General features: G+C 33.8%; 244 protein-coding genes, 3 tRNA genes, 1 other RNA gene and 2 pseudogenes (2 of these 250 only partly in view). 131 read left to right on the forward strand and 119 right to left on the reverse strand.

Annotated features, from left to right (window positions below):
- The 3 genes in view from AC6EI0_RS00270 to sds are tightly spaced (at most 22 nt apart) and all read left to right on the forward strand, a layout consistent with a single transcriptional unit that may run on beyond the window.
- A protein-coding gene (locus tag AC6EI0_RS00270) for an N-acetylmuramoyl-L-alanine amidase (protein ID WP_498522557.1) crosses the window boundary here: on the forward strand, positions 1-1,032 show its 3' portion. The gene continues 54 nt to the left of window position 1, outside the view; the window shows 1,032 of its 1,086 coding nt (coding positions 55-1,086); its start codon lies off the left edge, out of view; the stop codon is at positions 1,030-1,032.
- A 2-nt stretch (positions 1,033-1,034) separates the two neighbouring features.
- A complete protein-coding gene (gene murI / locus AC6EI0_RS00275) occupies positions 1,035-1,832 on the forward strand; it encodes a glutamate racemase (protein ID WP_498522558.1) in 798 nt (265 codons plus the stop codon).
- A gap of 22 nt (positions 1,833-1,854) precedes the next feature.
- A complete protein-coding gene (sds, locus tag AC6EI0_RS00280) occupies positions 1,855-2,826 on the forward strand; it encodes a solanesyl diphosphate synthase (RefSeq protein WP_498522559.1) in 972 nt (323 codons plus the stop codon).
- Here sds and AC6EI0_RS00285 read toward each other — a convergent pair.
- A complete protein-coding gene (locus AC6EI0_RS00285) occupies positions 2,810-3,508 on the reverse strand; it encodes an HAD family hydrolase (protein WP_498522560.1) in 699 nt (232 codons plus the stop codon). The genes sds and AC6EI0_RS00285 overlap by 17 nt on opposite strands.
- 92 nt (positions 3,509-3,600) lie before the next feature.
- Here AC6EI0_RS00285 and acs point away from each other — a divergent pair, with 92 nt between their 5' ends.
- On the forward strand, positions 3,601-5,577 hold the full coding sequence (gene acs / locus AC6EI0_RS00290; protein ID WP_498522561.1) for an acetate--CoA ligase: 1,977 nt from the start codon (positions 3,601-3,603) through the stop codon (positions 5,575-5,577).
- Between the two features lie 2 nt (positions 5,578-5,579).
- On the opposite strand, the gene AC6EI0_RS00295 is transcribed toward acs, so the two are convergent.
- The gene (locus tag AC6EI0_RS00295) at positions 5,580-6,305 is read right to left on the reverse strand and encodes a DUF1350 family protein (protein WP_498522562.1); all 726 of its coding nucleotides are present in this window, start codon (positions 6,303-6,305) and stop codon (positions 5,580-5,582) included.
- Positions 6,306-6,449: 144 nt separating this feature from the next.
- On the opposite strand from AC6EI0_RS00295, the gene AC6EI0_RS00300 reads away from it, so the two are divergent.
- From AC6EI0_RS00300 to AC6EI0_RS00325, 6 genes are all read left to right on the forward strand, one after another.
- Complete coding sequence (locus AC6EI0_RS00300; RefSeq protein WP_498522563.1) at positions 6,450-7,295, forward strand: 3'-5' exonuclease; 846 nt, start codon at positions 6,450-6,452, stop codon at positions 7,293-7,295.
- 94 nt (positions 7,296-7,389) lie between these two features.
- A complete protein-coding gene (locus AC6EI0_RS00305; RefSeq protein ID WP_498462455.1) occupies positions 7,390-7,677 on the forward strand; it encodes a hypothetical protein in 288 nt (95 codons plus the stop codon).
- A gap of 126 nt (positions 7,678-7,803) precedes the next feature.
- On the forward strand, positions 7,804-9,075 hold the full coding sequence (gene hisS / locus AC6EI0_RS00310; protein WP_498522564.1) for a histidine--tRNA ligase: 1,272 nt from the start codon (positions 7,804-7,806) through the stop codon (positions 9,073-9,075).
- A 21-nt stretch (positions 9,076-9,096) separates the two neighbouring features.
- Positions 9,097-10,500 (forward strand): nucleotide sugar dehydrogenase, encoded by a 1,404-nt coding sequence (locus AC6EI0_RS00315; RefSeq protein WP_498522565.1) that lies wholly within the window; start codon positions 9,097-9,099, stop codon positions 10,498-10,500.
- A 358-nt stretch (positions 10,501-10,858) separates the two neighbouring features.
- The gene (locus AC6EI0_RS00320; protein WP_498522566.1) at positions 10,859-11,194 is read left to right on the forward strand and encodes a TIGR02450 family Trp-rich protein; all 336 of its coding nucleotides are present in this window, start codon (positions 10,859-10,861) and stop codon (positions 11,192-11,194) included.
- A 51-nt stretch (positions 11,195-11,245) separates the two neighbouring features.
- Positions 11,246-11,488 carry a helix-turn-helix domain-containing protein gene (locus tag AC6EI0_RS00325; protein WP_498522567.1) on the forward strand — a complete coding sequence of 81 codons (243 nt, stop codon included), beginning with the start codon at positions 11,246-11,248 and terminating at the stop codon, positions 11,486-11,488.
- A 45-nt stretch (positions 11,489-11,533) separates the two neighbouring features.
- On the opposite strand, the gene AC6EI0_RS00330 is transcribed toward AC6EI0_RS00325, so the two are convergent.
- Positions 11,534-11,698, reverse strand: a complete 165-nt coding sequence (locus tag AC6EI0_RS00330; RefSeq protein ID WP_498522568.1) for a hypothetical protein — start codon at positions 11,696-11,698, stop codon at positions 11,534-11,536.
- 376 nt (positions 11,699-12,074) lie between these two features.
- Here AC6EI0_RS00330 and AC6EI0_RS00335 point away from each other — a divergent pair, with 376 nt between their 5' ends.
- The 3 genes from AC6EI0_RS00335 (at position 12,075) to AC6EI0_RS00345 (ending at position 15,285) form a co-directional block, all read left to right on the forward strand.
- Complete coding sequence (locus tag AC6EI0_RS00335; protein WP_498506980.1) at positions 12,075-13,127, forward strand: chlorophyll a/b binding light-harvesting protein; 1,053 nt, start codon at positions 12,075-12,077, stop codon at positions 13,125-13,127.
- 440 nt (positions 13,128-13,567) lie between these two features.
- Positions 13,568-14,953 (forward strand): sodium/glutamate symporter, encoded by a 1,386-nt coding sequence (locus AC6EI0_RS00340; RefSeq protein WP_498522569.1) that lies wholly within the window; start codon positions 13,568-13,570, stop codon positions 14,951-14,953.
- Between the two features lie 74 nt (positions 14,954-15,027).
- Positions 15,028-15,285: a hypothetical protein gene (locus AC6EI0_RS00345; RefSeq protein WP_498462464.1), complete on the forward strand. Its 258-nt coding sequence runs from the start codon at positions 15,028-15,030 to the stop codon at positions 15,283-15,285.
- Positions 15,286-15,294: 9 nt separating this feature from the next.
- On the opposite strand, the gene AC6EI0_RS00350 is transcribed toward AC6EI0_RS00345, so the two are convergent.
- The gene (locus tag AC6EI0_RS00350) at positions 15,295-15,963 is read right to left on the reverse strand and encodes a glutathione S-transferase (protein ID WP_498522570.1); all 669 of its coding nucleotides are present in this window, start codon (positions 15,961-15,963) and stop codon (positions 15,295-15,297) included.
- A 184-nt stretch (positions 15,964-16,147) separates the two neighbouring features.
- On the opposite strand from AC6EI0_RS00350, the gene AC6EI0_RS00355 reads away from it, so the two are divergent.
- Entirely contained in the window at positions 16,148-16,708 is a 561-nt protein-coding gene (locus tag AC6EI0_RS00355) for a GIY-YIG nuclease family protein (protein WP_498522571.1), read from the forward strand.
- 374 nt (positions 16,709-17,082) lie between these two features.
- Here the strand turns inward: AC6EI0_RS00355 and AC6EI0_RS00360 are convergent, their stop codons facing one another.
- Both AC6EI0_RS00360 and crtL read right to left on the reverse strand, forming a co-directional pair.
- Positions 17,083-17,796, reverse strand: coding sequence for an SDR family NAD(P)-dependent oxidoreductase (locus AC6EI0_RS00360; RefSeq protein WP_498522572.1), 714 nt, complete (start codon positions 17,794-17,796; stop codon positions 17,083-17,085).
- Entirely contained in the window at positions 17,793-19,079 is a 1,287-nt protein-coding gene (crtL, locus tag AC6EI0_RS00365) for a lycopene beta cyclase (RefSeq protein WP_498522573.1), read from the reverse strand. The genes AC6EI0_RS00360 and crtL overlap by 4 nt, the downstream gene beginning before the upstream one ends.
- 293 nt (positions 19,080-19,372) lie before the next feature.
- Here crtL and AC6EI0_RS00370 point away from each other — a divergent pair, with 293 nt between their 5' ends.
- Positions 19,373-20,395 (forward strand): SDR family NAD(P)-dependent oxidoreductase, encoded by a 1,023-nt coding sequence (locus AC6EI0_RS00370; RefSeq protein WP_498522574.1) that lies wholly within the window; start codon positions 19,373-19,375, stop codon positions 20,393-20,395.
- Positions 20,396-20,402: 7 nt separating this feature from the next.
- Here the strand turns inward: AC6EI0_RS00370 and AC6EI0_RS00375 are convergent, their stop codons facing one another.
- Both AC6EI0_RS00375 and AC6EI0_RS00380 read right to left on the reverse strand, forming a co-directional pair.
- Positions 20,403-21,419: a mechanosensitive ion channel family protein gene (locus tag AC6EI0_RS00375; protein WP_498522575.1), complete on the reverse strand. Its 1,017-nt coding sequence runs from the start codon at positions 21,417-21,419 to the stop codon at positions 20,403-20,405.
- A 66-nt stretch (positions 21,420-21,485) separates the two neighbouring features.
- The gene (locus tag AC6EI0_RS00380) at positions 21,486-22,094 is read right to left on the reverse strand and encodes an isochorismatase family protein (protein ID WP_498522576.1); all 609 of its coding nucleotides are present in this window, start codon (positions 22,092-22,094) and stop codon (positions 21,486-21,488) included.
- A gap of 135 nt (positions 22,095-22,229) precedes the next feature.
- Between AC6EI0_RS00380 and AC6EI0_RS00385 the strand changes: the two genes are divergently transcribed.
- Positions 22,230-22,697, forward strand: coding sequence for a Fur family transcriptional regulator (locus AC6EI0_RS00385; RefSeq protein ID WP_498523553.1), 468 nt, complete (start codon positions 22,230-22,232; stop codon positions 22,695-22,697).
- Positions 22,698-22,705: 8 nt separating this feature from the next.
- Here the strand turns inward: AC6EI0_RS00385 and arsS are convergent, their stop codons facing one another.
- Complete coding sequence (arsS, locus tag AC6EI0_RS00390; protein WP_498522577.1) at positions 22,706-23,650, reverse strand: arsenosugar biosynthesis radical SAM (seleno)protein ArsS; 945 nt, start codon at positions 23,648-23,650, stop codon at positions 22,706-22,708.
- A 79-nt stretch (positions 23,651-23,729) separates the two neighbouring features.
- Positions 23,730-24,929, reverse strand: a complete 1,200-nt coding sequence (gene stpA / locus AC6EI0_RS00395; protein WP_498522578.1) for a glucosylglycerol 3-phosphatase — start codon at positions 24,927-24,929, stop codon at positions 23,730-23,732.
- 162 nt (positions 24,930-25,091) lie between these two features.
- Here stpA and AC6EI0_RS00400 point away from each other — a divergent pair, with 162 nt between their 5' ends.
- From AC6EI0_RS00400 to AC6EI0_RS00420, 5 genes are read left to right on the forward strand one after another with little or no spacing between them, the layout of a single operon-like run.
- Positions 25,092-26,633 carry a DUF8648 domain-containing protein gene (locus AC6EI0_RS00400; protein ID WP_498522579.1) on the forward strand — a complete coding sequence of 514 codons (1,542 nt, stop codon included), beginning with the start codon at positions 25,092-25,094 and terminating at the stop codon, positions 26,631-26,633.
- Positions 26,634-26,642: 9 nt separating this feature from the next.
- Positions 26,643-27,806, forward strand: coding sequence for a phosphotransferase (locus AC6EI0_RS00405; RefSeq protein ID WP_498522580.1), 1,164 nt, complete (start codon positions 26,643-26,645; stop codon positions 27,804-27,806).
- 55 nt (positions 27,807-27,861) lie between these two features.
- Entirely contained in the window at positions 27,862-28,557 is a 696-nt protein-coding gene (locus tag AC6EI0_RS00410; RefSeq protein ID WP_498522581.1) for a hypothetical protein, read from the forward strand.
- Between the two features lie 53 nt (positions 28,558-28,610).
- Positions 28,611-29,936: an O-acetylhomoserine aminocarboxypropyltransferase/cysteine synthase family protein gene (locus AC6EI0_RS00415; RefSeq protein WP_498523554.1), complete on the forward strand. Its 1,326-nt coding sequence runs from the start codon at positions 28,611-28,613 to the stop codon at positions 29,934-29,936.
- A 21-nt stretch (positions 29,937-29,957) separates the two neighbouring features.
- A complete protein-coding gene (locus tag AC6EI0_RS00420; protein WP_498462477.1) occupies positions 29,958-30,851 on the forward strand; it encodes a homoserine O-succinyltransferase in 894 nt (297 codons plus the stop codon).
- Positions 30,852-30,900: 49 nt separating this feature from the next.
- On the opposite strand, the gene AC6EI0_RS00425 is transcribed toward AC6EI0_RS00420, so the two are convergent.
- On the reverse strand, positions 30,901-32,169 hold the full coding sequence (locus AC6EI0_RS00425) for an FAD-binding protein (RefSeq protein WP_498523555.1): 1,269 nt from the start codon (positions 32,167-32,169) through the stop codon (positions 30,901-30,903).
- A gap of 86 nt (positions 32,170-32,255) precedes the next feature.
- On the opposite strand from AC6EI0_RS00425, the gene AC6EI0_RS00430 reads away from it, so the two are divergent.
- Together AC6EI0_RS00430 and AC6EI0_RS00435 are read left to right on the forward strand one after the other, a co-directional pair.
- Positions 32,256-33,311 carry a sirohydrochlorin chelatase gene (locus AC6EI0_RS00430; RefSeq protein WP_498522582.1) on the forward strand — a complete coding sequence of 352 codons (1,056 nt, stop codon included), beginning with the start codon at positions 32,256-32,258 and terminating at the stop codon, positions 33,309-33,311.
- A 386-nt stretch (positions 33,312-33,697) separates the two neighbouring features.
- Entirely contained in the window at positions 33,698-33,967 is a 270-nt protein-coding gene (locus AC6EI0_RS00435) for a DUF2811 domain-containing protein (RefSeq protein ID WP_498520690.1), read from the forward strand.
- Here the strand turns inward: AC6EI0_RS00435 and AC6EI0_RS00440 are convergent.
- Positions 33,957-35,600 (reverse strand): GMC oxidoreductase, encoded by a 1,644-nt coding sequence (locus tag AC6EI0_RS00440; protein WP_498522583.1) that lies wholly within the window; start codon positions 35,598-35,600, stop codon positions 33,957-33,959. The two genes, AC6EI0_RS00435 and AC6EI0_RS00440, sit on opposite strands and share 11 nt — an antisense overlap.
- 367 nt (positions 35,601-35,967) lie before the next feature.
- On the opposite strand from AC6EI0_RS00440, the gene AC6EI0_RS00445 reads away from it, so the two are divergent.
- The gene (locus AC6EI0_RS00445) at positions 35,968-36,438 is read left to right on the forward strand and encodes a pentapeptide repeat-containing protein (RefSeq protein ID WP_498522584.1); all 471 of its coding nucleotides are present in this window, start codon (positions 35,968-35,970) and stop codon (positions 36,436-36,438) included.
- A 202-nt stretch (positions 36,439-36,640) separates the two neighbouring features.
- Here AC6EI0_RS00445 and AC6EI0_RS00450 read toward each other — a convergent pair whose 3' ends face one another.
- Complete coding sequence (locus tag AC6EI0_RS00450) at positions 36,641-37,351, reverse strand: pectate lyase (RefSeq protein WP_498522585.1); 711 nt, start codon at positions 37,349-37,351, stop codon at positions 36,641-36,643.
- 253 nt (positions 37,352-37,604) lie between these two features.
- Between AC6EI0_RS00450 and AC6EI0_RS00455 the strand changes: the two genes are divergently transcribed.
- Positions 37,605-38,810: a lipid-A-disaccharide synthase-related protein gene (locus tag AC6EI0_RS00455; RefSeq protein WP_498522586.1), complete on the forward strand. Its 1,206-nt coding sequence runs from the start codon at positions 37,605-37,607 to the stop codon at positions 38,808-38,810.
- 50 nt (positions 38,811-38,860) lie between these two features.
- Here AC6EI0_RS00455 and AC6EI0_RS00460 read toward each other — a convergent pair whose 3' ends face one another.
- The 3 genes from AC6EI0_RS00460 to AC6EI0_RS00470 form a co-directional block, all read right to left on the reverse strand.
- A complete protein-coding gene (locus tag AC6EI0_RS00460) occupies positions 38,861-40,705 on the reverse strand; it encodes an ArnT family glycosyltransferase (RefSeq protein WP_498522587.1) in 1,845 nt (614 codons plus the stop codon).
- A gap of 330 nt (positions 40,706-41,035) precedes the next feature.
- Positions 41,036-41,206, reverse strand: a complete 171-nt coding sequence (locus AC6EI0_RS00465; protein ID WP_498462485.1) for a hypothetical protein — start codon at positions 41,204-41,206, stop codon at positions 41,036-41,038.
- A 372-nt stretch (positions 41,207-41,578) separates the two neighbouring features.
- Positions 41,579-41,665, reverse strand: a tRNA-Ser gene (locus AC6EI0_RS00470).
- Between the two features lie 201 nt (positions 41,666-41,866).
- On the opposite strand from AC6EI0_RS00470, the gene AC6EI0_RS00475 reads away from it, so the two are divergent.
- A complete protein-coding gene (locus AC6EI0_RS00475) occupies positions 41,867-42,061 on the forward strand; it encodes a hypothetical protein (RefSeq protein ID WP_011293625.1) in 195 nt (64 codons plus the stop codon).
- A 48-nt stretch (positions 42,062-42,109) separates the two neighbouring features.
- Here AC6EI0_RS00475 and AC6EI0_RS00480 read toward each other — a convergent pair whose 3' ends face one another.
- On the reverse strand, positions 42,110-42,373 hold the full coding sequence (locus AC6EI0_RS00480) for an RNA recognition motif-containing protein (protein ID WP_498522588.1): 264 nt from the start codon (positions 42,371-42,373) through the stop codon (positions 42,110-42,112).
- A gap of 161 nt (positions 42,374-42,534) precedes the next feature.
- Positions 42,535-44,865 carry a ribonucleoside-triphosphate reductase, adenosylcobalamin-dependent gene (gene nrdJ / locus AC6EI0_RS00485; protein ID WP_498523556.1) on the reverse strand — a complete coding sequence of 777 codons (2,331 nt, stop codon included), beginning with the start codon at positions 44,863-44,865 and terminating at the stop codon, positions 42,535-42,537.
- Positions 44,866-44,984: 119 nt separating this feature from the next.
- Between nrdJ and AC6EI0_RS00490 the strand changes: the two genes are divergently transcribed.
- From AC6EI0_RS00490 to AC6EI0_RS00500, 3 genes are read left to right on the forward strand one after another with little or no spacing between them, the layout of a single operon-like run.
- Positions 44,985-45,668, forward strand: coding sequence for a class I SAM-dependent methyltransferase (locus tag AC6EI0_RS00490; RefSeq protein WP_498522589.1), 684 nt, complete (start codon positions 44,985-44,987; stop codon positions 45,666-45,668).
- A gap of 36 nt (positions 45,669-45,704) precedes the next feature.
- The gene (locus AC6EI0_RS00495) at positions 45,705-47,372 is read left to right on the forward strand and encodes a peptide chain release factor 3 (protein WP_498522590.1); all 1,668 of its coding nucleotides are present in this window, start codon (positions 45,705-45,707) and stop codon (positions 47,370-47,372) included.
- Positions 47,373-47,425: 53 nt separating this feature from the next.
- Complete coding sequence (locus AC6EI0_RS00500; RefSeq protein ID WP_498522591.1) at positions 47,426-48,115, forward strand: CPP1-like family protein; 690 nt, start codon at positions 47,426-47,428, stop codon at positions 48,113-48,115.
- 4 nt (positions 48,116-48,119) lie between these two features.
- On the opposite strand, the gene hslO is transcribed toward AC6EI0_RS00500, so the two are convergent.
- Together hslO and AC6EI0_RS00510 are read right to left on the reverse strand one after the other, a co-directional pair.
- A complete protein-coding gene (hslO, locus tag AC6EI0_RS00505) occupies positions 48,120-49,019 on the reverse strand; it encodes an Hsp33 family molecular chaperone HslO (RefSeq protein ID WP_498522592.1) in 900 nt (299 codons plus the stop codon).
- A 16-nt stretch (positions 49,020-49,035) separates the two neighbouring features.
- A complete protein-coding gene (locus tag AC6EI0_RS00510) occupies positions 49,036-49,662 on the reverse strand; it encodes an ABC transporter ATP-binding protein (protein ID WP_498522593.1) in 627 nt (208 codons plus the stop codon).
- Between the two features lie 115 nt (positions 49,663-49,777).
- On the opposite strand from AC6EI0_RS00510, the gene AC6EI0_RS00515 reads away from it, so the two are divergent.
- From AC6EI0_RS00515 to AC6EI0_RS00525, 3 genes are all read left to right on the forward strand, one after another.
- Positions 49,778-50,227 carry a DUF3531 family protein gene (locus tag AC6EI0_RS00515; RefSeq protein ID WP_498522594.1) on the forward strand — a complete coding sequence of 150 codons (450 nt, stop codon included), beginning with the start codon at positions 49,778-49,780 and terminating at the stop codon, positions 50,225-50,227.
- A gap of 6 nt (positions 50,228-50,233) precedes the next feature.
- Entirely contained in the window at positions 50,234-50,998 is a 765-nt protein-coding gene (locus tag AC6EI0_RS00520) for a 16S rRNA (uracil(1498)-N(3))-methyltransferase (protein ID WP_498522595.1), read from the forward strand.
- A 63-nt stretch (positions 50,999-51,061) separates the two neighbouring features.
- Positions 51,062-51,805, forward strand: coding sequence for a TIGR00297 family protein (locus AC6EI0_RS00525; RefSeq protein WP_498522596.1), 744 nt, complete (start codon positions 51,062-51,064; stop codon positions 51,803-51,805).
- Positions 51,806-51,810: 5 nt separating this feature from the next.
- On the opposite strand, the gene AC6EI0_RS00530 is transcribed toward AC6EI0_RS00525, so the two are convergent.
- From AC6EI0_RS00530 to AC6EI0_RS00550, 5 genes are read right to left on the reverse strand one after another with little or no spacing between them, the layout of a single operon-like run.
- The gene (locus AC6EI0_RS00530) at positions 51,811-52,458 is read right to left on the reverse strand and encodes a GDSL-type esterase/lipase family protein (protein WP_498522597.1); all 648 of its coding nucleotides are present in this window, start codon (positions 52,456-52,458) and stop codon (positions 51,811-51,813) included.
- 24 nt (positions 52,459-52,482) lie between these two features.
- A complete protein-coding gene (locus AC6EI0_RS00535) occupies positions 52,483-54,033 on the reverse strand; it encodes a PhnE/PtxC family ABC transporter permease (protein ID WP_498522598.1) in 1,551 nt (516 codons plus the stop codon).
- 6 nt (positions 54,034-54,039) lie between these two features.
- Positions 54,040-54,774: an ATP-binding cassette domain-containing protein gene (locus tag AC6EI0_RS00540; protein WP_498522599.1), complete on the reverse strand. Its 735-nt coding sequence runs from the start codon at positions 54,772-54,774 to the stop codon at positions 54,040-54,042.
- Positions 54,771-55,682, reverse strand: coding sequence for a putative selenate ABC transporter substrate-binding protein (locus AC6EI0_RS00545; RefSeq protein ID WP_498522600.1), 912 nt, complete (start codon positions 55,680-55,682; stop codon positions 54,771-54,773). Before AC6EI0_RS00545 ends, AC6EI0_RS00540 begins: the two co-directional genes overlap by 4 nt.
- A gap of 13 nt (positions 55,683-55,695) precedes the next feature.
- Positions 55,696-56,874: a pyridoxal phosphate-dependent aminotransferase gene (locus AC6EI0_RS00550; protein ID WP_498522601.1), complete on the reverse strand. Its 1,179-nt coding sequence runs from the start codon at positions 56,872-56,874 to the stop codon at positions 55,696-55,698.
- Positions 56,875-56,974: 100 nt separating this feature from the next.
- On the opposite strand from AC6EI0_RS00550, the gene AC6EI0_RS00555 reads away from it, so the two are divergent.
- The 4 genes from AC6EI0_RS00555 to AC6EI0_RS00570 are packed head-to-tail and all read left to right on the forward strand — an operon-like array spanning position 56,975 to position 60,573.
- Positions 56,975-57,379 (forward strand): lactoylglutathione lyase, encoded by a 405-nt coding sequence (locus tag AC6EI0_RS00555; protein ID WP_498522602.1) that lies wholly within the window; start codon positions 56,975-56,977, stop codon positions 57,377-57,379.
- Positions 57,376-57,942: a uracil-DNA glycosylase gene (locus AC6EI0_RS00560; RefSeq protein WP_498522603.1), complete on the forward strand. Its 567-nt coding sequence runs from the start codon at positions 57,376-57,378 to the stop codon at positions 57,940-57,942. The genes AC6EI0_RS00555 and AC6EI0_RS00560 overlap by 4 nt, the downstream gene beginning before the upstream one ends.
- A 49-nt stretch (positions 57,943-57,991) precedes the next feature.
- Entirely contained in the window at positions 57,992-59,215 is a 1,224-nt protein-coding gene (gene ispG, locus AC6EI0_RS00565) for a (E)-4-hydroxy-3-methylbut-2-enyl-diphosphate synthase (protein WP_498522604.1), read from the forward strand.
- Between the two features lie 53 nt (positions 59,216-59,268).
- On the forward strand, positions 59,269-60,573 hold the full coding sequence (locus AC6EI0_RS00570; protein WP_498522605.1) for a S41 family peptidase: 1,305 nt from the start codon (positions 59,269-59,271) through the stop codon (positions 60,571-60,573).
- Here AC6EI0_RS00570 and AC6EI0_RS00575 read toward each other — a convergent pair whose 3' ends face one another.
- Positions 60,574-61,128 carry a DUF1543 domain-containing protein gene (locus tag AC6EI0_RS00575; protein WP_498522606.1) on the reverse strand — a complete coding sequence of 185 codons (555 nt, stop codon included), beginning with the start codon at positions 61,126-61,128 and terminating at the stop codon, positions 60,574-60,576.
- 8 nt (positions 61,129-61,136) lie between these two features.
- Positions 61,137-62,108, reverse strand: a complete 972-nt coding sequence (gene nadA, locus AC6EI0_RS00580; protein ID WP_498523557.1) for a quinolinate synthase NadA — start codon at positions 62,106-62,108, stop codon at positions 61,137-61,139.
- 62 nt (positions 62,109-62,170) lie between these two features.
- Here nadA and AC6EI0_RS00585 point away from each other — a divergent pair, with 62 nt between their 5' ends.
- Positions 62,171-63,013, forward strand: coding sequence for a TIGR04168 family protein (locus AC6EI0_RS00585; RefSeq protein WP_498523558.1), 843 nt, complete (start codon positions 62,171-62,173; stop codon positions 63,011-63,013).
- Between the two features lie 34 nt (positions 63,014-63,047).
- On the opposite strand, the gene AC6EI0_RS00590 is transcribed toward AC6EI0_RS00585, so the two are convergent.
- On the reverse strand, positions 63,048-63,800 hold the full coding sequence (locus tag AC6EI0_RS00590; RefSeq protein ID WP_498522607.1) for a TPM domain-containing protein: 753 nt from the start codon (positions 63,798-63,800) through the stop codon (positions 63,048-63,050).
- Positions 63,801-63,886: 86 nt separating this feature from the next.
- On the opposite strand from AC6EI0_RS00590, the gene AC6EI0_RS00595 reads away from it, so the two are divergent.
- A complete protein-coding gene (locus AC6EI0_RS00595) occupies positions 63,887-65,089 on the forward strand; it encodes a class I SAM-dependent methyltransferase (protein WP_498522608.1) in 1,203 nt (400 codons plus the stop codon).
- Here the strand turns inward: AC6EI0_RS00595 and aroB are convergent.
- On the reverse strand, positions 65,082-66,188 hold the full coding sequence (gene aroB / locus AC6EI0_RS00600; protein WP_498522609.1) for a 3-dehydroquinate synthase: 1,107 nt from the start codon (positions 66,186-66,188) through the stop codon (positions 65,082-65,084). The two genes, AC6EI0_RS00595 and aroB, sit on opposite strands and share 8 nt — an antisense overlap.
- Positions 66,189-66,478: 290 nt before the next feature.
- Here aroB and AC6EI0_RS00605 point away from each other — a divergent pair, with 290 nt between their 5' ends.
- Positions 66,479-67,624 (forward strand): 5-(carboxyamino)imidazole ribonucleotide synthase, encoded by a 1,146-nt coding sequence (locus tag AC6EI0_RS00605; RefSeq protein ID WP_498522610.1) that lies wholly within the window; start codon positions 66,479-66,481, stop codon positions 67,622-67,624.
- Positions 67,625-67,645: 21 nt separating this feature from the next.
- A non-coding RNA gene (gene ssrS / locus AC6EI0_RS00610) (6S RNA) lies at positions 67,646-67,827 on the forward strand.
- Between the two features lie 676 nt (positions 67,828-68,503).
- Here ssrS and AC6EI0_RS00615 read toward each other — a convergent pair.
- Both AC6EI0_RS00615 and AC6EI0_RS00620 read right to left on the reverse strand, forming a co-directional pair.
- The gene (locus tag AC6EI0_RS00615; RefSeq protein WP_498462508.1) at positions 68,504-68,854 is read right to left on the reverse strand and encodes a hypothetical protein; all 351 of its coding nucleotides are present in this window, start codon (positions 68,852-68,854) and stop codon (positions 68,504-68,506) included.
- Between the two features lie 316 nt (positions 68,855-69,170).
- Positions 69,171-69,383, reverse strand: a complete 213-nt coding sequence (locus AC6EI0_RS00620; RefSeq protein ID WP_498522611.1) for a hypothetical protein — start codon at positions 69,381-69,383, stop codon at positions 69,171-69,173.
- A gap of 959 nt (positions 69,384-70,342) precedes the next feature.
- Here AC6EI0_RS00620 and AC6EI0_RS00625 point away from each other — a divergent pair.
- The 3 genes from AC6EI0_RS00625 (at position 70,343) to AC6EI0_RS00635 (ending at position 71,080) form a co-directional block, all read left to right on the forward strand.
- The gene (locus tag AC6EI0_RS00625; protein ID WP_498522612.1) at positions 70,343-70,522 is read left to right on the forward strand and encodes a DUF8633 family putative protein; all 180 of its coding nucleotides are present in this window, start codon (positions 70,343-70,345) and stop codon (positions 70,520-70,522) included.
- An 88-nt stretch (positions 70,523-70,610) separates the two neighbouring features.
- On the forward strand, positions 70,611-70,757 hold the full coding sequence (locus tag AC6EI0_RS00630; RefSeq protein WP_498462511.1) for a hypothetical protein: 147 nt from the start codon (positions 70,611-70,613) through the stop codon (positions 70,755-70,757).
- 167 nt (positions 70,758-70,924) lie between these two features.
- The gene (locus AC6EI0_RS00635) at positions 70,925-71,080 is read left to right on the forward strand and encodes a hypothetical protein (RefSeq protein ID WP_498522613.1); all 156 of its coding nucleotides are present in this window, start codon (positions 70,925-70,927) and stop codon (positions 71,078-71,080) included.
- 153 nt (positions 71,081-71,233) lie between these two features.
- Here AC6EI0_RS00635 and AC6EI0_RS00640 read toward each other — a convergent pair whose 3' ends face one another.
- From AC6EI0_RS00640 to AC6EI0_RS00655, 4 genes are all read right to left on the reverse strand, one after another.
- On the reverse strand, positions 71,234-71,410 hold the full coding sequence (locus AC6EI0_RS00640) for a hypothetical protein (RefSeq protein ID WP_498522614.1): 177 nt from the start codon (positions 71,408-71,410) through the stop codon (positions 71,234-71,236).
- A 637-nt stretch (positions 71,411-72,047) separates the two neighbouring features.
- The gene (locus tag AC6EI0_RS00645) at positions 72,048-72,503 is read right to left on the reverse strand and encodes a hypothetical protein (RefSeq protein WP_498522615.1); all 456 of its coding nucleotides are present in this window, start codon (positions 72,501-72,503) and stop codon (positions 72,048-72,050) included.
- Positions 72,504-72,736: 233 nt separating this feature from the next.
- On the reverse strand, positions 72,737-73,138 hold the full coding sequence (locus AC6EI0_RS00650) for a DUF1824 family protein (protein WP_498522616.1): 402 nt from the start codon (positions 73,136-73,138) through the stop codon (positions 72,737-72,739).
- Positions 73,139-73,360: 222 nt separating this feature from the next.
- Positions 73,361-73,552, reverse strand: coding sequence for a hypothetical protein (locus AC6EI0_RS00655; protein WP_498522617.1), 192 nt, complete (start codon positions 73,550-73,552; stop codon positions 73,361-73,363).
- A gap of 150 nt (positions 73,553-73,702) precedes the next feature.
- On the opposite strand from AC6EI0_RS00655, the gene AC6EI0_RS00660 reads away from it, so the two are divergent.
- The 4 genes from AC6EI0_RS00660 to AC6EI0_RS00675 all read left to right on the forward strand — a co-directional run bounded on the left by AC6EI0_RS00660 (position 73,703) and on the right by AC6EI0_RS00675 (position 76,654).
- Entirely contained in the window at positions 73,703-73,978 is a 276-nt protein-coding gene (locus tag AC6EI0_RS00660) for a DUF1651 domain-containing protein (protein WP_498522618.1), read from the forward strand.
- Positions 73,979-74,689: 711 nt separating this feature from the next.
- Positions 74,690-75,541, forward strand: coding sequence for a hypothetical protein (locus AC6EI0_RS00665; protein ID WP_498522619.1), 852 nt, complete (start codon positions 74,690-74,692; stop codon positions 75,539-75,541).
- Positions 75,542-75,988: 447 nt separating this feature from the next.
- Complete coding sequence (locus tag AC6EI0_RS00670; protein ID WP_498522620.1) at positions 75,989-76,192, forward strand: hypothetical protein; 204 nt, start codon at positions 75,989-75,991, stop codon at positions 76,190-76,192.
- Between the two features lie 126 nt (positions 76,193-76,318).
- A complete protein-coding gene (locus tag AC6EI0_RS00675) occupies positions 76,319-76,654 on the forward strand; it encodes a hypothetical protein (RefSeq protein ID WP_498522621.1) in 336 nt (111 codons plus the stop codon).
- Between the two features lie 52 nt (positions 76,655-76,706).
- On the opposite strand, the gene AC6EI0_RS00680 is transcribed toward AC6EI0_RS00675, so the two are convergent.
- The 3 genes from AC6EI0_RS00680 to AC6EI0_RS00690 all read right to left on the reverse strand — a co-directional run bounded on the left by AC6EI0_RS00680 (position 76,707) and on the right by AC6EI0_RS00690 (position 78,161).
- A complete protein-coding gene (locus tag AC6EI0_RS00680) occupies positions 76,707-76,970 on the reverse strand; it encodes a DUF8674 family protein (RefSeq protein ID WP_498522622.1) in 264 nt (87 codons plus the stop codon).
- A 623-nt stretch (positions 76,971-77,593) separates the two neighbouring features.
- Positions 77,594-77,770 carry a hypothetical protein gene (locus AC6EI0_RS00685; protein ID WP_498522623.1) on the reverse strand — a complete coding sequence of 59 codons (177 nt, stop codon included), beginning with the start codon at positions 77,768-77,770 and terminating at the stop codon, positions 77,594-77,596.
- 175 nt (positions 77,771-77,945) lie between these two features.
- On the reverse strand, positions 77,946-78,161 hold the full coding sequence (locus tag AC6EI0_RS00690; RefSeq protein WP_498522624.1) for a DUF8635 family protein: 216 nt from the start codon (positions 78,159-78,161) through the stop codon (positions 77,946-77,948).
- Positions 78,162-78,431: 270 nt separating this feature from the next.
- Here AC6EI0_RS00690 and AC6EI0_RS00695 point away from each other — a divergent pair.
- Positions 78,432-79,603, forward strand: a pseudogene (locus AC6EI0_RS00695) (BaiN/RdsA family NAD(P)/FAD-dependent oxidoreductase).
- Positions 79,604-80,033: 430 nt separating this feature from the next.
- The gene (locus AC6EI0_RS00700; RefSeq protein ID WP_498522625.1) at positions 80,034-80,591 is read left to right on the forward strand and encodes a DoxX family protein; all 558 of its coding nucleotides are present in this window, start codon (positions 80,034-80,036) and stop codon (positions 80,589-80,591) included.
- A 21-nt stretch (positions 80,592-80,612) separates the two neighbouring features.
- Here the strand turns inward: AC6EI0_RS00700 and AC6EI0_RS00705 are convergent, their stop codons facing one another.
- Entirely contained in the window at positions 80,613-80,918 is a 306-nt protein-coding gene (locus AC6EI0_RS00705) for a hypothetical protein (RefSeq protein ID WP_498522626.1), read from the reverse strand.
- Positions 80,919-81,181: 263 nt separating this feature from the next.
- Here AC6EI0_RS00705 and AC6EI0_RS00710 point away from each other — a divergent pair, with 263 nt between their 5' ends.
- On the forward strand, positions 81,182-81,385 hold the full coding sequence (locus AC6EI0_RS00710) for a DUF8635 family protein (RefSeq protein WP_011293667.1): 204 nt from the start codon (positions 81,182-81,184) through the stop codon (positions 81,383-81,385).
- Between the two features lie 381 nt (positions 81,386-81,766).
- Here the strand turns inward: AC6EI0_RS00710 and AC6EI0_RS00715 are convergent, their stop codons facing one another.
- The 3 genes from AC6EI0_RS00715 to mnmH are packed head-to-tail and all read right to left on the reverse strand — an operon-like array spanning position 81,767 to position 84,286.
- Positions 81,767-82,837, reverse strand: coding sequence for an AI-2E family transporter (locus AC6EI0_RS00715; RefSeq protein WP_498522627.1), 1,071 nt, complete (start codon positions 82,835-82,837; stop codon positions 81,767-81,769).
- A 9-nt stretch (positions 82,838-82,846) separates the two neighbouring features.
- Positions 82,847-83,188, reverse strand: coding sequence for a photosystem II reaction center protein Psb28 (gene psb28 / locus AC6EI0_RS00720; protein ID WP_498522628.1), 342 nt, complete (start codon positions 83,186-83,188; stop codon positions 82,847-82,849).
- A gap of 42 nt (positions 83,189-83,230) precedes the next feature.
- Positions 83,231-84,286 carry a tRNA 2-selenouridine(34) synthase MnmH gene (gene mnmH, locus AC6EI0_RS00725; RefSeq protein WP_498522629.1) on the reverse strand — a complete coding sequence of 352 codons (1,056 nt, stop codon included), beginning with the start codon at positions 84,284-84,286 and terminating at the stop codon, positions 83,231-83,233.
- A gap of 39 nt (positions 84,287-84,325) precedes the next feature.
- Here mnmH and AC6EI0_RS00730 point away from each other — a divergent pair, with 39 nt between their 5' ends.
- Both AC6EI0_RS00730 and AC6EI0_RS00735 read left to right on the forward strand, forming a co-directional pair.
- A complete protein-coding gene (locus tag AC6EI0_RS00730) occupies positions 84,326-85,042 on the forward strand; it encodes a GUN4 domain-containing protein (RefSeq protein ID WP_498522630.1) in 717 nt (238 codons plus the stop codon).
- A gap of 130 nt (positions 85,043-85,172) precedes the next feature.
- Complete coding sequence (locus tag AC6EI0_RS00735; protein ID WP_498522631.1) at positions 85,173-85,565, forward strand: ATP-binding protein; 393 nt, start codon at positions 85,173-85,175, stop codon at positions 85,563-85,565.
- A gap of 4 nt (positions 85,566-85,569) precedes the next feature.
- Here the strand turns inward: AC6EI0_RS00735 and AC6EI0_RS00740 are convergent, their stop codons facing one another.
- From AC6EI0_RS00740 to glnA, 3 genes are all read right to left on the reverse strand, one after another.
- Positions 85,570-85,827, reverse strand: a complete 258-nt coding sequence (locus tag AC6EI0_RS00740; RefSeq protein WP_498522632.1) for a DUF6439 family protein — start codon at positions 85,825-85,827, stop codon at positions 85,570-85,572.
- 46 nt (positions 85,828-85,873) lie between these two features.
- Entirely contained in the window at positions 85,874-86,935 is a 1,062-nt protein-coding gene (locus AC6EI0_RS00745) for a class I SAM-dependent methyltransferase (protein WP_498522633.1), read from the reverse strand.
- Between the two features lie 142 nt (positions 86,936-87,077).
- A complete protein-coding gene (glnA, locus tag AC6EI0_RS00750; protein ID WP_498462534.1) occupies positions 87,078-88,499 on the reverse strand; it encodes a type I glutamate--ammonia ligase in 1,422 nt (473 codons plus the stop codon).
- Between the two features lie 223 nt (positions 88,500-88,722).
- Here glnA and AC6EI0_RS00755 point away from each other — a divergent pair, with 223 nt between their 5' ends.
- Positions 88,723-89,883 (forward strand): pyridoxal-phosphate-dependent aminotransferase family protein, encoded by a 1,161-nt coding sequence (locus AC6EI0_RS00755; RefSeq protein ID WP_498522634.1) that lies wholly within the window; start codon positions 88,723-88,725, stop codon positions 89,881-89,883.
- Here AC6EI0_RS00755 and AC6EI0_RS00760 read toward each other — a convergent pair.
- Entirely contained in the window at positions 89,876-90,331 is a 456-nt protein-coding gene (locus AC6EI0_RS00760; RefSeq protein ID WP_498523477.1) for a nucleoside deaminase, read from the reverse strand. The genes AC6EI0_RS00755 and AC6EI0_RS00760 overlap by 8 nt on opposite strands.
- Before the next feature lie 151 nt (positions 90,332-90,482).
- Between AC6EI0_RS00760 and AC6EI0_RS00765 the strand changes: the two genes are divergently transcribed.
- Entirely contained in the window at positions 90,483-91,853 is a 1,371-nt protein-coding gene (locus AC6EI0_RS00765) for a pyridoxal phosphate-dependent decarboxylase family protein (RefSeq protein ID WP_498522635.1), read from the forward strand.
- Between the two features lie 113 nt (positions 91,854-91,966).
- Here AC6EI0_RS00765 and AC6EI0_RS00770 read toward each other — a convergent pair whose 3' ends face one another.
- From AC6EI0_RS00770 to AC6EI0_RS00780, 3 genes are read right to left on the reverse strand one after another with little or no spacing between them, the layout of a single operon-like run.
- Entirely contained in the window at positions 91,967-93,523 is a 1,557-nt protein-coding gene (locus AC6EI0_RS00770) for a YcjF family protein (RefSeq protein WP_498522636.1), read from the reverse strand.
- 16 nt (positions 93,524-93,539) lie between these two features.
- The gene (gene lspA, locus AC6EI0_RS00775; RefSeq protein WP_498522637.1) at positions 93,540-94,007 is read right to left on the reverse strand and encodes a signal peptidase II; all 468 of its coding nucleotides are present in this window, start codon (positions 94,005-94,007) and stop codon (positions 93,540-93,542) included.
- Positions 94,008-94,027: 20 nt separating this feature from the next.
- Positions 94,028-94,537: a biotin transporter BioY gene (locus tag AC6EI0_RS00780; RefSeq protein WP_498522638.1), complete on the reverse strand. Its 510-nt coding sequence runs from the start codon at positions 94,535-94,537 to the stop codon at positions 94,028-94,030.
- Positions 94,538-94,685: 148 nt separating this feature from the next.
- Here AC6EI0_RS00780 and AC6EI0_RS00785 point away from each other — a divergent pair, with 148 nt between their 5' ends.
- A complete protein-coding gene (locus tag AC6EI0_RS00785) occupies positions 94,686-94,907 on the forward strand; it encodes a DUF3148 domain-containing protein (RefSeq protein WP_498522639.1) in 222 nt (73 codons plus the stop codon).
- Between the two features lie 8 nt (positions 94,908-94,915).
- Here AC6EI0_RS00785 and AC6EI0_RS00790 read toward each other — a convergent pair whose 3' ends face one another.
- A complete protein-coding gene (locus AC6EI0_RS00790; RefSeq protein ID WP_498522640.1) occupies positions 94,916-96,130 on the reverse strand; it encodes a M16 family metallopeptidase in 1,215 nt (404 codons plus the stop codon).
- 41 nt (positions 96,131-96,171) lie between these two features.
- Entirely contained in the window at positions 96,172-97,404 is a 1,233-nt protein-coding gene (locus tag AC6EI0_RS00795) for a M16 family metallopeptidase (protein ID WP_498522641.1), read from the reverse strand.
- A 392-nt stretch (positions 97,405-97,796) separates the two neighbouring features.
- Between AC6EI0_RS00795 and AC6EI0_RS00800 the strand changes: the two genes are divergently transcribed.
- From AC6EI0_RS00800 to AC6EI0_RS00850, 11 genes are all read left to right on the forward strand, one after another.
- Positions 97,797-98,492, forward strand: coding sequence for a phycocyanobilin:ferredoxin oxidoreductase (locus AC6EI0_RS00800; RefSeq protein WP_498522642.1), 696 nt, complete (start codon positions 97,797-97,799; stop codon positions 98,490-98,492).
- Entirely contained in the window at positions 98,486-99,403 is a 918-nt protein-coding gene (locus AC6EI0_RS00805) for a lipid ABC transporter permease (protein ID WP_498522643.1), read from the forward strand. The genes AC6EI0_RS00800 and AC6EI0_RS00805 overlap by 7 nt, the downstream gene beginning before the upstream one ends.
- 5 nt (positions 99,404-99,408) lie before the next feature.
- Positions 99,409-100,578, forward strand: coding sequence for an ABC transporter permease DevC (gene devC, locus AC6EI0_RS00810; protein WP_498523478.1), 1,170 nt, complete (start codon positions 99,409-99,411; stop codon positions 100,576-100,578).
- A 31-nt stretch (positions 100,579-100,609) separates the two neighbouring features.
- Complete coding sequence (locus tag AC6EI0_RS00815; protein ID WP_498522644.1) at positions 100,610-101,302, forward strand: DevA family ABC transporter ATP-binding protein; 693 nt, start codon at positions 100,610-100,612, stop codon at positions 101,300-101,302.
- A gap of 36 nt (positions 101,303-101,338) precedes the next feature.
- Entirely contained in the window at positions 101,339-101,494 is a 156-nt protein-coding gene (locus AC6EI0_RS00820; protein ID WP_011293689.1) for an Asl3888 family RNA-binding protein, read from the forward strand.
- Between the two features lie 92 nt (positions 101,495-101,586).
- Positions 101,587-102,519, forward strand: coding sequence for a glycosyltransferase family 2 protein (locus AC6EI0_RS00825; RefSeq protein ID WP_498522645.1), 933 nt, complete (start codon positions 101,587-101,589; stop codon positions 102,517-102,519).
- Positions 102,520-102,658: 139 nt separating this feature from the next.
- Entirely contained in the window at positions 102,659-103,351 is a 693-nt protein-coding gene (gene rpsB / locus AC6EI0_RS00830) for a 30S ribosomal protein S2 (RefSeq protein WP_413390230.1), read from the forward strand.
- Positions 103,352-103,411: 60 nt separating this feature from the next.
- Positions 103,412-104,068 (forward strand): translation elongation factor Ts, encoded by a 657-nt coding sequence (gene tsf, locus AC6EI0_RS00835; RefSeq protein WP_498522646.1) that lies wholly within the window; start codon positions 103,412-103,414, stop codon positions 104,066-104,068.
- Between the two features lie 23 nt (positions 104,069-104,091).
- Complete coding sequence (locus AC6EI0_RS00840; RefSeq protein ID WP_498522647.1) at positions 104,092-105,273, forward strand: adenylate cyclase; 1,182 nt, start codon at positions 104,092-104,094, stop codon at positions 105,271-105,273.
- A complete protein-coding gene (gene recG, locus AC6EI0_RS00845; RefSeq protein ID WP_498522648.1) occupies positions 105,246-107,786 on the forward strand; it encodes an ATP-dependent DNA helicase RecG in 2,541 nt (846 codons plus the stop codon). The genes AC6EI0_RS00840 and recG overlap by 28 nt, the downstream gene beginning before the upstream one ends.
- Positions 107,787-107,885: 99 nt before the next feature.
- Positions 107,886-108,641, forward strand: a complete 756-nt coding sequence (locus AC6EI0_RS00850; RefSeq protein WP_498522649.1) for a M15 family metallopeptidase — start codon at positions 107,886-107,888, stop codon at positions 108,639-108,641.
- Here AC6EI0_RS00850 and AC6EI0_RS00855 read toward each other — a convergent pair.
- Complete coding sequence (locus AC6EI0_RS00855) at positions 108,578-110,383, reverse strand: NADPH-dependent assimilatory sulfite reductase hemoprotein subunit (RefSeq protein WP_498523479.1); 1,806 nt, start codon at positions 110,381-110,383, stop codon at positions 108,578-108,580. The genes AC6EI0_RS00850 and AC6EI0_RS00855 overlap by 64 nt on opposite strands.
- 519 nt (positions 110,384-110,902) lie before the next feature.
- Here AC6EI0_RS00855 and glyS point away from each other — a divergent pair.
- Complete coding sequence (gene glyS / locus AC6EI0_RS00860; RefSeq protein WP_498522650.1) at positions 110,903-113,065, forward strand: glycine--tRNA ligase subunit beta; 2,163 nt, start codon at positions 110,903-110,905, stop codon at positions 113,063-113,065.
- Between the two features lie 9 nt (positions 113,066-113,074).
- On the opposite strand, the gene chlP is transcribed toward glyS, so the two are convergent.
- Positions 113,075-114,409 carry a geranylgeranyl reductase gene (chlP, locus tag AC6EI0_RS00865; protein ID WP_498522651.1) on the reverse strand — a complete coding sequence of 445 codons (1,335 nt, stop codon included), beginning with the start codon at positions 114,407-114,409 and terminating at the stop codon, positions 113,075-113,077.
- 137 nt (positions 114,410-114,546) lie between these two features.
- Between chlP and AC6EI0_RS00870 the strand changes: the two genes are divergently transcribed.
- The 7 genes from AC6EI0_RS00870 (at position 114,547) to ccsB (ending at position 122,262) form a co-directional block, all read left to right on the forward strand.
- Entirely contained in the window at positions 114,547-115,257 is a 711-nt protein-coding gene (locus AC6EI0_RS00870; RefSeq protein ID WP_498522652.1) for a M15 family metallopeptidase, read from the forward strand.
- Between the two features lie 132 nt (positions 115,258-115,389).
- On the forward strand, positions 115,390-117,192 hold the full coding sequence (typA, locus tag AC6EI0_RS00875; RefSeq protein ID WP_498522653.1) for a translational GTPase TypA: 1,803 nt from the start codon (positions 115,390-115,392) through the stop codon (positions 117,190-117,192).
- The gene (locus tag AC6EI0_RS00880; RefSeq protein WP_498522654.1) at positions 117,192-117,572 is read left to right on the forward strand and encodes a DUF309 domain-containing protein; all 381 of its coding nucleotides are present in this window, start codon (positions 117,192-117,194) and stop codon (positions 117,570-117,572) included. The genes typA and AC6EI0_RS00880 overlap by 1 nt, the downstream gene beginning before the upstream one ends.
- Before the next feature lie 153 nt (positions 117,573-117,725).
- Positions 117,726-119,282 carry a hypothetical protein gene (locus AC6EI0_RS00885; RefSeq protein ID WP_498522655.1) on the forward strand — a complete coding sequence of 519 codons (1,557 nt, stop codon included), beginning with the start codon at positions 117,726-117,728 and terminating at the stop codon, positions 119,280-119,282.
- A gap of 75 nt (positions 119,283-119,357) precedes the next feature.
- On the forward strand, positions 119,358-120,083 hold the full coding sequence (gene lptB, locus AC6EI0_RS00890) for an LPS export ABC transporter ATP-binding protein (protein ID WP_498522656.1): 726 nt from the start codon (positions 119,358-119,360) through the stop codon (positions 120,081-120,083).
- 5 nt (positions 120,084-120,088) lie between these two features.
- A complete protein-coding gene (locus tag AC6EI0_RS00895) occupies positions 120,089-121,276 on the forward strand; it encodes an LptF/LptG family permease (protein ID WP_498522657.1) in 1,188 nt (395 codons plus the stop codon).
- Positions 121,277-121,314: 38 nt separating this feature from the next.
- On the forward strand, positions 121,315-122,262 hold the full coding sequence (gene ccsB / locus AC6EI0_RS00900) for a c-type cytochrome biogenesis protein CcsB (protein ID WP_498522658.1): 948 nt from the start codon (positions 121,315-121,317) through the stop codon (positions 122,260-122,262).
- Between the two features lie 18 nt (positions 122,263-122,280).
- Here ccsB and rpe read toward each other — a convergent pair whose 3' ends face one another.
- Positions 122,281-123,033 carry a ribulose-phosphate 3-epimerase gene (gene rpe / locus AC6EI0_RS00905; protein ID WP_498520766.1) on the reverse strand — a complete coding sequence of 251 codons (753 nt, stop codon included), beginning with the start codon at positions 123,031-123,033 and terminating at the stop codon, positions 122,281-122,283.
- A 199-nt stretch (positions 123,034-123,232) separates the two neighbouring features.
- Here rpe and glpX point away from each other — a divergent pair, with 199 nt between their 5' ends.
- From glpX to AC6EI0_RS00940, 7 genes are all read left to right on the forward strand, one after another.
- Positions 123,233-124,237 carry a class II fructose-bisphosphatase gene (gene glpX / locus AC6EI0_RS00910; RefSeq protein WP_498522659.1) on the forward strand — a complete coding sequence of 335 codons (1,005 nt, stop codon included), beginning with the start codon at positions 123,233-123,235 and terminating at the stop codon, positions 124,235-124,237.
- Positions 124,238-124,267: 30 nt separating this feature from the next.
- A complete protein-coding gene (locus tag AC6EI0_RS00915) occupies positions 124,268-125,593 on the forward strand; it encodes a glutamyl-tRNA reductase (protein ID WP_498522660.1) in 1,326 nt (441 codons plus the stop codon).
- A 105-nt stretch (positions 125,594-125,698) separates the two neighbouring features.
- The gene (locus AC6EI0_RS00920; protein ID WP_498522661.1) at positions 125,699-126,994 is read left to right on the forward strand and encodes a glucose-1-phosphate adenylyltransferase; all 1,296 of its coding nucleotides are present in this window, start codon (positions 125,699-125,701) and stop codon (positions 126,992-126,994) included.
- A 158-nt stretch (positions 126,995-127,152) separates the two neighbouring features.
- Positions 127,153-128,571 (forward strand): NADP-dependent phosphogluconate dehydrogenase, encoded by a 1,419-nt coding sequence (gene gnd / locus AC6EI0_RS00925; RefSeq protein WP_498522662.1) that lies wholly within the window; start codon positions 127,153-127,155, stop codon positions 128,569-128,571.
- Positions 128,572-128,576: 5 nt separating this feature from the next.
- Complete coding sequence (pgl, locus tag AC6EI0_RS00930) at positions 128,577-129,293, forward strand: 6-phosphogluconolactonase (protein WP_498522663.1); 717 nt, start codon at positions 128,577-128,579, stop codon at positions 129,291-129,293.
- A gap of 35 nt (positions 129,294-129,328) precedes the next feature.
- Positions 129,329-129,904 (forward strand): CIA30 family protein, encoded by a 576-nt coding sequence (locus AC6EI0_RS00935; protein ID WP_498522664.1) that lies wholly within the window; start codon positions 129,329-129,331, stop codon positions 129,902-129,904.
- Positions 129,891-130,286 (forward strand): DUF8659 family protein, encoded by a 396-nt coding sequence (locus tag AC6EI0_RS00940; protein WP_498522665.1) that lies wholly within the window; start codon positions 129,891-129,893, stop codon positions 130,284-130,286. The genes AC6EI0_RS00935 and AC6EI0_RS00940 overlap by 14 nt, the downstream gene beginning before the upstream one ends.
- Positions 130,287-130,291: 5 nt before the next feature.
- Here AC6EI0_RS00940 and ilvD read toward each other — a convergent pair whose 3' ends face one another.
- Genes ilvD through AC6EI0_RS00955 form a run of 3 tightly spaced genes read right to left on the reverse strand, consistent with a single transcriptional unit; the run spans position 130,292 to position 132,937 of the window.
- A complete protein-coding gene (gene ilvD, locus AC6EI0_RS00945) occupies positions 130,292-131,962 on the reverse strand; it encodes a dihydroxy-acid dehydratase (RefSeq protein ID WP_498522666.1) in 1,671 nt (556 codons plus the stop codon).
- A 33-nt stretch (positions 131,963-131,995) separates the two neighbouring features.
- The gene (locus tag AC6EI0_RS00950; RefSeq protein ID WP_413682570.1) at positions 131,996-132,295 is read right to left on the reverse strand and encodes a hypothetical protein; all 300 of its coding nucleotides are present in this window, start codon (positions 132,293-132,295) and stop codon (positions 131,996-131,998) included.
- Between the two features lie 24 nt (positions 132,296-132,319).
- Positions 132,320-132,937: a uracil phosphoribosyltransferase gene (locus AC6EI0_RS00955; RefSeq protein WP_498522667.1), complete on the reverse strand. Its 618-nt coding sequence runs from the start codon at positions 132,935-132,937 to the stop codon at positions 132,320-132,322.
- Between the two features lie 71 nt (positions 132,938-133,008).
- Between AC6EI0_RS00955 and AC6EI0_RS00960 the strand changes: the two genes are divergently transcribed.
- From AC6EI0_RS00960 to purQ, 4 genes are all read left to right on the forward strand, one after another.
- Positions 133,009-133,521 carry a pentapeptide repeat-containing protein gene (locus tag AC6EI0_RS00960; protein ID WP_498522668.1) on the forward strand — a complete coding sequence of 171 codons (513 nt, stop codon included), beginning with the start codon at positions 133,009-133,011 and terminating at the stop codon, positions 133,519-133,521.
- Positions 133,522-133,539: 18 nt separating this feature from the next.
- Positions 133,540-134,613: a cobalamin biosynthesis protein CobW gene (gene cobW, locus AC6EI0_RS00965; protein WP_498522669.1), complete on the forward strand. Its 1,074-nt coding sequence runs from the start codon at positions 133,540-133,542 to the stop codon at positions 134,611-134,613.
- A gap of 404 nt (positions 134,614-135,017) precedes the next feature.
- Complete coding sequence (gene purS / locus AC6EI0_RS00970) at positions 135,018-135,290, forward strand: phosphoribosylformylglycinamidine synthase subunit PurS (protein WP_498522670.1); 273 nt, start codon at positions 135,018-135,020, stop codon at positions 135,288-135,290.
- A gap of 5 nt (positions 135,291-135,295) precedes the next feature.
- A complete protein-coding gene (gene purQ, locus AC6EI0_RS00975) occupies positions 135,296-135,949 on the forward strand; it encodes a phosphoribosylformylglycinamidine synthase subunit PurQ (RefSeq protein WP_498522671.1) in 654 nt (217 codons plus the stop codon).
- A gap of 69 nt (positions 135,950-136,018) precedes the next feature.
- Here purQ and AC6EI0_RS00980 read toward each other — a convergent pair whose 3' ends face one another.
- The 17 genes from AC6EI0_RS00980 to hisA all read right to left on the reverse strand — a co-directional run bounded on the left by AC6EI0_RS00980 (position 136,019) and on the right by hisA (position 151,403).
- Positions 136,019-137,086 carry a class I fructose-bisphosphate aldolase gene (locus AC6EI0_RS00980; RefSeq protein WP_498522672.1) on the reverse strand — a complete coding sequence of 356 codons (1,068 nt, stop codon included), beginning with the start codon at positions 137,084-137,086 and terminating at the stop codon, positions 136,019-136,021.
- Between the two features lie 100 nt (positions 137,087-137,186).
- Positions 137,187-138,287: a Gfo/Idh/MocA family protein gene (locus AC6EI0_RS00985; protein WP_498522673.1), complete on the reverse strand. Its 1,101-nt coding sequence runs from the start codon at positions 138,285-138,287 to the stop codon at positions 137,187-137,189.
- 21 nt (positions 138,288-138,308) lie between these two features.
- Positions 138,309-138,587 carry a hypothetical protein gene (locus AC6EI0_RS00990; RefSeq protein ID WP_498522674.1) on the reverse strand — a complete coding sequence of 93 codons (279 nt, stop codon included), beginning with the start codon at positions 138,585-138,587 and terminating at the stop codon, positions 138,309-138,311.
- A gap of 118 nt (positions 138,588-138,705) precedes the next feature.
- Entirely contained in the window at positions 138,706-139,590 is an 885-nt protein-coding gene (accD, locus tag AC6EI0_RS00995) for an acetyl-CoA carboxylase, carboxyltransferase subunit beta (protein ID WP_498522675.1), read from the reverse strand.
- Between the two features lie 60 nt (positions 139,591-139,650).
- On the reverse strand, positions 139,651-140,088 hold the full coding sequence (locus tag AC6EI0_RS01000) for a prepilin peptidase (protein ID WP_498522676.1): 438 nt from the start codon (positions 140,086-140,088) through the stop codon (positions 139,651-139,653).
- 99 nt (positions 140,089-140,187) lie between these two features.
- A complete protein-coding gene (locus AC6EI0_RS01005; protein ID WP_498522677.1) occupies positions 140,188-141,090 on the reverse strand; it encodes a phosphoribulokinase in 903 nt (300 codons plus the stop codon).
- Positions 141,091-141,178: 88 nt separating this feature from the next.
- Entirely contained in the window at positions 141,179-142,258 is a 1,080-nt protein-coding gene (leuB, locus tag AC6EI0_RS01010) for a 3-isopropylmalate dehydrogenase (RefSeq protein ID WP_498522678.1), read from the reverse strand.
- Between the two features lie 26 nt (positions 142,259-142,284).
- A complete protein-coding gene (lpxD, locus tag AC6EI0_RS01015; protein ID WP_498522679.1) occupies positions 142,285-143,337 on the reverse strand; it encodes a UDP-3-O-(3-hydroxymyristoyl)glucosamine N-acyltransferase in 1,053 nt (350 codons plus the stop codon).
- Between the two features lie 39 nt (positions 143,338-143,376).
- Positions 143,377-144,459, reverse strand: coding sequence for a glutamate 5-kinase (gene proB, locus AC6EI0_RS01020; protein WP_498522680.1), 1,083 nt, complete (start codon positions 144,457-144,459; stop codon positions 143,377-143,379).
- Entirely contained in the window at positions 144,456-144,977 is a 522-nt protein-coding gene (locus tag AC6EI0_RS01025; protein WP_498523480.1) for a YqeG family HAD IIIA-type phosphatase, read from the reverse strand. Before AC6EI0_RS01025 ends, proB begins: the two co-directional genes overlap by 4 nt.
- Positions 144,965-145,501: a DUF3727 domain-containing protein gene (locus AC6EI0_RS01030; RefSeq protein ID WP_498507107.1), complete on the reverse strand. Its 537-nt coding sequence runs from the start codon at positions 145,499-145,501 to the stop codon at positions 144,965-144,967. Before AC6EI0_RS01030 ends, AC6EI0_RS01025 begins: the two co-directional genes overlap by 13 nt.
- Before the next feature lie 64 nt (positions 145,502-145,565).
- Positions 145,566-146,000 carry a Holliday junction resolvase RuvX gene (gene ruvX / locus AC6EI0_RS01035; RefSeq protein ID WP_498522681.1) on the reverse strand — a complete coding sequence of 145 codons (435 nt, stop codon included), beginning with the start codon at positions 145,998-146,000 and terminating at the stop codon, positions 145,566-145,568.
- Complete coding sequence (locus AC6EI0_RS01040) at positions 145,997-147,034, reverse strand: hypothetical protein (RefSeq protein WP_498522682.1); 1,038 nt, start codon at positions 147,032-147,034, stop codon at positions 145,997-145,999. Before AC6EI0_RS01040 ends, ruvX begins: the two co-directional genes overlap by 4 nt.
- A 20-nt stretch (positions 147,035-147,054) precedes the next feature.
- Positions 147,055-148,221, reverse strand: coding sequence for a hypothetical protein (locus AC6EI0_RS01045; RefSeq protein WP_498522683.1), 1,167 nt, complete (start codon positions 148,219-148,221; stop codon positions 147,055-147,057).
- Positions 148,222-148,278: 57 nt separating this feature from the next.
- Positions 148,279-148,836: a thylakoid membrane photosystem I accumulation factor gene (locus AC6EI0_RS01050; RefSeq protein WP_498522684.1), complete on the reverse strand. Its 558-nt coding sequence runs from the start codon at positions 148,834-148,836 to the stop codon at positions 148,279-148,281.
- 68 nt (positions 148,837-148,904) lie between these two features.
- A complete protein-coding gene (locus tag AC6EI0_RS01055) occupies positions 148,905-150,506 on the reverse strand; it encodes a DUF3685 domain-containing protein (RefSeq protein WP_498522685.1) in 1,602 nt (533 codons plus the stop codon).
- 126 nt (positions 150,507-150,632) lie between these two features.
- The gene (hisA, locus tag AC6EI0_RS01060) at positions 150,633-151,403 is read right to left on the reverse strand and encodes a 1-(5-phosphoribosyl)-5-[(5-phosphoribosylamino)methylideneamino]imidazole-4-carboxamide isomerase (RefSeq protein ID WP_498522686.1); all 771 of its coding nucleotides are present in this window, start codon (positions 151,401-151,403) and stop codon (positions 150,633-150,635) included.
- Between the two features lie 93 nt (positions 151,404-151,496).
- Here hisA and AC6EI0_RS01065 point away from each other — a divergent pair, with 93 nt between their 5' ends.
- A complete protein-coding gene (locus AC6EI0_RS01065; protein WP_498522687.1) occupies positions 151,497-152,414 on the forward strand; it encodes an NAD-dependent epimerase/dehydratase family protein in 918 nt (305 codons plus the stop codon).
- Here the strand turns inward: AC6EI0_RS01065 and pgsA are convergent.
- A complete protein-coding gene (gene pgsA, locus AC6EI0_RS01070; RefSeq protein ID WP_498522688.1) occupies positions 152,386-152,958 on the reverse strand; it encodes a CDP-diacylglycerol--glycerol-3-phosphate 3-phosphatidyltransferase in 573 nt (190 codons plus the stop codon). The genes AC6EI0_RS01065 and pgsA overlap by 29 nt on opposite strands.
- Positions 152,959-153,172: 214 nt before the next feature.
- Here pgsA and AC6EI0_RS01075 point away from each other — a divergent pair, with 214 nt between their 5' ends.
- The 4 genes from AC6EI0_RS01075 (at position 153,173) to AC6EI0_RS01090 (ending at position 154,826) form a co-directional block, all read left to right on the forward strand.
- Complete coding sequence (locus AC6EI0_RS01075; protein WP_498522689.1) at positions 153,173-153,361, forward strand: PCC domain-containing protein; 189 nt, start codon at positions 153,173-153,175, stop codon at positions 153,359-153,361.
- A 54-nt stretch (positions 153,362-153,415) separates the two neighbouring features.
- Entirely contained in the window at positions 153,416-153,568 is a 153-nt protein-coding gene (locus tag AC6EI0_RS01080) for a hypothetical protein (protein ID WP_498522690.1), read from the forward strand.
- A gap of 42 nt (positions 153,569-153,610) precedes the next feature.
- Entirely contained in the window at positions 153,611-153,781 is a 171-nt protein-coding gene (locus tag AC6EI0_RS01085) for a hypothetical protein (RefSeq protein WP_498523481.1), read from the forward strand.
- A gap of 157 nt (positions 153,782-153,938) precedes the next feature.
- On the forward strand, positions 153,939-154,826 hold the full coding sequence (locus tag AC6EI0_RS01090; protein WP_498522691.1) for a GNAT family N-acetyltransferase: 888 nt from the start codon (positions 153,939-153,941) through the stop codon (positions 154,824-154,826).
- Positions 154,827-154,835: 9 nt separating this feature from the next.
- On the opposite strand, the gene AC6EI0_RS01095 is transcribed toward AC6EI0_RS01090, so the two are convergent.
- From AC6EI0_RS01095 to nth, 3 genes are all read right to left on the reverse strand, one after another.
- Entirely contained in the window at positions 154,836-155,039 is a 204-nt protein-coding gene (locus AC6EI0_RS01095) for a hypothetical protein (RefSeq protein WP_498522692.1), read from the reverse strand.
- Between the two features lie 21 nt (positions 155,040-155,060).
- Positions 155,061-155,729 (reverse strand): SDR family oxidoreductase, encoded by a 669-nt coding sequence (locus AC6EI0_RS01100; protein WP_498522693.1) that lies wholly within the window; start codon positions 155,727-155,729, stop codon positions 155,061-155,063.
- Between the two features lie 77 nt (positions 155,730-155,806).
- Positions 155,807-156,460 (reverse strand): endonuclease III, encoded by a 654-nt coding sequence (gene nth, locus AC6EI0_RS01105; RefSeq protein ID WP_498522694.1) that lies wholly within the window; start codon positions 156,458-156,460, stop codon positions 155,807-155,809.
- 192 nt (positions 156,461-156,652) lie between these two features.
- Here nth and AC6EI0_RS01110 point away from each other — a divergent pair, with 192 nt between their 5' ends.
- Positions 156,653-157,711 (forward strand): ABC transporter ATP-binding protein, encoded by a 1,059-nt coding sequence (locus AC6EI0_RS01110; RefSeq protein ID WP_498522695.1) that lies wholly within the window; start codon positions 156,653-156,655, stop codon positions 157,709-157,711.
- A gap of 167 nt (positions 157,712-157,878) precedes the next feature.
- Positions 157,879-158,430, forward strand: a complete 552-nt coding sequence (locus AC6EI0_RS01115) for a ferritin (protein ID WP_498523482.1) — start codon at positions 157,879-157,881, stop codon at positions 158,428-158,430.
- A 312-nt stretch (positions 158,431-158,742) separates the two neighbouring features.
- On the opposite strand, the gene AC6EI0_RS01120 is transcribed toward AC6EI0_RS01115, so the two are convergent.
- Positions 158,743-159,339, reverse strand: a complete 597-nt coding sequence (locus AC6EI0_RS01120; protein WP_498507122.1) for a Crp/Fnr family transcriptional regulator — start codon at positions 159,337-159,339, stop codon at positions 158,743-158,745.
- Between the two features lie 274 nt (positions 159,340-159,613).
- Positions 159,614-160,672 (reverse strand): chlorophyll a/b binding light-harvesting protein, encoded by a 1,059-nt coding sequence (locus AC6EI0_RS01125; protein ID WP_498522696.1) that lies wholly within the window; start codon positions 160,670-160,672, stop codon positions 159,614-159,616.
- A 249-nt stretch (positions 160,673-160,921) separates the two neighbouring features.
- On the opposite strand from AC6EI0_RS01125, the gene AC6EI0_RS01130 reads away from it, so the two are divergent.
- Positions 160,922-161,647 carry an AhpC/TSA family protein gene (locus AC6EI0_RS01130; RefSeq protein WP_498522697.1) on the forward strand — a complete coding sequence of 242 codons (726 nt, stop codon included), beginning with the start codon at positions 160,922-160,924 and terminating at the stop codon, positions 161,645-161,647.
- Positions 161,648-161,869: 222 nt separating this feature from the next.
- Here the strand turns inward: AC6EI0_RS01130 and AC6EI0_RS01135 are convergent, their stop codons facing one another.
- From AC6EI0_RS01135 to AC6EI0_RS01170, 8 genes are all read right to left on the reverse strand, one after another.
- Positions 161,870-162,682, reverse strand: coding sequence for an ATP-binding cassette domain-containing protein (locus AC6EI0_RS01135; protein ID WP_498522698.1), 813 nt, complete (start codon positions 162,680-162,682; stop codon positions 161,870-161,872).
- A gap of 34 nt (positions 162,683-162,716) precedes the next feature.
- Positions 162,717-164,051 (reverse strand): Rieske 2Fe-2S domain-containing protein, encoded by a 1,335-nt coding sequence (locus AC6EI0_RS01140; protein ID WP_498522699.1) that lies wholly within the window; start codon positions 164,049-164,051, stop codon positions 162,717-162,719.
- A 192-nt stretch (positions 164,052-164,243) separates the two neighbouring features.
- Positions 164,244-164,435, reverse strand: coding sequence for a hypothetical protein (locus AC6EI0_RS01145; protein WP_498522700.1), 192 nt, complete (start codon positions 164,433-164,435; stop codon positions 164,244-164,246).
- Between the two features lie 896 nt (positions 164,436-165,331).
- Positions 165,332-165,408 (reverse strand) — tRNA-Met (locus tag AC6EI0_RS01150).
- 52 nt (positions 165,409-165,460) lie between these two features.
- On the reverse strand, positions 165,461-166,381 hold the full coding sequence (locus tag AC6EI0_RS01155; protein WP_498522701.1) for an asparaginase: 921 nt from the start codon (positions 166,379-166,381) through the stop codon (positions 165,461-165,463).
- 45 nt (positions 166,382-166,426) lie between these two features.
- On the reverse strand, positions 166,427-166,927 hold the full coding sequence (locus AC6EI0_RS01160; RefSeq protein WP_498522702.1) for a CGLD27 family protein: 501 nt from the start codon (positions 166,925-166,927) through the stop codon (positions 166,427-166,429).
- Complete coding sequence (gene rsfS, locus AC6EI0_RS01165) at positions 166,920-167,294, reverse strand: ribosome silencing factor (protein WP_498520810.1); 375 nt, start codon at positions 167,292-167,294, stop codon at positions 166,920-166,922. The genes AC6EI0_RS01160 and rsfS overlap by 8 nt, the downstream gene beginning before the upstream one ends.
- A complete protein-coding gene (locus AC6EI0_RS01170) occupies positions 167,287-167,922 on the reverse strand; it encodes a DUF3318 domain-containing protein (RefSeq protein ID WP_498507135.1) in 636 nt (211 codons plus the stop codon). Before AC6EI0_RS01170 ends, rsfS begins: the two co-directional genes overlap by 8 nt.
- A gap of 120 nt (positions 167,923-168,042) precedes the next feature.
- Here AC6EI0_RS01170 and carB point away from each other — a divergent pair, with 120 nt between their 5' ends.
- Positions 168,043-171,351, forward strand: a complete 3,309-nt coding sequence (gene carB, locus AC6EI0_RS01175) for a carbamoyl-phosphate synthase large subunit (RefSeq protein WP_498522703.1) — start codon at positions 168,043-168,045, stop codon at positions 171,349-171,351.
- Positions 171,352-171,575: 224 nt separating this feature from the next.
- A complete protein-coding gene (gene acsF, locus AC6EI0_RS01180) occupies positions 171,576-172,682 on the forward strand; it encodes a magnesium-protoporphyrin IX monomethyl ester (oxidative) cyclase (RefSeq protein ID WP_498462611.1) in 1,107 nt (368 codons plus the stop codon).
- Positions 172,683-172,697: 15 nt separating this feature from the next.
- On the opposite strand, the gene AC6EI0_RS01185 is transcribed toward acsF, so the two are convergent.
- The 3 genes from AC6EI0_RS01185 to AC6EI0_RS01195 form a co-directional block, all read right to left on the reverse strand.
- The gene (locus AC6EI0_RS01185; protein WP_498522704.1) at positions 172,698-173,084 is read right to left on the reverse strand and encodes a 2Fe-2S iron-sulfur cluster-binding protein; all 387 of its coding nucleotides are present in this window, start codon (positions 173,082-173,084) and stop codon (positions 172,698-172,700) included.
- An 8-nt stretch (positions 173,085-173,092) separates the two neighbouring features.
- Positions 173,093-173,428 carry a hypothetical protein gene (locus AC6EI0_RS01190; RefSeq protein ID WP_498520814.1) on the reverse strand — a complete coding sequence of 112 codons (336 nt, stop codon included), beginning with the start codon at positions 173,426-173,428 and terminating at the stop codon, positions 173,093-173,095.
- Between the two features lie 192 nt (positions 173,429-173,620).
- Positions 173,621-173,839 (reverse strand): hypothetical protein, encoded by a 219-nt coding sequence (locus AC6EI0_RS01195; RefSeq protein ID WP_498522705.1) that lies wholly within the window; start codon positions 173,837-173,839, stop codon positions 173,621-173,623.
- Between the two features lie 136 nt (positions 173,840-173,975).
- On the opposite strand from AC6EI0_RS01195, the gene AC6EI0_RS01200 reads away from it, so the two are divergent.
- The gene (locus tag AC6EI0_RS01200; RefSeq protein WP_498522706.1) at positions 173,976-174,833 is read left to right on the forward strand and encodes an NAD(P)-dependent oxidoreductase; all 858 of its coding nucleotides are present in this window, start codon (positions 173,976-173,978) and stop codon (positions 174,831-174,833) included.
- Between the two features lie 236 nt (positions 174,834-175,069).
- On the opposite strand, the gene AC6EI0_RS01205 is transcribed toward AC6EI0_RS01200, so the two are convergent.
- Positions 175,070-175,462: a DUF8680 family protein gene (locus AC6EI0_RS01205; protein WP_498522707.1), complete on the reverse strand. Its 393-nt coding sequence runs from the start codon at positions 175,460-175,462 to the stop codon at positions 175,070-175,072.
- Between the two features lie 95 nt (positions 175,463-175,557).
- Between AC6EI0_RS01205 and AC6EI0_RS01210 the strand changes: the two genes are divergently transcribed.
- The 3 genes from AC6EI0_RS01210 to AC6EI0_RS01220 are packed head-to-tail and all read left to right on the forward strand — an operon-like array spanning position 175,558 to position 178,140.
- The gene (locus AC6EI0_RS01210; protein WP_498522708.1) at positions 175,558-176,556 is read left to right on the forward strand and encodes an ABC transporter ATP-binding protein; all 999 of its coding nucleotides are present in this window, start codon (positions 175,558-175,560) and stop codon (positions 176,554-176,556) included.
- A complete protein-coding gene (locus AC6EI0_RS01215; protein WP_498522709.1) occupies positions 176,553-177,350 on the forward strand; it encodes an ABC transporter permease in 798 nt (265 codons plus the stop codon). Before AC6EI0_RS01210 ends, AC6EI0_RS01215 begins: the two co-directional genes overlap by 4 nt.
- A gap of 1 nt (position 177,351) precedes the next feature.
- On the forward strand, positions 177,352-178,140 hold the full coding sequence (locus AC6EI0_RS01220; protein WP_498522710.1) for an ABC transporter permease: 789 nt from the start codon (positions 177,352-177,354) through the stop codon (positions 178,138-178,140).
- Positions 178,141-178,191: 51 nt separating this feature from the next.
- On the opposite strand, the gene AC6EI0_RS01225 is transcribed toward AC6EI0_RS01220, so the two are convergent.
- Positions 178,192-179,505, reverse strand: a complete 1,314-nt coding sequence (locus AC6EI0_RS01225) for an NRAMP family divalent metal transporter (RefSeq protein ID WP_498522711.1) — start codon at positions 179,503-179,505, stop codon at positions 178,192-178,194.
- 148 nt (positions 179,506-179,653) lie between these two features.
- On the opposite strand from AC6EI0_RS01225, the gene AC6EI0_RS01230 reads away from it, so the two are divergent.
- Positions 179,654-180,160 (forward strand): josephin, encoded by a 507-nt coding sequence (locus AC6EI0_RS01230; RefSeq protein ID WP_498522712.1) that lies wholly within the window; start codon positions 179,654-179,656, stop codon positions 180,158-180,160.
- A gap of 706 nt (positions 180,161-180,866) precedes the next feature.
- Here the strand turns inward: AC6EI0_RS01230 and AC6EI0_RS01235 are convergent.
- Positions 180,867-181,031: a hypothetical protein gene (locus tag AC6EI0_RS01235; RefSeq protein ID WP_498522713.1), complete on the reverse strand. Its 165-nt coding sequence runs from the start codon at positions 181,029-181,031 to the stop codon at positions 180,867-180,869.
- A 154-nt stretch (positions 181,032-181,185) separates the two neighbouring features.
- On the opposite strand from AC6EI0_RS01235, the gene AC6EI0_RS01240 reads away from it, so the two are divergent.
- A complete protein-coding gene (locus AC6EI0_RS01240; protein ID WP_498522714.1) occupies positions 181,186-181,455 on the forward strand; it encodes a hypothetical protein in 270 nt (89 codons plus the stop codon).
- A gap of 4 nt (positions 181,456-181,459) precedes the next feature.
- Here the strand turns inward: AC6EI0_RS01240 and AC6EI0_RS01245 are convergent, their stop codons facing one another.
- On the reverse strand, positions 181,460-181,858 hold the full coding sequence (locus tag AC6EI0_RS01245) for a DUF2862 domain-containing protein (RefSeq protein WP_498522715.1): 399 nt from the start codon (positions 181,856-181,858) through the stop codon (positions 181,460-181,462).
- Between the two features lie 457 nt (positions 181,859-182,315).
- On the opposite strand from AC6EI0_RS01245, the gene AC6EI0_RS01250 reads away from it, so the two are divergent.
- Both AC6EI0_RS01250 and AC6EI0_RS01255 read left to right on the forward strand, forming a co-directional pair.
- Complete coding sequence (locus tag AC6EI0_RS01250) at positions 182,316-182,525, forward strand: DUF8647 family protein (RefSeq protein WP_498507153.1); 210 nt, start codon at positions 182,316-182,318, stop codon at positions 182,523-182,525.
- Between the two features lie 50 nt (positions 182,526-182,575).
- Positions 182,576-183,349 carry a sulfite exporter TauE/SafE family protein gene (locus tag AC6EI0_RS01255; RefSeq protein WP_498522716.1) on the forward strand — a complete coding sequence of 258 codons (774 nt, stop codon included), beginning with the start codon at positions 182,576-182,578 and terminating at the stop codon, positions 183,347-183,349.
- A gap of 22 nt (positions 183,350-183,371) precedes the next feature.
- Here AC6EI0_RS01255 and AC6EI0_RS01260 read toward each other — a convergent pair whose 3' ends face one another.
- Complete coding sequence (locus AC6EI0_RS01260) at positions 183,372-184,559, reverse strand: glycosyl transferase (protein ID WP_498522717.1); 1,188 nt, start codon at positions 184,557-184,559, stop codon at positions 183,372-183,374.
- 71 nt (positions 184,560-184,630) lie between these two features.
- Here AC6EI0_RS01260 and AC6EI0_RS01265 point away from each other — a divergent pair, with 71 nt between their 5' ends.
- The 5 genes from AC6EI0_RS01265 to AC6EI0_RS01285 all read left to right on the forward strand — a co-directional run bounded on the left by AC6EI0_RS01265 (position 184,631) and on the right by AC6EI0_RS01285 (position 188,945).
- Positions 184,631-186,382: a sugar phosphorylase gene (locus AC6EI0_RS01265; protein WP_498522718.1), complete on the forward strand. Its 1,752-nt coding sequence runs from the start codon at positions 184,631-184,633 to the stop codon at positions 186,380-186,382.
- 4 nt (positions 186,383-186,386) lie between these two features.
- Complete coding sequence (gene yedP / locus AC6EI0_RS01270) at positions 186,387-187,187, forward strand: mannosyl-3-phosphoglycerate phosphatase-related protein YedP (protein ID WP_498522719.1); 801 nt, start codon at positions 186,387-186,389, stop codon at positions 187,185-187,187.
- Complete coding sequence (locus tag AC6EI0_RS01275) at positions 187,184-188,194, forward strand: nucleoside/nucleotide kinase family protein (RefSeq protein WP_498522720.1); 1,011 nt, start codon at positions 187,184-187,186, stop codon at positions 188,192-188,194. Before yedP ends, AC6EI0_RS01275 begins: the two co-directional genes overlap by 4 nt.
- 138 nt (positions 188,195-188,332) lie before the next feature.
- The gene (locus tag AC6EI0_RS01280) at positions 188,333-188,710 is read left to right on the forward strand and encodes a GIY-YIG nuclease family protein (RefSeq protein ID WP_498522721.1); all 378 of its coding nucleotides are present in this window, start codon (positions 188,333-188,335) and stop codon (positions 188,708-188,710) included.
- A gap of 100 nt (positions 188,711-188,810) precedes the next feature.
- Positions 188,811-188,945: a DUF8629 family protein gene (locus AC6EI0_RS01285; RefSeq protein WP_498462632.1), complete on the forward strand. Its 135-nt coding sequence runs from the start codon at positions 188,811-188,813 to the stop codon at positions 188,943-188,945.
- Positions 188,946-188,984: 39 nt separating this feature from the next.
- On the opposite strand, the gene AC6EI0_RS01290 is transcribed toward AC6EI0_RS01285, so the two are convergent.
- Positions 188,985-189,266, reverse strand: a complete 282-nt coding sequence (locus AC6EI0_RS01290) for a hypothetical protein (RefSeq protein WP_498522722.1) — start codon at positions 189,264-189,266, stop codon at positions 188,985-188,987.
- A gap of 81 nt (positions 189,267-189,347) precedes the next feature.
- Between AC6EI0_RS01290 and AC6EI0_RS01295 the strand changes: the two genes are divergently transcribed.
- Positions 189,348-190,187 carry an undecaprenyl-diphosphate phosphatase gene (locus tag AC6EI0_RS01295; protein ID WP_498522723.1) on the forward strand — a complete coding sequence of 280 codons (840 nt, stop codon included), beginning with the start codon at positions 189,348-189,350 and terminating at the stop codon, positions 190,185-190,187.
- A gap of 240 nt (positions 190,188-190,427) precedes the next feature.
- Here AC6EI0_RS01295 and AC6EI0_RS01300 read toward each other — a convergent pair.
- From AC6EI0_RS01300 to AC6EI0_RS01320, 5 genes are all read right to left on the reverse strand, one after another.
- Positions 190,428-190,501: transfer RNA gene (locus AC6EI0_RS01300), tRNA-Pro, on the reverse strand.
- A 13-nt stretch (positions 190,502-190,514) separates the two neighbouring features.
- The gene (locus AC6EI0_RS01305) at positions 190,515-190,868 is read right to left on the reverse strand and encodes a hypothetical protein (protein WP_498522724.1); all 354 of its coding nucleotides are present in this window, start codon (positions 190,866-190,868) and stop codon (positions 190,515-190,517) included.
- 204 nt (positions 190,869-191,072) lie between these two features.
- Positions 191,073-191,822: a peptide-methionine (S)-S-oxide reductase MsrA gene (gene msrA / locus AC6EI0_RS01310; RefSeq protein ID WP_498522725.1), complete on the reverse strand. Its 750-nt coding sequence runs from the start codon at positions 191,820-191,822 to the stop codon at positions 191,073-191,075.
- Between the two features lie 4 nt (positions 191,823-191,826).
- A complete protein-coding gene (locus AC6EI0_RS01315) occupies positions 191,827-192,072 on the reverse strand; it encodes a hypothetical protein (RefSeq protein WP_110860620.1) in 246 nt (81 codons plus the stop codon).
- Between the two features lie 86 nt (positions 192,073-192,158).
- The gene (locus AC6EI0_RS01320; protein WP_498522726.1) at positions 192,159-193,910 is read right to left on the reverse strand and encodes an ABC transporter ATP-binding protein; all 1,752 of its coding nucleotides are present in this window, start codon (positions 193,908-193,910) and stop codon (positions 192,159-192,161) included.
- A gap of 74 nt (positions 193,911-193,984) precedes the next feature.
- Between AC6EI0_RS01320 and AC6EI0_RS01325 the strand changes: the two genes are divergently transcribed.
- From AC6EI0_RS01325 to AC6EI0_RS01365, 9 genes are all read left to right on the forward strand, one after another.
- Positions 193,985-194,296 (forward strand): DUF3288 family protein, encoded by a 312-nt coding sequence (locus AC6EI0_RS01325; RefSeq protein WP_498520838.1) that lies wholly within the window; start codon positions 193,985-193,987, stop codon positions 194,294-194,296.
- Positions 194,297-194,408: 112 nt separating this feature from the next.
- Positions 194,409-195,446, forward strand: coding sequence for an anthranilate phosphoribosyltransferase (gene trpD, locus AC6EI0_RS01330; protein ID WP_498522727.1), 1,038 nt, complete (start codon positions 194,409-194,411; stop codon positions 195,444-195,446).
- Between the two features lie 29 nt (positions 195,447-195,475).
- Positions 195,476-196,630 (forward strand): glutamine-hydrolyzing carbamoyl-phosphate synthase small subunit, encoded by a 1,155-nt coding sequence (gene carA, locus AC6EI0_RS01335; RefSeq protein WP_498522728.1) that lies wholly within the window; start codon positions 195,476-195,478, stop codon positions 196,628-196,630.
- A gap of 51 nt (positions 196,631-196,681) precedes the next feature.
- The gene (locus tag AC6EI0_RS01340; protein WP_498521595.1) at positions 196,682-197,047 is read left to right on the forward strand and encodes an STAS domain-containing protein; all 366 of its coding nucleotides are present in this window, start codon (positions 196,682-196,684) and stop codon (positions 197,045-197,047) included.
- Positions 197,044-197,442, forward strand: coding sequence for a Mini-ribonuclease 3 (locus tag AC6EI0_RS01345; RefSeq protein ID WP_498522729.1), 399 nt, complete (start codon positions 197,044-197,046; stop codon positions 197,440-197,442). Before AC6EI0_RS01340 ends, AC6EI0_RS01345 begins: the two co-directional genes overlap by 4 nt.
- Positions 197,443-197,459: 17 nt before the next feature.
- A complete protein-coding gene (gene rlmB / locus AC6EI0_RS01350) occupies positions 197,460-198,710 on the forward strand; it encodes a 23S rRNA (guanosine(2251)-2'-O)-methyltransferase RlmB (RefSeq protein WP_498522730.1) in 1,251 nt (416 codons plus the stop codon).
- 227 nt (positions 198,711-198,937) lie between these two features.
- Positions 198,938-199,168, forward strand: a complete 231-nt coding sequence (locus AC6EI0_RS01355) for a DUF1816 domain-containing protein (protein WP_498462645.1) — start codon at positions 198,938-198,940, stop codon at positions 199,166-199,168.
- A gap of 30 nt (positions 199,169-199,198) precedes the next feature.
- Complete coding sequence (gene gatA / locus AC6EI0_RS01360; RefSeq protein ID WP_498522731.1) at positions 199,199-200,659, forward strand: Asp-tRNA(Asn)/Glu-tRNA(Gln) amidotransferase subunit GatA; 1,461 nt, start codon at positions 199,199-199,201, stop codon at positions 200,657-200,659.
- A gap of 71 nt (positions 200,660-200,730) precedes the next feature.
- Entirely contained in the window at positions 200,731-204,249 is a 3,519-nt protein-coding gene (locus AC6EI0_RS01365; RefSeq protein ID WP_498522732.1) for a DNA polymerase III subunit alpha, read from the forward strand.
- A 9-nt stretch (positions 204,250-204,258) separates the two neighbouring features.
- Here the strand turns inward: AC6EI0_RS01365 and AC6EI0_RS01370 are convergent, their stop codons facing one another.
- The 5 genes from AC6EI0_RS01370 to AC6EI0_RS01390 are packed head-to-tail and all read right to left on the reverse strand — an operon-like array spanning position 204,259 to position 207,045.
- On the reverse strand, positions 204,259-204,699 hold the full coding sequence (locus tag AC6EI0_RS01370) for a photosystem II biosynthesis protein (protein WP_498522733.1): 441 nt from the start codon (positions 204,697-204,699) through the stop codon (positions 204,259-204,261).
- A gap of 27 nt (positions 204,700-204,726) precedes the next feature.
- On the reverse strand, positions 204,727-204,996 hold the full coding sequence (rpsO, locus tag AC6EI0_RS01375; RefSeq protein WP_269610248.1) for a 30S ribosomal protein S15: 270 nt from the start codon (positions 204,994-204,996) through the stop codon (positions 204,727-204,729).
- Between the two features lie 51 nt (positions 204,997-205,047).
- The gene (gene ruvA / locus AC6EI0_RS01380) at positions 205,048-205,722 is read right to left on the reverse strand and encodes a Holliday junction branch migration protein RuvA (protein WP_498522734.1); all 675 of its coding nucleotides are present in this window, start codon (positions 205,720-205,722) and stop codon (positions 205,048-205,050) included.
- Between the two features lie 37 nt (positions 205,723-205,759).
- Positions 205,760-206,146, reverse strand: coding sequence for a cAMP phosphodiesterase (locus tag AC6EI0_RS01385; RefSeq protein WP_498522735.1), 387 nt, complete (start codon positions 206,144-206,146; stop codon positions 205,760-205,762).
- A complete protein-coding gene (locus AC6EI0_RS01390) occupies positions 206,143-207,045 on the reverse strand; it encodes a DMT family transporter (protein ID WP_498522736.1) in 903 nt (300 codons plus the stop codon). Before AC6EI0_RS01390 ends, AC6EI0_RS01385 begins: the two co-directional genes overlap by 4 nt.
- 48 nt (positions 207,046-207,093) lie before the next feature.
- Between AC6EI0_RS01390 and dnaG the strand changes: the two genes are divergently transcribed.
- Positions 207,094-209,121, forward strand: a complete 2,028-nt coding sequence (gene dnaG / locus AC6EI0_RS01395) for a DNA primase (RefSeq protein ID WP_498522737.1) — start codon at positions 207,094-207,096, stop codon at positions 209,119-209,121.
- Between the two features lie 22 nt (positions 209,122-209,143).
- Positions 209,144-209,443, forward strand: a complete 300-nt coding sequence (locus AC6EI0_RS01400; RefSeq protein WP_498522738.1) for a hypothetical protein — start codon at positions 209,144-209,146, stop codon at positions 209,441-209,443.
- Between the two features lie 13 nt (positions 209,444-209,456).
- Here AC6EI0_RS01400 and AC6EI0_RS01405 read toward each other — a convergent pair whose 3' ends face one another.
- The 5 genes from AC6EI0_RS01405 to AC6EI0_RS01425 form a co-directional block, all read right to left on the reverse strand.
- Positions 209,457-209,915: a DUF8637 domain-containing protein gene (locus AC6EI0_RS01405; protein ID WP_498522739.1), complete on the reverse strand. Its 459-nt coding sequence runs from the start codon at positions 209,913-209,915 to the stop codon at positions 209,457-209,459.
- Between the two features lie 104 nt (positions 209,916-210,019).
- The gene (locus AC6EI0_RS01410; protein ID WP_498522740.1) at positions 210,020-211,297 is read right to left on the reverse strand and encodes a Y-family DNA polymerase; all 1,278 of its coding nucleotides are present in this window, start codon (positions 211,295-211,297) and stop codon (positions 210,020-210,022) included.
- A gap of 2 nt (positions 211,298-211,299) precedes the next feature.
- Positions 211,300-211,746, reverse strand: coding sequence for a LexA family protein (locus tag AC6EI0_RS01415; protein WP_498522741.1), 447 nt, complete (start codon positions 211,744-211,746; stop codon positions 211,300-211,302).
- A gap of 63 nt (positions 211,747-211,809) precedes the next feature.
- Positions 211,810-212,247, reverse strand: a complete 438-nt coding sequence (locus AC6EI0_RS01420) for a 23S rRNA (pseudouridine(1915)-N(3))-methyltransferase RlmH (protein ID WP_498522742.1) — start codon at positions 212,245-212,247, stop codon at positions 211,810-211,812.
- A 13-nt stretch (positions 212,248-212,260) separates the two neighbouring features.
- Positions 212,261-212,626, reverse strand: a complete 366-nt coding sequence (locus AC6EI0_RS01425) for a hypothetical protein (protein ID WP_498522743.1) — start codon at positions 212,624-212,626, stop codon at positions 212,261-212,263.
- A gap of 111 nt (positions 212,627-212,737) precedes the next feature.
- Here AC6EI0_RS01425 and rsmA point away from each other — a divergent pair, with 111 nt between their 5' ends.
- The 6 genes from rsmA to secF all read left to right on the forward strand — a co-directional run bounded on the left by rsmA (position 212,738) and on the right by secF (position 218,563).
- Entirely contained in the window at positions 212,738-213,610 is an 873-nt protein-coding gene (rsmA, locus tag AC6EI0_RS01430; protein ID WP_498522744.1) for a 16S rRNA (adenine(1518)-N(6)/adenine(1519)-N(6))-dimethyltransferase RsmA, read from the forward strand.
- Entirely contained in the window at positions 213,588-214,547 is a 960-nt protein-coding gene (gene ispE, locus AC6EI0_RS01435; RefSeq protein WP_498522745.1) for a 4-(cytidine 5'-diphospho)-2-C-methyl-D-erythritol kinase, read from the forward strand. Before rsmA ends, ispE begins: the two co-directional genes overlap by 23 nt.
- Complete coding sequence (locus tag AC6EI0_RS01440) at positions 214,534-214,896, forward strand: DUF3082 domain-containing protein (RefSeq protein WP_498522746.1); 363 nt, start codon at positions 214,534-214,536, stop codon at positions 214,894-214,896. Before ispE ends, AC6EI0_RS01440 begins: the two co-directional genes overlap by 14 nt.
- A gap of 245 nt (positions 214,897-215,141) precedes the next feature.
- Positions 215,142-216,080, forward strand: coding sequence for a pyruvate dehydrogenase complex E1 component subunit beta (locus AC6EI0_RS01445; protein WP_498523483.1), 939 nt, complete (start codon positions 215,142-215,144; stop codon positions 216,078-216,080).
- A 2-nt stretch (positions 216,081-216,082) separates the two neighbouring features.
- Positions 216,083-217,573 (forward strand): protein translocase subunit SecD, encoded by a 1,491-nt coding sequence (gene secD / locus AC6EI0_RS01450; protein ID WP_498522747.1) that lies wholly within the window; start codon positions 216,083-216,085, stop codon positions 217,571-217,573.
- 24 nt (positions 217,574-217,597) lie between these two features.
- Complete coding sequence (gene secF, locus AC6EI0_RS01455) at positions 217,598-218,563, forward strand: protein translocase subunit SecF (RefSeq protein WP_498522748.1); 966 nt, start codon at positions 217,598-217,600, stop codon at positions 218,561-218,563.
- Positions 218,564-218,867: 304 nt separating this feature from the next.
- Here secF and AC6EI0_RS01460 read toward each other — a convergent pair whose 3' ends face one another.
- Positions 218,868-219,065, reverse strand: a complete 198-nt coding sequence (locus tag AC6EI0_RS01460) for a DUF8635 family protein (protein ID WP_498462664.1) — start codon at positions 219,063-219,065, stop codon at positions 218,868-218,870.
- Positions 219,066-219,214: 149 nt separating this feature from the next.
- On the opposite strand from AC6EI0_RS01460, the gene AC6EI0_RS01465 reads away from it, so the two are divergent.
- Both AC6EI0_RS01465 and AC6EI0_RS01470 read left to right on the forward strand, forming a co-directional pair.
- Entirely contained in the window at positions 219,215-220,858 is a 1,644-nt protein-coding gene (locus AC6EI0_RS01465) for an ArnT family glycosyltransferase (protein WP_498522749.1), read from the forward strand.
- Between the two features lie 33 nt (positions 220,859-220,891).
- Positions 220,892-221,041, forward strand: coding sequence for a hypothetical protein (locus AC6EI0_RS01470; RefSeq protein ID WP_498522750.1), 150 nt, complete (start codon positions 220,892-220,894; stop codon positions 221,039-221,041).
- Here AC6EI0_RS01470 and AC6EI0_RS01475 read toward each other — a convergent pair whose 3' ends face one another.
- Positions 221,042-221,386, reverse strand: coding sequence for a hypothetical protein (locus AC6EI0_RS01475; RefSeq protein WP_498522751.1), 345 nt, complete (start codon positions 221,384-221,386; stop codon positions 221,042-221,044).
- A 224-nt stretch (positions 221,387-221,610) separates the two neighbouring features.
- Between AC6EI0_RS01475 and AC6EI0_RS01480 the strand changes: the two genes are divergently transcribed.
- Positions 221,611-221,880, forward strand: coding sequence for a hypothetical protein (locus AC6EI0_RS01480; protein ID WP_498522752.1), 270 nt, complete (start codon positions 221,611-221,613; stop codon positions 221,878-221,880).
- A 335-nt stretch (positions 221,881-222,215) separates the two neighbouring features.
- Here AC6EI0_RS01480 and AC6EI0_RS01485 read toward each other — a convergent pair whose 3' ends face one another.
- Positions 222,216-222,581 (reverse strand): DUF2103 domain-containing protein, encoded by a 366-nt coding sequence (locus AC6EI0_RS01485; RefSeq protein ID WP_498522753.1) that lies wholly within the window; start codon positions 222,579-222,581, stop codon positions 222,216-222,218.
- A 41-nt stretch (positions 222,582-222,622) separates the two neighbouring features.
- Here AC6EI0_RS01485 and petN point away from each other — a divergent pair, with 41 nt between their 5' ends.
- A complete protein-coding gene (gene petN, locus AC6EI0_RS01490; RefSeq protein ID WP_071841048.1) occupies positions 222,623-222,724 on the forward strand; it encodes a cytochrome b6-f complex subunit PetN in 102 nt (33 codons plus the stop codon).
- Positions 222,725-222,867: 143 nt separating this feature from the next.
- Here petN and psb29 read toward each other — a convergent pair whose 3' ends face one another.
- Positions 222,868-223,467 (reverse strand): photosystem II biogenesis protein Psp29, encoded by a 600-nt coding sequence (psb29, locus tag AC6EI0_RS01495; RefSeq protein WP_498523484.1) that lies wholly within the window; start codon positions 223,465-223,467, stop codon positions 222,868-222,870.
- Between the two features lie 83 nt (positions 223,468-223,550).
- Here psb29 and clpP point away from each other — a divergent pair, with 83 nt between their 5' ends.
- Positions 223,551-224,141: an ATP-dependent Clp endopeptidase proteolytic subunit ClpP gene (clpP, locus tag AC6EI0_RS01500; RefSeq protein ID WP_498522754.1), complete on the forward strand. Its 591-nt coding sequence runs from the start codon at positions 223,551-223,553 to the stop codon at positions 224,139-224,141.
- Between the two features lie 3 nt (positions 224,142-224,144).
- Here the strand turns inward: clpP and ftsH are convergent, their stop codons facing one another.
- The 3 genes and pseudogenes from ftsH to pyk all read right to left on the reverse strand — a co-directional run.
- A complete protein-coding gene (gene ftsH / locus AC6EI0_RS01505) occupies positions 224,145-226,070 on the reverse strand; it encodes an ATP-dependent zinc metalloprotease FtsH (RefSeq protein ID WP_498522755.1) in 1,926 nt (641 codons plus the stop codon).
- Between the two features lie 142 nt (positions 226,071-226,212).
- Positions 226,213-227,442: an ABC transporter permease gene (locus AC6EI0_RS01510; protein WP_498522756.1), complete on the reverse strand. Its 1,230-nt coding sequence runs from the start codon at positions 227,440-227,442 to the stop codon at positions 226,213-226,215.
- Between the two features lie 38 nt (positions 227,443-227,480).
- Positions 227,481-228,199, reverse strand: a pseudogene (gene pyk / locus AC6EI0_RS01515) (pyruvate kinase); its annotated part runs 706 nt beyond the window's last position; the annotation flags it as partial.

A 228,199-nucleotide genomic window follows, 5' to 3' on the forward strand; every position in this document is an offset into this window, starting at 1 on the left:
TTTTGTTCCAATCTTTTTATTCCTTTACCAATAAGATCTGCTAGTGCGCTTGCAGCTTGGGCTTTGACCAGTAATGGAAGCCTGAAATTAAGAACTTCTTCTGGAACTAACTTAGATGCTTTTTATCAATCATCAACTACAGATATAGGTGAAAGAGTATGGATTGACTTTCCGGGAGAATTAAGCAAACCTAGAACTATTAAAGGCAATGGATCAGTTAAGGAAATTAGACTAGGTAAGCCTTCAAAGGGTAAAACAAGGCTTGTTATAGAATTTGCACCATCAGTTGAATTAGAACACTCAAAATTACAATTAATTGGTACTTCTCCAAACAATTGGGAGTTGAAATTAATTGGTTTAGAAAGTAATTCTTTTCGTTCTATAGAAGAGGGAAATATCTTAAGAAATTCCATAAAGAGAACTTATGAAGTAATAAAGAATGAAGATTTAGATATTTCCTCCTTGCCTAATGTTCCGTATGGAAAGTATAAAGTTGTTTTAGATCCAGGTCATGGTGGAACAGACCCTGGAGCTGTTGGAATAAATGGGTTGCGAGAAACTGATATTGTTTTAGAGGTCTCGAAGAGTGTTTCAGTATTCCTATCAAAGAAAGGGGTTAAAACATTACTCACTAGGAACTATGAGAGAACATTAGACTTACAACCAAGAGTTACTAAAGCCAATGATTCAAAAGCAGATGCTTTTGTAAGTATTCATGCAAACGCAACAAGAGGAAGGCGGAAAGATGTAAATGGTTTAGAGACTTATTATTACTCTGGTTTTAGAGGCTATTCTTTAGCAAAAAATATTCAAAAACAGATTTTAATTTTTTCTCCTCAAAGCCCTGATAGGGGGGTTCGTAGATCTCGCTTTTATGTGATTAGAAAAACTTCTATGCCTGCAGCTTTAGTAGAGATTGGATTTGTTACTGGTATGTATGATGCAGATTTGTTACGTCAAAAAGGTTACAGAGATAAAATGTCTTTTGCTATTGCCAAGGGAATACTGAATTATCTCAAAGTTTCGAATTAGGTATGCGTCTTGGATTATTCGATAGTGGTGTTGGGGGCTTCACGGTTTTAAAAAAGGTGATTCAATTATGTCCAAATTCTTCATTTATATATTTGGCTGATACGGCAAGACTTCCTTATGGATTGAAGACAACTGATGAGATCATGCAAATTGCTGAAGAAATATCGTCTTGGTTTAGTCAGCAAAATATCGATGCTTTTTTGGTTGCTTGCAACACAACTAATGCAATAGCATTGGATTTGCTCAAGAAGAAATTAGATGTTCCTGTTTTTGACTTGATTGGCTCTGCAGCCTCAACTATCCAAGAATCAAGGGTGGGTGTTATCGCTACCCCCTCTACAGTAAGAACAAAGGCTTATACAAATGCGATTTTAAAATATAAGCCAAAAACTTTTGTGATTGAGCAACCATGTCCGGAATTTGTGCCAATGATTGAAATGGATAATATCAATTCAGAGGATATTACTAATGTTGCAATTAGATATTTACAACCTCTCTTAAATCAGAAAATTGATACTTTAATTCTTGGATGTAGTCATTATCCTCTAATAACCCCTTTACTCACTAATATATTACCTTCCAGTGTTAAATTGATAGACCCTGCTGAAGCTCTTTCTTTGAAATTAAAGTTGTTTATGGATTCAGAAATGAGCAATTTTTTAAAGAAAAGATTTTTAGTTGAATCAAAGTTTTATGTGACCTCCGATCAAAAGCATTTTCCTCTTAAAGCCAAGCATTGGTTAAACGTGTTTCCTGAAGTTAATCTCGTTTCACTACAGAACAAGGGTTGTGTCTCTTAATATCAAAAAGCAGAGCGCTTCTATGACCACAGCCACGGAAATTCTTCAACCTGTAGAACTTGATCTAGAAGCTTTGCTTTTGGATCTACGCAGCCTTATAGGTGCTGGACACCCCATTTTGCAGGCGGCTGCAGAACACCTTTTTAGCGCAGGGGGTAAACGTTTAAGACCTGGAATTGTCTTATTGATCTCCAGAGCCTTGACTAGTGAAAAGGATCTTCCTTTGAAGCATAGAAAATTAGCCCAAATCACGGAGATGATTCATACCGCTTCCCTTGTGCATGATGACGTTGTTGATGAAGCAGATATCCGAAGAGGTGTTGAAACCGTACATAGCCGATTTGATCCAAGGATAGCTGTACTTGCAGGGGATTTTCTGTTTGCACAAGCGAGTTGGCATTTAGCAAATCTTGAGAATTTAGATGTTGTTAAATTGTTAAGCAGGGTAATTATGGATCTAGCTGAAGGAGAAATAAAACAGGGCCTAAATAGATTTGACTCTAGTCAATCATTTGAGGGTTATTTAGAGAAAAGTTATTGTAAAACTGCTTCCCTTATTGCTAATAGCTCAAAGGCGATTGGTGTTCTATCCGATGTAGATCAGGAGAGCTTAGATTCGCTCTATTTTTATGGAAGACAATTAGGATTAGCTTTTCAAGTCGTTGACGATATTCTCGATTTTACTGGTAATGATGAACAGCTAGGGAAACCAGCGGCAAGTGATCTGCAAAGTGGTTACCTTACTGCGCCTGTTTTCTATGCGTTGGAGGAGAATCCAACTCTTGGCGAACTTATTAATGCTAAATTCTCCCAAAAAGATGATCTTGATAAGGCTCTTTCTCTAGTAAGGGATTCAAGTGCGATTAGGAAATCAAGAGAATTAGCAGAGAAATTTGCTTCGGAGTCTAAAGATTCAATTTCTTGGTTACCAGAATCACCATCAAAAAAAGCATTGCTTGAATTGCCTGAATTCGTTATTAGCAGGCTTTATTAATTAGAAAGTCATTTAATATTTTCTCAATTTCTTTTAGATGATTTATTTCGCTTAAATTTTTGTTTTGTTCAAAAATTTCTTTTTTCGGAAGGTCATTATTTTTTTCTTTTAAAAAGAAAACAAAACATCCTGCTTCAAGTGCTGAAGATACTCCGGAAATTGAATCTTCAATAGCCCAGCATTCTTGAGGCGCAATATTTAATTTTTCAGCAGCTAGAAGATATGGATCAGGGGCAGGTTTCCCTTTGTATAGTTGTTCGTCATCACCAAGAACCCTTATAGAAAATAGATTCATCCATTTATGTGGGGAAGTTTTAATGTCGACAGATTCATTGCTGCTACTTGTCACTAATGCCATTGGGATATTGTATTCATAACACCTTTTGACTAAACTTTCTCCGCCAGGCATTGCTTGCGCTGTAAGAATGAGTTTCTTTGAAATGGGTTTATGTAGTTTCAGTAAGTCTTCTACTTTGACTTTCTTCGGAATCAATTTAAGCAATTCATTTGCACAATCAATTCTTCTTCGGCCTCTTAGGAGCTTTAATTGGCTTTGAGTTAGATTTAGATCAAAAAACGCAGCGGTTTCTTTCCATGCCTTTCCATGTAAGGGTTCTGAATTAATTAAAACTCCATCAAGATCAAATAAAAATGCTTTAGGAAAATTCCAATCTTTCTTCATTGTGAATTTGTTTTAAATAAGAGTTTCACTATCCAAGCCTTTTGCTCAGAAATAGCTTGAATGCAATAAATGAAAAGTTGTTTTTATCTTTCATGAATTCAAACAATTCTAACTCTATTGAGTCTGTTCTTCACGAACAGAGAGTTTTCCCTCCTTCTGAAGACTTTGCTAGTAAAAGTAGAATCTCATCTTTTTCTCAGTATTTAAAAATGTCGCAGATGGCTAAATCAGATCCAAATAAGTTTTGGGGTGATGCGGCTAAAGAAGAATTAAATTGGTTTAAACCTTTTGATAAGGTACTCGATTGGTCTAAACCACCATTCGCAAAATGGTTCGATGGAGGCAAGATTAATATTTCTTTTAATTGCTTAGATCGCCATTTAAATACTCCAACAGCAGACAAAGTCGCATTGATTTGGGAGGGTGAGCCAGGTGATCAAAGAAAATATACTTATAAACAGCTACACAAGGAAGTTTGCAAAGCCGCTAATGCACTCAAATCTATAGGTATAGGCAAAGGAGATCTTGTGGCTTTGTATATGCCTATGGTGCCTGAAGCCGCAATTGCAATGCTTGCTTGTGCAAGAATTGGAGCTCCACATTCAGTGGTATTTGGAGGCTTTTCCTCTGAGGCACTCAGAGACCGACTAATTAATGGAGAAGCAAAAGCAATTATTACAGCTGATGGCGGCTTTAGAAAAGATAAGGTAATTCCTCTTAAAGATGCTGTTGACTCAGCATTGGAAGGTGGTGTCTGTCCAAAGGTCGAATCAGTAATTGTTGTTCAACGGACTAAAAAAAATATTGTCATGGATGATGTTAGAGATCATTGGTGGCATGAAATTGTAGATAGTCAATCTGAAGAATGTTTGCCAGAGCACATGGATAGTGAGGATTGCTTATTTGTTCTATATACCTCAGGTTCTACAGGTAAGCCCAAGGGAGTGGTTCATACAACTGCTGGGTATAACCTTTGGGCTCATTTAACCTTTAAATGGATTTTTGATATTCGTGAAAATGATGTTTATTGGTGCACAGCTGATGTGGGATGGATAACTGGACATAGTTATATCGTTTACGGCCCACTATCTAACGGGGCAACTACTGTTATGTATGAAGGAGTTCCTAGGCCAACAAATCCAGGGGCTTTTTGGGATGTGATTCAAAAGCATAAAATTTCGATATTTTATACTGCTCCAACCGCTATAAGGGCTTTTATGAAAGCGGGAGAAAAGATTCCTAATCAATACGATTTATCAAGTTTGAGACTTTTAGGAACTGTTGGAGAACCCATCAACCCTGAGGCTTGGATTTGGTATCGAGATGTCATAGGAGGAGGGAGGTGCCCAATAGTTGATACATGGTGGCAAACAGAAACTGGTGGAGTAATGATTAGTCCTCTTCCCGGAGCAACTTCAACCAAGCCTGGATCAGCAACTTTCCCTTTGCCTGGGATTGAAGCCGATGTGGTCAATTCTGACGGGGATTCTGTGGCTAATAATGAGGGTGGATATTTAGTAGTTAAAAGACCATGGCCTGGAATGATGAGAAATGTTTATGGAGATGAAAAAAGATTCAGAGAGAGTTACTGGGAGTATTTAAAGCCTTCAGACAATAGCTATATATATTTTGCTGGAGATGGCGCTCGAAAAGATGAAGAAGGTTATTTTTGGGTTATGGGTCGAGTTGATGATGTTATAAATGTCTCTGGTCACAGGCTTGGAACAATGGAAATAGAATCAGCTTTGGTTAGTCATGAGTTCGTCTCAGAAGCTGCAGTTGTTGGTAGACCTGATGATTTAAAAGGAGAATCAATAGTAGCCTTTGTCACGTTGAAAACAGAAGTAGAAGGAAATAAAAATATTGATGCACAATTAAAAAAGCACGTTGTTAATGAAATAGGACCCATTGCCAAACCTGATGAAATTAAATTCACTGATTCTCTTCCTAAAACAAGAAGTGGAAAAATAATGCGTAGAATTTTGAGGGCACTGGCTTCGGGAGATGAAATAAGCGGCGATACAAGTACTCTTGAAGATAGATCAGTTTTAGACAAATTAAGAAGTTAATATTAAAGGTTCCAATTTGTTATTTTATCGACTATGAAATCAATTTTTTCGTATTTTGAAAATTGCTGGGAATTTGATTTGAGGAACTTTTCTCTAAGACCTAGGCTTACTGGGGTTAAATGATTACCATCAAGTCGAATTAGTTCAGACTTATCTGAATTTCTATCCTTTAGTAATTTAAGTAATAAATTATTTTGATCTAGATTATCATTTTTGAACTTTATTAATAGATTATTTTTTTGCTCATAGTGTTCTCTAATAAGATTGAATGTCTCTGCAGGATTTGGACTGAATTCAGTTTGGAAATTTATCCTTTGTGATACTTCCCTAAGCATAGGGATAGATTTAGTTGCCTTGAAATTATTAAAGCTTATAGCTACTAAACCATCGCAATTCCTCCCTCCATCAGGTGCTAGTAAATGTAATTTGCAACCAAGACTATGACCCAACCTTATTGATTTTGGAATTAAGCCGACTCTTCTCTCAAGAACTTTATGAGATTTACGGAATTGTTTCCAGGCTTGATTCGATTGAAGTTGATGGTCAAAGTTAGGCACATAGCTCCATAAATGTACTGCAAAATTTCTTTGCAAAAAACCAGAAATAAGTTTTTTATATGTAACTTCTGGCTTTATTGAAATATAGCTACCTCCAATTATTTCTATAAGACCAACAGGCCTATATGGCCAATGACATGAAATATTATTTATATGTCTAACAGTGCTCATCGATGAATAATCACTCTTTAAAGAAATATAGACAACGATTATAAATTAAATATATAAGTATCTTGTCTTTTAATGTTCTGCTAAGTTTTTATTCAACTCTATTTTTTTTCGATAATAATAGAAGGATGACTAATTAATTTTAATGTGAAAGAAGAGCAAAATCATCAGAAAGAGAGTGAGCAGCTTGACTTTCTAAATGAAAAAACAAAAAAAATTGTCAATAATAAAGAGAAAGATCTAGGAGAAAAAAAATCTTCGAAATTAAACGAAGAACGGCTTGGAATTTTAAAGAAAGAGAGTTCACTTGAGAATATCCTGATTTTGGATACAGAAACCACAGGCCTCGATAATGAAAAAGATGATTGTCTTGAAGTAGGTTCGATCCTTTTTAATGTCAAAAGTAGATCTGTGTTAGCGCAGCAATCCTTCCTTTTACCCGTTGAAATCAACAAAGCAGAAAAAATAAATAATATTCCTGCTGAAATTACTAGATTGCCTCAACCTGTATCTGAAGCGATTAAATATTTCGAATCTTTAGTTCGAGTATCAGATGTAGTTGTTGCTCACAATGCAGAATTTGATAAGAAATGGTTTGGTTTTAAAAAATTGCCTCAAATTGAAAAAAAATGGATTTGCTCTATGGATGACATAACTTGGCCAGCTGATAGACAATTGAAGGCTCGCCCGTCAGTAAGAGATCTTGCATTGGCTTATGGTGTACCAGTTTGGAATGCACACAGAGCTTTGACAGATTGCATATATTTGGCAGAGGTCTTCAAAAGATGTGGTGAGCTTGAAAAATTGTTGATTAGAGCGCTAGAACCAAAAGTTTTGCTTCGTGCTGAGATCTCCTATGAGAAAAGGCATCTAGCAAAAAATGCTGGCTTTAGATGGAATGATGCAATTAAGGGTGCCTGGTCGAGAAAAATGAGTCGTAGGGATATGGAAAAATTAGAATTCCCCGTACAGGTTGTTGATTTTTATGATTGAAGCGTATTTTTCATAAAGTACTCATTTCAAATCTTTGCTATATGTTTAATGTATTGATAAATGAGTTTTTTTGAGTTTTCTCCATGATTGATTTATGAGAAAATATTTCACTAAGGAAAATATAGTTGGTCAGTTTCGTCTTGTTAAAAGTAAGACTGACGGTAATGAATTAAAAAAGCGTCTCAGGCAATGGCAGCATTCAAGAAGTTGGGCTCGTTTGATTTGTGAAGCGGAAAAAATGTGGAGTCTTGAGTCAAAAGAACTAAAACGACTTGGAGCTATTGAGTTAATTCAACTCCAAAATGAAATGCCTTTTAATGTGAGAAGAAGAGTTAATTATTGGTTGGTTAAATACTCAGGTGCTACCCGACTAGAGGATTAGACTCAAAGCCCTTTCGAAATTTAGTCTTACCAATTTGGTTTAGCAAAATCACTTATTAAATATTATTTAATAGTTTAGGTATTCAATTACTATTAAACAAACAACAAATAATTTTTTGAAGCTACTTTGACCAATTTCAAGAATTTAAGAGGAATGCTAGATCTTTTGCCTGCTCAGAGTCAGGGTTGGCAAAAGGTCGAATCAATTGCACTAAAACATTTTAGTCGAGCTGGGATTAATGAAATTAGAACACCGATTATCGAGCAAACAGAATTGTTTTCAAGGGGAATTGGAGAAAATACTGATGTTGTGGGCAAAGAAATGTACAGCTTTGACGATAGAGGTGGTCGTTCTTGCACTTTGAGGCCTGAAGGAACAGCTTCTGTTGCGAGGTCAATAGTTCAACATGGATTATTAAATAATGGGCCTCAAAGACTTTGGTATAGAGGTCCAATGTTTCGATACGAGCGACCTCAAGCAGGAAGACAAAGACAGTTCCATCAGATTGGAGTTGAATTTGTTGGATTGTCTTCTGTTATGAGTGACGCTGAGGTTATTTCAATTGCTTGGGACTTTTTAAAAGACCTTGGTCTAGTTGATTTGACTTTAGAAATTAATAGTCTTGGAAGTAATGAAGACCGAAATATTTTCAAAGAAGAGTTAAAGAACTGGCTTAGTCAGAGATTTGATTTGTTGGATGAAGATTCCCAGAAAAGAATAAATGTTAATCCCCTGAGAATATTAGATAGTAAAAATAATTCCACGAAAGAACTTTTATTTGAAGCTCCTTCTTTAAACGACTTTTTATCGAAAAAGAGTAAAATTAGATTTGATTCTCTATTGGATTTACTCGATAAGCTAAAGATCCCATACAAAATCAACAATAATTTGGTAAGGGGACTTGATTATTATTCTCATACAGCCTTTGAAATCACAAGCGATCACTTAGGCTCTCAAGCGACTGTCTGTGGTGGAGGTCGTTACGATGGGCTAATAAGCGAATTAGGAGGTCCTCAAACGCCCTCAATTGGATGGGCTATTGGGATGGAAAGACTTATAATACTTGCTGGAGAAAAAATTTTAGAATCTAAATCTCCAGATATTTATGTCATTCATAGAGGTGAAAAAGCTGCGCAACTTGCTTTGGAAATTACTTGTCAGTTAAGATCATTCAACTTGAAAATTGAATTGGACTACTCAGGCTCATCTTTCTCTAAACAATTTAAGCGTGCAGATAAGAGCAGGGCAAAATGGGCATTAACTATAGGGGAGGATGAAGCATCAAAAGGTCATTTATTGATGAAGAAATTAAGAGATAAATCAAAGGATGTCGAGAATAATGAATATATTTTTTTAAAGGAGGATCTAGATCAGTTAATTAAAAAATTGATTGATTAATAAAATGATGGATAGTATTAAATGAGCTCTATTAAAATTCAAAAAATATGTTGTATTGGTGCTGGTTATGTAGGGGGACCAACTATGTCTGTTATTGCAGATAAATGTACCGATTTAGAAGTAAGGGTTGTTGATATCAATAAAGAACGAATTGATGCATGGAATGATTCAGATCTCAATAAATTGCCAATATTTGAACCTGGACTAGATCGAATAATTTCACGAACGAGAGGACGAAACCTTTTCTTTAGTTCGGAAATGGCAAAGGCAATATCTGATGCTGATATGGTTTTTATTTCAGTTAACACTCCAACAAAAACAAAAGGTCTTGGGGCTGGACAAGCTAGTGATCTTAGTTGGGTAGAAGCTAGCGCCAGGCAAGTAGCTAAATATTCAAAAGGGCACACAATAGTAATAGAAAAAAGTACTCTTCCAGTTCGTACTGCACAAGCAATAAAGGAGATACTTATGACAACAAATAGAGATAATAAAAAAAATGAAATATCAAAAACTTTCTCTGTCTTATCGAACCCTGAATTTTTGGCTGAGGGAACAGCTATTAATGACTTGGAAAATCCCGATAGGGTTTTAATTGGAGGAGAAGATCCTGAGGCTGTGGATGCGCTAGTTAATATTTATTTGAATTGGGTTCCTCATGAAAAGATTATTTGTACGAATTTATGGAGTAGCGAGCTTTCAAAATTAGCTGCTAATGCATTTCTTGCTCAAAGAATTAGTTCCATAAATTCTATTTCCGCTTTTTGTGAAGCTACTGGGGCTGATGTTACTGAGGTTGCAAAAGCAATAGGAACAGATAAAAGGATAGGTAATCAGTTTCTTAGTGCAGGCCCAGGGTTTGGAGGAAGTTGCTTTAAAAAGGACATTTTGAATTTAGTTTATTTAAGCGGATATTTTGGGTTGCCAGAGGTCGCAAAATACTGGAGTCAAGTTGTGGAACTAAATACTTGGCAGCAAGATAGGATCTACAAAATTGTTCTTGAGAAGCTTTTCGGTACAGTTAATGGAAAGAACATTGCAATACTCGGCTTTTCCTTTAAAGCAAATACAAACGACACCCGAGAGTCTCCTGCAATAAGTATTTCTGGCGATTTGCTCGAAGAAGGGGCTGTTTTATCAATTTATGACCCAAAGGTCTCATTTGAGAGAATAGAGGAAGATTTAGAAAAGTTTTCATTAAATAATCAAGGGATTTGGAAAATGGCTAATTCCATTCCAGAAGCATTGAAAAATGTTGATGCTGTTTTAATTCTTACAGCATGGGATGAATTCTTTGGACTTGATTGGAATTATTTAGCTTCTTTAATGAGATCACCAGCTTGGATTTTTGATACTAGATCTGTTGTCAATCGACAAGAAATCGAGAATACAGACATAAATCTCTGGAAGCTAGGTGAGGGGAGTTAAAATTAGTTGATACAAACTGTATTTTTTTATTTATTCTTAAATAAAAAAAATTATGTATAGTTTTAATTAATTTATTTTTACAAAAAGATGATCCCTCAATTTATTTTTAAAAGACAGAGAAAAAAAAATCAGAAAAAGATTAAATCTACTTCAAATATATATCGATGGATGGATCTATCCAAAGAAGAAAGGCTGGAAATAGATTCTAAAGAAAAGGACGAATCAATGAAAAAGAAAAAAGAATTATTGAAATCAATTAGAAAAGATTATATCAAATTAAAGAATAATAAAAAATAATTTTGACTTATTAAATCTAAAAGATTGATACTTTAAAATTGAGAAAAAATTTACCTTTTTTATGATTTGGCCTCCTTTAAAAGCATGGACTAGTAAATTTTTAATTGAAGGGCAGACACATTTTGTCGCTATTAATTATGGAGGCACACTCGAGGATAGATGGGTCATTTTGATTTCTGTTCTTGAATCGAGTTTGGTTGTGAAAGTTTCTTGGTCTCAATTAATTGATTCGTCTTATTGGGAATGTGGATGGAATGAAAGAAATTGTTCAAAGAATTTTGATGGTATTAATAGCATTGAGAAAATAACTGATACCTTTACGCATTTATCTATTGATTCTGGCTTAACAATACCCATAACCAAGGATTTCATTAGACCCTGGTTTCGCAATACATAATCTTTCTTTTTTTAGATCTTTACGTTAAAAAAAGAGAAAGACTTACTAAATATGATAGATCCTTCTAATTGGTTGTCAAAAAAAGAAGCTAGTGCTTTTTTAAAAGTTAATGAGCAAACGTTAGAGACTTTGAGAGAAGAAGGATATTTGAAACCTGGCTTTCATTGGAGAAGTTCGACTGATCCAGATCAATTGCCATGGAAACCAATACCTTTTTATTGTATAAGTCTATGTAAAGAAGTTGTTGAAAATTGGAAAGAAAATCATGTTTCGGTTCAGCAAATAGCTGCTTAACCAATAAAAGATTTCAATGAGTAGATTTTATAAAAATATTGTGTTCTAAGCTACTAGATTTTCTCCTTTACATTCTTTGATGGTCGACTCAAGAACTGGATAAAGAGAAATCATTTTTCCGTATTGAGGGGAAGTTCTATAGGAATTCGCTTTTTCTCTATAGTGATCCTCTGTCTCCATCTCTAGGCCATTAAATCGTTTCAATGCCATGGCGTTAACATAAATGTATTTAATTATTTAATAGTTGTAAAAAAAGACAGCAAATTGATCTTTTATATTAATTACATATTTGAGTGTGATTGTATTGATTTTTCCCCTTGATTGGTTTCGAATGCCTGATATAAATTTTTTTTATGTATCAAACAATTCTTTAATTAAAAGATTCTTAGTTTGAGGGAATGCATGGTTTCATATGTAATTAATACTCTGCGTTCTGTTTTTTCTATTTCAAAAATTATTTTTCTGATAATTTTTTTAGTTCTGTGGGATTTAAATAATAAAAAAAATTTACAGATTCTTTCTCTTGCATGTTTATTTCGTGAATTTGCAGTAACCTCCGATCGGTTTTGAAAAAATTGCACTTCTAATGCAGACCTATGGAAATCCAGGTGTCACCTACGGGTGGTGGGCTGGCAACTCAGGGGTCACCAACCGCTCAGGCAAATTTATTGCTGCACATGCCGCTCATACCGGCTTGATTGCTTTCTGGGCTGGTGCCTTCACGTTATTTGAATTGGCTCGTTTTGACCCATCTGTACCAATGGGTCATCAGCCTTTAATTGCGCTTCCTCATTTAGCAGCTCTAGGTTTAGGTTTTGATGAGACAGGTACTTTTGTGGGTGGTACTGCAGTCGTTTCAATTGCAGTCGTTCACTTAGTTTTGTCCATGGTTTATGGCGCTGGTGGATTAATGCATTCATTGCTTTTCTCTAGCGATATGCAGGACTCTTCAGTAGTTCAAGCTAGGAAATTTAAACTTGAATGGGATAACCCTGACAACCAGACTTTCATCCTTGGACATCATTTGATTTTCTTTGGTGTTGCTTGTATTTGGTTCGTTGAATGGGCCAGAATTCATGGAATTTATGATCCTGCAGTTGGTGCTATTCGCCAGGTTGAATATGACCTTAATTTGAGTCATATTTGGGATCATCAGTTTGACTTCCTTACAATTGATAGTTTGGAAGATGTTATGGGAGGTCATGCTTTCTTGGCTTTCTTGGAAATTACTGGTGGAGCCTTCCATATCGCTACTAAGCAAGTTGGAGAATATACGAAGTTCAAAGGAGCTGGTCTTCTTTCCGCAGAAGCTATTCTTTCTTGGTCTCTAGCTGGTATTGGCTGGATGGCAGTTGTTGCAGCATTCTGGTGCGCGCAAAACACTACTGTCTATCCGGTTGAATGGTTCGGTGAACCATTAGCACTTAAGTTTGGCATTTCTCCTTACTGGATAGATACTGTTGATCTCCCTAACGGAGCTCATACATCTCGTGCGTGGCTCTCTAACGTTCATTATTACTTTGGCTTCTTCTTTATCCAAGGTCATCTTTGGCATGCTCTAAGGGCAATGGGATTCGATTTCAAGCGAGTAACTAATGCTTTGAGTAATCTTGATACTGCTTCCGTATCATTAAAGTAGTTAAATAAAATTAACTCAATAAAAAGGCCACTCTTTATGAGGGTCTTTTTTATTGAGTAGTGTTATTTTTTATTGCTTGATGTTTAAGTGATGGACAATGTTAAATGAATGATTTATTTAAACTTATAATCAGAGAGTTATAATTTCTAAATATGGAAAAAAGCAATTAATTTGATTTAATATTAAAAATTGGTTTGGCTTATCTCATTTCAAATGCAGATATTTTTTTATTAATTAAGTATATATGGAATTTTATTTTTATTATAAATAAATTTATTTAATCATGAGCTAATTCATGCTTAATCAGATATTTACTAAAAATTAGGGGGAAGTAAAAGAGTGGTTGAGATATAATAAGAACAAAATTTGATTTGGATATTAAATATTCATATGGGATATTATTTTTCTAGGTTTTATTTATTTCTTAAGTGAACTAATAGATGAGCCAGTTGATCTTTGGTTTTGATGACCTATATAAAATTAATGCAATCCCAACATTAGTCCTTTCCTTGGGTTTGCTTGGAATCATAGGGATTCTTTTAACCCTTGGCAGACGATTGGATTCTGCGATGAAGTTAGAAAGATTTGGTATCCCAATAGCCCTTTTAGTTGGAGCATTAGGCTTTTTAATTGGTCCTTATGGACCTTTTTCATTATTGCCAGAAAGGGTTTTGAGTACATGGATGCAATTGCCAACTCCTTTGCTTACCTTGGTTTTTGCGACTTTAATGTTAGGGAGACCTATTCCGAGAATCAGCGTTTTATGGAAACCAGTTGCCTCGCAGGCATTGTTGGGACTTGTTCTGGGTTTTGGCCAATATGTTGTTGGCGGGATAATTGTATTGTCATTTCTACTTCCTTATTTAGGGGTAGATCCACTGATGGGATGCATTATTGAGGTTGGTTTTGAAGGAGGACACGGGGCTGCTGCAATCATGGGAGATAGTTTTAGGACGTTAGGTTTCCCAGAGGGATTAGATCTAGGTTTTGCTATGGCAACTGTAGGCTTACTATCTTCAACTTTATTAGGGAGCGGTTTGGTCGTGCTAGGTAGGTTCTTTGGATGGCTAGTACCTGCTGAAGAAGAGATCAGAAATGATTTGAATGATATAAATTTAGAATTTAAACCAATTGAACAATTTAAGTTGCTTCTGTATAACTTTGCTCTAGCAGGATTAGCGGTATTAGTTGGTATCTTTTTACTCTATTGTTTAAGACTATCTTCTCAATACTTAGGAGATATAAGTAAGCAGGTGATATTAGCTTTCCCTGTATTCCCACTGGCTTTAATTGGTTCATTTCTTATAAGATTTTCATTAGAAAAAACTGGGAATACAAAATTTGTCTCATCACTTTTTCAACGTGAGATTGGGATACTCTCAACAGATTTGCTTATCATTACTGCTATGGCGGGATTGAATTTACCTTTATTGGTTGACTACTGGTTACCCATAACTATTTTGGCCATTGGGGGGTTAGTTTGGAATCTTGCAGGAATGTTGATTTTTTCTAAATTATTTTTTAAAGAAGAATGGTTTGAAAGAGCGATAGCAGAGTTTGGAAATTCAACGGGGGTTGCAGCCAGTGGACTATTGCTTTTGAGATTGGCTGATCCAAGAAATTCTACTAATACTTTACCTGTATTTTCTATTAAGCAATTATTTCTTCAACCGCTTCTTTCTGGAGGATTAATTACTGTAATAGCGCCTTTGTTTATTAGTAATTTTGGGCTTAGGGAGTGGACAGAATTTTGTGGAGTAATTTCATTATCTTTATGCGCAGTCGCAATATCTTTGCAGTCCAAATATATTAAAGCCTCAGCATGACAATTAATACACTTAAGAGAAGTCATAACTTATAAAAATGTTAGTTTTAATAAACTATTTCTCTCCCCTTTTATATGAACCGACAAATTTACAAAGATATTCCTCCACAAGAATTAAAAGAAAAATGGTTTAAAAGTCATCTTCTAGGGAAAGAGGTTGAATTAAGAGAACTTTATGAGTTGCCTCAGGATCAGTTGGATTTAGTTATGGCAGAGACTGCCGAGTTTAGGAGCGATATAGGAAACAGAGATAGAAATCTAGGTAAATTTTGCACAGCTGGCTATTTCTTAGAACTATCAAGAATCATTGATAAAAGAAGGTCCTCAGAATGACTTTCTACTTTATTCTCCAAAGATAATGGGATCATTTTGCTTGCACCAAGGTTCATTCTTTTTCATGACTACTGAATATTTTTTGTGAGTTAAATAATAATTTAACCAACTTCTTAAGAACTTGATTTCATGGTTTTGATCAAACTTTTTGATTTCCGCTATTCTAAACTGCCTTACAAATGGCCAGATGGCCCAATCGGCTAGAGTTTCTTTTGCATCAACAAGAAATAGCGGTTTGCCTTTATTTGAAAATTCTTTTAATCTATTATTTAAAGATAAAAGTATTTTCATGCCAGCAGTTCGATGAGTTTCTGATTCCTCTAAATTGAATCTAGATGCATATTTATATCGATCCAAATGATATTTAAATATTTTATCATTTGTTTCTATGAGACTAAATATTTCTTGTGATTTAGCACTATTTTTACCAAGCAATGCATGCATATTTGATCTTTCAATACTCCATATCATGATGTCTAGACTCTCATCAATTACTTTATTTAAACTAGTTTTCAATACAGGTACAGTTGCTTTCTTTGAGATTTGAATTAATTCAATAGGTTTATTCTTTAGTATGACCTCTCTTAACTCCACTATCTGATTTGTATTTACTAAAGCCCATCTGGCTCTAATGGCGTAAGGACATCGTCTAAAGCTATATAGAATATTGTGCTTCATAATTTTCCTGTTAAAATCATCTTGTGACCTATTCCAATATATGTTTAGTGAATCTTATAAAACATAAAGGATATTCTTCATAAGCATATCCTTTATGTTTTTCCTTGGAAATTATATTTTACTATAAATATATAATCCATTGTTTTTATATTTCAATAGCATCATTTCTCAAGAGAATTAAATTATGTCAGAATTTGTTTATTTAATAAAAAATGGTGATTTATATAAACTCGGATGCACTTCTGATTTGAAAAGTGAGGCTAGCAAAATGAAACCTTGTGAAATAATCTCTTCTTTCAAAACTAATGATTCCAAATCCTTTCAGGCGAGATTGCTAAGACTTTATAAGAAAAAAAGAATCCCAGATACGAACTATTTTCGTTTGTCCGAATCAGAAGTTGATAATTGTAGAAAGCATTTAGAAGGTAAAAGTAAATTACCAAAAACCTTAAACGAAGAGTTAAGAATAGGTTTAAATGGGTCTTTGTTATTTGCAACCATAGCTTTTTTGATTTCATTTCTAATAAATAATATGTTAATTTTTAGTTTTTTCCTTTCAATAGTATTTTCCTCTCTTCCTATGTGGTCACTTGCAATTTTTGGTAGCTTTGGAGGCTACGATGTTGATGATCTTCCGCTTTTCTCGACGATTTCTAACAGATTAAATGGCTTTTTGATTGCTATTTCGATGACTTCATTCGCATATGTTCTATATACTCTTTCCCATTTTTCACTTGCATTTTGATCTGAGGCCCTTTTGTTTCCATACATATAATTTATAATTTCTTGCTTGATAATTGAATTATGGCTATAAAGATACTTAATAGCTAAGGTTCTATAGAAAATATGAACATTTCTGATTACCTTCAGTTTTTAGAACCAATACAAGAACAGCTTAATAAGGTCTACTCTATCGCTTCTTTGGCTATTACTGTTTTGCTATGTTTGTGGCTTTTTAATTTTATAGTTGGTCTCATACAACGAACATATTCTGTAGGTAAAGCAATTGGAAGTTTTTATAGAAATTACTTTCATAAGTATCTCCGTAAGGCAATTCTGGGAGTCTTGAACACATTCAAGAAAACTACTAATCCTATTTAGTTAAAGAAACCTTTTGCTCTAAATTGCTTTTTCAAGTTGACAATTTATGGCGATTTCAAAGGGAACAGCACTATTTGGTAAATCAAGTAAATTTGAACATATATTTGCAATATCATTTGCTTGGGTCATATCTTTTTTCGGAAAATGATTTATTTCTTTAGCCATGTCTGTATTTACCCATCCTGGGCAAATAGCAGTAACTCTAATACCTTTTTCCCATCCTTCATTTCGCATTGTTTGGCATAGACTCATTAAAGCGAATTTGCTCATTGAATAACCAGCCAAGTCGCCTTTTGAACGTTTTCCACTCATCGACACCAATACAATTATTCGTCCTGAATTATTTCTTGATAAGTACTTCCATGAATTTTTTGTTAATATCCAAGGTCCCATTACATTAACTTTCCATAAATTTTCAATATCTTCCATATCATTATCATTAAAAATAAGACTTGTTCTTTTAAAAATTCCTGCGCAATGAATTATAGTGTCAATATTTTTAAAAATTTTTACTGTTCTTTCTATCCATTCCTTTGATGAATTTTCATTTGTTGCATCGTAGCTGTTTATAATCAATCTATTTGATTTATTTAATTTTGGGTCTAATTTTGTTTTGATTAAATCTTCTTTCTTTCTTACTCCTAAGCTTATGTAGTGTCCTTCCTTAAGTAATTTTAAAGCTATCGCTTTACCTATTCCTCTACTTGATCCACTTATAAGAATCTTTCTCATTTATTATTAATTAGTAATGCTTTGAATAATAAATTCAATTCTCTACCATGCATGTTCATCAAGCCTTGTTTGATAGACCAAGGTGATTTTCTAAACATTTTCCACATAGCAGATATTAATTCTTTAAGGCTAAGTGTATTTGTAAGGAATCCATACCATTGTTTATTAGGCAAACTAAAAAACTCAACAAAAAATCCTCTGAGTAACTTCTCTTCAAATCGCATTAATTTTTCTAATCCAAATTTATAAATAGCCTGCTTTCTTCTAAGTTCCGATGGCCATAATACTTGCCAGCCTTTCTTAGCGAGTGAGGCTGAGGATGCTTTTTGATCTTTCATTGCCAATGAAAGGGCTTTGGCAACTTTAGGAGCCCTTCTTAAAAGACTGCCAACCATATATCCCGATGCAGGATGAACCATTCCAGCAGAACCTCCAAAGCCAAGGACCGGTTGCGTTAAGTCTGGGATAGGCATGTTCATTGGCAAATATGATCCATGCTCTTCATGCTCAAGACTTTTTATTTTTATACCTCTGGTCTCTAATCTTTTTTCCAGTCTTCTTTTTAACTCATCAAGTGAGACTGGTGGGAAAAGACCTAGGGATGTTTCTTCTAAGAAAAACTTTCCATCTCCCATGTCCATAGCGTACAAAAATGTTGGAGCTTGTTTTCTTTCTTCTGGATCCAAATGGTCACAACGATAATCCATTAGTACAAATTGACCTTCTTCAACGGGTGGGGTATTGAATTCTCCTACAATTCCATAACAAGTTTGAACTGCTACTGGCCCTTGGTTAGGAGCTTTAATAAAAACTGGTTTGTAACCCGTTGCGTCAATTACTAACCGAGCATTTAGTTCTTTACCATTAGAAGTCTTAACTGTGCTAATTAAATGATTGGTTTCTAAGTTGATTGCTGATCCTTTATGCCATTCTATTTCAGCTTTATTGCATTGTTGTAACCAATACGCTTGTAATTTATTTTTATCAAAAAGACCATAATCTCGATTGTGCTTTGTAACTTCATTTTTCTTCGAATTTGGATCTTTGTCGCCTTCTCCAAAATAACTAATGGTGTTAATCCATCGATGTTCTAGCAAATGACTTAGTCCAAGCTCGTCAACCTCTTCACCCCAAATACCATACGTGAAGGGCCATGGCTCCTTTGGAGATTGTTCCGATAAGATTTGAACATTTAAGTTTTCACTTGCTAATGCTGCCGCAATTGATAGTGCACCTGGGCCTGAACCTAGTATTAGAGCATCTTTTAATGCACTAGTCTTCATGGTTCCTCTTGAGGAACATTGCCGTTTGGTTGGAGTCGAAAAATAGAGGTTAAATTCTTGTAATAATATTTAGTTATTTGTTTGCCTCCTTGAATTTCCACTTTAATCACCTCTGCCTATAGAATCAACAATAGCTGGTGATGGCATTAACAATGAATAGTATTAATGTTTTTTATCAACTTAATGATTTTATTTTGTTTTTAAGTATCTATGAAGACTTTTTGATTAAAAATTGAACTAATAAACAATTGAATTTAAATCCAAAATCATTTAAATATTAAAACTACAAATTTATGGCAAGTAAATCAGACGATTTGAAAAAGTATAAACCTTTAACTATTTTCATCACCGGTGGCTCATCAGGTATTGGTTATCAAGCAGCTTTAAAATTAATTTCTCTTGGCCATAATCTAATTTTACCATGCAAAAATATTTATAGAGCGAATGAATTATTAACTAATATTTTTAATCAATTTCCAGCTAAATTATCTAGAAAAGGAGAAATTTATACTCCTGTAATGGATCTTTCTGATTTGAAAAGTATTGACTCTCTATGTTTAGAAATTAAGAAAAGACGATTGAAGATCGATATTCTAATTATGAATGCGGGCCTTCAATATACAGGATCAAAAAAACCTAGATGGTCAACTCAGGGAATGGAATTAACTTTTGCGGTTAATCATTTATCACATTTCTATCTCACACAAAAGATTTTCCCATTAATAGATAAAAGTAATAATCCAAAAATAATTGTTACCTCATCAGAGGTTCATAATCCTAACAGTGGTGGAGGGAGAGTAGGAGCTAGGGCCAGCTTAGGAAACTTAGAAGGATTAGCATTAGGTGCTGGATTTGAAATGATTGATGGAAGTAAATTTAATGCTGATAAAGCATATAAGGATAGTAAATTGTGTAATATTCTTTTTTCAAAAAAATTAAGTAGTAATTTGAGAAATAAAAACTTATCAATCCCAGTGATTGCTTGGGCTCCAGGTTTAGTTATCTCTAGAGATAGTCAAGGTTTTTTTAGGTATAGTAGAAAATATAATCAACTAGGTCAGGTATTATTTGCTTTTTTAGCCAGAGATATTTTAAGAATAACTACCTCAAACAAACAAGCAGGGTTACTTCTGTGTCATTTGACTTGTTCAACTAAATATAATAAACCTGGTTTCAATTACTATAGTAATAAAATTGTTTCATCAGGTAAATTTATTTTTGAGAAGACCAATATAAGTAATGATGCCCAAAGAGAAGATTTAGCTGATAAATTATGGGAATTATCTAAATTAATAATTGATAAAAAACTTAGATAATTACACTTTATTTATTAACATGAATTGTTTGGGTTGGGTATGCAAAGCTAATATTTTCAAGTTGGAACTTCTTCATTATTTTTAGATTAATCTCCTGTTGAGCTGACATTGCTTGAAGATAATCACTTGTGGGAATGTAATAAACAAGTTCAAAATCAAGACTGCTATTAGCGAATTCGATAAAATGACATCGATCGAAGATTGCATTTTCAGTATTGTCAACGATACTTTTGATCATTTCAGGTATGTTTTTTGTTTGTTCGTATGTGGTTTCATATACCACCCCCAATTTATGAACCAGTCTTCTTTTCTTCATCTCAGCATAATTTGAGATTACTCCATTCGTGAGTCTGCTATTACTCATAACTATTGCTTCTCCATTAATACTCCTTAAACGTGTTGATCTAACACCTACGCTCTCAACTTTTGCCCAAATTCCATCAATATGTATAAACTGACCACTTTGAAATGGTTTGTCAAGGAGGATAGTTATGTATTCGAAGAATTCTTGAACGGGTTCCTTTAAGGCGAGTCCCGCACCTATACCCCCTGCACTTAATAGAGCCCAAATAGCTGCCATTTGTACGCCCATATTTTGAAGATAAAAAATTACTCCTAGACTCCAAACAGATGCACCAACCATTGGACTGAGAGAACGAATCATTTCACTGATAGATTGATCATTGATCTTGGACGCCCATCTTTGAATTATTTTTAAGAAGACTCTATTTACAAATCTGACTACATATATAAGGCATAAAAACTTGCTTATTCCAATCAATGTCTTGTCTACTATTCCACCAATGAGTAAAACTTTCCATGCGACAATGAAACTTAAGATAAAGCCTAAAGGCTTAATAGTTTCAATTAAAAGAGTAGCTATGTAGTCATCTGTTTTGCTTTGTGTCGCAGAGGTTATTTTCCTTAAAACCTTTTTTAGTACTTTTGGACTTACTAGGGAAATAATGCAACCTACACTAAAAGTAAGTAATGAGATAATTATGTTTTTATAAAAATCATCCATGATGTCAGTTTACTTTTATTTCAGATTGCCTGAAAAAAAATTTTTGTCTAGCTATTTTCTTATTATTTAATTTGAAAATGAATTTTTTAAAATTTTACTAATCTCCCTAAATTCTTTTCTATTAGAGCTCTTACATAATTCACATATTAGACTTTCAGTCGTTGATGCAACTGCTCCAGAAGATATGAGGCGTAAAAAAGCAGTATCATTATCTATATCACTTCTACTCCCAATAGCATCTCTTGGGATAATGATGTTAAACCCTTGTGATAAAAGATCAATCGATGTTTGTAGAATACATATATGACTCTCAATTCCACAAACTATTATATTTTTAAAATCATATTTTTTAATGTAATTTATAAACCGATCGTTCTTGCTACAACTGAATTCCATTTTTTCAAATTTAGGATATTTATTGTTTTCTAAAACTGATTCTAAAGTCATGCCTAGCTTTAATGGATTTTGTTCAGTAATGGCGATACGAACATTTAGTAAATTGCATGCATCTATTAGTTTTTTTATGTTAAATATTAGTAGTTGATTCCCTTTAATATTATTAATAAGCTTTTCTTGCATATCCATAATAAGTAGTAATGTTTCATCCTCTAAGATTACTTTCCTATTATTATTTAATCTATTTAAGGGAGGAGTCTTTCTTGAAAACTGATCCATTTTAGGATATTTTTGTATAAATTAAATATAAATCATTCTCTAAAAAATAGACATCATTTACAACTAAAACACTTTGTTGCATATCATTTGTGTTGCAGGCGGTTCTCATTACGCTAAGCTATTGAGAAAATAAAGCTGATATTGATTTCTCCTCCTTCCTCTTATCGTACTCATCCTTCTCCTTTTGAATCGGGCCTTCGATCAGATGGTAAAAGAATGACTCCTCAAAGGAAAAAAGTTCTTTCTTTATTTGAGGAGATCGGATCCGGAATACATCTCAGCGCGGAGGAGGTGCATTCCAAGCTGACAACTTCTGGGGAAAAAGTTTCTCTTGCGACTATTTACAGAACTTTAAGACTTTTGGTCAAGATGACTTTTCTTAATGAACTTGATTTAAGTGAGGGCGGAAATAGGTTTGAATTGCTTAGTCACGATCATCCCGATCATCATCATTTGATTTGTATTCGCTGTGGCAGGACAGAAGAGTTTGAAAATAATGAAGTTATTAATGCTGGTAAAGCAGCAGCTAAAAATTTTGGATTTAAATTATTAGAATCATCGCTAAATGTAAGAGCATTATGTCCGATGTGTCTTAACAAATAAACCTTTTCTTAAGTTAATTCTCCTCCACAACTAGAACCAGCTCCAGCAGTACAGCCAAAACAATGATTTCCTATTGAAATAGGATTGTTCTTCAATGAAACCAATGGAATTAATAGATCACCCAAGTGCTTTATTTCACCATCTCTCCTCATCCCAAGTTGTTGGTTGAAATCACAATCATATAGATAACCTTCCCAATCAACACTCAATGTTGTCCTACACATTACTGAACCAAGGTTGACGGGGTTATGATTATCTTTAAGTAATTTATTATATTCGTTTAGTTTTCCAATTAGTTGTAAGTATTTTTCGTATCTATTAATTGGCATATTCGCTAAAACAAATAAATTTGAAAAAAAAATACCGTGCCTTTCTTTAAGTTCTCTTCTATAAGTATCTTCTAGTTCTATTTGTGATGGTGGAAGTTGTGGGCCGCCGGGATTATAAACAAGATTCAAAACTAGATCACTACCTTTAATACCGTATCCATAAGAATTAAGCTGTTTAAGACCTAATATGCTTTTTTTAAAAACACCTTTTCCCCTTTGTTTGTCAACATTTTCTTCGAGATAACAAGGAAGGGATGCTGTTATTTGAACTTTATTTGATGATAAAAAACTTGCTAAGTTTTCATGATCTGGTTCTGTAAGTATTGTTAAATTACATCTGTCCATCACTTCAACATTAAGACTACGAACTTCTTTGACTAATTGTTTAAATTTAGGATGCAGCTCGGGCGCTCCTCCGGTAATATCTAATAGCTTAATGTTATTAGCTTTTATAACTTTCGGGATAAGTTCTATAATATCATCACTCATCATTTCTGTCCTGCTTGGGCTGGCATCAACGTGACAATGACTACAAGCTTGATTACATTTATATCCTATATTTATTTGTAAAGTATCGAGATTATCTCTTTTGATTTTTGGGAACTTTGTTTTAGTTATTACCATAAATAAATATATATATGATTAATATCTATTTACATTATAGCTTGAATCTTTATTTGTGTGAAAATATTTTATTGATAATCTAGAATTTGCTAGCTAATTGTCTAAACCATTTTATATATTCTTGTGGACCATCATTGATAATCATATTAAATTTTAAATCATCACTAGGGTCACTAATGCCTTTCATGTCAGTTCCATTAACTCTTGGTCTTGATACTTGATCATTACAGCTGTTGACAAATATAACTTGATTATCTTTCTTATATGATTCTCCTAGCCGTTGTATCAAGGTTAAGAAGCCTCTGTCACTTCCACCTCTTAACCATGAATTTTTTTTATCATCTTTGACGGAAGTAACTGTATCACCAATACCTACTAGCAGAGGCATTTGATCACGAGGAATTTTATCTCTGCATAGGTCTATTAATTTATTAAGTGACTTTGGAGCATTTCTAACATTGAAGCTTGCGCCAAAAGGATAGACACCTGTTTTGTTTGAAATATATTTATTTAATAACAATAAAAGACCTGCCTCTTTTATTGCACCCTTGATAATAAATTGTATATCTGTCGTTCCGAAATCATTCTGAGACGCATATTTCATAATTTCTTTTCCATTTTTTACACCTAAGTTTGGCATTAAATGCAGATGAAAAGAGTTTTCTAATCCAATACTTTTAGAATCTTCTAGTAAATTATTCATTATTTTTTCCATAACCAATTGCAAACTTTTTACTTTTTTTAAATCATTTTTAACCAAGGTAAAGATTTCATTGAAATTAAGAGTGGGAGTGAAACGTGTATCACATACAGCTACATCAATTAATTTGGTTCTTAAGTCATTTGAAAGATTTGGTAAAAATTTCTTTAGTTCATTAGTTAACATTAATCGCATCATCTTTGGCACTTTTGTTAAAAAATCAATCTCATTATCATTAAGCCCTGGATAGGATGAATTGCTAAATCTATCTTGAAACTCAACTCCACAGGCCGCTAGACCGGGTAAGTATAAGCCATTTTCTTTTGCTTTAGTTCTTGAATTAAGTGCCTTTTCTACTAAACGATTAACACCTCTTCTACCCTCATGCTCGCCACAGGTTAGTACTGAAAACTTCTCTCTTAATTTTGAAACGTCCTCCACATATTCTTTTTCGATCTTTCTTTTTAGAGGGTCTTGAACAAGGGGTATACATACCCCGTCAAGATCCTGAACTATTAGAATATTTTCTTCATTTGTTATTGTGTTGATAATTTCTTCTTTTGGTTTACTAATATTCATAAAAGAAGCTTTAAAATTTTGTTTAGTATATTTCAAATAAATATACTCTTTCTTGTAGTTCTTATCCTTAAATAAGTATATAGATATATATTCAGTATTATAAAAACTCTTTTTTAAAAATTTCTTCTTTTTGTATATAATGAAATTGAATGCAAATAAACTGTGTTTGAGAAGGATTTAACTAATAGCTTCTTTACTGAACCTTATTCAAGTGAGCCTATAGCTAAAAGAATTAGTGAGGTTTTGAACGGAAAAGTTGGATTTTATAGCGTTGGTTTATATCCTGCCTCTCTTGCCTATAATTGTGCATTGCATAAGCAAGGATTAAACATTCTTTTAGCTCCTAGAGAAGGAAGAGAACTCTTTGGGGCTTTCTCTGATGTTGATCTTTCAGAAATGGATAACGGTATAAAAACTAAAATTGAATCTATGGCAGTTTCCAATGTTGATAATTCCGGAAAATATAATACTCTTGAAGATTTAATAATTAACTGTGAATTGGTTGTTTTAGGCTCAAATAGTAAGCATATAATAAACGATGTTGATTTAGCATTTAAGCTTAGAAAAAGGCTTAATCGAGATAATGTTTTAATTGCATGCTTGGTTGGATCATTTTGTCATGATGAAGAAAAGAATGAATCTTTTGTATTGTGTGAAAAACTCAATAATTTAGCTTTCTTTTCTGGCTTCCATCGACACGGCGCTCTTCGAAATCCATTAGATAGTTTTACTGCTAATTTTTGTCATCCAGATGCTATGAATGCAATATTAGGTTCAAAATTATTAAATAAAATTTCCCCAAACATCCAAGTTTCTGCAGGTGTTCATAACGTAGAAGGTCAATATATAAAAGCTGCTAAAAATATATCTTCTATTTTAGCTGGCTTTGGTCATGCTTTTCATAAGAATAATCCTGGATTGCTTCCAACTTTATTAACTCTTTTATTAGATCAATGCCTAGATCAGGCTGCTTATGTTTCTATGCGTCGCTCTGATAGAGAGAAGTTATATACAAAACAACCTTTCCCAATTACAGAGCTTGGATATATCGTCCAACGTATAGATGCATCTTTCCTTAAGGATGGGGACTTCGTCCCGGTAAGAGATCATACTTTTAGTCAGTTGACAGCTATGGTTGCTGATGTCAGAGGGAGCATGATGTTGCCTGTTAGTGGTAATCCAACAAGGAACTTTCAGGCTGGGGAAGTCCTTGCTGAGAGGATGATTGAGTTAAAAAGATGTCCAAAAGGGGTAGATGAGTTTATAGAATGGTGCGAAAAATCTGGTCTTAAACGTGGAGCTTTAGAAGGAATAAATTCTTTAAATTATTGGCCACATATCTTGAGGAAATATGAAATACCTTTAAGTAATTCTTCAATGATAAATCTTTTATATATGTGTATTATGGGACCTGCTGTGATTAAAAAAGATATTTTTACTGTCATGACAAAGAGTCCTGAATTGACTAATTATTGTCAAGAATCTGTTAAGTCATTTCAGAGTAAGAAGATATCTGATTCGCTAGATAATTTCCATTTGAAAACTTCTATTGATTTTATAACTAAGTCACTTACTGATGAGAGTCGACTATTTTTTGATTTTAATTCGATTGATTTGTATGATACATTTAAGTCAGAAAATAAGTCAATTTATAACAAGGTCATTGATTATATTGAAACTAACTTAATAGAAACTGATTTATAACTAAATTCTATGGATTATCAAAAAATAATACTGATTACAAATAATTTTTTCAATAATAGTAAAGTGTTAAAGATAGATTTGATAGATTTTGGGCTTATCAATAAAACCTATATTATTCATCATTCTATAGATGGGGTAAAGTCTAAATTTATTTTACAGTGCCTAAGTAATATATTTGAATCGCATGAGATAGTTAATATGAACCATAAATTAATAACAGATCACATTAGAAAAAATATTAATAGAAATTATCTTGATTTTGATTGTCAAAGATGGGAGGTTCCAGCCTTGATTAGTTGTAGAGATAATAACCTTCTTGCGTTCCAATTTGGTTCTGAATTTTGGCGAGCAATGTTATATATAGATGATACTTATAGCTTAGATACTTTAGAAGATAAAAAAATGGCTTATCAAGCTGGTCTTGGCCTTGCTAAGTTTCATATAAATTGCTCTGATCTGGATTCTTCAAAATTAGGAATTAGTATAAAAAATTTCCATAATACTAAGTACTATATAGATCAGTATATGATAAATCTTAAAGATTATAACTTTCTCAAGTTAGATTATAAAGTTAATAAAAGGGTTCAAAAATTAATTTTTAGTCTATCTAATCACATATTATATGCTACTTCAGTTCTAAGATCTATAGAGAAAAAATCAATAGATCCTGCCGTTATACATGGTGATCCTAAACTTAGTAATTTTCTTTTTGATATTAACTCAAAATATGTTGTTTCTTTGATTGATCTAGATACTGTCTCTTCTGGTTATCTTCTTACTGATTTGGCTGACTGTATTCGTTCAATTTGTAATCTAGCAGGCGGAGATCCAGAAAATATAGAGAATGTATGCTTTGATATTAATGCTTGTAAGTATTTTCTTGAAGGATATTTCTCAGTATCAAATCAAAACGGTAATCACTATTTTGAATTCCTTCCCGAATTTATTTATTTGATCATAATTGAATTATCAATTAGATTTTTGAACGACTTTTTGCAATCAAATACGTACTTTAAAATAAAATACCAAACTCAAAATCTATATAGAGCAGAGGTTCAATACAGATTACTTTCAAGTTTAGTTGCGCAAATTCCTATTTTGTCAAATTTACTTCATGAAATTGGGATTTTCGCAAACCAAACTTTTGTCTCAGATGTACAAAAAATTGTTTAGGGTTTTCACATACCCCATCTTGTCACTAAAGTAAAAATGATATCTATTTTTTCTTGTGGCAAAGGAATTAACCCATAGGGCTGATGAGCTTAAACAGTTAGGTTGGAATCAGGAAGATTTGTATAAATATATTGAATTATGGGATTACAGACAAAGGTGGGGCTCTATCAATTTAGAGAGAGAAGATAGATTGTTTCTGAGAAAAGCAGAATCTTTATTACCTGAAATTTCTAAAAACAAAGTTTCAGTTAAAAAACCTCTCAAGGAAAAGTCATATTATTGTTGGATTCAGTTTTTCTTGAATGAAATGAATAAGTTTGAGTTAAATGAAGATCTTGATGAGGGTATGAGAGGGGTTTGGCCAATTTTTCTAGAAGAGGAACTCCGTGTTATTGATTATTTTGAGCCAGTACTAGGCTTGCCAGATACTATAAAAGCTAAATTAATTGGTCCTATTAGAGAGGATTTAGTCAAAACAGCTTTGGAAATATTTAAAGACTCATTTATCACCAAACAATTTGATTTCCAAGGTGCTTTGGCTAGTGCAAAATCAAGTGGTGAAAACGCTAGTTGGAGATCACTCCGAGATGGTGATCATGAAGGCAATCAAGATTATCAAATTCTAGATAAAGCAAATGTTCTTGAATTTCGTAAAATAGTGAATGAAAAACTTTTAACATTTATTAAAGATAATTTACCATCACTAGCCGAGTCGGATAAATCTTTACCTCCTAATGATTGGATTAATTAAGTAGGCATTTTTCGACTTATGTGGCTAAAAAGAAAATAGAGATAATTAATTCTTTGACTTCCCAACGTTTTGAAACGCTTCAATTGCATGCAGGCCAAGTGCCAGATCCTGCTACCAACTCAAGGGCGGTTCCTATCTATCAGACAAGTTCATATGTTTTTAACGATGTTGATCATGGTGCGAACTTATTCGGCTTAAAGGAATTCGGAAATATCTATACCCGTTTGATGAATCCTACAACTGATGTTTTTGAGAAAAGAATTGCTGCTCTTGAGGGAGGAGTCGCTGCTTTAGCTACAGCATCGGGACAGTCTGCACAATTTATCGCAATTACCAATTTCCTTACTGCAGGAGATAGTTTTGTATCAACTTCGTTTTTGTATGGAGGTAGTTATAACCAATTTAAAGTCCAATTCCCACGCTTAGGAATTAATGTCAAGTTTGCTGATGGGGATGATGCCGAGAGCTTTGAAGAACAAATTGATTCATCTACAAAAGCAATCTATGTGGAATCAATGGGGAATCCTAGATTTAATATCCCTGATTTTGAGGGACTTTCGAAGTTAGCAAAATCGAAAAACATACCTTTAATTGTTGATAACACTCTTGGAGCTGCTGGGGCTTTGATCCGTCCTATTGAGCATGGGGCTGATGTGGTTGTTCAAAGTGCTACAAAATGGATAGGAGGTCATGGCACTAGCCTTGGAGGCGTAATTGTTGATGCAGGAACTTTTGATTGGGGAAATGGAAAATACCCTTTAATGAGTCAACCCAGTGCGGCTTATCATGGTTTAGTTCATTGGGATGCTTTTGGATTTGGTAGTGATATTTGCGGAATGCTTGGAGTCCCTGCCGATCGAAATATTGCTTTTGCTTTAAGAGCCAGACTTGAGGGGTTAAGAGATTGGGGGCCTGCAATTAGTCCTTTTAACTCGTTTTTATTACTTCAAGGATTAGAAACTTTAAGTTTAAGAATAGAAAGACATTGTTCTAATGCTCTTTCATTGGCTAAGTGGTTAGAGGATCATTCAAAAGTTGATAATGTTAGTTATCCAGGATTGCCTAACGACAAATACCATTCAAGAGCCTCTACTTATACGACCAATAGAGGAAAAGGTTCCATGTTGATTTTCTCTCTGAAAGGTGGCTTTGATGATGCTGTAACTTTTATAAATTCTTTGAAACTTTCTAGTCATTTAGCAAATGTAGGCGATGCTAAAACATTAGTAATTCATCCTGCTTCAACAACTCATCAACAATTATCTCCTGAGGAACAGTTGTCTGCAGGCGTTACTCCTACTATGGTAAGGGTATCAGTTGGAATTGAGCATATTGACGATATTTTAGATGACTTTGAGCAGGCCTTAAATTTAATTTAACTTCAAAGTAGTTATATAGATATGGCTTTAATACTTCCACGTAGTTATCATAAAATATCCTCAATTGAAAAAAATCATATTTCATGGATTGAGCCCGAACTAGCAGAAAGGCAGGATATTAGACCTCTTAGGATTGGGATATTAAATATTATGCCATTGGGAAAACAATATGAATTTAATTTATTGCACCCCTTGGGACTTTCTCCTCTGCAAATAGAACCTATTTGGATAAGGTTAAAATCCCATTCATATAAAACATGGGATTTAGAACATCTAAAAAACTTATATGTCTATTGGGAGGAGGCAATGTCACCAATGCCTCTCGATGGCTTGATTATTACTGGAGCTCCTGTGGAGCATCTCCCTTTCGAAAAGGTTAATTATTGGAAAGAATTAGTAAGTCTAATCGAGGAATCAAAATTAAAATGTGCAAGTACCCTAGGGTTATGTTGGGCTGGTTTCGCAATGGCATATATGGCTGGAGTTGAGAAAAATAATTTTAATAAAAAGCTATTTGGTGTATACCCAATGAGGAGTCTTGTGCCTGGCCATTCTTTAATGGGTACACAAGATGATGAGTTTCTTTGCCCACAAAGTAGACATGCTGGCTTGTCAGATATTGAAATGGAAAAAGCAGAAAAGAATGGCAAGCTTAGATTATTGGCCCATGGGGAAAAAGTAGGTTATACAATTTTTGAAACACCTGACCAAAGGCAATTAATGCATTTGGGGCATCCAGAATATAATGTTGATAGATTGAAATCTGAGATGGAAAGAGATAAAAAAAGAGGTGATGTCCCTCCTCCAGAAAACTTTGATTTGACTAAATCAAACACTTCGTGGCGATCACATAGAAACTTATTATTTCAACAATGGTTGTGGTTCTGTTATCAACGTGTAAGCCTAAGTATTTGACTTTATTAACTTTGTTAGGGAAGTGATTATCTTCGATAAATATAGTGAACTATTTTAAAGGTGGCATTAAATTTCTTGGATCATAAATCCCTTTAATTTCTTGTAATGTCGGAAGCCATTCTTTGAATGCTGAGGATAATTCTCTTTGATGCCAATCTAAGTGGGGGTGTATTTGAGCAAGATGGACACCAGGGCATATGAATTCTAGGTTATCCCAAGCCTCCTCCATCCATTCGAGCGTTCTTTTTCTTTTTGATTGATCGAAGGCATCCCAAGCTCCATTAATCCAAGGTTTCCATGTCGCTTCACGATGAATAAATGAAGTATCTTTATTATTTATATGTGTTATGCCTCCTAATTGTTGAGAAGCTAAATAACAACTTTTGTTAGGCCTTTTATTTACCATGTCACGAATAATTTTTAATACCTTTGAATTATTCTTTTGCCAAGCAGGGCCAAGTAAACCTAATACTTCAGAGTGCATTGAATTATTATTTTTAGTCTTTCCTAAGCTTAGATTTGGTAAAGAATTCATTTCGTTGACTTTATTAATTATTCTATTTCGCGAGTATGGCAATTTCTCTAATAGTTTAATTAAGATGGACTCATCATCAGCATTTATAACTTCACCAATTGCATGAGCAAAAATGTCATCTCCACAAATCCATTGAAAGCTAAGTGAATTAGGCCAACTTTCGGCTTGATTAATACATTCTGATAGCTGAGCGAATGAAAGGTTTGCTGTCCAACTTAATAGTGGTCTTAATGGCTGAGTCTTTAGCTTGACTTTTGTAATTATTCCTAGAAATATAGCGGCTCCGCAAAGGGCTTTCCATTCGAAGAATGATTCTTTTTGTGTGTTTGGTTGAAATAAATGAAACTCCTTCCCATTTCCCCAAAATCCTTTAATTTCAACGATTTGATCAATTGCTAATCCTCTGCTTCTACTAAGTGGACTTATTCCACCGGTCAAAACATATCCTATTCCTGTCTTCCCTGATAAACCAATTGGAAAACTTCTATTATGATTTTTTAAGAAACCGGATAACTCGCCCATAGTTACTCCAGCTTCAATTTCTACATGCTTTTTGTCTAGATCGAAAGATATGTTTTGGTAGTTCTTTCTTAGATCTAATATCCAATGTTTATCTGCTGCAGCTCTACTTGTAGTACCTCCACTAGAAACTAAAAAAGGATTGGACTTTTGTTCAGATCCTTTTAGGGATTGGAATAATTCTGCGTTGACAGCTTCAAAAACGCCAAGGACATCACTGTCATTGGAATTTTGATTTTGTAGTGATATTAAATCTTTGATAATTTGCTCCTTTTTCTATAATGAGTTTCTTAAATTGGTTATATTTTATAAAAACATAATCAATTTAAGTAGTCTTTTGCTAAATCATTTTGGTTTCCTCAGCTTCAATTAAATTCCAATATCCATCTGATATTGGGATTGTTTTATGCGGGCATGGGAGTAGAGATTCTCAAGCAGTAAAAGAGTTTATTAATGTTGTAGATAAAATAAAAGCCAGAATACCAGATATTCCTGTGGTTTTTGGTTTCCTAGAGTTTAATCGTCCGATCATCAGTGAAGCGTTAGATCAACTTAGAAATATGGGAATAAGAAGAATAATTGCTTTGCCAGCAATGTTATTTGCTGCTGGACATACTAAAAATGATATCCCTGCAGTTCTAAATAAATATTCTGCTGAAAGTGGAATTCCTATTCAATACGGCAGGGAGCTTGGCCTAAATTCGTTAATGATTGGAGCAGCAGGCGCAAGACTTAGAGAAACAATTGACAGTAATCCAATCTTCCCTCTTTCTCAAACATTGCTTGTTGTAGCCGGGAGAGGTTCCTCAGATCCAGATGCTAATTCAAATGTTTGTAAAATCACAAGGATGCTTGTGGAAGGTTTTGGTTTTGGATGGGGTGAAACCGTTTTTTCAGGAGTAACATTTCCTCTTGTTGAACCTGGTTTGAGACATGCTCTTAAATTGGGTTTTAAAAGAGTAATTCTTTTACCTTATTTCCTTTTTTCTGGAGTTTTGGTAAGTCGAGTTAGAGTTCATTCTTTAAAAGTTTCAAATGATAATCCTGACGTACAGTTTCTAAATGCAAGTTACCTATCAGATCAAGATTTGGTTATTGATACCTTCATAGAGAGAATTCAAGAAGTTTTGTGTGGAGAGAATTTTATGAATTGCGCCTTATGTAAATACCGCTCGAATTTATTAGGCTTTGAGAGTGAGGTTGGATATGAGCAGAAAAGTCATCATGATCATGTTGAAGGCTGCCTAGATATTCAACCTGATTTAGGAGATGAGGGCAAAAATAAGAAAAAAAATTTCTCAGAGAATAAAACACACGAGCACTCACACGAACATTTTCCTTATCCACATGCTCAGCATCCTTTAGGACCTGTCACGCTTCGCTCTTTAAACAAAAGCCAAATATAAAAAAAATAGGTTTAAATTGAAGACTCATTTGTCTCTTTCTTAGCTGCGACGCAATGGACTCGTTATCTATATATTTTTTTAATGTTTACTTTCAGCTCTTTTCCCCAAGTGATTTCCACAGCAAGTGTGTAGTTTTCCACTGCAAAATACTAAGACCCTAGCTTTAATGAAGGACTTGTGGGATTCATTGAAAATTTTAATAGTCATTTACACTTAGATACGTTCAATAGATAAACCTATTTCTTTTGAGATTATTCCTCGAAAACCCTTTTTGATAAATGAGTCTAGCTCTGTCTCGTTTTCTTTATATAGCTTTTCTTTATCTTTGACGTTTTATTGAAAATTTAAGATCCTTATCTCATAGATATTGAACTTTTTAAAAGGAAATGGAGTTTAATCAAATTGAAACCCGTGTTGAAGAAATAAAAACCGATGAGGTTAAATGTTGTGAAAATGAATTGGACCTTATGTCTATAAGTCTTGAGGCCGAAGTGCCTGAAGCTCTATATATTGGCATGAAGGATTTTATAAATGGAAATGAGAAGTGGGATCAGTCCAAGCTTATTAGCTCAGCCATCGCAAATTTTCTTTTTCAAAATGGTTCTGAAGATAGGGCCGTTACTGAAAAATACTTAAATGATATTTTTAACCTTTAAAGTCAAAAATTGCCTTTTCACAAGCTCTTTTAGTTATTGCCATCATAGTTAAGGTTGGGCTTTGCCAAGAAGAAGTTGGCCAGCAAGCTCCGTCAACTACCAATACATTTCGGCATTCCCAGAGACGATTCCAATTGTCTACAACACTCTTCTCTTTGTTATCTCCCATTGGTGCACCTCCTACCTCATGGATGTAATAACCTGGAGGTGGTGCATCCTTATTAACTGCCACAGATTTATTTAAAATTTGTTTAGCAAAAGGAATATTTACTATTTCATTTGCTGGGATAATGGTTCCATTGCCAGAATTGATAATTAGTTCAATCATCCTATTCATTTCTTTGACCATTTGTTTTTCATTTTTACGCCAAACTATGGATATGTGTGGAATAGCAATATCGTATTGATCTGTGCTTTTTGAGAGAGAAACAGTGTTATTAATATTAGGGAGTACTTCACCGTGACCAATAAGAAATCCTGTTTTGGTATTATTGTATTTTTTTAAGAAGTCTGGTGGTTCAAATCTATCGATTCCTCCCCAGATTCCATATCCTCCAACAAAGCCTTTTTTAGTTGATTGTCCTCTGCCTATTGGAATAAAGAAGCTACCAGCGCCTGTTAAAAGATCTTTATGATGCTTGTTAGAGTAATTTTTAAAATTCTTATCAATTGGGACAGTAAAAAATCTACAAGTTGATATGTGATCCATTAAGTTCTTTCCCAATGATTGAGATGGATCTATTAGACCGTTGTGATTATTGCTCTCTTCGGAACTTAGTAGAATTCTAATTGTTTGGATTGTTGATGAACATAAGATGATTAATTTACTTTCTATTTCACTTCTTTCTCCATTCTTTTGGTTGACAACAATAACACTCTTCGCAGACTTTCTATCCTTATTTAATACTAATTTCTCAACAATATGATTTGATAGTATTTCTACTTTTTCTAATCTAATTGCTTCTTTTAATGTACTACCTAGACTACTATATTTGGGCCATTTCGTTTTATCTTCATTGGCCCCAAACCCTCTGGAGTGTATAAAAGGAAGATTTAATTTTTCTTTTATACTGGAGGAGAATCGTTCTTCGCTTTCTGTGAATGGAAGTTTGCCAATATATTCACCATTAGGCAGTTGATTTAGATCGTCTTTGTTCCCAAATACCCCTAGAAAATTCTCTACATCTGAGTAATGTGTCTCAAGATCTTTATAACTAATAGGCCATTCAAGATTGTATTCTTTCTCTTTTGAGGCTTCAAAATCTTCTTTGGCTAATCTTAAAGTTATTCCTCCCCATGTAAGACTTCTTCCTCCAACTTGATTTCCTTGAGTCCACATGAAAGGAGCTTTCGGTGGGTGGGTGTATGGGTTTGCTTTTTTGTTGGCATACAACAATGGATTTGATTTCCAAAAACCTGGATGTTGAGGTTGGTTTTGATAATTGCCTGTTGTAACTCCTATTAGTCTCCGAATCATATTGCAAGGCTCTGTTCCGTTTGCTCTCTTTATTTCAAGTTCAGGACCTCTTTCAATTACTAATACTCTTACTCCTGCCTTAGCCATTGTTAAAGCAGCCATACCTCCGGTTGCACCAGAACCAATAATTATGACTTCATATGGATTGTTAATCATTTATGGGGAATTTGATATTTTAGATTTGGTAAATTTAGCTAATAAATTTTTCTTTATATAGAAAATATATATTAAAAATAAATAAATTTTGCTAGATAGTTAGAAATTTTTATTAAGTTATATCTTTTTTGTTGGCACCATAACAACTCTAGTATGGAATATTTTTTACTATATAATTTAATAATTATATAGTATAGGGACTTAAATGATTAGGTTGACTTAAAATAAATGCAAAGTAAATATTTTTTGCTAAGGTTTAAGAGAGATTATAGAATTATTTTTTATCTAATAAATATTAAATTCAATATTTATATCTTTTATATCCATTTGGAATTAAAATATAATCAATAGTAGTTTTAAGAAATTTATGTTTAAACTTCTTCTTGTTTTTGTAAGCTCATTCCTTGTTTTCTATTGTTCTCTACCAGTTTTTGCAGCTTTGGACTATGGAAAGCAAACCTTGATAGGCGCTGATTTTTCTAATATTGATCTAAAAGGTGCCACTTTTTATTTAAGTGATCTCCAGGATGCTGACTTTTCAGGCAGTGATCTTCAAGGAGCTAGCTTTTTTGACGCAAAGCTTGAAAACGCTAACTTAAGTAATACAAATATGAGAGATGTGACAATGGATGCGGCCATCCTTAATGGCGCAAACCTTTCAAATAGTGTGTTAGAAGGTGCTTTTGCTTATAATGCTAAATTCGAAAACGTTATTATTGATGGTGCCGATTTTACTGATGTTTTAATTGCTAATGATGTTAAGAAAAACTTGTGTGTTATTGCAAATGGGACAAATAGCGTTACTAATAAAAAAACAAGTGAATCATTGGATTGTTAGTGGAAATCACGTTTTTTAACACTTACGATAATGCTCTTAAAGACATGTTATTTTTTTTCTTGTTTTAATAATTTACTAATTCTTTATATATATATTATGCCTATATTATTTAAAAGAGTTGTAAATTAAATCAAAATATTTAATTGGCATTTTCATTTTAATTATCTACTCATTATAAAGATAGATTCTTAGTCTCTGCCTGTCATTTTTGAAATGCTTTATTCCAGCAATGAGAAGCTAGACCAAGAGACATTAGTACTTCAAATATTTCCTGATCATTTCGAATTTGACTTATTGTCGATGCCTGAGAGATGTCAAAATAGAAATAAAATAAAGCTACAAATAGGAAATAAAGACTATATCTTTTTGAAGGGAAAGCATCAATTGAGGGCCATGCTTTCCAACCAATCCATCCAAGAAAGAGACAAGAAATCTCGAAAGATGGATCTAATAGATAATGATGAAAAAAGTGAATATTATGAATGCTGGTCTCACCTTGACTATTTATTGCTCTAATAGAATCTATTCCTATCCCGGTTATACGCTCTCCCCAACTTATTTCTTCTCCAGCGACAAAAAAACAAACCAAAGCTAAGATCAACCAAGCTATCCATTTTTTATTAATTCCTATTCTTCTGCGTTTAAAAAGGATAAGACTTGAACATATAAAACCTAAAAAATATCCTATAAACTGGATCCACTCTAAAGGTCCATCTTCGCTTCTAAACCAATCAAACCAGCTCATACCTACGACGTCTCTGCCATAAGGAAATATATATATAAAACCGTAAATAAATAATATATAAACGACAGGGAAAATATCTACAGTAGGCTCAATATTTCCCCAACTTGTGTAAATGATTTTCGGCTTGCTGATGGTAAATGGATTTAGGTACTTAAGAATTGAGATCATATCAGGCTTCGAATATTTTAACCATATTATAAATTCTTACTACCGTTCAAAGAGTATTTAACTTATTAGTAATTTATAAATCTACATTAAATAAGTTATTATAGTAATATAGTTTTTATTTATTTGTCTAATATAAATTTAGAAAAATAATAATTTATTTTAAAATTCTAGTACCAAATAGTTTCTTTACTTCAGTTTAGTTGTTTTGAGTCTAATATTGATTTATTAGTTTTTCAGACATTTTAGTTTTTAATTGTCAAAAATCCTTTTCTTAAGTAATGGGCACGGAGAAGACCTTTCAGGGTCTCTTATGGGAGATGCATTTAAGAAGCTTGGACATGAAGTAAAGGCATTACCCCTTGTTGGCAATGGTGAATCTTACTTGAAGGCAGGGATAAAAGTCCTTGGAAAGACCAAATCATTTAGTACAGGTGGAATGGGATATACAAGTTTGAAAGGTCGAATTCTTGAATTAATCCAAGGGCAGATCATTTATCTAATAAAACGAATTTACCTTTTATTTTTGATTTCATCTAAATATGAATTGTTGGTTGTCGTAGGGGATGTTCTCCCCGTTACGGTAGCATGGTTGACAAGATTGCCAGTGATAACTTATCTAGTCGCGTATTCAAGTCATTATGAAGGAAAGTTAAAGTTACCATGGCCTTGTTCTTATTGTTTGTCTAGCGATAAATTTTTAAAAGTTTATACGAGAGATAAACTTACTGCAGATGATTTGAAAAAAAAAATATTTGGCAAAGTTGAATTTATTGGAAACCCTTTTATGGACCCATTTTTAACTAGAGATCAAAGTTTGCCAAAACATAATAAGCGTTTGGGAATATTGCCTGGCAGCAGAATGCCTGAAGTAGGTGAGAATTTATGTCTAATCCTTAAAGTTATTGAAAATGTCACGAATTTAAAGGATAAAAATATTGATATAAGTTTTGATGTTGCATTGGTCCACACATTGGATGACTATTCTTTAAAAAACATAATAACTTTGGATGGATGGAGATTGTGTTTTCCAACTAACAAAGACCATCCATTGAAAATAATAAAAAATCATTCAATCGTTAATATCTATAGGGATTCATTTGTCAAAGTTGTTCAAAGCAGTAATGTTATAATTAGTATGGCTGGAACTGCTACTGAACAAGCAGCGCTTCTAGGAAAGTTAATTGTTCAGATAGAAGGGAAAGGCCCGCAGTTTAATGCATCCTTTGCAGAAGCACAGAGAAGGTTACTAGGTCGTAGTGTGTTTTGTGCTAATGGGTCAGTCAAAGAGGATAAATATATGCTTTCAACCTGCAAATTGATTCTTAATTTGTTAGAGAGAAATTGTCAGGTTGACCTTTTAAATGAAAATGAAAACCAACAAATTTATGGAAGAAGGACTGTTGAAGGAATATCAGAAATGATGGCTAAATCAATAACAAATTCTTTTTTAAAGTATTAAAATGTAATAAATTTTTTTAATACTTTAATTTTTGATTTAATATATTATCGTTAATATCTTTCAGGATCGTATTCTGTCCATGAAGATTTTAGTTTATTTTCTTTTTTAAACTTATCAGCTATATATTGCAACCTTGATACGTCAACTCGCCATACATTATAAATTCCAAATCTACCCAATTTTTCAGGATCAAGCAATTTCCAATGACTTAACTTTGAAGTCGCATTATCTATTAGAATTAATAGGCTTTCTGAGGCTTTAGGATCCCCTATTTGATATCCTTCCCATCCTATTCTTTTTTCAAGATATAACCTTTCTGATAAATTAATTACATTAACATTTGTATTAGATTCATATAAAATTACCTCATTTGTATAAAAGTGAATAGATGGTTTTTTGATTCCAACCATTGCAATTGCCTCATCAGGCTTTCTTGAACTGATTATAAAATTAGATGCTTCTCTTAATGGTAATTGCCTATTAAAATCGATTAATTTAAATAAAGGATTAATAGCTAGTAATTGAAAGAATATAATTGGAATTTGAAGGATTAATAAATTAATTTTTAATGATTTTTTCGAGACAATCCCTAGAATCCCAGATACTAATAAAGATATTCCCCCTCTTGTTAATATTCCACTGCTAATAAGTTGGGTTGATAAATTATTCATTTCATTATCATTTACTTTATTTAAAAAACTCAAATTAGGTATCAATACTGGTAATAAAAAAACAATAGCGATCAAAAATAAGAATAAAATAGATAGCCACCAACAAGTATTAAACAGTTTACTTTTATTGTTCCCTTGATTAATCTCGAAATTTTCAGCCTGTCCTATAATTATTGCGGCTGCTGGTATTGCAGGTAGCCAATAACTTGGAAGTTTCGTACCGGATAAAGTAAAGAATATAAAGACAGATAAAAGCCAAGATATTGAGAAAACCAATAAGGAATTAGATGGTTGAAGAGTCTGCTTAAGGAAATTTCTTTTTATCTCTTTTGTTCCTTGGATAATCCCTAGAATTAAAAGAGGAGTAAAAGGTAAGGAGGCTATGATTAACATTAAAACAAAAAAGAAAATTCCTTCTTGATGTGAATTTACAATACTTGTGTATCTTTGAAAATTGTGATATCCAAAAAAACTTTTGAGAAATTTATTCCCTTCTAAAATATATTCAATAATGAACCATGGCATACTTATAATCATCGCAACTAAAAGTCCATAACCAGGCTTTAAATGACTTCTTAATCGACTAAAATCATTTTGAAAGAGTCCAAAGAGAAACAGTGAAAACATCATTAGTACAACTGCTACTGGACCTTTTGTAAGTATCGCAAAACCTAAAATTATCCATCCATAAACCCATGAATTTTGTCTAGGTTTTACATAACAACGCCATTGCAAAAGCATGCTTAAACCAAATGTCCCGCAGAGTAAAGCATCTGATACTGCCGTACGACTCCATATCATTACAAATGGAGAAAGAGCAAATGAAAGAGCAGTAAATACAGCAGTTCTTCTTTGATTAATGTTTTTCTTTTGAGGCCATCTCAACAATGTCTCTCCCAAGATTGTCATCAGTAAGAGAGAAGAAATAGCCGAGGGAAATCGAGCGGCAAATGATCCTAAAGGATCCCAGGAAGATTGATTAGGTATTGAATAAATCAATCCCATTAACCAATAAATTAGGGGTGGTTTATCAAATCTCGGTATTCCATTGGAAACGGGTGTTAGCCAATTTCCGGATTCACTCATTGAACGTCCTGCCGCAGCAAATTTTGCGGGTGTTTCGTCTATCAATCCAGTAGCTCCCAGCCCCCAAAAGAAAAGGATTATTCCAACAAATGCTATAAAAACTAGACTTGCGAAGTCACGTTTACTAATAGAAAACACTACTTACTGCTCCTCTTTTATGTTATTAATTAATTTTAGATTCATATTCTAAAAGTGAAAAACTTGATTATATCTTCTATAAATTTTATCAAATAGTTTCTATGAATCATTTCGCTAGTAAGAAAATTTGGAAATATTGCTTTAGGAAAGACCTCACTATTAGAGCATGTTGGGATGTTGTTAATGTATGGATTTGTAGTTATTTACAATTATGCTTAATGGCTGACAAAACTTATAGATAAAATACAAAATATTTTTTGAAGCCTAAGAAATGATGATTAAGTAAAAAATAATCAATAACTCAATAATGTAGATAAATAATTGTCGAATTTAAAGTTGATCTCTTTCAAATGTCTTTGTTATTTCTTTTAAAAATTCTACTATTTGAATATTTGTATAGCCCAGCTCAGTTCTTAGCCCTTTGCATGATGACGTGATCTCTTTCCAAATGTCAGCCCTTACAATAGCTTCTCTGTCTTTTAGGTAGCGCTCTTCTCTCATTTTGATTTAATTGAGTAATGTATGGCTTTCTGAATTTTTTTAGAAAAAACAAATAAATAACTCTTTGAGATTTATTTATTTGCTTTAATTGATATTAGATCAGTTTCTTAAAAATCAAAAAAGCCAAATTCAAAAATACACTAACGAAAAAATAAAACAATCATGGGAATTTCAGGATTCTTGTCTAAATCAGATATTTGATTTTCTTATGTTAGTAAACTTAAGGATAAATAAAATTTAACAAGATTTGGATTTGAACCATTTCTTCGAGGCTAGGAGCTTTCTGGTTAAATTAAAAAATTTCTCGTATATTTTGCAATGTATCAATCCGCAAATATATATTTACGTATTCCCCACTCTCCAAAGTAAGAACGGAGAGTGGGGGATTCGAACCCCCGATGGAGTTGCCCCCATGCTAGTTTTCAAGACTAGAGCCATAAACCACTCGACCAACTCTCCACTTAGAATTTTACCTTATTAACTTCTGAAAATTTAAATAAATTACTCAAATAACATCTTTCTCCCTTTAAGCAATTAGTTCATTTTTAAAGTAAATCCTTTTTTTTCTAAAAAAAATTTCAGAACCTATAGATTCTCTATATTCATAAATATCAATGATATTATTTGTGCGATAATTTCAGACATTGGTAAATCACATTCATGGCAAGCAACAAGAGCCCGCAATCTCGTTTCCTTGGAGACCTTCCTATGGAAGGTGGCATTAGTCAAAAAGAGAAATATCGCTATGTAGCTCACTTGATGTTCTTTATTGGATGCGCTCTGTTTTCGTTTGGTATTTGGGCATTGTCAGGATTTACTGCTTCTAGCGGTGCATCAGGACCATTCCCTTTCTAGAAGAAAGAGAAACGGTACTGTTTTTTTATTAGTAGGGTAGATTAAAGATTATTTAACTGACAACTTACTTATAGTATTTTCTCTATCTTCAATAAGTGTCAGGAGCCATTTTGAACCTAATGCTCTAGAAATACTTCTGCTTTTCAGTAGTTGGCAGATCCTTTTATAAAGTTTTTCAGATTCGATATTTGAATTAAACCATTTTTCGAATTTCAGAATTTCCTCAGGGTTTTGACAAGCTCTAAGTTGGTCGATAAGTGCATCATTAGCACTTTTATTACTTGTATTTAATGGTTTATTGATCGTAGTCATTTAAATTTTAAGAAACACAAGACATATCTAATAATTAGCCACAATTTTTCATTTGGACAATTAACTTTAAAACTTCTATGAAAAAAATTATTTTATTTAATCAACTGCTTAATTTGGTTTAGATAAAGTCATCGGCCTCATTAACGATTGAGGAACTGGTCTTAAGAGGGTTTAGCAAGTGGAAGTAAGCACTTATCAGAATCGCACCCAGCTGGACCTGCCTCAGTAAGTTCACCTTGATCATATCTACTAAGAGCATCAAAGAAATCACAATCTTTTCTTCTTTCTATGACCTCTGCTTGCAGCTTTGTGTAGCATTCTTCATCAATAGGCTCAAAAGGAAGTCTAGGGAAGGTTGCATTCGCATCAAATCTTGCCAGCAAAGCTGCTGAAATATAACCTTTGTTTTCATTTATAGAGCTATGAAGAGCTTTTGCTAAATCCCCTATCTCATTTTCTCTGAATTCAATTGTGGCTGAGGTGTTGTGGTCAGTGTAGTTGGTTTGAACTTGCATATAAAAATCAAATTGTGCAAGAGCTGAGAAGTTATTTATATCTATTTGATCTGCGCCAGGTATGTTTGCCCAACTTACCTCAGTTGGAATTTCAACTAGCCACTCAGTACATTTTGGATCAAATGGGTTGTCTAGTAGCTTTCCATTCTCATCTTTATCTGACTGAGAAGGAACAATCGTGTATCCATAATCCATACAAGCTAGTGCGACTGGATCGTTCTTCCGAAAAGTAATTCTTCTTATAAAACGCTGCGCTTTTGGAGGATGCCATCCTGGGGAAGCCCCAGTTAGAAGGCTCTTTGTACCAGCTGGTTGAACTGTTGTGCAACGACTTGGACGACGTATATTATGTCTATCACAATAATCAAATACTGTATCGTTGACGATTTTTCTCCATCGACTCAAAAAAGTAGCTTCTTTAATTTTAAAATCTTGACCTTCTTTTGTCTCAGGTCGTCCGGCTTCCCACCATTTCAACCAAGGTGTCCCAAATGCATGAACAAAAAAGTCAAAAAGTCCTGTGAAGCTTACCCCAACAATTGGATCCCATTCACGACTTTTTCTGTATCGCTCAACTTCAAATCGATGGTTAAGAAGACATGCAACTGACAAAGCTGCTGCTTTGAAGGCATCTTCTTGTTGATTTATATCTAATGGATCAATTTGATTAAGATGGATCTCCGCAAGATTACAGTGGAAATCTGAGCCTAAAATTTCACCGCATGGATTAAGACCATATCTACTGAGTCTATGAAAGAGCTCTTTTTCATCAAATGGACCGTAATTTGATTGAATCCATTTAGAGGCCTCTTCTTTACCTTGATCGCAATAGATATTTATAAATTCATTCCTTAGTTCGACTGTTGAAAGGATGTCTGCATTAGAGCGAGCAATTGCTTCTGGTGCAAATTGAATAGCACCTTCTCCTGAGTGAAATTGCTTAGTAACGGCTTCGATAAGAACACTTAATTCGGGTTTGGTGTGGTAAACACGAGTATGATTAGCCATCCTTAATGCATCCTTTTCTGGGTCGATGCTCCAATTCCCATCTGAGTCTTGCTTCCATAAATTTTCTTTAGCGCCAGCAGCTTCTAAATCGTTCGATGAAAATTGACGCATACCTGCACTTCTTCTGATATTGCCAGCAACTATTGTGACCGCTGCTTCGTCGATTAGTAGACAACATTCAATTGAAGTTAGTTTCCTGCCTACGGCTTTATTTAAAAGATTTGCTACACGAGGGTATAAATCTTTCAGTTTTACAGGGTTTGCCATGCCTCCAAAACCTTTCAGTGATTCACCCGCTGGCCTTACATCTTTTAAATCAATAGATATATTAATAATTTTAGAATTGAAACTAATGTCACTACTCAGTTCTAGGATCTTTTGATAGCTATCCACCCATCCACGTCTACTATCACCAACTTTGATGAGTACATTATTGTCTTGAATGGAGAATGTAGTGTTTTCATTTCTCTCTTCAGAAGGGGTTAACCCAATATCTGAAACATTTTGAATATAAATTGTATTTTTAACCTCTGGCAGTTGATCAATCAAGTGAGGCTCAATTATTGCACCCGTACCACAACCCATCATCGCCAAATCCATCATAAGTCCGAAGGCTTGCCAATCAACAAGATTTGTTGAGGTGCAATTGTAGGCTCCAGAATAATTCTTCTCTTTCTCAATCCATTCTGTTCCACCTATCCAAAGCCATCGGCCTGAGGGAAGAGCTTTTTTCTCCTGTTGCATTCTTTGCATTAAATTTATTTCTGCTTCGTTTAATCCTCCAAGTTTCTTAAGACCATCGAGATTTCGTGTATTTACTTGTTCCCAGCTTTCGCGACCTGCTGGAAGTTTCCTGCTATAAGTTCTGTAAAAGACAGGATTTGCTGCAGGTGCAGTTATTGGAAAATCAGTTGTGACATTTTTTTTACCCGATTCTGAATTATTGGTTTCGGGCTGGCTTGTTGCGATTGTCAAAATCTTTGTATCCCTTGGGTAAGTACTACGGTAACGCCATGTATAGCGTTAGCAAGTTTTTTTAACACCATCTACAGGGCTCCAAGGGGGAAAACAAATTTTTTCTTTTAGTAATGAAGAGAACACCGGAACCAGAACTTATGCAAATCCCTTCGCAGGTAAGGGCTTATGCGGATGCGGACTTTTCTAGGAGTGATTCTATGGTTGTTAAATCGCTTGAAGAATATTTAAAAAAAGCAGGAAGAACTCTTAATAAAAATGATTTGATTTTTGATATGGCATGTGGGCCAGGAAATATTGCAGAGAGAATTGCCAAAAATTGGCCTTTTGTAAATGTTGTTGGGATTGATGGTTCAAAGGAAATGTTGAATGAAGCAGAAAACAGACTTTCCGGCAATCTTACGAAGAATCTTTCTTATAAATTGATTGACATCAATTCGATAGCCTCAGGTGATATAAATCTTCCTTACAAAGCTGATGTCCTAGTCAGTAATAGTGCTCTGCATCATTTTCACGATCCTTATTGTTTTTGGTATGCATTAAAAAAACTTGGTAAATCAAATTCTATTCATATTCATCGTGATTTAATAAGGCCTGCTTCTCTGGAAAAAGCATTTGAGCTAAAAGAAAAACATCTTTCCAATTCTCCAGAAATTCTAAAAAAGGATTTTTATGCATCTCTCAAGGCATCATTTACAGTTGAGGAAGTATCTCAACAGCTAGTTGATGCAGGGTTGTCTCATTTAGAGGTTTTTCAAATTGATGAGCTTTATTTTGAGATTATTGGGTGTATTTAATCTTTTCCCTGAACAATTGAACAACCAAAAACAATAATGAAATCAACTCCTCAAGACAAAACTAATTTAGATCAAATTTTAGAAGAAGAAGTGACTATACCTTTGAGTACGGAGGTTGCTAAAAGAAGAAATTTTGCGATTATTTCTCACCCTGATGCAGGGAAAACCACTTTGACAGAAAAACTTTTACTTTATGGCGGAGCTATTCAACAAGCAGGAGCAGTAAAAGCTAGAGGAGAGCAGAGAAAAGTCACTTCTGATTGGATGGAGCTTGAAAAACAAAGAGGAATATCAATTACATCAACTGTTTTACAATTTGCGTACAAGGATAAGACTATTAATTTATTAGATACCCCTGGTCACCAAGATTTTTCGGAAGATACGTATAGGACACTTGCCGCTGCTGATAATGCTGTGATGCTTGAGGATGCAGCGAAAGGACTTGAACCTCAAACAAGAAAGCTTTTTGAGGTTTGCAGAATGCGTCAAATTCCAATTTTTACCTTTATCAATAAGATGGATAGGCCAGGTCAAGAACCGCTGGAATTATTAGATGAGATTGAGTCTGAATTAGGATTATCAACCTTTGCAGTCAATTGGCCAATAGGAAGTGGTGAGCTTTTTAGAGGTGTTGTTGAGCGTGCAACAAACGAGGTTGTTTTATTCTCTCGAGCGGAAAGAGGAAAGCAATCTAGTGAAATAAGGTTGAAAGTTAATGATCCTGAACTTAAAAATTTAGTAGAAGAAGAACTATTGACAAAAGCACTTGAAGAGATTGAGATACTTGATGAGGCTGGTTGTGACCTAGATAAAGAATTAATATCATCTGGTGAATTAACTCCTGTATTTTTTGGATCTGCAATGACCAACTTCGGAGTTAGGCCGTTTTTAGATAATTTTCTTGAGCTATCTCAGGGACCCGTTGCTCGAAATAGCTTTGATGGACCAATCTCTCCTACAAGAGAATCATTTAGTGGATTTGTATTTAAATTACAAGCCAATATGGATCCAAAACATAGAGATAGAGTTGCCTTCGTGCGGGTATGTAGTGGGAGGTTTAAAAAAGATATGACAGTTCAACACGCTAGGACGGGGAAACAAATCAGACTTTCAAGGCCCCAAAAGATTTTTGGACAAGATAGAGCCGTTGTTGATGACGCTTACCCTGGGGATGTTATTGGTTTGAATAATCCAGGGATGTTTTCTATTGGAGATACATTATTTATTGGATCTAGAGTTGAATTTGAGGGAATTCCTTGTTTTAGCCCCGAGATATTTAGCTGGTTACGAAATCCAAATCCTTCAGCTTTTAAGAACTTTAGAAAAGGTGTTAATGAATTGAGAGAGGAGGGAGCAGTCCAAATTCTTTACGATAAAGATCAAAGCAAAAGAGATCCAATTTTGGCCGCAGTTGGTCAGCTTCAGCTTGAGGTAGTACAACATCGACTTGCTAGTGAATATGGCGTGGAAACTAGGCTTGAACCAATGGGTTTCCAAGTTGCTAGATGGGTAAAAGGAGGATGGCCTGTTTTAGAGGAGGTTGGTAGAATTTTTAATTGCAAAACTGTTCAGGATGCTTGGCTTAGACCAGTACTGCTTTTTAAAAATGAATGGAATTTAAATCAGTTAAAGGAAGATCATCCTGAAATGGAATTAAATTCAGTTGCTCCGGTTGTCAGTGGTGTTGATCCTGTTTCCCTTTAAAATAGATTAATATTTAACTAACAAAGAGAGTTCATAAATCTTTTTGAAAATCTATGGATCCTGGTACTAATTCACAATCAAATTCAAATTCACAAGATCCATATTTGATACTTGGAATAAATGAGGGTGCAAGTTTTGATGCTATTCAAGAAGCAAGGGACAAAAAATTAATAGAGGCAGGACAAGACCAAATCACTAAAGCAAAAATAGAAGCTGCTTATGATTCGTTGCTTATGGTAAGTCTTAAGTCAAGACAACTTGGTAATGCAAGTAACGAGGCAATAACTGCATCAAAGAAAGAAAATGAAGCAAAGAAAGTTGGTGACATAGGACCTGGTTCTCTTCTCACTAGATTGAAAAATTTAAATCTTCCAAAATATGAGGCATCAAAATCTAATTTTATACCAAGTTTAGAGTTGCCCTCTGGACAAGAATTAAATATAAGAATTTCTCTTGGAATATTGGCTTTTTTACTTGTTTTAATTGTGCCTTCTGAAAGTGTTGAATTAATACTTTCATTCTCAACAATAGGCTTATTTATTAGTCAGTCTCGTAGAGGTAGGCCTTTCTTTTCCTCTATCCTCTGGTGCATTCTTCTTCTGAGTGTTGGACTTCTATCTGGTGCATTACTTTTGGGAGGTGCTCAATCATTTGTTGATAACGCTGGATCATTGTCCTCAGATAAATTTGAAGCGATACCCGCAGTATTTTTACTTTGGTTAGGAGTGATTTTCCTTGATTAATCCTTTAATCGATTAAAGATAACAATTCATCTTCGTTAATAAGATAAATATTTTTGCAGAATTGACATGTAAGTTCTGCTTTCCCATCCTCCTTTATCATTTCTTGAAGCTCTTTTTCCCCCAATATCTTCAATGCTGATAAGCTTCTTTCTCTTGAGCATCTACATTTAAAACGAACTTCTTGAGATGTACTAATAATATCTGAATGTGATTGATCAAGATCAGGAAATATTTCCTCAATTAGAGAAATAAGGTTAGTCCCTTTTTTGGTTAATAAGTCACTAAAAGAGTTAATTTCTTTACATCGATCCTCAAGTAGGGCTATTAATGAATAGTCTCGTTCTGCTTTAGGTAGTATTTGTGCTAGAAGTCCTCCGCTGCAAACTATTCCATCCTGATTAATTCTTTCACCAACAAATACAGCTGATGGAGTTTGTTCAGAATGTAATAAATAGGAAGCTATGTCTTCACCTATACCCCCATTAATTAATTCAACTGTACTGTTGTGTGGCTCCCCTTTCCCTTCGTCTCTAATAACGTGAAGATAGCCAATACCTGTAGCTTTTTTAAAATCAAATGTATAGTGATTGCTTTTATTTTTAATTAGGTCCAATTCAAGACTTGGATCGCCGACGTAACCTCTCACACTTCCATCTCTACCCGCATCAATAGTTAATCCTTTTAATGGTCCATTTGAGCTTACCCTCAAAGTCACCCTTCCATAATTTACCTTCATTGAGCTTGCAAGTAAGAGGCTTGCACTCATGGCCCTGCCTACAAGTGCAGAAGTTAAATATGAAAGAGAATGTCTTTTTTTTGCTTCTTTTGTTGATTCAGTCGTTGATACGGCGACTAGCCTGATCCCTCCTTTCGCAGCAGTAGCCCTAACTAGTAAATCTGTCATTGATTAGTTGAAATGTTTACTCAGGGATAAGTTGACCTTTGTGCAACTCATAATTGTCGGTATTCAAATTTTTAAAAAGTTCGGGTTCATGAGTAACTATTAAAATAGTTTGCTTGTCTTTAAGCTTTGAAAGTAATTCTATAATTCCGTTTCTCACCGACCAATCTAAACCTGCTGTTGGCTCGTCCAATAAAAGTACTTTTGGACTCCTTAATAGTTGAACAGCAATAGCTAGTCGTCGTTGCTGTCCTCCACTAAGAGATTCTGGCGGCTTCTTTAAATCCAAGTTGATTAACCCCACTTTTCTGAGAGTTGAAATTTGTTCTTCAGTCGTTAATCTCTTATGACCAAGACGTAATTCTTGAGCTACGGATAATCCAAGAAAATATCTTTCTGGGAATTGAAAAACTAATCCACATAAACCCCTGCGCTGACGTGCATTTAGAGTTTTGTTGAACCATGTGATCTCTCCTTTTTGAAATCCCGATAGACCGCTAATTATTTCTACTAAAGTAGTTTTTCCACTTCCACTGGGTCCTCTAACTATTGTGATTTTTCCAGTATTTGATTTTAAAGACAAATCTCTAAGGATTGGGTTCTTTGCTGTTGAGGGATGGTAATAAATATTTTTTAAACTAAGCATTCTTTTTTATTGAGACTTTGATCAATTAAATAAAGAGTTTTCAATTTTCTTTAATCAATTTACATTAGATTATGTTTGATATCTTTTAGTTTTTCTTTTTTAAGATCTATTGTTTATGGAAGTTCGATTTCGTGAAGTTGATCCTTTCAATTGTTGGATATGGCTTAGATATTCAGATGTCCCAAGCAAGGGAGAAAAAGAATATGTCGATGGTATTTTTGATTCTTGGTATGTACTAGGCAGACTAGGGGGATTTAATTCTGAAAATTTGCAAACGCACGAAATGGGTTCAGATGTCAGTTGGATGAGCTATGAAAATGACGATACCTCCTCTAGTCTTCCCTCTTTAATGCATAATCTTGGAGAATTTGAATTTAAAGAGTGTTGGGCGAGATGTTGGGTCGATTTAGGTACTTCTGACCTCATCGCAATTGATATTTTGATAAATGTACTAAAACAAATGGATGTTGATGTTGTGAAAATAGAGGAACTAATTATCGGAGGAGTAAATCAAGATTGGCCAGTAGAAGAACATCCTGATGCAATTTTTTCTTCAACAGATTAATTTTCTATGGCTGAGAAAAGAAGATTATTTATAAATCCAAATCGATTAAGTGATGAAATCGATTCAAATGGAGAGTTGATATTGACCTCTAATGAATCACATTATTTATCTAGGGTTATGAGGATGAGATCTGAAGATCTTTTAGAGGTTATTGATGGAAAAGGTCATCTTTGGAATGCAAAAGTTGTTGGGAGAAAAACTATAAAACTTACCAATGGTTTAGATAAACCTCTTCAAGTCGTTTCAAGAGAGAGACCATTAATAGGCATTGCTGTAGTTATTCCTAAACAGGGGTTTGAAAACTTTTTGCAAATGAGTTCTGAAATAGGAGTTGACATTATTCAACCATTGATTTCAAAACGATCAGTAGTTAAAGAATGCAATAACGAAAAATTGATTAGATATCAAAAAATTATTCATGAAGCCGTTGAGCAATCTGAGAGACTCTGGAGTCCAGAACTAATGCAGGCATCGACATTTCCCAATTGGATAAATGATTTGCCTTCCGAAGCTCAAATAGGATTTGCCACAACTCGTATTGAAGAATTGCAAGATTGTGTGAATTGGTTAAAAGAAACATCATACAAAGTCAATCAAGTTTGGTTAGTAGTTGGCCCTGAGGGCGGCTGGAATAAAGATGAAGAGGCATTAGCTTTTGACTCTGGCTTGTCTGGGGTGTCTATGGGAGAAAATATTTTGAGAACATCAACAGCTGCCGTAAGTGCATGCCAGCTAATGATTTCATGGAGAAGAGTTAAATCATCCCTTTAAGATTGAATATTTTTAATCATAAAACCGTCTATTGTCTAGAAATAGGCATGCTGATTAGGAACGATGGCTAACTTCTCTTTTTTTAACGGTATTTGGATTAATGCTTTTTTGATTAATTTCTTGTTGATATTGTTGGGACATAGGCTTCCATTTTTAACTAAGAAAGGTTGGATTCATGCTGGAATACTTGGAACACTTTTATTAGGATCTATTGGTTGGAATGGTTGGATATCAGTCTGTGTATATCTCTTGTTGGGAACTTTAGTTACAAAAATTGGATACAAAAATAAGGCTTCCCGAGGGATTGCTGAAGCCAGAGGTGGTCAACGGGGACCTGAAAATGTATGGGGGTCTGCAGCAACAGGTTGCTCACTCGCTTTATTAAGTTGTCTTTGGCCGAATTTTTTAAATTTATTTATGGTAGGTTTTGCCTCTAGTTTCAGTGCAAAACTTTCCGATACTTTTTCAAGTGAAATTGGCAAAAGATTTGGTAAAAGAACTTTTCTAATTACGACTTTAAAGCCAGTATCACCAGGAACAGAGGGGGCAATAAGTATCGAAGGTTCAATAGCTGGTTTGTTAGGAAGTTTTATCATGACTGTTTTTATGCTTAATCTATCGATTATTTCTGGACTATCTGTTACTTTTATAGTCTTCTTCTCTGGTTATTTAGCAACATTTTTGGAAAGTTATATTGGAGCAGTAGTTCAAAATAAGATTGATTGGATGACTAATGAATTAGTTAATTCTATCCAGACATCTATAGCCGCTATAATTTCTATCTTTTTATATTTGAAGTTTGTTTGAAATGTTTATTTTAAATCAGCCCAATTCTTCAGTGCTGGCCATTCACTAATTTGGTCATAAATCCATTTATGACCCTTAGTATTTAGATGTATTCCATCTGATGAGAGTAATTCTTTAAATGATAATAGCTTGATCATTTTCTCATGGATAGATAAAAACGGAACATTTAATTCTAAACAAGTTTCTTCAATTTTATTTTCATATTTAGAACAAGCTTTATTTGAATACCAAAGACATTTTGCAAAAGGCATTGAGTCTTCATTAACAGGTGTTAATCCAAGAACCATTATATCTACTTGATGCTTAATTTCGTTTACTAATTGTTTTAAGCCAAATTTAAAAGCATCTTCGGAGAGTTGGGGCCTGCCATCTTTTCTTCCAATTCTAGCTGTATCATTTAATCCAATTGATAGCAAAATACCTTCAGGAACTTTTCTCCTTAACTCTCCCCTTGATGCCCACTCATTCTTATATCTTATAGCAACTTTCTCCAATCCATCTCCTCTTATTCCAAGAGAATAAATGATAGGTGCACCATCTAAATTTAACCAGTTTTGTCTTAATCTTTCAGACCATCCTCCTCCCTCTAGATCTCCCCATCCGTAAACCCCACTATCTCCAATTATGATTAATTTTTTCTGATATTTATTCATAAGTCGATATGTTTAATAAAATAACTAATTAATGAGATTGTTGGTTGAATTCTTTAACCAATAATTTTGAGAAGTGTTAAATAAAAATTCTCCTGACATTGTTAATAAAGAGAAAGTAGCAATTATTATCATGACTTGTGCCCAATCGAATGAGCTTAGTGATTCCTGTAATTGCCAACCTAATCCTACTCCTCCGACTGCACCTATTATTGCTGTTTCCTTTAGAATTACGTCACTTCTATATGCTCCATAAGCTAAGTAACTATTACTTTGGGGGGCTAATATTCCATAAAGTGTAGCTGATTTCTTGCTTGAACCATTGCTTTTAATTGCTCGATAAATATTTTTTTCTTGATTTAGTATATTATCTGTAAGTAATCTTCCCATGACACCCATATGTGTAATTCCTAGTGATAATGCGGCTACAGATATATTAGGATTAGTAAAAAGAAGAATAAGTATAGTGGTCAAGGGAGGAGGTATCAATCTAAAGAAGACCCAAATAAGATTTTGAACTTTTTGAGGGAATTTACCTGGGAATAATACTAGTAAAAGTGGAGGTGTCCCTATTGCAATCCCAGAAGCGAATAAAGTTATTAAAATTGTTGTAATGATTAGTTTAAAAAGAGGTAAGGTATTAAATCCATTTCTTATCTCTACGAATGAAGGTAAATTCAAATAGGAAAAGTTTAATGGAGTAAATATCTCAAAATTTAGCTTATAAAGCCAACTAATACCTAACGATAGAGATAGTGAAAATATTGAGATTGAAATTAAGAAAGAATTTTTGAAACTAATATTTTCAGATAAATAACTTCTTAAATATCTTATAAGTTTCTCTAATAAAATCATAATTAACCAAAGCATCCACAAACAAGTCCACATTTCATTGAACTCAAAGGATTTTAAAGTTAAATATAGTTCTGTTCCTATACCTCCTAATCCAAATATTCCAAGTAATGTTACACCTTTAATTGCACATTCAAATCTGTAACTTCCATATGTAGATAAGATAGGTATTAACTTTGGTAGTAGAATAGTTATAAATGAGCTTATAAAATTAGATCCAGTTTTCTTAATTGCGATTAGAGGTTGCATGTCAAAACTATCTAGTTGCTCTGAAATCACCCTTGCTGTTAAGGCTGAATAGGGAATTACTATTGATATAATTGCCACCCAAGTATTCAAACCTAAAATTTGTATAAATAGCATGCCCCAGACTACTTCATGTATTGATCTTGGAATTGATAATGAATATTTTATGAATTTACCTAAATAAGAAAATTTAGGAATACTTTTCCAAAATAAATTTGTAGATAGTACACCTAAAAGAATTCCAATAAGCATACTTATAACCCAGCTAGTTAAAGCAGTAGCAATTGTTATTTGAAGTCCTTCCCATGCGCTTTTAACTACTTCTTGATTGAACGATGGTTTTATTGCTGAGCTTATGAATAGAAATATGATATTTAGACCCCCAATATGAAATCCTTTGATGATTTCTATGAGAATGGGAATATAGGCTATTGATGGGATTAATGTTAATAAAGTTGATACTGGTTTTATTAATTTCATTGAGAATTAAAATAGCCAATCAAACTCTGATTGATTGATATTATGAATTTCTCTATCTATTACAATCTCTCCATCTTTTAACCCAATAACTCTATTAAAATTATTTATTAAATTAATTTGGTGAAGACTTATAAGTATGGTCTCAGGGATTTTAATTCTAAGATAATTTTTTTGATTAATAAATAAATTTAATATATTTTTTGATAATAGAGGGTCTAAATTTGAGAAAGGTTCGTCTCCAAGAAGAATCTCTGGTTCTTGTCTTAAAAGACGTGCAATTGCTATTCTTTTTTTTTGCCCACCAGAAAGTTTATTTATATAGGAATAAATAGTTTTTTTTGGCAGATAGACAGCTGCTAGACATTCTTGGCATAAACCTTTATCTAAGACTCCGAGGAGATTTTTTAAAGCCCATATGAAATTGTGTTTACCTAGTGCACCGCAGTTTATATTCTGAGCGACATTTAGCTCTTCTATCAAAGATAAATCCTGCCATATAGTTCCTATTTTTGACGACTCAATATTTGAAATATTGTTAATGTGAGAACCTTTCCATATTACTTCTCCTTCGTTTGGGATTAGTGATCCATTCGCGATCGAGATTAATGTACTTTTGCCAGAGCCACTCTTTCCAATAAGCGCTATCTTCTCACCTTGATTTATAGTTAAATTAATACCTTTTACTCTAGTATTTTCTTTATTTCTATAGCTTATATTTTTTAATTCTAGTAACTTAGTCACTTAATCTTTCCAATTTTTCTACCTACCTTTTCTATTTTATTATAATTCTCATTTTTTGAGATTTTAAAATTCTTTGCGCTAAATAATTCGAGAATTTGTTTTTGTTTTTTTGAATTTTCATTGAAACGTAAAAATACATTTGTAAGCTGTTGCGTAAAGCCTTTTTTGAACTTTTTATCTAGGTTTCCTTGAGCAAGCCAATGATAATTATGATAAGAAGGAGTCTTCCAAATCACAAAGACTTTTGCGGGGTCCACGCGTCCTCTATCAAGATTTCTCTTCCATACTTCTTCGCTAAGAGCACCTGCCTCATATGAACCACTTTGCACGAGCATTAATGTTGCATCGTGGCTACCACTAAAGCCAGGGCTTGCACCTTTGAAATCTTTAAGTTGAACTCCTGCTTTGTTTAAAAAATATTGTGGCATCAATCTTCCTGATGTTGAACTTTCAGAGCCAAAAGTAAAACGCTTGCCTTTTAGTGTTTTTAAGTCATTTATGTTATTTACTTTTTTGATTGAACTTTTTCTGTTTGCAATAAAAACACTTTGGAATTTTTCATCAATATCTCTTTGTGCTATCACCTTGGATCCTTTGCTTTGAAGTCTTGCTTGTACACCCGTTAAAGCACCAAACCATACTAAATCCAAATTCCCGGTCCTAAAAGCTGTTACAGCTGCAGCATAATTAGTAACTGGTATATAACGGACTTGAACATTGAGCTGCTCGCTTAATTCAGAGGATAATACTTGATATAAACGATTCAGGTGCTCTGGGTTTTGATCTGGTATTGCCCCAATGCGAAGTATTTCCTCTGCTTTTAATGAACCAATACTAGATAGATTAATTATTGATAAAAGACTTATAGCTACTTTAGTGAACTTTATTGTTCTTGGTCCTTGATTCATCTTTTTTAGTTATTTAAAAATCGTTTAATAGTTTTTCTAACCTATCAACTCCATCGTTGATCATTTTATTTGAAGATGCATATGAGATTCTTATGCATTTGTCATCTCCGAAAGCAATCCCTGGAACTATCGCTAGGCCAACCTTCTCTAGCGCCAATTTACAGAAACTTATTGAATCTATTCCCTCTAGATTAATTTCTGGGAAAACATAGAAGGCTCCAGTCGGAGGGACAAAAGAAATATTGTTTATTTTTTTTAGTCTTTCTGTTACCAATAACCTCCTTTTGTTATAAATTTTTGCCATTTCATGAACGCAATCTTTTGAGCCCTGAAGTGCGGCAATGGCTCCTTTTTGAGCAAAACTACAAACATTGCTTGTACTTTGACTTTGTAAAGCAATGGCTTTCTTTATTACCTCTGTATTTCCTGTTAGGTATCCAATCCTCCAGCCAGTCATTGCCCAAGCCTTGGCAAAACCGTTGACTGTGAAAATTCTATTTTTTAAATCTGGTGCTATTTTTGCGAAACTGTGATGAACTTGATTTGGAGAAATAAGAAATTCATAAATTTCATCACTCATTAAAAAAATTCTTGGATGTCTTCTTAAAAACTCAGAAATAATATTCATTTCTTGCTCGGTTAAAACGCAGCCTGTTGGATTACATGGAGAGTTAATAATTAATAACCTTGTTTTTTCAGTTACGTTTTCTTCTAGAGAATTGATATCTATTTTGAAATTATCTTTAGTTGAAGATTTAATTTTAATTGGCTTGGCACCAGCTAAAAGGGTTATCTCTGGATAACTAAGCCAATATGGTGCAGGTATAAGTACTTCATCTCCAGGATTAAGTACTACTTGAAATAAATTGTATATTGCTTGCTTCCCTCCATTTGTTACCAAAACATTGTCTGTTTTTGTGGGAACTTTATTAATATCTGATTGTTTTTGGGCAATTGCTTCTCTTAATTCTGGATCTCCAGCAGCAGGTCCATAACGAGTTTTTCCATCTTTTAATGCTTTTAAAGTGGCATCGATAATAAATTCTGGGGTATCGAAATCAGGTTCTCCAGCGCTTAAACTGCAAATGTTTTCTCCTTCAGCTTTTAAAGCCTTAGCTTTTGCGCTGATCTCAAGAGTTAGAGAAGGTTTTATTGAGAGAGCTCTTTTAGATATCTGTGATTTTTCAGTCATCTTCGAAGCATAACTTCAAAATGTATTTCTTAGATTCACTTTTAAAGTGAATTGATGTAATTACAAATTTACTACTTAATCAGATACTTGCATGCCTTTGATGAACATAAACTTTGTAATCGCTTCTAAAAACCCAAAAGAATTGTCTGGATTTTATGCCAAGATCAACTCTGACAAGGTGAATGAAGGTTTCAATGAAACTCATTATTTTATTTCATTAAGTAATCGATCCAAAATACATTTTTATCTACCTAATGAAAATCACGAATGGCAAAGGAAAGGAAACACAACTTCACTGTGTTTTCAACGCGAACCTTGTGAAGATCCTTCAAAAATCATAGAAAGCTGGACATCAGAGATCTTGAAAATTGGAGGTAGTGCTAAGGGAATCGCAAAATTGGCAAACTTTGGTTCTGAGCAATGGATGCTTGATCCAGAAAAAAATCAATTCTTAATTTGGGTGCCATATCGTTCAAGTAGATCAGATATGGAGGCTTTAATTTGAGTAATAACATCCCCCCTGATAAGGATATTTCTGATGTTCTTAATTTAGGCAATCCCATAAACAAAATCGTTGTATCAAGAGGAACCCCCTTAGCTAAGTTGATGATTGTGGGAGAGGCTCCGGGCGCAAAGGAGGAGGAGTTAGGAGAGCCTTTTGTCGGAAGATCTGGAAAGTTACTAGATCAATTGCTTCAAAATGCGGGGATTGATATCAGCCAAGATGTTTATTTTTGCAACGTGGTCAAATGTAGACCGCCAAAAAATAGACGCCCAACAAAGCTTGAAATTCAAGAAAACCTTCCCTGGTTGTATCAACAAATCAACCTTATAAATCCAGAAATCATAGCTCTTGTTGGGTCTACAGCATTAGAAGCAATTTTAAAAAATAAGTCCCCAATAAGCATTCTCAGGGGTAAATGGATTAATTGGGATGGAAGACTTGTTATGCCAATTTTTCATCCAGCTTATTTACTCAGAAATCAATCAAAAGAGGATGGTTCTCCAATGTGGTTAACTAAATCGGATTTTTCTAAAATCAAAGAAAAAATTAATACTTTAAAATAGCCCTCAGATATGTCATTCTTGTTTATTAAAGAGGCTCAATTGTTAACTCATGATTGCGACCCTGGAAAAAGATAAGAAAGAAAATAATGTTTCACAGCGTTATAGCACCAGAATTATTCGTAGAGATACTAGACCTGTAATGGTTGGAGATATTGGCATCGGAGGGGATAATCCAGTTCGTGTTCAGTCAATGATTAATGAAGATACGATGGATATTGAGGGTTCTACTGCTGCTATAAGAAGATTGCATGAAATAGGATGTGAGATTGTCAGATTAACGGTCCCCACTCTTGCAAGCGCAAAAGCTGTTGGAGAAATCAAGAAACTCCTAGCTAGTACTTATCAACCAGTTCCATTGGTGGCGGATGTTCACCACAATGGAATGAAAATAGCTTTAGAGGTTGCAAAGCATGTTGATAAAGTTCGTATTAATCCAGGATTATTTGTCTTTGAAAGACCTGATCCAAATAGAACTGAATTTACAGATAATGAAATAAAAGCAATTAAAAAGAAGATTATTCAAAAATTTGAACCAATTGTTAATACTTTAAAAGAGCAAAATAAGGCACTTAGAATAGGAGTTAATCATGGATCATTAGCAGAGAGAATGTTATTTGCGTATGGAGATACACCTTATGGGATGGTTGAATCAGCAATGGAATTCATAAGAATTTGTGATTCATTAGATTTTCACAATATTGTAGTTTCAATGAAGGCTTCGCGACCTCCAGTCATGCTCGCTGCTTATAGAATGATGGCTGACACTATGGATAAAGAAGGATTTAATTATCCTTTGCATTTGGGTGTAACTGAAGCTGGTGATGGAGATTATGGAAGAATAAAAAGTACAGCTGGAATAGGAACTTTATTATCGGAGGGGATTGGCGACACAATAAGAGTTTCCCTTACTGAGGCACCTGAGAAGGAAATACCGGTTGCTTATTCAATTTTGCAAGCAGTTGGACTTAGAAAAACCATGGTTGAATATATTAGTTGTCCCAGCTGCGGGAGAACATTGTTTAACTTAGAAGAAGTTGTGGCGAAAGTAAGAGCAGCTACTGTTCATTTGACAGGACTAGATATAGCAGTTATGGGTTGTATAGTTAATGGACCTGGAGAGATGGCAGATGCTGATTATGGTTATGTAGGTAAGGGGGTTGGAACCATTGCCCTTTATAGAAATAGAGATGAAATCAAGAGGGTGCCTGAGGATGAAGGTGTTCAGGCCTTGGTTGATTTAATTAAAGAAGATGGTAAATGGGTAGACCCATAAAAATAGAAAATATATTTTAATTGTTTTATTATTAGAAAAATTATTTAATAATTATGTTGAATAGATTTTTAAAAATATTTTTATTAATAGCTATTTTCCCTTCGCCATCTTTTCCCTTCCAGGCTAATTCTTCTACTTTGATTACTGATAATCCAAAGGAGATTATTGATCAGGTATGGCAAATTATATATCGCGACTTTTTGGACTATTCAGGAAAATATAATCCAGAAGATTGGATTAAATTAAGAAAGGAAATACTAACAACTAAATATTTTGATAATGAAGATGCATATATTGCCATAAAAGACATGTTGAAGGGATTAGATGATCCTTATACAAGATTTTTAGATCCTAAAGAATTCAATGAAATGAAAATAGATACAACGGGTGAGTTGATGGGAGTAGGTATTCAAATTTCTCTAGATGAAGTTACTAATCAAATTGTTGTTGTCTCGCCAATAGAAGGTACTCCTGCTTTTCAAGCAGGAATTAAACCAAAGGATATAATTGTATCTATTGACGGTAATCCTATCGAAGGTATTGGTATAGATGGTACCGTTAAACTTATTCGAGGTAAAAAAGGAACGAAAGTTGAACTAGGTATTATTAGAGACGAAGAGTTAGTAAATGTCTCATTAATAAGAGATAAAATTGAAATTAATGTGGTTGATAGTCGAATTAACAATACAGTTATAGGTGCAAAAATTGGTTATCTAAGGTTGAAACAATTTAATGCAAAATCTCCAAAAGAAATGAGTTTATCGATTGATAAGTTAGAAAAACAACAACCTTTTGGTTATGTATTAGATCTTAGAAGTAACCCTGGTGGTTTACTTGAGGCAAGCATTGAAATAGCTAGGCAATGGATAAACACAGGAATTATTGTTAGTACTAAAACAAAAGATGGGATTACTGATATTAGAAAAGCACAACGTAGAGCTTTAACTAAAAGACCAGTGGTAGTTTTAATCGATGAAGGATCTGCGAGTGCTAGCGAGATTCTTTCTGGAGCAATTCAAGATAACAAAAGAGGAGTATTGGTTGGAAAGAAGACTTTTGGTAAGGGACTAGTGCAGTCTGTGAGATCTCTATCTGATGGCTCTGGACTAACAGTTACAGTCGCTAAATATTTAACTCCAAGTGGTAAAGATATTAATAAAAATGGAATTGAACCTGATATTAGAGTAGATCTTTTGTTGAATGATAAAAATAAATTAACAAATTCAGATCTAGGAACTTTAAAAGATAGTCAATATGTTGCTGCTGAGGATATATTGCTTAAAAACTATAAGTTTGAAGGTGATAAAAATTCTTATAATCCCTTAAAATCTAATTTAGGATTCGCCCTGAAAAAATAACTAAAACTTATCAATTCTTTTATATCCATACCAATCTGGAATCAGCTTTTCACTTCTTTTTTCTGGATCTGGGATTAAATTTATTTCCCAATTCTTTATTTTTATAGGATGTAAATCGTCAATTTTTTCTAAATAATGTATACCTGAGTAATCATCATTATGTTTTAAATCTAAATTTGATACCCAAATTTTTTTGGCTTTTCTCTTTGCCTCAATAGCCTTTTTTGCGACAATTAAATTGAATTCATGTTCTTCATACATCTTTTTTGGATTGTATCCGCCTAAATTAACAAACCAAAGTGAAAAATCTTCTATTCGTTGACGAATTAAACTATCTTTATTGGATTTAGATATGACTATTTCATATCCATCAACATATTTAACACACTTATAACTATCAATGTGAAGTCCACTTCTCTTCCCCACCCATTGTTTTCTAAGCTCAGGAAATGTATCCTCTATTGTTTCACCTAGAACCCATCTTACATCGTGTATTTCTATATTGCTTTTTGAGCATCTTCCCCCTAATACAACAATAAAAAGGGATAAATTCATAAGTTAATTTAATTACTCATATCCAGCATCTTTTTCAGTGGCTTGAAGGCCATTGATCTTATTTGTTCGTCCATGTGTAATTCTGGTTTCATTTCTTTTAGACAATTTAATACTTTTTCTAATGTATTCATTCTCATGTATGGACATTCATTGCAACTACACCCATCTAGTCCAGGTACTTCTATATAGGTCTTTAAAGGGTCTGTTAATCTCATTTGATGAATTATTCCTGGCTCAGTGAGAACGATAAATTTATCATTCTCGCTATCTTTAGAGTAATTCAATAATTTGCTTGTTGAACCTATGAAATCTGCCAAATCTAATAGGTTCTCTTGACATTCTGGGTGGGCAAGTACTTCTGCTGTTGGGTTCTTTATTTTTAACTTTAAAAGAGATTCTTCGTTAAAAGTTTCATGAACAAGACATCTTCCAGGCCATAAGGTTAACTTTCGGCCACTTTGACGTTCAACCCATCTACCAAGATTCCTGTCTGGGGAAAATAAAATTGGTAAATCTATGGGTAATTGTTTTACAAGATCAACAGCGTTACTGCTTGTACAAATTAAATCGCTTTTTGCTTTTACAGCGGCGCTGCAATTTATGTAACTAATTGCAAAATGATTTGGATGTTTATCTAAGAATTTCTGGAAGTCATCTGGCTGGCAGTCGTCTGCAAGTGTGCACCCAGCATCAAAGTCAGGAAGAAGAACAGTTTTATTTGGACATAAGATTTTTGCTGTTTCAGCCATGAAATGAACGCCACAAAAAACAATTACATCAGCATTTGTCTCAGAGGCTTTTCTGGATAACTCAAGAGAATCTCCGATGAAATCAGCTATGTCTTGTATCTCAGGCTCTTGATAGTAATGAGCAAGAATTATTGCATTTCTTTTTTTACGCAAAGAATTGATCTCATCAATGAGATTATTGCTTTTATTTGAGACTGATGTATCAGTCTTGTAATAGGAAACAGTGGTAATTAGTTTCCAAATGAACGTGTTGGGGCAGTATAGAGGTTAATTTCCTAAATAATCTGTCAGATATCCGAATTGCTATCGCCGGGGATTTGCATGGGTCATGGAGTCAGGATGATCTGGATTTGCTTTTGGCGTTAAATCCTGATGGGGTTTTATTTGTTGGCGACTTGTCAGATGGTGATTTAAGAATTGTTCGGGCAATAAGTAAAATTTCTATTCCCACATCAGTAATACTTGGAAATCACGATAGAGGGAAAGACGGGTCTGGCGAAATTTTAAAAGCACAACTGGATTTGTTAGGTGATAAGAATTGTGCCTGGAAATTGTCTAAATGGAAATTAAATGAGTTGTCAGTAGTTGGAGCCAGACCTTGCAGTGGTGGTGGTGGTTTTTTCTTAACACAAGAAGTTAAGTCTGTGTTCGGGGAGGTAAGCCTTGATCAATCTGTCTTTAGGATCGTTACTGCTGCCAAGTCTGCACCATTAGATTTCCCTTTATTAATACTTGCTCATTCAGGACCAGTTGGGCTTGGCTCAGAGTCATCAAGCCTTTGTGGCAGGGATTGGAAATTGCCATCAATGGATTGGGGCGATAAAGATCTTGGTATCGCAATAGATCAAATTCGTAAATTTAGGGTCCCAGAATTAGTCGTGTTCGGTCACACGCATCATCAATTAAGAATTGGTGGAAATCGTACAAGAAAAACTTTTACTCAAGATCTATGGGGTACATCATATTTAAATGCAGCTTGTGTTCCCAGAAGAGGTATTGATTCTGCAGGAGAAAATTTATGTCATTTCTCTTGGGTTGAGTTTTCGAACGGCAAGCTGATGCATGCATCCCATAGATGGTTCAGGAATGATGGGTCATTAGCTTATAAAGAGATTTTATTGAATCAAAAAAATTAGTATTGATTTAATTTAAATTGTGGCTAAAACATTTTCATTTAATTTGCTCATTTAAATCAGGATCCTTAAATTTTTTTTCTGCAATCAAATAAGCACCAACAGCAGAACCTATAAATCCCAGAATATTTCTCATTAAAGGCAAAACATCATTAGTTCTTGTTACTACAGGAGCAATGCCAAAAATGCCAAATAGCATTATCCAAAGAGGTGAGAGGAGCAATAGCCAGCCTAATGAAAATGATTCATCACCTTTCCTTGGAGAAGCAGCGAAACCTGCAATGATTCCACCCAAGAGAGAGGTTAACAATGTCCATTGCCATTGTTCCTGAGGTAAGCCAGGTACCACTTCGCAACCACCACGATCTAAACAGGTTTCTACAGCTTTGATTGAAGCTAATATTGCACCATCCTCACCGTTATCTCTTACATAAAATTGGTTTCCAAATCTTGTTTGTAATTCTACCCAAAAAATTCTGGGCATTAAGGCAAAATATGCATCGCCAACATTAAAACTAAGCAAATTCCCGCCTCTTGGATCGGCAATTATGAGTAAGCTTGTCTCATCAAGATTCCAATAGTCTTTGACAGCCAAACCAGGAGTTTGTTCATATTGCGACAAAACTCTTATTTTCCATCCAGTTTCTTGTTCATAAGTATTAAGTGAGGTTTCTAAATCTAATCTTTGTTTCTGACTGAGAGTCTTTGCAAGATCGATTATTGGTGTTTGTTCTTTTGGTAAGAGTTCAGGATTATCGTAAGCAAATGTGCCTTCTCCCATTGAAAACATTATCACTAGTCCCAGGCAGAAAATTATGACTTTCTTAAATGATTTTTTTAGCATGTGCTTGATTCTCTTTAAACATATTCTCCATCATGATTGACCCGACTGCGAGATGCCCAAAGTGGTTGATCGAACGGATTGTTGATTGTGGTGGCTCAATAAGTTTCCACAAGTATATGGATTTAGTTTTAAATGATCCTGAAAATGGATTTTATTCAACTGGGAGATTGAATATTGGAAGGGATGGAGATTTTTGCACCTCACCATCTTTGGGTAATGATTTTGCACGTTTATTAGCTATTCAAATTGTTGATTGGTTTTTAGATTTAGAAAAATCAGGAACCAAAGCCGAATTACTTTCACTTGTTGAGATTGGACCAGGAGAAGGAACTTTATCAAGAGATTTAATAGTCGCTATTGCTGAAATTTCACCTGCTTTAATCAGTAGAATTGAGCTTGTTTTAATTGAGTTAAATCTAGGTATGAAAAAACGACAAGAAAAAGTAGTTAATAACTTAGAGGGCATTAATGTTCGGTGGAGCAACATAGAAGATCTTATTTTAAGGCCAGTAACAGGTGTAGTTATTGCAAATGAGGTTTTAGATGCTCTACCAGTAGAGAGATTAGTCTTTACTGAAAATAATGTATTTAGACAAGGAGTTTCTTTGAGAAAATTAAATGATGAATATTTTTTGGAGTTTGTTGACCTCAGACCGACTTCAGAAATTATGAAATTTTTGCAGAATTCGAATGGTCTTTTAAATATTGAGTTCCCACCAAAGGGTATCTGTGACAGATGGATTACTGAATGGCATTGTGATTTGCCGAATTTGTTTGAAAGATTGTCTAAGATATTAATCAATGGCTCTTTATTAGTTGTCGATTATGCGATGGAATCTAGGCGATATTACAGCGCAATTAGAAAGGACGGTACTCTTATTTCTTACAGGAATCAAAAGGCAAATTCAGATATTTTGAAAGACCCTGGTTTAAGTGATTTAACAGCTCATTTATGTATTGAATCAACTATTAATTATGCCATGACAAACGGATGGAAGTTTATGGGTGAGACTAGGCAGGGACAGGCTCTATTGGCATTAGGACTTTCAAAATTTCTATTTTCTCTTCAAAATATGAGTAGTCAAGATTTATCGGCCGCTTTAAATCGAAGGGAGTCATTGTTGAGGCTCGTTGATCCAACGGGACTGGGGGAATTTAGGTGGTTAGCTTTCCAAAAGGAGAATAGTTATGATGTGGCTTTAAGTAATCGTTTTCTTGAAGAGCCAATTAACTAAGGTTTTGCAAGCATTCATGTATTTCTTGATTAGAGATATCATTAAATAAACTTACTTCACCAATTTTTAAGGGCATAACGAAACTCACTTTGCCGTTTTTGACTTTCTTATCTCCTTGAAGTGAACTTAGAACACTATCTAGTTCAAGCCCAGGCCACTTTGTTGGTAAACCTACTTTCTCTATTAATCTTTTTTGCCTGTTTGCGTCAATCTTTTCCCATAGTCCCCTTTGAAGAGCTAGTTGACCCACTGCAACCATTCCCATTGCTACAGCCTCACCATGAAGCCATTTCCCGTAACCACATAGATTTTCTATTACGTGGCCAAATGTATGTCCATAATTTAAGAATGCTCTAACTCCACTTTCCTTTTCATCTTTTACAACAATTTCTGCCTTGGATTTTGCAGAGCGCTTAATTATCTCTATTAGCAGCCTCTCATTTATTCTTGAAAGATCAGATATATTGTCTTCCTTCTCTAGAAGTTCGAATAGTTCTAGGTCTGATATGATTCCGTACTTTATTATTTCGGCCATACCTGCTTTGAATTCTCTGGCTGGGAGAGTAAATAATGTCTTGGGGTCTATCAACACTAATTTAGGTTGATGAAAAGCACCTATAAGATTTTTACCTTTTGAATGATTTATGCCTGTTTTACCGCCAATTGATGCATCAACCATGGCAAGTAAAGTTGTAGGGATTTGGACTACATGTATTCCACGCAACCAAGTAGCTGCTGCAAATCCAGTCATGTCTCCAATTACACCGCCTCCAAGCGCAATCATTAATGATCCTCTCTCTAACCTGGCTTCATAAGCCGCATCGTGGATTAAATCTATAGAAAGTTGATTTTTTTGCTCTTCGCCTGCTTTTAATATTAGAAGTCTTGGTTTGAATTTATTTTTAATTAGACTTTTAATTATGCAATCACTGTAATGATCTGAGACTTCCTTATTAGAAACGACTAATATTTTTAGCCCATCATTAAAACCAATTTTACGCAGCTCATCTCCTATGCATTCAAGACTATTTTCTCCTATCACTACCTCGTATGGGTTGCTAGTTAAAGAGACTTTTATATTGAGGTTGTCTTTATTCACAATTGTAAGGATGTAAGATTCTTTTTTGATGACTTATTTAGGCTAAACCACCAAAAGATGGAAGTAACTTTATAGTTGATGAACATAATTCATAAACCAATGATATATGTTCATATGCGTTAAGTATTTATTTCGGGATCACAATAATTACACAGTGGAATATTCTGTAGGTTGTGAATAAAGGATGTTTTTATTAAAATCAAAATTCGTACTTATTTGTTTTTCTTAGTACGAAATTTTTGATGTTTGTCTACAAGTGCACAAAGCTTTAAAAATGAGGTCTTGAACTAATGATTGGGGTTGTGGGTGGAGGACAGTTAGCAATGCTTCTTGTTGAGGCTGGAAAAAAAAGAGATGTTGATGTCGTTGTTCAGACAGCAGCTAAAACTGATCCTGCTGCCAAAAAGACAAATCAAGTAGTTCTTCTTAATCCTACTAATGCAGAGGGTACAAAACTTCTTGCGGAAAAGACTCGCTTGATTACTTTTGAAAATGAGTGGATTGATATACCAAGTTTACTTTCTCTTCAAAATAACGGAGTTTCTTTTGTCCCCAGGCTTCAATCAATAAAACCTTTAATTAATAAAATAACTCAAAGAGAGTTGTTAAACAGTCTTGATATTCCCTGCCCTGATTGGTTTTCTATCCCTTTAGAAAAATCATCGAAACTGGAAATCCCTTCCGATTGGGAATTCCCATTGATGGCAAAAGCTGCCAAAGGCGGATATGACGGGAAAGGAACTAAAATTATTAAAAATTTAAAACAACTTCAAGAATTTTTTCTGGTTCAAAACGACGAGCAATGGATGTTAGAAAAATGGGTCTCTTTCGATAAAGAATTATCAATTGTTTCAAGTAGGGATTCAAAAGGAATTGTTCGAAGTTTGCCAATCGTAGAGACATACCAATCTAAACAAGTATGTGACTGGGTCCTGGCTCCAGCAGATATAAATCATGACGTTGATCTTATGGTGAAAAATATCGTATCTTCCTTGTTGGCTGAGTTGGATTATGTTGGAGTTCTTGCTATTGAATTTTTCTATGGATCTGAAGGATTACTTGTAAATGAAATAGCTCCGAGGACTCATAACTCAGGTCATTTTTCGATAGATGCTTGTTCTAGCAGCCAGTTTGATCAGCAAATATGTGTCACTTCTGGTATTGATGTGCCTACGCCTGAAATGCTTGTTAATGGCGCCTTAATGGCAAACTTGCTTGGTTTGCAAGCTGACTATCCAATAACACTCGCTCAGAGGTTAGATAATTTAAGGGCCATTCCTGGTGTGCATCTTCATTGGTATGAAAAAGAAGAAGAAAAAAAAGGAAGGAAGCTTGGACACGTTACTTATCTCTTGAATCATAAAGATGCCTTGTCTAGAAAAAAAGAAGCATTAGATGTTTTAAAAACCATAAGGTCAATATGGCCTACTTCTTGATGAGATTTGGTTTAGATTGTCCTAGTACTGCTTTGTTGGTAAAAGCCTTCTAAAGTGCTCTGATCTGACTCTCTTTCGATTTGGGGATGCTGTCGTGAAAGCAACGTATACCAGCTGGTTCTGGAAACGAAGCCTCACTTTGATTCCCCCTCTGGTTCTTCCAGGTCGATGCTTCTTGGGCCATACGGCAAGGCGGTACTAACCCTTTAGGTCATTGCTATGACTGGGTTAATTAATATTTAATAATCCCTTTCTTCTTGGTGGTCCTACCAAATGGTCCTACCAGGACAGCCTCAAATCTAATTTATGTCAATGATGTAGTTGCTTTTTAATTCTTGAGTCAGTTCAGGTCGATGCTTCTTGGGCTTTACGGCAAAGGCTAACTAATTCCTTAATCAACTTCCATAGTTGCTCTTAGCAGTTTCCTTGAGTTGACATATTGGGTTTGCTCTACCAAAGTGCTGATCCATTCTCAGTATCAAGCATTTAATTCCAGTATGTGAATTGATCAATCGACAGATTGATGTGATGTGATAGTTAAAGGACTGATCGCTAAAGACATAAATCATTCTCTAGCCTGAGTTATTTTTCTCCTTGATAGATTTGGCTGTATCTGACGTTTGTTCCTTATGGTTTATTTTAATTAAATATTTTATATAGTAATGAATTAATGTGATTGGTTGTATCCAATTTTGGAAGGATGATTTAAGACAGCAGCTTAATAGCTATTTAAAATGTTGTTCCAAAGTTTTTTTATTCAATTAAATTTAGGCTTTATTCCCCTGCCCTAATCTAAGTATTATTAGTAAAAAATTAATCAAATATACAAAAATATTTTTATTTTTTATCTTGCGTTTAGGAGCATATGGACAATTGATATCAAGAGGCCAATCCTTTAGCTTGGCGAACCTTTCTAAGTAACTCATGATCTTCTCGTGCCCTTTTATCAAGAATGGCAATGTCCCTTCTGGCTTTTTGATCAACTTTTTGTATGTCCTCTCTTGCTCTTTGATCGAGAAGTGCAACGTCTTTTCTTGCCCTTTGATCTATGTTTTCCAGATCGGCTCTAGCTCGTTGATCAGCATTCTCTAAATCAATTTTTGCTCTTTCTACCATGCTCGTCATTGAGTCGACCATCATTGTTAAAGCTGCGGGAACCTGCTTCTCGGCTGATGAAAATGGGGATTTTTCATTCATACCAATACCAGTGTTTCCTTGATTCGAAGCCATAGATTTAATTAAATTAGGCTCCCATTAATCAGAAGCCTTATTTTTATCATCCTATTATCTCTTTTTATTAGCCCAAAAAACCAAAATCCTCAGAAGAAAAACGAGATGTAATAGAAGCTTGATCAGTCTGCTTTAAAAACTTATTTCTCATCTTTTGAGCTCTTTTCGACTTTTCATGAGATTTAAGTCTTATGACCTTTTAAAAAGAGATCAAAAATTTAAAAGTTAATTATGCAGTTTTAGGTTCTCAATATTAATCTATTTTGTTAAAACAGGGCTAAACTTTATGGCTTAATATATTTCAATTGATAGTGTTTTATTTTGGATAAAGCCTAGCTATCCTTTGTTTTTGATTTTCTATTTCTAGTCTTTTCCTTTCCTTATCCTTGTATGAATCTTCATCTTCATTCAGCCTAAAGAAGACAAAATAAAACAAAACACCTGTAAAGATTAATCCTATGAACAAGATCCAAAAACCAATTAATCCTGTAGGAGATAAATAGTTAATATTAAAAGAATTAACGCTCATTTCTATTACGCAAAAATCAGTTATTATATTCTATCTACAAAAAATAGAAAAAGCAGGGATATCACTCATTTTTAAAATCTAAATTTATTCCACTGTATTTAAATGGTTCATTAACCCTAATGAGAATTTCTACGCATTAACACATTTTAAAATTTTACTAGAATTTATAATTATTAATATTTTAAAATGGAAGAAACCCATAACTATGCTATGAATCTCCTAGTACCATTGATGGGAATTGCACCACTGCTAATGCTCTTTATACTTAGAGGCGATAAAAAAACTAAGGTTAGAAAAAATTGGACAAGATCTACCAATTAAAATTAAACGATGAGATTAAATATTTCTTATTAGACGGATTTAAATTGTATATATGATATTTTTCTCGCTCTTAATTTTTTTCTACTAATGTAAGGGTTTATAAGAAATCCATAACCCTTAGAAGTAAAAAAAAAATCAAAACTTCAACATATCTCTGTTCGGTTTTCACACACGGTGTTCACTTCTTTTCGCTATCTTATACAAGACTAAATCATCTTTTTAGTTTAGAAAACATTCAGTGAGTTTATCTTCGATGCCAAAAAACGAAACTCAACAATTTGCAAAGTTCTTTATTAAAGACCTAAAAATCAAAACACATAAATTTCAGAGCGAAAAATCTGAGATTTCTGAATTAAGCTCTTCATCATCCAGTTAACACTTTATCTTTTACCTCAATTGCTAATACAAAATCTTTGTTTTGTTTTTGCTGAATAGATTACGTATAAAAACTAGATAAATATTTTTCAATTACAGATAATTATTTCTTTTTAAGCTAATTATTAAAATAAAATCTCTTACACAATAATTTGGTTAGTGTTTTATACCTAATATTTTTTTTTTAGAAAAATAAAAACAATCTAAAAAAAAATTAGGATTTTAAAAACTATGCAAATATAACTTAGTTTCATTTGAGTGACATGACCAAACCCATTCAAAGAAAAACCACGCTTAAATGGAGTCCTGATGGAGAATTATCTTCTGTTGATATGACTAGAATAATTCAAGTTCTTGCTAACAAGGAATTAACAGAATGTGCATTAGCGTGTGATGCTAATAAAAGATCCTCAGAGATATTATTTCACTTAAAAGACCGTTGATAAGTGCATTTACCTAAAAAAGTTTTGTTAACTTACCGAGAAATTTAATCGTTCAATAGTATATTTAGTTACTTCTGATTAAAAAAATATGAAAACGGCACAAGACAGATATTTTGAATGTTTAGAAGTTTGTATTGAGGATGAGCAGGGAAAGTCTTGTCGTCAAGTATGCGCACCTATTTTGAATGATGATCCATATGATCATCCTACAGTTCCAATTATTAATAGTAAGTAAATACTTATTTCGGGAATGTTAAATTTCTAATGTTAATTAAATATAATTGGATTTTTAGATAGTTAATTATTAATTCATACTAATTTATACGTTAATGGCCACTTTTTTGATTGGGAGTTAAATTCTAAAATGATTATAGCTATAATTTAAAAATAATTTATTAGACCATGGATACACCTATTTCGCATATCAATTTATTGAATGCAATCTTAGCTTTGTACGTAATTGGTTATCAAATATCTATATGCACCGATTGGAGTTGGATCCCAATGAATAAGGAAGATTATCAACTACCTTATCAAGACAAATGGAGCCGTGTTTGATAGAAATTTACTTAAATATCATTTGTGTGAACTTTTGAAGTATTAATACGAGTGAGGATTAATTGTTTATATCTTTTTAGCGTATTTTCAATTTTGTTTAATTTATTTTAAATGAATGTTGTTACTCTAATAGATCTAAATAACTCTATTTAACTAGATGTTCTGAACTACGTGAAACAAGCCAAATGAGTATCCACCAATAAGAATCCATCCTAGTATTGCCGAAATAATAGTAGATCTTCTGTTATGCCTTCTTATGGCGTTCTCGATCATTTCATTTACATCTTCTCTATTGATCAAACTTGTAGATTTTGGATTGGTAGAAGTCATTGTTTTATGTAAATTTGATGCTTTGAGATTAAATTTGAAATCTTGCCTAAAAAATTCCTATCGAGAATGATTTAGTTTGTGGAAAAGAAGTGGTAATTAATCTCATGAGGTGTTTGATTAGTTTTAGAGGAAAGAACCTTGTGTAAACATTTGTAAAGACTATAATAGATTTTTCTGCTGATCGTGTAGGTAAAATCACTTGATTATGATTTTCATCAAAGTTCTTGTTGTAGCAGCGGAAGTTTTGTGCATATCGAGAATTTAATTGAATTTTCAAGAAAGCCCGATTTTCTCAGTTAATCCTGAAATGATTGATAGCAAGCTTATGCAAGAGATATTAGTGGTCAACTATTATGTTTAATTAAGTGTTTTAAAAGCTGTCTTATTGGCTCACTGCTTTTGCTTTAAAGCTTAAATATATAATTCAGGTTTTGAAGTTAATGCTAAAGAGTAAATATACTAAATAAAGTGACTCATTTAAGTCCTAATCTTAGCTAACATCATTTTAATAGGCATGTTTATTTAATTAGTTAATTGATAATATTAATATATAAAATCGATAGATCAATCCTATAATACTACGTAAAGATTAACTTGCTGGTTGTTTTTTAAGACTGGATTATCTATTTATAAACAGTTAAGAATTATTTTCGTTATTGTCTTTTTCATGCTTCTCCAATAGTTTTCTAGTTAGAAATGGATATGAAGCTTGATGCTTCTCCTTCCATTCTTTGTGTTCTTTTATCTGCTTTTTTAACTTCTCTAGACTTTCTGTCTCTTCTGGATAAAACCTCTCTAAATATTCGGGACTTAGATTTATATTGCCTTCAAATTCATATACCATTTCTTCGAATGACTCACATATGCCTAGTACATCTGCCATGAAATCCTCGAACTCATCGATATTTATTTCTTGAAGTACTTTCCTTAATTTACTTTGACTTGTTTCCTCAGGTTCCCATTCTTTTTTTAATACGTGTAGTAGATTTAGTTGCCCAACCCTGTCAAGAAGATCCCATTTGGATGCATCATCAGCGGAATAAAAATAAGAGCCATCACCAGACTGATAGAATTTTACTCTTTCTTTATCCATTTATACTAAAAAAAGATTCTATTAAATCTTCTCTAATAGGTTTTACGTGGCTAAACATTTGCTTCATTAACTTATCATTGAATTTTAGTGTTTGTAATGTATAAAAAAAATTATTTTGAATTATCATAATTACAATAGCATTTCTTTTGTCAGGAATCTATTTTTTGTTTGTTTTTAGATTCAATTCTTTGAAGTATTCACATTGTATTCTGACTGATTAATTATAATTTTTTTTACTCAAAGAAATCTAATGGAAAGGGACCAATAGTTTTTGAACTCAATGAATTGTCATAATTTTGACAGCTAATTAATATCCCTTCTCCCAATCCATATTCAATTCTTGCGTGAATTTCGCCTGTTTTTTGATTCGCTTTTAGGAAGACTGGGCCTTCAGAACTTGGTAATGTGATGCATTTCAGCGCTTTGTAATTAAATTTTTTTTCTAAGCTTCTAATTGCATTAAGACCTTTTTGTAACGAAGGTGCCATAATTCCGATAGTTATCCAATCTGATTTTTTAACAAGATTCCTAAGTTCATTAAGAAGTATTGTTGATTGTTTTTTATTTAATGTAGGGGCTGATCTCAATTTATCAAGATCTTCTAATTTGCATATTTTAAGATCTTGATTTGACATTTATATTTAGATTTTAGATATTTTATCAGCTACATCTCACATTTGCTATTATTTAATTGGTTAATACTAATTTTATGTTTATTTAATTCAAGGTATTTCTGATTATATTTATTTACAGTATCTAATCTAAAACGCATTAATTATTATATCTAAGAAAAAATATAAATTCTTTTATATAAGGATGTTCTTCAATTAATTATTGGAATCTATATAGTCACATATTCAATTTAGATTGTTCGATTCTTTTCTCCTTCTGGATTCATGGAGTATTTCCAGTTCATTATAGATATCACGTAATGTTTGTTGTATTTGCTCTGTCTTCTCTATTGCTCCAAGTGAGTTCATTGCTTTGAGAAGACTTTCTTTGGCTTCTATTAAACCTCTACATTGGGTGCTGCCAGCTTCGGTGGACATCTTATTATGTTGATTCTATGAAATTATTATATCTATTTTTTCAACCTTTTTAAATATTTATTTTTTTACTTCTTCATCTTCACTTTAGATTCTGAGGCTTGACGAAACCTATTTTTTTATTTAAAAACACAAATAAGACTTTATTTTTTGATGGCAAAATTAGAAAACTTAAAAGCTCCTATTGGTTGGCTTATAGATCCTCACAATAAATGGGCCATTCATTTTGATTTTAAAAAGGGATCAAATGAAAAGGAGAACAATACTACAGATTTCACTATTGATATGTGGGGAGTTGTTCCAAACGGAAAACCTATGAAGTTTAAAAGCAGAAGAAAGGTCACAAAACAGGACTCTCAAAAGACATGGCAGCAATTGATTGATTCCAATTGGGTTGAATTTGATTGCAAAACTACCAAGACAGCATGAAACAAAATTAAAATTTTACATTATTCTGTTTACTAGTTATTATCAATTTGGTTATTTTATGGGTTTTAAAATTGCTATATACGTTCAATAAACTTTTCAAGCTATGTATCATATTTTCAACTGTAATTTTCTCGTGGACATCAATTGTTTTGTTGTCTAATTCAACATTTAATTTAGAAATTAAGGAATTAATAAATAAAATTTACCTTAATCAAAAGAATTTTATTTACAATGTAAAGGATTTGTCTGTTTTATTGTTGAAAGATGCCAATCAACGTTTTTCTGAGAATGATAAAGACTTATTTAATAAACAAACCAACAAAAATAGATAAATAATTTAGAGACTTCAAATTTAATTGATAAATTAAAACACCACTATTCATTTTTAAGTAACTATTTTTTTGCAAATATATTAAATAGTAAAAAATTCACCTTGGCCTTTCTGGATTGATATTTAATTATTTTTCTTTACATTTTACTGTTCCCTTCAAATCTAGACTATGACAAGTGGCTGCTCTGACTACTCAATCTTACTTTTCAATGATATCCATGTTAGCTCTCTAGATGTGTTTGAATTTTAAAATCTATTTATAATATTTCAACTAATTATGTACATCTTATATATACACTTACTAATTAATCTATATTTAATCCTCTTTTTTTAATAATTATGTTAGATTGTACAAAACAATCTATTTGAATGTACAGCAAATGAATGATATATTATTTAACTTGAATAATATAAGGACAGAAATATCTTTTAAATCATTTGATGAACTTCGTAGAATTTTATCTTTTTATCAAAGAAACAATCTTAATAAAATTAATATACCTTGTAAAAACAATTTAAAAAAAGATTTTCTATTAAAGTCCATTAAAATAGCAAAAGAAGAGTTTCCGAATGTTGATATTGTCCCTCATTTTAGTATTCTCCATGAATTCAGAAGAAATAGACAAAATACTCAGGATTCGTTTATTAAATTTCTACAGATTGTAAAATATTTGGGCTGTAAGCAAATACTTCTTGTATCTGGTTCTCAAAAAAGGTCGACTTTAGATTCTGTTTCTGCTTTATCATCTCTTAAGGATAATCCCGTATCTCATACTAAAGACTTATCTATTGGTGTAGCATTTAATCCTTATTTGCCTACCTTTTTGTTTGAAGAAGAGATTATTAGACTGGAAAAGAAACTTGAATCCGGTTTGGTGGGCTCAGTCTGGATCCAATTTGGTACAGATCATAATCTTCTACAAAGCAGAATTAAAATATTAAAAAATATTGTAAATAATACGATCAAAAATAAATTTAAGAATTCAAATTTTAAGTTTTTTGGGAGTATTTTAATTCCTTCAAAGCAATTTCTAGCTAGATTTAAGTATAGGCCATGGAAAGGAGTATATTGTTCTACTGAATTCTTAGAATCATTAGACTTTGCCAACAGCGTAGTGAAAGATATATTATTAATCTATAAACAGAATATGATCTATCCAATAATTGAAACTATGATTCTTTCGGATGATCATTTTAAAACATTAAATAATAACTTTCTAAATAAATCGTAGCAATAATATAAAATATTACCAAAACATGTTTATCATTCTCATTTATTAAAAAATTTATTTTTTTTCTATTGTTCTCGCTGGTCAAGTTATATATTTCCTTTTATTTTTACATTAAGTCATTTCATTGGATGAAGAGATAATGTTCTATTGAATTTTTAAAAAAATTGTATGATTGAGTCAAAGGAATCAATCCTTTTGTCTTTTTCATTACTCTTATCTTTTTTGTTGTTAGAGAATATTTTTTTTGACAGCAGTTGATTTAGATACTTCCTTTAGTTATTTCAATATGAGTGTACCTGCGGTTTTTGTTGTGGATTTAGCTATGTCTTTATGGTTGTTCTTTTAATACCCATTACCTTTTTTATTGTCTTGCACTTATTTTTAGTTCAGCCATTCTTCGCGGTCGAAGCAAAATTACATTAATTTAATAGAAGGCGACATGAAAAAATGTTTTCATCACGAAAAAACAAAGCACAAAAGATCGTTCCTCAAACAAGTTCTTTTGCTGCTGAGACCTTTTTACTAAGAAGAGGCTCTGAAGCTACTCGCTACAAGGTTGTTGCATTGATGATGTTTATTGCTGGATTTGGACTGCTTACTTTAGGTACTTGGGTACTTAATGATTTTAATTTTCTCACCTTCACCAATTAATAATTCAGAGTTTTCTATATCTACTGTGACTAAATCAAGTAATTTGTATATTTAATATTTCTCTCTTATATTTCTGATTCATATATGTTTTTATCTAGTAGTCTGTTTTGTAGTCTTTATTTTTGAATGTCAAATTCTTGGGATAAATATTTTTCTCACTATTCTGACTGGGATGAGGCTCATTGCTTTAATGTAAGACTGGAACTGAAGTATGAAGAGAATATAAAGAGCTTAGGTTATGTTGAATACGTTAATTCAGACGATTTGTATATATATGAAAATAATATTGCTAATAAAGCTTTCCCTAAAAGTAAAACATACATTAAAAATAAAAATGAGATAAAGTTGTCTTTTGAAGTTCCTTACGATTGGTCAATCGATACAGATTGGGAGGATAAAGCTCTTGTTCTGCTTGGATTGCCTGAAGAATGGGTCATAGACTCATCAGTTGAAGATAACTGAATTTTTGAGTACAAAATTTTTGGCTATGATTTGATAAATTTTTGATTTACTTCTAAGAATAGAAAATAAGCGCAAGTCCTTTTTGGGTGAGATGAAATTCTCTCTCTTCACGACTTAAATCCATAGATAATTCCTCCCCTTCTTTAATTGCTTGCTCATATGGAGGCTTTGAAGGAGAAATTCCCTTATAAATCGCTGCAATTCCTAGTGGAGTTGCGTTCCATGTGAAATTAGCTGTCTCTCCAATTGGAGGCTGATTTAATGCTTCTTCAAGGAGATTAGATGAGTTTGATTTTGGGCGAGTAGTTGTTGTCATGTTTATATTTAAAATTTCTTATAAAAAAAACTTTTTGGGTGATCCTTAGAAGAACTAATACGACTACTTTCTAATCCATTGATTTGATTTATGCGTGATTTTTGTTGATCTCTGCATTCTTTAGAATACCTTCCTGTTTTCTTTTTTTAATCGGCTTAATTTTATCAATAATTTTAAACTATTATTATTATTTATTTTGAATATTTTTTGAAACATAATGAACTGCTGAAACTATTGAAATAACTATTGATTATAGTTTTCTCTTGGGTCATATAATTAAATCTTTGTCTGATATCAATTCATAATGATCCCTATTGTTGAAAGATGATCTATTTAGATTATTTTTAACTTTAATAGTTTTTTATTATGAAATTATTAGAATATATAATATCAAATTAATTAATAGCAATTAAGGCTTCCTCAATTGATATACCTAATACCTTTGTTTGATTGTTTTTTCTTTTACTTGAAATTATAGTTATCATCTTATGAGCATTCTTTAGGGAAGATAGCCAAACCTTTTTTTTATGAATGGGAATTACATTTGTTTAGAACAAAAAATTTGATTTACCTTACTAATCCGTTGAAATTAAAATATTTTATTTATTTTTTACTTATTATTTTTATAAAATCCATTCATCCATCATTATTTGGGCTTTTCCCAGTTCATTATTAGCTTTATGCTCATTAATTCTTCTTAGCGCTGTAAATGCCATCTCTCCTTTTTCCCAAAAAGTAATCCCACTCATAGGGCTTAGAAGATTAGATTCACCGCTGGAGTTTGTATGATTTTTTGGCATTAGTTCAACAAAAAATAGGTATTTTTTATTTGAGCTATATAGTTAGTTACCTTAATTATTAGAATAGACTACTACGGGTCACTTATATGGAAAAACAAAAAAGAGGTGAATATATTTTTTAAGTTTTTTATTCTTCAAGTAATGGATTTCTGAATTTATTAATTTGTTTGGCTTTTTAAATTTTTTTGTCTTCAGGAAATTCAGGCTTCTCTTTCTTTTTTCTCCTACCGTCTGAAAGCTCTAGTAAAGTTGAAAGTTGTTCGTATACTGATCTTAGTGATGACAACTCAGGAAGTAGACCATCGTTCCTCAGATCTTCATCCATGTATCTAAGCTCTTGTCGTACATACGAGAGAATAGATTTTGCTTCATCTCTTTTAGGGCCAGCCATATTTTTTTATTTTTTGAAAAGATACAACAAAAAAGAACTGAATTAAGATTTCAACTGCGTATCAAGACAATGTGTTTGTTGGTAAAATCTTCTGTTTAATTTAAATGAAGTCAACTTCTTTTATGATTTTATTTAAATCTATCTTTTATTTATTGAATAAAAGTTTAATTTAAATAAAATGTATATTATTTATTTAAACTATAATTTACTGGAGCCTATCGTTTGGTCGTATCAGATCTTGTCATTATTGGTGGTGGTGCTTCTGGCTTTATGGGAGCAATTACAGCTATTAATAAGGGCCTTGGTTCTGTTGTTGTACTAGAAGGTACCTCAAAAGTTCTTGAGAAAGTTAGAATTAGTGGTGGAGGTAGATGTAATTTAACGAACTCATGTTGGGATATTTCTAATTTGGTAAATAATTATCCTAGAGGAGAAAAACAACTAATAGGCTTGTTTAATAGATTTTCTACAGTCGAAGCATTTGATTGGTTCCAAAAAAAAGGACTTAGTCTTAAGATAGAGAAGGATGGACGTGTATTTCCTCGTTCTGATTCTTCTGAAGACGTAATAAAATGTTTAACAGCTGTTGCAAAAAAATCTGGCGTAAAGATAATTACTAATTCTCATGTGAAGAAAATAACAAAAAAAAAAAAGGTTTTAATTTATTAGTTAAAGGTAAAAATTACTTTGAAGCTAAAAATATTTTAATTTGCACTGGGAGCCATCCCAGTGGGCGCAGACTGGCTTTAAGCCTTGGTCACTCAATTGTTCACCCTGTGCCATCTCTTTTTTCATTGTCAACCTCTGAAAAATCATTAACTTCTTGTTCAGGTATAACTTTAAATGTTCATGCTGAACTTACCGTTAACAAAAAAAAGTATGCTGAAACAGGTTCTATCCTGATTACCCATAAAGGCTTTAGTGGCCCTGTTGTTTTACGCCTTTCTGCATTTAGTGCTAGAAATTTATATTCAAATAAATATAAGGGTGAACTAAGAATAAATTGGCTTTGTATGAATGAAAATGAGGTTAGGCAAAAACTTGATTTGTATAAATTAGAAAATGGTAAGAAGGTGGTAATTAATAATAAACCCTTTCATAATTTGCCAAGAGGCTTATGGCGAGCACTTCTTTTAAACTTAAATATTGGGAGTAAATTAAAATGGGCAGATTTATCTAAAAGCCAAATATATTCGATATTAAAATGTTTAATAATGAATAGTTATTTAATAAATAGTCGTGGTCCTTATGGAGAAGAATTTGTAACTGCTGGTGGGGTATCTCTTGATGAAATTAATTTTAAAACCATGGAAAGTAAGATTTGTGAGGGGTTATTTTTTGCAGGCGAGGTATTAAATATTGATGGCGTTACGGGTGGTTTCAACTTCCAGCATTGTTGGACGAGTGCTTGGGTAGCAGGAAATGGAATTCCGGTTAAATGAATCAAACCGTGATTTGATTTTATGAGATAAATTTAGCTAAGCGAAGCAATCAAAGCTGGTATCGCAATTATGATAATTCCTATGGATGCTGTAGCCGCAAGAAGAGATGTGCTCACGAGTACTCATAAATTTTTAAAATTTTAATACCCCACTCAAAATCTTGTTGTGAGTATTAATACTTTTCAAGGTAATTATTTACTCTACATTTGAGAGGCTTTGAACTCTTGATAGAACAATTCTTTGATTAAAACTTTTTCAAAATTTGAGTCCTAAATCAATGTGTTCATTGATTCTAAATTATTAGGTTTTTAAACAGAAAGGCATCGGCCACTCGATAAGTATTAATACTTATCGTCCTCTTTGAGGCTCCTTGTATCCACACTTTGCATGCGTCTGCAATTAAAGTTCAATCTAGTGAGTTTAGGTCAAATTGCTTAGTTCAATCATCTATAAAACTATACTTAAGGATTTAGCAATCCTTGTTTTGAGAGTTTTTACTGGTGCGTTGCTCATCCACCATGGATTTGAAAAATTAAACGACATAAATAATTTTGCTGATGCTTTTGTGCGTCCACTTCATTTGCCTTTCCCCATTACTCTCTCTTACGTGGCTGCTGCTTCCGAGATCGTTGGAAGCTGGTCATTGATAATCGGCCTTGGTACAAGGGTAGGGGCTTCTGCAATTTTAGGCACAATGAGTGTGGCTATCTATCATGCTTTGGTTACTTCAGGTTTTAACATTTATTTGTTAGAATTACTTGGTCTGTATTTCTCTTCAGCTGTTTCAATTATTTGTTTAGGACCTGGAAAATTCTCAGCTGATTATTTGATTAATGAAGTTTTTATTAACAAAATAAACCCTATCGGAATAAAATCTAATAAGAATTTAATCCAGAGTAGTAAGTCTAGCGATAGTAAAAATATTATAAAAAAATCAAAGCAAGACAAAGTTTTTGATTTTCCTTTCTCTAGTTTCTTGTCATCTTAAGTACATATTTATTGATTTAAACTAGTTCCTCTTCTTTTTCATAGACAAGTAAAACCACATCCAAGTAGGTAAAGTAATAAAAAAGCCAATTAAAAATATATAGCTTTTTGTAGTTGACCATGAAGCTTCATCACAACTTTCTTTGATTTCTCTAGTACTTGTAACTTTTGAGCTCAAGGTTCTACAAATATTAAGTCCATGAATGCTCAGAGTTCCATAAGTTATGGCAGTGGGTACAGTAGCTAGGAATATTGCAATTATTAGATTGCCTATTCTCAGATTGAGTTCTTTTCTTTTTTTATAATCCATATATATATTCTTAACCATCTATTACGTATAGCCCAGTATAGTTTTTATTTTTTTACAAAATAGGAATTACGCATTCTTAATAGTGTTTTGAATTAATCGAGCTCGCATATAGAGAAGTTGATTCTGGTAAATTTTTTCATAATCAATATTTTATAAATAATTAAGTGTGTTTGAAAAATTTTGATTTAGTCGAACTTTATAAACTTTGTAAAAATCCAGATGCTTATCATACTTATTTTAAGCTAAAATCAAAATATTGAAGCAATTTAATCTATTTTATAATGTCTACTAGTAAGAGAGAGGAAGTTAGTTCTCATTTGCGTTATATCAGGCAGGAACTTCGAGACTTGGATCAAATGCTTGGTCAATATGGTTTGTTGCCTGAGTTGTCAGAGCTTAAAGAGGTATATAATTCCTTGGATGCTTTACATCAATTGCTTTCAGGTAAAGTTAAAAAGAAACCAAAACCTGAATTTGATGATTAATAAAATTAACTAGTTAACAATTGGTATTTTAATTATTTCTTAGTGGATTAGTAGATTATTTTAAATTTTATATAATTAACATTTTATATTTGGGCTCGCAAGAAAAAGAACTACTAACAATATACAAATAAGGTAATCAATCAAGCTAATGACTGGAGAAACTTGGAAAAATCAGTATTAGGAGTGGAATGATTGAAAAACATCTCAATCAGATTGATTGACGAGAGCCCTAAAAGTCAATCTCAGGCATGACTTTTGAAATCTAGGTGATGTAAATGGATGGATTTGAGAAAAGAAATGTATCTGAAACTTCAGCAAAAGAAATTTCTTTATGGACTGATCCTTGGGAAGTATAACAATCGTTTCTATTTTTTTTTAGGCTTAGTTAGAAGAATAATTTCTTTCTAAAATGTCATTGACAATTACTTCTTTTACAAATACTTGGATTACAACAGCCATTGGAATTGCTAATAACAAGCCTATTGGTCCAAAAAGGATAGTAAATATAAATTGCGCGGTAATTGTTAGTCCCGGAAGTAACTTAACTTGTTTGTGCATTATTGAAGGTGTTATTACATAGCTTTCAATATTTTGAATTACAATGTATAGGCCTAAAACAGCAAATGATTTCCATGGGGTATCTAGTAAAGCAACAGAAAGAGGGAAAATGGTACTAATTGTTGGGCCTACATTTGGGATAACATTTAAAATACCTGCGATTAAAGCATTAGCAATTACTAATTTTATTCCCAATAAATACAGTCCAATAGAAGCAAGTATCGCTACACAGACTGAGCTAAGTACAACACCAGCCATCCAACTACTTAAGGCATTACCACATGTCGATAAAATTGTTCTTGTTCGCCTTCTGTAAAATGAAGGGACTAACAATATAACAACTTCTCTATATGAATTTGGCTGTAAAGCTATCATTAATCCAACAGAGACTATGAATAATAGTTGAATAATTCCTATGCCAACATTACTTACTAAATTTATTAATTTTGTAATGCTATCTGTTACACCACTGGCAAGGGTTGCACTGTCTGGGATAATACTAAGCTGATTCGATAATAATGTCCTATCAGTTAGGTTTGGAATACTATCTTTATATATGATTTCTGCAAAATTAAAAAATGAATTTATTATGAGCTCCCATAGCTTGCTTGCTGCTGATGGTATCTGATTTATTAGCTCTTGAAATTCACTGGTGAACTGAGGTATTATTAAAACTATTAAAACACTTGATATTATTACTATAGATATAATTGTTATTCCTAAAGAAATCCATCTTGGTATATGAAAAAATTCACGAATTTTGCCAGTAATAGTGCATAGCGCCATTGCTATAATTATCGAAGCAAAAAATAGTATAACTATTTCTCTTAAGCTCCATAAAATTAATAAAGAAATGATTAAAGATGTAAAAGATAGTAAGTTAGTGAGTTTCAACTTTAGAGTTTAATTATTAGTCAATGAATTTGCATATCTTACAGAAAAACGCATGAATCTTTCAAATTCTTTTTCTGAATTCCAGCTATATGTTGATGTTACTTCTTTAATATAATTTCCTGAAATATACAAATCAACTTTTTTTGTTAGAAGCTCACCCTCTTGATCGATTAAATACATTTTTTTTATAGATTTGAAGTTTTCTAGTGTGATTGTTTTAGGGGTGAGAAATTTATATACCGCTTTGCCTTTTTTGCCATCCAAGTCTCTGAACATACGTATTTCAGGATGGCCTTTTTCGCTTTCTCCTTTGACAAATTGAATTGAAACAGCCTCCTGGATTTCTTTCATCTCTCCTTTAGATGCTATTGATAGAGATCCTCTTGTATTAAACTATAAGGGATTGAGCTTCTTCTTTAAGATTTTAGTTAAAGATGATTTTAGACTTAGGCCGCTAAGATCAACAGAGTCTATATTTTTTGTTTTTTTAAGTTCGTATTCATAGCATTTATCGTAATAATCAAGCATTGCTTCACAGGCTTTTGGCCATTCTTTTCGCCTGATCGCAAGTAGTGCTTCTTTTGTTCTTTGTGGACCTAATCTTTTTTGTATTCTCTCTACAGCTTCTTCTAATTCATTTTGAGAGTTTTGACTATAAAGATTGACTAAATTTTCTATACGCTCATTCTTAGTTTTTATTATTTCAAGAATTGGTGCTTTCTTCATTTTTAAATACAACATATTTGGTATGCGACATTTACCTAAATTAGAACTTTCAGCCTCTATCCATATCTCAATAGCTTTGTTATTTTTGTGAAATTCATCAAGAGACTCTGCGAGGATGTTTTCAAATTGTTGAGTTGTAGGTTGCTTCTTCATGCCTAATGAACCAAAACTACTTCCTCTATGATTGGCAATTCCTTCTAAGTCAATGACATATATATCTTCTTTATTGATGTAATTGAGTAAATCTGTTTTTCTAGTACCTGTTTTACCTCCTATTAGTCTTATGGGTAAATCAGCCTCAAACTGCTTTAAAACCCATTTCCTATAACTTTTATATCCACCTTCTAATAAATAGGTCTTAATTCCAATTGTTCTTGCAAGCCATGCAAAAGCTCCAGATCTCATTCCACCTCTCCAGCAATAAATTCTTAATGAGTTATCTCCCCCTCTCTTTTCTGTAATTGTTTTTACCATTACGTCCAGGAGTTTTGAAGTACTTGGGAGTGTCACTTTTAAACCATTAAGGATTGCTTTTAAGCGACTCTCTCTTTTATAGCTTTTCCCTATCGTTTCTCTTTCCAAATCAGAAAACAAAGGAATATTGATAGCGCCTGGCCAATGACCTTGAGAAAATTCATTAGGACTTCTTACATCAACTATTGGGCTGGTTAAATTCCGAAAATCCGTTACGGGATAACCTGAATTGGTAGGTTTCTCTGACATAGTATTAGTGCTTAGGTCATTTTAGGCCGGCAGTAGATTATGACTGAAGAAAAATCACATCCAAATAAAGAAAGCATAGAGGAGTTCTTGGAGTCTTTCAGAATGGCTTCAGAAAGGAAGCAGCTTGGCTTGTTGAATGTTTTAGAAGAACGAGTTGAGGAGCTTCTTTCCTTGGGATCGTCTTTAATGTCTAGATTTGATCCCTGTTCCTCTGACTGGGTTGCTGGTTTTATTTTGCAACTAATTCATAAAACTGATGGAGATTTTATAAAAAATACTCTTAATTGCGAGGACTTTTCTTGGTTTACAGCATCTTCAGAAGTTGGGTTTGATTATTCACCTTTACAGAAATATTTATTAAATGAAAGTTTTGAGGATGCTGACCGTTTTACAAGCTCGAAACTTAGAGAGCTTGCAGGGGAAAAGGCCGTAAAAAGAGGATATGTTTATTTTTCTGAGGTTGAATTAATACCTACTATTGATTTATCAACTTTGAACAAATTGTGGATTGTCTATTCTAGAGGGAAATTTGGTTTTACAGTTCAAGCAAAAATACTAGATTCCGTAGGTGGAAGATATGACAAACTTTGGCCTCGAATAGGATGGAAAAAAGATGGGGTTTGGACTAGATATCCCAAAGCATTTAATTGGTCCATTGAAGCACCAAGCGGTCATATGCCATTAGTTAACCAGCTTAGAGGAGTTCGTTTGATGGATGCCTTGCTAAATCATCAAGCATTAAAAGATAAAACCTAACCATTTAATTATGAATGTTTAATTTTTCATCACTTAATACTATTTTTGACCTAAATTTAATTTATGAATTTTATTTATATACTAATTCTTTGTTCGGAAAATTAATTTACTAAAGATGTTTTAATTAATTGTGGAGCCTTCTAAAAACTGGGCTGTATTTATTCAACCCTCTACTTTACAACTAGCATCATTTGTTGAAACTCTTTTAGAGCCTGTAATATGCAAAGAAACTGCACAAAAAGTTGAATTGGGTTTGCATGAGGCTCTTGTTAATGCTGTTGTTCACGGAAACTTATCTAATCCTAATAAAGTCGTTCGAGTTAGAAGAATTCTTACTCCCAAATGGTTTGTATGGCAAATTCAAGATGAAGGAATTGGCATAGTTAAAAACAAAAGGCTAAGTTCTTTACCTAAAGAACTTGATGCAAATAGTGGAAGAGGAATATATTTAATTCATAAATGTTTTGATGATGTTAGATGGAGTAATAAAGGAAATAGATTGCAACTATCACTAAAAAAGTAATGCTTTAGTGGTTTTTACATCCTGTATCTCTTACCTCTTCTTTTATCCATAAGATTGCTTGATTGAGTAGGTTTTCTATTTCTATTTCGTCTCCATCATTAATCAATTGTGATATCGCAGAAATAATCAATTCAGCACTTCTCCTTCTTTTATTTCCCCTGAGTTCGTGCCAATTATAATTATTGATACTAATTTCCCTGTGAAGATCTTTAGCTAAAGATTTGGCTTTCTCTGACCAGATGTATTTATTTCTTTTGACCATAATACTAAGTTGGTTTTAAGGTGTTTTTAGATACTTTTTTATAAAATTAAATTGGTTTATTCGCTTTCCATACTTTAGTCATGAAATGCGATTCAGAAGTTATTGATGAAAACCCACTTTCATTTAATCTTAAATTTATATCGTCTATTATGTAGTCCCTGTAATAAGGTTCATGAAATATTTTATGAAAGTTTTCCATAATTGAAGTGAATTTTGGAGAATCATCTATCTGTATGGAGTCAGCAAGAACAAGAGTTCCTCCAGGCTCTAACAATCTAAAGCATTCATTCAAAACATTCTGTCGTGCATCTCTGGGAAGCTCATGAAATAGGAAAACACAAGTCAATGCTTGAAAACTGTTTGATGAGTAAGGCATATTTTCTGCATTTCCTTTTGTAAGTTGGACGAGATCACCACTTCTCGAACTTAGATATTTACTAGCCTGTTTTAGGTATGAACCTGATAAGTCCAGACCATACAGTTCTACTTCAGGTAAAGCACTTTGTATTTGCTGGAGAGTTCTTCCTGTCCCAGTCGCAATATCTAAAACTTTTACTTTTTTTGAGCTTTCAGATAAATATTTTTTTAGACCACTTTTTAAAGGAGATAAAATTCTTCTTCGCATAGCATCGGCTGTTCCGTTAAAAAGTATTTCAACTTGTAAGTCGTAAATTTCAGCGGAATGATCACTTAAATATCCATCTGTTTGATGATGAAAATTTTGTAAATAGTAACTTGGGTAATCTTCCTCGTTAACATTTCGCGGAATTTCTCTCGTTTTATTCTTTTTACGTCTTTCCCAGGTTTTGGGCATATCAAGCCAAATTAAAGGATATTTTTTTGCCCATTCCAACCAAGGTGCTTCGAAAAGTTGAGATTTTGGATAAATGCCTGCCTCTGCTTCTTGCCAATCAACTTTTTCAAGTCGTTCCATCGATCTTCTAACTTCTTTTAATAACTCTTGATCAATTGGAAAATTATCGGGGACAACTTCTGGTGCAAAAACTTCCATTAATTTAGTACTCAACTCTTTATGAGCTAAGCCAGCCAGTGTTTTCCCCTGTTGAAGAGTGTGATAAGCAAATTTTTTAAGGCTTGGCGTTGCCATAAACCGTTGATTAATTTTTTTTATTATCTAACAGATTCGATTGATTAGTGACCAGTTAACTAAAAAAAAAATTAAGGAGAATGCAAAATTCTTGCTTTGTCCCTAATTTTTTTAGCTTTAATTTTATAGTTAAGAGTTTGCTTTAGGCGTCGTAGTACATAGTGAATTCATGAGGGTGTGGTCTTTGCCTTAACTGTTGAACTTCTTCGTATTTAAGATCTATCCAGTTGTCAATGAAATCGTTGGTAAATACTCCTCCTTCAGTTAAATATTTGTTGTCACTTTTCAATGCCTCCAATGCATCATTCAACGAGGATGGAACAGTATCTATTTTTGATAATTCTTCTGAAGGAAGTTCGAAAAGGTCAACATCAACTCCATCACCAGGATCGATTTGATTTTTGATCCCATCAATACCTGCCATCATCATTGCAGAGAAAGCAATGTAAGGGTTGGCTAATGCATCACCGGATCGGAATTCAAGTCTCTTTGCCTTTGGACTTGGCCCAGTCAAAGGAATTCTGACGGCCGCTGATCTATTGCCCTGTGAATAAACTAAATTAACAGGTGCTTCAAAACCAGGAACTAATCTTTTGTAACTGTTGGTAGTTGGGTTTGTAAATGCAAGGAATGAAGGCGCATGTTTCAGGATCCCTCCTATGTACCATTTAGCTGTTTGAGATAAATTGGCATAAGTACCTTCTCCGAAGAATAAAGGCTGACCACTTTTCCATAAACTTTGATGAACATGCATTCCTGTTCCATTGTCATTGAAAACTGGCTTAGGCATGAAAGTTGCGGTCTTGCCATATTTCTTGGCTACATTTCTGACAATGTATTTATAAATCATCACATTGTCTGCAGCGTTGATTAGGGGTGCGAATTTCATCCCTAGTTCATGCTGCCCAGCTCCTGCTACTTCATGGTGATGTTTTTCAATAGGTATTCCTAGTTCACCCATCAAAAGAAGCATTTCAGACCTCATGTCTTGAGCAGTGTCATTTGGAGAGACAGGGAAATATCCTTCTTTGAGTTGAATCTTGTATCCAAGGTTGCCACCCTCCTCAACTCTACCTGTGTTCCAGGGAGCTTCAATGGTGTCTACGCTATAAAAACTCCCACCTTCACCTGAATTGTATCGAACGTCATCAAAAATAAAGAATTCTGGTTCAGGGCCAAAGAATGCAGCATCTGCGACACTAGTGCTTCCTAAATAATCCAATGCTTTTTGTGCCAAAGCTCTTGGACATCTGGAATATGGTTCTCCACTTCTTGGCTCCTGAATTGAACAAATTAAGCTAAGAGTTTTGTGATGGTAGAAAGGGTCTATCCAGCTTGTTGATGGATCTGGAACCATAGCCATATCTGATTCGTTTATAGCTTTCCATCCGCGAATAGAAGAACCATCAAAAGCGAGACCTTCTGAGAAAGAGCTTTCTTCAATAAGATCTGAAGTTACGGTTAAATGTTGCCATTTGCCATGTAAGTCAGTGAATTTTAGATCTATTAGCTCAATGCCCTCATCCTTAATTTGACGAAGAACATCTTGAGAGGTCTTACTCATGATCAATTTGATTTACAAACATAGTTAATCAATTATGAACGTAATAAGCTATTGCATCTCCTTTTGTATCAAGAAGCACTTTTTTTAGATTTTTAACAGAAAAATATGATTGTTTTTTGGCTTCTAGGGCATATCTAGCAAATTCCTATTGCAATCCCTAAAAAAAACACCCCGACTTTGCCTATCGCCTTTTAGGCTCAAATATATATACCGATCTGTTTTCTTGGCCACTCAAATTCTTCCTTCTGTTGATAATCAACATCGTAAAGATTTTGGTCCAACTGTTTCCCCTGAAAGGTTATTACTTGGGCCAGGCCCATCAAATGCAGATCCTGCTGTTTTGAGAGCGCTCTCTCAGCCACCAATTGGTCATTTAGATCCTTTTTATGTGGCCTTGATGAGTGAGGTGCAAGAGTTACTTAGATATGCGTGGCAAACCAGTAATCGATTAACACTCCCTATGAGTGGGACAGGAAGCGCCGCGATGGAGGCAACACTGGCAAATGTAGTCGAGCCAGAGGATACGGTTTTAGTAGCCATAAAAGGATATTTTGGCCATCGTCTTGCTGATATGGCAGGCAGATATAAGGCAAATGTAGAAACCATTCATAAAGATTGGGGTAATGCTTTTTCACTTGATGAAATAGAAGATGCATTGAAAAAACATAATCCAGCAGTTTTAGCAATTGTTCATGCCGAAACTTCAACAGGTGTTTGTCAACCCATGGATGGAATTGGTGATTTATGCAGAAAATATAATTGTTTACTTCTTGTTGATACTGTAACTTCTTTGGGAGGTGTTCCTCTTTATTTGGATAAGTGGAAAATTGATCTGGCTTACAGTTGCAGTCAAAAAGGATTAAGTTGCCCGCCAGGATTAGGACCTTTTTCAATGAATGAGAGGGCTGAAAATAAAATGAGCAAAAGAAAAGATAAGGTTCCTAACTGGTATTTAGATGTATCTTTACTTAATAAATATTGGGGTAGTGATCGTGTATATCATCACACTGCTCCAGTAAACATGAATTTTGGTATTCGAGAAGCGCTTAGATTGTTAGCTAAAGAAGGATTGGAAGTTTCATGGGATAGACATAGAAAGAATGCAGAATCGCTTTGGAATTCTTTGGAAAATATTGGCTTAGAGTTACATGTCGAAGAAGAATTACGCTTACCTACTCTTACTACTGTGAAAATACCTAACGGTGTTGATGGCAAGGCTTTTACGAATCATTTACTAAGTAACTTTGGTATTGAAATAGGAGGTGGTCTTGGTGATCTGGCTGGAAAAGTATGGAGAATAGGATTAATGGGATATAACTCGACTTCTACAAATGTAGATAGAATATTAAATATTTTCGAAACTGAACTACCTAAGTTTAGATAATATATTTTCTTTGGTTAACTCTTTTATCTTTGAACCAATCCACGATAATCTTTCTTGATTCTTCTTCCATTAGACCTCTCTCGATAATCATTTTGTGATGGGCACTTTTATGTTCCGCGAGATTTATAGTTCCACCTAGTGCTCCTCTTTTTGGGTCTTCCGATCCATAGATTATCTTTCCCATCCTTGCTTGTATTAAAGCGCCTGCGCACATTGGACATGGCTCTAGATTTACTATCAATGTACAGTCATTAAATCTCCAATCACTATTTATCCAAGAAGCTTGTCGGAGTGCTATTAACTCAGCATGACCTAAAGGATCTTTCATTTTTTCCCTTCTATTGCCCCCATAGCCAATACATCTTCCTCTTTTGTCGAGAATAACTGCAGCAATAGGGACTTCACCTCTCTCTCCTACAAGGTTTGCTTTGGTAAGCAATCTTCTCATCCACTGTATTTTTTCTTCCTGACTTAGAGCGATTGGGTTTGACAATTTTTAGATCTTTGGAGAATTATCAAATAAAATGTTTATCTACAGATTAATCATTTTTTTGGTTTGAACTTGATTATCCAATACCACAAATAGAGACTTATTTTCTTTGGACCCTTTCGCATCTCCTCACAATTTAGATAGAGAATTGCAATCTTTACTTGCAGAAGCCTCAAGTAATCTTTGTGATTGGTTTGCTGAGTCGGGTAGTCAATCTCCATTTCCTGACTCCGTTGAATTGCCTGATGTTTATCCAGGGAGAGAAGGCGTCTCTAATAATGTTTTGTTGAGCGAACTTAAATTGATAATGAATGGTTCCTATCGACCATCCCATCCAGGATCGCTTGCTCATTTAGACCCACCCCCTTTATCAGCTTCAATAGTAGGAGAACTGATTTGTGCAGGTTTAAACAATAATCTTTTAGCAGAAGAATTATCGCCCAGCTTGTCATCTTTAGAAAGAAACCTTTGCAAATGGTTTTGTCAGAGATTGGGTTTGGGTAATTCGTCTGGAGGGGTAGCAGCTAGCGGAGGAAGTTTAAGTAATTTAATGGCTTTAGTAATGGCAAGAAATATTGCTGGTTTAGCAAGCGATCCTAGTGCTGTCTTTTTTGCTAGTGATGATTGTCATATTTCATTCTTGAAAGCTCTAAGGATTATGGGCTTAAAAAAGGAATCTTTACAAAGAATTCCTACAGATGAAAATGGTGAATTAAAAATTTCTTGTTTACGTTCAAGTTTAAATAAAATTAAATCTCAAGGGAAGAAATGCTTTGCTGTAGTCGCTACAGCAGGAACCACTGTAAGAGGAGCTATTGATCCACTGTCTGAAATTGCTCAATTTTGTCAAAAAGAGAAAGTTTGGCTTCATGTTGATGCCGCAATAGGTGGAATTTTTGGTCTATCTCCAATTACCGCAGAAATTGTTAAAGGGTTAGGTTCCGCTGACTCCTTAACCGTTAACCCACAAAAATTATTGGGAATCGCAAAAACTTCTTCTCTGTTACTTGTAGCTAATAAAAACCATCTCTCTTCTACATTTTCAACTGGATTACCTTATGCCGAACCAAGTATCGGTAATGACTTTCATGGAGGAGAACTTGGAATTCAAGGAACCAGATCCGCCGAGTCATTGAAATTGTGGATTGGTTTAAGACAATTGGGCGAAGATGGTATTGATAAAATACTTTTGGAGTCTATTAAAAAAAGATGTTATTTAGAATCAATAATTGATTCGTCAAAATTTAAAATAATATCAGGACCTCTTCATCTGATGGCATTAACACCGTTAAATCATACTTCTTCTGAAGCGTCCAAATGGTCTATAAAAACTAGAAACTCTTTGTTAGCTAATAAGTTTATGCTTTCCAGACCAATGTACGAGGATACATATTATTTAAAGGCTGTTATGGGTAACCCTAATACTAAATTTGATGATTTAAAAATTTTAGCTAATCTTATTAATCATTCAATTATTTGATTTTAAAATGAATAATGATTTTTTTAATAAAAAAAATATTTTAGCTTTAACAACAGCATTTATATCAATTTTGATTGGCCTGATTTATTTGGCAATCGTTTTTGCTTTAGACTTTAGAGGTCCAATGAGTCCTCCCCCTTCTGAGGCCTTGATCGCGGTGGCAGTTTTTTGAATTTTTTTTCAACTAAAGGATCAATAACTCTCTCATAAGCTCTGCGAATAAAACTTTTGAAATACTCATCTCTTTTGTTTAAGTTGTAATGATATTCAACAACTTCTTGGATCCCACCATCTCCCCAGTTTTGGTCTTGCTGGAAATAAGTTATAAAACTTGCTCCAGCAACCCTTGTTAGCCAGGAGACACTTACTCCTTGAATTACTTTACTAACAACTAATGTTGGAAGTGATAAACTTAATGTGGAGCTTATTAGAGAAACTCCCCCTTTAACTAAACCCAAAGTTGCAAGTATTTTACCGACCGAAAATGCTAAGTTTTTTGCTTTTTCTTGTGTGATTTCAACACCATAAATTTTTGCAATTTCAATAACCATTTGTGCATTCACTGCAGCAGCAGCGATCATATCGATAAATGGTAATGGTGTTAATATTAATACTCCGCTACTAAGCCAACCATATTTATCAATACATTTTTTGGCTGATTGACTTCTCTGCTTAACTAATAACCTTTTCCCTTCTTTACCAAGATTACTGCATTGAAGTAATATATTATCTGCTATCAACTCTTCACCTTCTTCATGTAATATCTTTGCTAGTCTTCTAATTAAACTACTGACTTCAGGTTCTGGCTGATAAGGTTTTTCTCCAGGGATTGCAATTGTCTGAGGTGATGCTGATGTACAAATAATATCTTTTGATTCAATAAAATCACAACATCTAGAATTAAGAATCTCAATTAATCTTTTTTCCTCATTTTCTCCTCTTAAGTCTATTTTATTCAATACTAGTAAAAGTCTTTTCCCTAATTTAGATAAAGTTCTAATTGTTCTTGTTTCGGTAGAACGTAAATCACCTTCTATTACTACTAACATTAAATCAGATTTACGTGCTTCTATTAACGCATTTTTTTCCCTTTCTCTTCCTCTTTCCCCTGCTTCTAGTATCCCTGGAGTATCAATTATTTTAATTCCTCTTTTAAGCCCTTTGAGCTTGAGCCTATAGGTTTCATGTTCTTTTGTTGAGCCCATTTCAGGACTAACTTTACCAACTATTCTTTTTAGCAGAGATCTTATTAATGATGTTTTGCCACTGGAGCCGATTCCAAAAACTACTAAATTAATATCGCCTCTATCTAATTCTGATGAAACTCTATTTTTTTCATCTATTAGTGCCTTTGCCTTTACTTTGTCGTTAATTAACATGATTAACTGATCAAGTGTCTTTAGTGACTTTCCTGCAGCCTCTTTCTTGCTTATGACTGATAGGTCTAATATTTTCTCCTCCTCCTTATTATTTTTGAAGATAAGTTTAAAAATATTTTTAAACTTATCTATTTTTCTTGTATAAATTAAACCACCTATTATGAAAACTGTAATAAATATTGCAGGAATATTTATTAATCTAATTATTGCCCCTACCAAGCCTACAAGTATCAAGCTAATGAATACTATGAATATGTAAAATATTATTTTTTTTGAATTATAGATTTTCATATGATAACTATATTTTTTATTTTTTTGAGTACTTTGGACTAGATTTATCTTTGGTTTTAATTATATCAATTAAAAAACATATTATAGCAATGTTTATTGATATATCTGCTACATTAAAAATAGGAAAATTAATTGGAACTAACTCGAAAAAATCTAGAACATAGCCTTTGAATAATCTATCAATTCCATTACCTGCAGTCCCACCTAAAAGGTATGTAAGTCCAATAAAATTCCAAAAAGATTTTGGTGGAAATTTTAATATAATAATAATTAATATTAAAGTGGCTAGAATACTTATGATAGTAAGAATATTTGTGGAATTGCTGAAAAGACTAAATGCTGCGCCTTTGTTTTTTACTAGTGTGAAATTTAATAAATTAGGAATAATATTCTTTGATCTTTCAAACCCTAATATACTTAAAATTAAAAATTTACTAACTTGATCTAATAAAACAATGAAAAAAGAGTATATAATGATTTTCATGCTTCTACTCTTTAATTGATTCATCTTACTATTAATATACGTTTTAGTAATATTGATAATAGACTAATTGATATGCATAGTAATAATTGAGTTGGGAAAGGTACAATAGTATTTATCAAAATAAGATCGGATAATTTATCTGACCAATTTCCAAACATTTTACCAAAAATTAAATAAATAATACCTATAAAATGCAAAATGCATAATGATAGTGTTGTATAAAGTGAATAATTAATTAAATTAGCTTTATAATTTTTTTTTGCTAAAAAACCAGATGTCCAAGCAGCGGGAATAAATCCTAACAAGTAACCAAATTCATGAGTTAAGATATAACCAACACTCCCCCCTCCATGAAATACAGGTAAATAGAATAAACCTATAATCAGATAGGAAATTGCAGAAATTGTTCCTATTTGAGGTCCGCAAAGCAATGAAGTTAAAAGAAGCCCTTGAATTTGCCAATTGCTATGAAGTGGAATAATTGAGAGAGATAGGTCCTCTTGAAGAAAAATTATAGATGATGGTAACATTGCGAATATTATGATTAACATTACGCCTGTTATTGCTTTTAACCCGCTGCTAAATTTTTGCAATGAATTTAATGAGCAGATCTCATACATTAATTATTTACAAATTGCTTGATATGTCAATAATATAATTTAGGGCTATTTAATCATAATGAAATTTTCAATTGGAGAAAAAGTATCCTTACAAGTTCCTCTGCCCTATTTGAAGACAGCAGATTCTATTTCAATGTTAAGACCTCCAGATCTAGTATCTCTTGATGAGGTTGGCGTAATTATTGGTATAAGGTCAAAAGATTTATTAGAAGTAAAATTTAGAAGGGGAAATTTCTTGATTCCTTCTGAAAGACTTAAGATTCTAAATAATGGTAACTGAAAATTAAATTACCCTTGCCAGTCTTTACTGATTTTCCGTATAACTTCTTTGTTACTACAAACGCTAAGCACTGGCCCCTGTAAATATTTATTGGCAGCATCTTTGATTTCTTTACTACTAATATTATTAAGTCTTAGTAGTACTTCTTTATCGTGATCTTTTGTTAAACCAATTCCTAAAAGATGTGCTTTATGCTCAGCTCTTTGACTAACACTTTGCATTGAATGGGCCACTTGCCCTCGATATTTTATCTTTACAAGATCTAACTCTTCTGGGGATATTTCACTATTTAGAATTTTTTCCCAACATTCCTTCAGTAACTGGAGAGTTAGAATTGCCTTGTCTTCAGTTGTAGAGGCGTGCATAATAAATGGTGCTTGATTCTCTCTAATAGGGTGATAAACTCCTGCTTCATAAACTACTCCATGCTTTTCTCTGAGAACCTTAAATAATAAACTTGACATTCCATAGCCTAAGTAACATGATAATAATCTAAGCAAAATGTCAGATACATTATCATATCTAATTGTGGCTTTGCCTAATAGTAGAATAACTTGATTTGTATTTAATGAGCGTGCACAAAGGCTAGTTTTTTTGTTATCTAGGATTTGATCTCTAGTAAAGCCTTTTATCTTTGATATTTTATTTTGATTAGTAAAATTTTCACTAATCCCCTTAAAAGCAATTGAATTTTTTATATAATTTTCTACGTTAATAGGAAACTTTCCTGAAATTACTAAGTTCTTTTTTCTATGAATTAATGAGCTTGAAATTGGCAATATATGTTCTTTATTGATTTTATTTATATCATTGATTGATCCTAGTGGGTCATGTCCATATGGTCCGTCACGGTATACCATCTTTCTCCAGCCATCAAAAGCTAATTGATAAGTACTTTCTTTTTGTCTTTTAATTGCTTTTATGGTTAAATCTTTTTCTAATTGAATCTGATCTAGCTGAAGTTTAGGTTTCGTAATCATCCAACCAATTAAAGGAAGAAGTTTATAAGCATCACTCTCGATACATTTAAGACTTATTAGAAGACCATCTTCAAATGTATCACAGTTTAAATTTGCACCAGAACTTTCTACGATTTCAGCAATTTGATTATTGTTGTATGGCCCACACCCTCTAAGCATTGTTGAGCTTAAAATTTGATGAATCCCCTTCTGATTTTTTGGATCGCTTCTGCTACCATTTTCTATCCATAATTTCGCGGACATTATTTTTTTGCTATTAATTGTGTCTAGGATTATGTTCATATTTATTTCTCAGCTTCGGCAATTAATGTAAATGCATTTTCTGGATTAAATAATGGAAAAATTAATTCATTTAAACGAGAATTTGTCCAATATGAAATATCATCTATTGATTTTAATACTGATTGGTGTCGTCCCCATAGAGCTTGATTCCCTAAAGTTGAGGCAATTTGAGTGCTCAACTCAAGACCAAAATAAATATTATTTACAACTAATCTTTTTGCACGTTCTAGATCTTTATCAGCAACTAAATCCCTGTTTAATTTTTTGAGAATAATATTGATTTCACTTTCAGCAAGTTTAAGATTCTCCTTTTGACAACTGACGTCTAGAAGAATTAATCCACCTTCTTCCAGAATTTGTAAATCTATGTCTATTGATTCTATAATTCTTTTTTCTTCTCTTAACTTTTTAACAATAATACTACTTTTACCTTCGCATAAAATTGTGGCAGCAATTTCTGCTCCTAAAATTAATATTTGTTCTTTTGCAGGGGGAAGTTTCCAGGCTTTCAATATTCTTCCTCCCTCAAGCCTAGGAATAGTTTCTTTCTTGTAGCCCTTATTAAAAGTGGTTTTTGTACAAACATTTGTTTCCTTTGTAATTTTTTTTAATTCATTAAGTTTACTATTGCTAACGATTGAAATAATTTCTTTTGGTAATTCTCCTGCTATAGAAAGTGTACAGTTTTTACCTACATAATGATTTTTATGAAATTGTTTCATTTGTCTAGGATTTATACTTTTTACAGTTTTTTCGTCACCCAGTATTGGCTTTGAGTATCTATGTGGTGTTAAGCATCCCTTTAATAATTTCATATAAATAATTTCATCTGGTTGCTCAATATTTTGTGCGATTTCCTCTAAAACCACTTCTTTCTCAACCTCAAATGCTTCTTTTTCAATTTTAGGAAATAATAATAATTCTAATATCAGATTTAGTCCTTGTTCTATCTTCTCTGGTGGTACTAGAACGTGATAATGAACATCGTCCAACCCAGTCGCGGCATTACTACTTCCACCAAGAGATTCAATTCTTAAATCGAATTCGCCTTCTTTAAGGTTTTTACTCCCTTTAAATATCATATGCTCTAAGAAATGTGCAATTCCTTCTTCATCTTTCTTTTCATATAGACTTCCTCCTTTGCACCAAAAGTCAATACAAGTCAATGTTGATTGTTCTATATCAGCTACGACACAGGTAGCACCATTAGGCAATGACCAATGATTTACTTTCATTCTTAATATCTTATAGTACGCTAAATCTTTATGCTATCTCAATCCATGCATAAAATATCTATGATTTTAAATAAGATGGTTAAAATCTTTTAAATTATAAAAGATTTTTTTAATAGTTATCTATTTTGGATGTCTAAATTTTATTTATAATTAAATTATCTTGTCTAATTGTTTTTTTATTGCTTTTTATTCTTTCTCTAAATTCAATCATTCAACCCTTGCTCCTTGTTTAACTCCACTTTGCATAAAAAACTCTTGTCAGTCCTTTTTTCCTTGATAATCATATAATATTGTTTGAGAATATTTTTAAATAAACCTTCTCTATGATTCTTAGCCATCCCTTTTAGTTTCAGTTATTAGTTTTGAAGTCAGTTTTTTGCACTCAAAGTAAATTGAATCCTCTTTTGTTTGAAGTTTTCGAACTTATCAAGAACAAAATCATTTCTTTGACTGATGTTGAACCTCTAAATATTGACCCTAAGTCCAAAAGGATTTATGCCAATCTTAATAAGGAGGAATTATTTATCAGTAACGAGTTTTATCAAGCAAAAGGATTTAGAAAAATTCATTTGGAGGTTGCAAAGCTTGGCAAAAAATTTGAAATACTCCATTGTGTTTTTTTCCCTGACCCATGCTTTGAACTTCCAATATTTGGCGCTGATTTGGTAGTTAATTCAAATAATATTTCTGCTGCCATTGTTGACTTGTCACCTGTTGGGGAGCACCTGCCTGATCACCTCGTTTCTCAAATGAGATCATTACAAATTCCTAAATTTAACGAACCTGGGAAGCTGCCTAAGTGGGGATCTATCTTTTCTCCATATGTTTGCTTTATCCGCCCAGTTGATTTGTTCGAAGAAAAACTATTTTTAAAAATCATTGACCAATATTTGTCACTACTCTTATCTTTATTGGTTATGGGCAAGGAAGACAAAATTAATTCGTCAGCTACAATGAATAGACTTAATTATCAAAAAAGATATTGCTCTAATCAAAAACTTAATGATAAGACCAGGGCTATTTTAACTAAATTCTTTGGTTCATCTTGGGCAGATGAATACATTAACAAAATCCTTTTTGAATGTTAGTTATGTTTAAATATGTATCTTTAAAATTCTTTTATTTTATAGGCATAGCACCCTTGTGCATGCTTATAATTAGCGGATGTAATAATAAAGATTTAGAAGTAAATCAAACTCTTATAAATAATGAAGTGGTTGATAGGATTGAGGGTGTAGCAGCATTAGGTCAATTAAATCCTCTTGGAGAAATAAGAAAATTAGCAGCTCCAACCAGTGGAAAGGGGGGTACTCCAAGATTATCTAAATTATTAGTTCGAGAAGGTGACTCTATTATTAAGGATCAAATCTTAGCTGTTTTTGATAATCGTCCGAAACTTGAAGCTGACTTGAAATCTGCACAAGCAAATTTAAATATATTAATCAGTGAAATCAGGATAAAAAATAGGGAAATCAATAGATATCAATCTCTTGTAGATAAAGGCGCAGTTGCGTCAATTGTTTTAGACAAGATGAAAGATGATTTGTTCATTTCTGAGACCAGAATTTCAAAGCTTCAATCTGCCATAGATGCAATTAACGTCGATTTAGAGCAAACACAATTAAAAAGTCCAATTGATGGGATTGTTCTTCAAATCTTGATTCGTGAGGGAGAGAGACCGAATTCGTCTGGTGTAATTAGTGTGGGCGCCAATCAATTAATGGAAGCTCTTATTGAAGTCTATGAATCCGATATAGACAGAGTTCAAGTGGGTCAGTCTGTAGATTTAATTAGTGAGAACGGAGGGTTTAATGGCTCTTTAAGAGGTCAAGTTAGTTTGATCAGCCCACAAGTCAGGCAAAGAAGAGTGCTTGCAACTGATCCAACCGGCGATGCTGACTCAAGAATTATCGAGGTCAGAGTCAAACTTGATAATGCATCTGCTCAAAAGGTTTCTCATTTAACTGGGATGAAAGTCATTGCTCGGTTTCAGCCCTAGTGGAAATAAATAATTTTTTAAAAAACAGGAAAATACCTCTTGCCTGGCTTTTGCTGACAAGACAACCTTTAAGGATATTGGTGGCTATTGCAGGAATAGCATTTGCTGGGATTTTGATGTTTATGCAACTAGGCTTTAGAGATGGATTGTTTGACGCAAGTGTTACTGTTCATAAGTTATTTGATGCAGATCTGGTATTAATTAGTCCTCGCTCAAAAAGTTCAATAAGTATGAGTGGGTTTCCTCGAAGAAGATTAATTCAAGCAATGGCCCATAGAGACGTCACTGGAACAACTGCTGTTAATTGGAATTTTCTCCTTTGGCGAAATCCTGAAAATTTATCCACAAGATCTATTCTAGCTTTAGGTTTTGAGCCAGGTAAGCCATTATTAATTGAGTCTGATTTTGAAAGGAAGGCAGAAACTTTAAAGAATAAAGGAAGAGTTTTATTTGATGATCTTTCCAGGGATGAGTTTGGCCCAATCTCTAAATGGTTTAAATCAGGGCGTTTAGTTGAAACTGAAGTCGCAGGTAAAAGAGTTAGAGTTTCTGGAATAGTTAGTTTAGGTCCTTCCTTTGGTGCAGATGGAAATTTAATAACAAGCAGTGAGACATACTTAGAACTATCCCCAGGTAATCCCAAAGGAAGTATTGAAATTGGTTTAGTAAGGTTAAAGAAGGGATCAAATATTGAAAATGTGGTTCGCTCATTGAATTTAAGTTTACCTAGTGACGTTAAAGTTATGTCTTTAAAATCATTTATAGATTTTGAAAAGAATTATTGGAAAAGTAGTACATCGATTGGATTTATTTTTACATTAGGTGCTGCAATGGGATTTATTGTTGGTTGTGTAATTGTTTATCAAATTCTTTATAGTGATGTTAGTGATCATTTGCCTGAATATGCAACCTTAATGGCCATGGGGTATAACTTAAGAAGCCTTTTAGGAGTAGTAGCTAGAGAAGGATTAATCTTATCAATAATTGGATATATTCCTGCTTATGTTTCAGGACAAGCTTTATATGCTTTAGTTAGATCATCAACTAAATTACCTGTTGAAATGAGTTTTAGCAGAGCATCAATTATATTTTGCTTAATACTTTTTATGTGTATGGGATCAGCATTGGCAGCCATGAAGAAATTGGCAGATGCCGATCCTGCTGAAATATTTTAATGAATAATCTAATACTTAATTTAAATAATTTATGAAAAATATAAACAATAATACTTTAAAGATTGTTTCTTTGAATCATTGGTATGGTCATGGAGAAATGAGAAGGCATGTTCTTCAGTCTGTCTCAATGGAAATTTCTCCTGGTGAGGTTGTTTTACTGACAGGACCTTCAGGATGTGGAAAGACTACTCTTTTAACTTTGATTGGAGCTCTTCGTAAAGTTCAAGATGGTGACCTTAAAGTTCTTGGTAAACAACTTTTTGGAGCGAGCAGGAAAACTAGGCAGAATCTTAGAAAAAATATTGGAATGATTTTTCAGGGGCATAATCTTTTGAGATGTCTTACCGCTGAGCAAAATGTTCAAATGGGAGCTGACCTTTTAAATGGATTTTCGTACAATGCTCGTAGAGCTCAGGCTAGAGAGTGGCTGAGAGCTGTTGGATTAGAAGACCACTTATCTAAGCTGCCTCATGACTTATCAGGTGGGCAAAAACAACGAGTTGCAATTGCCAGAGCTCTTGCGGCTAGACCAAAATTACTATTAGCGGATGAACCAACATCTGCATTGGATAGTTCAACTGGTAGAGAAATAGTTGATTTGTTGAAAAATTTAGCTTCAGAACAATCGTGCTCTGTGTTGATGGTTACTCATGATCCGAGAATATTGGATGTAGCAGATCGTCTCTTGCGAATGGAAGATGGCCAAATATTGCCCTCAGTTTAGTAAATTGGTTAGATATAAAAAATCTAGGAACCTAGTATGTCCAAAAGACGAAATCTTAAGAAAGAGAAGCAAGAGAGAAATCGAGCTTATGCCAGGAAATTTAAGAAACGTAAGCTTCGTAATGATGGCAGAGGAGAAGGAGCAGGTAATGGTGTTACTGGAACTGCAAATAACGGTGGGGCTGCTGATTAATAAACCGCTATTCAAATCAGATAATCTTTTTTTTAATCATTTATTTTAAAGTGTTTAAAGACAATTTTTTTGATTTTATTTTTTAATTAAGGATGTTAGTAAGCGTTGTTATACCCACCTTCAACAGACTTCCGATACTAAAAAAGTGTCTAGATGCATTAGAAAAGCAATTTTTAAATAATGAAATTCAAAATTTTGAAATTGTAATAGTCGATGATGGATCAACAGATGGAACGGTTGATTGGCTGAGAAATAATGCTGAGATTTATCCTCATTTAAGACTTTTTGAACAATCTCATGGAGGGCCAGCCTTAGGAAGAAATCTTGGAGTTGAAAAGTCAAGAGGAGAACTAATTGTTTTTATAGATAGTGATCTTGTTGTTGATAAATATTTTCTAATGAGCCATGTTGATGCTCTGCTCAATGCTTGGAAAAAACTTGGTAATAGAAAATGTTTTACCTATGGATCTGTCATAAATACTTCTAATTTTAATAATCCAAATTCTGAGCCTTTTAAATTTCAAGACTTGTCCTGGGCCTACTTTGCTACTGGAAATGTTGCTATCGATAAAAATGTTTTAGAAAAATCAGGCCTTTTTGACACATCTTTTCGGCTATATGGTTGGGAAGATTTGGAATTGGGAGAAAGATTAAGAAATATGGGCGTTAAACTTATAAAATGTCCAAGAGCTATTGGATTTCATTGGCATCCAGCATTAGCTCTTGATCAAATTCCTCATTTGATTCGAATTGAAAAAGAGAGATCAAAAATGGGATTAGTTTTTTATCGTAAGCATCCAACTTTGAGAGTGAAATTTATAATTCAATACACTTTCTTTCATCGTTGCCTGTGGGAACTTTTAACTTTTGGCGGACTTATTAACACAAAGACACTCAGACCTCTCTTGGCTTTTCTAATCAAGAATGGCCGATCTGGTTTAGCTATGGAATTGTTAAGACTTCCTCTTAATTTGATTGGAGTGAGACAAATTTTTAGAGAAGCATCATTATTGGGACTTCGGTGAGCAATCGTTTGGTAGAATTACCAATGCAAACTCAAAACCGCACACCTGACTGTTTCGGGTGATGAATAAATATTGATTTATTAATCACTATTTAATTTATCCCTGTTGGGTGGAGGCGAACCCGGAACTTACAAAAAAAATGGCTGTAGTTTCTCTTTCAGAGATGATGGAAGCTGGTGCTCACTTCGGGCATCAGACAAGAAGATGGAATCCCAAGATGTCTCGCTACATCTACTCAGCTCGCAATGGGGTTCATATTATTGATCTAGTCAAGACCGCTGTTTGTATGAATAGTGCTTATAAATGGACTAGAGGAGCTGCAAGAAGTGGTAAAAGATTCCTTTTTGTAGGAACTAAAAAACAAGCTTCCGAAGTCGTTGCTCAAGAAGCCATTAGATGCGGAGCATCCTACGTTAATCAAAGATGGCTTGGAGGGATGCTGACAAATTGGACAACAATGAAAGCGAGAATCGATCGACTAAAAGATCTTGAAAGAATGGAATCTAGTGGTGCTATTGCAATGCGCCCAAAGAAAGAAGGTGCCGTTTTACGTAGAGAATTAGAACGATTGCAAAAATATCTTGGTGGATTAAAAGGAATGAGACGTCTACCTGATGTTGTAGTTTTAGTAGATCAGAGGCGGGAAACAAATGCTGTTCTAGAGGCTAGAAAGCTTGATATTCCACTAGTATCAATGCTTGATACTAATTGCGATCCCGATCTATGCGAAATCCCCATACCATGTAATGATGATGCAGTTCGATCTGTTCAACTTGTTTTGGGCAGATTAGCTGATGCTATAAATGAAGGGAGACATGGCACTAATGAGTAGCTAATATACTTGTATTATAAATTCTTAACTTAATCTAATTCTTTACTACACCCACATAAAATGCCGGAGATAACAGCAAAACTCGTTAAAGAACTTCGAGACAAAACATCTGCTGGAATGATGGATTGCAAGAAAGCCCTAATTGAGAACAAGGGTGATATGGAAAAATCTATTGAATGGTTAAGACAAAAAGGTATAGCCAGTGCTGAAAAGAAATCAGGTAGAGTCGCAGCTGAGGGAGCGGTCGGGAGTTACATCCATACAGGTTCTCGAGTTGGTGTCCTTTTAGAGTTGAACTGCGAGACAGACTTCGTAGCTAGAGGAGATTTATTTCAAGGTCTTTTGAGAGATCTTTCAATGCAAGTCGCCGCTTGTCCAAGTGTTGAGTATGTAAGCGTTGATCAAATTCCAGAAGCTATTGCAAGCAAGGAGAAAGAAATTGAGATGGGAAGAGATGATCTCTCAGGTAAGCCCGATCAAATAAAAGAAAAAATTGTAGAAGGACGAATAGGAAAGAGATTAAAAGAGATGGCTCTTTTAGAACAACCATTCATAAAGGATAGTTCAATAAATGTTGAGGAGCTTGTAAAACAAGTTGCTGGTAAAATAGGAGAGAACATAAAAGTTCGTAGATTTACTAGATACACTCTTGGCGAGGGGATTGATGTTAAAGAGTCTGATTTTGCAGAAGAGGTTGCATCAATGACATCTGATTAATCTTGTCTAAAAATAAGTATTTTTTGGATTCTAAGTTTGATCCTTTAGTTCAAATAGGTTTGTTAAAGGAAAAATGTAATAACATATCGCCTATTATCTATAGAGTTACTTCTGTTTATCTTGAGGAGCTGAGAAATTTGCTACCTCAAACTATAAGAACCACATTATTCTCTCTAATCACTGATAGGCCTGGAGATGATTTTGGTTTCTCAACATTTAGTTCAAGAAAGCTATTTCAGTTGAAAATTGACAAATTAGTTTCAGATAATATTTCTCTCATAACAATTGAACATTTAATTGAGTTGGCTAAGAAAATTGATCAAGAAAATATTCGTCATTTAAATAATGTTAAAGATGAAATGTCAAATGCACTAAATTTGAAAAATGATTCTGAAAAATCCGAATCATTTAGCACTGTTAATTCAATTCATATAAGTTCAATACCGCCATTGGAAAATTTATCAATAACTGAAGGTTGGAATGGTGAATTAAAAGCTCCATACGCTATAGATAATAAAGAAATTTATATGAAAAGTACAAAATCTGAAAATGAGTTGCGAATTAAAAATAAAAATAAGGATTATAAGCAATTAAATGAAGATGAAAAGATTACTGATACTTTTAATTTAAAAAGTAAAGATATTGAAGTTTTGCAGTCAATATTTGCATTGACCGAAGAATCTGATTCAACAGATTTCGATTCCAACAGTGAGGATTCTTCTCATGTGTCCTCCTCTAGTAATGATGTCACAAACAATAGATTTCTTCCACAATCACCAATTGGACTATATGAGTGGATTATTTCTATAGATACAGCTTTGATTCGAAGATTGCGTGACCTATCAGATTCCATTAACACTGAGCTTTTAAAATCAGGTATTGTAAATACTCTGATACCAATAAATATTTTAGATGCGGCTTTGTCTGGTCAATTAATTTCTTCTAAATCTGTATCCAATATTCTTACTTTTAAATTGCCAACCAATAATCCATTAGTTCCTTCCGGAGGTTTAGATATTGATTGCTTGCTAATTACTCCCTCGGATATGGAATTTGATAATCCAAGACTTAGAAAAAATAGAACTAACATTAAACATTATCAAAATGTACTTTTGGGTATGATTAAACAGCAACGTTATTGGCAAGGTCGCTCATTAGCAGAAGAGGTTAATAAAGAATGGTGGAAGGACACAACCAAAATTTAAGTAGTAATGATTCAATACCTACTCCTGGTAGCAAATCAGCTGAACTAATAACATGGGTTAGACCTTTACAACAAGCATTAACAGTTGAAGTTGATCACGGTTGTAATAATATTCAAGGTAGAACTAATAAATTTTCTTCTTTTGTAAGTGGGTATTTATTAAACTTCCCTTCTATAGTTGTTCCAGAATATGTTCTTTCTAAATTAAAGAAATTAGCTCTGGATTATGAAAAATATCCATCTTTGTCCATTGATGATAGGCGAAGAATAATAGTTAAGACAAGACAGACTCTTCATAATCTATATACATATCAAGAAAATAAAGAGAAAACAGAGCCAAAAAAATTAAAAATAAGAAGAGTTTATGATTCTGTTGGGTCTACGAAAAGTTCTTCGACTGAGTTATTAAATTTAAGCAGTTCGATTTCAGCCGTTAAGGGTGTTGGACCAAAACAAGCAGAAAGATTATCAAGACTGGGCCTTTTTTTTATCCGTGATCTCTTAAATTATTTCCCTCGTGATTATGTTGATTACACCTCATTGAAAACCATAGATAAAACTCATGCAGGTCAGAATGTAACGATCGTTGCTAAAGTTAGACGATGTAGTTCTTTTAAAAGTCCTAAAAATCCAAATCTTTCTATTCTTGAACTGTTTTTAAAAGATAGGACTGGAGGGATTAAAGTTACAAGATTTTTTGCAGGTAGTCGTGGTAGGAGTATTGCCTATGTAAAATCTCAACAAAGTTTGTATACTGTTGGTTCGACTGTTGCGGTAAGTGGGCTAGTTAAAGAAAGTAAATATGGCAAATCATTAAACGATCCTTTGATAGAAATTATCGATAGTCCTACCAGTTATTTGAAATCTAGAACTATTGGTCAGATATTCCCTATTTATTCTTTAACTGAAGGTGTTACTGCAGACAAATTCAGAGATCTAATCCAGTCTATTCTTTATTTAACATCTGATATTAAGGACCCACTTCCGAAAGACACTGTAAATAGACTAGATCTACTAACTAAGAAAGAAGCTTTTTTTTATATCCATAACCCTGAGAATGCAAAAATTTTAGCTAAAGCAAAGAGAAGAATTGTATTCGATGAGTTTTTGTTATTGCAGTTAAGTCTGCTTTTAAGACGTGATCTGCATAAGAAACGTAATTCTCCTCAACTAAGTGTTGAACTCAGTAGTAATAGCCTTGTAAGGAAATTCTTGAGTATTCTTCCTTTCTCTCTAACAAATGCTCAAACAAGAGTTTTGGAGGAAATTGAATCAGACATAGTCAAAGCCGAGCCAATGTCTCGCCTATTACAAGGCGATGTTGGTAGTGGAAAGACCGTCATCGCCATAGCAGCACTACTCAGTGCTGTTCAATCTGGATGGCAAGGTGCTCTTATGGCACCCACCGAGGTGCTTGCTACTCAACACTATCAAACACTAAGTAAATGGATCCCTCAACTTGAGGTGAACGTAGATTTGTTAACTGGTTCTACAGCCAAGTCTCGACGTAAACAAATTTTTACAGATTTAGTAAATGGTTCTACTAAGATTCTGGTAGGAACTCATGCAATATTTGAAGACAACGTCATCTTTGAACGACTTGGTCTTGTCGTTGTAGATGAGCAGCATCGCTTTGGTGTCAAACAGAGGAACAAACTTTTGAATAAAGGTTTGCAACCTCACTTACTTACGATGACGGCTACGCCCATTCCGAGAACACTTGCACTTACTTTGCATGGTGATCTCGATGTTAGTCAATTAGATGAGCTTCCACCTGGTCGAACTCCGATAGATACTAAGCTGATTACACCAAAAGAAAAGAATTATGCATATGAATTAATCAGGACTGAAATTAATAAAGGACATCAGATTTATGTTGTTCTACCTTTGATTGAAGAATCTGAGAAACTAGAAATTAGTTCGGCAATTGATGTACATTACCAGTTGTCTACAGAGGTTTTTCCAGATTTTGTTGTTGACTTACTTCATGGCAAAATGAAGAGTGTTGAAAAGCAAGAGGTCATACAAAATTTTATCAACAAAAAATGTGACATACTTGTATCTACCACGGTTATAGAAGTAGGTGTTGACGTACCAAATGCAAGTGTAATGCTAATTGAGGATTCTGATCGTTTTGGTCTTGCTCAATTGCATCAATTAAGGGGTCGAGTTGGAAGGGGAGCCTCCAAGTCATACTGTCTCCTGAGTCATCAAAATAAAAATAAAACATCTCGACAAAGATTGGAAGTTCTTGCTAATTCCAATGACGGATTTGAAATTTCAGAAATTGACTTGCGTTTTCGCGGACCTGGACAAGTCTTAGGTACAAAACAATCAGGTTTACCTGATTTTGCACTGGCATCATTGGCTGATGATGCTGACGTGCTTGAACTTGCGCGCAATGAGGCTCGTCAGATTTTAGATAACGATCCTGAGCTTAAAAACAACTCTATACTTCGGTTGTTAATAAAAGAACAATGGGACAAACTTAAAATTGCTAATAAACTAAATTAATATTTTGGTTAAATAACTATTGAATTCATTTAATTTTAAAGCTAAAATTAAATGAATTTGTACAAAAATGAGATTTTTTATTTACATTTTCTACAAATTATGAAGATGAAACCTTGGAGTAATTTAAAAATAAATGAATGTAAAGAGCCTTTAATTTCTATTCCACAATCTATATTTCGATTAACACCTCATCCTTATATGTCTTTAGGTGCTCCATATTTGACTGGCGCAGATCCATGGGTTTTACGTAGGAGTGTTTTAAGAAGATTGATACAAGCACAACAATATCTTTCAGAGATTAATCCTCAATTACAGTTGGCTTTATTTGATGCTTGGAGGCCTATTTCTGTTCAAAAATTTATGTTTGATTACACCATGCAAGAAATTTGTAGGTCAAGAGGAATTGATATTAATAATATCTCTGATAATAGAGACATAACTAATGTGGTTGCTGAAGTAGCTCAGTTCTGGGCGAAACCGTCTTCTAATCCCCTTACGCCTCCTCCTCATAGTACTGGTGGCGCGATTGATTTGACTCTAGCTGATATGACAGGAAAAATACTAGATCTTGGCGGGGAAATTGATTTTATTGGGGCTGAATCATCACCTGACTTTTATAAGAAAGACTATTCCAAGAGACCTTGTTCAAAACATCAAGTTTTTCAATATAGAAGGTCTCTTTTATTTGCAGTTATGGAAAGGGCTGGATTTGTTCAACATCCAAACGAATGGTGGCATTTTAGCTATGGAGATCAATTGTGGTCTTGGTTAAGTAAGAAAGGGTATGCTATTTATGGAGCTGCACTTGAAGTTAGTAAAGACATTACCATTTCAGAACCAAGCTTGGTCACATGATCTCCAAGACTTGATGAGGTGCCAGTATCTTTCCAGCTAAGGAATAAAGGCTCTAATGTCTTCTCTAATTCATTGATAGGCATTTTTTGTAGATAAGGAGTCGCCAATCTTTGTAAATTTGTACTACCACCAAGCCATAGTTGATATTGATTTAAACCACTACCAACAAGAGCTAATTCTGCCATGTATGGGCGGGCACATCCATTTGGACAGCCTGTAACTCTTACTAATATTGACTTGCTGATCTCTAATCTTTTTAATTGATTGTTTAATCGCTCTAAGAGATCTGGTAAAAATCTCTCTGCTTCAGTCATCGCAAGTCCACATAATGGCAGGGCTGGACAAGCCATTGCATGTCTGGCTATTGGGTCAGGGCTTTTTGGATTATTAAAACCAATATTAATCAGATCATTGTTTACACTGACTTTTTGATAATTACCAATATTACACAATAGTAAATCTTGGTTGGGAGTTAAACGCACATCCAATGCATATTTTTCAACTATATTTCTTAACTCTTTCTTTGTTGCTCCGTTAAGCCTACCTGATAATAGTGGTAGACCAACAAACCATAATCTCTTAGATTGTCTATGCCATCCTAGATAATCTTCAAGTTTTGTATCCCCTTCGTCCCTTAAGGTGCCAATCTTTTTTGTGAAATATTTTTTTGTTAACTGTTTCTTAAACCAATCGACACCCATGTCATGCAGAACATATTTAAGTCTAGAATGTCTTCTTGTTTTTCTATCTCCATAATCTCTTTGAAGTGCGAGAATAGATTGAACAAGTTCTAGTATGTATTTCCCTTCTACAAAACCAATTGGATCTGCTATCCTCGCAAATGTCGTATCTAAATTGTGTGTTCTACCCATACCTCCACCTACGTAGACATTACATCCTTCTAGTGTTCCTTTTGAATTCGTGAACGTCACTAGACCTATATCATGGGTAAGGATATCCACAGAGTTATCTCCTGGTACTGTAGTTGCACATTTGAATTTTCTTGGTAAGTAGGTTGCACCATATAAAGGTTCATTTTTGTCCCCACTAAAAACGCCCGAATTTCGTTGCAGCTTCCTTTTGTTTTTGACTTCAGAAGATGGCTTAATAGCATATTTCATCTCGCCGTCAACCCATAAATCAAGGTATGTTTTCTCAGCTTTTTGAGGCGATAAAATATCGGCAATATCATTAGCTAATTTTCTAGCAGCAGGGTAAGATCCCTTTTCGTAAGGTGCTGCTGGAGCCATTACATTTCTGTTGACGTCTCCACAGGCCGCTAGGGTAGATCCCATTGACTTCACTATCGTTCCTATTACTTCTTTGATATTTCCTTTTTTTATTCCATGCATTTGAAAGCATTGCCGAGTAGTAGCTCTAAGCGTTTTGTTACCTAGTCGATCAGAGAGATCATCTAAGGCAACAAAAAGTGGACCTGGGACTAAACCAGCTGGATTTCTTAGCCTTAGCATCATTTGCCAGTCTTTGCCTGTGCCTCCTCTCTTTCTATGTTCCCGATCATCTTGTTGATAACTACCATGAAATTTTAAAAGTTGTACGGCGTCGTTCGTGAAGTGATCGCTGTCGTTTGATAATTCACTTTGTAGAGGTTCTTGTAAGTAATTACTATCGGCTTTAAATTGTTCAAATTTCGCTCGGGGAGAATTATTTGCTATGCAGGGAGAAGGAACAGTTTTTTCTATTTCTTGATCATGTTTACTTTCCTGTTCTTCAAAATTCATCAGAGCTTCTATAGCTGCATTACTAAATCCAGCCTCTTTTAAGTCTTTTTCTATGTTTTTTGGCGATTCATTTGAATTACTATTTTTGACAGCCTCTAGTTTTATTCCCTTGGGTAAGGATTTGTTTATCTGTTTTGCCTCTTCTTCTCTGAGCTTTTCATCAAATTTTTCTTGAATAGCTTTTGCTGCTGAGCTGATGTTCTCCTCGGCTTCCTCTTTTGTGTTACCAATTTTTTTTACTACATCACACGTTCCAAAGGCATCCCTTAATCTACCTCTCGGTACAGCAACCCTGAGGTAAAAACCCGATCTTCCAGGTATTTGAATTATCTTAGGCAATGGTACCTACAGCGGTACCTACACTGTATCATTTTTCGTGTTGATTGGTGCCTAATTGTTCAAATAAAGCTATTGGTGATCAAAGCTCCATTTGTTGAATATTAAATTTTTTCTAGGACACAGAATGTAGAAGTAATTCAGATTTAGATCTAATCTTGTTATGAATATAAGGAAATTTTTTTGTCTACTTACCTTTTAGAAATCGGTACTGAGGAATTGCCAGCAGATTTGGCTGAATCTGTTATTTCTCAGCTTGAATTAAATGTAAATAATGACTTGAATTCTTATCCAATAAAATTTAGTGAAATAAGAGTTACTACTACTCCAAGAAGAATCGCATTAACAATTGAAGGGATTGCTCCATTCTCTGAGGATAATATTGCAGAACGAAAAGGCCCCCCTTTTTCTCAAGCTTTTCATGATGGTAAACCTACAAAAGCAGCTATTGGTTTTGCTAAAAGATATGGTCTGGCGCCTGAAAACTTAGAGATTCGAGAAACGCCAAAGGGTTCATTCGTTTTCGCTAATTTAATTGAAAAAGGAAAGCCTGTTGAGAGATTGTTGGCTGAATCTTTACCTGGTTGGATCACTAAAATTCAGGGAAGAAGGTTTATGAGATGGGGTAAAGGTGATTTCCGCTTTTCCAGACCTATACGTTGGATTGTCTCTTTGATTGATTCAGAGGTTTTACCTTTTACTCTCTCTGGTTGCGATCCGGAAATTCAAGTTAGCAATACCACAAGACCACATAGGTTACATGGATCAGAATTAACCATAAAGAATGCGAAAACTTATTTTGATCAATTGAAGGATGCTGGAGTCACAGTTGATAGGAATACTCGTCTTTCCGAAATCAATGATTTAGTTCTCAATCAAGAAATACTTAAAAAAGTTAAGGCAGATCTTACTGAACCTCTTTTAAAAGAACTTACAGATTTAGTTGAATCTCCTTTGCTTGTGACTGGAGGGTTTGATGATTCTTACCTCGATTTGCCTCCTGAGGTTTTGTCCACAGTGATGAAGGTTCATCAAAGATACATACCAATATATAAAGTAAATGTTGATTCAGATCCATTGTTACTTAACTCAAGAGACGTATTAGTGCCTAGCTTTTTTTGTATTAGCAATGGATTATCTTCAGCAAAAGAAAATATTATTTTAGGAAATGAAAAAGTATTAAAAGCAAGGTTTTCTGATGCTTCATTTTTTATAAAATTAGATTTATTAATGAATAGCTCGTCGCGTATTGATAAATTAAAAGATGTAACTTTTGCTCAAGGATTAGGCTCTTTATATGACCGTGTAAATCGGATTGAATGGCTTGCGAAATTATTGACATCAAAACTTAGATTTGTTCAAGAGGATATTGATAAATCTGTTAAAGTTGCACATTTTTGTAAACATGATTTAGTTAGTAACATGGTTGACGAATTTCCAGAGTTGCAAGGAATTATTGGATCTAAGTACTTACTTCATGAGGGTGAATCTAGAGATGTATGCCTTGGAGTTTTAGAACATTACAAACCCAAAGGTAGTTCAGACTCTCTTCCCTCAAATAATCTTGGAAATGCCGTTTCATTGGCTGAACGTTTTGAATTACTTTTCAGCATTTATGCTAAAGGCGAAAGACCTTCTGGATCATCTGATCCATATGCCTTACGGAGGGCAGCTAATGGAATATTGTTGATTTTGTGGAATAAAGATTGGCAATTAAATATTAATGAAATAATAAATGATTCACTAATATATTGGAAGCAGGTCTTTCCTTCTCTTTCTTTTGAAATAAATAGTCTTACGTGTGAGCTAAAGGAATTCTTTCGTCAAAGAATAATTAGTCTATTAGAAGAGAAAGATATAGACTTTGATATTATTCAGGCAATTTCGGGAGATACAACTTCAACATCAAAATTATTAGATGATCCAACAGATGTTGATTTTCGTGCTTCATTATTAATGGATATGCGAAAAAATAATACACTTAATTTGTTGCAAGCTGTAGTGTCTAGGGCCTCTAAGTTGGCAGAAAAAAGTTCAATAGCCAATGATGTGATAGATCCTTTAGGGTTTGTCGATAAGTCATTATTTGAAAAGGGTTGTGAAAGCCAAATGTTAAATGTTTTAGAGAAATTAAAACCTTTAGCCACTAATTGTGATCGTTTAAAATATAAATTGTTGGCTGAAGGTCTAGTATCAAGTGCTGAGACCTTGGCCTACTTTTTTGATGGAGATGAAAGTGTAATGGTTATGACCGATGATATTAATTTAAGAAATAATAGGCTTAATCTACTAACGATTCTTCGAAATCAGTCTTTGAAGCTTGCTGACTTTAGCAAGCTAAGTTGATTATGTATATTATTTCTTACTGGTTTTTATACCACCTTTAATTGAACTTACTGCCAACATTTTATTAACTTCTTTATCATCTCTAACTGCACTAGGTACTGGCTTGTATGTGCTTGGTGCTAGGGCCTTACCTCTTAAAACGGAACCAATTGTTAATAGAGTGAGTTTTAATTGTTGAAGCGGCTTCATTGCAACTACAGTTTTGTATAGATAACTATCAAATGTAAGTCTTTGAACATCCATGTCACCACACATTTCAACAAAGGCTTCCCTTGCTCCATCACTTGTGTAGAAAATTCTTTGGAGAATATCTAAAACTGTATAAGTAGTTCCATACTTTTTATCCCATTTCTTTAAATATTTTTTGAGATCATTTTCTGTGGGTATAATTTTTCCATTTTGACTTGATTCAACGATCTGCTCGGCACACATTCTTCCGCTTTTGGCAGCAAAATAAATCCCCTCTCCTGAGCTTTTTGTTACATAACCTGCGGCATCACCAACTAGAGCCATCCTCCCTACAACTCTCCTTGGCCTGGGATGTTCAGGGATTGGATGAGCTTCTACTTTGATTACTTCTCCGTTTACGAGTCTCTTCTTTGCTCTTTCTCTGACACCAATCTGAAGGCTTTTTATTAAACCACCATTTTGTTTCATTGTTCCTGTTCCAGCAGCAACATGGTCGTATTTTGGAAAGACCCAACCATAGAAATCTGGCGATACATCAGTGCCTACATACATTTCAGCCCTGTCTTCGTAATACTTCATTTCCTCTTTAGGAAGTTTTATTCTTTCTTGAATTGCTACTGCATAGTTATAATCACCAGCATCCATTGCTTTTGCAACTCTGCTTGTTGCACCATCTGCCCCAATAATTAAATCAACCTCAAGTTGTTTACCTTTCTCTTCATTTTGGTCGTTAAGGATTTCGGTGTAATGAAGGGTATATGGACCTTGTTTGTTTGTACCAGTTTCTATTTTTGATACCAATCCATTTACTAATGTTGCGCCAAGTTCTGCGGCGCGATTTCTCATAAATGAATCCATTACTTCACGTCTCAACATGCCTATATACTCTTTATCACTTCCTGGATAAATATCATCCAAGATAATATCTACTTCTCTGTTTGATGGGGATATCATTTTCATGTTCCTGACTTTCCTATCAATAATTGATTCAGGAAGGTCAAATTCAGAAACCATACACAATGGAATCGCCCCTCCACATGGTTTTGCATTATCAAGCTTTCTCTCGAAAATCCAAGTTTTAATTCCCGCTTTAGCTAAAATCTCTGCAGCGCATGATCCACTTGGACCACCACCAATAACAGCAACTCTTAACATCTTTGGATGAAAAATTTAGTTCTCTACATATAAAACTTACATCCTTATCTCATAGAAAGTATAAAGATTGGAGATACTCGTTACTATCGAAACATCATTTATGTGAATTCCTATTGTTTTGACCATAAGCAGATCATATGAATTATCAAGACGAAATCCCGCTAGCCAAAAGGATTAGATCCATCAAAACCATTACTAGTAAGTCTTTTTTGCGTTTTGGACTTCTATTCGTAGGACTTGGGATATCCTTAACGTTTTTAGCTGATAAATCATTTTTAAGCCAAACAAAATCTTTAGATGATTCGATTAACTCTACTGAGACAAATCAAAATAAAAGTTTGTTGGGCCATCTTCCTTATCCTGAGGCTACAAAAAATGATTTAATTCTTTTCTCTTCAGGTATTTACGTACATAAAGAAATTTATGAAAATTTTAAGGAAATGCAATTTATGGCGGCCCAAAGAGGGATTTCTCTACAACTATTAAGTGGTTTTAGATCAATAGATTTGCAAAGAGAAATTTTTTATGAAAATAAATCTATTAGAAATCAAACTGCAGTTGAGCGCTCAATGGATTCAGCTCCTCCTGGCTATTCTGAACACAGCACAGGGTATGCAATTGATGTTGGTGATGGGAATTTCCCAGAGACTCATTTTGAGGTTGAATTTGAACAAACGCCTGCTTTTAAATGGATGAAGAGGTTTGCTCCTAAATATCATTTCGTTCTTTCTTTTCCACCTAATAACAAACAAGGAGTAACTTATGAGCCATGGCATTGGAGATTTGAAGGGACTGTTAATGCTTTGAGAAAATTTGAGGCTGCCAATAAAATTACAAAATTCAAATAACTTTGACTTAAATTTTTTTACTTCCAATTTTATATTCGATATTTTAATTGGCATTTAAAACAGCTAAATGAAGTCACGGTGAGATATTCTTTATGTCTCTATTAATCAAAGAATTTTTAATTTTTTTAAATTATGAGTTTTGATATACAAGCCATAAGGAATATCGCAATAATTGCTCATGTTGATCACGGTAAGACAACTTTGGTTGATGCACTTTTAAATCAATCTGGAACTTTTCGAGATAATGAGGAAGTCCCAACTTGTGCTATGGATTCAAACGATTTGGAACGTGAAAGAGGCATAACTATCCTTTCGAAAAACACAGCTGTCACATACAACGATACCCGGATAAACATTGTCGACACACCAGGTCACGCTGATTTTGGAGGAGAAGTCGAGAGGGTTTTGGGTATGGTAGATGGCTGTCTTCTTGTGGTTGATGCGAACGAGGGACCAATGCCGCAAACCCGATTCGTTCTGAAAAAAGCTTTAGAGCAGGGCTTAAGACCTATTGTTTTTGTGAATAAAATTGATCGTGCAAGAGTAGAGCCTGAAACCGCGGTAGATAAAGTTTTAGATCTATTTTTGGAATTAGGAGCGGATGATGATCAGTGTGATTTTCCTTATTTGTTTGGAAGTGGATTGGGTGGTTTTGCAAAGACTGAAGTAAAAAGTGAAAGCGATAATATGAAACCTTTATTTGATGCAATTATTAGGCAGGTCCCTCCTCCTGTTGGGGATCAGAATAAGCCTTTACAATTACAAGTCACCACTCTTGATTACTCAGATTTTTTAGGAACAATTATTATTGGGAGAGTACATAATGGTGTAATTAAAAATGGTCAAAGGACATGCTTGATAAAAGAAGATGGGAGCCTAAAAAAAGGAAGGATTAACAAACTATTAGGATTTAAAGGATTAAAAAGAATTGAAATAGACGAAGCAAATGCTGGCGATATAGTTGCCTTGGCTGGATTTGAGGATGTTTCTATTGGAGAAACTGTAGCTTGTCCTGATGAACCAAAGCCTTTACCTCTAATAAAGGTAGATGAACCAACATTGCAGATGACTTTTGTTGTAAATGATTCTCCATTTGCAGGGAAAGAGGGCAAGTTTGTTACCAGTCGTCAGCTAAGGGATCGTTTAAACAAAGAACTTCTTACTAATGTTGCATTAAGAGTAGAGGATACAGATTCACCTGATCGCTTTTCTGTAAGCGGAAGAGGAGAGTTACATCTAGGAATTCTGATCGAGACCATGAGAAGAGAGGGTTATGAATTTCAAGTTTCTCAACCACAAGTAATTTTTCGGACCATTGATGAAATTAAATGCGAACCTGTTGAGACCCTAGTCCTTGATGTCCCAGAAGCTTCCGTTGGCGCTTGTATTGAAAGCCTTGGTGTCAGAAAAGGTGAAATGCAAAATATGGAAACGGGCACGGATCATAGAACCCAACTTGAATTTGTTATTCCATCAAGAGGCTTAATTGGATTTAGGGGTGAATTTATTCGTGCAACCAGGGGTGAAGGGATTATGAGCCATTCATTTTTTGAATACAGGCCATCTGTTGGAGATTTTGAACAAAGGAGAAATGGAGTACTTATTTCATTTGAGGAGGGTGTAGCTACTTTTTATTCCTTAAAAAATGCAGAAGACCGTGGACAATTTTTTATTACTCCTGGAGCTAAAGTTTATAAAGGAATGATTATTGGGGAGAATAATCGCCCACAAGATCTTGAATTAAATATTTGCAAGGCTAAACAACTTACCAATATGAGATCAGCTGGTGCAGATGAGTTAGATCAATTGCAATCCCCAATTGAAATGACATTAGAAAGAGCACTTGAATATATTGGACCAGGAGAAATGTTGGAAGTTACACCAGAATCTATAAGGTTGAGAAAAGTTAATGCAAAGAAAAATTTGAAAAAATAATGATCCTAATAGATAAACAGGATGATTTATTTATAAATGATTCTCGTTTTGAAATAGGAATGAAATTATTTAATTCTTGTCAATGGTATCAAGCTCATGATGTCTTTGAAGAGATATGGCATGAGACTGGCGGAGCTGAAAGACAGTTGATACAGGGCATATTGCAAGTTGCTGTTGCACAAGTGCATTTAGAAAATAGTAATACCAATGGTGCAACAATACTTTATGGAGAAGCATTGGGTAGGTTAAAAAGATATCAATTAAATAATTTAGGATTAGATATTGTAGGACTTTGTAAATGCATCAGCAGGAGATTGGAATTTCTTCAAATTGGTAATGACTTAGCTAATTGCAGCTTGCCAGTTCTCTATTTCCTATAAAAACCTTGTTAAGCCTCTTACTCTTTTGCTATTAAAAGTGAGATGAGTTAATATAATTTTATTGTTATATTTTTTAGCTTTATTTTAATTAAAAAAATAAAAATTAAATTTTGATTAATTTAAATATATAGAACGCATCCCTCGTTAACTAAAATGGAATTTAAAAGAATCAATCAAGTACAATTATCTGGTAAGAAATTTTATGAGATATTTTTACCTTGTTTGTTTATAATAATAGGTTTATTCGGTGCATTTAATCATGCACTTTGGAGAGATGAAATGCAAGGATGGCTTGTAGCTTGGCAAAGCGATAATTTGATAGATTTATGGAGAAATAACGCACCATCTGGGCATCCTATCCTCTGGTCACTATTAGTTTATTTTTCGAAAAATATTACTGGTACACCGATAAGTATGCAACTTTTGCATTGGGTTTTAGGTAGTTTAGCGATTTTACTTTTTTGGAGATTTAGCCCTTTTAATTTATTAACTAAATCTTTATTTACTTTTGGATATTTTCCTTTTTGGGAATATTTCTTTGTGTGTCGTCATTATGTAATTGCAGAATTAATCATATTTATTTTTTGTTCTATTTATAATTTAAAACAAAAAACCTATATTCCATTTGCTTTATGTATTGGCCTTTTGGCTAATACACAAGCTTTTTCATGGTCATTAGCATTCGCAATAGGAATGACTCTTGTATTTGATTGGTTTGTAAACCCTATTCAAAGAGAAAACTATATGAGAAATAAAAAATGGATTTATGATTTGATTTCAAGTGCCGCTATTTCTTTAGCTTTATTGTGTTTTGGAGCTTTTAGTCTTTTCCAAGTAAAAGATTCCATTAAATTAGTTTCTTCCGTATTCGATTTTCGTCATTTTCTAAGAGTAATAGGACAGCTTTTTGGTGGGTATGTTCTTATCATCCCTGATTCAAGTAGGTTTTTCGATCTAGTTATCTGTGCCTTAATTACTTTGTTTTTCCTGGTAAGTACAATTGCCTTTATTAAACATTATCCCCAGGCTTTGATTTATTTTTTTAGTGGTTTAGTTTTTTTATTTCTTTTTAACTATTTTTTATATTTGGGTATTGGATCAAGACATTATGGATATTACTTCCTTTTGATTATCTCATCAGTCTGGTTATCACAATCAAATCAAGAGCAACAATTTAACTCTTCAAGTAATCAAAATCTTTTCACTAAGGGTAATTTATTGTATTTCCCAAGGTTGCTAACTTTTTGTTTAACCATTCATATGGTTGTTGGTGTGCATATGGTCTTAAATGATTTTCTTTTGCCTTATTCGGGTGGAAAGGCAACCGCTGAATATATAGAAGCTAAAGGATGGCAGGATTCCCCAATATTTGCTACGAGAGATGTTGAAGTGGCGACTGTATCAGGATACCTTTCTAGAGAATTCTATTTACCTGAGTTGAATGGATTTGGTAGTTATGCACAGTGGGCTAATAGGGTTAAATTAGAAAGAAATAAGACACTAGATGCAGTTCAAGTTTATTTAGATAAATTCCCCAATGTAAATAAATTATTATTACTTTTAAGTAAGGAATCAGCTATCAGTAATCTGGAGCCAGGTGAATCTCTTTATTTTGATGAATTTAGTGTAATTGCCGATTCTAAATTTGAAAATTCCTTTCATGATTCAGAGAGATTCTACTTGTATTGGGTTGAAAGGATTATTGATTAATTTTGTAGATGTTATGTATAATTTATTATTAGATAATTCTTATGTATAAGCTTTTCCCTGATAGGTTTTAATGAAATGACTCTAGTTATTGAGAGTTTGGATTTAACCTTATCCAAGAGAAATATAGTAAAAGACGTCACTTTAAATGTTAATCGTGGTGAGGTGGTTGGTCTTTTGGGCCCAAATGGCGCAGGTAAGACAAGTACTTTTAATATGATTGTGGGGTTGATTAAGCCAAACAAAGGCAATATTTACTTGGAGGGAAAGAGTATAAAAAACTTCTCAATGACAAAAAGAGTTCAATTTGGTATTGGCTATTTACCCCAAGAACCAAGTGTTTTCAGAAACCTTACAGTTATTGAGAATTTGGATATTGCTCTTTCTCAAGCTAAATTATCAATATCTTTGCATAGGAAAAAACGTGAAGAATTGATCGAGGAATTTAATTTAGTATCTTTTCTTTATCGTTTTGGCCATCAACTTTCAGGTGGAGAAAGGCGCAGATGTGAAGTAGCCAGAGCTTTAGCTGTAGGAAGATTAGGTCCCAAATACTTACTTTTAGATGAGCCTTTCGCGGGAGTAGATCCTATTGCTATTAATGATCTACAGAATTTAATTGGGAAATTAAAAAACAAAAATATAGGAATATTAATTACTGATCACAATGTTAGAGCAACGTTGGCGATAACAAACCGCTCTTATATTCTTAACAAAGGGGAAATCCTTGCTGATGGATCTTCTGAAAAGCTCAAGAGGAATCAAGTAGTAAAAGAGAATTATCTCGGCAATTCATTTGAATAATTACTATGCTAAAAAAAACATTTTTTTTAACTAGATTTCAAAACTTATTAGAAAGAAAGTTGAAAGTAATTCCGTTGTTAGATAGATGGATTTTTTTTGAATTATTACCACCTTTGTTTTTTTCGATTGCTGCCTTTACGGTTGTTTCTCTTTCTTTAGGCGTTATTTTCGATCTAATAAGGAAAATAGTTGAGATTGGGCTTCCGATATCTATTGCTATTAAGATTTTAATGCTAAGGCTCCCTAGCTTTATTGTTATCTCTTTCCCAATGGCAATGCTACTTTCAACATTGTTAGCTTATGGAAGTCTAAATGATAATAGTGAAATTAAGGCTTTAAAAAGTATTGGTATATCAATTTATAGACTTGTATTACCAGGATTAATTTTATCAATATTTATGTCATATATGACTTTTGTATTTAATAACAATATTGTTCCAATTGCAAATAAAAATGCTGAAATAGTCTTATCTAATTCTTTAGGAAGATCTTTTGCAAATGAGCAGGGAGAGGATATTATTTTTTCAAAGAAAGGCAAAATTATAGATCCATATTCAAGCTACAAAAAAAGAGGAGTTACTCATCTTTTTTATGCTCGAAGGTTTTTTGACGGACAGATGTTGGATGTCACAGTAATTGATTTCTCTAAACGAGGTTTTACTCAAATGCTTAAGGCGAAAAAAGGAATCTGGAATAGTGATAAGAAAAATTGGGAATTTTTTGAGGGAAATATTTTGACTTTAATTCCTGATGGTAGTAACACAAGAACTAAATTTATGAGCTTTTTGTATCCATTAGGCGCTGAACTTACGAATATTGCACAATTGCCTAAAGATGCTAATGACATGAACCTTGGAGAGGCTAATACTGCCATGAAGCTATATCAAAGAAGTGGCAATATTAAAGAAGCAAGAAAAATGAGGGTAAGAATTCAAGAAAAATTTACTTTGCCAATTGCTTGCACGGTTTTTGCTTTGATCGGCTGTAGTTTTGGGGTAATGCAAAAGAGTGGAGGAGGCAGGAGTCAAAGTTTTGGATTAAGTATTATTTTGATACTTACTTATTACATCCTAAGTTTTAGTTTTAGCTCACTCGGAGTCAAAGGAATAATAAATCCTTTCCTGGCTGCTTGGACCCCTGTTTTTTTGTCTATGCTAGGAGGAGGTTTTTTGTTAAAACAAGCAAGCAAATGATCTGCTCATTATCAAATAAACTCTAATAGCTTTTATAAATGCTTGATTTTCTTCTAAATATTTTTTCTTTTGATCCTGTTATTCTGCTTGGATTTATAGCTTTCTTTTCTTTATTAATTGCTTTGCCTATTTCTTTTTGGTCAGTTGCTGGGAGCAGTAATTCCACCAAATCTAAATTTTTAGTTGCAGTAGCAAATCTTTTTCTAACTAGTCAATTGATACTTAGATGGTGGCAGTCAGGACATTTTCCAATTAGTAATCTCTATGAATCACTTTGCTTTTTGACTTGGGGTTGTACGTTGACTCAACTTTTTGTAGAAAGGGCATGGAAGTCTCCAATTGTCTCTGCGGTTGCGACTCCTATCTCATTGCTTTCAATAGGTTTTGCTAGTTTTGTTTTGCCAGAGAATTTGCAATCTTCGGCTCCTTTAGTTCCAGCACTACGTTCTAGTTGGTTGGTAATGCATGTCAGTGTAATTATGTGTTCATACGCGGCATTACTAGTAGGTTCGATTTTGTCTTTTGGTGTATTTCTTGTTGACTGGAATAAGCAATTTAATATGCGAAATAGCTCTTTTGGGTCGGGTACATTTAGGAAAAGTTCTGAATTATATTTAAATGACAAAAATGAGAACTTAAATTCAATACAACCGGTCGAATTTACAAATGCTGAGCAACTTGATTCTTTAAGTTACAGATCAATAACTGCTGGATTTTTATTACTTACAGTTGGTCTTATTAGTGGTGCTGTTTGGGCTAACGAGGCTTGGGGTAGTTGGTGGAGTTGGGATCCTAAAGAGACTTGGGCTTTAATATGTTGGTTGGTCTACGCGGCTTATTTGCATACAAGAATAACAAAAGGATGGGAGGGCAAAAAGCCTGCATTGGTTGCTATTGCAGGCTTTTTTGTTATTATTATTTGTTATATTGGAGTCAATCTTCTAGGAGTCGGCTTGCACAGCTATGGTTGGTTCTTTGATGCGTAGTGGTTGATAATTGATTAATTATTTCTCTAAGATTATTCCATTTTGTGCATCATTAGCAACTTTTCTTAGAGCATCACATCCTTCTTTGAGGGTTGGATAAGCAAACATACCACTACCTGCAATAAAACAATTTGCCCCTGCAGCGCAGCATTGAGATAATGACCAATCTGCTTTTATACCACCATCAACTTCTATGTCTACGTTGAATCCATTTTCTAAAATCATTTTTCTTAATTGAGTTATTTTGTTGAGCATTGTTGGTATGTAAGCTTGTCCACCAAATCCAGGGTTAACAGTCATTACTAATACGTGATCAACCATGTCAAGAACATCCTTCACCATATCCATCGGAGTATGAGGATTAAGTGCCACTGAGGGTGACCCTCCTAGTTGACGAATTTTTCCAAGAATTCGATGAAGATGAACATTTGCTTCAGCATGAGCAATTACAACCCCTGGCTCTCCGTTTGCACCCTTACTTGCTTCTACATATCCCTCAAGCATGGTTTCACAGTTGTATTGACTAACCATTAGCTGAGTCTCAAATGGAACTTTGCAATATTTTCGGCAGGCGGAGATCATATCTGGTCCGAATGTGAGATTTGGAACAAAGTTCCCATCCATTACATCAAATTGAATTCTGTCTACACCTGCTAATTCAAGGTCTTTTACGCATTGCCCCATATTTGCCCAGTCTGCTGGCAGGACCGAAGGGATTATTTGAACTGGACGGTGCTCAGAAAAAATTGCTGACGAAATGGATTGGATCATAGTTTTTGTCTTTTGGCAAAGATTCTATTAATTCATGGTCCCAAGTTCTAGTGTGACCATGCACTGATACAGTAATTATTGCTTATCAACAGATAATAAGTTTTTTGTGAGTACTTTTTTCTGAGCATTTTTCAATGCCCTCAATTACTTACAATATTGTCTGCCTTAAGGCGTAAATTTCTTTACCTAGCTGCAAAAAGTGGATCGTACTCTCGTCCAAGAAATTCTTGAAGTAGTTGAGCAAGCTGCAATTGCTTCGGCTCAATTGACTGGTTTGGGTCAAAAAGATGAGGCTGATGCCGCAGCCGTTGAGGCAATGCGAAAGAGAATGGGAACCATTCAGATGCAAGGAAGGATCGTTATTGGAGAAGGAGAAAGAGATGAAGCTCCGATGCTTTACATAGGTGAAGAAGTTGGATCAGGCTCAGGCCCTGGAGTTGATTTCGCTGTAGATCCTTGTGAAGGAACAAATTTATGTGCAAATAGCCAGCGTGGATCGATGGCTGTTTTGGCGGCCTCAGATAGGGGAGGTTTGTTTAATGCTCCAGATTTTTATATGAATAAATTAGCTGCTCCTCCAGCGGCTAAGGGGAAAGTTGATATCAGGAAAACTCCTACAGAAAACATAAGAATCTTGAGTGATTGCCTTGGGATCGCAATTAGTGATTTAACTATTGTTGTTATGGATAGAGCTAGGCACAAAAATTTAGTTTCCGAGATCAGGTCTACTGGTGCCAGGATTCAGCCCATCTCTGATGGAGATGTCCAGGCAGCCATAGCATGTGGATTTGAGGGGACTGGCACGCATTGTTTGATGGGTATTGGTGCTGCTCCTGAGGGGGTTATTTCAGCGGCAGCAATGAGAGCACTTGGTGGGCATTTTCAGGGGCAACTTGTTTATGATCCTGCAATAGCTCAAACATCAGAATGGGCAGACTATACAAAAGAGGGAAATATAAAAAGATTGAACGAAATGGGCATAACTGATATTGACAAGATCTATGAAGCAAATGAACTTGCCTCAGGTGAAAATGTTGCTTTTGCTGGTAGTGGAATCACAGATGGATTGCTTTTTGATGGAGTTAAATTTGAAAAAGATTGCACCAGAACTAGTAGTCTTGTGATTAGTACGCTTGATCAAACAGCAAGATTTACCAATACAGTTCACATCAAAGATGGTGCTCAAAGCATCTCTTTGAAGTGAGATTTAAGTAAATGATCTAAGGGGCTATTTATGCATATTGCTGTCGTCGGTCTTAGCCATCGCACGGCCCCAGTCGAAGTGCGTGAAAAGCTAAGTATCCCAGAAGAACTAATCGAAAAATCATTTGATAATTTAAAGAAAATTGATCAAATATTAGAAGTTTCTATCTTGAGCACATGTAACAGACTTGAAATTTATAGCTTAGTTAAGGACCCGAAATTGGGAATAGAAGCAATTAAATCTTTTCTCCTGGAATTTTCGGGTCTTGAAGATGAAATTCTTTCACCACATTTATTTAACTTTGTCCAAGAGAAGGCTGTTTCTCATGTGATGAGGGTCTCTGCCGGTTTGGATAGTTTGGTTTTAGGAGAGGGACAAATTCTTTCTCAGGTAAAGAAAATGGTCCGACTTGGCCAAGACCATCAAAGTTTAGGTCCTATTTTGAATAGATTATTAACACAGGCAGTTAGTACTGGTAAAAGAGTAAGAAGCGAAACAAATCTAGGCACTGGAGCAGTTTCTATAAGTTCTGCGGCTGTAGAACTAGCTCAGTTAAAACTTGGGCAAGCACATGGAAGAGATCAATTAATGAGTTTAGAAACTGAAAAGGTTGCAGTTGTTGGAGCCGGAAGAATGAGCCGTCTGTTGCTTCAGCATCTCCAATCAAAAGGATGTTGTTCCCTTACTCTCCTAAATAGAACAAAAAAAAGGGCTGAGGAGCTATCAGCAGCATTTCCCGATATTCAAATTGATTGTCAATTAATAGATCAACTTGATACTTGTCTCTCTCTAAGTACACTTGTTTTTACAAGTACAGCTGCTAATGAGCCTATTATTGATGCTGAGAAATTGACTAAAATTGATAGAAAACCTTTGCTTAGACTTATTGATATTGGAGTTCCAAGAAATATTTCTTCTGATGCAAAATCAGTTTCTGGGATTGAATCTCATGATGTAGATGACCTTCAAGAAGTTGTTTCAAGAAATCAAGAAGCAAGACAAAAGCTCGCTTTAGAAGCAGAAGGATTGATAGATGAAGAATGTCGTATCTTCCTAGAATGGTGGGATTCTTTAGCTGCTGTACCTACTATTAACTGCCTTAGGTCTGGTTTGGAGTCAATCAGAAAAGAAGAACTTCAGAAGGCATTGAGCCGAATGGGTCCTGATTTCTCCGCTAGAGAACGAAAAGTTGTTGAGGCACTAAGCAAGGGTATTATTAACAAAATACTTCATACTCCCGTAACCAAATTAAGAGCACCTCAATCAAGGAGTGAACGTAGGGATTCTCTTGACGTGATTGAAAAACTTTTTAATCTTGATGTTTCTAGTTCTTTAAACAAGCCCAAAAACAACTGATATTGTTATTTACTTTTGAAATTTTTACTACATATCACTTTTTACTAGATTAATGAGCACTCTATCCAGTAGGTTTGCTCCGAATAGCCGATTAATAGTGCCTTCATGAAGAGAGTACTTGCCATCATTCTTGGCGGTGGGAAAGGATCACGCCTATATCCATTAACAAAAATGAGAGCAAAACCCGCCGTCCCACTAGCGGGTAAATATCGACTAATAGATATTCCCATAAGTAATTGCATTAATTCGGACATCAGTAAAATGTATGTTCTTACGCAATTCAATAGTGCATCACTTAACAGGCATATTGCACAGACTTATAATCTGAGCGGACCTTTTGGTCAAGGTTTTGTTGAAGTTTTAGCCGCTCAGCAAACACCCGAAACACCATCTTGGTTTGAGGGTACCGCTGATGCTGTTAGAAAATATCAATGGCTTTTTCAAGAGTGGGATGTTGATGAATATTTGATTCTTTCTGGAGATCAGCTTTATCGAATGGATTACAGCTTATTTGTTGAACAGCATAGAAAAACCGGAGCTGATTTAACTGTTGCAGCTTTGCCAGTTGACTCCGCGCAAGCTGAGGCATTTGGTTTGATGCGTACTGATGAATCTGGAAATATTAAAGAATTTCGTGAAAAACCCACTGGTGATTCATTGAAAGCAATGGCTGTAGATACTTCAAGGTTTGGATTGGAACAAACGGAGGCAAAGGAAAAACCTTATTTGGCCTCTATGGGAATATATGTTTTTAGTCGTGCTACTCTGTTTGACTTGTTAAATAAATTTCCTTCTTATACAGATTTTGGAAAAGAAATTATTCCTGAGGCTTTAGGAAGAGGAGACAAACTTAAAAGTTATGTTTTTAATGATTACTGGGAAGATATAGGAACTATTGGTGCATTCTTTGAATCGAATTTAGCTTTAACACAGCAGCCAACCCCGCCATTTAGTTTTTATGATGAGAAGTTCCCTATCTATACAAGGCCAAGATATTTGCCACCTTCAAAAATTGTAGATACCCAAATAACCGATTCAATAGTTTCCGAGGGATCAATACTTAAATCATGTAGCATTCACCACTGTGTCTTGGGAGTAAGGAGTCGAATTGAAAGTGACGTTGTGCTAAATGAAACTCTAGTAATGGGATCTGATTTTTATGAGTCTTATGAAGAGAGAATAGCTCTAAGAAATGGGGGGGGGATACCCCTAGGTGTAGGACAAGGAACAACTGTTAAAAGAGCAATTCTCGATAAAAACGCTCGAATAGGTGACAACGTGACAATAGTCAACAAAGACAACGTTGAAGAAGCTGATCGGGCAGATCAAGGTTTTTATATTCGTAATGGAATTGTTGTTATCGTTAAAAATGCAACAATTCCAGATGGAACAATAATTTGATTTTTATTTAATGTCCTAGAAATTCAATAAGCCTAGTTTTTAATATTCTATTATCAAATTTTTTTTAAAGAATCCTTCATCCCTGACATTAAGCTCTTTAATGCAGCGAAATGATTCCACAGTCGTCACACTAACTCAAGTAGAAATTTATTAACTTAATGACCAAGGCACATTTTGGATTAGTCGGTCTTGGAGTAATGGGTGAGAACCTTGTCCTGAATGCAGAGCGAAATGGTTTTTCTAGTGTGGTCTATAACCGTACTTATCAAAAAACTGAAGATTTTCTTCGAGGTAGAGGTTTAAATAAATCAATTCAAGGAGCGAAGGATCTTCAAGAATTTGTATCAAAACTGGAACGTCCCAGGAGGGTATTAATGATGGTCAAAGCGGGTGGAGCTACTGATGCTGTCATTGATCAAATTTCGCCTTTCCTCGAGGAAGGTGATTTACTCATTGATGGTGGAAATGCCCAATTTATGGATACCGAAAGAAGAGTAAAAGAACTTGAGAGCAAGAGTTTTGGATATATCGGGATGGGTGTTTCAGGTGGAGCAAAAGGAGCATTGGAAGGACCTAGTATGATGCCTGGTGGGACAAAGACGTCTTACGACGCAATAGAGGGTTTGTTGAACAAAATGGCGGCTCAGGTTGACGATGGGGCTTGCGTGACTTATATCGGCCCAGGGGGCTCAGGACATTTTGTCAAGACAGTTCACAATGGAATTGAATATGGTATCGAGCAAATTTTGGCTGAGGCATATGACTTGATGAAGAGAGTATGTGGTATGAACGGTGATGAGATGGCATCTGTTATGGGCTATTGGAATAAAACCGAAGAACTTTCCTCCTATCTTGTTGAAATTACTGAGGCCTGTTTACGAGTTAAGGATCCTGAAGACAGTTCCGATCTTGTTGAAAAGATAATGGATAAGGCGGGTCAAAAAGGTACTGGCTTATGGACAGTCGTTAGCGCACTTGAACTTGGAGCTTCTGTGCCAACTATCTATGCCTCTTTGAATGGAAGGGTTATGAGCTCGATGAAAGATCAACGAAATTATGCGGAAACAATTTTAATTGGGAATAAGCCTTCTTTTGTTGATTTTGGAAAGCCTTCTGATGGCATGCCTTTGTTAATGGATTCAGTTGTATTGGCTACTATAGCGAGCTATGCACAAGGTATGGACATTTTACGACTCGCTTCTGATGAATATGATTACGATCTTGATATGCCCTCTATAGCTCAAATATGGAAAGGTGGTTGCATAATAAGATCTACCCTTTTGAGTCGTATACAGGTTGCATTTAAAAAGGATCCCAAGTTAAGTAATCTTATTCTAGATAGTTGGTTTGCTGATCAGGTGAATAATCGTCTCTCTGGTTTAACACAGGTAGTTTCTGCGGCTGCTAATGCGGGTATTCCAGTGCCTTGTCTTAGTAGTACACTCGATTATTTAAACAGTTTTAGAACTTCTAGGCTCCCTCAGAACTTGGTCCAGGCTATGAGAGACTGCTTTGGCTCCCATACCTATGAGCGTGTAGACAAAGCGGGATCTTTCCATACTGAATGGATTGACTGATATCAATGATTAAATATGAAATCCAAGTTTCAGAAGACAAAAGCGCTCTTGCTCTTGCCTCTTCTGATTTGATTGCACAGGTCATTGACTCAACCTTGAAAAATAAAACTAGGGCTAAAATTGCTCTTTGTGGCGGATCCACCCCAAAAGCTGCTTATTCTTTATTAGGTAAAAAAAATATTGATTGGAAGAAAGTCGATTTGTTTCTCGGAGATGAAAGATGGGTTGACAGTTTATCGCAAGATAGTAATTGCTTTTTATTGAATAATTCATTGTTATTAGAAGGTAATCCTTCTCTAGAGGCATCATTTTTTCGTGTCTCAACTGTTGAATTAGCCACGCCAGAAGATAGCGCTAAACATTATGAAAAGATTTTGAAAAACAATTTTGATGTGTATCCACCAAAATTTGATTTGATTTTATTGGGCTTGGGAGATGATGGTCATACAGCCTCCCTCTTTCCTGGCTCGGATGCATTGTTTGAAAGAGATAGCCTGGTAACTGTTGGCGAAGGTAAAGGTCATAAAAGAATTACCTTTACCAGTAAATTGCTCAGTTCAGCAAATAATGTTGTCTTCCTAATCAGCGGATCTGCCAAACAAACGGCTCTTAAGCGTCTCCTTGATCAGTCAGAATCATGGGAACGTACTCCTGCAAAATTAGTCGCACCACATTCTGAAATTATTATTTTGGCTGATAAAGATGCTTGCCCATCTTTCTAGGTAGATTGTTATTTGAATAGAGAAGTACTTTAAAATTGATTTCTGATTTACCACCGACTGAAATTTCAATAACTCCTCTCATACAGGGTTCAGAATTTTCAGATTGGGAATCTCTGAATGACACAATTATGGGTGGATCAAGTCTTGCAAATTGTCGTTCATCAGATAAAGGCTTGATTCTTGAGGGGAACTTGGTTGAAGAGGGTGGAGGCTTTGTTAGTTGCCGCTCTCCAATTTTTGAAAAACCTTTTGATCTTTCCAAATATTCTGGATTAATTCTTGATGTTTATGGAGAAGGGAGAACGTTGAAACTTGCGATTGCTTGTGAAAAGAAACCTTTATCACTATCAAATTTTTTAAAAGGTGATATCCGCTGGGTTGCATCAATACCTACAAAGAAAAATGGAGCTAGTACAGTTAAAATACCTTTCAAAGATTTGGAACCGGCTCGTCGAGCAAAGCCTGTTCGACTACCTCTTATTTTTGATTCAACATGTATTAATCGATTTCAAATACTTCATTCAAAATTTGGCCAGCCAGGCAAAATGAACTCAGGATTTTTTGCTGGTCCTATCAAAGTCTTAATTAAGTCAATTAGTGCATACTCCTGATTTGAAAGATAGCTGGATATCTGAAGTCGCCAAAGCGGCAGACCTTTGCATGAAGCCATATGTTCATTCTGTCTTTTTAGAAAATCAATTAACTGATGATAATGAGCTTGATGAATTGATTTTTAAAATTCAATGTAGGAATATAGACGGCGAAAGAGAAGAATCTATGGATATTGAACTTGAAGTGTATAAAAGCGGTAATGAGGTAAATATGACTATTGCTTGGAAATCTCTAATTGATAGGCCAATACTTTGGCAAGGTAAGCATGCTATTTGGATGGACAGTTCTTCTGGTGTTCAATGCGAAACGCCTTCATATGGAAAACTTTTTGAGGCCCTTGCAAGAAGACTTAGGACGGTTTTTAAGACTTCATTGACTTGAACTAACTATATTTGATCGGTTGTGGCTCCTTGGCTTGATGAACTTACTAATCTCGAATACTTTCCAAGAATGCCTGTCTTATATCTAGGCTTTGGTTTCTCCCAATTCGCTCTCCTTCTAGCTAGTTCTCTCTCTTCGACATTCAATTGAATTAACAATTTATTAGCGTCAACGGTAATACTGTCTCCTTCCTCTACTAATCCAATTGTTCCCCCAACGGCTGCTTCTGGAGCAACGTGGCCAACCACTAATCCATATGATCCGCCACTGAATCGGCCGTCAGTAATAAGTGCAACTTTCTCTCCCAAGCCTTGACCCACAATTGCTGAAGTTGGAGAAAGCATTTCCCTCATTCCTGGTCCTCCTACAGGCCCTTCATATCTAACGACGACTACATCTCCAGCTTTAACTTTATTGTCTAGGATTGCACTTAAGCATTCTTCTTCACTCTCAAAAACCCTTGCGGGGCCAGTTAAGACAGGAGTCTTTACACCACTTATTTTCGCGACACTTCCTTCACTAGCTAAATTTCCTTTAAGAATAGCTAAATGTCCTTTTTTATAAATAGGGTTTGATACTGGTCTAATAACATCTTGATTCTCTTTGGGCTTTGAGGGGATATCAGAAAGAATTTCTTCAATTGTTTTACCTTCAATAGTTTTGCATTCTCCATGGAGCATTCCTGCCTCGAGAAGTAATTTCATTACTTGAGGTATCCCCCCAGCTTGATGTAAATCTACAGTTACGTATTTACCGCTTGGCTTGAGGTCGCAAATTACAGGAACAGTTTGTCTTATACGTTCAAAGTCATCGATTGTTAAATTAACTCCTGCAGTCTTCGCTATAGCAAGTAAGTGAAGGACAGAATTTGTTGAGCCACCAACAGCCATGATGACACTGATTGCATTCTCAAAGGCTTTTTTTGTGAGTAAATCTAACGGTCTTATGTTGTCCTTAACTGCATTGACAAGTACCTGAGCACTTTTAGCAGCGCTTTCTGCTTTTTCATCATCTACAGCTGCCATAGTAGAGCTGAATGGCAAACTAAAACCCATCGTTTCAATTGCCGCAGACATGGTGTTTGCAGTAAACATGCCACCACAACTACCTGGGCCTGGAATGGCATTCTTTTCAACTGCTATTAATCGTTCTTCATCTATTTTTCCACTTGTTAATTGACCGACAGCTTCAAAAGAACTAACTACGGTTAGGTCGCAACCGTCTAATTTCCCAGGCTTAATTGTTCCTCCATATACAAAAATTGAAGGTATATTCATTCTTGCCATTGACAACATTGCACCGGGCATATTTTTGTCGCATCCACCAATTGCTAATACACCATCCATGCTTTGAGCATTGCAAGCTGTCTCAATTGCATCTGCAATAACTTCTCTTGAAACCAATGAATATTTCATTCCTTCTGTTCCCATAGAGATGCCGTCACTAACAGTTATGGTCCCGAATGTTTGAGGCATTGCACCAGCCTCTTTTAAAGCAGCTTCTGCTCTGTTTGCCAGGTCCATTAATCCCATATTGCATGGGGTTATTGTGCTGTGACCATTAGCTATTCCAATGATTGGCTTGTTAAAGTCATTATCATCAAACCCAACCGCTCTGAGCATTGCTCTGTTCGGTGACCGTTGAATACCCTGTGTTATCGCATTTGATCGAAGCATTTGATTTATATATTAATTGTTTAAAAATTAGAATTAATTAGAAGATCCCAGATCTTCTAATTGTTTACGCACGTCTGCTATGGCCGAATTAAGCTGTTCAACACGTTGCTCAAGGTGCTCATTACTTTGATTGCCTAGAGTATTTGATTCTAATTCAGTTGCCTCAGAGCCATCTTGAATTCTTGGTGCATAAAGCATTGCTTTTTGCTTTCTAGTTTCTTGCCTTTTTTCGGCTTCAGAAAGTAACCACCAAGCTAGGCCTGCAGCTCCTAGTACGGCACCACTAATTAATGATGCCAAACTTCCTGAATTTGAATCTCGGTATTGGCTCATAACTTTGAATAACTTCTTTAAATGCTAGTCCGATGAGGTGACTCTGGTTTTGATACGTAATGATGGATCACCAATTCCAGGCGATAGTTCACTTTCCGATATTAATTCAGGATCTATACAAGCACAATAAATATTTAAATCTTGAATATTTTCGCCGATTTCTTTAAGACCTTGATTAGCGGCTAATACTGTAATCACTCTTATCCTTCTTGAATCAATTTTATTTTTTTTAAGATGATTTAAATCTTCTAATAGTTGTTTACCGTTTGTTATTTGATCTATATAAAATATAATTCCTGCATTTTCTTCAATTTCTTTAGGTAACCCGCCAATACATAAATTTGAATTCGGAATTAAATTCCTAGCACCTCTAAAGAGCTCAAGCCCCGCAGGCAAATATGGAATTGCTAAAATAGGAATATTTGGATCAATAATCAAGCATTCGGTGGTTCCTGTTGAAGTAGTTATCTGTTCTTTTTTGCTTGGGATCCAATCTCTCATAGCTTCATAGGTGAGCCAGGAGCCAAGTTGTTCTAGGCCTGTTGCATAAAGAATTTCTGGGGTAGTAGGGTTCCTTAAAATAGTTAACCAATGTGATATGAGTGGGTGAGGAGGAACTATTACTCTTAAGCTCATTGACATGATTCATTCTTGGCCTTATTTGCCATAACGTGAATAATTAAATTACCTGTTAAAAGTCCTTTTAAGCTCCAATGAACAAAAAAACTTCTTTCATCTCTGATTTTAAAGCAATTGTTTTTGCTGTATTACTTATCTTTGTTTTTATATTCCCTGCTGAAAGTCTGTTCGCTAGAACGCCTGCTGAGATTCGCAATCAAGAAGAACTCAATATTTCTCAAGATATGTCTAGCCAGGACTTAAGTGGAAATGATTTCGTAAAACTAGATCTGAAAGGAATAAACTTTAGTGAATCCAACCTTACTGGAGCAGTTTTTAATAATAGTAAATTAAATGGAGCAGATTTGCATGGTGCGCAGCTTAGTGACGCATTGGCGTATGCAACTGATTTTGAGGGTGCTGACTTAAGGGATGTCGACTTCAATGGTGCATTATTGATGGAAAGCACATTCACAGATGCACTTATAGACGGAGCTGATTTTACTGATGCAGTAATCAGTCGAATACAGCAAAAAGAATTATGTTCTATGGCTTCCGGAGCAAATTCAAAGACTGGCGAGGATACCAGCTATAGTCTTGGTTGTTGATATTTTCTAAAAATAAAAATGAGTGGTAGTCGTCTACCAGTTACGGTTGTTACAGGATTCTTAGGCTCTGGCAAAACAACACTCTTGAGACATCTTTTAAGTGAAGGCAATCAACGTCTAGCAGTAGTTGTTAATGAATTCGGGACAGTAGGCTTAGATGGAGACCTTCTTAAAAACTGTGGTTTTTGCCCTGATGATGAAGTAGATGAAAGAATAGTTGAATTGAATAATGGCTGTTTATGTTGCACTGTTCAAGAGGATTTCCTTCCTGCTATGGAAGCTTTGCTCCTTAGATCAAATCAACTTGATGGAATCATTATTGAAACCAGTGGTCTTGCATTGCCAAAGCCTTTATTGCAGGCTCTAAATTGGCCTGCAATAAGAAGTAAGGTTTTTATTAATGGAGTCGTAACTTTGGTAGATGGATATGCACTCTCAAATGGTAGTCCTGTAGGTGATATAAAAAGTATTAATGAACAAATTTTGAATGATAATAGTTTTGACCACTTAACTCCAATAAATGAGCTTTTTAGGGACCAATTGATTTCTGCTGATCTCGTTCTGATTAGTAGGTCTGATTTGCTCTCTGCAAAAGATTTTTCTTCGGTTAGGAATGAGGTTAAAAAGCAGGGAAATCATTTTACTAATATCCTGCCAATATCTAATGGGGAAATTGAACCTTCATTGATTCTCGGCCTTAGCAGTGATCAATATGATATTTTCCGTCTTAATCAAAATGACCATGACCATGACCATGACCATGACCATGACCATGACCATGACCATGACCATGACCATGACCATGTTGATGTAATCAGTGAGCATTTAAGATTTGAATTCCCAATTGACCATGATGTATTGAGAAAACTACTTGTAAAACTTGTTCCGGAATATCAAATCCTTCGATTAAAAGGAAGATGCTGGATAGAGGGTAAAGCCTTGCCTCTTCAGATCCAAATGGTTGGATCTAGATTTGATTCATGGTTTGAAAGCTCGAATGATGATTCTTGGAGACCTTCTAGATCTGGGCTCGATTTGGTCTGTCTGAGTCTTAAAGGCGGAGTTAAAAAAGCTATTGAGCGCTCCTTTTAATCAATCGGTTCAAATTATTATATTTATATTAAAAATAGGTTGTTTTTTTGTGTATTTCCGCGATTCTTTGAGAGTTAAGAGATAATTCTCTTATACCTAATTTTAAGAGTTTCTAATCCGACTTTTTGTTGTGAGTAATGCAGTTTCCACTACCCAGAATAATCATGTTCATAGTCTTCCCAATACTTTGAAGATAAGTACTTGCAATAAATGTGGTGGTAATGGTTATATGAAATCTAGCCCAAATTGTTATCACACTTGTCTGACATGCTTAGGCAAAGGACTAATAAGTGAACAAAAAGAAAATATCAATTAGAAATTTTTCAGATATTATCTACAATAAATTTCTAGCCTTTTCCTTTGGGTTAACCAAGAAGAAGGAAAATTTCCATTAATTTTTAAAAGTGTCTCTATTTAAAGCAAGAGTTTTTGTTCATTTAAGACCTTCAGTTTTAGATCCTGCGGGAGAGGCTACTAGGTCAGCTACTAAGAGATTAGGAATTGATGGTGTTACGCAGCTAAGAATTGGTAAATCTATTGAACTTGAAATCGAAGCTGCAAATAAGGAAGATGCACGATCGAAGATTGAATTAATGAGTGATCGATTGCTTGCAAATCCCGTAATTGAGGATTGGACGTTGGAGTTTAAGGATGAACAGAAAGTAGCTACTAATTAAAAAAAATGAATATCGGAATAATTGTTTTTCCTGGCTCTAACTGCGACAGGGATGTCAGATGGGCTACTGAAGGTTGTCTTGGGATCTCTACAAGTTTTCTATGGCATGAAACTACTGATTTGAACGGTTATGACGCAATTGTCATTCCAGGGGGGTTTAGTTACGGAGATTATTTACGTTGTGGAGCAATAGCAAGATTTGCACCTGTATTAAATTCTTTAATACCTTTTGTTGACAAAGGAGGAAAAGTTCTTGGTATTTGTAATGGTTTTCAAATTCTTACTGAACTTGGTCTCCTACAAGGAGCTTTGACAAGAAATAAAAATCTTCATTTTATTTGTGATAGAGCAAATCTATCTATTGAAAGTACAAAATCAACTTGGATGAGAAATTATAAAAAACATGATTCTATTTCACTACCCATAGCTCATGGAGAAGGGAGATATCAATGTAGCTCAGACGTTTTGAAAAAATTGCAGGATGATGATTCAGTGGCTCTTAGATACGCGAAAAATCCAAATGGATCAATCTATGATATTGCTGGAATTACAAATAAAAAGGGAAATGTTTTGGGGATGATGCCACACCCTGAAAGAGCTTGTGATGAGGCTTTAGGGAATATTGATGGTAAATTAATTCTTGCTACGCTTCTTTCTTGAACTTATAAATCAAGGCATTAAAAAAGCTGCTATCAAACGAGTGATAGCAGCTTTTTATTAGCCTTTTGCTTAGTACTTGTATCCCGCTACAAATAGTTGTTCGTCAGAAGAAGGCTGAGAACCAGCAACATATAATCCTTTTGATGCCTCAGAGTTTGCTTGAGCTCTTGCTATAAGTGCTTTTTGTCCATCAGCAGTATTTGAACCTTTCCATGCTTTTAGACATGAATGTTGTAATGCACGACCATATGAGAATGAAACATTCCACTTAGCTTTTCTCTCGATTTTATTCATCAGATTTAAATAAACTGATGCAGCTTCCTCGCTCAAGCCACCTGAAAGGAAAGTAATCCCAGGGACACTCGCTGGTACACAGCGTTCCATTGTGCGGATTGTCATTTCAGCAACTTGTTGTGGATCAGCTTTTGTTGAGCTGTCAGCACCCTGCACTGTCATGGATGGCTTTAGAAGAGTTCCTTCAAGAAGTACACCGTTAACCTGGCAAGCCAAATAAACCTCTTTAATTACTTCTTCTTGAACTGCTGCTGTCTTTTCGATTGAATGTGAACCATCCATAAGGATTTCTGGTTCAATAATTGGGACCAATCCAGATTCTTGTACTGATCTAGCGTATCTTGCTAACCCCCAAGCATTTTCTCTTATAGAAAGTTTAGAAGGACAACCATCATCTGTAATTTGAAGCACAGCTCTCCACTTAGCAAATCTTGCACCTTGTTCGTAATAATCAGCAGCTCTTTCAACAAGGCCGTCTAAACCTGAACAAAAAGTTTCTACATCGTGTCCACCAGCTAATGGTCTTAGACCTTTATCAACCTTGATTCCTGGGATTATTCCAAGCTTCTCAAGTTTTTTAACCATTGGCTCACCATCTGGATGGTTCTGGAAAAGAGTCTCTTCAAAAAGAATTGCTCCACTTATGAAGTTTCCAAGACCTTCTGTGGTGAAAAGCATACCTCTATATGCTTTTCTATTGTCCTCAGTGTTCTCAACACCTATTGAAGCAAGTCTTTTCCCTACTGTTTTGGTTGATTCGTCAACAGCAAGAATCCCTTTGCCTGGCTGGGCTATGGCACTTGCTGTTTTCTTTAGTTCTTCTGCGTAGTACGAGAGTGCCATTTATGCAACAAAAATTTCCTTAAGATTATTCCATATCAACGGCCCTTTTTGTGGCTTATTACACCTAAAAAATTGTTTTTTGTTTTTTTGGTGAATTTCTTTAATTGATTTCAAGCTTCATACCTATTGAGTTTGATTCTTGGACCTTGTCGCAAACTTTTTGGCTGGCTAATCCCTCAGCTAAGCCTGGGATAACAGGTGTACCGTCTTTTATGCTTTGAGCCCACCAGCTTTGTATTCTTGCTACTGGAGCAATTCGTCCATCAGTCCAAGTTTTTGAAAAGGAAAGATCTGAATCTGGTTGAATATTTTTAAGAACTTCTCCTTTGTTTGAGTACCACAAACCAAATCCATGGACATAATCTTTTTGGTTGTCGCTGCTAAGCACAAGAGTTCCATTACTCCCATATATTTCCAGACTAAAACCCCTGCTTTGTTTTGTAACTGCAGAGAGATTTATCTGGACTGGAATCAAATTATTATTAATACTTTTTATTTGTAGTTGAGATATACTTACATCTTCACTTGTCACTTTCCTAGTGGTTTTTGATTTTGTACAAACTCTCTCTTTGATTGAAGTTGAATTTATTGCGCTCAAAGAATGAGTTGGACCAATAAGCCAATGAATCATGTCAAAAGCATGGGTACCTAAAGCGCCCAAGACCCCTCCACCAGAATCTTTATCTGAATACCAATTCCATGGCCTCTCGGGGTTGGCTCTACTACTCATTAGCCAATCTAGTTTTACAAAATAAGGTTCATCTAATTTTTTATCGTTAATCATTCGCTTTGCTTGCATGAACAGAGGAACCGCTCGATATTCGTAATCGACAGCTATTTTTAGATTTCTTTGGAGCGCATTTCTTTGAAGCTCTTTTACCTCGTTAGAGTTTAAGCAAGTTGGCTTTTCTAATAAAAGATGTTTTCCAGCTTTAATTGCCTCAAGTGCCAGCTCATATCTGGGGGCTGGTGGCGTAGCTATTATTATTCCATCTATTTCGGAATCATTGACTAGATCTTCCCAGGTCTCATAAGCACGAAGATTGTTCTTATTGCATGCTTCTTTAAGCCTTTCTGGCCGAGGATGCCACAACCCCACTAGCTCTATATTCTTATTAGACAATGATGCAGGAATATGAACACTTTCACCGAAACCTAGTCCTGCAATAGCTATGCGGAGAGGATGATCTGAATTGATCATTCTTTTAAATAATTAATGAGTTTAAGCATTTTCGCATCCATATGAAATCACATCATCAAGTAGTTTATCCCCGTTGGGGTCTTCCCATTTTGCGGTTAATTTCTTTTTACCATTAACTGAAACATCTTTAAATTTATTAGTTAAACAATTGATGTCCATTATATAAATATTCTCTTCTATTTCCTTTGACGAAGAAGGATCTATTTTTAGGTATTTTGTGGTTAATTCTATTATTTCTTTTCCTTTAATATGAATATTGTCTCTATCTAAATATTGTTCTCCTGTAGGCGTTTTACTCACTTCAATCCAATTAATATTGGCTCCGTATACTATATTTGTTTTATTGAATAAAATTATTAACATTATCACTAATGTTTTCAAGAGAAAATCAATTTTATTTTTTATTTTTTGATGTGTTTTAACCATTAGTTTGTAATTTTGCTTTTTTTGTCTTATGTAGTCGAAGTATCTTTGCCAAAGTTTCTTTAAGTTCTGTTCTAGGTACGATGGTATCTACGAAGCCATGATCTTGAAGATATTCTGCGGTTTGGAAATTATCAGGCAGTTTTTCTCTCAATGTTTGTTCAATTACTCTTCTCCCTGCAAATCCAATCAGTGCTTTTGGCTCAGCAAGGATTAAATCTCCAAGCATGGCAAAACTAGCGGTAACTCCCCCAGTGGTGGGATGGGTAAGTAAAGGCATATAAAGCAATTGAGCATCTCTATGTCTTTCTAGTGCTCCTGAAATCTTTGCCATTTGCATCAGGCTTAGCATCCCTTCTTGCATTCGAGCACCACCAGATGCACAAACAATTAGTAATGGTAATTTTTCTTTGGTTGAATGTTCTATGAGCCGTGTAATTTTCTCTCCCACAACAGATCCCATTGAACCACCCATGAACCTGAAATCCATTACGGCTAATGCCATGGGAATAGAATCTACCTCGCATGTACCTGTCAGTACACCATCTTTGAGTCCAGTACTTGCTTGACTTTCTCTCAGCCTGTCTGCGTAAGCTCTTCGATCTTTAAACCCGAGAGGATCAACGGGAGTTATATGATTATTGATTGATTTAAATGTGCATGGATCAGTGATTAGTCTTATTCTCTCTTCGCTATCTATCCGATTGTGGTGATTGCAGTTGCTACAGACACTGCAATTATCTATTAAATCTTTTCTATAAACAACTTGTCCACATTCTGGACATTTTTCCCATAGTCCATCACTTTCTTCAGATTCCTGAGTTACTTTGCCAACAAATTGCCCTTTTCTTCTATCAGCAAACCAGTCGAATAATGACACAGCTTTTTAGTGATTGAATTTAATTTAGTACCCTAAGTCCCACTAAAGGTATTAGAAAGTTTAAAACTTATCTATAATCCAAGAGCAAAATATCCCAATTGAGAGGAATGGTGCAAAAGGATACTGTTGTAATGGCTCAAATCTTTTTGTAAGTTTTCCACTCAAGCTATATATAGCTGAGAGTATGAATGAAATGCATAATGATAAAAAACTCAATTCAATACCAAGCCATATTGTACTAAAAGAAGAAAGTTTTATATCACCCATCCCTAATGAATTTACTCCTAAAATCTTATAACTTATACAACTGATAAAATACATAATTAGAAAGATAATAATCATTGATAAAGAATTATTTATTAATAACCACTTAATATCTATCCCTTTATTTGTTATGCCAATGCATAACAAATAAAGAATACCTGAAATAGAGAATAATATTAGTTTATTTTCACTTATTAGTAGTGTATTTTTGTCTTCTATAGAAATAGAAGACAAGAAATATAAAAGTATAAAAGTAAATAATATACTAATCAAGATTATTTATTAGCATTATCTATTATACTTTGTTTGATTAACTTAAATTGATTTGATTTGTTATCCTGCAGCTTTTTTCTCTTCTATCATTTTATGAATAATAGGTGTAAGAATAAGTTCCATCGCAAATCCCATTTTTCCTCCGTTAACAACAATACTTGTGGGACTTGACATGAATGAATCGTGTATCATTCCTAATAAGTATTGGAAGTCAATTCCCCATTTTTCCCTTGAACCTTTTCTGAAATGAATAATTACAAAACTTTCGTCAGGTGTAGGAATGTTTCTGCAAATAAATGGGTTTGACGTATCAATTGTCGGAACTCTTTGGAAGTTAATATCTGTACGACTAAATTGGGGACATATGTGATTAATGTAATCAGGCATTCTTCTCAGAATCGTATCAACGATCGTCTCGGCTGAGTAACCCCTTTCTGCATTATCTCGGTGAATTTTTTGTATCCACTCTAGATTTGTAATTGGTACTACACCAACAAGTAAATCAGCAAATGATGCTACATCATAATCTTTTCCTACAACGCCACCATGGAGACCCTCGTAAAATAATAGGTCTGTTCCTGTTGGAATGTCTTCCCAGGGAGTAAATTGGCCTGGATCTAATTTGGTTCCTAAACGAGTGTTATGCTCATCTGCCTCTTCAGGGCTATGCAAATAATATCTTTTCTGGCCTCCACCAGTTTTGCCATATTGACTAAACAGGTCTTCCAATTTATCGAATAAATTTGCCTCTGGTCCAAAATGTGAAAAGTTTTCACCCCTTGAAAGTGCCTCAGACATTGCCTTCTTCATAGGCATTCTTTCGAAACGGTGATAACTATCTCCTTCAACAACTGCAGGAACAATCTTTTCGCGAGCAAAGATATGCTCAAAAGCTCTTTTAACTGTGCTTGTTCCTGCACCTGATGAACCAGTTACAGCTACTACTGGGTGAAGCTTTGACATCGACGCTTATGTATTGACTTTTTATTTTTACAGGTCGACTGACCATCAAAGGGAATCTATTCAAAGAGTTTTTAAATTTGTGAATTAATTATTTTAATTTTTTTGCTAAAAGTTCCCCCATTTGGGAACAACTAACCTGTTTTGCTGTCTCATTGCTCATCAAGTCGGAAGTTCTATAACCCTCAGTCAGAAGCTCGTTAATTGCATTTTCTAAATAATTCCCTGCTTTTGTTTCATTAAAGGCAATTTTTAACATCATTGCAGCTGATAAAAGCATTGCTATTGGATTAGCTATGTCTTTCCCTGCTATGTCAGGAGCTGAACCATGAACAGGTTCAAAGACACCTGGACCATTAGTGGTTAACGACGCAGAGGGAAGCATGCCAATTGATCCAGTAAGCATGGCTGCAATGTCGCTAAGAATGTCCCCAAATAAATTGCTTGTAAGCATCACATCAAATTGGCTTGGATTTCTAACAAGTTGCATCGCTGCATTATCCACATATTGATGAGTTAGCTCTACTTCTTTGTAATTTTTAGATACCAATATTGTTTCATCTCTCCATAACTGACTTACATCTAGAACATTAGCTTTATCGACTGAACAAACTTTGTAATTTCTTTGTTTGGCCAATTTAAAAGCAATTTCTGCTATTCGATGGACCTCATCTGAGGTATAGGTCATCGTATTAAATGCCCTTTCTCCCTTTTCTGTTTTTATCCTTCCTTTTGGTTCACCAAAGTAAATCCCGCTGGTAAGTTCTCTAACTACTACTAGATCAACTTCTTTAACAAACTCCTCTTTTAAGCTACTTGCTTTTGTTAAGGAGGGAATTATTTTCACTGGTCTTATATTTGCGAAAAGATCTAAAGAAGATCTGAGATTAAGTAAACCTGTCTCAGGTCTTTTCTCCCTTGGCAATTTGTCATACTTTGGGTCTCCTATAGCTGCTAATAAAACAGCATCAGAGTTTTTACATTCTTGAAGGGTTATATCTGGAAAGGGAACACCCTCTGAACTTATAGCCGATCCACCAAAAGGCATTTCTTTGAATTTGAGCCCAAAACCAAATTTCCTGGAGACAAGGTCAAGGATTTTATGAGTGACGTTAGTTATCTCTGGACCAATTCCATCGCCTGGCAATAATGTTATTTTGTAAGACTTCATTTTTTCATGTTAATTAAAGGAAAAACTTACCTGGAGTTTTTTCGATCTAATTTACGAATGGTTTTTGCTATCTCAGGTAGTTTTTTGAAACTAGCAGAGCACCTTAGCCATAGTTTATTTGGAATAGCTGGGAATCCACTAACAACTTTTCCAGTCTCAATATCAGATACGATTCCTGTTTTTGAGCTGGCTATAACTCTATCTCCGATTTTGACTTTATTACCTACTCCTACTTGTCCAGCAAGGATTACTGCGTCTCCAATCTGAGCTCCTCCAGCAATACCTACTTGGGCAGCCATAGCACATCCCTTACCGGTTGATACTCCGTGACCAATTTGAACTAGGTTATCAATTTTTGTATCTTCACCAATTATGGTTTCTCCTACTGAAGGTCTATCAATTGTTGACCCACTACCAACTTCTACTTTGTTTCTTAAAATAACTTTTCCCACTTGAGGCATTTTTTTCCATCCATTTGATGTTGGCACGAATCCAAAACCTTCACCACCAATAACGGCATTAGCATTAATTACACATTCGTTTCCAATTTTAGATCCAGAATGAATAACACTATTTGCGTGAATTAAATTCTTAGCACCAATGCTTACGTTTTTATAGACAACAACGCCTGGATGAATAAAAGTCTCGTCCCCAATTTCTGTATTATCTCCAATGTAAGTATTAGCTCCGATTGAAACATCCACACCGATTTTTACATTCTCTCCGATGACTGCACTTTGATGTATGCCTTCACTTTTTATCTCAGAAGGATAAAGAAAGTCTAATGTTTCAGCAAAAGCAATCTTGGGCTCTTTAAGTATTATCCAATCAACTGAGATCTTCTTTGCTATTTCAACAATATAAGTATCGTTTGCTGGTAGTAATAGAGCAGAGGCTTTTGAAGTCTTGATGAGATTCCTAAGATTTATGGGACTATTGTTGTCTAGAAAACTGATGTCATTTTTCTCGGCTTTTTCTAAAGAAGCTGCATTTAAAATAACTGGATTATTTTGAATCTTAAAGTCAACCACACCGGATTGACCTTGCTTCAGATTTTCGACAATTTCCTTGAATTGCATAATTTAATTGGGGAGTGAAAGTTACTATTTTTATTTGAGTTATTCACTGGTCAGAACCAGAACATCTCTGTGAATAACAAGAGGAGATCCTGTTGCTTTGGATTTAGATTTGATTCCTATTTTTATAGCATCACTGCTCATTGAGCAAATCCCCTTAGCAATTTCTTCTCCTTTGGTGTTGATAACTTTTACAGGTTGATTAGAAATAAAATTCCCATTAACTTTTTTCACTCCAACTAGTAGGAGTGAAGCTCCGTTATTTTTGATGGCTTCACTTGCACCATCATCTAGATGAATTTCTCCTACTGGTTTGATCGCATGTGATAACCAACTTTTTCTATTTCCTATTGGATTGGGATGAGGGTGGAAAACAGTTCCTATGTTTTTTCCATTAAGTAATTCACCTAATGTTTTTGGATCTCTACCATCTGCTAATTGAACTTTTATCCCGCTTTCAGTGGCTATCTTTGCCGCAGTTAGTTTTGTTTTTATTCCTCCGGTTCCCCAAGATGTTTGTACATTTGCTAGCTCTAATTGATTTAATTCAGTTGAATTATTAATATCTTTAATAGGCTTGGCTTTGCTATTTTTTTTTGGATCAGAGGAGTAAAGATGATCGATATCAGTTAACAATATTAGTTGATCGGCAGATATGGCTGTTGCCACTAATGCAGATAAAGTGTCATTATCTCCATATTTCAACTCTTCATCTGAGGTAATATCATTTTCATTTATTATTGGTATAACATCCCATTCAATCAATCTTTTTAGTGTATTCGAGGCAGATTTATAACTATTTCTTGAACCCAATTCTGACCTGGTTAATAGTATTTGTGCAACTTTATATCCAAACCTACTCATGCCCTTTTCATACAAAGCCATTAAATGAAGTTGTCCTATTGCTGCAGAAGCCTGGAGAGAAATAATTTCTTTAGGTCTTAACTTGAAGTTCATTTTTTGACATCCGAGACCTACAGCACCACTTGAGACCAATATAATTTTATCCCCATTTTTTTGTGCTCTTGATATGTATGAACAATAATCATTAATGATGTCAAAAGTTGTATATTTATCGCCTCCTCTTAAAAGGCTTGTCCCAATCTTTATTACCCAAGTTGTCATATCAAATCTCCAGTTATAATTTTAGCTAAAAATCTTTCTATTGATTGAAATTTATTTCTCTCAATTTTTTTTCCATAATAATCTACTGAATCTACTAATATTGTATACATTCCTAATCTGTTGCCTACCAAAATATCTGTAAAAACTCTATCTCCAATAATTGCTATTTCATTTGTTGAATAAGGAATTGTATCTAAAATCTTCTTTAATTTTTTTTTACTTGGTTTTCCTCCTGAATGTGTGAATTCTAAATCTAATTGATCAGCAATTTGTTTGATTCTACTTCTAGAGGGGTTATTGCTGAATAAATACGTATTAAAAAACTTCTTAGAGTTTCTCACCCAATTTTTTATTTCATTTGAAACTACTGGTGTTTTTCCAGAGGTTAATGTTCCATCTACATCAAGTATTAATGCTTTTACATTTTTCGATAACAATTCATTTATCGAAATCTTTGAAATTTTATCGTTTACTTTCCAACGGGGGTTAAGTAATTTTTGTATTTTTATTCTGATAATCCCCTCTCCTCAAGTTCAGCTTCAATTCCAGATTGTATCTTGTCAAACTCTTCGCCTTCAACAAGCTTTATTTCACCCTCTTCTAGTTTCCCAACTATGAAGAAAGGATCAAGCGGTATGTATAGACCATATTCATTGTTCTCCACTCTAAAATTTACAAGAAGTTCATAGGTTTCTGACTCATCATCAATGTCCTCTTCTTCAATTTCTTCTGGTTCTGGCTCATCTAGTTCGCCTGAGACTGTAAGGGTGATAGCTGAGCGAACAAGTCTAAGATCATGTTCTTGAAGGACAACATCAGCTACCTCGAGTATTGGTTCATTCTTTTCAATTGTCTCGATTAGCTTTGGATCTTGATCATCAATTAATTGAAAAAGAGATACAGGAGTGTCTACAGGTGTTAACAGTGCATATTCATTACCTTCTAGAGGAACTACTTGTTCAAGAAAACATAAGAGATCCGAACCTTGAGAATCTTTAACTAAAAGTGTAGGTACTTCGTCGTTTTTATTTGTGGTTGACATAGGTGAGATGTATTAGTCAGTATTTTGTTTTATTTGATAGTGATTTTTACATCATATTCAAAATTTAATTTGAGTCATCTAGTTCAGGTCCCTCAACAAGCCATTGTTGTAAAAGTATAGCGGCAGCAGCACTGTCTATTCTCCCTGTTTTGTCTGATTTCATTGAGAATTTCTCTTTAGCCTCGACGGTTGAGCAATGTTCATTTATAAAAGCCACAGGAAGTTTTAGGAATTTCGCTAATTTAATCCCATATTTTTTACATCGAAAAGATTGATTAGTCTCTTTGCCGTGCATATCAAGAGGATTCCCAATAATGAGACCTTTAACTTTTCGGTTGGAGCATATCTTCGAGAATTCTCTAAGATCTTCTTCAAAGCTTCTTCTGAAAATTGCAGGGAGATGAGTTATTGATATCCCAAGTGAATCACAACCCGCAACACCTATTCTTTTATTTCCAATATCAAGACTTAAAACCGAACAAGGATTTGGCTTAATCATTTGTTTTTCCCAATTTGAATGGTTGAGGGTAGTTCAGGTTGTTGTTGTAAATTTCCAACAAGACTATTTATTAGTTCAGTTTCTAGAGACTTTAATTTGTATCCATTTTGTCTCTTCCATACACTTCTTCCAAGAAGGACTCGCTCTTCTGTTATTTCCCAATTGCTTCTACTTAATATTTCAATTAACTTTTTATCTTCACTTGTTGTTTCTATATAACATTTATTTTTGCCAATTTTTATATTATTAATTCTTTGTGGAATTGATTGATTGAGTCTTTCATCCCATGCCAACCCTCTAATCAATTCTAGTGTGTATTCATGTTTAGGGCATATAGATGGTATTAATCCTGCGATAACATTATTTTCTTTAGACTTAATAACACAAGTTAAATTATTCCTTTTTTCGTAAATATCTTGCCATTGCCTATCAAATATTGAACGAAAGTTGATTGACTCTCTGGCTTGTTCAAGTCTCCATATTTGTTGACTATTCTCTTCTGTTAGTTTTTCCCAGATAAAATTATCTATGGTTTCGTTCTTTTGGTATTTTGTACTTTCTTTTTTCTTCCAATAATTTATTATTCTTAAGGGCTGAAATCCCGATTGTCTTATTACTGATAAATTCTGATTGTCATTTGTATTTATAGAAATTAAAAAACTTTGTGTATTAATATTGCATTCATAGAGAACTTTTCGTAGTAGACTCTGTAATAGATTATAACGACTATATGATATTGATTCTCCGATAAAGTATGGTTCTGAAATAGACCAACATGTACCTCTTCTGTTAATTGGAGTTGCTAAAATATATGCAATTATATTGTTTCTTTCAACTGCGACAATGCATTTTGAGTTTCTAGTTGGTATTAAATTTGTGAGATTTGATTCTAATAAAGAAAACCATTTTTTGCACAATAGTATTTGAAATACACCGAGGTATTTAGAATTATTTTCTGCCTTAAGCATTGATAAATGCTTGAGCTGAAGTGGCTCGATTAATAAATCTGAAGGTAAAGCTTCATCTTTTTGCATTTAACTATTTTATTATATTTTTAATTATCATGTGACTTCGAAATTATTTCTTCTGTTCTGATCATTACTATTGGAGTTTGTTGGTTAGCATTGCCAGCTGGGTTGGATGTTAGTGCTTTTTTGATTATTTTAGTATTTTCAATATTATTTGTTGATAAGATTTTAACCCTTCCTAGATCATTTACATCTACAACAGCCACATCAATGCATAATTCTCTTGAGGCTTCGATACAAAAGGTCTTTGTATCTTTAGGTCCTAAAACTATACTTTTATCATAGGGTGGTGTAGTACCTGTAATGTCATCAATCAATCTTGCTTGTTCACCTGCTAAACGATAAAACATACCTTTAAAGCCAAAAAATTTTAATATTCCTGCTATTAACCACGAAATTATTATCCGACTTGGACTAGAAATATTTATTAGGGTTTGCATTCCGCATGCACTTGCTAAGCTGCTAGTTGGGTGAAATCCTTTGCAAAGTAACCTTGAAAGCAGACTTGTATTTATGTTCCTATAGTCTATATATTTCCCTTGCATAATCGCTAAGGGTGATTCTCCAATTGTAAGAATATCTGTAGCTAGATAATTTTTAGGTATATAGGATTTTAATATGCTAATAGGATCATCTAAAGTACCAAGAATATGAGTTTTAATTGGATCAACTAAATTACTATTAGAGCAAATTTCTTTATGTGAGTCTATATAATTAGGTAAGACGAAACCATCAAATTTTTTAAAAAAACCGAATGGTCCATAATTACCCCATTCAATATCAATCCATAAACATTTGAGATTCTCAATTGCAGAATCCTCAATTTCAAATTCAACTTCAATTCTGATAAATGTTGATTTTTGACTTTTTATTATATATGCAGACCAGTAGTCATTTTTTTGCTCCTCTTCTTCATCAGGGTGAAGAGGTATGATATTTGTATTAATCTTTATTATCTCGTTTTTTGATATACCTATTAACTGAGGATTAACTTCTAAAGAAGGAATCATAACCTCCATTCTTTTATGCAAATTCTTAATCTCAACCCAGGCAATATATTTTTGTGAAGAATCTTGTATAATTCTTTTGAATTCTTTCGGTTTCAGAACTAAGGGCGAATTTTGTCTGAAATAATGATTTATTTCGATCAAAAGAAACGTTATTATTATGAGAAAAAGATAGTTTGATAACATTTTTTAAGAAAGATATTTGATAATTTAAATAAAAATATTTAGTTACCCTATTTCATTTTAGCTGCCTCTAGGGCTGGTGTAACCATCTTTAGAAGGCTCGCTATTATATTCGTTAAAGCTTTTGACTGTTAGATCAAAATCAGGTTTCTTTAGACCTGTCCCTCTGGTTATTGCATTGTTAATGTCTTCGAACGAAACTTGCCCCTCTTCGTCTAGGAGAACATTACCTTTTCCGTCAATAATCACAGTTTGAGGTATCTTTCCATGCCAGTAATAACCAGGATCCTTGAAAGTTTTTTGATCATCATTGTCTAATTCGTCAATTGATAGAGGAATTAAATCAACAGATGAACTCCACAACAATTTAATACCTGAGACTACTGGTGCATATTGTTTACTAACAGCACTATCGTCTAGATAGAAAACTAAAACACTGGTTCTTTCGTTCTTTAATGATTCTGATAATGTGCTTGATGGTGGAACTAATGATCCGTTGCCAGCATAAATTGGATATATATTTCCATCATAACTATCAGTATCCCTCGCAGAATATACTGGATTTACAAATAGAAAAAAAAGTATTAGTAGTGAGAAGAATATTCTTAACAATGTCAATGTAAAGTACTATTTATTTAAATTCTAAAGTCATAAAGCTAATATAGCTATATTTATTAATAAATAAATTATCCTTTAGATAGGTTTCTCCCCATACCTTGAGCTATACCTCTGCCAATTAATCCAATAGATCTTCCAACAACTTTTGTGAGAATTAGAACTATTAAATCACCCAAGTATTGAATTATTGCTTGTACTTGTGGAGCCAATGCATCTCTTAACTCTATTATAAATGCTATTTGTCTTTGGGCCCAGTCTAATTTCTTTAATTCATCATCTCTAGGTTCAAGGATGATAATCTTTTCAATTTTATTATTTTTTACTGTATAATATAATCTTTTGCTTTCGTATAATCTAACTGGCTTTTTGAATAGACTTTGAAGTTGATTATTTGTATTGATATGATTTCTTTTACGTTCAAGTTCCCTTGTTGAAACCAATTCCTTGTTTAGAAAGTATTTACGCAATTCAGGCCATTCAGAACATGAAGATATAATTTCTTCACTAACTATTTCAGCTGTCCTGAATATCCAATTTAGAATCAAAGTTTCTAGTTGAATAATAGATCGAGGGTCCTCTATTGATAAATACTCTCCATCGATGAGGATAGGCTTATTATTTAATATTGGATCTATTATTAAAGCAATTGAAGGTAGTTCATCATCAAGTATTCCAAGCTCTGCATTATTTACTAGAAAGTCCGAAATAAAAACATCATCACCATTCTTATGAAGACGATCATATGAATCTATAAAATTGCGTAATGTATTAGAGCGTAATTCAGGAGTGATAGATTGTAAAATCTCTTCAAGTTCTTCTTTAAGAATATTTTTAGAATCAAGTTTTTTGATAACAATTGAAAATTCTTGTAAAAGAGTTTTCAAAAGATTAGTTCTTTTGCTTTTATTTAACGAATAAAGAGCTGTTAGTTCATCTGTAGAATTAATTAGGTCACCTTGAAGTCTCTCCTTTACCCGCTTGTGTATTGCATTCCATAACTCATTCGTTGAGGGGTTTTTAATTGTTATGTCAGTACTATATTTGTTAATTAGATTTATATTTTTCTTTCTATTAGTTTTAATTGGAGACTCTATCAATACCTCTAGAGGCCCCCATAACCAGATGATTAATCTCTTCGCTGTTAATAGTTCTCTTCTTCTACCTATTAATATTAAAAGATAAAATGTATTTATTGATTTCTTAGCTATCATATGGTTTATGGTGTGTAGATCTTTATTTATTTGTGATATACCACTAGTTAATAACCAATGTCCTAATCCATATGAATTAGAAATTGAGTCAGCATTATAATTCGATTCATTATTGATTTTAAATACTCTGCCTCCTCCAAGTAAAATATTGATTGTATCTCTTAAAAGTTCAATAGTAGGATCTTGAATAATTCCTTCACTACCAAAAGTCATCAGATCTGCAGATGATAATTTAATGCTTTTTGGTATTACAATTAAAATAGGAGCTTGATCCCATTTTTCTTTTAACTTAATGATTTCTAGTTTGATTGAGTTTGAGAGTTCTACTTCTTCAAGGCAAAATAGAATAAGTTTTGGGAATCCAATTATATCTTTTTTGTCTAGCATTATTTCTAAATTATTATCCTGCGATGTTAGTTGCAAAGCTAAAGATTCGCCCAGAAGTGAAGGCGCTATCATTAAAATTTGTTTTGGTCTTCCTTCGATCAATTTAAATCTAAGAACCTATCCTTTTTAAGATAACTTGATTTAAGAATAGTTCCAGTCCTATTCAATAAATCGAAAGGACCAATCATTTTTTAAATGTTAGACAAGAAATTTATCTTTATCATTTAATGAATCTTGAATAAGAAGATTATTTAATGTTAGTAACGCCTCTTTTAAATCTATTGAGCCGTCATATAGTGCTCTGCCTACGATTATTCCTTCAATACCTTCATTCTCTAAATCTGCAAGGGAAATTAAATCAGCTATTGAACCTACCCCTCCTGAGGCAATTACTGGATTAATACTTGCCTCAGCTATTTCACTTAAGGCTTTTATATTTGGTCCTTCTAGAGTGCCATCTGTTGCAATATCGGTTGATATGATTGCGGCTAATTCAAGATCGTTAAGTTGTTTAGCTAAGTCTAGAGAAGATATTTCGCTTTGTTTTAGCCAACCTCGAGTGGCTACCATTCCCTCTTTAGCATCAATCCCTACTGCAACTTTTTTTGGATATTCTCTAGATAGATCTTTAACTAATTTCAGGTTCTCTATCGCAATTGTACCTAAAATAACTCTGTCTATTCCTATCCCAAATAATTCTTTTGCTCTATTAATGCTCCTGATACCACCACCAAGCTGAATGGGTATCGTAATGGATTTTTTTATTTCTTTTATTGTTCGATCATTTATGGGTTCACCAGTCCTGGCCCCATCAAGATCTACAAGATGTAGTCGTTTTGCTCCCTGGCTTTCCCAAGCCTGAGCTTGTCTTACTGGATCACTATTGAACTTAGTAACTTGATTGTAATTTCCTTGATTTAGCCGAACACATTTTCCATTCAGTAGATCTATTGCAGGTATGATTTCCATCAAGAATAAAATTATTACTATTCATCTAACATCATTTATGTAGCTCTGGGAGATTATCTATAGGCTTTAATATAATTTTTTTAATAATGTATCTTGAAAGTTCTTTTTTTCGGTGGAACTAGGTTTGTTGGAAAAGCTCTTGTCTCTAGCCTTCTATCAAAAGGACATGAGATATTTGTGTTTACTCGTGGAAATCTACCAGTACCAAAAAATATAAATCACGTAAAGGGGGACAGGTCAGATGATGAGGATTTAAAAAAACTATCTGGTCATTCTTTTGACCTTATTGTTGATAGTTCTGGACGCAAGTTGGAGGATACACAAAGATTTCTTAAATTTTCTGGCCTTCCTGGTTTTAGATTTATCTATATAAGTTCTGCAGGAGTATATGAGAACACACAATTCTTTCCTGTTAGTGAAGAGAGTTTAATAGATCTTGAAAGCCGTCATATAGGTAAAGCAAAAACAGAGCATTGGCTTAAGACTGAAGGTATTCCTTTTACGAGTTTTCGTCCAACATATATATATGGCCCGGGTAACTACAACCCTATTGAAAAATGGTTTTTTGATCGAATAACTAATGGCCGATCTATTCCTGTTCCTTTTGATGGTCAAACTATCACGCAATTAGGACATGTTTCTGATTTGGCCGAAGCTATTTCTAAATCTCTTGAGACTGATAAAGCGATTAATCAAATTTATAATTGTTCAGGAAGTAAGGCCGTAACTTTCAAAGGTTTAATTGAAACAGCAATTAAAGCTACCGGAAATAAAGTCGATGATTTTCATTTACGTTCTTTTGATCCTTCAAAACTTGATCCTAAGGCGAGAAAACTTTTTCCTCTAAGATTAACTAATTTCTTTACGGACACTTCTAAAATAAAAAAAGATTTATCCTGGGAGCCTAAATTCGATTTGTTAAATGGTTTAATTGATAGCTATAAGAATGATTATCTATTAGCTAATCATGAAAAAGTTGATTTTAGTTCTGATGAACTTCTTTTTGATTGACAACATACTTTATGGCAGAGCTTAAAGTAAGAAATAATGCTATCCAAAATGAAATATAACCAATTGTATTAATAATATATAGGACATAAACTGTACCCCAACTTTTTGGCCATAGTAATAGGATTATACTGGTAAATTGAAATGTGGTTTTATATTTACCTTGAATTGAGGCTGGAGCACCTGAGGTTTTATGGGAACGCCAACTAGTTATTAAAAGTTCTCTAGATATTATTAACCATATAGTCCATAATGGTACTAGATCCTCATGGACCAACCATATCATTGGTCCAATTAGAAGTATCTTGTCTGCTAGAGGATCTAACTTCGCACCAAAAACAGATTTGTGATCATATTTACGTGCAAAATAACCGTCAAGAAAATCAGTGAGACCCGCTATAAGAATTAGAAAAATAAAGATATAATTATTACCACTTTTAAGTGAAATAATTATTGGTAATCCTAGCAATATCCTAGAAATTGTCAGTCCATTTATGATTATGGGCCAAGTGATAAATCTTTTGGAATTAATAATTTTCTTGTTCATTCTATTTTGAATATTGGGAATTAGGTTTATTTAAAAATCTTTAAGTATAGCCTTCTTATAATCTATTATATTATACTAACTATCTATATAGTAAAGCCATGACTACATTTCTTATTTTCATGTTTTTTTTATCATTAGGAGCAATGGCATTTATCGTGAGAAAATTAGATCAAGGATAACTTAAATATTTTATAGTTCCCATAACATAAATATTATGGAACATTATTTTTTTAATTTTTCTAAAGGATTAGATATTTATAATTCATTAATTGAGTTGCATAGAAGACATAATCATACATTCTTTTTAATAAGCGCTGTTGGTGGTCCTTCAAAAGTTTCATTGAAATGTCCTTTAAATGATAAACCGGTAATTTTTGAAAAGAAGTTAGAGATAATAACTTAAGTGTTATCTAGGATCATCCAAGTCTCATCTTCATATAAGTGTATCTGATGAAAATTGGAGTGTATTTGGTGGGCACCTTCTCCCTGGAACAATTGTTCTGAATCTTTAGATGTCTTGATTGGAGGCATTTCTGATCTTAGCAAGACATCAATTAGTAGTTCAAAATATAATCATGCAAGAGTTGATACTTATGCCATTCCTGATTGACCATGGTCAAAGACAGCTCTTAAGCTTCTAGACTCTTTTAGTATAAAATTCAACTCTTATGTAATTACCAAAGAAGAACAATACAAAAATATTAGTAATAAAATATCTATTTCAATTTTCCCACCAATATTTATAGATAATCAGTTTATTGGTGGTTATTCTGAACTTTCAAATATGTCTGTAAGAGGCGATTTGTTCAAAATTATTTCTTAATATTTATTGTAATTCTTTATTCAATATTTTTTAATTATATTAAAGATTTTTTATTTATAGATATTATATATATTTCTAATTAGATGTTTTTTTGCTCATATTTATAGATTTATTATCTATTTACATTAGATTTTTAATTATTAGAAAAATATATTTTATGGGAGATCTTTTATCTATTAAACCTTTATGTAATTCAGATATTGATTTTGTTACTGAAATATCTAGAAAGGAGGGTTTTGCACCAGGAGTTGGTGATTTAGGTATTTATCAAAATACAGACAAACAGGGACTTTGGGTTGGTTGGTTGAATGGCAATCCTATTGGGTGCATTGCTGGTGTTCGATATAATCAAGATTATGGATTCCTTGGATTGTTTTTGGTAATTGAGAAGTATAGGGGTAGAGGTTTTGGTATCCAACTTTGGAAAAAGGCTTTAACTCATTTAAGTGATTTACCTTGTGTTGGTCTAGAGGCGGCTCCAGATAGAATTGCTGATTACAAAAAATGGGGCTTTACAATTTCCTCGAAAACAACAAGATGGCAATGGTTGGGTGACGGTAAATTACTTAAAGATAGTTATGGAAATGGTGATTTAGATCATTTTAGTTTTATTGAGGGTTCCTCAATTCCACAAGATGCCGTAGAGAAATTTGACGAAAAAAGAGAAACAACTCCTAGACCTCATTTTTTATCAAATTGGCTTAATCATCCAGCTGGAAAAGTAATAGCAGTTATTGATAAAGAAAAACAATGTCATGGTTTTGGTCGAATCAGACCATGTCTTTTGCAAAATGGAGATGGATGGAGAATTGGTCCTTTAATGGCTGATACTCCTGACCTTTTAAAAATTTTGTTGAAGAAATTAATAGAGAGTCATCCTGGTTTAGTAATTATCGATTCACCTGGCCTAAATAAGTCAGCTTCTGAAGTATTTGAAAAATTAGGTTTTAAATCAGAATCTGAAACTTTCAGGATGTATAGAGGTTCTCAACCTCCTGTTTCAATGAGCGATGTATATGGTTTGGCTTGTTTGGAGTTAGGTTAAGACTTTCTTTTATCCAATAGATTTTGATTTTCCTCTGTGAATTTGCTTCTCTTCATTCAATTGTGTTTCCAATTGATCAATAAGTGCCGTAACTAATGATTGGAATTCTGGTTGGCATCCTCTGAAAGCAGCTTTATGTCTTATTGATTCGTTCCTTGTTCTTAGATCAGTAAGCATTAGCTGCAACGCATCAATTTTAGCGTTGGTGTTCATGGTGAATTTAGGTTTTGATAGTTAAATATTAAACGTCTTTATTGCCTTACTCATATTTGTTTTGGGATTCTCTTCGCTACTAGTAATCTCTATGATTTTTTCTATTGAATCTTTTGTTTTTAAAGCTTCAATACATACTTTGGCAACTAGTCTTCTAGGAATCGAGCCTTCTTCTTGAGTTTTTTCACCAGAAAACAAAATGTTCTGATCTTTTATATTAGTTTCATTCTCATTCAAACCTCCAGGTCGTATAACAGTCCAATCTAGACCACTTTTTTGTAGAGATCTTTCACCTAATTTTTTCCATATAAGTATGAGACCAAATAAATTTAGAGGGTGTATTAATTTGCCGGCACAAAGTGAACTAACAAGAACAACCCGTCTTAACTTTTGCCTCTTGCAGCTTTCAATTTGTTTTTTGATATTTAAGTAATCTACTTTTGCTGGACCTGTTAAATCTATAGATGGCCTCGCACCTGTTGCGATAACAAGACTTTCACAACCTTGTAATGCATAATCAAGTGTTGTTCCATTAGTGTCAGATAAAACGTACCTTTCACAACCTTTTATTGATTCAGGTATTTCAGATTGAGATCTAACTATTAACCTCACCTCATATCCAGATGATATTGCTTCCTCTGCAACTCTAAAACCTGTTTTCCCTGAAGCTCCTGTTATGGCTAATTTCATTTGAATTGAATTTCTTTGATATGTTTCTAGCAAGAAATAGTCCTTTTTGTTGAGATAGTAAAATTAATAGATAATTATTAAGCCTTTGAACAAATAATTGGTTTTTTTCTATTTGGGTAAAGTTCCCTGCACAAGTTACAGATTTTACCGTTACATCCTCTCGCTGAGCAATATTCTCTTCCGTAAAAAATAATTTGTAAATGTAACTTATTCCAAAGATTCTTTGGAAATAATTTTTTAAGATCCAGTTCCGTTTGGATAACATTTTTACCTGAGGTTAATCCCCAGCGCTGAGATAATCTGTGTATGTGTGTATCGACAGGAAATGATGGGACATTAAAGACTTGAGACATAACAACACTAGCTGTCTTATGACCAACACCAGGTAGTGATTCAAGTTCCTGAAATGAATTTGGAACTTTATTATCGAAGTTTTCATAAATAATCTTTGATAAGTTATAAGTATTTTTTGCTTTGGTTTTTGCAAGACCTAGTTGTTTTATATAATTATATATTTTCTGTTCACCTAATTTATACATTTCTTCAGCAGAGCTGGCAACCTTGAAAAGATCTTTAGTTAATTCATTGACTTTCTTGTCGGTTGATTGTGCACTTAATACAACTGCTACGAGTAGTGTGAAACCATTTCGATGATGCAAGGGTATAGGTGTTTCAGGATATAATTCTTCAAGTCTCTTAATTATTATTTTTACCCTTTCATCTTTTCTCATGGCAGTATTAATAAAATTGTGTTTTAAAGTAAACTAATTAAAAACCTTTGAATCGAAGTCGCAGACCTTGATAAGGGAAAATGAGTATCATTCTATACCTACCCCTGTATTTTTTGTTCAATGTTTTTTCCTTTTGTGGTCAGTTTGTTTTTAATTGTTTTCTTATGAATAGAATAGACAAAAATAGTTTTGGTGAATACTGAATTAGAAATTCAAAATTTATGGCATGAGTTTAAACCTAATAAAAATGATAATTGGGTTTTAAAAGATATTAATTTATCTCTAAGACCTGGAGAATTGATTGGATTGTTAGGTCCTTCGGGCTGTGGAAAAACTACCCTTCTTAGATTGATAGCAGGTTTTGATAAGCCTAGACGCGGTTCAATAAAAAAAAATGGGCAAACAATCTCAAATGACCATTATGTCCTTTCTCCTGAGAGAAGACAAATAGGTATGGTTTTTCAAGACTATGCGCTTTTCCCTCATTTGAATGTTTGGGATAATGTTTGCTTTGGCATTAACAAGAAAGAACAATCTATTAATAGGGCCAACTGGCTATTAAATTTATTGGATATTTATGAGTTTAAAAAAAGATATCCACACGAACTCTCTGGTGGGCAGAGTCAAAGAGTTGCGTTGGCTCGTGCCCTAGCCCCTGGCAGCTCGTTGGTTTTGTTGGATGAACCTTTTTGTTCTTTAGATGTTGAAGTTAGATCTAGATTGAGGTCAGAACTATCTTCTGTTTTAAAATCTTGCTCAGCATCTGCGATTTTAGTAACTCATGACCCACATGAAGCATTGGCTATTTGTGATCGTGTTGCTGTATTAAGAGCTGGTGAAGTTCAACAATACGCAACACCCTTTGAGATGGTTTCAAGCCCATCAAATGATTTTGTAGCACAGTTTGTATTGCAAAAAAATATCTTGCCAATTCGATACTTTGATGATTCCTATTCTACATGTATTGGTAAATTGAATTTTCCTTCAGATACATCGATCTCATTAAAGTCAGTTTGTATGTTCGATCAAAATTCTATCAGAATTAAAGCTTGTATCAATGGTGTTTTTACTGTTATTTCAAGAGAATATCGTATCAACTGTTTTGTCTATACTGTAATTAGTAATGGTCTAAAGTTAAGGTCGGAAATGAGTTTGGATGTATATTTATCTATTGGAGATAAATGCAAAGTTGAAACAATTCATGAAAAAAAGTTTTTAATTCTTCCAGAAAATATTAAATCTAATTTCTAAATAGATTTAATATTCGGATGATTACATTCGAAATTTTTTCGCAATTGAGATTCATTATCAAATAAAAAAATTAAGTTTTAGCTTAGTGACAACAAAATGATACAAAAGGAGCTATCATTTATTCAGGCAAAATTACTTTTTTGTTGCCTGACTTTGCTTTTTTTGTGATGCAAACAGCTACATCCAGTTCAGTAGGTCTTCGCTTGGGTCCTTCCGGTCGTGCCATTGCGCAGCCGATGGATGTTGATCTTCTTGAGGCTCTGTGTCAACACACCTCTCTTGAAAGGGTCTCAAGTGCACAATATCTTGCTATGTCCCTTTGGTTACTTGAGAGAGAACTTAGAGGGTTTGCTTCATTTTTTAAAAGAGAGTCTCTATCTGAGCAAGAGCATGGATTTAACTTCGCTAAATATATGATTGCTCGTGGTCAAACTGTTGAACTTGAAGAAGTGACTAAACCAATACAAGAATGGAAAACTGTTGAAGAATTAGTAACTTTGTCTTTCCAAATGGAGGCTGACGTAACAACCTCTGTTCAACAACTTTATTCTTTAGCAGAGAGATCTAATGATACTCGTACAACTGTATTCCTTGACCCTGTAATCGACGAACAAATTAAATCAGAAGATGAAATGGCTTATTTGCTAGGTAAAGTCAAATTTTCTAATAATGATCCTTCTGCATTGTTCATTATTGATAATGAATTAAATGTAAAATAAATCAAATAAAACCTATGCTCTGATTTTATATTTGTTGAATCAAATTTGACCTTTTTGTTATTTCTAACAAAAATTGAAAAGATAAATCATTTGAATTATTTTTGAACATGTTTTCAGAAATTTTTAAAATTTTTAATCTATTTTTGTTCAACTTCTCAAGTTCCAAAATTAACCTTCTTGAGAGAATTTGGTTGTGACAAGTTTTTAGAGAGTTGTTTATATTCTTTGATCTACTTCTTATATACTCTATCTCTTTGCAAAGTGATAGAACAATAGATTCAGAATAAGAGTATAAATATTGATTCATTATATCTAAGCAGTTAAAGGTGCTGTCTCAATAAACTCTGGCGAAAGACTTAGTGTTGGATCACCTGATGGCGCTTTTAGTAATTCAGCAGTTCTCAGTCTTGAGATTAAACGAGTAGAAGTGACTCTGGTAGATCCAATTAATTCTCCAATTCTTTCATGTGTAAGCCTGAAAGGTAATTTGCACCAATCTCCACATCTTCTTCCTAGTCGATTAACTAGTAAAGCAAACAAGGCTTGAAGTCTTTGTTCAGCATTACCTAAGTGTCTAATTCTGAGTAGTTGCAGAGTCCACTCATTAACTGGATCATAACCTCCTGATTCTGCCGATGTTTCAGCGTCACTGATAAAGCAAAGAGGGGTTAAAGCTTCCACGCATACTCCTTCACTGCATAAACGGTCAGTTCTTAATTGGTCACCTGACTGCAAGAAAGCCAGAGTCATTCCTTCTGTCTCTTCGCAAGGACAGTAAACACGAGCTATACCGTCTATAACTTCTAGGCATGTATCTCCTCTTCTTGAGGATGGGTCTATAAGAACCGATTGACCGGTAGCCATCCTAACCGCTGATGAAGGTGGCTCTGAGTAGCTTCTAAAGCTCATTGAATTTTTAAAGGAGCTTGAATTAACTACTAACTTACACAGGAAAAGATGCTTTTTGCAACCGATTCTCAATAGCAACAAGCTCTTGCGAGTTTTTGTGGCTGCATGTATAAAAAGTCACATCAAAACGAAGTTTATTTTTCGCTTTTTTTGTTTTGAGTTAGACAATTGTGACATAAGTGTGATGAGGCTTGTATTTATTTCTACTACCAGATTGCATAAAAAAAAAGACCCGCTTGCGGGTCTTTTTTCATTAATGAAATCAAATTAATGATTAACCATTAGTGATTTTAGCGTTTTCCATATTGTCGAACGCTTTACCAACACGTCTGAAGTCAAATCCCATAGCTCTTAATGCATGCCAGAGATGTCCCTGTATGAAGAAGAAGCCAAGATAGAAGTGAACGTTTGCTAACCAAGCTCTTGCTGTATGAGCCCCAGTCGCAAGTGATGAGTCGGTATCAATAAAATAAGGAGCGAAGTCAAACTTGAGTTGAAGTACGTCTCCAAAGAATTCTGGTGAATAAACAGTTGTGTTTGTTGAACTCCAGAAAGCTGCAACAAGTGCACAGTAGCCAACACCAGCTAGTGAGTAGGAAAGAACAGCTTCTGCTGAAAGAAGTCCTTTACCTTTGAATTCTGTGTACTCACCGAATTGCTTAGTAATGATATGGAATGTACCACCAATCATTAGGAAGAATGCTAGGAAAGCATGGCCGCCCATAACATCTTCCAAACTAGTGATTTGAAGGAAATCTGCTTGGTGATTCCAAACCATTCCTAGATCTAGGTTGTATACAACTTTACGTGTAACACCTTGAGCACTATCCCAAATCCCATGATATTGAGCCCATTCAACGAATTGAATGTTTGCCAAACCTAGGAAAAGAAGGTGGTGACCAAGAATAAATGTAAGTTTGTCTGGATCGTCCCACTCGAAGTCAAACTTTTTAGGACGACTACCTTCAGGATAATTTCCTAAATCACCGTCATATCTTGTTGAGTGAAGAATTCCACCAGCACCAAGAACACCAGAGAAAATTAGGTGAAGTACGGCAATAACCGTGCAACCATAAGGCTCAGTTATTACTCCGTTTTCGATTCCACCTATTCCAAGTTGTGCAAGGTGAGGCAAGCAGATCAAGTTTTGATTACCCATCGCGATGGATGAGTCATAACGAGCTAGCTCAAATAAAGTGAACGCACCTGCCCAGAACATCATCAAACCAGCATGGGCAGCATGCGCAGCGATGAATTTTCCGGAGCGATTGGCCGTCCCTGAATTACCCGCGTACCAGTCATAGGTAACGCTAGGATTCCCGTAGGTCTGCACGAGAAATAAACAAAGAACAGTAAGAGGATATATTTATAGGTCTTTAAGTTCCATATCCCTTCACATTGCTTATTGAAATTGTAGGTTTTGTACATATTTCAAGAACATCTGCTACTTAATATGATCTTCGTGTTATGGACCGATTTTGTATGCAAAGTGCCTATAGTCACTATGATTTTTGTCTATAGTGAAGATAAAATTTCTTGTTTCACGTTCAAACTTTGTTATTTTGAAAACAAAGACAAATCTATGAATTACAAAAATATCATCGAAGAGTTTCTTGGAAGTGAAAATATATTTCTCGATAAAAGAAAAACCCTAATAGTTGTACTGGGCTCTTTTGCTGATTTTGACAGTTTTGAATATGCGCAACAATTATCTGGTCAAGTAAAAAGACTGACTGAGAACTCAGTTGATTTAATGTTGGTGGGTATTGGTAGTGAAAATTCTAAAGAGTTTTTTTGTAGGTACAATAATATAAATATTGAAAATGTTGTTGCCTTAAGGAATGCTGACCTTCATAAAAAACTTAATCTCAATGTTGGATTTGTCTCGCCACTTCCATCAATAATTAATTTATTGATCATGTGTGCTGGTATAAATTCCAGAGGTACAATTAAGGAAGTTTTAAGAGGATACTTGGGGGATAGAAATTCTAAGAGCTTATTTGACTATGATGAGGATATAAAAATAGGACCTTTTTCTTTATTAAAAGGTGATATGTTTAATATTTTTTCTAAAAAACAAAATTTACGTCCTTTTGAGCTTGCTACAAGGAGACTTATGAATATGATTGAAATTCTTTCCAACTGGAAAATATATGTTCCTGAACCATCTTTTTTAACACAGAGAGGGGCGACAATACTTTTCAATGAAGAAGATGAGGTCTTATATAAATTTATTGCTGAAAGTTTATTAGGTTACTCAAGTAATATGACTAAACCATTATTATTTTTAGAAGAAAATTTGATTTAATTCAACTCTAATGATTTCAAATAAATGTTTGGTTTGTGGAAGCTATAATTTGAGAGCTGACCGTGCTTTGTCAGGAAGATTAGTATGTAATTCATGTGGAACCCCCTTTGGCGTTAGAAGATCAGGGTATAATCAAATAAATAACTTTAGTATTTCTTTGATTAAAAATAAATATTTTTTCTTTATTTGCATATTAATTATATCTTTTATTCTGGTTATAATTTAGTTTCCTAGAGGAATACCTCTCCAGTATCCGTTTTGTTTTACTATATTTATTGATATTTCAAAAAGATCACTAATTACTTTTGAATTTATTATGTTATTTGGGTCACCTTCTTTGATGATCTTTCCTTTTTTTATTAGAATCACTCTATTAGTTTTAGGTAGAATTGATTCTAAGTTATGAGTCACGTAAATTATATTTACTGAGGCTTCGATTAATTTATTTAAGTTTTTATTTAATATGAGATTTGACTTTATATCCAAATTACAAAATGGCTCATCTAGCACTAATATACTTGGTTCATAAACAAGAGCTCTAGCAAGTAAAGCTCTTCTTTTCTGTCCATCAGATAATGTATTGAAATCATTGTTAATAATATTATCTAGTTCCCATTCATTTATTAAATTTTTAATTTTATTTCTTTCTATTTTTGTAAGAAATTTAGAATACCTAGAATTAAATGTGCCAGAAAATCCTGATGCGATTAAATCATAAAGTTTTACTCCATTATTTACCCTTTGCTCCATTTCTTTGAAGAGAAATCCAATTTTTTTTCTTACATCCCAAATATTTATGTTTTCCTTGCTAAAAAGTTTTAACGAGCTATTTTTTTTAGAAATTGGATATATGGATCTATTTAATAACTTTAAAAAAGTTGATTTACCGGATCCATTTGGGCCTAAGATTAGTGTATTTTCACTATAGTTTAAATTAATACTTATATTCGATAGTATTTCTTTTTGATCAATATATACAGTTATATTTTTAAAACTAGCCCAGGCTAGCAGATCTTTCTGAGAATCAAATCTCATTTATATAGTTATTTAAAGTTATCATTGAGCTTAATTAAATGAATAACAGAATAAAACTTATTGGGAATAATAAACGAGTTAAAAGCTTGATATTTATTTTTCTATTATTCTTTATAGCCATATTAGGATTTTCTGGTGGATATAGCATGCCTCTGTCTTCATGAACTGAATTAGTTAATGAGTTAGTTGGATGTAAATCCCAAGGTTTTTCTTTATTTAATGCATTTTGAAGCCAATCCCAATAATATTGAACCATTTTATCTTCACCTAATAACTTAACATTATCTTTTTGTATATAACCCATCTGTTCATTAAAAGTTTGGGTTTTCAAGACTAAATAATCTTCAGTAAAAATCTTATAAAATGTCTTTCTTTGAAGATGACTAAATAAAACTAGGTTTGTGAAAAGTTTATTTTTAAGGAACTTTCTATAATGTCTTACAATGACTCTTGCTTTATTGTTTCCAAGTGGAATATGATCAAGAACTTGAATATATCTTGTGCTTTCTGGCGATCCCTTATATATAAAAATTCTGCCAGGTGGCACAAACTTTATTCTTATAAACTCTTCCTGCCCATTTGTTTTATATGAATATATACTCTCTATCTGTCTATTATCTCGTTTAATCTTTTGATTAAAGCTAGTTATAGTATCTCTATTTACATTTTTGTCGGGGATAGTGTCTCCGTGCATCCAGAATACATGTAATATATCTAAGTGATTCTCAATAATTCTTGCCCAATCCGCTTTGAAATCTACATATACTTCTTCATACTCATATTCTAAAGAAGGAAATCCATAAGAATCAGGAAGCAGGCTATTGATAGAAGACTTTATTTCAAAGTCTTCTATGTTTGCAAGAGGTTTACCATTATAATAAATATAGATATAACCTTCTTTTTCTACACATGGATACTGGAAAAGCTTTATGCTTTTTGCGTAATTATCATAATTAGAGTCAATAATATGCTGACAAGTTATTCTATCTAAATTTGTACAACTCCCTTGAGAGGAGAACCTGGCACCATGATAAGGACAAACAAGCTGACCGTTTATAACTTCACCTCCTAAAAAAGATGCACCTCTATGTGGGCATACATCTTTTACGCATCTAACAATGCCTTCTCTATCACGATACAAAACAAGTGGTTCATTATAAATCGTGAAGTGATTTAATTTTTCATCTTTTACTGACTCGCTGCTAGATACTGAATACCACCCTAAAAGTCCATTGGTTAATTGATTGGAAGGCTTTTGAGAAATATTCTCAAGATTTTTTACGCTTTCTTTCTCAGTCAAACTAGATCTAATGAGATTATTCTTCTCATATTCAAATGTTTTATTAATTTTTCTTTTTTCTTCTTTCATAACTGAGTGATCTTCTAGTGAGATGAAAATTGTCCCATTAAAAGAGTATTCTCCTTATGTGCTTAAAGACTCAAAAAAAATAGCACCTAATGCCTTCGAGTATCGATTAAATTTACATAAAAAAACTTGAACGTATTTTCAACGTTCAATCATGTACGGTTGGGTGTTTTCTGTTTTATAAAAATCTATTGCTCAAAGGGTTTTGGGAGAAAGCTCTATGCTTGATACAAATTCAGATGCTTCTTCAATATCATTGCAGAATTTACATGTGCCAAGGTAGCAACCTAGATATCTCATAAAAGAAGTTTTTCCGCCAGAAAGTTGATATTTATGAATAGTGCCTCCCTGCGGGGTGGCTTTTACAAGTTGAGGTAAAGTAGCCATAAAATTTTCACACTTTCTCATAATTTGCTTTTGAAATTCCTCTAGAGCAATAGGTAGTTGTACCAAGAAAAAGGAAAACAGATTATTCTTTATATTTTTTTTGTTTTTGCCTGTTTGTCGGGACTAATCGGCGTAACCGTCATCGTCTTCTGTATTGATAATTCTAGGGGTGTTTTTCATATGTTCATCCCACGGATGAACATATGAATCTTTGTCAGAGTAGACCTCACTTTTCAACTCTTCTAGTAAGGTCTCGAGCTGTTTGATGATTCTCTTTAGATTATCTTTTTTCATAAATATAGATTGGTTTAGACTTTTTTATATTATAGTAAGTACTTTTTCTGATTGATTGGTTAACTTTATTTATAAATTTATCAAAAATAAATAATTGTATAATTCCTGTTATTGAATATATATCATTCATAGTTTATTAAGAAGAATGATTTTTGATGCTAAAATAGAAAAATAAAAAATTTTATTTTAATAATCTATAGAATAAATATTAGAATGATTTTTGTAATCTTGCCTTGTTTTAATTTTAAGAAATCAGAGTATCTCTTTATAAATATTTAATAAAAATTTTTAGAATTTTTTAATTAGATATTATTTTCACCCTCGACTTGTATTTCTATCCAATAAAAAGAGAAGTCATAACCCTTTGCTTCACTAAATGAATCCACCTTTTATATTGTTTTAGTAATCCAATATTTTATTAAATTTATTAATTTTAATTCTCCTGTTTATTATTTTCTTACTTCCCTTTCTTGAGACAAAAGGGACACAATTTTCCCGAATTTAACCAGGTTTATCCAGTTTTACTATGTCTGATTAGCTTTATTTTTTCAAAGATCATATTATGGCACTAAAAAAGCCCAGTCGCAGACTGGGCTTATAAATGGTGGCGGGGGGAAGATTTGAACTTCCGACCTTCGGGTTATGAGCCCGACGAGCTACCAGACTGCTCTACCCCGCGTAGCTTTTAAAGCATACATCTTTATGCGACTAAAAAGATCGATTTGTTTGAGTTAAGGGATCTTTAATGTTCCTTCAACTTCGAAATAGATTCCAGGTTTTTTTTGGAGAGTGATCTCATCAAGTTCCTCTATCGCTGATGGGGTGATCCATTCAAGCTGACGAAGGAGATGGATGGCTACTGCATGCTTTGCTCTTTTCGATCCATCTTCTACCTTTATTGAGAGTCCAATTCCTTCGCCCAATAGGCCTATACATTGAATACCTTCACTTCCTCCTTTGCTTATTATTTGCTTATGACCTCTTTTTATTAATTCAGAATCAAAATACCCTTCACCCGCTACTAGGTCTGGGTGCTGAGTCATTGCGCGTGTTATTTTTTCAAATTCTGGCTGGTCTGATCTGGATAAATGTGCGTATAAAATAGCCATCTGTGATAAACGCAAAAGTAATGTTGGCGCTCCACAATCATCTCTTTCCGCAATTAATTCCTCAGCAGGTATTTTCAATAAATCTGAAACTCTTCTGAATATTTCTTTCTGAAGGGGATGATGTCCCATTAAATAGCTATCTAGATCCCAGTTCATTTTCTTGCAAGTTGCCAGAAATGCCGAATGTTTCCCTGAACAGTTGTGTTGAAGCCTGCTTTTTTTATCTTGAGGGATGGGGCATTTGAGTTCTTCTATGTCTATGTCAGCATTCCATAAGAGTTTGAAAGCTGTTCTAGCTTGACTAGCAGAACCACAATGTGAACCACATGCGAGAGCCAAGGTTCTATTGTCTAAATTGAATTTTTCTGAAGTTCCACTCGTAAGAAATGGCAGTGCCTGGAAAGGTTTCAATGCTGACCTTATAAAAGTTTCATATTCACTCGAACCTGCTTTCATTAATGTCCTGCCTTTCGTATCACAAATTGAGGCGTGAGCTCTATGAATTGATTCAACGCTTGAACCTCTTTTAACGAGGACTTTCATAGAATTTAAGTTGTTACTTTCTAATTTTCTTTGTATATTCATGTGTTAATTCATTTCTAAAACTATAAATAAGAATGAAAATAAAGTAATTGAAAAGAGTAGTATTATTATTATTATTTCTAGATGGTTTAGGATAGGTTTAACTTGGTGCTGAGCTATAAGTAAATCCTTCGATCTCCACTCTATTGGTTTCTCCCAAATTTGACCATCATACCAACCAGATTCTTCATATTCTATGGTTTCAGAATTTAGTCTGTTATATATATATACCCAACTCAACCATTGCCTAATTAATAATAATATAGGGACAAGAAGAGAGGCAGTGAAACTTACAAAAGTAAGGTCAAAAATATTATTTTTCAGGTAATCGCTTCCATACGATATTGTAAAGCTAATTGGTGTAATTAATAACCAACTTAGTACTAGTTTTCTGTAGAAAATACTTCTTTTTAAAAAAGGCCAGGAGATTATCCAAGAATTTCTAATACTATTAAATTCATTTAATGGCCTTTGATTTGAAGGAACAGGACATATTATATTATCCATCTTTTAATACGATCAATTGATTATTAGTAAAACCATGAAAGATTCCATTGCTCCAAAATGATTCTAAATCATAGAATTTTCTTTCATAAGGTTGAAAAACATTAATTATCAGATCTCCGTAATCTAATAATGCCCATTTTGCTTCATTAATTCCTTCCTTTCTGAGAGGGAGTAGATCTGCTTCTTCTTTTAAAGTCTTTTCCACATTGTTAACTATTGCCCTTACTTGAACGTCGGAAAGACCTTCTGTAATTAATATCCAATCGGCAATACTAGAAACTTGATCAACCTTTAAAAGTTTTATATCCCCAGCTTTTCTATCATCGCAAGCTCCTGCAGCTAGTTCAATTAACCTACTATTATCCATAAACATTTTCACTTGTAACTGATTTTTTAGAACCTTCTTGAGATGCCATTTCTGCTCTTGCTCTTTCAGCACTTTTCCTCAAGGCTTCTAATCTGTCTTCGTAAAATGTTCTCTTTTTTTTCTTTCTAGATTTTTCTACTAAATCTTTTAATGCACCACCTAGACTTTTATAAGCATTTGGAACGCTATATCCGAATCGACAAGCTAAATCAATAGCTCTCTCATCAGCTGCGATTGCGTCTTGTAAACGTTTCTCTGAATTGTTTTTTAAATATAATCTATAGCCCGCAAACCCTGACAATCCAAGAGCCATTAGTAGAAGCAGTCCATCTTGCACCCATAATTCTCCAATTGCACCACCTAAACCTATTGCGAGAGCTGCCATTTCCCAACCGTCTCTAGGGATGGTGTCATTCTGAATGCGTCCCACCTCATGCCAAAACAATAAATTTCTATGATCTTGAGCTAAGTAATCCCATTGCTCGAGATCAACTTGAATTTCCACTTCATCTCGCCCAATTTCTTCGAGCGTGATTAAGGGAGGATCTATTGCTGCCGCGGCTTCAATAAATACCCAGCTTTGGTTTTCTGGTGGCAGCAGCCCTTTTAGGCGCTGTAGTTCGCTCATACTCTTTGTTTCTTGTTCGGATAGTTAGTTAAACTTTAGTGGTAGTTTGCCGATCTAGTCAGTAGATGATAAACAGATACCTAGAATGTGTGACATAAATGAAGTTTACAAGAAATTCAAATGCCACGGCGTAAAGATATACGTCGGATTTTGATACTAGGCTCTGGACCTATTGTTATTGGTCAGGCCTGTGAATTCGATTATTCCGGTACCCAGGCATGTAAAGCCCTTAGAAGCGATGGCTTTGAAGTCATTTTAGTTAATTCAAATCCAGCTTCAATAATGACCGACCCTGAAACGGCAAATAGGACATATGTAGAACCTCTCACAGCTTCAGTTGTTGAACAAATCATAGAAAAAGAACGACCTGATGCCCTTTTGCCCACTATGGGAGGCCAAACTGCATTGAATATTTCAGTTGAATTAGCAGAGTCTGGAATTTTAGATAAGTACAACATTGAATTAATTGGTGCAGATCTAAATGCAATTAAGAAAGCGGAAGATAGGAATTTATTTAAAATAGCGATGAATAATATTGGGGTTAACGTATGCCCATCTGGCATTGCTTCTGATCTTCAAGAAGCTGAAATAGTAGGAAATAAAATTTCTTCATTTCCCAAAATTATCAGACCTGCTTTCACATTAGGCGGAAGTGGAGGAGGTATTGCTTATAACCAGGATGAATTTTTAGAATTATGCAAAACAGGTTTAGATGCTAGCCCTGTTTCTCAAATACTTATTGAAAAATCTCTTTTAGGTTGGAAAGAATTTGAACTGGAAGTTATGAGAGATTTATCAGATAATGTTGTGATTATATGCAGTATTGAGAATGTTGATCCTATGGGAGTTCATACTGGAGATTCTATTACAGTAGCCCCTGCTCAAACTCTAACAGACAGAGAATATCAACGTTTACGAGATTATTCAATCTCAATAATTAGAGAAATTGGTGTTGCTACTGGTGGAAGCAATATCCAATTTGCAATCAATCCAATTGATGGTGAGATTATAGTAATTGAAATGAACCCTCGTGTTAGCAGATCTTCTGCTTTAGCAAGTAAAGCTACAGGTTTTCCAATAGCAAAAATTGCTGCTCTTTTGGCCGTTGGTTATAGATTAGATGAGATTATTAATGATATTACTGGTAAAACCCCCGCATGTTTTGAACCTTCAATTGATTATGTGGTTACTAAAATTCCTCGTTTTGCATTCGAAAAATTCTCAGGAAGTTCCTCAATACTTACTACCTCTATGAAGTCAGTTGGAGAGACTATGGCAATAGGAAGATGTTTTGAAGAATCTTTTCAAAAGGCAATAAGATCTCTGGAGACTGGGTTTAGTGGTTGGGGGTGTGATCGTGATGATGAAAAGCTTTCATCTGTTGACTTAGAAAGACAATTAAGGACCCCTTCTCCTGAAAGAATAATGTATGTACGATTAGCTATGAAGAGCGGTCGTAGTGATAATGATATATTTTCTTTCTCTAAAATAGATCCTTGGTTTTTGTCAAAATTGAGGAATATAGTAAATGCAGAGGAAAAATTACTTAATTATAAAAATATTAACGATTTAGAGCCTAATTTCTTATTCAAGCTTAAACAAATTGGTTTCTCTGATCGTCAGATTGCATTTGCTCTAAATACTGATGAACTATCAATTAGATCTATAAGAACTTCTCTTAAAATACTACCTGTTTATAAAACAGTAGACACATGCGCCTCTGAATTTTCCTCAAAAACACCATATCATTATTCTACATATGAAAGACCAGTTCGCACCATTGATAAAGATGGAAATATAATCAAAAATCTTAATCTAAGTGAAATTAAAAAAGATTATAAAAATAAAATTTTAATTCTCGGTGGAGGACCAAATCGTATTGGTCAAGGCATTGAATTTGATTATTGTTGTTGCCATGCTTCTTATCAAGCTCAAGAGGAAGAATGTACAACAATAATGATAAATAGTAACCCTGAAACGGTCTCAACTGATTATGATACAAGCGACATACTTTATTTTGAGCCTTTAACTCTAGAAGATGTTCTGAATGTTATTGAATTTGAGGAACCCTATGGGATAATTGTTCAATTTGGAGGGCAAACCCCTTTAAAACTTTCTTTACCAATAGTCAATTGGTTGAAGAAACCCGAAAACACAAAGTTAAGAACCAAAGTATTAGGAACATCCCCGTTTTCAATTGACTTGGCTGAAGATAGAGAGCAATTTGATAAGGTTTTGAGAAGGTTAAATATTAGGCAACCTAAGAATGGAATCGCTAGAACTTTCGAAGAATCTTTGGATGTCGCTAATAAAGTTGGCTATCCCTTAGTCGTTAGGCCCTCATATGTTCTAGGTGGTAGAGCTATGGAAATTGTTTATGAGCAAGATGAGTTGGAAAGATACATCAAGGAAGCAGTAAACGTTGAACCTGAGCATCCAATCCTTATTGATCAATATTTAGAGAATGCCATTGAGGTCGATGTTGATGCTTTATGTGATGTCAGCAAAGATGTTGTGATTGGAGGATTGATGGAGCACATTGAGCCTGCTGGTATTCATTCTGGCGATTCAGCCTGCTGCCTCCCCTCTATAACGCTATCTAGTGACTCAATTAAAACAATCAAGCGTTGGACAAAATCTTTAGCTATTGAGCTAGATGTCGTAGGTCTAATTAATCTTCAATTTGCTGTTAAAAGAAATGATGAAGGTAATGAGATTGTTTACATTATTGAGGCTAATCCAAGGGCTTCAAGAACTGTTCCTTTCGTTTCTAAAGCTACTGGAATCCCTCTTGCAAAAATAGCTACTCAGCTGCTTTTGGGTAAAAACCTCAAGGATATTGGTTTAAATCAAGAACCCATCCCACCTCTTCAATCAATAAAAGAGGCGGTTATGCCTTTTAGACGTTTTCCTGGCTCAGACAGTCTTTTAGGACCAGAAATGCGTTCAACAGGTGAGGTGATGGGATCTGCAAATACTTTTGGAATGGCCTATGCAAAATCAGAACTCGCTGCCGGTGAGGGATTACCTACTTCTGGTTTTGTTTTCTTATCTACTCATGATCGAGACAAACCAGCATTGATTCCCGTAGCAAAAAAATTAATTGAATTAGGTTTTTCAGTTTTTGCAACATCTGGCACTTCCAAGTATCTCGAGAAATTTGATTTAAAGGTTGAAAGGGTTCTTAAGGTTCATGAAGGAAGACCAAATATCGAAGATATGATTCGATCTGGAAAGGTTCAGTTGGTAATAAATACTCCGATTGGTCGTCAAGCTATTTATGATGATAAATATATTAGGAAAGCAGCTCTTGACTATTCAGTCCCAACTTTGACGACCTTAAAAGGAGCTAGTGCTGCAGTGAAGGGAATTGAGGCATTGCAGAATCAAGTCTTATCCGTTTCAGCCTTACAAGATATTCATTCCTAAGCGATATTTCGCTTGAAATGTTATTTAATTAAAGGTAATATTTCTATTCTAAATATTATTGAATCGGCTGATTTTTTTCTGTAAATCCTTAAATAGTAGTTTTGTATTTGTTTTCTTAGTTCCTTTTTTTTGTCGTTTTACGCAAAGCTCTATTACTACCTCATTAAAAATTCACCTTTTTTTCTAATTAAGACATACAATTATCTTCTTGCTTGATAATTTGAATGACCGCTACAGCTTCTTCTTCCCCAAAACTAAGAGTTGATACACGCGGAACTAACGAGTTGCCGCCACATTTAGATGAAAACCTTTTAACACCCCGTTTTTATGTAACCGAATTTAAGAAAGCTGCCAAGACAGAATTAACCGATGCTCGTGAAGAGTTTGAAGCGATGCTTTCGGAGATGAAGGCTGATTATAATTGCACTCATTTCGATAGAAAAGCAAGTTTAGATAGGCTGCAAGAATTACCGCAGAAGTCAAAAGAGGTCTATGAAAGTTATTTAGTTAGATCTGTTATATCTGAGTTTTCAGGTTTCTTACTTTTTAAGGAAATTTCTAATCGTTTAAAGAAGGAAGGAAATAGAGATCTAGGAAAACTATTTCAGTTTTTAGCCAGAGATGAAGCTAGGCATGCAGGATTTCTCAGTAGAGCTCTTGTCGCTGAGGGGATTGAGGTTGATCTACCTCATTTAGGTGGGAAAAGAGCAGCAACTTGGTTCCCAATAAGTTGGGTTATTTATTCTGTATACCTGTCAGAAAAAATTGGTTATTGGAGATATATCTTGATGGATAGGCACCTTAAAGCTAATCCAGGTGAAGCCTTTGCTCCTTTGTTTGACTTCTTCGAACCATGGTGTCAAGACGAGAACAGACATGGAGACTGTTTTACTGTAATGATGAGATGTTGGCCTGGAATTACTAAAGGTTGGAGAGGTAAGTTGTTAAGTCGTTTTTTCCTTTGGAGTGTATTTTTAACTCATACTTTGACAGTTTGTGAGAGAGGAGAATTTTATGAATTATTGGGCATTGAGCCTAAAGAATTTGATGAGGAAGTTATCAAAAGAACAAATCACACCTCTAAAAATGCTTTCCCTTGGGTATTTAATCTTGAAGACGAAAAGTTTTGGGACTTGAGAAACAAAATTATTGAATCTTTTAGGGCATTTGTGTCGACAAAAGGTTTAACAAAGCCAGTTAAGTTCGTAAAATTCGTATCTTTAATTTTCAGGCAATTTGCATTGCCGATGGAAAAAACTAATGCATTGAGATACGACAAGGATGTTAATTTTACTGGTGGTGATATTTTGAATTTCTGGACTGATAAATAAGATTTTTTGAGGAATTTAAATATCAAAGGGATTTCCTGCTTGTGTATCCAATCCTTTGAAGTATTTCCCAAATTGAGCGTTATAAACTTCGTCTTCTTCTTGCGTTTCGCATTCCAATGGACCTATTGCTTTGGAAACGCATAATAATCCAAATCCCTGCTTTCGCAGCTCTTTTGACAAGCCAATGCAAGCTTGTTGATCCATTTTACCTGAAATTATTTTAACTGCGCATTCTGAGCAACAACCGTTTCGGCATGAGAATGGGAGTTTATCACCGATTATTTGACCATTTTCATCTTTTGATTCGAAATTTCTCAAAATATATTCTCCTTCTGGAACCTCAAAGGTATATGTTTTACCTTCTTGCTTATGGTGAATTGTTATTTTGTGAACTGGTTTCATAAAAATATTTACTCTTGTGTCGATATGTCTTTTATTTCTGGTGGTTCAGGTGGCAAGCTTGCATGTTCCCAAAGCTCTTCAGTATTAAGTGTTTTTGTGAACTTCTCTCCACCAAAACGAAGCTTTAGCCAAGCTATTGTTGATGATTCTTCTGCAACAACAGCCTCATATCCCTCTTTGTCTGAGATATTAAATTTAACAACCAATGATGAATTTAAAAACCACATAGGATAATCAGATCCTTTGCGATCCCTTCTCTCATGAAAAGATTCTCTTAGTTGTCCATTACCCTGCAATTGCCCCTCTGGTGCAAGTAGTACGTTTAGGGCTTTTGTCTCTGACATTAATTAAGGATCAGAAAAAGTTTGATCTTAGGTTATGTATTTCCTAGGACCTTAATTAAATAACTCTAGTAAAATGACTTACATTGATGCAAATGGTTTGATAGATCTTCACAAGATTTCTTTGTTTCCTTTAATTAGCTTTCAAATTATTTAAAAGAAGTAAATATAGCTCCTTAATTGATAATTAATTATTTAAGCCTCTTTTTTAGGTGCCTCAGCCTTCGTTTTAAGAGCTTCAGCTTCAGCTGCTTTTTTTGCTTCTTCAAAATCAATTCTGTTTTGTAGTTGCCCTGAAGCTCTCATCCAATCATTTACGCTAGCTTCCTTCCCAGCGGCTTCACATTCCTCTTGATACTTCAAGAATGGATACCAATGGTGAGTTGCATTCTTGGAATCTGTAAAATTAGTCAATTTCTTAAGTATTCAATGAATTGATTATCGCATCATATTTTCTTAATTTGGCATCATATTAATTTTTTATAGTAATAGCTCAAACCTTTGTCGTAATTATTACTCTTAGTTCGTTTTATAGGAAAATTTGATTTTGATGAAACTAGCTTTTATTGGTCTTGGATCTATTGGGAAGCCCATGTCAAAGCGCCTGATTGATAACGGCTATGATTTGAATTTATATCAGAGAAAAAAAATTAATAATGAAGATGAAATAAAATATTTTATTGATCCTGTAGAAGCTGTTATTGACTGTGATGGCCTTTTGATTTGCGTTACAGATGACGAGGCAGTTGAATCTATTCTATTTGGCGATAATGGTGTATCAGGATCATTAAAGCCTAATTCATTTGTTATCGATTTCTCTACAATAAGTCCTAATAAATCTATCTCAGTACATAAAAGATTAGCTCAAAAAAATATTTTTTATGTTGACTGCCCTGTTTCTGGTGGTACAGAGGGAGCTTCTGAAGGTTCATTGTCTTTGTTTATTGGTGCAAGTAAAGAAGAATGTTTATCTTTTGAACATATATTTCAAGTGCTAGGTAAATCAATAAATTATTTTAATGGCGTTGGTAAAGGTCAACAAGTCAAAGCTCTTAATCAGATACTTGTTGCAGGAACATATGCAGCAGTTGCTGAGGCAATGGAATTAGGCAAATTGCTTGAATTGCCAATGGATGATGTAATTGATGCTTTAAAAGTTGGAGCAGCTAATTCCTGGCCATTAGAAAACCGATCAAAAGCAATGTTGATTAATAAACATCCCTTGGGATTTAAATTAGAGCTGCATAATAAAGATTTATCTATTGCTATTGATCTAGCTAAATCTATAAAAATTGATCTACCAATTGCATCTAGAGTGAAAGAAATGGAGCAAAAGCTAATTCAAATCGGTCTAGGTGAACTTGATGTTTCTGTTCTTCATAGATACATCTCATTAATAAAAAAATAAGAGAAGAATAACTGTGATAGATAGACTTTGATTACTTATTTATTTACAATCTTAGTTAAGCATGTTATAGTAAAAGTGATTATTGAAATGTTAGAGCTAGGTTATGAACCTGGAAAAGCAGCACGCAAAACTAATAAAGTTGCAAACTAGAGCTGAGTCTTGCTTGTCTCGTGATGAAGCTAGGAAGATCATTCGTAAGGCTGAAAAAGCTCAATCAAAAATCTCTGGATAATTGCTTAATTTATTAAGTCATCAAATATTATCCCTTCATGTTTTTTGTATTTAATACTCCAAAGATTTGAGGATATTGATTTTAATTTGTCTATTAAAGTATCTGTATTCCCTGTGTTAATCCAATCTGATTTGATTAAAGGGAGGTTATTTTGCATACTTTCAAAACAAATTGATGCTAATAATAAGCCTGTTTCACCATTTGAGATTTTTAAATTACCTTCATTAGTTCTTTTAAATAACCTAAGCAATAAATCAAGTAGTATCTTTTCAGCTTCTTTTGTTGGAGGTTGATTTTCAGAATCTACTCCAATAAAAGTTTTTCCACCAATAGGCATTAACCTTTTATTATTTTGTTCAGCAAGAGCAATTGCTATTAAATATTTTTGTTCTTCCATTTAGTTTTAAAACCTATAAATTTTTCTATGATTTGATTTTATCTGCTATTAACGCAAAAATGTTTTATCTTAATGTTGATGCATTTGACATTTAATTGCCTAAGAATCCAAGTAACTTGATCCTTGTAGATCAGCTGAGTAAATATTATCGAGTTGCTAACAAACAGCCAGGGTTTAAAGGCACTCTTAAGCATTTTTTTGATCGAAAGACTAATGATGTTCCTGCTGTTACTGACATAAGTTTCAAAATCACTCGAGGAGAAATAGTTGGATTTCTTGGAGCCAATGGGGCAGGTAAAACCACATTATTAAAAATGATGTGTGGTCTTATTCATCCTTCGAGAGGCTTGGTTGATGTCTGTGGTTTTTCTCCTCAACGAAGGCAAACAGCTTTTCTGAATGAGATAACCTTGGTGATGGGTCAAAAGCAACAGTTGATTTGGGACCTTCCTCCAATGGACTCTTTGTATGTAAATGCTGCTGTGTATGGTTTGTCCGACTACGAAGCAAAAGAAAGAATAAATGAATTGGCCGATATGCTTGAACTTGGAGAAGAACTTACAAGACCTGTCAGAAAGTTATCTTTAGGACAAAGAATGAAAGCTGAAATACTTGTTGCCTTATTACATAAGCCATCTGTTCTTTTTCTAGATGAACCTACCCTAGGACTAGACGTAAATGCTCAAGCAAGAGTTCGTAGCTTTTTATCCGAATACAATAAAAGAACTGGCGCGACAATTTTACTGACTAGTCATTACATGGCTGATATTACAGCGTTATGTCCAAGAGTAATTTGTATTCATAAAGGGAAACTTTTTTACGATGGCGATCTTGATTCGCTTGCTAATTCATTATCACCCTCAAGAGAGGTAAAAGTTGAATTGAAAAATCCATGTATAAGAGATCAATTTGTTAGATATGGTGAGATTCAAGATTTGAATGATCGTTTTATATCTTTGTTAGTTTCAAGGGATAAATTAACAGAAGTAGTAAGTAATCTTTTAACTGATTTTGATATTATAGATTTAGAGATTAGTGACCCTCCTATTGATCAATTGATCGGAGAATTATTTAAAAAAGGAGAAGTCAATTGAGAATATTTGGATTGTCTTTCAAGGTTATTAAGACTTTACTTACAACACAATATGCATACATGTTGGAATATCGCATCGAAATAGCTTTGTGGGCTCTTTCGGGGGTGCTTCCTTTTATAATGTTTTCCCTTTGGAGTCAAAATGATGTTGGTAATACATTTGGTTTAAATGATATTGGCTTGGCAAGATATTTTTTGAGTGCTTTTCTGGTTAGACAGTTTTCTGTAGTATGGGTTGTTTTTTCTTTTGAAGAAGACTCACTCTCCGGACGATTATCACCGTATTTGCTTCAGCCTCTGCATCCTCTTTTGAGATATGTAGCTGCACACTTAGCAGAGCAGGCAACAAGACTTCCTTTCGCAATAGCTATCGCTATAACTTTTTTCATACTAAATCCTTCATCTTTTTGGATTCCTTCATTAGCTCAAGTTTTTCTTGCATACTTATCAACTCATTTGGCTTTTTCTATTGCATTTCTTCTTCAAAGTTTAGTTGCTGCTCTTTGTTTTTGGACTGAAAAATCTAGTTCTCTAGAGAGATTAATATTTGTTCCTTATCTGTTTCTATCTGGTTTATTAGTACCCTTATCAGCCTTTCCTTCTAATGTTCTAAAAGTTGCAATGCTAACGCCATTTCCTTATCTAATTAATTTCCCAGCAAAGATTTTATCAGGAATGCCAGTTGATATCTTTAATGGTTTTTTAGCTCAAATTTTGTGGATCTCAATTCTCATTCCTTCAGTTAATATTCTTTGGAAACTTGGTGTAAAAAGATATACAGCTATGGGAGCATAATATGTATCGTTATTTTAAAACAATTAGATTATTTTGGTCTACAGCTTTTGCATCTCAACTTGAATATCAATTAAATTTCTTAATTGAGTTGCTAGCTATGTTGGGTACACTCTTGGGAAGTGTGTTTATATTATCTCTTTTCTTTACTGGAGGCAGACAATTAGGAGATTGGACTTGGGAATCGGCTTTAGTTATTCAAGGTGTTTATACCTTTTTAGATGGTTTAACAAATGCTCTTTTACGACCAAATTTAACCGAAATAGTTAATTACGTTAGAGAGGGTACTTTAGATTATGTTTTACTAAAACCTATTGATAGTCAATTTTGGTTATCAGTTAAAAAGTTTTCTTTTGCAGGGTTACCTGAGATCATTTTAGGGCTTTCTATTGTTTTTTGGGCATCTATTCAAACTGGCTCCTCTTTTTCAATTTACTCCTTATATGTATTCATTATTTCCTTATTCATTGGTTTTGTTATTCTATATTCAGTCTGGTTCCTAATTGCTGCTTCTAGCATCTGGTTTGTTAAGACATGGAATGCAACAGAAGTACTTAGAGCTTTGTTGGCTGCAGGTAGATATCCCATTTCAGCTTACCCAGTTATTTTGAGATTCATATTTACGTTGGTTTTACCTGTAGCCTTTTTAACCACTTTCCCAGCTGAAGCAATTTTAGGTGATCTGAAATTTAATATAATATTACTTGGTTTATTATTAAGTAGTTTGTTTTTTATTCTCAGTAGATTATTCTGGAAATTTGCTCTTAAACACTATACTTCTGCTTCAAGTTAATTAAAATAAATATATTTTATTTTTAATTGTATTCATAATTTAATGATTGATTTATTTTCCAATACCAAAGAATGTATTGATTACGAATAATAAACTAAAGATTGTGAGGAATGAAATTCCAAACCAACAGATTGTTTTTAGAACAAGGCCATAACGAAATTGATTTTTTACTAATGGACTATTCATTGTATCCATAGCCATCCAGGCAAAGAGAGGAGCTGATAGAAAACTACCGGTCATAGCCCCAAATACATAGTCTTTAACTCCAATCCCGCCAGATTTGGCAATCAAAAGTGCACAAAGCGATGCAAACACATGAAATATGATCCATTTTTTTAGACGTTTCTTTTCTGTCAAAGTAGTGATATTTCCCTTGTCTGAGCGAGTTATCAATCCATGAGCTGATGAAATGCTTCTTGGATATGCGTCTAGACATGTAAGCGTAGTACTAAACATGGCTGCAAAGGCTGCAGGAACAATTATCCACTTTGCCCATCCACCAATGGATTCTGTGTATAAACGTATTAAATTCTGAGCAAAACTAACACCTGAACCTGTAAGCATCTCATCGCCAGTGCCGTACATTGTGTAGGCACCAAGAGTTAGAAAGAAAATAGCAGTTATTACTGTGATGAAATATCCAAGATTGAAATCAAATTCTGCTTCTTTCAAAGTAGCGGTATGTTCAGTCTCTTTAGCTCTAGAAAACATCCAAAGTGAAGGCCATATACAAAGTTCTACTGGACCAGGCATCCAACCCATCAAGGGAATTAAAAATCCTAAGTTTGAGAGGGTCCATGGAGAAGGATTGCTATTTAATAGTGAAAGATTGATATCTCCTGCAGGTCCTTTTATTAGTAAAGATATAACAGCAAAAAATGTTAATAATGTAAGCATAAATACAAGAATCTTGGAAATCCTATCAAGGGCCTTATATTGACCTATAAATAATATTAATGAACATACTATTAAAATACCTATAGCTAAATCTAAAGTAGGAAAGGATGAAAAAATTACTATATTTTTTAATAGAAGCCCGGTAACAAAACTAACAGCGGAAATAGTAAAAGTACCAGTAATTAATCCAACTATTAAATATAATGGCAAATAAAATTTATTACGTTTTTGAAAGCCCTCTAAAAGCGATAGTCCAGTAACAGCTGTAAATCTTGTACCGACAAGTAAAAATGGATATTTGACTAAATTTGTTAATAAGATTAGCCCGATTAGCGAAAATCCAAATTTAGCTCCCGCTGTAGTCGATGACATCAGATGAGATCCGCCTATGCATGCTGCAGCTAAAAGGATTCCAGGGCCAAGACTTTTTCTATAACCATTGGATTTACTTGGAACTACTTTTTCCATATTTTTCAGAAGTTATTTTATTTTTGCAATAAATATAATTTTTTCAATTTAAGTACATAAAGATTATTATTTTGTAGGAAGATATCTTTTTATTAAACTAGCTTTTTTTTAATTCTATTTGTTGCCAAGCTTCTCTAGACTTTTCATAATGACTAAATCAGTAAATCTATATTTAGCCTCAGGTGTAAGTGAAGGCAAAGGATTTTGGCTCGTTAACTTTACTGAGGAGGATGATATTTATAATTCTCTTGGGACTAAATTACTTGAGTGTTATAGAAAGGAGTTATTTGGTCTTGAAGGAGCAGTTGAAGTTAAAGAAGCAATTAATACAACCTTAGATATTCTCTCTTTCTACTCCCAATTAGATCGATTTAAATTAGATAGTTCAAATACAGCTTACTCTTCTGAGATTCCCATTAACCTCATTGAGGATATCTTTGATCTATGGGCATATAATTATAATAATCAAATTATATGGAAAAAATATATTGGTGTATTGAACTTTAGAAAAAAAATTAAAACAAAAAATAATTATATTAACATAGGATTAAAAGGAGATACTTTTGACTTTGCTATGAAATTAGAAGAATTACTAAATTTCAAACCTTGTAATTCATCATATAAAAAAGATAGAAATAATGAATTAATGTGGTAAAACTTTAATATCTAGATTGGTAATATATCTCTCTATCTTTGTCATCTGAAATTATATTTTCCCAAGAGAATATTAACCATTCATTATCTTTGATGTGTTTATAGCTATTCCAAAATGTGGGTTGTTTTTTGCATATCCATGAATGAGCTTGAACCCTTTACATGTTTTATTTATTCAAGTGTATGTCCTGTATCTTAAATATCATCAACTATCTGAGAATAATTTTAGGCTTGTCTAATAAGGGAAGTCCGATTGAATGACTTAGTGCAACAGGAAGACATAATTCGCCCAGGAATCAATAAAAGCATCAAATTTTTTATTTTTGAAACGAATATATATTGAATATATGTATTCATCAAAAAATATCCACGTTAACTTTATCATTTATTTATTGCTTATATCTATTATTTACTCTTAATGGATTACTTCTAAAACTTCCTAGATAAACTGTAATAGCCCATAAAGCCACCTATAGTGATTATTCCAGCTATTGGAGCTGATAGATTTAATGGTGTCGCCCATTCATGAACCATCAAGGAAGCCAACATAATTAGAGATTAATAGATAAATCATAAAATACTACATACAATATTGTTTTGCTATTTTAATTTGCAATAATTCACATCCTTATTAATTTATTAAATAATTATTTTTTTTTAAATGTGTTTATTTTATAGATATAAATGTTTTGAATTTATATTATCTACTAATTATTTTTATTATTGCTTTCGAATATTTTGGAAATTTGTGCGTATATTTTGCCAAACAACCATGAAAAAGCAATTAGGCCAACAATACCTAGAATTATTGTTATTGCTGATATGCCAGCATCATTCGGACCATAATTTATCGCGGGGTCAAATCCTTCCACTATGATTTTAATTGATTTAATCCATATTAATATTTTTTCGATTCAAGTCCTGAATTTTAACTTTATTGAAATCTGAATATATCAAATTCGCTTATAGTTGAAGTATGTATAATAAATATTATCTTAAATTATATTTATGAAGTGGGAATATCATGTGGTACATCTTAACGTCGATGATACATCAGTCAATCATAAAGAAGCAAGCAATCCTGAGGTGGCGAGCGAAAAACTTAAAGGCTCACTGAGTCCAGACTTTCTTAAAGATCAATTTCCAGAACAGTACCAGGAAAATGAAGGTTCTGAACATCCTGCTATTCAACTAAGTAAATTTCTAAATAAAAAGGGGATGGATAGATGGGAACTTTCAGAAACAATTAAAATTGGGAATATGTTATTTCTTATTATGAAAAGGCAAGTTGATTAGTAGTTTAAAAAATATCTTTCATCGTAAATATTAACCAGTTAATTAGATTTATTGGATTTGCTATCGTTTTAATATTTCTGTTGCCATTTATCATATAAGTTACTTTATATTTTCCTAGTATTAGATCACTATTTTCGGTATTATTGAATTTCTTAGTCTCATTCAAGCTATATTCTTTTCTTGTTTGTTCATTTAATTCCGTGTTGAAAATCCAAATTTTTAGATTATCTTCAGTCATTAATACATAGCCAATACCCATCCCATCTGTCATTTTATAATCCACAATTTCTCCATTTATCATTTGCGGTAAGTCATCCAATAATTTATTTGGTAATAGATTTTCTATTTTCGACTTATCTACTTTTATCTTTGCTCCAATTGGTATTAGTGGATTTACTTCCATTATGATTAACTTTAGATTTGACTAAATTAACATATTTTTCGTATCAATGAATTAAATATTCACCTACTAATCATTCTTTTCTGTGTTGGCAAGCATATTTTTTTGTCTTTAAAAACCTTTGACCTTGTTTTTGTCTACCTTTTTCAAGCTTTCCTCTCCTTTTTCTTTTGAATAATTAATTTTAATATAGTTAATTCCAATTATCGTTAGTCTTATAAACACAAAAGCCGTAGCTATGAATCCGATTAATATAAAAGTTGATAATAGGGTAGATCCTAGATCTATTTCAGATAATTTTATCATGTGAATCAATTTACTAATTTATTTAATCTTTTATAAAACAAAATTTTAATTTGAATTCAAATTCTAAATAAATTTTAATTTATATTGGTTACAAGACATCTGTAGAAAAATTTTTCTAATGGATGCATAACTGAAATAGGAATATAAATTGAAAATGGATCAAACTCAATTTAAAATCCCACTTTCAAGCTTAAGGCCCTACACAGTTCATTATAGAAACTGTGATAATCAGCGTCTTGAGAATTGCTTTTACGCATGTGATGCATACGAGGCAAGATTACTTGCGATGGAATTTAATAGGTATATTCATGAACACCCAAATTGTATTGACCTTATTAGAAGGGAAATGATTAAGAATATTTAGATTATTTCACCAGAACTTATTTTTGTATAAAATATATTATTTAGATTTATATGTTAAATAATGATATTATTTCTCAAATTTCTTTGGGATTTATATCATTTTTATCTAATTTCATATCTGCTTTATCTGGAGGTGGAGCTGGCTTAATACAACTTCCAGCGCTCATATTTTTTGGTCTACCTTTCTCAAAAGCTTTGGCAACTCATAAAGTTGCTAGTGTTGCTCTTGGTATCGGGGCTTCGGTCCCACATTTAAAGAAAAATGAGTTACAAATAAAATATGCTTTTTTAATATTAATTTCGGGGTTGCCTGGCGTTTTATTAGGGGCATATACTTCTTCCATTTTACCCAATAATTTTTCTACTACCTTATTAGGTTTTTTGACTTTGTTTCTTAGCTTTTACTCAATAAAGCAGAAAAAACTAGGAAGTTCAAATAAAAACATTCAAATTAATAAGTTAAGAATAATAATTGGCTCATTAGGCCTTTTTACTATTGGTTTTTTCAATGGCTATCTATCTTCTGGTACTGGACTTTTTGTAACGATTTGGATGATAACAGTATTTGATTTAGCTTTTTCTGTGGCGGTTGCCTATACCTTAATTTTTGTTGGAATTTTTTGGAATGGCATTGGAGCACTTTCTTTAGGATTAAGGGGAAATATTATTTGGAGCTGTATACCTGTCTTGATTCTAGGTTCACTTCTAGGTGGCTATTTTGGTGCTAATTTTTCACTAATTAAAGGGTCCAAATTTATTAAAGTTATTTTTGAATTAGTTTCTTTTTCTATAGGAATTTCATTACTTATTAAAGCTTTTTTATGAGTATTAATTTGTTAATGGCTTTTTATGCGCACCCAGCCTTTTCTAAATCATCTTGCAATTTACTTTCACAGTCTAAAACTCTTGCCCAGCAAGGCAATTGCTGCTTAACAGGTGATTCAAGGAATTTATTTATTGCTGGTCTTAATAGTTTTCCAAAAGTATGAACTGCTAGTTCTTCTTTATGTCTACTGTAAGGCAATTGATTTACTGAGGAATCTAAACTAAATTGTTTAACTCTATCTTCACCTGCTCTTCGATATAAAACCTCCAAGTTTGCTAATTGAGAACTTGTAAGTGTTCTTGCTTCATGTTCCATCAATCCTCTTAAAACGCTGGAAAGAATTTCCGTAGACATTTTTTGGAGACCCTCGTTAGCCTTTGAACCTATTTCTTTGTGTTTGTGGTCGAAAATACCCAGATCAACTTGTGCGATTCTTGATATCCTTACGTTTTTATAAACCTCTGATAGAAGCCCTATCTCTAATCCCCAATCACAAGGAATTCTTAAATTCATTGCTAGGTCTGTAGTAAAAGCAAACTCTCCAGCCAGTGGATATCTAAATGATTGTAAATATTGAAGGAATGGAGCATTCCCCATCAATTGCTCCAAACTTGATAGAAGTGGACCTACAAATAATCTCGTAGCTCTCCCTTGAAGTGCATTTGTCTCAAGAGATAGGCGGCTGTAAAAAGCTTTTACATATGAAATCCCATTAGATTTTTCTAGTAAAGGACCCAACATTCTTGCTGGATAATTAGAATTGAATGTTCTGATATCAGCATCGAAAAGTGCTACGACTTCAGAACTTTTCGTGGCAACACCAACTCCTTGCCATACTGCCCATCCTTTTCCTGGAACACCTAATAGATCTAGTCCATTCTTTTCTTGGTCTTTTAGTAATTCAATAACCAATGGACTATTTGTCCATTGGACGTGAACTGGATATGGCATTTCTTTAAAGAAATCTCTTGCGTTCTCGACCTCGTCGCGATTACTAGCAGATAGTGCTACGACGAGTTGATTTAAATTTTTTAACTCTTTTAAAGTAGATCTAATAAGTTTTAAGGCTGGCCTACTGAACTCTTCGAATAGGCATGGAATAAGTATTGATGTTGGTCGTTTTAAGAGGTCTTTATTTAGTTGAGTTACTGGATCTTTTGCTAATCCGTACTCATGAATAGTTGTGATTAAACCCTGCTGAAAGTCCATTCAAGATAAAAGTTTTACAGATTCAAGGTGGGAGCTACGATGAGGTAGAGAAGATTGTTTTCCTTTAAAGAGTGTCTGTGTTGGATAGTGAATTAGCTGAGCTGAGATTGTCTCTCAGAGAAATTTATCCTGACCACTCTGAACAAGAAATCAATTCAGTGTGGTCACAATTGTTGCAGATACTCGATCCATTTCGTGTTAATCAGGAGATTAAAGAATTAGAGATCAAATCAATTTGGGATTCTTCTAGTGTAGTTTTGATTACTTACCCAGATTCAATTTATAGGAAAGATGAATCAACTTTAAAAACATTAACTGAATTCGTAAAAAATAGATTAAGCGGTCTTTCGTCAGTCATACATGTTTTACCATTTCTTCCTTCTACAAGTGATGGAGGATTTGCTGTCTCAAATCATGAAAAAATTGAAGATGCTTTTGGTAATTGGAATGATTTAAAGAATTTATCAAATAAGCACAAAATAATGGCAGATCTTGTTTTAAATCATGTCTCTTCTTCTCATCCATGGGTGCATCAATTTATAAAATCTGAGGATCCTGGTAAGTCGTACATAGTTGCTCCTTCTGAGACTGATATTTGGGAGAAAGTTATAAGGCCTAGAAATTCATCTCTCTTCACTAACGTCAATACTAGAAAAGGCTTTAGGAAGGTTTGGACAACATTTGGACCAGATCAAATTGATGTTGATTGGAGAAATCCACATGTTTTTCTTGAGTTTCTGAAACTCTTAGTTAGATATATCTCTAATGGGGTTGAATGGATTCGACTTGATGCAATTGCATTCGTTTGGAAGGAGCCATATACGACTTGTTTACATTTAGACCCAGTACATTCAATAGTTAAGCTTTTAAATAAATGCTTAAAAATTATTAAACCTTCAGCTGTATTAATTACAGAGACTAATGTTCCAGAAAAAGAAAATCTTTCTTATTTGGTTGATGGTAATGAAGCCAACCTTGCTTATAATTTTACGTTGCCTCCTTTATTATTAGAGTCTATTTATACTGGTAAAACTGATTTATTGAATAATTGGTTATCTAATTGGAATGAGTTGCCAAGGGATACATCTCTACTCAACTTCACTTCTTCACATGATGGGATTGGATTGAGAGCATTAGAGGGAATTATGGACGATAATAGAGTTCATAATTTATTGGTTGAATCAGAGAAACGCGGAGGATTAGTTAGTCATCGCCGGCTGTCAAATGGACAAGATCAACCTTATGAATTAAATATTAGTTGGTGGAGTGCGATGTCTAACGAAGGTCCTGATAATACGGTATTTCAATTTGAACGTTTTTTGTTAAGTCAGCTTTTTACCTTATCTATTAAAGGTGTTCCAGCTTTTTATCTTCCAGCTGTTTTAGCCTCCCCTAATGATCTTGCTTCTTTTAGAAAAACAGGACAAAGAAGAGATTTAAATCGAGAAAAATTTGAAGCAAACAAATTACTTGTAACACTTAAAAACTTTGATTCTCCAGCTAGTAAAAATATTTCATACCTCACTCATATAGTTAAAGTCAGGTCAAGGCTTAAAGCTTTTCATCCGGAGTCGAGTATGAAATGTATCTCTACAAAAACAGCTAATTGTGTAATTCTTCAAAGAGGTTTAGCTGAAGACAGTGTTTATGTTGTCTGTAATATGTCTCGCGAACTTTTAAGTATTTCTCCATTAAAAGAACTTGATTTAATAGATTTAAGTTCTCAAAAGCGTTTACTGGATAATATTACAGGTTCTTATTTGAATACTGATACTTTCACTCTTAATCCTTATCAAGTAGTTTGGGTTACATTAGCTGATTAGCCTTATGAAAAATAATTCTAAATATTGGATAGTTACAGATCTAGATGGGACATTAATGGATGAAGACTACGATATTTCTCCAGCAAAAAAAACATTGAAAATGTTGGCTGAATTGAATATTCCTGTAATACCTTGTACAAGTAAAACTGCTTCTGAAGTTAGATATTTTCGAAAAGAGAATGCATTGACAGATCCTTTTATTGTAGAAAATGGAGCGGCTATTTATGGATTTTATGAACAAAATACATCAGAATGGGAATTGATCTTAGGAAAAAGCTATAAGGAATTAAAAATTATATTATTTAATATATCTAAGAAACTTAACTACCACTTAACCCCATTAAATGATTTAAGTATAAATCAAATATTTGAACTCACTGGTTTATCTGATAAAGCTATTGCCAGAGCTCTTGATAGGCGATGGAGTGTTCCTTTCTTAAATCCTCCTGATTATATTTTTGAAAAAGTAAAGCTTATTTGTGATTCTTATAACGTTCATGTTTTCAAAGGAAATAGGATGAGTCATTTGCTTTCCAGTGAAAGTCATAAAGGCCAGGCCGTTAATAAACTAAAAGTTTACCTACAGAACAATGATGTAAAGATTATTGCACTTGGTGATTCGCAAAATGATCTCCCTTTGCTTGAATATGCTGATATTTCTATTGTTATTCCTGGTAAAAATGGACCAAATAAGTATTTACAGAATGGTATTGATAACGGTTCTTTTCGATTAGCAAATGCTCCTCACGCACAGGGCTGGTCAAATAGTGTTGAGGATGTCATTAATGAATTTAAGGTTTTATGAAAGAAAACGGTATTAATTATGATCTAAATTATATTTTTCCTAAGGATTTAACGAAAGACTTTCTTTTTTCCCTTGATACTTATAGTTTATTTCTTGAAGGATTATCTATTAATCCGGTACTCTTTTATCAAAAATGGTCTGATGTTAATGTTCAATCCAATATTGATAAATATTGGAAACCAAATCAAAAATCAGATTGGAAATGGTCTTTAACATTTCCATTTTTTTCTCTTTTAGAAAATTATATAAATAATATTAATAAACCAATAATAATAGGTTTTTCCGGGCTACCTGGATCTGGAAAGTCCACTCTTGGATTTTGGATCGATAATGTAGCTAGAGAGCTGTCTTTAGATATTAAAGTTATATCTTTGGATGATTTTTATTTGCCTGCCCAAGAAATGGATTTTGCAATGGAGGGTAATCCATGGAATGTTCCTAGAGGTTTTCCAGGTAGTCATTCTCTAGATTTATTGCATAAATCATTAGACACTTTTTTAGAAACAGGTGTTTTAAGAAGTCCTAATTTTGATAAGTCTTTAAGAGACGGAAAAGGAGATAGATCAGGTTGGTGTGACTATCAACCTAAAGTTTTAATCTTAGAAGGATGGTTTGTTGGTTGCGTTCCAGTTTCAGATTTATTTAAAATTGATTATTTGGATCAGGATGAATTTAATTTGTCCTTGAGCCAGTCTGAAAAGGATTATCGTGCGTTGATCCAAGAGTCACTGTTAGAATATAGTGTAATTTGGAAAAAATTTCATAAAATATGGCATCTTAAATCTTCTGAATTTAATAATACAGTCCTGTGGAAATCTAATCAAGAAAATGAAATGATTAAATTAAAAGGATCAGGTTTAAAAGGTAATAATTTATCTAATTTTATACGTATGATTCAAACCGCAATTCCACAGCAATCTTTATCATTTATTCATTCAGATACGTCAGTCGAAATCAATCAAAATCGTCGAATTATAAAATTATATTCAACTAAATATTATTTTTAATATAATTAATATAATTAATTAGTGTTTGTTTTGATTTTTATTATTTTGTTTACTCGTTTTATCTTTTGTTAAACTTTTATCTTTTAATCAAATTACACACTATTATCATTAAATATAAATCTTACACATGCCGATAAAATGGCTTCATATATCTATTTGATTCAAAACGGCGATTTATTCAATATTGGTTTTACTAACAACCTTGAACGCACAAGAATTGATTTAAGACCTGGAGAATTGATCGCTTTCTTAATTACCGAAAAACCTGAACCGATTATTAAAAATCTTAGGAAAACATATGTTGATAACAGATTACCTGGTTCAGATTACTATCGACTTGCTAATTCACAGGTAAAAGAATGCAAGTCTCTTTTAGATGGAGATGGATCTAATAATTATTTTCAACCTTTTCTCAAAGGTCCAAGTTTAGTTATATTCTTTATCCTTTCTTGGTTGACACTGACGTTTATCATTATTGAGTTTGCAGTAGATCCAATACTTAGTAGGTTTAGCTAATAGGTACTTTTTTTAATAGATTAATTATTTATAAAGATTTTTAATGTAAAAAAATTGATTTTCTTGTTAGATTAAATACAAATAAATTGTTTAGATTGATTTGAATTTATCTAATTTTTTAATTTTTGTAGCAGTACCTTTCGTTGTCTCTGCCGTTTTTTTTGGCACTAAGAATGGATACTACAATAGCGATGATTATGAAGGAGATGGATGTGCTCATGATGTACAGAGATGATAATTTTTAACCAATTCATAGCCATTATTACGATTTCCTTTAATTACTTGAATTTTTGATGCATGTCCATTTGCTGTCAAATTGCCATACAGGTTTGTAGATATCAGTCTCGATTTTCTTTCCAGCTTCGATACACATCCTTTCAGACCCCATAGGAATAGCAAATAATGATGGACTTGTGATCCCACTTACTTGTGGTTTTCCTCCAGGACCTTGTCTATAACTACCTATTACTAACCAGTAATCTGCATTAGCCTTTCCTTGTAATCCAGCCAATGATGTTAGAACAAGAATTAATGAGAATATAAATTTTTTACCCATGATTTATTATTGAAATAATATCTATACTAATTGAAAATTAGAAGAAAATTAACGAGTTCCTTTTTTTATTATTTCCAAAATATGCACGAAGACATTAGTCCTTATTTATTTATTTACCTTAAATCAATTTTCTTAGGCATTATTCAAGGTCTTACTGAGTTTCTTCCAATTAGTAGTACAGCTCATTTAAAAGTTGTTCCTTATTTCTTTGGATGGAATGATCCTGGCGTCTCTTTCTCAGCTTCTATACAATTAGGAAGTGCAGTTGCTATTATTTATTATTTTCGAGATCAGATTAGCTCAATTATTGTTTCCTTTTTTTTGAATTTTAATCATCGTAAAGTTTTCAAGGATAATAATACTAGACTTGCTACTTTTATCTTTATAGCCAACATCCCAATATGTATTTTGGGTTTTTTTATCAAATTATATTGGCCTTATTTTTCTGATTCGAACTTAAGAGGTTTATTTTCCATAGCTATTACATCTATTTTTATGGGATTATTCTTAGCACTTTCGGAAATTTATGGTAAAAGAACAAAGCAACTTAATGATATTAATTTAAAAGATATTATGTTTTTAGGCCTTGCTCAATCACTTGCTGTAATCCCTGGAGTATCGAGATCTGGTATTACTTTGACCTCAGCTTTGCTTTCTGGAATTGAAAGAAAAACTGCAGCTCGACTTTCTTTTCTTGTTGGGATCCCAGCTATTTCAATTTCCGGACTAGTTGAATTTTTTACTTTATTTAGAACATTATCTGCAACAGATATTCTACCTACAGTTCTTGGGATTATTTCATCCTTCTTTTCTTCATTATTTGCTATAGACCTGCTTCTGAAGTTCTTAGCTAAAAATAATACTTTTATTTTTGTCTATTATCGTTTAGCTTTTGGCATTTTTATATTATCAGCTTTATAAATTTAAATTTTCTATATTTGTTGGTTTAATATTGATTTATGATATTGATTTGTTCATGATGAAGCTTTTAACTAATTTATTCATTGTTTCTTTCGGGGAGATTGATATACCACCATATCTCTTTGCATTAATTATTTTTTTAAGTCTTTTTGTTTTTTTAGCAGTTTTGATTAGTACAACTAAATTAATACAATCTTTAGTCAATGACACTGATTAGTAATACATTTTTCTAGTCTACTATCGGAACGGCGGGATTTGAACCCACGACCCCCACTACCCCAAAGTGGTGCGCTACCAAGCTGCGCTACGTCCCGTTTTTTTAAATTATCACAAGGTCTTGCTGATTGTTCCATTTTTTAATGATTTCCATTTAATTCTATTTTTAGTCTTTCTATTTATTCGTCTAATGAGTGAATTCCTATTTTCATTAGAATATCCATGAATAGATAGTCTTTTAGCCATTAATCTTAACTCGTAGATATTCATTTTTGAGAGTATTAATTCAGTATCGTTTTCCCAGGCATCCCCCTCATTTGGCAAAATATCTTTATGTTGCGATGCTTCGATTGAATAGATTAACTCTGCAAAGTATTCTGGAATAATTACAATTAAAATTGCAAGAATATTGTATATATTTATCCTTGCTCTTTCTAAATTTCTTTCTAATTTATTATTTTTCATATTTTTAAAATAATATAATTAAAGTTAAATATAATTTTCTTTATTTTGGATTAACTAATTCAGTATTTAGTGAACTATCCATCCATTGAATTGTGTTTTCTTGTTCAATTTTTGGAGATTTGAAGCTAAACACTAAGAAAAATACTACCAACAACGTTGCTAATATTATTAGCAAAACCGTTTTATCAGGTAATTGATCATTCATTATAAATTTGATTCGATCTGTGTATTATCGCCTCTAAGAATACAATGACTTATATCCCAATTATAGTTGGTCCAAACTTTTTCATTTAGTTTAAAGTTTGCCCCAGTAAAGTCTTTAAATTTTACCTTGGTTGGCATGGCTGAGCAATATGGTCTGCTACCAGGCTTAGCTAGATATTGTTGATGATAATCCTCAGCAAAATAAAACATAATTCCATTCTTAATCTCTGTAGTGATTTCTCCAAATCCATTATTTTCTAACTCTTTTTGATAACTATTTTTGCTTTCTGTTACTTTAGTTAGTTGTTCTTTGCTTGTTGTATAAATCGCAGATCTATATTGGCTTCCACAATCATTACCCTGACGATTGCCTTGTGTTGGATCATGGCATTCCCAGAATAATTTTAGTAGATCGCTTAGATCAATTTTATTATTATTCCAAACAACTCTCACGACTTCAGTGTGACCTGTTAGGCCAGAACATACTTCTCTATAGTTCGGATTTTCCCTCTCTCCCCCAGCATAGCCAACGGCAGTATTTACTACACCTGGCAACCTCCAGAAACCTTTCTCTGCCCCCCAAAAACAGCCGCATCCAAAAAGTATTTCTTCCTCACTTTCTTTTGGTTGTGCGAATAGTTCAGCTTTTAATATTGTATGGAGCACTTTCTTATTTTGTATTTCTAGACTTCTTTTAGAATATAGCTTCCCAATTATTAATGATAAATATTCACCGATTTTTTTAATCATAATCTTAATTTATAGTTTCTATTTTTATATGATTAATTAATGTAGTAACAAATGCAAATAATAAGAAAGGAAGGCTTAATACAAGGATTAAACCAACACCCAGGAGAGCAAAAATAGGTCTTGATGAGCCCATTAATGCAAGGCCTGCAGCAAGACTTACAAAAATCACACCCATCCATGCAAGGATTTGTATATAAATATCACCAAATGCAAGATCGCAAATAAGTTTATATTTTGTTAACGCGCTCATGATTAATTAATTATCTCTATGAAATAGTTCTCATATCTTATATCTAAATTAATTTAGATTAATTAAAAAAATATAATAAGTAATGATTAATCATCTGACTGAAGTTGCTCTTTAGCTTTTTCTCTTTCCCACATGCTTTTATACAGACCCTCTTTCATAATTAAGTCTTTATGAGTCCCTTCCTGCACGATTCTCCCGTCCTTCATCACTAATATGCGATCACACGATGCCGCTGCTGATAATTGATGACTAATCATTAGGACTGTTTTATTGTATTGGTTCTTTATCGTTTGAAGTATTGCTGATGCTGTTTTGTTGTCTACACTTGCTAAGGCATCATCGAGAATGATTATTTTTGAATTTACTAATAATGCCCTACTTAGGGCTGTTCGTTGTCTTTGCCCACCGCTGAGAGTTATGCCCCTTTCACCGACAAGAGTTTTAAAACCATCAGGAAAACCTTTAATGTCTTCTGTCATTCGTGCTTCGTAAGCTGATTCCTGGACTTTCGATATTGAAGCATTTGGATTTCCGTATCTAATATTTTCTGTAAGTGTTTCTGTAAAAAGATATCCCTCTTGAGGTACTAAAGCAATATTGCTTCTTAGCTGTTTTAGTTTTAAATAAGTGACATCATTGTCATCTAAAAATAATGTCCCTTCTTTGATATTTATCATTCTTCCTAAAGCTCTTGCTAACGTAGTTTTTCCGCAACCGACAGGACCAACTAAAGCAACTATTTCTCCTGGATTTATTTTAAAAGAAATTTCATTAAGTATTTTTCTAGGAGAATCTTTATACTTTATTGATAAGTTTCTAGCTTCTAACTTGCCTAATATAGGTTTAGATATGTTGAACGTATTGTCTTTGTCTTTAATTGTTGGTTCATGATTTAAAAGTTCTTCTACTCTTTCTAAACTTACTTGGCCTAATTGAAAAGTATTAAGTGTAAAACCTAGTAGTGCCGTTGGGAAAACTAGTCTTTCTACAAATAGAATTAAAGCTACTAATCCTCCTACTGTTAGACTTCCACTGTTTAGTCGACCACTCCCAATCGCAATAAGTAAAAGCAAAGATATTGAAGATAGACCTTGAAGAAGTGGAAATAAAGTACTTGCAGTTCTTGCTAAATTAATTGCAGCATCTCTATATCTAATATTTAATTTCTTAAATTCTTTTTGTTCAGCTTCTTCTTGACCATAAATTTTAATGGCGCTAATACCAGATAGATCTTCTTGGATTAATTCACTTAATTCTGATAAAGCTTTTTGTTGCTTCTTTCTTTGTTTGACCATTCTTCCACCGAATAATCCTACGGTGCCGAGCAAAACTGGATAGACAGATATGGCAAAAAAGGTTAAAAACGGATCTATGCTCAACATTGCTGGCAATGTGAAAGTGTATGCCAAAAATGTGTTTGTAAGACTAAGAACAGTAAAACCAAGCAATCTTCGAATGTTTTCTAGATCGCTGGTGGCTCTTGTTATTACTTCTCCAGTCCCGATGGTTTGAACCCATCCTGGATCTTGTTCCAGCATGCGATCAAATAATTTTTGTCTTAATGAAACTTCTACTTGTCTTCCAACTCCAAATACAAGTTGCCGTGATAATAATCTTGCTCCTCCCATTACTGTGGCTAAGAGTATTAACCATGCTGACTTATTGAAAACATATGAAAATGTAAATCCTTCCTTTAGATCATCAACAATATTTCTAACTTCCATAGGTATGGCAACACTCAAAATATTTACAAAAATCAAACAAAAAGCGCCAAGTATTAGCTTCTTTTTGTGTGGTCTCAAGTAGTTTTTTACTAGATCTAATTTTAATGCAGCCATTCTTTTATTAATATGCTCAGTAGCCTAGGCAATATAAGCCTATGGACGTGAGCAAAATTGAATTTAACTAATTTATGAACGAGGCTCAAAATCATCCGCTGTATACAACAGACCGTGAAAATCTTGATCGTTTATGTGCCATAGATTCCCCAACTTCTAATAACTACGTTGAGTTGGCAAGATTAATAATTCGCTATCAAGATTTCATAGGTGCCGAAGATCTTAATTCTGACATGGATAAATTATTAAAAAAATGGAGTATTAAACGAGATGAATTAGAGGAAATAACAAGAAAAATCTGGTCGGAAGGATTTCGTCCTACAAGTCACTCAAGTCCCGATAACGTTGGATCTGGCTTTGATACCTCAGATTCCTCCCAATCTTAATGTTAGGAAATTATTTTTTTATTTAAATAACTTCGATAATGGATATATTAATGATTAAGTTATAAAAAATATTTTGCCTGGATTGAATAGCACCCTGGCATTTTTCAAATAAATGAACCCATTAAACCCTATAACTTTTTCAGTAATTCTTGAATCACTTCTTTCAGCCAATGATTTAAATGAAGAGCAATCTAATTATTTAATGAATTCTTGGCTTAAAAATAAAATTGAACCAGTTCAAACAGGTGCATTATTAGCTGCATTTAGAGCAAAGGGGGTTTCTGGAGATGAACTTTCGGCAATGGCAAAAATCCTTCGAAATGCATCAATAACCCATTCAGAACTTCCATCTTTTGATTTGGTTGATACTTGTGGAACTGGCGGAGATGGGGCTAATACATTCAATATTTCCACGGCGGTTGCTTTTGTCTCAGCTGCTTTAGGAGTGAAAATTGCAAAACACGGAAATCGTAGTGCAAGTGGAAAAGTTGGATCAGCTGACGTATTAGAAAAATTGGGATTACCTCTAAATGTCTCCTCGGAAAAAGTCGTTGAAGCTTTAAAAAATTTTGGAATTACATTTCTTTTTGCTCCTTCTTGGCATCCCTCATTGGTAAATCTTGCTCCTTTGAGAAAAAGCTTAGGAGTTAGAACCGTTTTTAATCTTTTGGGCCCATTAGTTAACCCTCTTAGGCCTAAGTCACAAGTATTAGGAGTAGCTAAAGCTGATTTGCTTGATCCAATATCTATAGCTTTAAAAGGGCTGGGACTCAAACGAGCAGTAGTGGTACATGGTGCAGGTGGGCTTGATGAGGCTTCACTAGCTGGGCCTAATCAATTTCGTTTCTTAGATAAAGACATTATTAGATCTGAAACTATCAATCCTAGTGCTCTTGGGCTTACTGAAATTTCTAATGAAAGTTTAAAAGGTGATGATTTGGAAACTAATTCTAAAATTTTAATTTCTTTACTTAAAGGAGAAGGAAACAAATATCATAAAGAAGTCGTAGCATTAAATACAGCGCTTGTTTTATGGGTCTCTGGGGCTGAAGATGATTTGCTTTTAGGTGTTAAACGATCTTTAGATTGTTTGAATACAGATAAATCATGGCTTCTCTTTAATAAGTTAAAAGATTTTTTAGCCACCTAATTCTTTTAACCTCATAAATTCTATTACTTATGTTTATTGATACTGATTGCTCTGCAATATTATTATTAGAGGATGGCACCTATTTTGAAGGAATATCTTTTGGTGCAGTAGGAACTATTTCTGGAGAAGTGGTATTCAATACTGGTATGACAGGATATCAGGAGGTTATAACTGATCCAAGCTATTATGGACAACTAATTACATTTACGTACCCAGAGATCGGCAATACAGGAGTTAATTCTGAGGATAATGAATCAGCACATCCTTCTGTAAAGGGTGTTATTACTAGACAAATATCAACTACTTCTAGTAACTGGAGGCATGAAAATTTGTTTGAGAAATGGTTGAAGGACGAAAATGTTATTGGAATTCATAGTGTAGATACAAGAGCCCTAGTAAGGCATCTCAGAGAGTCTGGTTCTTTGAATGGAATCATCTCATCAGAGTCCAACCTTTCGATTGCCGAGTTGTTTTCAATTTTAAAAAAATCACCCTCTATGAGCGGTTTAAATCTTGTAGATAAAGTAACAACTAAGAACACTTATAAGGTTAATTCATCTTGTCTTGTTTCATTCGATAAGAGGATTAAAAATATAAAAAACAAACCATATAATATTGTGGCTATAGATTTTGGAATAAAGCAATCGATTTTGGATCGATTAGTAGCTCACGGTTGTGAAGTGACTGTGTTGCCATCAAATTCTTCAATTTCCGACGTTTTATCTTTGTCTCCTGAGGGTGTTTTCCTTTCCAATGGCCCTGGTGATCCATCCTCAGTTGATTGTGGTATTGAACTTGCTAAGAAATTAATTGAATACGAAAAACTTCCTGTTTTTGGAATCTGTTTAGGGCATCAAATTCTAGGATTGGCTCTTGGTGGGAAAACTTTTAAACTTTCCTATGGACACAGAGGACTGAATCACCCGTGTGGATTGAATGGAAAAGTTGAAATTACAAGTCAAAATCATGGCTTTGCTCTTAATTCTGAATCTTTAAATTCCGAAAAAGTAAAAATTACCCGATTCAATTTAAATGACCAAACAGTCGCTGCTATTTCAGTAATAGATAGGCCTTTCTTTGGTGTGCAATATCACCCTGAGGCAAGCCCTGGCCCTCATGACGCTGATCACCATTTTAATCATTTCGTAACCTTAATAGAAGAACGACGAAGAATCGTGGATTAATTTGGTTTCTATCACTACACTTCCATCAAGAAGTCATAGGGGACTAATCCCATAGCTGAATTACAACGACTTACTGTTTCTCTTAGAGGTGGTCACAACCAGCAAAATGGTTGTTTGGTGTTAAATTTCACTGGTCAACTGGATGCCTATTCAGAGAAGCAATTCACTACATATATCAATGAAGTTTTAGGTTCAAATCAGCTATCAGTAGTTATTGATTTAACCAATATTGATTTCATTGATTCTTGTGGACTAGGGGCAATGGTTCAAGCTGCTAAAAAATGTTCTCAATCGAAAAGAGCCTTTAATGTTGTAGGGAACCCGCGAGTTATTCAAACGATTAAACTTGTTCGCCTAGAAGAATTCCTACATTTAGTACCAGATTTGAATACTGCAATTAGTAAGTTATCAGCTTGACTAATTGGATTCGCTCTTGCAAATCATCCATTTCTCCTGATGGATTGGGCCCTTTGCAACTTGCCTGGCTAGGGGATGCAGTATGGGAGATGCATCAAAGGTTGCGATATTGCAGTAGTCCAATGCGATCAAAGGATCTTCATAATGCTGTCGTCAAAGAGGTAAATGCATCCAGTCAAGCCAGGGCAATTAGAGAAATAGAGCCATACCTTACTGATATTGAAAAGGATTTTCTTAGAAAAGGCAGAAATAAGGCTGGGAGAGGTCCTAAAAATGTAGATGCAGCCACATATGCAATTGCTACCGGATTTGAGACTATTGTTGGATGGTTGTTTTTAAAAAATCCAAACCGGCTTGCAGATTTATTTGATCTTCTTGATCGACCTATTAACTAGAAAATAGTTCTTATAAAATGAGTTATCGTTTCAATAAAGACAATAGTAATTCCAAAAACTCTTCATTTGATAAACGAAGTGGTGATTATTATCGTCAGGATAAAGATGCTAAGAAATCAAACTTTAAAGATCGCAGAAGAACAAATAATAAAATTAATCGTCTTCCCTCCGATCAAGTAAATCAATATTCTTCAGATAAAGAATCTTCTGAACGATCAAGAAGTAGTCATCAGTCAAACTATACATTCAAAGGATCTAATCGATTTGAGAGAAAATCGACTAACTCGTCATACAGAAATCAAAATACTCAAGAAAATAACAGTTACCGAGGATCTAACCGATTCGAGAGAAAATCGGCTAACCCCTCATACGGAAATCAAAATACTCGTGGAACTTATAATTCTAGAAGAGTCGAAAATAAAGACCCACTTTCATATTCGGAAAGTTTTACCAAAACTTTAAGTGATGATTTGATTTGGGGTCGTCATTCAACCGAGGCAGCTCTTTTGGCTGGCAGAGCAATTCATAGAATTTGGTGTACCTCAGAATTACGCAGTTCTCCAAAGTTTTTTCAGCTTCTCAAAGATTCGAAAGCTTCTGGGGTCTTGGTTGAAGAAGTTTCTTGGTCCAGGCTTGGTCAACTTACTAATGGAGCAGTTCATCAAGGGATAGTTTTACAAATTGCCGCATCAAAAACACATGATTTGAAAAATTTAATTGATGCATGCAAAGCTTTTGGAGATTCATCATTGCTTCTAGCTTTAGATGGGTTAACTGATCCTCAGAATCTTGGGGCAATAATTCGATCAGCAGAGGCCTTAGGTGCTCAAGGTTTAATACTTCCTCAAAGACGCAGTGCTGGTTTAACTGGATCAGTGGCAAAAGTTGCTGCCGGAGCTTTGGAACATCTTCCTGTGGCAAGAGTTGTAAATTTAAATAGGGCTTTGGAGAAATTGAAAGATGCAGGTTATACCGTAGTGGGCCTCGCAGAGGAAGGACCTTCAACTTTGTCTGAAATTAAATACCAAGGGCCATTAGTAGTAGTAGTTGGGTCTGAAGATAAAGGAATTTCCCTAATAACGAGAAGGTTATGTGATCAGTTGGCAAGGATTCCTCTTAAAGGAGTGACTACAAGCCTCAATGCATCAGTTGCTACTTCTATTTTCTTATATGAAGTAGCTAGATCAAGATGGATGCGAACACTATCAGGACAAGACCCATCACCTAGATTACAAAAACCTCAGATTTCTAATGAAACTAATAACTAATAACTTTTATTTTAATCTTGAAAAGGAGAAAATATTTTTTATAGTTTTACTATAATTTTTAATACTTCATTATCAAATTATATATCTAATTACATTACCCACAGCTTTTTATATTCAATATTTTTTTGCTTCTAATAAATGTTTCATCATCAAGTGAACATAATATTCCTTTTTTCTTTGATAAAAATCACGTTAAGAAACTATAATAAATTAAACGCAGTCTACTTATGGGTCCCATTAGGGCTCTTCGAAGCTTAGGTAATAGTTTTGGCTTGGCCTGGTGGGCCAAGGTTGAGACAATTCAACCTGAGGTAACTTATTGGTTTGGTCCATTTCTTACTCGTCGCAGCTTGAAAGTCAGATTAAATGGATTTGTCGAAGATCTTTCTGCAGAGTCACCTCAGAAAATAAGTCATAGTTTAATTAGGTGTCGCCGTAATGAGCCTCTAACGTCATAAGCTTAAAAATATTTTTTTCATAATTTAATAATGACTTTTGCAGACTTACGCCAGAAATTGAAAAGTGGTGAAGTCTCATGCAAAGAGCTTGTTCAAGAAAAAATAAATCGAATAAAGAAATTAGATACAACTCTGAATTCCTTTCTAACGGTTAATGTCGATCAGGCATTAAGTAATGCTGACCATGTAGATAAACAAATTGCCTCTGGCGATTCGCTCCCGATTTTATCGGGTATACCATTGGCCATCAAAGATAACCTTTGTACTAAAGGCATTAAAACAACTTGCGCAAGCAAGATTCTTGGTAATTTTGTTCCCCCATATGAGTCAACAGTCACCAAAAGGCTTTTGAAAGCTGGAGCAATAATGATAGGCAAGACAAATATGGATGAATTTGCTATGGGGAGTTCTACAGAAACCTCTGCATTTGGTCCTACTTTAAATCCATGGAACATAACAAAAGTTCCTGGAGGTAGCTCTGGAGGTAGCGCGGCTTCTGTTGCTGCTGGATTGTGTTATGGCTCACTTGGTTCAGATACTGGTGGTTCAATTCGACAACCAGCAGCATTTTGCGGGGTGGTTGGAATGAAACCAACTTATGGGCGCGTGAGTCGATGGGGATTAATAGCTTTTGCAAGCTCTTTAGATCAGGTTGGTCCATTTGCAAATAACGTTGTAGATGCAGCTGAAATTTTGCAAGTAATTTCTGGTAAAGATGAGTTTGATTCAACTACTGTTGATATTCCTGTTCCCAATTATTTAGAAACCCTTTCTAAGTCAATTAAGGGTCTGAAAATAGGTTTGATTGACAACTGCTTTGATCATGAAGGTTTGGCGACTGATGTTAAGGAATCTGTTCTTGCATCTGCCTCGCTGCTTGAAAACTTAGGTGCCGAGATTATCAGTGTTTCTTGCCCTCGCTTTAATGATGGAATTGCCACCTATTACGTTATTGCCCCATCTGAAGCTTCAGCGAATTTAGCTAGATATGACGGTGTCAAATATGGATTCCGCACTGATGATGAACAATCTCTTATAGAAATGACCTCCAAAAGTCGAGCGCTTGGTTTTGGAAGTGAAGTTAAACGAAGAATTCTTATAGGTACTTATGCTCTTTCTGCAGGTTATGTCGATGCTTACTACAAGAAAGCTCAGCAAGTTCGAACTTTGATACGTAGAGACTTTGACGATGCTTTCAAAAAAGTAGATATTTTGTTGGCTCCCACGGCCCCCACTACTGCTTTTGGCTCTGGAGAAAATATTGACAATCCGATGGCAATGTATTTATCAGATTTATTAACTATTCCAGCAAATCTGGCTGGGTTACCAGCTATTAGCTTGCCATGCGGGTTTGATAAATCTGGTCTTCCAATAGGATTACAGCTAATAGGTAATGTTTTTGAAGAAGCTAAGCTGCTTCAAGTCGCTAGTCAATTTGAAGACGCTGCTGCGGTTTATAAAAATAGACCTAAGACGGATTTCACGTTATAAAGATTAAACCACTTTATGTGGATTATATAATTGTCGCTACACTACATGCAGCGTAGCTCTGTAGGATATTAATGTCTTTTGTTCCAATACATAATCATAGTGATTACAGCCTTCTTGATGGAGCTAGTCAACTCCCTTTGATGGTACAAAGGGCAAAGGAATTGGGTATGCCAGCTTTAGCCCTTACCGATCATGGGGTAATGTATGGAGCTATTGAATTATTGAAGTTATGTAAGGCAGCAAATATAAAGCCAATTATTGGCAATGAGATGTACGTCATTAACGGTTCAATTGATGACCCTCAACCCAAAAAGGAGAAAAGATATCATCTTGTGGTTGTTGCGAAAAACCAGATAGGTTATGAAAATCTAGTAAAATTAACAACCCTTAGTCATTTGAATGGTGTAAGGGGAAGAGGTATATTTTCAAGGCCATGCATAGATAAGGCTTTATTTAAAAAATATAGTGAGGGTTTAATTTGTTCAACAGCTTGTCTAGGCGGTGAAATTCCACAAGCGATATTAAAAGGTAGAAATGATGTAGCTAGGGAAGTAGCTTCTTGGTATAAAGAAATTTTGGGTGATGATTTTTACCTAGAAATTCAAGACCATGGATCCATTGAAGATAGAATTGTTAATAGTGAAATAGTCAAAATATCTAAAGAACTTGATATCCAAATCATTGCTACCAATGACGCACATTATCTATCAAAGAACGATATTGAAGCGCATGACGCACTGATTTGTGTCTTGACTGGAAAATTAATTAGTGATCATAAAAGATTAAGATATACAGGTACAGAATATATTAAATCTGAGGAGGAAATGAGATGTTTATTTACTGATCATTTAGACAAGAATATAATTAATAGTGCAATAGAAAATACAGTTAAACTATCAGACAAGGTTGAAGAATATAAGATATTAGGCACTTATAAGATGCCAAATTTTCCTATACCTAATGGATATAAACCAATCGAATATCTTAAAGAGATAACTATCAATGGTTTGAGAGAAATATTAGATATTTCAGAATTTAATAATTTCCCAAATGTTTACAAGGAAAGACTTGAGTATGAGCTAAAAGTTATTGAACAAATGGGTTTCCCCACATATTTTCTTGTTGTCTGGGATTATATAAGATTTGCAAGAGAACAAAATATTCCTGTAGGTCCTGGTAGAGGATCAGCAGCAGGCTCTCTAGTGGCTTTTTCTCTTCACATAACTAATATTGATCCAGTTGAAAATGGGTTGTTATTTGAAAGATTTCTCAATCCTGAGAGGAAGTCTATGCCTGATATTGACACTGACTTTTGTATTGAAAGACGTGGAGAAGTTATCGATTATGTTACTAATAAGTATGGTGAAGACAAAGTTGCACAGATAATTACATTTAACAGAATGACATCTAAGGCTGTTTTGAAAGATGTTGCTCGTGTACTTGATATTCCCTATGGAGATGCAGATCGTTTGGCGAAATTAATTCCAGTTGTAAGGGGTAAACCTGCAAAATTGTCATCAATGATTTCAAAGGAATCGCCAAATAAGGAATTCTATGAAAAATACAACAATGATTCAAAAGTAAAGAAATGGGTTGATATGGCAATGAGGATAGAAGGAACAAATAAGACTTTTGGTGTGCATGCAGCAGGTGTAGTTATAGCGGCTAATTCACTTGATAATTTAGTTCCTCTTCAACGAAATAATGATGGACAAATAATCACTCAATATTTTATGGAAGATATTGAATCACTTGGCCTTTTGAAGATGGACTTTTTAGGACTTAGAAATCTTACAATGATAGAAAAGACAATTAATTTAGTTGAGAAATCAATTGGTGAGAGATTAGATCCTGATTCATTGCCTTTTACAGATGAAAAAACATTTGAATTACTTTCTAGGGGCGATTTAGAAGGAATCTTTCAACTTGAATCTAGTGGAATGAGACAAATAGTAAAAGATCTAAAGCCATCATCTCTGGAGGATATTTCTTCAATTCTTGCGCTTTACCGTCCTGGTCCTCTTGATGCAGGATTAATTCCTAAATTTATAAATAGAAAACATGGTAAGGAAAGTATTGATTTTCAGCATCAATCACTTGAACCTATTTTAAGTGAAACTTATGGAATCATGGTCTATCAAGAGCAGATCATGAAGATCGCTCAGGATTTAGCAGGATATTCGCTTGGTCAAGCAGATTTATTAAGAAGGGCAATGGGGAAGAAAAAAGTATCCGAAATGCAGCGTCATAGAACTCTTTTTGTTGATGGGGCAGTTAAGAATGGAGTTTCTGCCATTGTTGCTGAACAGTTATTTGATCAAATGGTTTTATTTGCTGAATATTGCTTTAACAAAAGTCATTCAACTGCTTATGGAGCGGTTACCTATCAAACTGCTTATTTGAAAGCACATTATCCTGTCGCCTACATGGCGGCATTACTTACTGTTAATGCTGGCTCGGCTGACAAGGTTCAAAGATACATTTCTAACTGTAATTCAATGGGCATAAATGTAATGCCACCAAATATAAATACCTCTGGGGTTGATTTTACTCCAAATGAAAATTCAATTCTTTTTGGTTTTTCAGCTGTTAAAAATTTGGGTGATGGTGCAATTAGAAAAATTATTACCTCTAGAGATGAAGATGGCGAATTTAGTTCATTAGCAGAATTCTGTGACCGAATTTCCCTGAGTGCTATTAACCGAAGAGGACTTGAGGCTTTGATACATTCAGGAGCTCTTGATTGTCTTGAAGAAAATGCAAATCGCGGTCAGCTTATTGCTGATTTGGATTTAACTATTGAATGGGCTTCTTCAAGGGCAAAAGATAGAATTAGCGGCCAAGGAAACCTTTTTGATCTCTCATCTTCGATAAATAATGAATCATCATCGACTGATGATTATTCATCTGCTCCAAAGGCAAATCCAGTTAAAGAGTACCCTCCCTCAGAGAAGCTTAAATTAGAAAAAGAGCATGTTGGCTTCTATCTATCCGATCATCCTTTGAAGCAACTTTCAGAACCTGCGAAATTGATTGCTCCAATCAGCCTTGGCTCTTTAGAAGAACAGAAGGATAAGTCAAAGGTTAGTGTAATAGCAATGATTCCAGAGATGAGACAAGTCACAACTAGAAAAGGTGACAGAATGGCGATTATTCAACTAGAGGATTTAACTGGTTCTTGTGAAGCGGTTGTCTTCCCCAAAAGTTATGAAAGATTGTCTGATCATTTGATGGTTGAATCTAGATTATTGATTTGGGGCAGCGTCGATAGGAGAGATGAAAATGTTCAATTGATTATTGATGATTGTCGTGAAATTGATGATTTAAGATTTCTTTTGATAGATCTACGCCCTGAACAAGCTGCTGATATCAATGTTCAGCATAAATTAAGAGAATGTCTTTCAAATATTAGACCCGCTAGAAATGAATTAGGCGTTCGTATCCCCGTCGTAGCCTGCCTTAAGGACAATGACAATACTAGGTATGTAAGGTTAGGCGATCAATTCTGTGTAAAAGATACTGACTTGGCTTTAGATTCTTTGTCTAAGAATTCCTTTATGGCGAGAACAAGTCAAAGTCTTGTAATTTAAATTTTTTTTTTAACTAGTAATATCTTTTTGACTTGTTTTGAATGCGTCTTTCATCCTATTGATGTTTGGTTTTATATTTTCAAAACCAAGAAAACTTCCTGGATTAAAATCCCAACTCGCAGAGAGTATTCCATAACTTAATCCTAATAAGCCAATGAGAAAACATATCGCTGAACTGACTAGAGTGAGTGTTGGAGATATATCAGCAATACCTTTGCTTATTAAAAAATAACTTCCAATAAAAACTCCCATACCACTTAATGTTGGAATACCTGTTGTAAAAGCTATTCTCCTTGCCATTCTATTTGCAACATAGCTTGGAATGCTTGAATTCTTATTAGTACTTTTTGAAGATTTCTTTGAAACTATTTTTGGAGCTGAGTTATTACTGGAGAATCCTATTTTTACTTCTTTAGGTTGTTCCTTTTTGTTTTTTTTTTCAGCTTTCATTAGCTTCTAGAAATCCAATACAACTCATTATCCTCTAATTGCTAATTTTTCAATAAGCTCTGTATATCTTTTTTCACTTTTAGTCCGTACATAACCTAAAAGTCTTTTACGCTGACCAATCATTTTAAGCAATCCTTGTCTTGAGGAGAAATCATGTATGTTCCCCTGAAGATGTTTGCTTAATTTTGAGATTCTTGTTGTAAGCATCGCCACTTGGACTTCTACTGAACCCGTATCAGTTGGGTGTACTTGATGTGTGTTGATTAGCTTTTGTTTCTCTTCTGTGCCTAGTGACATTTGATTTAGCTTTTCTAGCTTTCGAAGTCTAATTTAATCCCTAGCCTTCTATCAAGTACTCTTTTCACTCAATTTCATAAGAATCTCTTTGAGATGTTTATCCATTAGCTTTGCTTTCTCTTCTGATGATAGAGAGTTGAGTAATAAAGAATTTTCTTTTTCGTTGGTTGTTATGATTTTTATTGAATTTTTTATTTCATTATCAACATAGCCAAGTGAATTCAGAATTAGATATATTTCATCAATATATTTAGAAAACTGATTAGGCTCTTTGTCTTTTTTATTGTTATGATTTGTTTCATTACTATCTATAAATCTATGAAGTTTGTTTCTTAGCTCAACTATTAATCTCTCTGCGATACGTTTACCTATTCCTTGAGTTTTTGTTAATAAATTAGATTCTTTATTTTCTATTGCATTAACTAATTGAAAAACTTCAAAGTCATCTAACATCGCTATTCCAATTTGGGGACCTACACCATTTACACTGATGATTTCTCTAAATAAATCTCTTTGATTAACCTTTATAAAACCATATAAGCTTGTACCATCTTCACGATCTATTTGGTGAATCCATAATTCAATCTCATTAAAGACTTCAACATCTTCTAAGTGTTTTGGTAATACTTGTATTTCATAACCAATGCCACCAACATTTAGTACAAGACCTTTTTTGGTGGATGTTTTCCACTTATGTACTATTTCACCTTTTAACCAACTAATCATTATTTATTCTGATTAAGTTCCTGCAAAAGTTTAAAACTCAACCACCATCAATTTGACATCCAACCATTGATCCACCTACTAAACCAGCAGGGATTGCCCACCAACGATCTTTACCTCTGGATATTGCTGTAGCTAAGCCAGCGCCTAAAATACCACCTGCGACTTTGCCTTCAGAGCAATCATTGTTATCAAATTCACTTTTTTTGTTTGTTGAGCCAATACCTGGGCAGGGGACTTCAACCGTTTCCTCCCATTTTTTTACATATCCAGGATCCTTTCTTGTTCCTGGAACATATTCTTCTCTATATTCGTTTCTCGTACAAGTTCTACTTGAGGAGTAACCTCTCTGATAATTATCTGCAAGAATCGATGTTGATCCAGTGCAAATAAGAAATATCGAAAAAATCATTGATTTATATTTCATATTTTTGTTTGCGAGGTTTTGGATGCACTAATAATAGTGGAAATTAGTACACAAAAACCACCCAAGTAAATTGAACTTGTTATTGATTCTTGGAAAATTAATATTCCCCATATACTTGCAAAGATAACCTGTGAATAATTTAATGAGGTTGCTTGGCCAGCTGGTAGTAGTCTTAAACCTTCCGTTATACAGAGTTGACCAATTTGTGTGAAAACACCAATACCTGCTATCCAAAACCATTCTGCTCCGGTTGGTAATACAAAATCATTAATGATAAAAGGAATAGATAAGGGGATAGAAACCAAAGGAAAGTAGTAAATAATTACAAGTGGGTGTTCTTTATATGAAAGTTTTCTTACACATATATATGCTAATGATGTCATCAAAGCGCCTAATATTGCAATGATTAGTGCTAATGTTGTTTCTTGAATATTACTATTGGAGTTGAATTCTGGTTGACTAACTAAAAGAATTCCTATCCAACCAATAATGATTGAATAAACTATTCTCTTTAATATAAATTCTTTTAAAAATATGTATGCACATATCACTGTAAACGTAGGGTAAGTGTATTGAATTACTGTTGCTGTTGCTATTGGTAATATTGTTAAGGCCTTGAATATACAAAATAATGCTGCTGTTCCTAACAAACCCCTTATAATTAATAATCTTTTCTGATATCCCCAGGGGTTGATTTTATTTTTATATAAGAAAAATCTTGTTATTATTATACTTATGCTAGCCCTAGCAAAAACAAGTTCTGAAATAGGGATCCTCCCTCCAATCGCTTTAACGCATACACTCATAAGGCTAAATGCTAGGCCACTTCCTATTAAAAATTTGATCCCTTCTAGATTCTTTCCAATATTAAATTCACTTCTAAGTTTTTTTTCTCTCAATTCCTAAATCTCTTAACTAAATATTTAATCATCAATTAAAATTATCATATGGCTTCTGCTCGACTACATCCTAGGACAATTGAGTCTGTAAAAGAGCGTGTAGATATTGTTGATGTAATTGGTGAACATGTTGTTTTAAAGAAAAAAGGTAAAGAATATGTTGGAATATGTCCTTTTCATGATGATAGTAAGCCTTCAATGTCAGTTATCCCTGCTAAGCAATTTTATTATTGCTTTTCATGTGGAGCTGGTGGAAATGCCATTAAATTTTTAATGGAGTTTCAGAGACAAAGTTTTAGTGATGTTGTTCTTGAGCTGGCTAAAAAATATCAAGTGCCAATCGATACAGTTGAAGGACCGCAACAAGAAAGACTAAAGCAACAGATCTCACGTAGAGATACGCTTTATCGTGTTTTGAAACTTGCTACAGGTTGGTTTAGAAATCAATTAAACTCTACCAGTGGAGAAAATGCTCTTAATTATCTTAAAAATAAACGTCACTTGAGTGATGGTACTTTAATCAATTTTGAGCTTGGTTTTGCCCCAGATAATTGGGATTCATTACTCCAATATTTTGTAGATATAGAAAAAGTCAGTGTTGAGGTCCTTGAATCTGCTGGTCTAATCGTACCTCGAAAGGGTGGTAATGGTTTTTATGATCGATTTCGTAATCGTATTATTATTCCCATACATGATAGGCAAAAAAGAGTTATAGGTTTTGGAGGAAGAAGTCTTGATGGGTCAGAGCCTAAGTATTTAAATTCACCTGAGACTGAAATCTTTGAAAAAGGAAAAAATCTTTTTGGTTTAGATAAATCAGCTATTTCAATTAGGAAAAAAGATTATGCAGTTGTAGTTGAAGGATATTTTGATGTGATGGCACTTCATGATTCTGGTATTACAAATGTTGTCGCCTCGTTGGGAACCGCATTAAGTAGCAATCAAATAACGCTGCTATCTCGTTCTACCGATAGTAAAAAAATTCTTTTTAATTTTGATTCAGATAATGCTGGAATTCGAGCGGCTAATCGCGCTATTAGTGAGGTTGAAAATCTTGCTATTCAAGGTCAGCTAGATTTAAGAGTTCTTCAATTGCCTTTAGGTAAAGATCCAGATGAGTTTCTCAAGGATAATTCACCCTCTGAGTATGAAGCATTAGCAGCCAAATCACCTCTTTGGATGGATTGGCAAATAGATCAATCATTGAAGGATTTAGATTTAAATAAATCAGATCAATTTCAGGAAGCTGTTAGAACTTTAGTAAGTCTTCTTGGCAAACTACCTCAAACAGCGATCAGAACCCATTATCTACAGAAGGTCGCTCAGCGACTTAGTGGAGGTCAAGCTAGATTCGCTCTACAACTAGAGGAAGATTTACGTAATCAAATTAGTGGTCAAAGATGGCATGGTCGTTCTAAAAAGTATGAAAAACCTCAAGAAGTTAGTCTAAGAGAAAGAAGCGAAGCAGATATACTCTTTAGTTATATTCACTGTCCTAATTATCGATCTTATATTCGTTATGAATTGCGATTAAGAGAATTAGACGATTTTGCAATTAATCATCATCGAGCGATATGGTCAACCATATGTAATATTGAGGAGAATAAGTTTGGTTCTGAAACTGTTGAGAAGATAAATCGTTCTAATGATTCAAATAATATTCTAGCCGATGTCGATTTAATTAAAAACTTGTTAGATAACTTCCTCGTTAGTAACAATGAACATCTTCCTAAACTTACTCCCTTACTAGAGGCTGATGAACTTCGTTTGGCAACACTAACCGATCCCGAATCGCTCATTCGTGGATCACTAGCTGCTCTTGAAAAACAAAAATCTTTAAAACGTTGCAGACATCTAATTGAAGCCTGGAGTTCTCAACGATTACAAACTCTGGAGAAGTGTATTGCCTCTCTTATTGTCCAGGAATCTTCTAATCCTAGTAATTCATCTGATATGGAAAAGAAAGTGATTAGCATGTTTGAAGAGTTAAATAATGATGCTATAAATTTTCAGCAACTTTATTACGCTGAAAGGAAACATATATTAAGTTTAGATCAACAGCGATGTTACAAATAATTTTCTATATTTATATTTAACTGTGCTAAATTCCTCTTCTTTTAATTTAGATGAATGTTCTTTATCTAATGATCTATGGCCAGACTTTATTAATAAAATTGGTTTCATAAAAGCAAAATTAGCTATACGTCAGTCTCTCGATCTTCAGAGAATGCAGGGATCTAATTTAACTATACCTGTCCTTTTTCTTGATACATGTGGAACGGCCCTGGTTGATGCCAATGCTGTTAAGACTTATATTGGTTTTTCTTATTTGGATCCAGGAATGGTTTTGATTTTCAGTGGTAAAACAAAAGCTATTCAACTACTTAGAGAAAATTAATTTTATTCAACTACTATAAACAATATTTTTTAAATTCTTTTACTACTAACTTTGGTTTATTTTCTAATATATATGCTTGTCTTTCTTTCTCTTCCTCGCCGGATATTCTTATAGATTCCTTTAAAGCTTTTATCTTTGAGGGACTTATTGATAGCTTTTGATCTATGTTTAATAACTTTCCATCATTGCATTCTTGTGCAACATGAACAGCTTCATGTCTTAAAGCTTTTTTTATATGTAATGCTGTCCTTTCAAAAGTATCCTTATCTTTCTTTCTTAAATTCGTATACCCCTCTCTTTTCTTGGCATTATTGGTGCAAATTATAAGTACTTTCTTCCTCTTATTTAGGAAACCTACATAGTTATTACTTGCTAAGCATAGTTGTGTATTCTCTGTTGTTTTGTAACCAGCTTGTTCAACTAACTTTACTATTTCTAGTTCTGCTCTATCTAAAAAATCTACGAATTCCATTATTCTTTTAATGCTTATGATTTTTACTTATCCTACTCTACCATGACTTTCTATTCCATTGATTGTGACAATGATCATTTTTATTTTAAGTATAATATTAAATATTAATTAGCATATATTGTTGGAATATTTTCTATGTTTGTTGTCTTTATAAGAGATACTTTTTCCCTGCGCGGGCTCCATTCCTTTTCAATGATAGATGACCCCCAATTTATTGTATCTCTACCATTTCTATTGTTGATTTCATCTATTACATAATTTAGTCTTTGTTGAGACAACTCTTTTTCAATAGATTGTTGATTCAATAATTGTTTTTGTTCATATTTATTACTTTGTAGTTTATGTAATATTACACCTGCTTTTATTAACCTTTTATATGGTCTAAATATTTTCCGTGTTAAGTCTAAACTTGTTTTAAGTATGATTCTTGAATCAGATGTTGGGACATTTATTTTTCCTGTTGCTTCGCTTTTATAAAAGTCTTTTGAATGAACATTTGTATTCGTGAATATTGTAATAGCTGAAGATAATTGATTGTATTTTCGAAGTTTTGCGCTTGCGATTAAAACATATTTAATGATTATCTGCCTCAACTCTTCTAAGCTATCTATTGGATATGAAAGACTCCTGCTTACACAGATTTGTTTTCTATTTGATGATGTTTCTTTTATGGGGATACAGAGGTTTCCTTTTAATTCATTTTGAATGCGTAGACCAACCACACCATATTTTTCTTTGATTTGGCTACTTGACATATCTCTAAGTTCTAGGGCATTAGAGATTCCTTTTTCTTTTAGCCATATGGACATTCTTTTACCTATCCCCCAAACTTTATCTACTTTAATTAGATTAAGATAAGGGTCTTTATTTTCAATGATACCTATATCAAATATACCTGAATTATTTTCTATTTTTTTTGCTAGATGATTAGAAATTTTTGATAAAACTTTTGTCTCCCCAATACCGATAGTTATCGGTATTCCGATATTTTGGTAAACTAAAGCTCTTAAATCCTTTCCCCATTGATATAAGCACTTTTCTTTAGGACGTTTTATCGTTCCAAATGCTTCATCTATAGAGTAGATTTCCAGTTCTTCACAATTTCTTCTTAGTAGCTGCATTAATCGATTACTTATATCACCGTAAAGCTCGTAATTCGAACTTCTCACATTTATATTTAATTGATTTAGCTTATTCTTTAATTTGAAATAAGGTTGTCCCATAGGAATTCCCATTTTTCTAGCCTCTGAATTTCGAGCTATTATGCATCCATCATTATTTGAAAGTACAACTAAGCCTTTTCCTCTTATAGATGGATCGACTAATTGTTCACACGATGCATAGAAATTATTCCCATCAACCTGAAGTATTACTTTGGACATAATTAGACTTTTGTTTTTTGTAATTCATGTATCGAATAAGTGGCTATCCCCCATATTTGTATATCTATGTATTCATATAAGTTTATTGCTGGATAATTTTCTTTATCTGCTCTTAGATAATAATTATCTTGCTTTTTTATAAGTCTTTTTAAAGTAAATTCTCCATCCAAGAGAGCAACTACAATATGTCCAGGCTTTGGATTTATGCTGCGATCTATTATTAATAAATCATTGTTATAAATTCCTGCGTTATTCATTGAACTACCGCTTACACGTAGAAAGAAAGTACTTATTGGATTTTTGATTAAGTATTTATTGAGATCGATCCCGAGTTCTATGTAGTCTTCCGCAGGAGAAGGGAAACCTGCAGAAATAGTTTCTGTTGCTAATGGAATTAATAGTGTCGATAAGTCCTCCTTTGAGGGATAGTACGAACTCTTTGAATACATAGGCTTAGATCAGCATAGTCAATATAGTACATATGAACTATATTGACTATGCTCGTGTCCCTTCTATTCTTTATGGTATGGCCCGCCTTGGACTATTGTTTTTGCACGGTAGAGTTGTTCTATTAGTAAAAGACGAGCTATTTCGTGCGGAAAAGTTAAAGGTGAAAGGCTTAGTTGCCAAGAGGCAAAATTATTTAGGGAAGGTGCAAGACCTGATGCGCCTCCAATAACAAAACTAATATTTTGATTATGAGAGTTTAGAAGTTTTGTTGCTAGTTCCTTTGATGTGAAAGATTGACCATTTTCATTGAGAGTTACGAGAATTTCGTTTTTGCTAATGATTTCTCTGATCGTATTTTCTTCTTTTGTTTGGTTGTTGTCTTTAATTTCTATAACTTCTAATCCAGGTAATCTTTTTAAGTAAACATCTATACCTTCTTGAATCCACTTTTTCTTTATTTTCCCAACAGCAATGATTTTGTAGCGTGAAATATTAATCATAAAATATATATTTCTAATCGATATCATCTTCGAGTAGAAATTGTTGAAATTGAGTATAAAGATTTAGTGAATCTTCGCTGGAAAGATCTTTAGAATTTTTATTAATATCTGGATCTGAGTAGGCAGAAATATTCAGATTTTTTGATTCAAGTTTTTTCAGCCTTTCTAGTAAATGAGGCGGTACGTTTCCATCTGGACTTATTTCCATCAACTCTCTAAAGAGTTGTTCAGGGTTGGTTTCGATTTCAACTGGGTGTAACTTTTGGTTTTTTGCTTCTTTTTGACTTTTTAATTCACTTGATCCAGTTTTTGATATCTCTTTAGGAAGTTTTCGTCCAAGTTGTTTTAAGCGTTCAAGGCTATGGCTATCAAAAGTCATTTTGAAAAATGTATATTGATTGGAGATCTTTTTGTGAGTATATTTTAAATAATTTATTTTTACTTGAGTAAAACATGTGATCTTTTCTAATAAGGTTTTGGGATTGTTCGTATGGGTGATAACTCTTTGAATGATTTTAGGCATATTCCTAGAAAACGTTTTGGCCAGCATTGGTTGAATGATCAAGATGTCTTGGATCAAATAGTTAAGGCCGCTGAATTGAATTCCGAAGATTGCGTATTAGAGGTTGGTCCAGGTAAAGGTGCTTTAACTGAAAAATTAATTGAATCCCAAGCAAAATTCATCCAAGCAATTGAGTTGGATAGAGATTTGGTCTTTGGTTTGAAAAAACGTTTTAGTCATCAAAATAAATTTGGCTTGAGAGAGGGGGATGTTCTATCTGTTCCACTAGAAGCTGAAAATGGGCTGATTATTAACAAAGTGGTCGCTAATATTCCATACAACATTACGGGCCCACTATTAAAAAGATTGATTGGTGGATTAAGAAAAGCCCCTGACAATCGTTTTGAAACTTTAGTTTTACTTATGCAAAAAGAAGTTGCACAAAGACTTGTCGCTTTGCCAGGAAATAGTAATTTTAGCGCTTTAAGCGTACGTATTCAGCTTCTAGCAAAATGTCAGAACGTTTGCGATGTGCCCTCTAAATGTTTTCAACCGGCACCAAAGGTGGATTCCAAAGTAGTCATGATTAAGCCCTTTGTATCTAGTGAGCCAAATTTTTATGAGATAGGAAATTTATTAGAGAAACTTTTGAAACATGCATTTAGTGGTAGAAGAAAGAAATTACGAAACACGATTGGAAGTTTTGTTACTCCCAATGATCAGATAAAGGAATTTTTCGCCTATAGAGGTATTAGTCTTGATCAAAGACCACAGGAAATTTCACCTTCCAATTGGTTCGCCTTGGCAAAAGCTTTAAAAGAAACTTGTGTTTTTGAAAATGGTTCCTCCCAAAGCAAATGAAGATGTTCTTATTGCAGAAGCACATGCAAAAATTAATCTACATTTAGAGGTTTTAGGGATTAGGGACGATGGTTTTCATGAATTGGCAATGGTTATGCAAAGTATTAATTTAAGTGATCAGTTGAGGATGATAAAGAATGAAGATAATAATATTACTCTAAAAACAAATACTAATGAGATTAGTAATGGTGAAGACAATTTAATAATAAAAGCTGCAAGACTGTTGAGAAATAAAGTTGGAAATACTCAATTAGGTGTTGATATTGAACTTGTAAAAAATATTCCTATTGGAGCAGGATTAGCAGGTGGATCTGCTGATGCGGCTGCAACATTAGTTGGATTAAATAAGCTCTGGAACTTAAATCTTGAGATTTCTGAATTAGAGAAGTTATCAAAAGAAATTGGATCTGATATACCTTTTTGCGTATCAGGGGGTAGACAGATATGTTTTGGTCGAGGAGAAATCTTAGAAAGATTAAATCTTGATCATTTTGATTTGGGTCTAATTTTAGTTAAAGATCCTTCTATACAAGTTTCTACACCAGTTGCATATAAAAAATATAAAGAAGAGTTTGGGAATAGATATCTTGAAAATGATAGGGATTTTGAAATCAAGAGAAACATTGTTAGATCAATTAACTGGTCGGATCAGTCGCTTATAGATAATCGAAAAGAAGTACAAAATGATTTGCAAAAAGTTGTTTGCCCTATGACACCAGAGGTTGAAAAGTCTTTAAATATATTGTCTCGGTTACCTTATTCCCGTCTTGTTTCAATGAGTGGTTCTGGTCCAAGTTGTTTTGCCTTGTTTGAAAATTATAAGCAAGCAAATAAAGTACTAAAAGAACATGTTAATGAATTTGAAAAAGCTGGTTTATCCGCTTGGGCATGTTCAATGAAATCTAATGGAGTTCAATTAAGAAATGAATTCACCTAGTAATGGGTTTAAAAATGATTCTGATGATTTAGCTAATTCATCAGCAAGTTCAATAGCTTCCGCTAGTTCTGAACCAAAGAAAGGTCCCTTAAGCTTTCTCTCAGGTTCTATTACCAGTTTATCTTTTAGCTTGTTAAGCCTCTTCATTAGTAAAAAAATAGTTTTATATTTTTCGATTCATGCACCGAATTATTCTTCGCCAATTGCCCAGAGTATTGCTTCTGGTTTTAAAACACTAATCATTGGAATTAGTTTTCTTGCAACTTTTACCTTTGGTTTTATTGGACTTGGTTTGTTCTTAGTATTTATTCGAAGTTTGATTGAAGGCAACAAGGACAAAACTGACTAGCATTTAACTATTAAATTGTCATATTTAGATGTTTCTATGACTCTTCACGATTTAGGACTTCTCGTTTTATTACTCTCTCCTGGAATGTTGCTCTCCATATTGCTGTTATCGACTTTTGCAGCAGGTGGGTAATTAGGCACTGATTGAGATAGTTTGGAATAACAAACCGGTAATCCGGACGATCTGTTAATTCTGTGAAAGGGACTCTTTTATTTAATGCTCTTCGTGAAGCAATTGATGAAGAAATGGACAGAGATCCTTTGGTCTGTGTAATGGGCGAGGATGTTGGTCAATATGGCGGCTCTTATAAAGTTACGAAAGATCTGTATGAAAAATACGGAGAGTTCAGAGTCTTAGATACACCAATTGCTGAAAATAGTTTTACTGGTATGGCTGTTGGTGCTGCTATGACAGGGTTAAGACCAATTGTGGAAGGGATGAATATGGGATTTTTGTTGCTTGCGTTTAACCAAATATCCAACAATATGGGAATGCTTAGATATACGAGCGGTGGAAATTTTACTATTCCAACAGTTGTTAGAGGTCCTGGTGGCGTTGGAAGGCAATTAGGTGCTGAACACAGTCAAAGACTTGAAGCCTATTTTCATGCAGTTCCTGGTATCAAAATTGTGGCTTGTAGTACTCCCACGAATGCTAAAGGTCTAATGAAGGCTGCTATTAGAGACAATAATCCTGTCCTTTTCTTTGAACATGTTCTTCTTTACAACCTTACTGAAGAGCTTCCTGAGGGTGATTATGTCTGTGCCTTAGATCAAGCCGATCTTGTAAAGCAAGGAAGTGACATTACGATTTTGACTTATTCGAGAATGCGTCACCACTGCTTGAAAGCAGTTGAGCTTCTTGAAGGGAAGGGAATTGATGTTGAATTGATTGATTTAATTAGCCTTAAGCCTTTTGATATGGAAACCATATCTAAATCTATAAGAAAAACTCATAGAGTAATTATTGTTGAAGAGTGTATGAAAACAGGTGGTATTGCCGCTGAGTTAATGTCATTGATTACTGAGAATTGCTTCGATGATTTAGATTCTCCTCCTGTTCGTTTAAGTAGTCAGGATATTCCAACTCCTTATAATGGAAACTTAGAAAACTTAACTATTATTCAACCTCATCAAATAGTAGATGCTGCAGAAAAAATTATTAATAATGGTGGAGTTGATTAAAAATGGGTAGAAAGAACTATTGGTTTTTTATAGTTATCATTTTTGCAGTATTAAGTATTTTTATATGCAGCAATATACCTTTCCAATTAGGATTGGATCTAAGCGGAGGAAGTCAACTTACTCTAGAGGTTCAACCTACTGAGGAAATCACAAAAATAACCCCCAACGAAATTGAAGGAGTTAAAGCTGTTCTTGATAAGAGGGTAAACGGATTAGGAGTTTCAGATTCACAACTTCAAACTGTGGGAACAAACCAATTGTTATTAGAACTTCCTGGAGAGCAAGATCCTTCCGGGGCTGCGAAGGTATTAGGCGAAACTGCTCTATTGGAATTCAGAATTCAGAAAAATGGGACAGAAGCGCTGTTAAGAGACTTACAAAATCAACGAAATAGCGTTGAATCTATTATTGAATTATTAGAAGAGAATAATAATTCAGCCCAGTTAATAAAGGAGATCAATATTAATAAGGAAATTAATCAATTATTCGAAAAATATAATATTCAATCCGATCAGATACTAGATTTAGATCAGTTTAATCTTTTAAGGAATAAAATAAGTACTGACATTGCAGCTCTGTTTGAACCAACATCATTAACTGGACAATATCTTACAAATGCAGGCAGACGACAAGATCAAAATACTAATAATTGGGAAGTTACTTTAAGTTTCAATAATGAAGGAGGTGAATTATTTGCAGACCTCACAAAATCTATAGCTGGCACCCCTAGATTGCTTGGAATTATTATTGATGGTATTTCATATAGCGAAGCAAGTGTTGGTAAGCAATTTGAAACTGCCGGAATTACTGGTGGTGCAGCAACAATAAGCGGCAATTTTACTGCTGATGATGCTAGAAATTTAGAAGTTCAATTAAGGGGAGGAGCTTTGCCTTTACCTATTGAGATTATTCAGATAAGAAGTATAGGTCCTTCTCTAGGGACTCAGAATATCCGTCTTAGTCTTTTTGCTGCCCTCACAGGTTTGCTTTTTGTAGGTATTTTTATGATCTTTATCTATAAACTAGCTGGATTTGTTGCCGTCTTGGCATTGTCCTTTTACTCGCTATTCACCCTCTCTATTTATGCACTACTCCCAGTGACTCTCACTCTTCCTGGTATAGCTGGGTTTATCTTAAGCATAGGAATGGCTGTTGACGCTAATGTTCTTATTTTTGAGAGATTAAAGGAAGAATTACGCAACGGAAATACTTTGATACGCTCAATAGACGCAAGTTTTAAAAACGCTTTTTCATCAATAATTGATGGTCATTTAACGACTTTAATAAGCTGTATAACATTATTTTATTTGGGCACTGGATTTGTAAAAGGTTTTGCAGCAACATTGGGTATTGGTGTTGTCTTGAGCTTGTTTACCGCCTTAACATGTACAAAAGCAATATTGAAGTTTCTAATGAGTTATCAAGGCCTTAGAAAAATTTCTAACTTTATTAACCCTAATCAGATTTCATCACCATCTACCAACGTTCAATAACAACTAATTTAAATCAACTAAATTATGAAAGTTAATTTTAATGTTCAACTCTATAAAAATAGAAAAAATGTATGGCTTGTTTCATTTTCTTTATGTTTAATATCAATAATCGGTATGCTAATTTGCCTGAAAACTACTTCTATTAAGGCACCTTTAAATCTTGGTTTAGATTACACCGGTGGAACTCAAATAACCTTAGAGAGGAGTTGTAATGATGAATGTATTACTTTAAATACAAGTGACATATCCAATAAGATAGCAGATTTAACAAATCTAGATAAAAACTTTATTTCAAATACATCTCCTAATTTAACTAGATCACAAATACAATTACTCGATAATTCAAAGTTAATATCGATCAGGCTTCCATTTTTATCCGCAGCTCAATCTGAGTCTGTAGTGGCAGTGATTAATAAATCTTTTGGCCCGTTTAACAATGAAAATACATCAGTTGAAATTATTGGTCCAAGTCTTGGGAAGCAGTTACTTAAAAGTAGTTTAATTTCTCTTCTCTTTGCTTTTCTTGGAATAGCTTTATATATTAACTTTAGATATGATCGAAGATACTCAGTCCTAGCTTTATTTGCTCTTTTGCATGACATACTTATTGTTTGCGGTGTATTTGCATGGCTGGGGTATTTCTTTAATGTAGAGGTCGACTCTTTGTTCGCTGTTTCCCTTTTGACAATTGCAGGTTATTCAGTAAACAATACAGTTGTTGTTTTTGATAGGATCAGAGAAAAAAGTTTAGTAGAGAAACAATTAAGTTTTAAGTATCAAATTGATAAAGCTGTTAGTGCAACATTAACAAGGACTCTGTATACAAGTCTTACCACACTACTTCCTTTAATATGTATATTGATTTGGGGCGGATCAACATTATATTGGTTAGCATTTGCTTTATTAATAGGTGTTATAGTCGGTGCTTGGTCGAGTATTGCTTTAGCACCTTCATTGTTATCAATAACCAGCAATAATCAGTTTGAATGATTAAATATGTGCTTCATTTCTATAGATAAACTATTTGTTTATATAAAATATAATTGGTTACAAATTGTTCTGATCTTACTTTCAATTTATGATTTAAGAACAGACCTCAGGATATTAATAGATTTTTTCACTTTCTCTACTTTCTTTTATACTATTTTTGAACACCCACTTGCCATCACAATATTAATTTCTAGCCCTATTCTTTTTACTATGAATAAAAAAAGCTCGAATAAAAAATAATTTTTTTTATTCGAGCTATATATAGTCAGTTCTAACTTCTAATAAAAATAATTTGACTGTTATCTTACTTTTTTGCCTTTCGAGATGACTTAGGTTCAATCACTAATAATAGCTCTTCCATTTGAGTCATTAATTTTTTAACTTCTGTTGGCTCGGGGAGTGATAGCTCTTCTGTTACGCCTAAATGCATTTTTCTTAGTTCTGAGCGTAAAATCTTCAGAGACGCTTTTACTTCTTCCTTCTTTTCCTTTGCGGTTGCCATCTTTCTTATGTCTAAAAATATCTATTATTATACATGATGTTATTAATTCACAGCCTCATAGATTCCCAAATCAAATTACTAAGGATATAATTTAATTTAAAGTATGGTTCATTAAAATTGAACGTATGAATTTTTAATCATATTCGAAAATGCAATTTCTTCCTTCTAATGTTATTAGCTATATCAATATTAAAGTGGGAGTTATTAACTTTTTCTCAAAGAATAAGAGAATTATTTTACCAATACTTGTTGTTATTTCTTGTATTTTACTTTATTTTCTTATCGACCCTTCTACTCAAAGCCTCGTTGCTCATGATGAGGGGCTTTATGCTAGAAGAGCAAGGTTGATTGAAAACTCTGACAACTGGTTTTCTCCTCCATTCCCATCTCCTCACCATAAGACATTAGGAAGTTATTGGTTTATAGCATTATCCATTAGGTTGCTTGGAAGTAGTGAGCTAGCTCTAAGAATTCCAAGTATCATTTCTTCATTTCTTTGCTTGATTAGCTGGTACCTAATTGCATTAAAAATTACAGATAAAAAGTCTGCATTGATTTCTTTATTCTCACTTTCATCAATGCCATTATGGATTAAATATTCAAGATATGCGAGTCCAGATATTCCATTTGTTTTATGTATCCTATTGGCAATTCTATTTTTTCTTCAATTTCTAGATTCTTCGCAATATACAAGACGGTGTTTGTATATATTACTTTCTGGTTTTTTTATTTCTAGCTCTTTTTTCCTTAGAAGTTATATGACATTTGTTCCTTTGATAGGACTCTCACCTTTTATTTTTTATAATTTAAATAGAAAGGAAAGTTTTTTAAAAATACTTTATGCTATTGGAATATTAATTGGATCTATCCCTACTTACCTTAATCTATTTTTTTCATATCGAAAGTTCGGAATCAATGGAATTACATCTCTCTTTGATTTTGTAAAGAAACAAGCCATAGGAGACTTTGACTTAAGCAATTTTTTACTTGTACCTTTTAATTTTCTTTATTTAACTTTTCCAGTAGGAATATTATTTGTTCTTTTTCTTGTTTTTACAAGACCAAAGAAAAAATTAAAATATCCACTATTAATCTATTTTTACCCTCTTATATCTTTATTGATTTTATTGTCCATGTCGACCACATATCCACATTATTACCTTTTTCTACTACCGTCTTTATCAATTTTGTTTGCCATCTTTCTCACATCAAATTCATTAAAATACACATTTTCTAAAACTAGCATTAAATATCTATTATCCTTGCTAATTATATTAATAACTTCTATAATCTTTATTGTTAATTACAATGATTTTATAATAGAACAGTCTAATGGAAATAAGATGTTAATATATTTAGTATCTTTATTTTTAATACTATCTTATATTAGATCACTTCAACTTCTTTTTAATATAGATGATTTACGAAAAGACTTAATTAATTTCTTTTATAGTATAATTATACCCCAATATATTTCTCTCTTGTTGCTGTTTAACTTTGGTATACTTGGTAGTCCAAACTTAAGTGCAAAATTATTTTTAAGAGATAAGCTTGTATCTTCGATTATCAGCTCAAACACTATTTATTTATTTGAAGTTGAAAGCAAAATCCAGACTTTGTTATCATTTTATTTGCCTTCCTCCCAAGTCGTTAAAAAATTTGACGATATTAGTAACTATAAATATTTAATTACTTCAGATATCAATAGTTTAAATGCTTTAAATATCAAACCTTTATTCAAATCTATTAAAAAATTTGACAATCAGTTCTTATTGATAAATGTTAGTAAATAATATTCTAATATCTATAAAATTAAAAAAGCAAAAATGAATAATCTACTTAAAAATGCTTACAAGAAAATTTGGGTGCCAGTATTTGGCAGGTTGATTTCGGGTTTAATACCTTTACTTGAAGGAAAGACTCCTGAAAATAAGCCAACATATGATATTGACGGTGAAAAGAAATTTAAAAACTAATTATTCTGGTAAGGAACCACCATGGCAATATCCAACTGCTATAGAATTTATATCCATTTCATTTTGAGATTTATTTACTATGCTTGATTTTAGATATTTTGTGGTTTGATCTATGCATGAAGCACTTGATGATGTGTATCTTACTATTGGGTATACATACAATACACCTGCAATTAATAAGGCAGAATAAGCTATATATTTCTTATTTAGATCAATGAAATTCAATGTTTGTTTTTTCTTCTTGAGATATTTTGAAAGCCATGAATCAGGTAACCCGATTTGAACAAACAAAAGTTCGACCCACCATGGCAGTTTAGTTTGATTTTTATCTGAATTACTTTTCATAGTAATAGTTAGATTAGATAGCCCTTTACTAACAATGTTTTGGGCTAATATCACATCTATATTATACCAACTAAAATATATACCATTTTTATAAAAATGGAATACTCTTCTATGGCTTTTATGAGTATTTACTCTTATTTATCTTGTTTTAACATTCCATGACTTCTCTCATTGATTTTTCGAATATAAATAGTGTATTATTTTTTTTAAGATGAATTGTATTCATGGCAAAAAGAAGACGTAAACTTAGTCCTGAATTAGAGAAAAACATTTCATTAGCCAAGAAGCAAATTGAATTGATTACAGCAATAATTCATGATATAGATGAGGATGATATTCAAGAAGAATATAAATCTGCTTTTTTACCTGTAATGAGTGCATATATGTCTCTTGATCAAATGTATAAGGACGTGGGTTTTAATGATGAAACTACTAACCTTCATCAACTCTACTTGACTAATTTGGATAAATTTAAAAACGAATATGAGCTCTAGTTTATAACTTTTGACTGCTTTTGTTCTTTAATTATATCTGTCGATAATTAGATAATAATTTAGGTAGTTATATTATTCCTGTAAGTCTAATTTATGATTTATCACATACAATTTTCATCGTAATATAGTTTAGTTTATATAAATCTAATTTTTTTATTAATTAATAGAGCTTCTTTTGTTTATGCAATTAAATTAAAGAAAAATTTTTGCTTCCATGGCAGATAACCTTTACGAAATTGATTCAGCTATGAATATGATCAAAGAAGAAATAATACGAGAACTTTCTGAATCTGTTTCTAAGCAAAATAAAAACTCCTATTTTCAACCATCTTCATCTAAAAACCTTTCTTTTTCCGAAAAGGCTTCGGATTAGTTTCTTCTATTATTTCTTTAACTTTACTCTCGTCTAAGCTTGTTACAAGAAATACCTCTTGAACGAGTTTACCCTTTCTTGCTAGGAGCTTATATCCTTCACTTGTTTTAATAGTAACTTTTAGCACAAGCTTTTCACCTCTTCCGTTTGTTTTTGACAGCGAAGCAGGCGTAACTGTCTTAATCTCATTTCTTTCTGATATCTTTTTCAACCATTTGATTAAGCCTTTTATGTGCGTGCTGTGGTTTTGAACAAGTCTTCCCATAGATTTAATGATTTTCGTATAATTTCTTAATTGGTTATATTTTTTTATAGGTATACAATTCAAACCTATTTAATAAGTTATAATTGAATAAATTTACAAATGTAATGATCTTCACATTGGGTTGGGCTTCATTGGCTGCTATTTTCACTTTTTCTATAGCAATGGTAGTTTGGGGTAGAAATGGTGATGGTTCTATTGATATTTAGATATTGTTATGCCTATAGACTTTAATTTCTATAGCTTTCTATCTTTTTTTTCTATTTTTCTACTTTCATTTATAACAATAAGTGTTATTTACATTAGTTATATTGATTGGAAGGATAAGAGAAGAAAATAATTAATAGAATTATTATTTTGATTTTAAGTTTAACGCGATAATTTCTAAAGCTTGTTTCATCTTTTCAATATTTGACTTATACATACTTATATCTTTTTCAACTCTTGAGCATTGGTAACCAAGAGAATTAGAAATATTTGTTATTTCTTTGTCTATATCTTCTTCTTTTAGGTCCTTAAGTGAAGGTATCTCATTAACCAACTTGTATATACCAATTGCATTTATTCGACTATAGTAATTTACTTCTTTTTTTTCATTTTCTTTTGTTGATACAAACTTTATTAGATCTTCTTTTGTGAATTCTTTTGATTTATTTATTAATTGTTCAGAAGAATTTTTGATTTCTGCAGGGTTAAAGCCATTGCAGTTGCAAATCGCGTCGAAAAGCTTCTCTATGTGTTCGCTAGGCTTATATCCATTAGTGAACTTACTGAATATTTCTCTTAACCCAGTTGCAAAAATGGCATCATTTTTAAAGTTTTTTTGATGACTTAATAAATGAAGTTCTACAAGCAGTTCGTCTGCGAGTTTTCTATAAATTGAGGGAATGACATAAGGAAATTCCTTATGGAAATCAGATTTGCTGTCTGAAATTGTTGCTCTAACGCTCAATGCCAAACCTAGATAATTCTTAAGAACCATAGCTTACCCCGTGACTTAGCTAGGATCATGAAAACCGACCATCACATCGTTCGATGATTCCAATAGTTATTGAAGAATCTGGAAGAGGAGAAAGAGCCTTTGATATTTATTCAAGGCTTCTAAGGGAAAGAATAGTTTTTTTGGGTGAACCAGTAACTAGTGATTCTGCAAACCGCATTGTCGCTCAACTGCTTTTCTTAGAAGCGGATGATCCCGACAAAGATATTTTTCTCTATATCAACTCACCAGGTGGATCTGTTTATGACGGCCTTGGTATCTTTGACACAATGCAACATGTTAAGCCTGACGTACATACAGTTTGCGTTGGTCTGGCTGCCAGTATGGGGGCTTTTTTGCTATGCGCTGGCGCGAAAGGAAAGAGAAGCAGTTTGCTTCACTCAAGAATAATGATTCACCAACCACTTGGAGGAGCGAGAGGACAGGCTAGTGACATTAGGATTCAAGCAGACGAAATATTATTTATTAAGGACAAGCTGAATAAGGAATTATCAGAAAGAACTGGACAACCCCTTGAGAGAATTAGGGAAGATACAGACAGAGATTTTTATATGTCTCCATCTGAAGCTGTCGAATATGGCATTATTGATAACGTTTTTAATAAAAGGCCTATTAATTCAGTTTAGGCCTTACTTTTCTGGATCTGGCAATACTGGAATAAACCTGTCTTTTTCAGGGATATCAGTATAATTTGACAATATTTTGCAAAACTCGTCTCCATCCATAGTTTCTTTCTCGATTAAAATTTCAACTAATTTATCCATAGCCGATCTATTTTTTGCTACCAGTTCAAGTGTTTCGTCATAGCATTTTTTAACTATTGACCTAACTTGTTCATCAATTTGCTTTGAGATTTCGTCTGATATATCAGATGTATTCATTAAGCTTCTTCCAACAAATACTTCTTGACTATCACCCTCTAATGAAACGGGTCCAAGACTACTCATGCCAAATCTAGTAACCATTTGTCTGGCCATTGATGCGACCATTTGAACGTCACCTCCAGCACCAGTTGTAACTTCTTCTCTTCCGAAAATGATATCTTCTGCAGCACGTCCACCAAGCGCTCCCATGATTCTTGCTTTTAATTGCGCTCTACTAATTAATGTTTGATCATCATCAGGAGAGAACCATGTTAAGCCTTGTGCCTGTCCTCTAGGAATAACGGTGACTTTTTGAACAGGATCATGATCTTTGACTAGAGAACCAATTAAAGCGTGACCAACCTCGTGATATGCAATCAGTCTTTTGCTTCTTCCATCAACAAGAGGGGTTCCTTCCATTCCAGCGATAATTCTATCAACGGCGTCATCAATCTCTGATAGACCTATCTGATTTTTCCTTCTCCTTGCTGTAAGAATTGCAGCTTCATTTAATAAATTTGCTAAATCTGCTCCAGTAAAACCAGGAGTTCTTCTAGCGATGCTTTCTAAAGTTAAGTCTTTTTCTAATTTTTTATTTCTAGAGTGAACTTTGAGTATTGATAATCTTCCTGATATATCAGGGGCGTCAACAGTCACCTGTCTATCAAATCTTCCTGGTCTCATCAATGCTGAGTCAAGAACATCAGGTCTATTTGTTGCTGCAATGATGATAATTCCACTATTTCCTTCAAACCCATCCATTTCGGTTAGCAGTTGATTAAGAGTTTGTTCTCTTTCATCGTTGCCACCTCCAATTCCAGCACCCCTCTGTCTTCCGACTGCATCAATTTCATCAATAAAAATTAAGCAAGGGCTGTTTTCTTTAGCTCTTTTAAATAAATCCCTAACTCTGCTAGCTCCCACTCCAACAAACATTTCTACAAATTCTGACCCTGAAAGTGAGAAAAAAGGAACACCAGCCTCACCAGCGATTGCTTTAGCTAATAGTGTTTTTCCAGTTCCTGGAGGCCCAACTAGTAGAACCCCTCTTGGAATTTGAGCGCCAACAGAGGTAAATCTCTCAGGCTGCTTTAAAAATGTAACTACTTCCTCTAAATCTTGCTTCGCTTCATTTACTCCTGCTACATCATCGAATTTGACACCTGTCTCGGCTTCCATAGCGAATCTTGCTTTTGTTTTACCAAATTGCATTGCTTGTCCTGGCCCACCTGGCATTGAATTTGATCTCCTAGAAAGTAAAATGAGACCCCCAATTAAAATTAGTGGGAATAAGAGATTACCAAGTATTCCAATACCAGCAGGAGCAGTTTTAGGTGGATGAATATCAAAACTTATTCCCTCTTCTTTTAAAGATGAAACTAATTCAGGAGCTAATCCAGGAAGATCAACTCTTAATCTTTGAATTCTGTTATCTATTTCAGGATCAACTGATTCGACGATTGCATTTCTACCACCTTCGTAAATGTCAACTGATGTGACTCTTCCAGCCTTGACATAATCGAGAAACCTTCCGTAACTAATTTTTCCAACTGGTGCTGTTCTTGATGCAGAAGTTGAAGTGGTTTGATTGACTTGATTATTTGTTGCTGAACCTAGTATTTGCCATGTAATTAGAACAACTATTGTTATGGGGAGAACCCAAAGTGCTATTACTTTCCATTTCTTATCCATAAAGCTAAAGACTTTTTGAAAGATTCTAGTAGTGTAATGCCCCTTTCTGTTGGATGATTCCAACAGTTTCCAGTAAATATTCAAAAAATATTTTTTAGCTGTTGAAATTTAGAAAAAATTATTCTTTATAAAAATTTAGTTCTTATAAACTTCTTAATGCCGTAATTGGATCTAGTTTTGCAGCTCTTTTGGCTGGAAGAACACCAAATGTTAAACCTATTGTGCCAGAAATGATAACTGTTATGAATACAGTTCCAAATCCAATTGTTGCTGGTAAAGGTGTTAATAAACCTACTATCTTTACTGTAGTAAGTCCTAAGCCTGTTCCAGCTATTCCACCTAAACTGGAAAGAATCAATGATTCTATTAAGAATTGGGTTGAAATATCTAATCTTCTTGCTCCCAGTGCTTTTCTAAGCCCTATCTCTTCAGTTCTTTCGCTAACAGATACCAGCATAATATTCATAATACCTATTCCCCCCACTAGTAATGATATCCCTCCTATCGCAGCAAGCATTAATGTTAAACCACCTGTTATTGTCGATACTATTTGCAAAGCATCTTTTTGAGATCTAACAGCAAAGTCATCATCTCTAATGATTTTGTGTCTTTGTCTCAATAAGTTTGTTATTTGAAATTTTGCAGCCTTTGTTGAGTTTTCATCTATGGCTTCAACACTTATGAAACTTAGACTAATTCCATAAGTTGGATCCTTACCAGTAATTCTGCTGACCATTGTTGATAGAGGAATATATGCATTCTCATCTTGATTGCTTCCAAATACAGCACCTTTAGGTTTCATGACTCCAACAATTTCAAAAGACTGATCTTTTATTCTTATTTTTTCCCCTAAGCCTTCTCTTTCATTAAATAGCTTCTTTTCAAGGTCTGGTCCAATAACTACTACATTCTTGGCCCCTTTTGTATCTTGATCATTAATAAAACGACCTTTAGCAATTTCAAAGCTTCGAACAATTAAAAAATCACTTGTGATCCCTGAAATAGAGCTACTTGTACTTTTTGAACCACTTTGTATGACTTCATTTGTTGAGATTTGAGGAGCTACTCTTTTAACAGTTGGAACTTGTTGCTCTATCGCTTTTGCATCTTTGAGAACAAGATTTTTTGGGAAAGCCACACCTCTTCTTCTGGTGTCATTATTGCCTGGTACGACAAATAAAACATTTGCTCCCAAGTTGCTTAGCTGATTCTCTGCAAGATTTTGAGCGCCTCTGCCCACCCCAACAAGCGTTATTACCGAGGCATTACCAATAACTATTCCTAGCATTGTTAATAGGGATCTAAACTTATTAGATTTAAGATTTTTTATTGCCATTCCCGATGTTTCAGTTAGCGGGAGTTTCCTTTTCATATTTTTTAGATAAATAAATTTTCAGCTTCTTGTTCTGAACTAACTATTCCGACTTTTACTAGATCAGTTGACCCACTCACTCCAGATAAGGTCCCTGCTGTCTCTACTACAAGATCACCTTGTTTTAAAATATTCATTTTTTTTGCCATAGCCATGGCATCATCAAATGTTTTTGATGTGCTTGTTTGATTTTCTATCAAAAGTGGTGTGACTCCCCAAACAAGTTGAAGTGTGCTCGCTACACTCCTTTCATTTGTTACCGCTAACACTGGAGTAGCAGGTCTAAATTTACTTACATTTTTTGCTGTGGCGCCGCTTTTTGTTAGGGGAATAATTGCGGCTGCGTTGATTTGTCTGGCAATACTGCTTACAGCTGCACTTATTGCATTTGGGATAGTGCTTGGTAGATGACTTTCTAATGCTTTTTGTGGATAATCTCTTTCGATTCTTTTTGCAATAGTGGCCATGGTTGCTACAGCTTCAATTGGATAATCGCCAACAGCAGTCTCATTGGAAAGCATCACGGCATCTGTGCCATCAAGTATCGCGTTTGCAACATCACTTACCTCGGCTCTTGTAGGCCTTGGGCTTGAAGCCATTGAATCAAGCATTTGTGTGGCAGTTATGATTGGAATCCCAAGGCTATTGGCCTTTTTGATAAGTTGTTTTTGTAGCAATGGAACTTCTTCTGCAGGCATCTCAACACCAAGATCACCTCTGGCAACCATCACTCCATCACAAAGTTTTAAAACAGCGT

The organism is Prochlorococcus sp. G5PB11 (genome assembly GCF_059772425.1).

What these genes read in the sequence shown, in the direction of transcription:
- murI (WP_498522558.1), top strand. Translation starts at nt 1,035, where the DNA reads ATGCGTCTTGGATTATTCGATAGTGGTGTTGGGGGCTTCACGGTTTTA.
- sds (WP_498522559.1), top strand. Translation starts at nt 1,855, where the DNA reads ATGACCACAGCCACGGAAATTCTTCAACCTGTAGAACTTGATCTAGAA.
- AC6EI0_RS00285 (WP_498522560.1), bottom strand. Translation starts at nt 3,508, where the DNA reads ATGAAGAAAGATTGGAATTTTCCTAAAGCATTTTTATTTGATCTTGAT.
- acs (WP_498522561.1), top strand. Translation starts at nt 3,601, where the DNA reads ATGAATTCAAACAATTCTAACTCTATTGAGTCTGTTCTTCACGAACAG.
- AC6EI0_RS00295 (WP_498522562.1), bottom strand. Translation starts at nt 6,305, where the DNA reads ATGAGCACTGTTAGACATATAAATAATATTTCATGTCATTGGCCATAT.
- AC6EI0_RS00305 (WP_498462455.1), top strand. Translation starts at nt 7,390, where the DNA reads ATGAGAAAATATTTCACTAAGGAAAATATAGTTGGTCAGTTTCGTCTT.
- AC6EI0_RS00315 (WP_498522565.1), top strand. Translation starts at nt 9,097, where the DNA reads ATGAGCTCTATTAAAATTCAAAAAATATGTTGTATTGGTGCTGGTTAT.
- AC6EI0_RS00320 (WP_498522566.1), top strand. Translation starts at nt 10,859, where the DNA reads ATGATTTGGCCTCCTTTAAAAGCATGGACTAGTAAATTTTTAATTGAA.
- AC6EI0_RS00325 (WP_498522567.1), top strand. Translation starts at nt 11,246, where the DNA reads ATGATAGATCCTTCTAATTGGTTGTCAAAAAAAGAAGCTAGTGCTTTT.
- AC6EI0_RS00330 (WP_498522568.1), bottom strand. Translation starts at nt 11,698, where the DNA reads ATGGCATTGAAACGATTTAATGGCCTAGAGATGGAGACAGAGGATCAC.
- AC6EI0_RS00335 (WP_498506980.1), top strand. Translation starts at nt 12,075, where the DNA reads ATGCAGACCTATGGAAATCCAGGTGTCACCTACGGGTGGTGGGCTGGC.
- AC6EI0_RS00340 (WP_498522569.1), top strand. Translation starts at nt 13,568, where the DNA reads ATGAGCCAGTTGATCTTTGGTTTTGATGACCTATATAAAATTAATGCA.
- AC6EI0_RS00345 (WP_498462464.1), top strand. Translation starts at nt 15,028, where the DNA reads ATGAACCGACAAATTTACAAAGATATTCCTCCACAAGAATTAAAAGAA.
- AC6EI0_RS00350 (WP_498522570.1), bottom strand. Translation starts at nt 15,963, where the DNA reads ATGAAGCACAATATTCTATATAGCTTTAGACGATGTCCTTACGCCATT.
- AC6EI0_RS00355 (WP_498522571.1), top strand. Translation starts at nt 16,148, where the DNA reads ATGTCAGAATTTGTTTATTTAATAAAAAATGGTGATTTATATAAACTC.
- AC6EI0_RS00360 (WP_498522572.1), bottom strand. Translation starts at nt 17,796, where the DNA reads ATGAGAAAGATTCTTATAAGTGGATCAAGTAGAGGAATAGGTAAAGCG.
- crtL (WP_498522573.1), bottom strand. Translation starts at nt 19,079, where the DNA reads ATGAAGACTAGTGCATTAAAAGATGCTCTAATACTAGGTTCAGGCCCA.
- AC6EI0_RS00370 (WP_498522574.1), top strand. Translation starts at nt 19,373, where the DNA reads ATGGCAAGTAAATCAGACGATTTGAAAAAGTATAAACCTTTAACTATT.
- AC6EI0_RS00375 (WP_498522575.1), bottom strand. Translation starts at nt 21,419, where the DNA reads ATGGATGATTTTTATAAAAACATAATTATCTCATTACTTACTTTTAGT.
- AC6EI0_RS00380 (WP_498522576.1), bottom strand. Translation starts at nt 22,094, where the DNA reads ATGGATCAGTTTTCAAGAAAGACTCCTCCCTTAAATAGATTAAATAAT.
- arsS (WP_498522577.1), bottom strand. Translation starts at nt 23,650, where the DNA reads ATGGTAATAACTAAAACAAAGTTCCCAAAAATCAAAAGAGATAATCTC.
- stpA (WP_498522578.1), bottom strand. Translation starts at nt 24,929, where the DNA reads ATGAATATTAGTAAACCAAAAGAAGAAATTATCAACACAATAACAAAT.
- AC6EI0_RS00405 (WP_498522580.1), top strand. Translation starts at nt 26,643, where the DNA reads ATGGATTATCAAAAAATAATACTGATTACAAATAATTTTTTCAATAAT.
- AC6EI0_RS00420 (WP_498462477.1), top strand. Translation starts at nt 29,958, where the DNA reads ATGGCTTTAATACTTCCACGTAGTTATCATAAAATATCCTCAATTGAA.
- AC6EI0_RS00435 (WP_498520690.1), top strand. Translation starts at nt 33,698, where the DNA reads ATGGAGTTTAATCAAATTGAAACCCGTGTTGAAGAAATAAAAACCGAT.
- AC6EI0_RS00440 (WP_498522583.1), bottom strand. Translation starts at nt 35,600, where the DNA reads ATGATTAACAATCCATATGAAGTCATAATTATTGGTTCTGGTGCAACC.
- AC6EI0_RS00445 (WP_498522584.1), top strand. Translation starts at nt 35,968, where the DNA reads ATGTTTAAACTTCTTCTTGTTTTTGTAAGCTCATTCCTTGTTTTCTAT.
- AC6EI0_RS00450 (WP_498522585.1), bottom strand. Translation starts at nt 37,351, where the DNA reads ATGATCTCAATTCTTAAGTACCTAAATCCATTTACCATCAGCAAGCCG.
- AC6EI0_RS00465 (WP_498462485.1), bottom strand. Translation starts at nt 41,206, where the DNA reads ATGAGAGAAGAGCGCTACCTAAAAGACAGAGAAGCTATTGTAAGGGCT.
- AC6EI0_RS00475 (WP_011293625.1), top strand. Translation starts at nt 41,867, where the DNA reads ATGGCAAGCAACAAGAGCCCGCAATCTCGTTTCCTTGGAGACCTTCCT.
- AC6EI0_RS00480 (WP_498522588.1), bottom strand. Translation starts at nt 42,373, where the DNA reads ATGACTACGATCAATAAACCATTAAATACAAGTAATAAAAGTGCTAAT.
- AC6EI0_RS00490 (WP_498522589.1), top strand. Translation starts at nt 44,985, where the DNA reads ATGAAGAGAACACCGGAACCAGAACTTATGCAAATCCCTTCGCAGGTA.
- AC6EI0_RS00495 (WP_498522590.1), top strand. Translation starts at nt 45,705, where the DNA reads ATGAAATCAACTCCTCAAGACAAAACTAATTTAGATCAAATTTTAGAA.
- AC6EI0_RS00500 (WP_498522591.1), top strand. Translation starts at nt 47,426, where the DNA reads ATGGATCCTGGTACTAATTCACAATCAAATTCAAATTCACAAGATCCA.
- hslO (WP_498522592.1), bottom strand. Translation starts at nt 49,019, where the DNA reads ATGACAGATTTACTAGTTAGGGCTACTGCTGCGAAAGGAGGGATCAGG.
- AC6EI0_RS00510 (WP_498522593.1), bottom strand. Translation starts at nt 49,662, where the DNA reads ATGCTTAGTTTAAAAAATATTTATTACCATCCCTCAACAGCAAAGAAC.
- AC6EI0_RS00515 (WP_498522594.1), top strand. Translation starts at nt 49,778, where the DNA reads ATGGAAGTTCGATTTCGTGAAGTTGATCCTTTCAATTGTTGGATATGG.
- AC6EI0_RS00520 (WP_498522595.1), top strand. Translation starts at nt 50,234, where the DNA reads ATGGCTGAGAAAAGAAGATTATTTATAAATCCAAATCGATTAAGTGAT.
- AC6EI0_RS00525 (WP_498522596.1), top strand. Translation starts at nt 51,062, where the DNA reads ATGGCTAACTTCTCTTTTTTTAACGGTATTTGGATTAATGCTTTTTTG.
- AC6EI0_RS00530 (WP_498522597.1), bottom strand. Translation starts at nt 52,458, where the DNA reads ATGAATAAATATCAGAAAAAATTAATCATAATTGGAGATAGTGGGGTT.
- AC6EI0_RS00535 (WP_498522598.1), bottom strand. Translation starts at nt 54,033, where the DNA reads ATGAAATTAATAAAACCAGTATCAACTTTATTAACATTAATCCCATCA.
- AC6EI0_RS00545 (WP_498522600.1), bottom strand. Translation starts at nt 55,682, where the DNA reads ATGAATCAAGGACCAAGAACAATAAAGTTCACTAAAGTAGCTATAAGT.
- AC6EI0_RS00550 (WP_498522601.1), bottom strand. Translation starts at nt 56,874, where the DNA reads ATGACTGAAAAATCACAGATATCTAAAAGAGCTCTCTCAATAAAACCT.
- AC6EI0_RS00555 (WP_498522602.1), top strand. Translation starts at nt 56,975, where the DNA reads ATGAACATAAACTTTGTAATCGCTTCTAAAAACCCAAAAGAATTGTCT.
- ispG (WP_498522604.1), top strand. Translation starts at nt 57,992, where the DNA reads ATGATTGCGACCCTGGAAAAAGATAAGAAAGAAAATAATGTTTCACAG.
- AC6EI0_RS00570 (WP_498522605.1), top strand. Translation starts at nt 59,269, where the DNA reads ATGTTGAATAGATTTTTAAAAATATTTTTATTAATAGCTATTTTCCCT.
- AC6EI0_RS00575 (WP_498522606.1), bottom strand. Translation starts at nt 61,128, where the DNA reads ATGAATTTATCCCTTTTTATTGTTGTATTAGGGGGAAGATGCTCAAAA.
- AC6EI0_RS00590 (WP_498522607.1), bottom strand. Translation starts at nt 63,800, where the DNA reads ATGTTTTCAATGGGAGAAGGCACATTTGCTTACGATAATCCTGAACTC.
- AC6EI0_RS00595 (WP_498522608.1), top strand. Translation starts at nt 63,887, where the DNA reads ATGATTGACCCGACTGCGAGATGCCCAAAGTGGTTGATCGAACGGATT.
- AC6EI0_RS00605 (WP_498522610.1), top strand. Translation starts at nt 66,479, where the DNA reads ATGATTGGGGTTGTGGGTGGAGGACAGTTAGCAATGCTTCTTGTTGAG.
- AC6EI0_RS00615 (WP_498462508.1), bottom strand. Translation starts at nt 68,854, where the DNA reads ATGGCTTCGAATCAAGGAAACACTGGTATTGGTATGAATGAAAAATCC.
- AC6EI0_RS00620 (WP_498522611.1), bottom strand. Translation starts at nt 69,383, where the DNA reads ATGAGCGTTAATTCTTTTAATATTAACTATTTATCTCCTACAGGATTA.
- AC6EI0_RS00625 (WP_498522612.1), top strand. Translation starts at nt 70,343, where the DNA reads ATGACCAAACCCATTCAAAGAAAAACCACGCTTAAATGGAGTCCTGAT.
- AC6EI0_RS00630 (WP_498462511.1), top strand. Translation starts at nt 70,611, where the DNA reads ATGAAAACGGCACAAGACAGATATTTTGAATGTTTAGAAGTTTGTATT.
- AC6EI0_RS00635 (WP_498522613.1), top strand. Translation starts at nt 70,925, where the DNA reads ATGGATACACCTATTTCGCATATCAATTTATTGAATGCAATCTTAGCT.
- AC6EI0_RS00640 (WP_498522614.1), bottom strand. Translation starts at nt 71,410, where the DNA reads ATGACTTCTACCAATCCAAAATCTACAAGTTTGATCAATAGAGAAGAT.
- AC6EI0_RS00645 (WP_498522615.1), bottom strand. Translation starts at nt 72,503, where the DNA reads ATGGATAAAGAAAGAGTAAAATTCTATCAGTCTGGTGATGGCTCTTAT.
- AC6EI0_RS00650 (WP_498522616.1), bottom strand. Translation starts at nt 73,138, where the DNA reads ATGTCAAATCAAGATCTTAAAATATGCAAATTAGAAGATCTTGATAAA.
- AC6EI0_RS00655 (WP_498522617.1), bottom strand. Translation starts at nt 73,552, where the DNA reads ATGTCCACCGAAGCTGGCAGCACCCAATGTAGAGGTTTAATAGAAGCC.
- AC6EI0_RS00660 (WP_498522618.1), top strand. Translation starts at nt 73,703, where the DNA reads ATGGCAAAATTAGAAAACTTAAAAGCTCCTATTGGTTGGCTTATAGAT.
- AC6EI0_RS00665 (WP_498522619.1), top strand. Translation starts at nt 74,690, where the DNA reads ATGAATGATATATTATTTAACTTGAATAATATAAGGACAGAAATATCT.
- AC6EI0_RS00670 (WP_498522620.1), top strand. Translation starts at nt 75,989, where the DNA reads ATGTTTTCATCACGAAAAAACAAAGCACAAAAGATCGTTCCTCAAACA.
- AC6EI0_RS00675 (WP_498522621.1), top strand. Translation starts at nt 76,319, where the DNA reads ATGTCAAATTCTTGGGATAAATATTTTTCTCACTATTCTGACTGGGAT.
- AC6EI0_RS00680 (WP_498522622.1), bottom strand. Translation starts at nt 76,970, where the DNA reads ATGACAACAACTACTCGCCCAAAATCAAACTCATCTAATCTCCTTGAA.
- AC6EI0_RS00685 (WP_498522623.1), bottom strand. Translation starts at nt 77,770, where the DNA reads ATGCCAAAAAATCATACAAACTCCAGCGGTGAATCTAATCTTCTAAGC.
- AC6EI0_RS00690 (WP_498522624.1), bottom strand. Translation starts at nt 78,161, where the DNA reads ATGGCTGGCCCTAAAAGAGATGAAGCAAAATCTATTCTCTCGTATGTA.
- AC6EI0_RS00705 (WP_498522626.1), bottom strand. Translation starts at nt 80,918, where the DNA reads ATGGTTAAGAATATATATATGGATTATAAAAAAAGAAAAGAACTCAAT.
- AC6EI0_RS00710 (WP_011293667.1), top strand. Translation starts at nt 81,182, where the DNA reads ATGTCTACTAGTAAGAGAGAGGAAGTTAGTTCTCATTTGCGTTATATC.
- psb28 (WP_498522628.1), bottom strand. Translation starts at nt 83,188, where the DNA reads ATGAAAGAAATCCAGGAGGCTGTTTCAATTCAATTTGTCAAAGGAGAA.
- mnmH (WP_498522629.1), bottom strand. Translation starts at nt 84,286, where the DNA reads ATGTCAGAGAAACCTACCAATTCAGGTTATCCCGTAACGGATTTTCGG.
- AC6EI0_RS00730 (WP_498522630.1), top strand. Translation starts at nt 84,326, where the DNA reads ATGACTGAAGAAAAATCACATCCAAATAAAGAAAGCATAGAGGAGTTC.
- AC6EI0_RS00740 (WP_498522632.1), bottom strand. Translation starts at nt 85,827, where the DNA reads ATGGTCAAAAGAAATAAATACATCTGGTCAGAGAAAGCCAAATCTTTA.
- AC6EI0_RS00745 (WP_498522633.1), bottom strand. Translation starts at nt 86,935, where the DNA reads ATGGCAACGCCAAGCCTTAAAAAATTTGCTTATCACACTCTTCAACAG.
- glnA (WP_498462534.1), bottom strand. Translation starts at nt 88,499, where the DNA reads ATGAGTAAGACCTCTCAAGATGTTCTTCGTCAAATTAAGGATGAGGGC.
- AC6EI0_RS00760 (WP_498523477.1), bottom strand. Translation starts at nt 90,331, where the DNA reads ATGAGAAGATTGCTTACCAAAGCAAACCTTGTAGGAGAGAGAGGTGAA.
- AC6EI0_RS00770 (WP_498522636.1), bottom strand. Translation starts at nt 93,523, where the DNA reads ATGAAAATCTATAATTCAAAAAAAATAATATTTTACATATTCATAGTA.
- lspA (WP_498522637.1), bottom strand. Translation starts at nt 94,007, where the DNA reads ATGAAAATCATTATATACTCTTTTTTCATTGTTTTATTAGATCAAGTT.
- AC6EI0_RS00780 (WP_498522638.1), bottom strand. Translation starts at nt 94,537, where the DNA reads ATGTTACCATCATCTATAATTTTTCTTCAAGAGGACCTATCTCTCTCA.
- AC6EI0_RS00785 (WP_498522639.1), top strand. Translation starts at nt 94,686, where the DNA reads ATGAAATTTTCAATTGGAGAAAAAGTATCCTTACAAGTTCCTCTGCCC.
- AC6EI0_RS00790 (WP_498522640.1), bottom strand. Translation starts at nt 96,130, where the DNA reads ATGTCCGCGAAATTATGGATAGAAAATGGTAGCAGAAGCGATCCAAAA.
- AC6EI0_RS00795 (WP_498522641.1), bottom strand. Translation starts at nt 97,404, where the DNA reads ATGAAAGTAAATCATTGGTCATTGCCTAATGGTGCTACCTGTGTCGTA.
- AC6EI0_RS00805 (WP_498522643.1), top strand. Translation starts at nt 98,486, where the DNA reads ATGTTAGTTATGTTTAAATATGTATCTTTAAAATTCTTTTATTTTATA.
- AC6EI0_RS00815 (WP_498522644.1), top strand. Translation starts at nt 100,610, where the DNA reads ATGAAAAATATAAACAATAATACTTTAAAGATTGTTTCTTTGAATCAT.
- AC6EI0_RS00820 (WP_011293689.1), top strand. Translation starts at nt 101,339, where the DNA reads ATGTCCAAAAGACGAAATCTTAAGAAAGAGAAGCAAGAGAGAAATCGA.
- AC6EI0_RS00825 (WP_498522645.1), top strand. Translation starts at nt 101,587, where the DNA reads ATGTTAGTAAGCGTTGTTATACCCACCTTCAACAGACTTCCGATACTA.
- rpsB (WP_413390230.1), top strand. Translation starts at nt 102,659, where the DNA reads ATGGCTGTAGTTTCTCTTTCAGAGATGATGGAAGCTGGTGCTCACTTC.
- tsf (WP_498522646.1), top strand. Translation starts at nt 103,412, where the DNA reads ATGCCGGAGATAACAGCAAAACTCGTTAAAGAACTTCGAGACAAAACA.
- recG (WP_498522648.1), top strand. Translation starts at nt 105,246, where the DNA reads ATGGTGGAAGGACACAACCAAAATTTAAGTAGTAATGATTCAATACCT.
- AC6EI0_RS00850 (WP_498522649.1), top strand. Translation starts at nt 107,886, where the DNA reads ATGAAGATGAAACCTTGGAGTAATTTAAAAATAAATGAATGTAAAGAG.
- AC6EI0_RS00855 (WP_498523479.1), bottom strand. Translation starts at nt 110,383, where the DNA reads ATGAATTTTGAAGAACAGGAAAGTAAACATGATCAAGAAATAGAAAAA.
- chlP (WP_498522651.1), bottom strand. Translation starts at nt 114,409, where the DNA reads ATGTTAAGAGTTGCTGTTATTGGTGGTGGTCCAAGTGGATCATGCGCT.
- AC6EI0_RS00870 (WP_498522652.1), top strand. Translation starts at nt 114,547, where the DNA reads ATGAATTATCAAGACGAAATCCCGCTAGCCAAAAGGATTAGATCCATC.
- typA (WP_498522653.1), top strand. Translation starts at nt 115,390, where the DNA reads ATGAGTTTTGATATACAAGCCATAAGGAATATCGCAATAATTGCTCAT.
- AC6EI0_RS00880 (WP_498522654.1), top strand. Translation starts at nt 117,192, where the DNA reads ATGATCCTAATAGATAAACAGGATGATTTATTTATAAATGATTCTCGT.
- AC6EI0_RS00885 (WP_498522655.1), top strand. Translation starts at nt 117,726, where the DNA reads ATGGAATTTAAAAGAATCAATCAAGTACAATTATCTGGTAAGAAATTT.
- lptB (WP_498522656.1), top strand. Translation starts at nt 119,358, where the DNA reads ATGACTCTAGTTATTGAGAGTTTGGATTTAACCTTATCCAAGAGAAAT.
- AC6EI0_RS00895 (WP_498522657.1), top strand. Translation starts at nt 120,089, where the DNA reads ATGCTAAAAAAAACATTTTTTTTAACTAGATTTCAAAACTTATTAGAA.
- ccsB (WP_498522658.1), top strand. Translation starts at nt 121,315, where the DNA reads ATGCTTGATTTTCTTCTAAATATTTTTTCTTTTGATCCTGTTATTCTG.
- rpe (WP_498520766.1), bottom strand. Translation starts at nt 123,033, where the DNA reads ATGATCCAATCCATTTCGTCAGCAATTTTTTCTGAGCACCGTCCAGTT.
- AC6EI0_RS00915 (WP_498522660.1), top strand. Translation starts at nt 124,268, where the DNA reads ATGCATATTGCTGTCGTCGGTCTTAGCCATCGCACGGCCCCAGTCGAA.
- AC6EI0_RS00920 (WP_498522661.1), top strand. Translation starts at nt 125,699, where the DNA reads ATGAAGAGAGTACTTGCCATCATTCTTGGCGGTGGGAAAGGATCACGC.
- gnd (WP_498522662.1), top strand. Translation starts at nt 127,153, where the DNA reads ATGACCAAGGCACATTTTGGATTAGTCGGTCTTGGAGTAATGGGTGAG.
- pgl (WP_498522663.1), top strand. Translation starts at nt 128,577, where the DNA reads ATGATTAAATATGAAATCCAAGTTTCAGAAGACAAAAGCGCTCTTGCT.
- ilvD (WP_498522666.1), bottom strand. Translation starts at nt 131,962, where the DNA reads ATGCTTCGATCAAATGCGATAACACAGGGTATTCAACGGTCACCGAAC.
- AC6EI0_RS00950 (WP_413682570.1), bottom strand. Translation starts at nt 132,295, where the DNA reads ATGAGCCAATACCGAGATTCAAATTCAGGAAGTTTGGCATCATTAATT.
- AC6EI0_RS00955 (WP_498522667.1), bottom strand. Translation starts at nt 132,937, where the DNA reads ATGTCAATGAGCTTAAGAGTAATAGTTCCTCCTCACCCACTCATATCA.
- AC6EI0_RS00960 (WP_498522668.1), top strand. Translation starts at nt 133,009, where the DNA reads ATGAACAAAAAAACTTCTTTCATCTCTGATTTTAAAGCAATTGTTTTT.
- cobW (WP_498522669.1), top strand. Translation starts at nt 133,540, where the DNA reads ATGAGTGGTAGTCGTCTACCAGTTACGGTTGTTACAGGATTCTTAGGC.
- purQ (WP_498522671.1), top strand. Translation starts at nt 135,296, where the DNA reads ATGAATATCGGAATAATTGTTTTTCCTGGCTCTAACTGCGACAGGGAT.
- AC6EI0_RS00980 (WP_498522672.1), bottom strand. Translation starts at nt 137,086, where the DNA reads ATGGCACTCTCGTACTACGCAGAAGAACTAAAGAAAACAGCAAGTGCC.
- AC6EI0_RS00985 (WP_498522673.1), bottom strand. Translation starts at nt 138,287, where the DNA reads ATGATCAATTCAGATCATCCTCTCCGCATAGCTATTGCAGGACTAGGT.
- AC6EI0_RS01005 (WP_498522677.1), bottom strand. Translation starts at nt 141,090, where the DNA reads ATGTCAAAGCTTCACCCAGTAGTAGCTGTAACTGGTTCATCAGGTGCA.
- leuB (WP_498522678.1), bottom strand. Translation starts at nt 142,258, where the DNA reads ATGAAGTCTTACAAAATAACATTATTGCCAGGCGATGGAATTGGTCCA.
- lpxD (WP_498522679.1), bottom strand. Translation starts at nt 143,337, where the DNA reads ATGCAATTCAAGGAAATTGTCGAAAATCTGAAGCAAGGTCAATCCGGT.
- proB (WP_498522680.1), bottom strand. Translation starts at nt 144,459, where the DNA reads ATGACAACTTGGGTAATAAAGATTGGGACAAGCCTTTTAAGAGGAGGC.
- AC6EI0_RS01030 (WP_498507107.1), bottom strand. Translation starts at nt 145,501, where the DNA reads ATGTCAACCACAAATAAAAACGACGAAGTACCTACACTTTTAGTTAAA.
- ruvX (WP_498522681.1), bottom strand. Translation starts at nt 146,000, where the DNA reads ATGATTAAGCCAAATCCTTGTTCGGTTTTAAGTCTTGATATTGGAAAT.
- AC6EI0_RS01040 (WP_498522682.1), bottom strand. Translation starts at nt 147,034, where the DNA reads ATGCAAAAAGATGAAGCTTTACCTTCAGATTTATTAATCGAGCCACTT.
- AC6EI0_RS01045 (WP_498522683.1), bottom strand. Translation starts at nt 148,221, where the DNA reads ATGTTATCAAACTATCTTTTTCTCATAATAATAACGTTTCTTTTGATC.
- AC6EI0_RS01055 (WP_498522685.1), bottom strand. Translation starts at nt 150,506, where the DNA reads ATGATAGCGCCTTCACTTCTGGGCGAATCTTTAGCTTTGCAACTAACA.
- hisA (WP_498522686.1), bottom strand. Translation starts at nt 151,403, where the DNA reads ATGGAAATCATACCTGCAATAGATCTACTGAATGGAAAATGTGTTCGG.
- pgsA (WP_498522688.1), bottom strand. Translation starts at nt 152,958, where the DNA reads ATGAACAAGAAAATTATTAATTCCAAAAGATTTATCACTTGGCCCATA.
- AC6EI0_RS01075 (WP_498522689.1), top strand. Translation starts at nt 153,173, where the DNA reads ATGGAACATTATTTTTTTAATTTTTCTAAAGGATTAGATATTTATAAT.
- AC6EI0_RS01090 (WP_498522691.1), top strand. Translation starts at nt 153,939, where the DNA reads ATGGGAGATCTTTTATCTATTAAACCTTTATGTAATTCAGATATTGAT.
- AC6EI0_RS01095 (WP_498522692.1), bottom strand. Translation starts at nt 155,039, where the DNA reads ATGAACACCAACGCTAAAATTGATGCGTTGCAGCTAATGCTTACTGAT.
- AC6EI0_RS01100 (WP_498522693.1), bottom strand. Translation starts at nt 155,729, where the DNA reads ATGAAATTAGCCATAACAGGAGCTTCAGGGAAAACAGGTTTTAGAGTT.
- nth (WP_498522694.1), bottom strand. Translation starts at nt 156,460, where the DNA reads ATGAGAAAAGATGAAAGGGTAAAAATAATAATTAAGAGACTTGAAGAA.
- AC6EI0_RS01115 (WP_498523482.1), top strand. Translation starts at nt 157,879, where the DNA reads ATGCAAACAGCTACATCCAGTTCAGTAGGTCTTCGCTTGGGTCCTTCC.
- AC6EI0_RS01120 (WP_498507122.1), bottom strand. Translation starts at nt 159,339, where the DNA reads ATGAGCTTTAGAAGCTACTCAGAGCCACCTTCATCAGCGGTTAGGATG.
- AC6EI0_RS01130 (WP_498522697.1), top strand. Translation starts at nt 160,922, where the DNA reads ATGAATTACAAAAATATCATCGAAGAGTTTCTTGGAAGTGAAAATATA.
- AC6EI0_RS01135 (WP_498522698.1), bottom strand. Translation starts at nt 162,682, where the DNA reads ATGAGATTTGATTCTCAGAAAGATCTGCTAGCCTGGGCTAGTTTTAAA.
- AC6EI0_RS01140 (WP_498522699.1), bottom strand. Translation starts at nt 164,051, where the DNA reads ATGAAAGAAGAAAAAAGAAAAATTAATAAAACATTTGAATATGAGAAG.
- AC6EI0_RS01145 (WP_498522700.1), bottom strand. Translation starts at nt 164,435, where the DNA reads ATGGCTACTTTACCTCAACTTGTAAAAGCCACCCCGCAGGGAGGCACT.
- AC6EI0_RS01155 (WP_498522701.1), bottom strand. Translation starts at nt 166,381, where the DNA reads ATGAAAGTCCTCGTTAAAAGAGGTTCAAGCGTTGAATCAATTCATAGA.
- AC6EI0_RS01160 (WP_498522702.1), bottom strand. Translation starts at nt 166,927, where the DNA reads ATGGATAATATAATATGTCCTGTTCCTTCAAATCAAAGGCCATTAAAT.
- rsfS (WP_498520810.1), bottom strand. Translation starts at nt 167,294, where the DNA reads ATGGATAATAGTAGGTTAATTGAACTAGCTGCAGGAGCTTGCGATGAT.
- AC6EI0_RS01170 (WP_498507135.1), bottom strand. Translation starts at nt 167,922, where the DNA reads ATGAGCGAACTACAGCGCCTAAAAGGGCTGCTGCCACCAGAAAACCAA.
- carB (WP_498522703.1), top strand. Translation starts at nt 168,043, where the DNA reads ATGCCACGGCGTAAAGATATACGTCGGATTTTGATACTAGGCTCTGGA.
- acsF (WP_498462611.1), top strand. Translation starts at nt 171,576, where the DNA reads ATGACCGCTACAGCTTCTTCTTCCCCAAAACTAAGAGTTGATACACGC.
- AC6EI0_RS01185 (WP_498522704.1), bottom strand. Translation starts at nt 173,084, where the DNA reads ATGAAACCAGTTCACAAAATAACAATTCACCATAAGCAAGAAGGTAAA.
- AC6EI0_RS01190 (WP_498520814.1), bottom strand. Translation starts at nt 173,428, where the DNA reads ATGTCAGAGACAAAAGCCCTAAACGTACTACTTGCACCAGAGGGGCAA.
- AC6EI0_RS01200 (WP_498522706.1), top strand. Translation starts at nt 173,976, where the DNA reads ATGAAACTAGCTTTTATTGGTCTTGGATCTATTGGGAAGCCCATGTCA.
- AC6EI0_RS01205 (WP_498522707.1), bottom strand. Translation starts at nt 175,462, where the DNA reads ATGGAAGAACAAAAATATTTAATAGCAATTGCTCTTGCTGAACAAAAT.
- AC6EI0_RS01220 (WP_498522710.1), top strand. Translation starts at nt 177,352, where the DNA reads ATGTATCGTTATTTTAAAACAATTAGATTATTTTGGTCTACAGCTTTT.
- AC6EI0_RS01225 (WP_498522711.1), bottom strand. Translation starts at nt 179,505, where the DNA reads ATGGAAAAAGTAGTTCCAAGTAAATCCAATGGTTATAGAAAAAGTCTT.
- AC6EI0_RS01230 (WP_498522712.1), top strand. Translation starts at nt 179,654, where the DNA reads ATGACTAAATCAGTAAATCTATATTTAGCCTCAGGTGTAAGTGAAGGC.
- AC6EI0_RS01245 (WP_498522715.1), bottom strand. Translation starts at nt 181,858, where the DNA reads ATGGAAGTAAATCCACTAATACCAATTGGAGCAAAGATAAAAGTAGAT.
- AC6EI0_RS01250 (WP_498507153.1), top strand. Translation starts at nt 182,316, where the DNA reads ATGGATCAAACTCAATTTAAAATCCCACTTTCAAGCTTAAGGCCCTAC.
- AC6EI0_RS01255 (WP_498522716.1), top strand. Translation starts at nt 182,576, where the DNA reads ATGTTAAATAATGATATTATTTCTCAAATTTCTTTGGGATTTATATCA.
- AC6EI0_RS01260 (WP_498522717.1), bottom strand. Translation starts at nt 184,559, where the DNA reads ATGGACTTTCAGCAGGGTTTAATCACAACTATTCATGAGTACGGATTA.
- yedP (WP_498522719.1), top strand. Translation starts at nt 186,387, where the DNA reads ATGAAAAATAATTCTAAATATTGGATAGTTACAGATCTAGATGGGACA.
- AC6EI0_RS01275 (WP_498522720.1), top strand. Translation starts at nt 187,184, where the DNA reads ATGAAAGAAAACGGTATTAATTATGATCTAAATTATATTTTTCCTAAG.
- AC6EI0_RS01280 (WP_498522721.1), top strand. Translation starts at nt 188,333, where the DNA reads ATGGCTTCATATATCTATTTGATTCAAAACGGCGATTTATTCAATATT.
- AC6EI0_RS01290 (WP_498522722.1), bottom strand. Translation starts at nt 189,266, where the DNA reads ATGGGTAAAAAATTTATATTCTCATTAATTCTTGTTCTAACATCATTG.
- AC6EI0_RS01295 (WP_498522723.1), top strand. Translation starts at nt 189,348, where the DNA reads ATGCACGAAGACATTAGTCCTTATTTATTTATTTACCTTAAATCAATT.
- AC6EI0_RS01305 (WP_498522724.1), bottom strand. Translation starts at nt 190,868, where the DNA reads ATGAAAAATAATAAATTAGAAAGAAATTTAGAAAGAGCAAGGATAAAT.
- msrA (WP_498522725.1), bottom strand. Translation starts at nt 191,822, where the DNA reads ATGATTAAAAAAATCGGTGAATATTTATCATTAATAATTGGGAAGCTA.
- AC6EI0_RS01315 (WP_110860620.1), bottom strand. Translation starts at nt 192,072, where the DNA reads ATGAGCGCGTTAACAAAATATAAACTTATTTGCGATCTTGCATTTGGT.
- AC6EI0_RS01320 (WP_498522726.1), bottom strand. Translation starts at nt 193,910, where the DNA reads ATGGCTGCATTAAAATTAGATCTAGTAAAAAACTACTTGAGACCACAC.
- AC6EI0_RS01325 (WP_498520838.1), top strand. Translation starts at nt 193,985, where the DNA reads ATGAACGAGGCTCAAAATCATCCGCTGTATACAACAGACCGTGAAAAT.
- trpD (WP_498522727.1), top strand. Translation starts at nt 194,409, where the DNA reads ATGAACCCATTAAACCCTATAACTTTTTCAGTAATTCTTGAATCACTT.
- carA (WP_498522728.1), top strand. Translation starts at nt 195,476, where the DNA reads ATGTTTATTGATACTGATTGCTCTGCAATATTATTATTAGAGGATGGC.
- rlmB (WP_498522730.1), top strand. Translation starts at nt 197,460, where the DNA reads ATGAGTTATCGTTTCAATAAAGACAATAGTAATTCCAAAAACTCTTCA.
- AC6EI0_RS01355 (WP_498462645.1), top strand. Translation starts at nt 198,938, where the DNA reads ATGGGTCCCATTAGGGCTCTTCGAAGCTTAGGTAATAGTTTTGGCTTG.
- gatA (WP_498522731.1), top strand. Translation starts at nt 199,199, where the DNA reads ATGACTTTTGCAGACTTACGCCAGAAATTGAAAAGTGGTGAAGTCTCA.
- AC6EI0_RS01365 (WP_498522732.1), top strand. Translation starts at nt 200,731, where the DNA reads ATGTCTTTTGTTCCAATACATAATCATAGTGATTACAGCCTTCTTGAT.
- AC6EI0_RS01370 (WP_498522733.1), bottom strand. Translation starts at nt 204,699, where the DNA reads ATGAAAGCTGAAAAAAAAAACAAAAAGGAACAACCTAAAGAAGTAAAA.
- rpsO (WP_269610248.1), bottom strand. Translation starts at nt 204,996, where the DNA reads ATGTCACTAGGCACAGAAGAGAAACAAAAGCTAATCAACACACATCAA.
- ruvA (WP_498522734.1), bottom strand. Translation starts at nt 205,722, where the DNA reads ATGATTAGTTGGTTAAAAGGTGAAATAGTACATAAGTGGAAAACATCC.
- AC6EI0_RS01385 (WP_498522735.1), bottom strand. Translation starts at nt 206,146, where the DNA reads ATGAAATATAAATCAATGATTTTTTCGATATTTCTTATTTGCACTGGA.
- dnaG (WP_498522737.1), top strand. Translation starts at nt 207,094, where the DNA reads ATGGCTTCTGCTCGACTACATCCTAGGACAATTGAGTCTGTAAAAGAG.
- AC6EI0_RS01405 (WP_498522739.1), bottom strand. Translation starts at nt 209,915, where the DNA reads ATGGAATTCGTAGATTTTTTAGATAGAGCAGAACTAGAAATAGTAAAG.
- AC6EI0_RS01410 (WP_498522740.1), bottom strand. Translation starts at nt 211,297, where the DNA reads ATGTCCAAAGTAATACTTCAGGTTGATGGGAATAATTTCTATGCATCG.
- AC6EI0_RS01415 (WP_498522741.1), bottom strand. Translation starts at nt 211,746, where the DNA reads ATGTATTCAAAGAGTTCGTACTATCCCTCAAAGGAGGACTTATCGACA.
- AC6EI0_RS01420 (WP_498522742.1), bottom strand. Translation starts at nt 212,247, where the DNA reads ATGATTAATATTTCACGCTACAAAATCATTGCTGTTGGGAAAATAAAG.
- AC6EI0_RS01425 (WP_498522743.1), bottom strand. Translation starts at nt 212,626, where the DNA reads ATGACTTTTGATAGCCATAGCCTTGAACGCTTAAAACAACTTGGACGA.
- rsmA (WP_498522744.1), top strand. Translation starts at nt 212,738, where the DNA reads ATGGGTGATAACTCTTTGAATGATTTTAGGCATATTCCTAGAAAACGT.
- ispE (WP_498522745.1), top strand. Translation starts at nt 213,588, where the DNA reads ATGGTTCCTCCCAAAGCAAATGAAGATGTTCTTATTGCAGAAGCACAT.
- AC6EI0_RS01440 (WP_498522746.1), top strand. Translation starts at nt 214,534, where the DNA reads ATGAATTCACCTAGTAATGGGTTTAAAAATGATTCTGATGATTTAGCT.
- AC6EI0_RS01445 (WP_498523483.1), top strand. Translation starts at nt 215,142, where the DNA reads ATGGACAGAGATCCTTTGGTCTGTGTAATGGGCGAGGATGTTGGTCAA.
- secD (WP_498522747.1), top strand. Translation starts at nt 216,083, where the DNA reads ATGGGTAGAAAGAACTATTGGTTTTTTATAGTTATCATTTTTGCAGTA.
- secF (WP_498522748.1), top strand. Translation starts at nt 217,598, where the DNA reads ATGAAAGTTAATTTTAATGTTCAACTCTATAAAAATAGAAAAAATGTA.
- AC6EI0_RS01460 (WP_498462664.1), bottom strand. Translation starts at nt 219,065, where the DNA reads ATGGCAACCGCAAAGGAAAAGAAGGAAGAAGTAAAAGCGTCTCTGAAG.
- AC6EI0_RS01465 (WP_498522749.1), top strand. Translation starts at nt 219,215, where the DNA reads ATGCAATTTCTTCCTTCTAATGTTATTAGCTATATCAATATTAAAGTG.
- AC6EI0_RS01470 (WP_498522750.1), top strand. Translation starts at nt 220,892, where the DNA reads ATGAATAATCTACTTAAAAATGCTTACAAGAAAATTTGGGTGCCAGTA.
- AC6EI0_RS01475 (WP_498522751.1), bottom strand. Translation starts at nt 221,386, where the DNA reads ATGAAAAGTAATTCAGATAAAAATCAAACTAAACTGCCATGGTGGGTC.
- AC6EI0_RS01480 (WP_498522752.1), top strand. Translation starts at nt 221,611, where the DNA reads ATGGCAAAAAGAAGACGTAAACTTAGTCCTGAATTAGAGAAAAACATT.
- petN (WP_071841048.1), top strand. Translation starts at nt 222,623, where the DNA reads ATGATCTTCACATTGGGTTGGGCTTCATTGGCTGCTATTTTCACTTTT.
- clpP (WP_498522754.1), top strand. Translation starts at nt 223,551, where the DNA reads ATGATTCCAATAGTTATTGAAGAATCTGGAAGAGGAGAAAGAGCCTTT.
- ftsH (WP_498522755.1), bottom strand. Translation starts at nt 226,070, where the DNA reads ATGGATAAGAAATGGAAAGTAATAGCACTTTGGGTTCTCCCCATAACA.
- AC6EI0_RS01510 (WP_498522756.1), bottom strand. Translation starts at nt 227,442, where the DNA reads ATGAAAAGGAAACTCCCGCTAACTGAAACATCGGGAATGGCAATAAAA.